We start from the raw sequence: 228925 nt of genomic DNA, 5'->3' as shown, positions 1-228925 counted from the left end.
TCGTTCACCGCGATGCCGGTCTTCGCATCGACCAGCCGCGCGCCGGACGTCCGCACCGTGCCGCCGATCACCGGCGCGGTGGCCGCACCCGTCACCGTCACGTTCACATTGGCGGTGCCCGTCAGCGACAGCCCCTGCGCCGCCAGCTTGCTTTCGAGGAAGCCGAACGGTACGCCGCCGTCGAACTTCAGGTCCAGCGTCGGCGGCGCACCCATCGCCACCGTACCGCCGCCCCTCAGAGCCGCGCCCGATCCCTCGCTCATGTTCATCTGGAAGGTCAGCCGCTGCGACGCGAAATCACCGGTCGAGTGGATGGTCATGCCGCCAAGCCCGGCTCCGCGCGTCTGCACGGTCTGCGCGCCGGTCCAGTCCAGCGTGTAGGCGATCGCCGGGTTCGCCGCGGCGCCTGACGCCTTGACGGTCCCGGAGATCGTGCCGCCGGCGTCCAGCCCCGGCGCGAAGGCATTGGCCAGCGACGCCGGCAGTTTTGCCAGAGCGACGTTGAGGTTCAGCGTCGAGCCCGCCGTGCCCGACACCGTCGCCGAGCCGCCGCCGACATTCAGCGCCAGATTGCCGAGCGTCGTCTGGCCATTGGCGATCGTCACCGTCGAGGCCCGCGCCAGAGCGGCCGTGATGCCGCGCACCGTCGCTTCCGCCGAGGCCAGTTCCACCGTCGTGGTGCCGTTCTCGACCTTCACCCGTCCGCCGGCCTTCAGCGGGATGTCGTTGACCGTCGCGCCGCCGGCGAATTTCGTCCACGCTTGGTCGCGCGAAAGAGTCAGGTCGACGCCCTTAACCGCCGTCGTGCCCGACCGCACCTCCTGCGCCTTCACCGTGCCGGACACGCCGGGCGACACGAGATAGTTGGTCACCAGCGCGTCGATCGCCACCGACCGGACGGCGATGTCGCCGCGCGTGATCGAATCGGATTGCAGCGACACCTTCGCCTGCGCGTTGGCGCCCTGGTGCGTGAACACCGCCTTGCCGGTCACGCTGCCTTCCACCGTCTCCAGCGCAAGTGCTGCCAGCGGCCCGATGTCGGGAAGGTTGAAATCGATCGAGCCGTCCGGCACGAAATTCTGGTCGAGCGTCAAGGCGCCGGCGATGCGGTTCTTGCCGAGCGACAGGTTGAGGTCGCTCACCTCGCTGCGCCCGCCCGTCGACTTCAGCGTGGCCTTGCCGTCCAGCGTCTCGCCGGCCACCTTGCCGCTGATCGTGACGTTCGCCTGCGGGTTGGCGAGATCGGCCTTGCCGGACGCGTTGAGCGCCAGTTTCTCGATGTCGCGGTCGGCCACCCGCATCCTGTCGCTGGTCACCGAGAGCGCGACGTCGGGCGCGGCCAGCGCTCCCTTGGCGGTCGCCGAAAACGCGATCGACCCGCTCGCCTGCTGCGCCAGCGGCGCGATGTCCTTCAGCGTACCCTTGACGTCCGCGTCGATCTGGCCCGCCGCCAGCTTGATGACGCCGCTGCCGGTCATGCCGCCCGATTGCAGCGCCAGGGCATTCGCCGAGACATTGCCTTCGGTGTCGCGCGCCAGGTCGGTCGAAAGCGTGAGCTTCGGCCCCAGCACCGGCCGGACAGCCGCCGGCAGCGCCGCCGACACCACTTCGGCCTTCAGCTTCAGCGTGATCGACCCGTCTTTCAGCGACACCTTTCCGTTGAAGCCGCCGTCGATCGCATCGCTGCGCAGCACGCCGGTGGTCACCGTCAGCGCGTCTGTCTCCAGCAGCCCTTGCATCTCGGCCTTGACCTCGCCCGCCACCAGCGGCGCCACCGTCGGATTGGAGATCACCAGCCGCGCCGCGCTCGCGGAGCCGGTGAACGGCCCGGCGCGGCTGGCAATGTTGAACTTGTCCGAATGCAGCGTGATGCCGAGGTCGACCAGTTGCACGTCGTTGGTCGCGACCTTCGACAGGTTCGCTCCGATATCGAGCCGTGGCTCGGCAACGGCTCCCGAAACACGCGCGGTCGCCGAGCCGATGGTGATGTCGATCGGCGCCTCGTCGGTGCCGAAGGCCAGCGGCAGCCCGCTCTGCCCGGCGCCAACCTGCACGGCGATGTCGACCGCGCCCGCCGGGTCATAGGTGCCCTTGGCCTTGGCCGTCAGCGCTCCATTTGAGACGTCCGCATGGTCGATCCTGATCGGACCGCCTTTCGGCAACAGCGCCGCCACGTCGAAATTCGTCTTGCCGCCCAGGAACTGCCGCGCCCGCTCCGGCACGAAACGCGAAAACTCGCCGTCGCCCTTGGCCTCCACCACGCTGCCCTCGTCGGTAATGCGGTGCGCCACGGTGAAGCCGGTCACCCGCTTGCCTTCCATCGACACCGTTCCCTCGCCGGTGATCGCGGCAAGCGTCCCGTCGAGCGTCATGCAGATATCGGCCGGCGGCTGTCCCGGCACGGCATCGGCCAGCGTCGCGCCGATCGTTCCCGACACCGCCGGCGCCTTCAGATAGTCGGAGACCGTCGCATCGACGGTGATCTTGCTGATGCTGATCGCCTCGCGCTTTATCGAATCGGAGGCGAGCAGGATTTTCACCTGCGGCGCACCGCCCTCGTTGGCGAACGTCGCGCTGCCCTTCGCCGCGCCCTCGACCGTCTGGCCCGCGAGCGCGGCCAGCCGCGCCAGTTCGGGAAGGTCGAAGTTCACCGTGCCAGCCGGCGCGAACGAGTCGTCCAGCGAAAGCGCGCCGGATATGCGGTTCGGCCCCAGCGAGAAATCCAGATCGCGGACCTCGCGCTTGCCGTCGCTGGTGGCCACCACCGCCTTGCCGTCCAGCGCCTCCCCCTGGAACGATCCCTTCAGCGTCACCGACGCCTGTGGGTTGGCGAGGTCGACCTTGCCTGCTGCCTTGAGGTCGAGATCGTCGATCGCCCGACCGCCGAAACCCAATTTTTCGCTGGTGACCGAAAGCGCGACGTCCGGCGCGGCCAGCGCGCCCGTCGCTTTCGCCGACACCGCCAACGCGCCGGATGCCTGCGGCGCCAGCGGCGAGATATCAGTCAGCGCGCCGGTCAGGTCCGCCTGGATCGCGCCGTCCCTGAGGCTGGCCGAGCCATTGGCGGAAAGCCCGCCGGATTGCACCGACAGGCTGTTCGCCGAAACATTGCCGGAGGCATCGCGCGCCAGGTCTGCCGACAGTGCCAGCTTTTCGCCGAGCAGCGGCCTCGCGCCGGCCGGCAGCGCCGCCGAAACCACGTCGGCGTTGAACTGCAGCGTGATCGCCCCGTTGCCCAGCGAGACATCGCCGACGAAATTGCCGTCGATCGCGTCGCTGCGCAGCGTGCCCTTGGCGATCTTCACCGCCTCGGCGGAGAGTGTCCCTTCCAGCCCGGCGCGAATCTCGCCAGCCACCAGCGGTGCGACCGTCGGATTGTTCACGGTCAGGGTGGCAGCCGTCGCAGCGCCGGTGAACGGACCGGACCGCGCGGCGATGTCGAACTCGTCGGAATGCAGCGTGATGCCGAGATCGGCCAGCTTCACGTCCTTGGTCGAGACCGACGGCAGTTTCGCCTCGATGTCGAGGCCGGGTTTCCGGCCATCGCCCAGCGCCCGCACGGTCGCCGATCCGACCACGATGTCGATCGGGCTTTCTTCCGTTCCGAAGGCCAGCGCCACGCCGTTGTTCTTGGCGGAAAGCTCCAGCGCTATATCGGTCAGCCCTGCCGGGTCGTAGGAACCGGCGGCCGTGACGCCGAGCGCGCCGCTGTCCAGCCGGCCGCGCGCGATCTCGATGCCGCCCGATTTGGTCAGGGTCCCGGCCACGTCGAAATCCGCCTTGCCGGCCAGCAACGGCCGGAAACGTTCCGGCAGGAAGCGCATGAACTCGCCGTCGCCCCTGGCCTCGACCACATTGCCGGCGTCGGTCTGCCGGTGCGTGGCGGACACGCTGGTCACGAGGTTGCCGTCGACCGCGAAAGTGCCATCGCCCTTCCAGTTTGCCAGCGGCCCCGAACCGGTGACGATGATGTCGACCGCCGGTTTTCCGGGCAGGCCGAGCAGGTTCGCCAGAATACCGCCGGTGGGCTCCGATGCCTTCAGGTCGATGTCGAGCTTGTTGTCGCGCGGCGCGAGGTCGATCGCCGCCAGCACCTCGCCGGCCGTGCCGTCGGTGCGCGACACGGTCAGGTCGGCGTTGACGGTCAGCGGCGACGCCAGTGCCGTCGCCTTGCCCTTGGCAGCGATGCTCGCAACCTGGCCACCGGTGACGGATTCACCGAGGGCGATGTCAGGAAAGTCCAGCGCGCCGATCGACACATCGACCGGCAGCCCACCCGATCCACCCTTCGCCGGCGGCTCCTTCGACGGTTTCGGCAAACGCGCCAGTTCGACGCGCTGGGCCGAGACGCGGTCGGCATCGAACTTCATCCAGATCAGCGATGTCGGCGACCAGTCTACCGCCACGCCGCGCGCCGCCAGCCAGGGACCTTCCGCATCTTCCAGCACCAGTTGCTGCAAGGAGAAATTGCCCGACCAGATGCCGTCGATGCCGCTGATGCTGACCTTCATGTCTGGGGTCGAGGCCAGATCCGAGATCATCGCGGCCAGATTCTCGCGGCCCTTGTCGGTCAAGGTCAGCACCGCCAGCGCGCCGACCACGAAGGCCAGCGCGATCAGCACCGTGTATTTGAGAATCCTAAGAAACCTTCGGACCCAGATCATGCCGCCGGCCTCAGAAGCTCTGCCCGATGCCGGCATAAATGCCGAAGCTCGGATCGTGGGGACCAGGATTCAGCGGCACGGCGGCATCGACGCGCAACGGACCGAACGGGGTCATGTATCTTATGCCGACGCCGGCGCCGACCTTCACGTCGGCGAAGTCCGGGAATGACTCCTCCGACACCGTGCCGGCATCGACGAAGGGCACGATGCCGAAGGTGTCGTTGATCGCGTAGCGCAGTTCCACCGATCCTTCCGCCACCGACAGGCCGCCCGTCGGCTCGCCGTCCTTTCTCGGGCCGATGCCCTGGTAGGCGTAGCCGCGCACCGAACCGCCGCCGCCCGCATAGAAACGGCGATCCGCCGGCACCTGCTCGACGCTGGCGCCGACGATCGAGCCGATGAGCGCCCTGCCCGCGATGACGATCCTGCCGCTGGAATCCAGCGCCTGGTAGGCCGAGGCATCACCCTTCAGCTTCACGAAGGCGACGCTGTTCAGCAAATCGTAGGCCGGCTCGACATAGCCGACGGCGCGAAAACCCTTGCTCGGGTTCAGCTTGTTGTCGCGGTTGTCGAAGGCATATTGCAGCGGTGTCGAGACGATCAGGTATTTCTGGTTGGTCACGAAGGCGTCGGTGATCTTCGAATATTCGACGTTGAGTTCCGCCGACACGCTCTGAGTCTTGCTGAGTTGGTAGGCCAGCCCGGCGCTGCCTTCGACGGAGAAACGGTCGTACGCGTCCGGATGTTCGAGGACGGTCTTCAGGCTGGCAAAGAACTTCGATGCAGGCCCAATCACCCCAGGCTTCTCGAACATGATGCCGGCATTGTAGTTCAGCGCGGTAAAATCGTTGCTGCCGATGCCGCTGATCGAGCCCTCGATGCGCAGCTTTTCGGCGTGTCCGAACAGGTTGCGGTGGCCCCAATACCCTTCCAGGCCGAGCCCCTCCGTGTTGGAAACGGTGGCGCCGACACCGTAGTAGCGCAGCTTACGCTCGGTCACCGTGACGTTGATCGGGATGTTGCCGTTGGCGTCCAGCGCATCGGCTTCGACGACCGCTACGCTGTTGAACACGCCGAGCCCCGTCAGCCGCTCGCGGGCCGCATCGAGGTCTTCAGGCGAGTAGGGCTTCCCGGGCTCCAACCCCGCCATATAGGCGGTGAAGTCGTTGTCCATCGTCTCCGTGCCGCCGACCGTCGTCGGCCCGTAGCCGGCCTGCGGCCCCGCCGCCACCACCAGCGAAACATCGACGGTTCCGGTCTTGTGATCGGCGATCACCTCCCGGCTCGTCACCTTGGCGAGCGGCCGGCCTTCGGCCTTCAGCCGCTTGACCACGTCCGATTCGGCCTTGAGTATCTTGGTCGAGCCGGCATCGTTGCCGGCAGTCAGACCAAACTCCGTCGGCGACAGCCCCGCCGCGTCGCCCTTGAGCTGCACGTCGCCCAGCACGAATCTCTGGCCGGGCTCGACGCTGATCATCACCGGCACCGGTCCGGCGCCGAATTCCGCGTCGGGCGGCAGCATGTCGATCGACTTGCCGGCGATCAGGATGTCCACCACGCCGTCGTAGCGCGCCGCCTCGTAGAGGGCCGCCACCAGCCTCTCGCGGTCGCCCCGCGCCTTGGTCAACAGGCCAAGCGAACCGGAAACCGGGCGTTCTTCGTCGGCGACCAGCGACGAGGCGTCGCTTATCTTCTTCTGCAGGTCCGCGTCGCCGCCGGCCACCTCCACGGTCGCCGTGTAGTGAAGAGGATCGGCAATGTCGGCGTCCTCTTCATTCTCCTTCTCGAAGAACTTGTAGCCGAAGATCTGGAAGGCGGCGGCGCGCGGCGGCAGCGCGACGAGCGCGGTGGCGCACAGCAACCCAGACAGGACGACGCGCGCGATCCTGACGGTCGCGGTCTCGCCTCTCCAACTCTGCGGTCGCCGCTTCATCATTAACGCTTGCTTACTCCGGGGGCTAATTTTGGACGGTCGATATGAACCGTTCGTAAAGGGGCCACAATCGCGCTGTCAGAAATTAGTGGGCAATTCATGGCCATACGTGCTCAACTCGCCCCCAAGGGTGCCGTAACACGTATGAGAACGCCGGCCAACCGTCGATGGATCCACGGTCGGCGTGGCGTTGATTGATAAGGGCGCCGCGGGGGTTCTGCGAATCCTCGCAGGCGGTGAGGTTAGGGGAGTTGTAATGCGCGCGATTCGTTTTCTGTCGGCCGTGGTCCTGCTTTTGACCGCGTGGTCGCTGCCGGGCTATGCCGCCGAGGCCCGGGCGATCGAGACCACCCAGAACAGCGATTATTTCGGTTTCGACCTGCGCTCCGTGCAGAATCTGTCGCTCGACCAGTGCAAGACCACCTGCCTCGGCGACACGCAATGCCGGGCCTTCACCTACAACACCAAGGCGAAATGGTGCTTCCTCAAGTCGGACTTCGCCACGCTGAAGACGTTTAACGGCGCGGTCGCCGGCAAGGTCGTCACCATCGACGGCGAGCCCGACATCGGCGCGCCGCCGCAGATGTCCTTCTTCCCGTCCTGGATGGCCGACGAGGCCTGGCAGTATCGCGCCACGCTGACGGCGACGCCGCCGGGTGCGGATGCAGGCCTGGTCGGTCTCGTCGATGGCGCCGAGCAGGCACTTGTCACCGGCGACGGGCGCGGCGCCGTCACCAAATATGCCTCCGCGATCCGCATCGCGCCCGACGACGGAGAACTCTGGCTCGGCCTGTCGCGCGCCCTGCTCGCCGTCCAGGGCGCCACCACATCCGAAACCGCGACGCTGAACCGCGACGTAACGTCGGCCGCCTGGAACGCCTACCAACTCGTCCGCACCGCGCCAGGCCGCGCGGAGGTGCTGGCCGTCATCGCCTCCGGTCTCGACCGCCGCGACATGTTCCGCCCCTCGCTGCAGGCCTATGAGGCCAGCCTGGCGCTGGTCAATTCCGCTTCCATCCGCGCCGAATATGAAGACCTGAAAGCGCGAAAAGGCTTTCGTGTCGTCGAGCACACGATCGACGCCGACACGCCTTCGCCGCGCATCTGCGTCCAGTTCTCGGAAGAACTGGTCAAGACCGGCGTCGACTACGCGCCCTTCGTCACGGTCGACGGCGCCCCTCCCAAGGCCGTCGAGGCCAAGGCCAGCCAGCTCTGCGTCGAGGGCCTGGAGCACGGCCGCCACTATAACGTCACCATCCGCTCCGGCCTGCCCGCCGCTCTCGGCGAGGTCATCGCCGCGCCGGTCGCGCTGTCGATCTATATCCAGGACCGCGGCGCCTCCGTGCGCTTCACCGGCGACAGCTTTGTCCTGCCGGCCACGGCGCGGCGCGGCATCCCGGTCGTCACCGTCAACATGCCCGTCGCCGACATGAAGCTCTACCGCATCGGCGACCGCTCGCTGGCCCAGCTTCTCTCCGGCTACCAGTTCCTGCGCCAGCTCGATTCCTACGACATGGACAACATCGCCGACCAAATGGGCGAGCCCGTCTGGGAGGGCAAGCTGGAAGTTGCCAACGAGCTCAACAAGGAGATCACGACCAGCTTCCCGGTCGACGAGGCGCTGCCCGAGCGTAAGCCCGGCGTCTATGTGCTGACCGCCCAGCCCGAGAACGACACCAGCGATTCGTGGTCGTCGCGCGCCACGCAGTGGTTCGTCGTCTCCGATATCGGGCTGGCCACCTACACCGGCCAGGACGGGCTGAACGTGTTCGCCCGCTCGCTCGGCTCCGCCAAGGCGATGGCCAATGTCGACCTGACGCTGCTTGCCCGCAACAACGAGATCCTCGGCACGGCGAAGACCGACGCCGAAGGCCGCGCCACCTTCAACCCCGGCCTGGTGCGCGGCACCGGCGGCAACGTCCCGGCCGTGCTGATGGCCAATGCCGAGGGCAAGGACTTCGTCTTCCTCGACATGACGCGGGCCGGCTTCGACCTTTCCGACCGCGGCGTCACCGGCCGCGCCGCGCCCGGCGCGCTCGACGTCTATGCCTGGACCGAGCGCGGCATCTACCGCGTCGGCGAGACCGTGCATGTCGCCGCGCTCGCCCGCAACGACGCGGCGAAAGCCGTGGAAAAGCTGCCGCTCACCTTCGTCTTCTCGCGCCCCGACGGTGTCGAGGACAGGCGCGTCGTCAGCGACGGCGCAGCCGCCGGCGGCCATGCCGTCGACCTCGCCCTGTCGCCCAACGCGATGCGCGGTACCTGGTCGGTGGCGATCTACACCGATCCCAAGCAGGCCGCCGTCTCCACCCAGGCGTTCCTGGTCGAAGACTTCGTGCCGGACCGCATCGAGTTCACGCTCTCCAGCGACAAGGAAGAAGTCGCCGTCGGCGAGCCCGCCAACATCACCGTCGACGGCCGCTTCCTCTATGGCGCGCCGGCCGCCGGCCTGGCGCTCGAAGGCGAGGCCACCGTCGACACCACCCGCGAGTGGGAGGACTTTCCGAACTTCCAGTTCGGCCTCGCCGACGAGCAGGAAGGCGACGCCACCCGCATTCCGCTCACCGACCTGCCGCTGGTCGGCGAAGACGGCAAGGCCACCTTCCCCGTCCAGATCGACGCCCTTCCCTCCACCACCCGGCTGCTCACCGCCGCCGTCACCGTGCGCATGCGCGAAAGCGGCGGCCGCGCCGTGGAAGAGTCGCTCGACCTCAGCATCAAGAGCCAGGCCGACGTGATCGGCATCCGCCCCGACTTCTCCGGCGACGAGGTTCCGGAAGGGTCGGTGGCGAAATTCACCGTCATCGCCGTCGATCCCGACGGCACGCGCAAACCCCTGCCCGCCGCGCAGTGGTCGCTGGTCAAGGTCGAGCGCGACTACCAGTGGTACCGCAGCGGCAACTACTGGAACTACGAGCCGGTCACCCAGACCCGAGCCGTCTCCAACGGCACGCTCGACATCAATGCCGACGGCACGGCCTCGATCTCCATGCCGGTCGACTGGGGCCGCTACCGCCTGGAAGTCGAGACCGCCGATCCCGAAGGCCCCGCCACCAGCGTCGAGTTCGACGCCGGCTGGTACGTCTCGGCGACATCCACCGAAACACCGGACGGCCTCGAAGTCGCCCTCGACAAGGACCGCTACGCGCCCGGCGAAGTCGCCAAGCTGAAGGTCTCACCGCGTTTTGCCGGCGAGCTTCTGGTCACCGTCGGCGCCGACCGGCTGCTTTCCACCTATACCGCCACGGTTCCCGCGGAAGGCGCAACGGTCGACATCCCGGTCTCGGCCGACTGGGGCGCCGGCGCCTATGTCACGGCGACCCTGTTCCGCCCCGGCGACGCCCAGGAATCGCGCATGCCCGGCCGCGCCATCGGCCTGAAATGGCTGACCGTCGACCCCGGAGCGCGCAAGCTGGCGGTGTCCTTGTCGCCGGTCCAAAAAACCGAGCCGCGCCAGCCGCTGACCATTCCGGTCGAGGTCACCGGCCTTCCCGCCGCCACCGACGCCTACGTCACCATCGCCGCCGTCGATGTCGGCATCCTGAACCTGACCGACTACAAGGCGCCCGATCCGGAGGCCTGGTATTTTGGCCAGCGCCGCCTCGGCCTCGAACTGCGCGACCTCTACGGCCGCCTGATCGACGGCTCGCTCGGCGCCACCGGGCGGCTGCGCACCGGTGGCGACGGCTCCGGCCTCACCGCCCAGGGCAACCCGCCCAAGGAAAAGCTGGTCGCCTTCTTCTCCGGCCCGGTGAAACTCGACGCCGACGGCAAGGCGACGGTCGATTTCGACATCCCGCAGTTCAACGGCACCGTCCGCGTCATGGCGGTAGCCTGGACGAAGGAAGCGGTCGGCCACGCCCAGACAGACGTCATCGTCCGTGATCCGGTCGTCGTCACCGCCGGCCTGCCGCGCTTCCTGGCGCCTGGCGACGCGGCGGTCATGCGGCTCGACATCGCCAACACCGACGGCCCCGACGGCGACTACCAGTTCGCCATCGAGACCACCGGCGACCTGTCGACCGGCAGCGCCGCCCTGCCCGATCACGTCACGCTGACCGGTGGCAAGCGCCAGTCGATCACCGTGCCGCTCATAGCCCAGACCGCCGGCGACGCCAGCCTGACCATCCGGCTTGCCCACGCCAGCGGCCCGGCGGTCGAGCAGACGCTCTACATCCCGGTTCGCCCGGCGGTCCTGCCGGTCACCAACCGGCTGGTCGTCGACCTCGGCCCGAACGGCAAGAGCGTTCGCATCGACCGCGAACTTCTGGCCGACAGCGTCCTGCCCGGCGCCTATGTCAGCGTCGGCGTCTCGCCTTCGGCCGCCTTCGACGTGCCGTCGCTGCTGCTCGCGCTCGACCGCTACCCCTATGGCTGTGCCGAGCAGACCACCAGCCGCGCCCTGCCGCTGCTTTACGTCAGCGAGCTTGCCGCCGGCGCCGGCATGCAGGACGAGCCGGAAATCCGCGAGCGCATCCAGCAGGCGATCTACCGGGTGCTCAACTACCAGTCCTCGTCGGGCAGTTTTGGCCTGTGGGGTCCCGGTTCCGGCGACCTCTGGCTCGACTCCTACGTCTCCGACTTCCTGACCCGGGCCAGAGAGCTCAATTACGAGGTGCCGCGCCAGGCCATGGTCCAGGCGCTGAGCAATCTCCAGAACTCGCTCTCCTACGACCTCGACATCGAGGATCGCGGCAGCGAGATCGCCTATGCGCTCTACGTGCTGGCCCGCAACAAGAAGGCCTCGGTCGGCGACCTGCGTTATTACGCCGACACCAAGCTGGAAGCTTTTTCCAGCCCTATGGCCGTTGCTCAACTGGCCGCCAGCCTGGCGCTCTATGGCGATGCCCAGCGCTCCGAGGCGACGTTCCAGGCGGCGCTCCAACTCGCCAAGACCACGACCGAGCACAACTACTACCGCTCGGACTATGGCTCGCGGCTGCGCGACGGCGCCGCCATGCTGGCGCTTGCCGCCGAAAGCAAGCCGATGCCGTCCGTAGTCCCCGAACTGATCAAGCTGGTCGGTTCGGAACGCAAGGCGACGCGCTGGACCAGCACCCAGGACGACGCATGGATGCTGCTCGCGGCGCGTGCGCTGCGCTCCAACGCCGCCGACATGAAACTGACGGTGAACGGAACCCAGCACACCGGGCTCTATTCCGAACGCTTCGACGGCGGCACGCTGGTCGACAGCCCGATCGTCATCGCTAATGCAGGCTCAAGCGCCGTGCAGGCGGTGGTGACCGCGGTCGCCGCACCCTCGCAGGCGCTGCCGGCCGGCGGCGACGGCTTCTCCATCGAGCGCACCTACTACAAGCTCGACGGCGCCGAAGCCAACGTCACCGAGGTCAACCAGAACGAACGCTTCGTCGTCGTGCTGAAGCTCCGCGAGGACAATTCGTGGCCGTCGCGCGTGCTGGTCAGCGACCTCCTGCCCGCCGGCTTCGAGATCGACAATCCCGGCCTCGTCAACAGCGCCAGCCTGACCAACTTCCCGTGGCTGGAACAGACGGAAGCGGCGCACCTGGAGTTCCGCGACGACCGTTTCGTCGCGGCCTTCGACCGCAACGGCGACAGCAACCGCGAGATCACCCTCGCCTACGTCGTGCGCGCCGTCACCCCCGGCGTCTACGCCCACCCGGCGGCCAGCGTCGAGGACATGTACCGCCCGCAATTCTCGGCCCGCACCGCGGCCGGCATGATGGAGGTCAAGGCGCCTTGATGAAGACCGCGCCCCTTCCCTCCCCCTCGAGGGGAGGGTGGCCGCGAAGCGGCCGAGTGGGGTCGCCGCGGCAGTGCTCCAACGCTGCTTTGGCACGGAGCATCTCATTACCAACCGCACGCCGCGACAAAAACCTCGCGTTCCGCTCAGTTTGCTCCGCGACCATTTCCTGTAAGGGGATGGTAAGCCGGCCCCGGTCACGTCAGCCAGTCGGCCGGTATATCCAACGCACGTACAAGCGCGGCTATGGTCTCGGCCGATCCGGATTTCCGGCGATGCTCAAGATCGGAAAGATATCCCTGCGCAATGCCGGCATCAGCCGCCAGCTTGATTTGCGCAATCCCGCGCCATTTGCGCAAAGCCTGCAATCTGCTGTGTCCGCGCAAAAGCATGGCGCCTACTTCGGGCGACAGGGTCGGATTTGGATTGCCGGCCAGTTCGGCCTTGCGGGCGTCGTAAATGGCCATGTCGGCCGCATCTTCGTCGGCGTCCGCCGCAGCTGTGACTATCTGGACGTCAGGCATCGGGCGTTTCCTTCACCGTTTCCGGCATGCCCTGATTTCACGCCTCCCGATATTAATGGCAAGTGCATTGAAACTGCGGGGCTGCAACGTCGCCACTGTCCAAGTCTCCCGGCTGACGATGGAGCGGACGTTATCGGCAATTGCCGCACTCCGTCCAGCACCCCTCATCCGACCTCGCTTCGCGAGGCCACCTTCTCCCACAAGGGGAGAAGGTGGAGCGCTGCCGCCACGCTTCTGCCAATCGTCAGCCTTGGAGATTTCCGAAGGCGTCTGCGCGAAACTCCACCTTCTCCCCTTGTGGGAGAAGGTGGCCTCGCGAAGCGAGGTCGGATGAGGGGTGCTGGACGGAGTGCGACGGCGGCAACTGCAATTGCACTGCGATTCCAAAAGATTCTCCCCGCATCCCGAAGAGGCCGATGACCGATGTCGGCTCTCCAGAATCTACCGAGCGCAAAGCTCATCCGCCGCGCCGCCATCGCCGCCGCGTCCCTGGCCACCCTCGCCGTCCTCTCCACCGCCGCCCTCTTCTCCCTCGACCGCGCCTTCCCGCCGCCGCTGCCGGAAAAGATCGCCGCCTCGCAGGAGGTGGTCGACCGCGACGGCGCCCTGCTGCGCGCCTACGCCACATCAGACGGTTTTTGGCGGTTCCAGACGTCGCTCGACGATGTCGACCCCGAATTCGTGAAGATGCTGGTCGCCTACGAGGACAAGCGCTTCTGGGATCATTCCGGCGTCGACCCGCTCGCCCTGATGCGCGCCGCCGGCCAGCTTGCCGGCAACGGCCGCATCGTCTCCGGCGGCTCGACGTTGTCCATGCAGCTTGCCCGCCTGATCGAGCCGCGCGAAAACCGCAGCATCGCCTCGAAGCTCACCCAGATTTTCCGCGCCTGGCAGATCGAGCGCCGCATCTCCAAGCGTGACATCCTCGAACGCTACCTGACGCTGGCGCCCTATGGCGGCAATCTCGAAGGCGTGCGCGCCGCCTCGCTTGCCTGGTTCGGCAAGGAGCCGAAACGCCTCACCGTCTCGGAAGCCGCCCTCTTGGTCGCGCTGCCGCAACTGCCGGAGCGCCGCCGGCCGGACCGCTTTCGCGACAATGCCCAGACGGCGCGCGACAGGGTGCTGGCACGCATGGTCGAAGCCGGCCTGCTCGCCGAGCGCGAGGCGGCGCGCGCAGCGATCGACGAAGTGTCGGCTGCTCGTTTCCCGCTGCCTTCGCTCGCCGCCCACCTCGCAGACGATGCGCTGCGTGCAAACTCAGTCGCCTATGGAACAACCCCCACCCCTGACCCCGCCCCACAAGGGGGAGGGGAACCGGACAGCGCTGCCACTGGATACCGGTCGTCGACGATCTCACTCGACACAGCCGCGGCAAAGTCCCCCTCCCCCTTGTGGGGAGGGGCTAGGGGTGGGGGTACGGGGCCAGACAAGACCCGCCACCAGCTCACCATCCAGAAATCCGTGCAGACCGGGCTTGAAGCCGTCGCCCGCGAAGCCGCGCAAAAACTTGGCGAGCGCGTCTCCGTCGCCATGGTCATGGCCGATGCCCGCACCGGCGAGATTTTGGGCGCCGTCGGATCGGCCGATTATTTCGACCCTCGCCGCTACGGCTGGATCGACATGACCCGCGCCAGCCGCTCGCCCGGCTCGACCCTGAAACCCTTCATCTACGGGCTGGCTTTCGAGGAAGGCCTCGTCGCCCAGGAGACGCTGATCGAGGACCGGCCCGCCGATTTCGCCGGCTACCGGCCGCGCAATTTCGACATGAGCTACCAGGGCGACGTCAACGTCCGCCAGGCGCTGCAACTGTCGCTCAACGTGCCGGCGGTGCGGCTGCTCGACGCCGTCGGCCCTGCCCGGCTCACCGCGCGCTTCCGCAGGGCCGGCGTCTCGCCGAGCCTGCCGCCGGGGGAAACGCCCGGCCTGGCGATCGGCCTCGGCGGTGTCGGCGTCACCTTGCGCGACCTCGTCCAGCTCTACACCGGCCTCGCCAATGGCGGCCGCGCCACCAGGCTGCGCGACGGCACGGAGAAGAATTTCGAGCCCCTGGCCGACGCCACCCTGCTCGAAGGTCCCGCCGCCTGGCAGGTCACCGACATCCTGTCCGACGTGCGTGCGCCGGAAGGCGCCAGCCCGCGCGCTATCGCCTACAAGACCGGCACCTCCTACGGCTACCGCGACGCCTGGTCGGTGGGCTATGACGGCCGCTATGTGCTCGGCGTCTGGGTCGGCCGCGCCGATTCCGGTTCGGTGCCCGGCCTCGCCGGCTACGTCTCCGCCGCCCCGATCCTGTTCGAGGGGTTTGCGAAATCCGGCCTTCCCGCCGTCCAGCAGCAGCGCCCGCCGGCCGGCGCCTTCCATGCCGCCCCGCAGGACCTGCCGGTCACGTTGCGGCGCTTCGAGTCGGCGCAGGGCGCGCTGCCCACCGACGCCGCCGCCGCAACCGTTGTCGAGCCCGCGCCGCAGATCGTCTTTCCGCCGGACGGCGCGCGGGTCGAACTCACCGCGACGGCAGGCGCCAGCCCGCTCGTGCTGAAACTGCAAGGCGGGCGCGCACCGTTCCGCTGGCTCGCCAACGGCAAGCCGCTGAGCGAAGTCGTCCGCCGCCGTACTGCCACCTGGCAGCCCGACGGCGCCGGCTATTCGACACTCACCGTCATCGACGCCGCCGGCCGTGCTGCAAGCGTGAAGGTGTTTGTTGAGTAGGCGCAGGATCGGCGAGGTTCTGCTTCTCTGCGCGGCAACGCTCTTCGCGTCACCGGCCCTGTCAGCGGAACTGCCGCCCGGTTTCGCCTATCTCCGCGACATCGGCCCGACGATCCGCCAGGACATCCGCTACGCCGGCAGCGCCAATTTCCTAGGACGCCCGGCAAAAGGCTACGACGCGGCGGAATGCATTCTTACCACCGAGGCCGCGAAGGCGCTGTCGGCTGTCCAAGCCACGGTAACGAAACAGGGGCTGACCCTGGTCGTCTTCGATTGTTACCGGCCGGCAGGCGCAGTGGCCGATTTCGTCGGGTGGGCGAAAGCGGGCGGCCCCGAAGACCCGCAATGGCATCCCCGCGTCCGGCGCGACGAACTCGTCGCAAAAGGCTATATCGGCGCGCAGTCTTCCCACACCCGCGGTTCGACCGTAGACCTCGCGCTCGCCTCGGTCGCCAGGCCGAGCCGGCTGGAAAACTCATGCGGCCTCCGCGAGGCCGACACGCTGGATTTCGGCAGCGGTTTCGATTGCTTCGACGAGGTCAGCGAAACCCGGCATGCAGACATCCCTGCCGAAGCCGCCGCCAACCGCCACCTGCTTGTCCAGGCAATGCGCGGCCACGGCTTCCGCAACTATTCGAAGGAGTGGTGGCATTTCACCCTGGAGAAGGAGCCGTTTGCAAAGACGCGCTTCGATTTTCCGATCTCGCCGCGCTGACGGTCCGGCGAGTCAAGTCCGAGACGGCGCGAAGCAATGCCAAAGGCCAGTTCATGAACGGACTCGACCCCAAAAAAGGCGCCTCCGTGAAGTCCGTCGCACCGAATTTCCGATGCCAAGCCAGCAAGCCCCTGGTTCGGCTCGATATTCCGGACTTCACGGGCGTCGAGAAAAAACTTCGCCGACGATGATTTCGCCCGCGCTCGCACCGGTCTGCATTCCGGCCGTCGAGCGCGCAACGCCTTGAAACCATAGAAAAAAACCTCGCAGGGCGAGTCTCGAAGAATAGGTGGGATTACCCTTCCTCGAACCCCGTCAGCACGCCCACCGCATTGACGCCGATCTCCTCGACCGCATAGCCGCCTTCCATGACGAAAAGCGTCGGCAGGCCGAGTTTTGCGATGCGATGCCCGATCTTCGGATAGTCCTCGGTCTTCAACTTGAACTGGCTGATCGGGTCCTTCTCGAACGTATCGACACCGAGCGAAACAACAACGATATCAGGGTGATAGGCTGCCAGCCTGGCGCAAGCGTCCTCCAGGGAAGCGCTCCATTCGGCCCAGGCGGTGCCGAACGGCATCGGGTAATTGACGTTGAACCCCTCGCCCTCGCCCATGCCACGCTCGTCGGCATGGCCGAGGAAGAACGGATACTCGGTCATCGGATCCCCGTGCAAATTCAGCACCAGCACGTCCTTGCGGGCATAAAAGATCTCCTGCGTGCCGTTGCCGTGATGATAGTCGACATCGAGAATCGCAATCCTTTCAGCGCCTTGGTCGCGGTACCACTGCGCGGCGACGGCAGCGTTGTTGATGAAACAATACCCGCCCATGAACGCCGCGCCGGCATGGTGCCCGGGTGGCCGGCAGAGCGCGAAGGCCGCCCGCTCGCCGCCCTTCACCAGCCCGGCGGCGGTCAGCGCCACATCGCAGGAAGACTTGATCGCGTCCCATGTGCCCTTCACGAAAGGCGCGCCGGCATCGAAGGAATAGTAGCCGAGAAGCGCATCGATGGTCTTCGGCCTGACGTCGCCGCGCAGGCCGCGCGTCGGCCATGTGTAAGGCAAAGCGGATCCCGACCGGCCGGATTTTTCCCATTCCGGCCAAACGGTTGGCAGGAAATCGATATAATCCGCTTTATGCACCCGCTTCGCCGCAGCGAGGTCGTGTGTGTCCGGCGGCAGGATCGGCCCGAGCTTTTCCGATTCGACCCTGGCGCGGATATATTCCGCCCGCGACGGCATTTCGAAACCCGGCACGATCGCTCCCGCGACCAGTTCGACCTGGCCGGAATGACCGGCATGCAGCGGCGAAAAAATCGTCTTCATGAACCCCTCGTCTGATGATGCCGGCAACCTACCCGCACCTGCCCACCGCCGACAAGCACTGCCTTGCTCGGCGCATCATCTGTACTTGTCTGGCTTTCAAAGCCCCGAAGGTGGTACATCGGGCCGTCCAACCGGAAACCTTCCATGACCCGTAACGCCGAGCTGATCATCGTCAATGGCCGCATCAGGACCATGGATGAGGACCAGCCGCAGGCCGAAGCGCTGGCCGTGGCCGGCGGCGAAATCGTCGCCGTCGGCGACCGCGCGGCAGTCGAAGACCTGCGCGGGCCAGGCACCCGGATCATCGACGCCGGCATGAATTCAGTGGTTCCGGGTTTCATCGAAGGCCACATGCACCTGTTCTCCGGCGCGGCGGAACTCGCGCATCTGCAGCTTTTCGGCGTGCATGGTGCTATCGCCTTGCATGCCGCGATCCAGGATTACGCGCGCTCCCGTCCCGACGCACCGATGCTGCTCGGCCAGGGCGTCGAATATACGGTGCTGGGCGACCGGCCGGTGACCCGCCACGACCTCGACCGCATCATTTCCGACCGGCCCTTCGCCATGGCCGCGCCCGACCACCATACAGTATGGGCCAACACCAAGGCGCTGGAACTCGGCGGCGTCCTGCATGGCAAGAAACTTCGCCCCGGCAACGAGATCGTCATGGGTCCAGATGGCCTTGCGACAGGCGAGCTGCGCGAGAACGAGGCGTTCAATCCGGTCATCGCGCTGGCCGGCGAGGAGCGCGCGCGGCTGGGCCTCTCCACCGGTGGCGAGCCCGATCCGGTTCCCTCGCAGAAAGAGCGCGAGACCGACCGCGACACCATGCAGCGCGGGCTCGACTGGTGCGCGCGCCACGGCATCACGTCGATCCACAACATGGACGGTAATCTTTACCAACTCGAACTGCTGTCCGAGATCGAGGATCTGGGAGGACTGCACTGCCGGGTACAAATACCGTTCCACTTCAAGAACTTCATGAAACTGGAGATGTTGGAGAAAGCCAGCCTTATGGCCGAACGCTACCGCTCCGAATGGATTTCCTCCGGGCTGGTAAAAGTGTTCTACGATGGCGTCATCGAATCCTGGACCGGCGTTCTGGTCGAACCCTATGCCGACCGGCCGGACTGGCGCGGCGAGCCCTTGTTCACGCCCGAGCGCTTCGCCGAGATCGCCACCGAAGCGGATAGACGAGGCCTGCAGATCGCCGTGCATTCGATCGGGGATGGCGCGGTGCGCGCGGTGCTCGACGGTTATGAGCAGGCGCGCCGTGCCAACGGCGTCCGCGACAGCCGCCACCGCGTCGAGCATATCGAGCTGATTTCGTCAGCCGACATCCCGCGTTTTGCCCAACTCGGCGCTATCGCCTCAATGCAGCCGACGCATGCTCCGGCTGCCAAGGGCGTCCCGCTGGAGCCGACCGTCTCGCGCATCGGCCGGGCGCGCTGGCCCTATGCTTTCGCCGTCCGCAGCCTGATGGAGGCTGGCGCGCCGCTGGTCTTCGCCTCCGACTGGCCGGTGGCGCCGATCGACCCGATCCTCGGCATGCAGGCGGCAATGCTGCGCAAACCATGGGCGGAAGGCGATCCGGATCAGAGTCTTACATTAGACGAAGCACTCTCCGCCTATACGACCGGCGGCGCCTATGCGGAGTTCATGGAGCACCGGAAGGGTAAGCTAAAGACCGGTTATCTCGCGGACATCGTGGTGCTGTCAGATGATCTTGACGCCTGTGCGCCAGAGGAACTGACGAATATCCGTCCTGTGACGACCATCTGCGGAGGTCGCGTCACGTTTCGGGACTGACCGTGACGTCCAATCCGGGCTGCGCGACCAAATGGTTTCTGAATCCGCATTCAAGTCGGTTGCCAAGTGCGCCGGCATGTGTTGACAATCCAGCCGAGAGGGTAACACGGCGCGGCGAAAAGTCGGCCAACGAGAGTGGGGCGCTGCGTGCCGGATCGGCCGGATAAGAACGCGATCGAGATTCGCAACGTCAGCAAGATCTTCGGTAGCGGAGACGCGCAGTTCGCGGCCCTCGACCGCGTCTCGGTGAACATCCGAGAGAATGAATTCTTCACGCTGCTTGGTCCGTCCGGTTGCGGCAAGACCACGCTGCTGCGCCTGATCGCCGGTTTCGACTTCCCCACCGAGGGCGAAATCCTGCTTTACGGCGACGACATCGCGCCGCTGCCGCCATTCAAGCGCCCTGTGAACACGGTATTCCAGAGCTACGCGCTTTTCCCGCATATGACGGTCGCTGAGAATATCGGCTTCGGACTGGAGATGCTCGGCAAGCCGAAGGCCGAGGTCGAGGCGCGGGTCGGGCAGATGCTCAAGCTGGTTCGCATGGAGCAGCTTGCCGGCCGCCGCACCAGCCAGATCTCCGGCGGCCAGCAGCAGCGCGTCGCTCTCGCCCGCGCGCTGGCGCCGCAGCCGAAAGTGCTGCTGCTCGACGAGCCACTGTCGGCGCTTGACTACAAGCTGCGCAAGGAAATGCAGATCGAACTGAAGACGCTCCAGCACGAGACCGGCATCACCTTCATCTTCGTCACCCACGACCAGGAGGAAGCGCTGACCATGTCCGACCGCATCGCGGTGATGTCGGCGGGAAAAATCCTGCAGGTCGGCTCGCCGCGCGACATATACGACCGGCCGGCCGAGCGATTCGTCGCCGACTTCATCGGCGAGAGCAATTTTCTGCCGGCAACCATCGTCTCCACCGCCGGCAATCTGGCGACCGTGCGGCTAGCCTCCGGCGCCGAGATCCCCGCATCGCTGCCGGACGGTTTCGCGCCAAAAGGCAGCGTCTCGATCGTCATCCGCCCGGAACACGCGCAACTCGCCAAGCCGGACGGCGCGCCGCTGGCCGGAACGATCGAGAACGTCGTCTATCTCGGCACCGACACGCATTTCCATCTCAGGCTGGATTCCGGCGAGCCCTTCATTGTGCGGCGGCAGAATGCGCGCGGCCATTCCGACCGGTTCGTGGCGGGCAGCCATGTCGGCCTGCTCATCCCGGCCGATTCCGCCCAGATCCTGAAGGACTAGGCGATGGCCGACGCAGCCGAACGCCTTCAGGACAGCGAGAAACAGGATGTGCGCAACCGCTGGCTGCTGTCGGCCCCTGCCCTGCTGATCATTTTCCTCGCGGCCATCGGCCCGCTGCTGATCGTGCTGGTCTATTCGTTCCTGGCGCCCGGCCCGTATGGCGACGTCAAATGGCAGTTCTCGACCGACGCATGGACGTCGGTGCTCTTCGAACGCGACATCTTCGACGACACGCTGTCGCTGGCCGATGCGCATCTGTCGATTTTCTGGCGGTCGGTGAAACTCGCATTGGCGACCACGGTGCTGACCTTTGTCGTCGGTTTCCCGACCGCCTATTTCATCGCCACGCGGCCTGAAAACAAACGCGACCTATGGCTGTTCCTCATCACCATTCCGTTCTGGACCAACCTTCTGATCCGCACTTTCGCGATCCTGGAGATCATCCGCAACGAGGGCGTGGTCAACAAGTTGCTGCTCGGCGCCGGGCTGGTCGAACGGCCGGTGCAGATGCTGTTCACCGATTTCGCCATCATGGTCGGCATGGTCTACGTGTACCTGCCGCTCATGGTCCTGCCGCTCTATGCGAGCATGGAAAAGCTCGACTTCCGCCTCGTCGAGGCCGGCTACGATCTCTATGCGACACGCTTCAAGGTGCTGCGCCGCATCATCTTCCCGCTGGTGAAGCCGGGCGCGGTCGCCGGTTCGATCCTGGTCTTCATTCCCTCGCTCGGCGCCTATGTGACGCCGAGCATTCTGGGCGGCGGCAAGAACCTGATGCTGGGCAACCTGATCGAGCTGCAATTCGGCCAGGGCCGCAACTGGCCGCTCGGAGCCGCGCTGTCGATCACCCTGATGATCATCGTCATGGTCGCGCTGCTCGCCTATGTCCGCAACGCCGGTTCGGAGGGCGGCCGGCATGGCTAGGCGGTTCTCCATCCAGCGCCAGACCGGCTTCACGACGATCGCCATGATCTGTTTCGCCGCCCTCTACGCGCCGATCCTCGTCTTGGTGTTCTATGCCTTCAACGCGGGAACCTCGATCGCCGACTGGGACGGGTTTTCGTTCCGCTGGTTCGTCGCCGCATGGAACAACGACCAGGTGATCGAGGTGTCGATCCGCTCCCTGCAGATCGCCTCGGCGGCGGCGATCTTCGCGACCATCGCCGCCACGATGGCGGCTCTCGCGACCACCAGGACGGCGCCCTATCGCGGCCTGACCTTCAAATACGCTTTCATCAACCAGCCGCTGATGGTGCCCGAGATCGTAACCGCCGTCGCGCTGCTGATCTTCTTCTCCCGGGTCAAGACGTTCACCGGCTATTCGGGCCTGGGCTACCTGATCCTGGCGCACACCGCCTTCTGCATCCCCTTCGCCTACCTGCCGATCCGGGCGCGGCTGGAAAGTATGGACCTGACGCTGGAGCGCGCCGCCGCCGACCTCTACGCCACGCCCTGGCAGACCTTTCGCCGCGTAACGCTGCCGCTGCTGTGGCCAGGCATACTGGCCGGGCTGATGCTGGCCTTTGTGATCTCGCTGGACGACGTGGTTATTACCAACTTCGTGAAATCAGGCGGACAGGATACCTTGCCGACCTACATGCTCGGCCAGTTGCGGCGCGCCGTCACGCCGGAAATGAATGCGATCTCGACCGTCTTTCTGCTTCTCTCGGTCGCCATCGTCACCCTGTTCTTTTTCATGAGCAGGAAAAGAAGCTGATGCCTAGAAACAATGGGAGCCTACCGATGAAACGGACACTCGCAGCGCTCGCTTTCGGGCTGCTGGCCTCGACGGGGCTGGCGCAGGCCGACGGCGAACTGAACATCTACAACTGGGGCAACTACACCAGCCCCGACATGATCAAGAAGTTCGAGGAGCAGAACAAGGTCAAGGTGACCATCACCGACTACGATTCCAACGACACCGCGCTGGCCAAGATCCGCCAGGGCGGGCACGGCTTCGACATCGTCGTGCCGTCGCAGAACTACGTGCCGATCTGGATTCAGGAAGGCCTGCTGCTGGAATCGCGGCCTGACGAGATGCCCAACTTCAAGAACGTCGCCGAAGACTGGAAGAACCCCGAGTTCGATCCCGGCCGCCACTACACCGTGCCGTGGGCGATGGGCACCGTCGGCGTCGTGGTCAACACCGACGTCTACAAGGGGCCGATCGACACCTGGGGCATCATCTTCGACACGCCGGCCGAGCTCAAGGGCAAGGTCAACGTCGTTCCTGAGATGACCGACGTCATCGACGCCGCCGTTCTCTACAATGGCGGCACGAAATGCACCGGCGACAAGGAGATCCTGAAGAAGGTTCGCGACACGCTGGTCAAGGCCAAGCCCGACTGGGTGGCGATGGAATATGGCACCATCGAGAAGATGGGAGCAGGCGATTTCGCTGCGTCGAGCGACTGGAATGGCTCCGCGCTCCGCCAGCGCCTCAAGAACCCGGCCATTCATTACGGCTATCCGAAGGAAGGCTTCGTCAACTGGAGCGACAACATCGCCGTCCTGAAGGACGCGAAGAATGTCGATAACGCCAAGCTGTTCCTCAACTTCATGATGGATCCCGAGAATGCCGGCATGAATTCCGGCTTCCACCGTTATGCCAACGGCATCGCCGGCTCCGACAAATTCATGCCGGACGACATGAAGGGCGCGCCCGAGGTCGAGATACCGGAGGACGTGAAGGCGCGCGGCGTGCCGTCGCAGACCTGCGCACCCGAGGTGCAGGAACTGTACACGAAGATCTGGACCGAACTTCAGAAGTGATCTTTTGGGAGGCCGGCGTTTTCCACCGGCCTCCCCTCACCCATCATGCAAAAGACAGCATTCTCAGGACGCTACGGCTTCGCCCGGCAGGACGTGACCCTCGGCAACTGGCGCACCCGACCCTATTCGGCGTGGTCGTTCCAGAACGTTGCCGAACTGGTGCCGTCCGCCGAAATCTCCACCAGCGCCACGATCGAGGACGAGACGCTGGAAAGCCTCGATCCGCTGCTCGGCGAAACGTTCGACGCGGGTATTGGAAACGAGACTGTGCTGACATTCCTGCGCCGCTCGAACACCGACCAGCTGGTGGTGATGAAGGCGGGCGGTTTCGTTGGCGAATACAGCGCGCCGGCGGCCGATCCATCGGCGCCGCATCTGGTGTTTTCGATCAGCAAGTCGCTGACCGCCATCCTCGCCGGTGTGCTTCAAGACGAGCGCCTGCTCGACCCGGCCGAGCCGGTCACACGCTATTTGCCCGAGGCGAAAGGCACCGCTTATGACGGCGCCACCGTCCAGCAGGTGCTGGACATGCGCGTCAGCCTCGATTTCGTCGAAGCCTATCTTGACCCCGAAAGCGATTTCGCCCGCTACCGCCGCGCCATGCTGTGGAACCCGGTGCGCCTAGGCGACAAGCCGGAAAGCCTGCGCGAGGTGATCCTGTCCTTGCCGAAAGGCGATGGGCCGCATGGTGGGCCGTTCCGCTATTATTCGCCGCTTTCGGACCTCCTCGGCATCATCGTCGAGCGCGCGTCGGGCCTGCGCTACACCGACCTTTTGCGCGAAAAGCTCTGGATCCCGCTGATGGCGCGCGGACGATGCAACGTGACGGTCGACGGCGAAGGCACGGCACGGGCTGCGGGCGGCGTGTCGATGACGGCGCGCGACCTGGCCCGCGTCGGCGAGATGATGCGCAACGGCGGCATGGCCGGCAGCCGCGCCATTGTCTCCGAGCGCTGGGTGCACGACACGCTTTCGGCCGGCCATACCGCTGCCTGGAAGGCGGGGGACTTCGCGCATCTGCTGGAAAACGGCAGCTACCGCAACAAATGGTATCAGTCGGGTTTTCCGAACGGCGCCTTCATGGCTATCGGCATCCACGGCCAGTGGCTGTACGTGGACCCGGAGCGCGAGGTGACGATCGTACGCCTGTCGTCGCAACACGTGCCGGTCGACGACCCGCTCGACCAGCAGGCGCTGCGCTTTTACCAGGCGATCGCCGCGATGCTCTGAGCCGCTAAGTGTGCACCGTCCTCGCGCGCAACACCTTCTCGGACGGCAGGAAGATCGTCAGCAGGCCGAGAAGCGGCATGAACGAACAGATCCAATAGACATATTCGATGCCCTTGACGTCGGCGACCACGCCGAGCACCGCCGCCGCGATGCCGCCCATGCCGAAGGCAAAACCGAAGAAGATGCCGGCGACCATACCGACGCGGCCGGGCAGCAGTTCCTGCGCGAACACCACGATCGCCGGGAACGCGGAGGCCAGGATCAGCCCGATGATGCCGGACAGCACGATCGTCCAGGTCAGGTCGACATAAGGCAGAGCCAGCGTGAATGGCAGCACGCCGAGGATCGAGAACCAGATCACGAACTTCGCGCCAAACCGGTCCCCGATCGGCCCGCCCAGCACCGTGCCCAGCGCCGTGGCGCCGAGGAAGACGAACAGCAGGTACTGCGACATCTGCACATCCACGCCGAACCGTTCGATCACGTAGAAAGTGTAATAGCTGGAGATGCTTGCGGTGTAGATGTTCTTGCTGAAGGTCAGCAGCGTCAAAACCACCAGCGCCAGTATGATCGTGCGCCGAGGCAGGTTCACCGACATCGGCGCCTTGGGGCGCTTGGCCGTGGCGCGCAAATGGCTGCCGTACCAGTTGCCGACGCGCCACAGGATGATCATGCCGAGCATGGCGGCAACCGAAAAATAGCCGACGCTGCCCTGCCCCATCGGCACGACGATGAAGGCGGCGAGCAGCGGACCGAGCGCCTGGCCGAAATTGCCGCCCACCTGAAACAGAGACTGCGCCAGGCCGAAGCGCCCGCCGGAGGCCAGCCGCGCCACGCGCGAGGATTCGGGATGGAAGATCGACGAACCGATGCCGATGAAGCAGGCGCCGACCACCAGCATCCAGTAGGTGTGCGCGGTGGCGAGCAGGAAAAGCCCGATCATCGACGAACCCATGCCCGCCGTCAGCGAATAGGGCAGCGGCCGTTTGTCGGTATAGATGCCAACCAGCGGCTGCAGCAGCGAGGCCGTGACCTGGAAGGCGAGCGTCAGCAAACCGATCTGCCAGAAGGACAGGCCGAAATCGCTTTTCAGCATCGGGTAGATCGCCGCCAGCAACGACTGCATGATGTCGTTGAGCATGTGGCAGAACGAAACCGCCAGAATGATCGCAAAAACCGTATTGCTCTGGGCCGAAATCTTTGCGGCCGGCGCGGTAGCGTCCGTCATGTCATAGTCCTTGCCGGAGGAACCGGTCACGGGTCGCGGCGCGAATAATGCGCGCGCAGGTGCTTGGGAGCAACGCAGCCCTTAGTCCCAAACGCCCACCAGCGATTGTGTCAGTTGGACCAGCCGGTTGGGTCAGATGAGGGGACGCCCGGTCAGATCCCCGATCCGAAAAGCTCTTCCGCGTCTTCGCCCTGCCAGGGCTCGGGCATGCCGGAGGAGACTGCCGAATCACCGGCGGTGTTGGCCTTCGGCAGCGGCATCCAGCATTTCAGCTCGGGGTCGGCATAGCCGATGATGTTGCCGGGATGCGAATCTGCGGCACGCCAGCCCTCGATGCCGAACTGGTCGGCCCTCGCCCAATAGACGACATCGACCTCCGCGCCGCCCTGCTCCGAGGAACGCACGGTCACCAGAATCCGGCTGCCGTCCATCGGCGCGCTCTTCATGTGCCGCCAGCCAGTGGGTTCGTCCATGCCGTGCCTCCTGCTTTGTCGCCGCAGCATAGTTGGGCATGCCGCCCGGGAGCAATGATTCTCGATCGATATTGGGAAGCGGCTCGCCCGCGGCTCATACACGGCCACTTGGCGGCTGGATAAATCAACATGCACTGTTATATAACTTGATATACAAATTTGAGGAAGACATGATGGTCGAAGACATCGTCCGCAGTTTCGGCTTCCTGACGCTTGGAACCCGGATGAAACGCATCGGCGAGCGGCTGCAGGCCGACACGCAGCGCATCATCGACGAGGCCGGCCTGCCGATCCAGACGGCGCAATATCCCTATCTGGCAGCCATCGATCTGCAGGGACCGCTGACCATCGGCGAATTGACCATGGCTGTCGGCATCAGCCAGCCGGGTGTGACCCGCACCGTGTCGCAGCTTTCCGCGCAAGGTTTTCTGCAGGTGCGCCCGTCGCCTGACGACCAGCGGCGGCGCGTCGTCGGGCTGACGCCCGCCGGAGAGGAGATCGTGCTGCGATCAAAAGCGTACATCTGGCCGCGCATCGAGGCGGCGGTGAAGGATCTTTGCGAGGACATGTCGGGGCCGCTGCTCGCCCAGTTGGCGGCGATCGAGCAAGGCCTTGCGGACGCGCCGCTCGACCGCCGCGCCGCGAAAACCGAGGAGCAAGTACTGTGAGCGTTCATAGTCTCGACCGGCCCGTCTGGGGGGCCCTGACCTCCGGACAATCGCATCTTTCTGAAGGCGGCGCGCTCGCTCGCCGCTACCGGCCCGGCATCATTCCCTTCGCCGCAACCGGAAGCGACGATCCCGACAGCCTGGACGCCCTTTCGGCCCTGCTGCAGGACGACGAAACGCTGATGGTGGTGCAGGCGGACGCAATCAGGCTCCCACCGGCAACGACGGCCACGCTCACGTCGCGCGTCGTGCAGATGGTCGCGGAAAAACCGCTGCCTCATGCGGAACACGCCGGGATCGAAAGGTTAAGCGAGGCCGATGCGCAGGAGATGCTCGACCTCGCGGTACTCACCTAGCCAGGCCCCTTCTCGCTGCGCGCCGGCGAACTCGGCGAGTTCTGGGGCGTGAAGCATGGCGGACGACTGGTCGCCATGGCCGGCGAACGCATGAAACAGGACGGTTTTTCGGAACTGAGCGGCGTCTGCTCGCATCCGGACGTTCGCGGCCAGGGCCTTGGCCGGCTGCTCTCGGTGTTCGTCACATCACGCATCCAGGCGCGCGGCTACACGCCCTTCCTGCACGCCTGGGAGACCAACCACGCGGCGATCGGCCTCTACGAGTCGATCGGCTTCCGACTGCGCACGACACTGAACCTGGCGGTGATCAAACGGCAGGACTGAAAGCCATGTGTGGGCACACAGCCCACTCATGCATAGCTTGAAATCCTATTCCTCCGGCACTTCCCGCACCGCGCCCCTGTCGGCGCTGAGCGCGAAAGCGGCGTAGGCGCGCAGCGCGGTCGTCACCTTGCGCTTGCGTTTTTCCACCGGCTTCCAGCCCAAAACGTCCTGCTCCTTGCGGCGCGCCGCAAGCTCCTCGTCGGAGATACGCAGATTGACCGTGCGGTTGGGGATGTCGATCTCGATGATGTCGCCCTGGCGCACCAGCCCGATGGCGCCGCCTGTCGCCGCTTCAGGCGAAGCATGGCCGATGGACAGGCCTGACGTGCCGCCCGAAAAACGGCCGTCGGTCAGAAGCGCACACGCCTTGCCGAGCCCCTTCGATTTCAGGTAGCTCGTGGGATAGAGCATTTCCTGCATGCCCGGGCCGCCCTTCGGCCCCTCGTAGCGGATGACAACGACGTCGCCGGCGACGACCTCGTTGCCCAGAATGCCTTTTACCGCAGCGTCCTGGCTCTCGAAGACTTTTGCCGGACCGGTGAACTTCAGGATCGATTCATCGACGCCGGCAGTCTTCACCACGCAGCCATTGAGCGCGATGTTGCCCTTGAGCACGGCGAGCCCGCCATCCTTCGAGAACGGGTTTTCGGGCGAGCGGATGGCGCCCAACTTGCGGTCGAGATCGAGCTCGGCCCAGCGGTTCGACTGCGAAAAAGCCTGCGTCGTGCGCACGCCGCCGGGAGCCGCCATGAAGAACTGCCGCACGCTCTCGGAGTTGGTGCGGCTGATGTCCCACTGGTCCAGCGCGTCGCCGAGCGTGACGGCATGCACTGTCGGTTCGCTGCGGTTGATCAGGCCGGCGCGGTCGAGCTGGCCGAGGATCGCCATGATGCCGCCGGCGCGGTGGACGTCCTCCATATGGACGTCGTTCTTGGCCGGCGCGACCTTGCACAGGACGGGGACGCGCCGCGACAGCGCGTCGATGTCGTCCATGGTGAAGTTGATACAGCCCTCATGCGCGGCGGCGAGGATGTGCAGAACCGTGTTGGTCGAGCCACCCATGGCGATGTCCAGCGCCATGGCGTTCTCGAACGCTTTTTTGGTGGCGATGCTGCGCGGCAGGGCGGTCTCGTCGTCCTGCTCGTAATAACGGCGGGCGAGGTCGACGATGAGATGCCCGGCTTCCACGAACAGGCGCTTACGGTCGGAATGCGTGGCCAGCGTCGAGCCGTTGCCGGGCAGCGACAGGCCGAGCGCTTCGGTCAGGCAGTTCATCGAATTGGCGGTGAACATGCCGGAGCAGGAGCCGCAGGTCGGGCACGCTGCCTCCTCGATCGTCTGCACCTCCTCGTCGGAATAATGGTCGTCGGCAGCCATCACCATGGCGTCGACCAGATCGAGCGCCTGCAGCTTGCCCTTCACCATCGCCTTGCCGGCCTCCATCGGCCCGCCGGAGACGAACACCGCCGGGATGTTGAGGCGCATGGCGGCATTCAGCATGCCGGGCGTGATCTTGTCGCAATTGGAGATGCAGACCATGGCGTCGGCGCAGTGGCCGTTGACCATGTATTCGACGCTGTCGGCGATGATCTCGCGGCTGGGCAGCGAATAGAGCATGCCGTCATGGCCCATGGCGATGCCGTCGTCGACTGCGATGGTGTTGAATTCCTTGGCGACCCCCCCCGCCCGCTCGATCTCGCGCGCCACAAGCTGGCCAAGGTCCTTGAGATGGACGTGGCCCGGCACGAACTGGGTGAAGGAATTCACCACGGCGATGATCGGCTTGCCGAAATCGCCATCCTTCATGCCTGTGGCGCGCCACAGGCCGCGGGCGCCGGCCATGTTGCGGCCATGGGTGGTGGTGCGGGAGCGATAGGCTGGCATCGATATCCTCGACTTGATGCGGGCTCGCAGCCTGCGCTGCGACAACAGGGCTGTTTAAACCGTTTTCACCGGATCGGCAACGGAAAATGCGTACCGTAACGTACGGTACGATGAATTCCATCCCGATGACGCCAGGATTCGGTCCGCTGTCGGAAGTGGATGCAAAGGTCGCGCCTGTTGATTTGAGCACCCTGGCTCAAGCTCTATCGAGGTCGTGATCGGGACTGACACCGTCGGACAACCGGATCGCGCGCGGCGCTCTGCAATCCCGATTAGCTGGGGCCTGCCTTCAGCGGGCACCCTCGACCGATTTTGCATCCACCGGCACGACGTCGACGGACTGCTCCGCCTCCTGCCCGCCGGTGGTCTTCAGCACACCAACGATCGGTGCCACATCCGAATAGTCGCGGCCACAGCCGACTGTGATGTGGTCGTTGGAGGCGAGCATGTCGTTGGTCGGATCGAACTCGATCCAGCCGCATTCCAGTCCGCACCAGACTTTCACCCAGGCATGCATGGCATCGGCGCCTTCCAGCCGTTCCTTGCCCGGCGGCGGAATGGTGCGCAGAAAGCCGCTGACATAGCCGGCGGGAATGCCGAGGCCGCGCAGCCCGGCAATCATCACGTGCGAAAAATCCTGGCAGACGCCGCGCTTCAGCTTGAAGGCATCGCTGGCGTGCGTGGCGACGGTGGTCGCCTCGCCATCATAGGCGAAATCGCGATGGATGCGTCCGCAGAGGTCGCGGGCCAGCGCCCGGACCGACGGCTCACCCAGGCTGACCGCGGCATAGGCGGTGATGGCGGGATCGATGCCGGCATGATCGCTTGCCGCCAGAAAATGCTGCGGCGACTCCGGCGCCAGCGACAGCACGCCGGCGACTTCCTCCTTCAGCCTGGAAACCGTCGGCGAAACGTCGAGCCCGACCTGCGGGCGAGCCACCGCCACCCGCGCCGACATTTTCACATCTAGCGTCTCATGCGCGTCGCGGCAGACGATGGCCGTGACATTGGTGCCGAAGAAATCCGTGAAATCGGACCGCTCGGTGGGCGTCGGCGTGAACGAGAGCGATGCCGCCACCACCCGCTGGATGCCGGGAATAGTCGGCGGCAGCACCCGCACCTGATGTCGCCCGCCGCCCGCCCAGGCGTCGTAATCGTAGTGGAGCGTGAGGCGGATGTCGTATTGCATCAGCCGAAATATGCCTGCGAAATCTTCTCGTACAAGCCGCCAACGTCCCAGGCGATCTGCTCCAGCGCCTCGGGCGAGAGTTCGACGGCCTCCCGCGTGGCGAGCCCCGTATGCAGCCGCCACACCTCCTTCGCCGGCTCCGACAGGCCATGCCCGCCGGCATTGGGCAAATGGTCGATCTCGTCCTTCAGTCGCTCCAGTTGGAAAAGCACCGAACGCGGGTTCAGAGGGTCCAGGGCCAGCAGGTCGACCACCGTGCGCCGCCCCGATCGCACCGTGTATTGCCGCCGGTGGGTCATGACGCTGTCGCCGATTTCCAGCATCATGTCCAGCGCGCCGTCCGGCGCATCGTCCCGCGTCACCCGGCCGAGCATGCGGGAGATCTGCATCGCCCGTTCCAGCCGGCGGCCGATCTCCAGGAAGCGCCACCCGGTGAAGCGGTACATGTTCTCATGCAGCAGGCCCGAAAAGCCGGCGATCTTGCGCAGCAGAACCGTCATCGCCCGCGTCGCGTCGTCGCCCGGCTCCACCGTTCCGGCGAATTTGTGCAGCGTGCGCGACAGGTCGCGCAGCGCCAGCCAGCCGTCGGGCGAGAACCGGTCGCGGATCTGGCCAGCGCTGTAGATGGCGCTGTCGATCGTGCCGAGCAGGCCGGCTGGAATGGCAGCATCCATGTCGATGCCGAGCGGCTCGATAAAATCACGCACATCCTGAAGCAACGGCAGCGCCGGATCGTCGGTCTCGGCGAGCCGCACGTGATAGGCGCGCAGCACCCGCACCGTATCCTCCGCCCGCTCGACATAGCGGCCCAGCCAGGTGAGGTTTTCTGCGGCGCGGCTGGGCAGGCTGCCGGGCGTGCGGCGGCGGAAATCGTCGCCGGCGCCGGGCAGCAGCGTGTCGCGCGACACAGCGTCCTTCGCCACCACCCAGACATCTGCGGCGTGACCGCCGCGCTGCATGGCGATGGCCGCCGCGTCCTGTGTCTCGCCGACCCTGGCGAACCCGCCGGGCATGACGATCCAGCCCTGTGGCGTGCGCGCCAGATAGACCCTGAGCGCCGCCGGCCGCGGCTCCAGCCAGCCATTGACATGCACCGGCGTGGTCGACAGCGTCACCGCTTCCTGGCCGACGAATTTTTCCCCCTCCCCGCGCAAGCGGCGCAGCAGTGTCTCGCGCGCCTCCTTCGCCAGCGTGGAGCCAAGCACCGTGTTGGCCTCGTCCTCGAAGGCCAGCCGCGTCGACAGCGCCGGGCCCACCATCATGCGGTCGAGATTGGCGACGACGTGGTCGCGCTCCTTCTCCTGGCCGCACCACCAGGTGGCGATCGACGGCAGCGCCAGATCCTCGCCGCGCAGCGTCCGGCAGATGCGCGGCAGGAAGGCGAGCAGAGCCCGCGTCTCCAATATCCCGGAGCCGAGCGCGTTGACGACCGCAACTGAGCCCTGCCGCACCGCCTGCGCCAGGCCCGGCGTGCCGATGCGCGAAGCCGGGTTGAACTCCAGCGGATCGGCGAAGGCCGCGTCCAGCCGACGCCACAGCACGCTGATCGGCCGCAGGCCCGCCACGGTGCGCACCATCAGCCGGCCTTCCGCCACGGTCAGGTCCTCGCCCTCCAGCAGCATGATGCCGAGATAGCGCGCGATGTACGCATGCTCGTAGTAGGTCTCGTTGAGCGGCCCCGGCGTCATGATGGCGACGCGGCCCTCCGGGTCGCCCGCCCCGTCCACCAGCGCATCGCGAAAACGGCGGAAGAAACCCGCCAGCCGGTGCACATGCATCTCGCCGTAGATGTCGGACAGCGCACGCGTGGTGGCCACCCGGTTTTCCAGCGCGAAACCGGCGCCGGAGGGCGCCTGGGTGCGGTCACCAAGCACCCACCAGCCGCCATCCGGCCCGCGGCCGAGTTCGAAGGCGCAAAAATGCAGGAAATGGCCGCCCGCCGGCTTCACGCCGGCGAGCGGCCGCAGATATTCGGGGCTGGAGGCCACCAGGCCGGGCGGCAGCAGGCCCTGCGCCACCAGCCGGTTGTCGCCATAGATGTCGGCGACGATCTCCTCGAACAGGTCGGCGCGCTGGGTCAGTCCGGCGCTGATGACCGCCCATTCGGCCTCGTCGATCAGCAGCGGGATGTGCGACAGCGGCCACGTACGCTCGTTGGCCCCGACCTTGTCGTAGACGCGATAATAGACGCCGGCGTCGCGCAGGTACTGGTCGGCGCGGGCGAAGCGTTTTGACAGTTCGGCGGGGCCAAGGTCCTCCAGCGCAGCGATGAAGTCGCGCCAGACGGGACGCGGATTGCCGGAAGAATCCACCATCTCGTCCGGCACGCCGGGCAACGGCTGGTAACCATCGAGAAGGAGCCTTGGGCGCGGAGCCTTGGCGCGCTTGCGCTTTTCCTCAGTCATGGGAGTCGGTGCTGGACGGAGTGCATTGGCCTCACTCTCCCGCCGGCCGCCGCAGGTCAAGCGTCATCGGGAAATCGGCCGAGAGCTGCTCCTCGACCAGCGCGAAAGCGGCGGGCGTGTGTCCCGTCGCCTCGAAGCGGGCCAGTCGGCGCGCCTCCGCCTCGTTGGCGTTGACCGGGAACGTCTCATAGTTGCGCCCGCCCGGATGCGCGACATGATAGACACAGCCGCCGACCGAGCGGCCCGACCAGCGGTCGTAAATGTCAAACATCAGCGGCGTATTGACCGGCAATGCCGGATGCATGCCCGAAGCCGGCTGCCACGCCTTGAAGCGAACGCCCGCCACCGAAACCTCGCGGTTGTCGGTGACCCGCATCGGCACGACGCGGCCATTGCACAATATGGCATGGCGCTCGGGATTGAGGCCCTCGGTGCGCACCTGCAGGCGCTCGACGGAAGAATCGACGAAACGCACCGTGCCACCGATCGCGCCCTGCTCGCCCATGACATGCCACGGCTCCAGCGCCTGCCGGATTTCAAGCTTGATGCCGGCCTGGCTGATCTCGCCGCAGAAGGGAAAGCGGAATTCGAGCTGCGCGAAAAACCATTCGGGACGGAAGGCAAAGCCGTTCTGACTGAGGTCCTGCAGCACATCCAGAAAATCCTGCCAGACATAATGCGGCAGCATGAAGCGGTCGTGCAGCGCCGTGCCCCAGCGGGTGAAGCGCCCGTCGAGCGGCGCCTTCCACAGCCGCGCGATGATGGCGCGCACCAGAAGCTGCTGCGCGAGGCTCATGCGGGCGTTGGGCGGCATCTCGAATCCGCGGAACTCGACCAGCCCCAGCCGCCCGGTCGGCCCGTCCGGCGAAAACAGCTTGTCGATGCAGATTTCCGAGCGGTGGGTGTTGCCGGTGACGTCGACCAGAAGGTTGCGGAACAGCCGGTCGACCAGCCATGGCAGCGGCGGCAACCCCTGCCCCGGCAACGGCACCTGCGCCATCGCGATCTCGAGTTCGTAGAGCGAATCGTGGCGCGCCTCGTCGAAGCGGGGCGCCTGGCTGGTCGGGCCGATGAACAGGCCGGAAAACAGGTAGGACAGCGCCGGATGCCGCTGCCAGTAGAGCACCAGGCTTTTCAGCAGGTCCGGCCGCCGCAGGAACGGGCTGTCGTTGGGTGTCGCGCCGCCGACGACAACATGGTTGCCGCCGCCGGTGCCGGTGTGCTTGCCGTCGATCATGAATTTTTCGGCGCCGAGCCGGCTCAACCGCGCTTCCTCGTAGATCGCGGTCGTCGTCGCCACGCATTCGGCCCAGTTTTTCGCCGGGTGGATGTTAACCTCGATGACGCCGGGATCGGGCGCGACGCGGATGACGTTGAGGCGCGGATCGTGCGGCGGCGCATAACCCTCGATGTGAACCGCGAGACCTGTCTTGCGCGCCGCCTCTTCCGCCGCGGCAATCAGTTCCAGATAATCCTCCAGCGCCTCGACCGGCGGCATGAATACGGTCAGCCGCCCGTCGCGCGGCTCGATGGAGATAGCGGTTCGCACCGCGCCGCCGATCTCGCCAAGCTGCTGCTCGACGATGTCCTGCTGCGGGGTAGCGGCCGTAAACGACGCCTCCGCCTGGCGGTGGGCCATCTCGTCGGCGCCGCCGGGCTGATCTGCGGCGGGCGTGTCGCGGTGCGGCAGCGGCCCGCGCGGCACCGACGGATCGACCGGCACGATGAACGGAAACTGCGACGGCGGGATGTAGGGCAGCGTGCCCAGCGGCAGGCGATAGCCCACCGGCGAGTCGCCCGGCACCAGGAACAGCCGGCCGCGCCGCGTCTTCCATTTTTCCGACTTCCAGCGCTGACCGGTCGCCTGCGCATTCCAGCGTTGGATCGGCAGTACGTAGCCGGAGGGCTGCGTCAGCCCGCGCTCGAACACCCGCGCCATGCGGCTGCGCTCCTCGGGATCGGCGAGTTTCGAGTTCGCCGGATCGAGATTGTCGGGCAGCTTCGCTTCCTTGAGCACCCATTCGCCCGGGTCCTCGTAGGCCTCGTCGACCATGCCCGCATCGACGCCGAGTTCGGCGGCAAGCGTCTTCAGCAGGATTTCCGCATCCTTGGGCGTCGGGTTGCCACCACCGCCTTCCACAGCAATCAGCGACGGATCGCGCCACACCGGCTCGCCGTCGGCGCGCCAATACAGCGAAAACGTCCAGCGCGGCAGGCTTTCGCCTGGATACCACTTGCCCTGGCCATAATGCAGGAACCCACCGGGCGCGAATTTCTCGCGCAGTTTGCGGATCAGCACATCGGCCTTTTCGCGCTTGGTCGGCCCGACGGCGGCGGTATTCCATTCGTCCGATTCGAAATCGTCGATGGCGACGAAGGTCGGCTCACCGCCCATGGTGAGCCGCACGTCCTCAGCCTGCAGCACGGCGTCGACCTGGTTGCCGAGCCGGTCCAGCGCCTCCCAGGATTCGTCGGAAAAAGGTTTTGTGATGCGCGGGTGCTCGGCGATGCGGTCGACCCGCATGTCGAACTCGAAATCGATTTTTGTGTTGGGATCGCCGGCAAAGCCGCCGGAGATCGGCGCGGCGTTGCGGTAGTGCGGCGTCGCCGAAAGCGGCACATGGCTTTCGCCGGTGAGCAGGCCGGATGTCGGATCGAGCCCGATCCAGCCGGCGCCGGGCAGATAGACCTCGCACCAGGCATGCAAATCGGTGAAGTCGACCGCCGTACCGGCCGGACCGTCGAGCGAAACGAGGTCGGGCTTGAGCTGGATCAGATATCCCGAGACGAAACGGGCGGCGAAGCCGAGATGCCGCAGCACCTGCACCAGCAGCCAGCTCGAATCGCGGCACGAGCCCATGGCCAGGGACAGCGTTTCCTCCGGCGCCTGTACCCCCGGTTCCATGCGCACGATGTAGTTCACCTCGCGCTGAATGCGGGCGTTGAGATCGACGATGAAATTGACGGTGTTGGTCGGCGTGCGGTCGATCGAGGCGACGAATTTTTCCAGCAGCGGATCGGCCGGCTCCGGCCGGCGATAGATGGAAAGGTCCTCCGTCAGGTCCTCGGGGTAGTCGAATGGAAATGTCTCTGCAGAGGGTTCGACGAAGAAATCGAACGGATTGTAGACCGTCATGTCGGCGACGAGGTCCACCTCGATCTTCAACTCCGTCACCGGCTCCGGAAACACGTAGCGGGCAAGGAAATTGCCGTAAGGGTCCTGCTGGACATTGACGAAATGATTTGCGGGGGAAACCTTCAGCGCATGGCTGAGCACTTTTGTGCGCGAATGCGGCGCGGGCTTCAAGCGGATGATCTGCGGACCGAGCGTTACCGGCCGGTCATATTTGTAATGGGTCAGATGATAGACGGCTGCCAGAATTGCCATGTGGGGCGCAATAACCTTTCGTCGGTAGCGCTTTCACACTCCCACGAATCCACCAAGCGCGCCAAGCCTTTATTGCAGTGCGGCATCCGTGGCCGCGAACGCCAGCAATCACGCCGCGTCGATCTCGCTCTGCAGTGCTTCTATATGCGGCCCGGCCGCCTCGTGGGCGGCGCGTTCTATGGCGCGGAAGCGGGCAACGACCGCCAGCCCGACAGGCGTAAGCTGGGCGCCTCCGCCCTTCTTGCCACCGGTCTGAGCGGCGACCACAGGCTTGCCGAACAACTGGTTCATCTCCTCGACCAGATCCCAGGCGTGCTTGTAGGACATGTCCATGCGCCGCGCCGCCGCCGAGATCGAGCCGAAGGCGGCGATGTGTTCGAGCAGTTCGATCTTGCCCGGACCGATGCGACCGTCGGGATCGAGGTTGATGCGCAGGCTGAGCGAAGGCATGCCACTCGCCTACGCTACCTTGAAACCCAAGTCGACAGGCTGGAAGCCGTCAGCGTCGGCTTTCAGTGTCATCCCCGGCCGCCGCTCAAGCCTGAAAACTTTCCAGCGTGCGCATGATGCCGCGCAGTTCCGCCAGGCCCTTCAGCCGGCCGATGCAGGAATAACCGGGGTTTACCGTCTTGCCGATATCGTCGACGATGGCGTGGCCGTGGTCCGGCCGCATCGGGATCTGCCAGTCGGCGCGGCCTTCCGCCTTGCGGCGCCGCTCTTCGGCCAGAAGCGCTGCGACCACCTGTACCATGTCGGTGTCGCCTTCCAGATGCTCCGCCTCGTGAAAGGAAAAGTCGCCCTCCTTGGTGACGTTGCGCAGATGCGCGAAATGGATGTCGGGCGCGAATTCCTCGGCCATGGCGACCAAGTCGTTTTCCGGATTGGCGCCGTAGGAGCCGGTGCAAAGTGTGATGCCATTGGCCGGCGACTTGACCGCCGCGATCAGAGCGCGCGCATCAGCCGCTTTCGACACCACGCGCGGCAGGCCGAAGATCGGGAACGGCGGATCGTCCGGGTGGATCGCCATCTTGACCCCGGCCTCCTCCGCCACCGGCACGATCTCGCGCAGGAACGCGAACAGGTTTTCACGGAATCCTTCCGGCGACACATCCTTGTAGATGTCCAGCGCCCGGCGGAAACTCTCGCGGTCGAAGATGAATTCGCGCGCAGGCACCCAGCCGATGAGGTTCTGCTCGAGTTTTGCAAGCTGGCTCTCGCTCATAGCAGCGAGACGTTCCCCTGCCGTCTTGATGCGGGCGGCCGGATGCTCGTCGGCGGCGCCGCGCCGTTTCAGCACCAGCACGTCGTAGGCGCAGAAATCGACCATGTCGAAGCGCAGCGCCGTGCCGCCATGCCACATCGGATAGTCGAGATCGGTGCGTGTCCAGTCGGTGATCGCCATGAAATTGTAGCAGATCACCTTGATGCCGGCAGACGCTACGGCGCGGATCGACGCCTTGTAGTTTTCCACATACTCGCGCCATCGGCCGGTGCGGGTCTTGATGTCCTCATGCACGACGATGCTCTCGACGATCGGCCAGTCCAGCCCGGACGCCTCGATCTCCGCCTTGCGCTTGAGGATTTCGTCGTGCGGCCAGGCGCGGCCGTCATTGAGATGATGCAGCGCGCTGACGACGCCGGTCGCGCCGGCCTGCCGCACATGCGAGAGCTTTACGGAATCGTCCGGCCCGAACCAGCGCCACGTCTGCTTCATGTCACGCCCTCCCCTGCGCCTCGGCGATGGCCTCCGCCGCGCCCTTCTCAAAAATCGCCGCAAGATGCCGCGTGGCGGCCGCCTCCATGGCATCGCCGCCCCCGCCCGAAAACCCGGCGGCGGCGAAGACCGCATGGACGAGTTGCGACGGCTCGTCCGTGGCGGCGAAGATTTCGGCGAGCTTCGCATCGAGCGGATCGGTAAAATGGCCGGCCGGCATGGATTTTCCGCGCTCCCGGCAGGCGGCGATCCAGGCGGCCGCGACCAGCATCAACTGAGTGACCGGCTGACCGTCCTCCAGCCGCATGCGCGCCGGCGCGACGACCCGCTGCGGCAGTTTTTGGCTGCCGTCGGTTCCGATCTGGCTGGTCCGATGGCGCAGCGCAGGATTGGAGAATCGCTCGGCCAGCGCGGCGGTGTAGGCTGACGTGTCGAGCCCGCTGTCCTTGGGCAAGGTGGGGATGACTTCGGCCCAGTAACGGTCGACGAAGCCACGGATGCGCGGATCGCCGAACGCATCCGCCACGGTCGGATGACCAAGCAGGAGGCCGAGATAAGCCATGCCGGAATGCGAGCCGTTGAGCAGACGGAGCTTCATGTCCTCGAACGGCCGGACGTCCTTCACCATGGTGACGCCGAATTTTTCCCAGGGCGGGCGGCCGGACGGGAAATTCTCCTCGACCACCCATTGCATGAAGGGTTCGGTCATCACCGGCCAGGCATCCTCGACGCCCAGCGCTTCGGAGATTTTCTGTCGGTCGGCGTCGGTCGTCGACGGCACGATGCGGTCGACCATGGTCGACGGGAACGCGACCTCGTTCTCGATGAAAGCGGCCAGATCGCCGCCAGACAGGCCGGCGAATTGCAACAGCAGTTTCCGCACTGTCTCGCCATTGGCCGGAAGATTGTCGCAACAGAGCACTGTGAAGGGCGGGATGCCGGCATCGCGCCGGCGCGCCAGCGCGCCGGCGAGAAAACCGAATACCGTGCGCGGTCTGCCCAGATTGGCGATGTCCCAGGCGATGTCCGCATGCCCGGTGTCCAGCCCGCCGCCGGCCCCGCGCATATAGGCCTTTTCGGTGACCGTCAGCGTGACGATGCGGGTCTGCGGATCGGCCAGCCGCGCAAGAACCGCTTCCGGATCTTCCGGCGCGACCAGCAGCGACTTCAGCGAACCGATGACGCGCAGCGCGTCTTCGGAACCATCGCGAACGGCGATCGTGTAGAGTCCGTCCTGGGGCGCCAGTGCGTCGCGTGTGTCGGAACTGCGCAGCGAGACGCCGGCGATGCCCCAATCGCGCTCGCCCGCCGCCAGGCAATCATCGACATAGACCGCCTGATGCGCGCGGTGGAAGGCGCCGACGCCGAGATGCACGATGCCTTCAGCGACCGCCGAGCGGTCGTAGGCCGGCGTCGCGGCGGCCCGAATGCCTGCCAACACGGCGTTGCCGAGCCTTCCCCGTTGTTCCATCGCTGTCCTCCACACGATTCGCCGGCAAAGCTGCCCCGAGAACCGCTCCGCGGCCGACGCTCCGGAAAGCAAACCGGATCGCCCTCCGCCGGGCTTATGGCACGCCGCCCACGCCTCGCGCAACAAAAGTCATCATATGACCTTATGATTTTTGTATGTTGACATTATCTATTCACAGCCCTAGCGATGGTCGTGCCGAAGGAGGAGCGGCCCGATCCCGACATGAGCGCCCTGATCGATTCCGATCTGCTGTTTCCGCCGGATCCCGGCATGCGCTCGCTGGCGCGCGGTCTCTATGCGACGGTCAAGGATCTCCCCATCATCAGCCCGCACGGCCACACCGATCCGCGCTGGTATGCGCTGAACGAGCCGTTTCCAGATCCGGCGCAGTTGCTGATCGTTCCCGACCATTACATCTTCCGCATGTTGTTCAGCCAAGGCGTGCGCCTGGAAAGCCTTGGCGTTTCCCGCCTGGATGACACGCCGGCCGAAACCGACGGACGGAAGATCTGGCGCCTGTTTGCCGAGCATTACTATCTCTTCCGGGGTACACCGACGCGGCTGTGGATGGACTATGTCCTTTCCCATCTGTTCGGCGTCGATGCGCCGCTGACCGCGGCCACCGCCGATACCAGCTACGACGCCATCGCCGAGAAGCTGGCGCAGGACGCCTATCGCCCCCGCGCCCTGTTCGAGCGCTTCAACATCGAGGCGATCGCCACCACCGAGGGCGCGCTGGACGATCTGCGCTGGCACCAGATCATCCGCGACAGCGGCTGGAACGGCCGGGTCGTCACCGCCTACCGGCCGGATTCAGTCATCGACCCGGATTTCGAGGGGTTTTCGGACAATCTCGACCGGCTGGCCGGCCTGACCGGCACCGACACCGGCACATGGAGGGGGTACCTCGACGCCCACCGTACCCGCCGCGCTTTCTTCAAGACCTACGGCGCGACGTCGACCGACCACGGCCATGCTTCGGCCGAGACGGCGAACCTGTCGGATGCCGCGGCGGAGGAACTGTTCAACCGCATCCGGCGCGGCTCGACCGACGAGCGCGAGCGCCGGCTGTTCCGCGCCCAGATGCTGACCGAGATGGCGAAGATGAGCCTGGACGACGGTCTGGTCATGCAGATCCACCCCGGGTCGTCCCGCAATCATTCCGCCGCCATCATGGCGCGTTTTGGCCGCGACAAGGGTTTCGATATCCCGACCCACACCGACTATGTCGCGGCACTCCGGCCGCTGCTCGACGCCGTCGGGCTGGAGCCCAACCTCACCGTCATCGTCTTCACGCTGGACGAGACCAGCTATGCGCGTGAGCTGGCGCCGCTGGCCGGCGTCTACCCGGCGCTGCGGCTGGGGCCTGCCTGGTGGTTCCATGACAGCCCCGAGGGCATGCGCCGCTTCCGCGAAATGACGACGGAAACGGCCGGCTTCTACAACACTGTCGGCTTCAACGACGACACCCGCGCCTTCCCGTCCATTCCCGCGCGGCACGACATAGCGCGCCGCGTCGACTGCGCCTTCCTGGCGCGCTTGGTGGCCGAACATCGGCTGCGCGAGGAGGAAGCCTACGAACTGGCGACGGAGCTTGCCCATACGCTGGCGAAAAAGGCGTATCGGCTGTGAAGGGTCGATAAGACCAAACAAAGGGAGGAGAACATGCTGCATTTTTCGAGACTGGCGGCCACCGCCGCAATCGTGTCGTCGCTGATGGTCGGCGCGGCAGGCGCCCAGACGGTGCTGAAATCGTCCGACACGCATCCGGACGGCTATCCAACCGTCGAGGGCGTCAAATATTTCGGCGACCTTGTGAAGGAACGCACCGGCGGCCGCTATGCGGTGGAGGTCTATCACTCAGCGCAGCTCGGCGAGGAAAAGGACACGATCGAGCAGGTGCGCTCGGGCGTGATCGAGCTCAACCGCGTCTCCATGGCGCCGTTCAACGGCACGGTGAAGGAAACCATCGTTCCCGCCCTGCCCTACATCTTCCGCTCGGAAGACCACATGCACAAGGTGATGGACGGGGCGGTCGGCGACCAGATCAAGGCGGCGTTCGAGCCGGCCGGCCTGGTGGTGTTGGCCTTCTATGACGCCGGCGCGCGCTCCTTCTACAACAAGACCAAGCCGATCAACTCGGTCGCCGATATGAAGGGGCTGAAATTCCGCGTCATCCAGTCGGATATTTTCGTCGACATGGTCGCCGCACTCGGCGCCAACGCCACGCCGATGCCTTATGGCGAAGTCTACTCGGCGATCGAGACCGGCGTCATCGACGGCGCCGAGAACAATTTCCCGAGCTACGACACCGCAAAGCACTTCGAGGTAGCAAAGAACTATTCGCTCGACGAGCACACCATCCTTCCGGAAGTGTTCGTGATGAACAAGGCCGCCTTCGACAAGCTGACGCCGGAAGACCAGGCCATCTTCAAGCAGGCCGCCAAGGACAGCGTCGGCAAGCAGCGCGAGTTGTGGGCCGCCAAGGTCGGCGAGTCGCGCAAGAAGGTCGAAGCCGCCGGCGCGCAGATCACCACGCCGGAAAAGCAAGGTTTCATCGACGCCATGAAACCCGTCTACGAGAAGCACGTAACCGACGACGTGCTGAAGAAGATGGTCGCGGACGTGCAAGCTGTGCAGTGATTTTCCGGGGCGACGTTCACGCCGCCCCTCACCCTTACCCCTCCCTGTAAAGAACGGGGAGAGGGGTTCGTCAGCGTAGGAACTGCCCTCCTCTCCCCGTTCTTCACGGGGAGAGGATGCCGGAAGGCAGGTGAGGGGCGGCACCCAACCATTCAGAGGATGCGAGCACAACGATGTCCGCCGGTTCGGAAAGAATGGGCCGCTTCTTCTCGAAGCTGAGCACCTTGTCCCTGTGGCTTGCCGGCATCGGCCTCGTCGTGATGACCGTCATGGTCGCGTGGCAGGTGTTTTGCCGTTACGTGCTCAACGATTCGCCGAGCTGGACCGAGCCCGGCGCCGTCATGCTGATGAGCTGGTTCATCTTCCTCGGCGCCGCGATCGGCGTACGCGAGAACTACCATCTCGGCTTCGACGTGCTGCTCTACGTGCTGCCCAAGGGCGGCAAGAAGTGGCTGCGGATGATCTCGGACGTAGTCGCCTTTGCCTTCGGAATCGGCATGGTCTGGTACGGGACGCAACTGATCATGCTGACCTGGAGCACGACCTTGCCGTCGCTCGGCATTTCCGGCGGCTGGGATTACGTGCCGCTGGTCGGCGGCGGCGTGCTGGTCGTGCTGTTCACGCTGGAGCGCATCGTGCTTCGCCTGTCGGGCGTACCAATCGACGACGCCCTCGACGAGGCGCCGCCGGCCGAAGTCGCCGCCGAAATCGACACCGCCAATTTGAAGGTCTGAACGCCATGGAGCTCTGGATACTCTTCGGCGTCTTCACGCTGCTGATGCTGATCGGCACGCCGATCGCGTTCTGCCTCGGCGTCGCCAGCTTCGCCACCGTGATATATATGGGCCTTCCGCCGCTGATCGTCTTCCAGCGGTTGAACTCGGGCATGAGCGTCTTCTCGCTGCTCGCTATCCCATTCTTCATCTATGCCGGCGATCTGATGGTGCGGGGGGGCATCGCGCAGAAGATCGTGGCCTTCGCCGCGTCGTTGGTGGGGCATCTGCGCGGCGGACTGGGGCAGGTCAATGTCGTTACCGCCACGCTGTTCGGCGGCATTTCCGGCTCGGCCGTCGCCGAGGCGGCCGCGGTCGGCGGGTTGATGATTCCGCAGATGAAGGCTCGCGGCTACGGCGCTGATTATGCTGTGAATGTCACGTCCATGGCGGCGCTGATCGCGCTGCTGCTGCCGCCGTCGCACAACATGATCATCTATTCTATCTCGGCCGGCGGCAAGATTTCCATCGCCGATCTGTTCACCGCCGGCATCATCCCCGGCCTGCTGCTTGCCCTGTCGTTGATGGTCACCGCCTATTTCGTCGCCCGCAGCCGGGGTTACCCGACGGAACGGTTCCCGGGCTTTGCGGCGGTGCTGCATCTGGGCGCCGTCGCCATTCCCGGCCTGCTCCTCATCGCCATCATCTTCGGCGGCGTGCGCTCCGGCATCTTCACCGCCACCGAAAGCTCCTGCATCGCCGTCATCTACGCCCTGCTGGTCACCATCCTAGTCTATCGCCAGATGACGTGGGAAGGTTTTGTCCACGCCACCCAGGGCGCGGTGCGCACCACCGCGATGGTGCTGCTGATCATCGGCATGGCGGCCGCCTTTTCGTGGCTGATGGCCTTCCTGAAAGTGCCGGCGGCGCTGATCGCCTCGATGAACGCGGTCTCGGAAAATCCGCTGGTCGTGCTCATGCTGCTCAACCTCTTGATGCTGTTCCTCGGTACCTTCATGGACATGGGACCGACGATCATCATCTGCACGCCGATCTTCCTGCCCGTGGCGCAGGCCTACGGCGTCGACCCGGTGCATTTCGGCGTCATCATGATCCTCAATTTCGGCATCGGTCTGAACACGCCGCCGGTGGGCGCCGTCCAGTTCGTGTGCTGCGCGGTCGGCAAGATCAGCGTGTGGGAGGCGATGCGCTCGATCTGGCCGTTCTATGCCGCCGGCCTCGTCGTGCTCGGCCTCGTCACCTACATCCCCGCGCTGTCGCTCTGGCTGCCCAGCGTGTTCAGGTAGACATATATGGCCACCGACTTCACAGCAGACATGCGCATCGAGCGGAGACCAAAACTCTCCGAACGGGTCGTCGCGGCGCTACGCGCGCAGGTGCTATCAGGCGAGTTCCCGGTCGGGCAAAAACTGCCGACCGAGACGCAGATGACCGAAGCCTTCGGCGTCAGCCGCACGGTGATTCGCGAGGCGATTGCCACGCTTGCCGCCGATGGCCTGGTCGAACCGCGGCAAGGGGCCGGCGTCTTTGTGCTCGAGCGGCCGACGCAGGCTTTCAGTTCACTCAACCTGGAGATCGGCAACAAGATCTCCCACGCCTTGAACGTATTGGAAGTGCGGCTCGGCATCGAGATCGAGAGCGCGGCCCTTGCCTCGATCCGCCGCAACGGCGCGCAACTGGCCGAAATCCAGGAAGCGTTTTTCGAGTTCGACCGGCTGATTGGCGTCGGCGAAGCGACGGGAAAATCCGATTTCGCCTTCCATCGCGCCATCGCCGCCGCCACCAACAACCCCTTTTACGTCGATGTGCTCGAGGCGCTCGGCACCCGCGCCATCCCTTGCGACGTCACCTCGCCCTGGGGCACGGATTCGGTGCTGACGCGCGAGTATCAGGAAGGGCTTCAGCAGGAGCACCTCGCCATCCTGCGGGCGATTTCGTCCGGCGATCCCGACGCCGCCCGCACCACCATGCGCATGCATCTTTCCGCCAGCCAGCAGCGCTACCGCGCCCGGCTGAGCGACCAGCAGGCCGATTATAGTTTTGGCCGAACAACGCCCTGACGGGGACGCGAACACTTAGGAACAGGCATGACCGACAGTCACATCAGCTACTCCACACGCCATGCCATCGACCCGGCGGCCGCCGCCCACATGGGCACCGAGGAACTGCGCGCCAACTTCCACGTCGGCGGACTGTTCGAGCCGGGCCGCATCAACCTCACCTACACGCATTACGACCGCATGGTTGTCGGCGGCGCGATGCCCGCCGCCACACCGCTCTCCCTCGACGCGATCAAGCCGACCGGCACGAAGAGCTTCCTCGAACGCCGCGAACTCGTCGCGGTCAATATCGGCGGGCCGGGCAAGGCAATCACGAGCGGTGGAACTTACGATCTCGGCACGCGCGACATGATCTATGTCGGCATGGGCGAACAGGTTTCCTTCGCTTCCAACGACCTAGCACAGCCCGTAAAATTCTACCTGCTCTCCGCCCCAGCCCACAAAACCTATCCGACAAAATTGCTGACCATCGCCAACGCCAAGCGGCTCGATCTGGGCAGCCAGGAGACCTCGAACGAGCGCTCCATCTTCCAGTTCACGACGACCATCGAGACATGCCAGATCGTCGTCGGCATGACCCAACTCGCGAAAGGCTCGGTCTGGAACACCATGCCTGCCCATATCCACGACCGGCGCATGGAGGCGTATCTCTATTTCGATCTCGCCGACACGGCGCGTGTCTTCCATTTCATGGGCGCGCCGGCGGAGACACGGCACATCGTTATCGCGAACGAGGAGGCCGTTCTTTCGCCGGTCTGGTCGATCCATTCGGGCTGCGGCACCGCCAATTACGCCTTTATCTGGGCCATGGCCGGCGACAATGTCGACTACACTGATGTCGATCCGGTCCCGTTGGGATCGATGCGATGAACGCCGCATTCAGCCTCGCCGGCAGGCGCATCATGGTGACCGGCGCCAACACCGGCATCGGCCAGGGCATCTGCGTCTCGGTGGCCCGCGCCGGCGGCGCGGTGGTCGGCGTCGGCCGGTCGTCCATGGACGAGACGGCGGCATTGGTGAAAGCCGAGGGCGGCTCCTTCCACGCCGTCCATTGCGATCTCGGCGACACCGCCGCTGTTCAGGCGATGTTCGGCAGTATCTGGAAGGAACAAGGTCCCGTCGACGGGCTGGTCAACAATGCCGGCATCATCCGCCGCGCCGACGCGGTCGACTTCTCCGTCGCCAACTGGGACGAGGTGATGGACGTCAATCTGAAGACGACCTTCCTGCTCTGCCAGGCCTTCGGCCGGCATGTCATCGGCGAAGGCCGCAAGGGCAGCATCGTCAACATCGCCTCGGTCCTGTCCTTCCAGGGCGGCATCCGCGTCGCCTCCTACACGGCGTCGAAGCATGGCGTCGCCGGGCTGACAAAGCTGCTCGCCTGCGAGTGGGCGGCAAAGGGCATCAACGTCAATGCCATCGCCCCCGGCTACGTCGTCACCAACAACACCGAGGCGCTGCGCAACGATCCCGACCGCACCGCCGCGATCCTCGCCCGCATTCCGGCCGGCCGCTGGGCGGAGCCTGGCGACATCGGCGACGCGACGGTGTTCCTGCTGGCGCCCGCCTCCAAATACATGCACGGCACGACAATCCCGGTGGATGGCGGCTGGCTGGCGAGATGAGGATGTTTTTCAGATGACCGACACAAGACTTTTCGCGCACCGCACCGACGGCGAATGGACGGCGACGCCCGACGGCAACCGTCGCCGCGTCGTCCTCCATACCGACGAACTGATGATGGTCGAGTTCGCCTTCGAGAAGGGTGGCGTCGGCGTGCTGCACTCCCACCCGCATGTGCAGGCGAGCTATGTGGCCGAAGGCCGCTTCGAGGTGACGGTTGACGGCAAGACCGAGACGCTTTCGGCCGGCGGCAGCTTCATCGCGCCGTCCAATGTCGTGCACGGCGTAAAGGCGCTGGAAGCCGGACGGCTGATCGATTCCTTCACGCCGCGCCGGGCGGATTTTCTCTAGTCAGCCGAATCGCTCCCGCCCTCCGCTTCCGCTCCGGGCATTCGGCGCTGAAAAAGCCAAATCGTTGGCTTTTTCTCGGCCTTCGGCCGATCGCTCCTCACCCCATCAGCGACATGCTGCGTTTGGTGCCGCCCGCCTCGCGCCACGCCTTGAACCGGTGCGTCGCCGCGGCGAACGAGATTTTCATGGCGCGGGCCACCGAATAGCGGCTCTGGCCTTCGTCGAACATGCGGTAGCAGCAGGCGACACCCTCCGGCGTCAGCTTGCCTTCCGCCGTTTTGTTGTGCGGATTGGCCGGATCGAACTCTTCGGGCGGGACCTCCAGCATCGTCCTCAAGCGCTGAAGGTCGGCCTCGATGGAGGCGATCAGGTCGAGAACGGGTTTGGGATCGAAGGACGGCTGGGCTGTCATGGAACATCCTCGGGCGGGAACGCGAAATTCATATAGGCTATAATTCGCCTATAAGAAGGGCGAGTAACCCTGCCCGGGAAAATTCTTGATCGGAAATGCAATCGCTCATAGTTTAGAATAATTCTAAAATGGAGTGCTTTTGCATGCTTTCCCGCGTTTTCGGCATCGGTCGCCGGCCTTTCGCGTCGTTGAGCGAGCAGGAGGTGCTGGCGCTCGCCATCTCGTCGGAGGAGGACGACGCCCGCATCTACCGGGACTACGCAGACGGGTTGCGCGACGCCTATCCGCATTCGGCCGCCGTCTTCGACGACATGGCCGACGAAGAGGACCACCACCGCGCCGTGCTGATCGACCTGCACCGCCGGCGTTTCGGCGAGCGTATCCCGCTGATCCGCCGCGAACATGTCAGCGGCTACTACGAGCGCAAGCCGGACTGGCTGGTCCGCCCGCTCGGATTGGAAAAGGTGCGCGTGCAGGCCGAGCGCATGGAACATGCGGCGCAACGCTTCTACGAGGAAGCGGCGAAACGCAGCGAGGACGCCGGCACGCGAAAGCTGCTGGGCGACCTGGCCGCGGCGGAGAAGGGTCACGAATCGCTCGCCCGCCGCCTCGGCGGCGCCCACCTGCCCGACACCGTGAAGAAACAGGAGCAGGCGGACGAGCGGCGAAAATTCATCCTGACCTATGTCCAGCCGGGCCTTGCCGGGCTGATGGACGGTTCGGTATCGACCCTGGCGCCGATCTTCGCCGCCGCCTTCGCCACCGGTGACACCTGGCAGACGTTTCTGGTCGGCCTTTCAGCCTCGGTCGGCGCGGGCATCTCGATGGGTTTCACCGAGGCGGCGCATGACGATGGAAAACTGTCCGGGCGCGGCTCGCCGCTGGCGCGCGGCCTGTCGTCCGGCATCATGACGGCGATCGGCGGGCTTGGCCACGCCCTGCCCTATCTGATCCCCGATTTCTGGACGGCAACAACCGTGGCCGCCGCCGTGGTCTTCGTCGAGCTTTGGGCGATCGCCTTCATCCAGAACCGCTTCATGGAAACGCCCTTTCTTCGCGCGGCGTTCCAGGTGGTTCTCGGCGGGGCGCTGGTGTTCGGCGTCGGCGTTCTGATCGGCAGCGCCTGAGTGCCGCCAATGCAACCGCCTCTCACGCCATCTGGTATTTTTCCAGGCTGGCGAGGTCGTAGGAATCGAAGCCCAGCACGCGCGGCAACTGCGTGAACATCGGAATGCCCGGGCATGACTTGAGGAATGTGTCCAGCCACCAGTGGCAGGACAGGCCGGTCGAGTTGATGCAGGCGTGGATCGTGTCGGCCGTTCCGCCGGTCTTGTAGCGGGTGGCGAACTCCTCGGCGATCGTCTTGTACAACCCGTCTATGCCGAAGCCGAGGATGCCGCCCGACTTCGTTCCGGTGAACATGGTGGCGAGCTGCCACTTGGGCGCCGGGAAGGTCGAATAGACCCAATAATAAAGCAGCGACAGCGTGTCGATCTGCCGTCCGGTCATTGCCTGCGTGAACTGGATCTTCTTCAGATCCTGCCGGCCCACCATTTCGACGCTGAGGAAGTTTGGATTGCCCGGCCCCTGCGCCTGCGACTGGTAGGATGCAGCCACGTACTGGGCGATGTTGCCATCGCGGTCGATGACGAAATGCGTCGACACGCCGCGCGTCTGGAAATTATTGGCCTGCGAATCCGCTGCGCCCCCGCCCGCCGTGATATGCACCGCCAGGCCGTTGACGCTGACCATGTAGGGGAACTGCTTGTAGTTGCCGAAGCCGGATTTGAGCGGCACGAGCTTCACCGGCAGGTTGGTCGGCGTTTCCTTTGGATCGCCGCTCTTCATGCGCGCCTCGTTGTCGTCCGCGAGCGAGGCTCCGGCGCCGTGCTTGCACCGGATCTCGCCGGTGAACGGCGCGTCGCCGCTGAAGCCCTGCAGCACGCTGGCTTCGCTGAGGCCCGTGCAATCGAAGATCATCGTCTTCGATCCCTGCTTGCCGCCCACCTTGACGTTGCCCGGGCCGGAAATCACCTTCACCGTGCAGTCGCGCTTGGCCCAGATGTCGTAATAGCCCCACAGGCCGATGCGGGCCACGCCGCCCGTCGCGTAATAGACGTACTCCAGCGCGTCGAGGTCCGGGTCGGGCTCGCCACGAAGCAACGCCACGAAATTCGCCATGCAATGTCTCCTGATGTGGGCAGCAGCAGCCCGACTTGATACGCAAGTGCCGCGCGCCCGGTTCTGTCGAAACGCACGCCTGTCGACCGGAGATCGGGGCTGTCGCAGCCCGCTTTCCGCGGCGTCAACGTCACAGCTTTTCGTTTCGGTTCCACGACGGGCGGGAGGACCTTTCGTATCGAATTTCGAGGCGTCAGGTTACGCGGCCACGCTTCGGCCGGCATCGAAGCATCCGACGTCGCAAGCCGCTATCCGGTCGTAATGCAGGTCACCGGCCGCAGCGCCACAGCGGAAGGTCGATGTCACGACCGTCACATCAGCTGACGCCGATGTCCATGCCGCCGGGTTCGGCAAGGTCGTGCCGCCGGCTCCGGCGTTGATGCCATCGGGCAAACGGGAACAAGGCGTTGCGCAGCGTCAGTTGGAAAGGCGGGAGCGCATGAAGATGTCAGGGCATGTCGGCATCGTCGTTTCCCAAGTCCCATGCGAGCAGACTACCGATTGCCGAGCAACAATACTTCGACTAGTATCGAACCATGCGTGAAGGACCCGACATCGCCCGTATCGCCAGCCTGGTCGGCGACCCCGCCCGTGCCAACATGCTCACGGCGCTGATGGGCGGCGCGGCATTGACCGCCAGCGAACTGGCGCTGGAGGCCGGCGTCGGCCTGCCGACCGCGAGCTCGCATCTGGCGAAGCTCGGCGAAGGCGGACTGCTGTCGCAGTCCAGCCAGGGCCGGCACCGCTATTTCCGGCTTGCCGGGCCGCATGTCGCCGCAATGCTGGAGGCGATCATGGGGGTCGCGGAGGGGGTCGGACCGAAACGCGCCCGCCCCGGCCCGCGCGACGCCTCGATGCGGGAGGCGCGCGTCTGTTATGACCACCTCGCCGGCGGCCAGGCGGTGGCCATGCTCGACGGCTTTTTTGCACGCGAAATTCTCGGCCGCGATGGCGAGGAGATCGCGATGGGTAAGGCCGGGCCGGTCTTCTTCGCCGGCGCAGGCATCGACCTCTCCGCCCTGCCCGGCAAGCGGCGGCCGGTCTGCCGCGCCTGCCTCGACTGGAGCGTACGCCGTTCGCATCTGGCAGGCGCGCTGGGCGCCGCGATCCTCGAGCGCATCCTCGCTGAGAAGTGGGCACGCCGCGACCCACAAAGCCGGGCGGTGCGCTTCACCCCGCCCGGACAGCTTGCGTTCGATAAGGCGTTTCTTTCGTAGAAAATGCGGGTAAAGCAGGGGACAGTTTACTTTCTTTCAGCAGAAGGGCCGCAGCAGTGCAGAAGCCGCGCGGGCCGAAAAAGTAAACTGTGCCCGGCATCTGCCATCTATTCCGCGGCCTGCAGGTTCACGCTGCTTTCGGCCATCTGCGTGAGTTTCCTGTCTGTCGCTTCCTCTTCCTTCAGGTTCTTGCTCAGCACGGCGGCGCAGTCTGAACGGCCGAGTTCCTTGGCCCATGCGATCAGCGTGCCGTAGCGCGTGATCTCATAATGCTCGACCGCCTGCGCCGCGGCGATGAGGGCCGCGTCCAGCACCTTCTTGTCCGCCACGTCGCCAGCCAGTTCGTCGGCCTCCTCGAGGATGCCGTCGATCGCCGGGCATTTGACCTGCTTGGCCTTCACCCCGTGCAGTTCGAACACCTCCTCGACGCGGACGATATGACCTTGCGTTTCCTTCAGATGTTTCTCGAAGCCGGCCTTGAGCTGTGGATTGGTCGCCTTGTCTATCATCTTCGGCAAGGCCTTCTGGATCTGCTTCTCGGCATAATAGATGTCGCGCAGCGTGTGCACGAACAGGTCGTCCAGTGTTTTGATGTCTTTCGAGAAAAAGCCCATGGCCTCTCTTCCTTCTGTTCAGGATTGTCGGGAAGCGGTCAGGGAGGTGCCCTCGCCGCACCTGGCCTCGCCGGTTCAGGGCTTCGAATCCGGGTTAACGGGTTAGGTGGCCGAGGATAGAGGCGAGGTAGTCTGCGTCCCATCCCGCGACCTTGCGGCGGCGCTTGATGGCTCTGTTGTCCTTCATGGCTCTGACGAGGTTGATGGCGAAGTGACGGACAATGGCCATGTTGTGTGCGCCATGGCCCTTGCGCAACCTCGACTGGTCGTCCTTGAAGACGACGTCGAGGGTCCAGTGCAGGGCGTTCTCCACCAACCAGTGGCCACGCACGGCGTGCGCGGCCCGCTCGGCGGAGAGCGTGGCCGAAGAGATATAGTAACGGGTCTCGAAGCGGCACCTGTCCTTGAGTTCGGCGCGCGAACTGACACGAATGATGGTCGTCGCGCCTGGCAGGCGCAGTTCGCCGGGGAAGCGTCTGTCTCCGGAAAGCCAATCGGTCTCGCGTGAGACGGTGACGGAGCGTTCCTCGATGCGGCCGTGGCCTTTGTCGAGGTCGTGGGAGTTGTCGAGCGTTTCATCGGGCGCGTCGTTGAAATAGCGTTCGATGTCGCGGCGCAGCGTTGGCTGGTTGGCCTTGACGGCGAGCAGATAGTCGGCCCCGGCATCGCGGACCGCCGTGGCGATGGTGGCATTGGTGGCGATGGCATCGATCGACACCAGCGCGCCTTTGAGGCCGTCATTTGCTGCCAACCGCTCCAGAAGCACCGGAATGGCGGTGGTTTCGTTCGACTTGTCGCAGACCGCCTCCTGGCCGAGCACCAGGCGCTGCGTGGTGGCGAAGGCGGAGACCAGATGCAGCGGCGCGCGGCCGATGCTGCGGTCGTGGCTGCGGCGCGAGGTCTTGCCGTCGATGGCGATGAAGTCGGGCTTGTCGGGCCAGGTCTCGCGCACCCATGCCGTGAAGCATTCCGAGAACAGGGCCGGATCGATACGGTTCATGAGGATGGTCAGCCAGCGGCCACCCGGCACGCCGTGATGATAGGGCAGGTAGCGACGCAGGAAATCCAGATGCGCCGCACCCCAGTCGGCGATCAGATCGTAGTCCTCGCAGTCGCAGATGGTGCCGCAGACCACAAGAAATAGGACCTCTGGCAGCGGGTGAGCCACGCGCCATGGCTCGCGCGGGTCTTCAATGTCGCCAAAATGATCAAGAAGCGACTTCAGGCGGGATTTTTCGAAACCCTCAAGGATCGCGACGGACATGCGATGCTCCGAATCAAGGAAGCACCCATGGAATCAGTCATTCCGCAACAGAGAAAGCGCGTTAACCCGAGTTCCAAGCCCTGGAGCCGGTTCGCCCGGCTTGTCAGGCAACGTACCGGATGTAAGGCGGTTCCTGCCACTTCCCGATTTCTTTGCAGCCGCCGGCAGGCTTTCGTAACCTAGGTGGAAACACAGGCCCGCGAGCGCGGCATCGCGACGAAACCATCGTGGTGCGAAAGTCACACTCGGGCGAAACCAGTCACAAGACGTCAAAATACCGCGTCAAAACCGCTTTTTCGCCACGATGCAACGCGTTTTCGGCACGAGATTAACATGTCGTTCACGGAGGATTCAGAAGTGCCGGCTAAGATGTCTCCCCAATCGGACGGGACATCCGAGGGACAGGGATTTAAGAAAATGACCTTCTGGGCGAGCCTCTCGACCTACGCATTCGCCATACGCGAATTCATCGCGCCGACCTACCGGCCGGAGCGCCACTATATGCGCGGACCGGGACCGGCCTGCGCGCGCCGCCGCGGCACGCTGCCGCTGGAAGCCCGCGCTTCGTTCCACTGAGATCCGGCTTCTCAGGCTGACGCACAACCCCTAGACTTGTTGGCGGCGCTCCAAGGCCGCCGGCCAAATGGGTAGCCAGCCTCTTCTCCGGCTTCGCCGCCTTGGCTTGCCGTCCTCCAGCGACTTCCCTCGGCCCGGCATCTCGCAATCCTTTCGACCAGAATTTGCGTCACCGGCTTCGCCAGCGGAAAGCCGATCATCCCCTCTCCACCTCGTAAGGTCGCCGTTCGTCCTAACCGACATCCACGATTGCGACGCCTTTGCCGGCCAGGCGTCAGTGGAGCGCGGCAAAGTCTGTTGTCCACGCCTTCTCCGAACCATCAAACGCCGATCGCCGCGAAAAATTTCGCGATGCCTGTCGAAATGGCGGACCACCGCGCGACATAGGTTCGGTACGCGACATACGCGGCCCGCGAACAAGGAGAATTCCCATGCAATATCTGCTGATGATCTATGGCGACGAGACCGAGGCGGCAAAGATCCCGCCGGAGCAGATCAAGACCATGATGCCGGCCTACGCCACCTATACCGAAGCCATGAAACAGGCCGGCGTCTGGCTCGGCGGCGACCGGCTCCGCCCGACCAACGCCTCGACGACGGTCCGGGTGCGCGACGACAAGCCCCAGGTGCTCGACGGCCCTTATGCCGACACCAAGGAGCAACTCGCCGGCTATTACAAGATCGAGGCGGCGGACCTCGACGCGGCCATCGCCTGGGCGGCGCGCTGCCCCGGCGCCAGGAACGGCACGATCGAGGTTCGGCCCGTCTGGGAAATGCAGGTGGCATGACCGCCAAGCCGAGGGATGCGCGGGCGGCGGCGGAAACCGCCGCCCGCCGGAGCTACGGCCGGCTGCTCGCTGTGCTGGCGGCCCGCAGCCGCGACGTAGCGGCGGCAGAGGACGCGCTGGCCGACGCCTTCGCAACCGCGCTGGAGCAGTGGCCGGCGAACGGCGTGCCGGAGAAACCGGAGGCCTGGCTGCTGACCGTCGCACGGCGGCGCGCCATCGACCGCCGGCGCCGCCAGCGCGCCAGCATCGACGCGCAGGACCACCTTCTGCTGATCGGCGAGGAGAGCGAGGCGATGGAACTGGAAGCCGGCGGCGAAGACATACCCGACAAGCGGCTGGCGCTGATGTTCGCCTGCGCGCATCCGGCGATCAATCCGGATATCCGTGCGCCCTTGATCCTGCAGACAGTGCTCGGCTTCGACGCCGCCACCATCGCCGCCGCCTTCCTTGTCGCGCCGGCCACCATGGGGCAGCGGCTTGTACGCGCCAAAACGCGCATCCGGCAGACCGGCATCCCGTTCCGCCTGCCTGAGCGCTCCGATCTGCCGGAGCGCCTCGACGCCGTGCTGGAGGCGATCTACGCCGCCTTCACCGAAGGCTGGTCGGACCCGGCCGGCACCGAGGCGCGGCGGCGCGATCTTGCCGGCGAGGCGATCTGGCTGGGCCGTTTGGTCGCCTCGCTGATGCCCGACGAACCGGAGGCTTTGGGCCTGCTGGCGCTCATGCTCTACGCGGAAGCCAGACGCGAGGCCCGCCGCGACGCAAACGGCGATTTCGTGCCACTCGCCGGGCAGGATACTGTCCTCTGGGACGACGCCGCCATCGACGAGGCCGAACGGCTGCTGTCGCGCGCCGGCACCATGGCGCGTCCCGGCCGCTACCAGATCGAGGCCGCGCTTCAATCCGCCCATTGCGCGCGCCGGCACACCGGCCGCACCGACTGGCCGGCCATTGCCGACCTCTATCTTGTGCTCGGTCGCCTGTCCTATTCGCCGGTCGTCGAGGTCAACCGCGCCGTGGCACTGGCGGAAGCCGGTCATGCCAGGGCAGCCCTCGCCATCCTCGAACGGCTTTCCGCCGACCGGCGCCTTGCCGAATACCAGCCCTACTGGGCGGCACGCGGCATGGTGCTCGCCCGGCTCGACCACAACGACAGCGCCCGCGAAGCCTATCGCCGGGCGATCGCGCTGGAGAGCGATCCGGCCCTGCGACAGTTCCTGCAAGGCAGGATGGACACGCTGCCGGCCTCGTTGCTGAATTGAGGGACGGCGCAGGAGGTCCTGGCGGTGCCCTCGGCATCCGACCTCGCATCGCTTACCAGAAGCGGTGGGCCTCGTTGAGCTTCGCCACCAGCGGATCGCGTTTGAGCGCCTCGCAGACCCGCACGATGTTGGTCCACTCGTCGCGCGGCTTGTCCGCCACCGGATGCCAATAGGCCAGCATCAGCAGGTAGATGTCGGCGATCGATCTTTGCCCGCCGACAAGCCAGTCGCGTCCGGTCAGCGCATGGTCGACGATCGAAAAACCCCGGTCGAACTCGACGATCGCCGCCTGCTTCACCGGCTCCAGCCCGTCCGGGTCGGTGGTCGAGCGCTCGCAGAAGAAGTAGCGCATCATCGTCGGATAGAGCATCGACGACAGGAACGCCAACCAGCGCAGGAACTCCGGCCGGTCGTGCGAACCCGCCTCCGGGCCGATACCGGCGGCGGGAAACGTTTCCTGCAGCAGCAGGCAGATCGCAGCCGATTCGGTGATGGTGCGCCCGTCCGGCAGCGTCAGCGCAGGCACCTGCCGCAGCGGACTCAGCTTTTCAAAGCCCGACGGCGGCGACGCCTTGTCGATAGGGACGATTTCATAGGGCGCGCCGGCCATCCTCAGCGCAGCCTCGGCAACAAAACCGCCGGACCCTGCCCGGCTGTAGAGCTTGTACATGGACCCCTCCCAAGAGTTGTCCCAACAAGCCCTAACGACTGCCCGGGGTCAATTGGCCGGCTTGGCCGAATCTATCCGCCCAGTCCTTCGAAAAGCACCGTCGAGAGATAGCGCTCGGCAAACGACGGGATGATCACCACGAGGTTCTTGCCGGCGTTTTCCGGCCGCGAACCGACGACGATGGCGGCCTGCAAAGCCGCGCCGGACGAAATGCCGACCGGCACGCCCTCTAGCCGCGCCACCAGCCTTGCATTGGCGATCGAATCCTCGTTTGAGACTTTGACGATCTCGTCATAGATTGTCGTATCGAGAATTTTCGGCGCGAAACCGGCGCCAATGCCCTGGATCTTGTGCGGACCCGGCTGGCCGCCTGACAGCACCGGCGAGGCCTCCGGCTCGACCGCCACCACATGCAACGACGGTTTGCGCTGCTTGATCACCTGGCCGACACCGGTGATCGTGCCACCCGTGCCGATGCCGGCGACAAAGATGTCGATGCCGCCCTGTGTGTCGTTCCAGATTTCCTCCGCCGTCGTCTGGCGATGGATTTCCGGATTGGCCGGGTTCTCGAACTGCTGCGGGATCACCGCGTCGGGCAGCGTGGCGGCGAGTTCGTCCGCCTTGGCGATTGCCCCCTTCATGCCCTTGGCGCCCTCGGTCAGCACCAGCTCGGCACCGAGCAGCGCCAGCATTTTCCGGCGCTCCAACGACATTGTCTCGGGCATGGTGAGGATGAGCTTGTAGCCTTTCGCCGCCGCCGCGAAGGCCAGCGCGATGCCGGTATTGCCCGACGTCGGCTCGATCAGCGTCGTCTTCCCGGGTGTGATGCGCCCCTGCGCCTCAAGCGCCTCGATCATGGCAACGCCGATGCGGTCCTTGACGCTGGCAATCGGATTGAAGAATTCGAGTTTTGCCAACAGGTTGGCGACGATGCCCTTCTCCTTGGCGAACTTGTCGAGCCTGACCAGCGGCGTGTCGCCGATCGTCTCGGTGATCGAATTGTAGACGCGCCCGCGTCCGGGGACGTGCGTGGTGCTGACCGGCTTGTTCATCGTTTCGCTCCTCGATTGATTTTGGCGGGCAAGATAGCCGAGATTGACACAGGTGCCGAGACCCGGAACCGGAACATTAGACCGGCTTTGGCGGCTTCAACGCAAAGCTGTTTGGCGAGAGTGGCGAAAGCGGGAACAAATGCTTTTCATGGTCATCGAACGCTTCGAAAACAACGACATGGTTCCGGTCTACGACCGCTTCCGCAAGAGCGGGCGCAGCCTTCCCGATGGGCTGGAGTTCGTCGACAGCTGGGTCGAGGCCAATTTCGGCCGCTGCTTCCAGCTCATGCGCTGCACCGATGCGAAACTTTTCCAGGATTGGATTCTTCACTGGCGCGGCACCGGCGTGACGATGGAGATCGTGCCCGTGGTGCCCAGCGCCGAGACTCGCGCGCTGGTTACCGCCTACATGGACGCAGCGCCGCCGCCCGCCTGAATCCCCGCCTACTGCCGCGACGCAATCGCCAGCGCCGCACCCGCCATGAAGGCCGCGGCTGTGCGGTTCAGCGCCTTCAGCGCGCGCGGCGTCTTCAGGAACCAGCGCGCCTTGGCGGCCAGCGCCAGATAGGGCAGGAGCACGATCAGCAGCACCACGACGGTGAGCGCCGCCAGCACGCCGTAGTCGCGAAGCGTGATGGTCTGGAGATCGACCAGCGTGGGCACCAGCGCCAGGTAGAAGATCATGGTCTTCGGGTTGCCCAGCGTCACCGTCAGCCCGGCGACGAAGCTGGAGACCAGCCCGCCCTTGCCTTTTCGCGCTTCAACGCTTTCCGGCGTGATGCCGCTGCTCCAGAAGCTCCAGGCGAGATACGCGAGATAGGCGACGCCGAACCATTTGACGATCAGAAACACCATGCCGAAGGTCTGCGCCACGAGCGCGAGACCGAGCACGACGGCGGTCAGATAGGTCAGGTCGCCGACGATCAGCCCGAGCGACATGAACAGCGACGAGCGGAACCCCGAGCCCAGCGCGCGCGCCACCAGCGCCGTGACGCCCGGGCCGGGAATGGCGGCGGCCAGCGCCAGCGCGCCGCTATAGGCGATGAAACCGGCAAGCGTCATTCTAGGTCTCCAAAAAGGGAGGCAGCCATTGCCACAAAACCACTTCGACGGAAATGGCGCAGCCTCCTCTTCGCTCCGGGCCAGAGGCTCTCGAACCTTGCCGCGTCTTGGCAGGACGTCCTCGCCGCGAAGCCCGTCCGGGCCACAGTTCCCGATCTCGTGACCGCAAGATAGCAATCCGTCGGAAGACGCTTGGGCCATGGTGCGTTAGTCTCGGGTGAGCCAGATCGCAGCCAGCACCCGAAAGACCATGCCGCGTCATCGCCGACACACCTACGGCATCGTCGCCATCGTCCTGCACTGGACGATCGCCTTGCTTTTCCTCGGCCAGATCGCTTTCGGCTTCTCGATGGAGCAGGTCAAAAGCATGGCGCTGCAATTCGAGCTGATCCTGTGGCACAAATCCTTCGGCTTCCTGATCCTGGCACTGGCGCTGCTGCGCCTGGTTTGGCGGCTTGCCGCCGGGCGTCCACGGCCGTCGGCCGCCTTGTCCGGCGTCGAGCATGTCGCCGCCGAGACCGTGCAATGGGCACTGCTTGCAGCCACCATCGTGGTCCCGCTGGCCGGCTGGGCGCTGGCTTCCACCTCGACGCTGGGCATACCGAGCTTCGCCTTCAACCTGGTCGTCGTCCCCCATCTGCCGCTGACGCCGTCCGACGAGGCCGAGGCGTTTTGGGGCGAGGCGCATGAATTTCTGGCCTACGGCGCCGGCCTGCTCGCCCTCGGCCACGCGGCCGCGGCGCTCCGCCATCACTTCCTTTTGCGCGACGACGTGCTTGTCCGCATGCTGCCCGGCCGGGCGGCACGGCAGGCGACGCACCGCGTCACCCTGGAGACCCACCACGATGTCTGACCTCGTCCCCTCACCGGCCCGCGCCGGCCAATTTGCGGCATGGGCCCTCGCCGCCAGCCTGCTCCTGCCTGCGGCGCCCGCCTCCGCCGACGCGCTCTCGGAAGCCGCCGGCAACTATCGGATCGATTCCTCCTCCTCGATCAACTTCAAGGTCGACCAGGTCGGCGGCGGCGGCATCGACGGCAGCTTCGGTTCCTACAGCGGCTCCTTCAAGATCGACGGCAACAACGTCTCGAAGTCGAACGTCTCGATCACGCTGTTCTCCAAAAGCGTGCAGGCCAAGCAGGCGCGCATCACGGATTTCCTGCGCTCCGACGCGGTATTCGACGTGGCGAACCATCCCCAGATCACCTTCCGCTCGACCTCGGTGACCAGGATCAGCGACGACGAGGCGCGCATCGACGGCGTGCTGACGGCGCGCGGCAAATCACGAAAGGCTCAATTCGAGGCGACGGTGGGAAAACGCAACGGCAAGGCGATCTCCTTCCGCGTCACCGGCTCGATCTACCGCTCGCCCTACGGCATGGATGTCGGCACGCCGATCTATTCGAATCTCGTGCAGTTCGACATGACGCTGAACGGCACGCGGAAGTAGCGAGAGACCGGGAGCCGCCTCGAACCCGGTCGCGCCTGTCTCAATACCCGGCCTGGTCGAGCATCTGCTCCAGCTCGACCAGATCCTGCGGCAGCGGCATGCCCAGCGCACGGAACTCGATCAGTTTTTCGCGCACGCGCTCATGCACCTCGTGCGCGTCCTCGGGCTGGTTGACCATCTCTTCCAGCAGCAGCGCGATCTGCGCCTTGATCTGTTCCAGAGCCATCACAGCCTCCCGCCTCGCCTGCTTTTATCGCAGAGCCTACACCGGATCGGATGGATGGGCCACGCCCTGATCGCACGTGTCGACGCGGCCTACCGCAGCATCCTCGAGATCAACTGCGCCGTATAATCCACCATCGGCACGATACGGGCATAATTCAGCCGCGTCGGCCCGATGACACCGAGCGCGCCGACGACGCGCGCATCCTTGTCGCGGTAGGGGGCCACGACCAGGGACGAGCCGGACAGCGAAAACAGCTTGTTCTCCGAGCCGATGAAGATGCGCACGCCCGAACCCGCCTCCGCGAGGTCGAGCAACTGGATCATGCCGTCCTGCGTCTCCATGTCCTCGAACAGGTGCCGCAGCAGATCAAGGTCGGCCTGCGCCGTCACATTCTCCAGCAGGTTGGCGCGGCCGCGCACGATCAGCCGGGCCGGCAGTCCGCTTTCAGCGCCGGCCCAAACGGCAAGTCCCTTTTCGATCAATTGCTGCGACAGCGTGTCCAGCGCGGCCCTGGTCTCCTCCTTGATCTTTGCGATGTCGGACCGCGCCTCAGCCAGCGTGCGGCCGCGGATATGGGCGTTGAGGAAGTTCGACGCTTCCTGTATCTGCGACGTGGTCACCCCCACCGGAAGCTCGATCACACGGTTCTCGACGTCGCCGTTCTGCGACACCAGCACCGCCAGCGCCCGCTGCGGCTCCAGTTGAATGAATTCGATGTGCTTCAGCGGCACCTCGCTCTTGGCCGCCAGCACCAGCCCCGCGCCGCGCGAAGCGCCGGACAGCATCTGGCTGGCCTCGGTCAGCATCTGCTCAAGGGACACGCCCTGCCCCGACGCCTTGATCTGCGTGTCGATCGAGCGGCGTTCTTCTTCCGTGAGGTCGCCGAGTTCGAGGAAGGCATCGACGAAGAAGCGCAGCCCTTTTTGCGTCGGCAGCCGGCCGGCGGAAATGTGCGGCGCATAGATCAGCCCGAGTTGCTCCAGGTCGCTCATGACGTTGCGCACAGTCGCCGGCGACAGCGAGGCGGGCAGCATGCGTGACAGGTTGCGCGAACCGACCGGCTCGCCGTCGAGCAGGTAGGAATCGACAATGCGACGGAAGATGTCGCGCGAGCGGGCGTCGAGCGATTGCAGGGTCGGATCTTTGATCGGCGTGTTCATGTCCTTGTGGAAGATATAAACAGCGTGGCCCACCTGACAAGCGGAACCCTATGATCGAGACCGAACGCCTTATCCTTCGTCCCCACATCCTTGCCGATTTCGAAGAACTCCTCGCCGTCAGCAATGACCCCGAGGTCATGCAGTTCATCACCCATGGCGCGCAAGCGACCCGGCAGGACGTCTGGAACAAGCTTCTGCGCAACATCGGCCATTGGACAGCGCTCGGGCACGGCGTCTTCGCCGTCGTGGACAGGCAAAGCGGCCGTTATGTCGGCGACACCGGCCTTGCCGATTTCCATCGCGACCTCGGCGACGATTTCGATCCCTTTCCGGAGGCCGCGTGGGTGTTTGCCAGGCATGGCCACGGCAAGGGCTACGCCACCGAAGCGGCACACGCCGCGCATCGCTGGTTCGACGCCGAACGCGGCGCCCGGCGCACCGTCTGCATCATCGATCCGGACAATGCCGCGTCCATAGGCGTAGCTCGCAAGCTCGGCTACAACCAGTATGGCGAGACCGAGTACAAGGGCGATCACGTGCTGAAGTTCGAACGGCTGCCCTGACCGCTTTTCCTTTGCGCTCCCCTGCCCGCGGGTCTACAAGCCCGCCACGATTTGAAACCCAGGAGCCTTGATGCGTCCGTCCAAGAGACAGCCCGACGAAATGCGTGCGATTTCCTTCGAGCGCAATGTATCGAAGCACGCGGAGGGCTCCTGCCTGGTGAAATTCGGCGACACCCATGTTCTCTGCACGGCGAGCCTTGAGGAAAAGGTGCCGGGCTGGATGCGCAACACCGGCCGCGGCTGGGTGACGGCCGAATACGGCATGCTGCCGCGCGCCACGGGCGACCGCATGCGCCGTGAAGCCGCCACCGGCAAGCAGGGCGGGCGCACGTTGGAGATCCAGCGGCTGATCGGACGCTCGCTGCGCGCCGTGGTAGACCTCCAGGCCCTTGGCGAGATGCAGATCACCGTCGACTGTGACGTCATCCAGGCCGATGGCGGCACCCGCACCGCCTCGATCACCGGCGGCTGGGTGGCCCTGCATGACTGCCTGCGCTGGATGGAGACGCGGCAGATGACGACCGTTTCCAAGGTGCTCAAGGACCACGTCGCCGCCATCTCCTGCGGCATCCACGACGGCCAGCCGGTGCTCGACCTCGACTACATCGAGGATTCCGCCGCTGGTACGGACGCCAATTTCGTGATGACCGGCAAGGGCGGCATCGTCGAGATCCAGGGCACGGCGGAAGGCGCGCCGTTTAGCGAGGAGGAGTTTTCCGCGCTGATGGGGCTCGCCCGAAAAGGCATTTCGCGGCTGGTGAACTTGCAGCAGATGGCGGTGGCGTAGAGGCGCGATGACCCCATCCGCCATCCTCGAATCCGCGCTCTACGTCACCGATCTCGACGCGGCGGAGGTTTTTTATCGCGATGTGCTCGGCCTCTCCCTGATCAGCCGCGTCGACGGCCGGCATGTGTTCTTCCATTGCGGCCAAGGCGTGCTGCTGCTCTTCAATGCCGAGGCGACCAAAATTCCTCCCTCCCCGAACGCAAGACTGCCGGTGCCACCGCATGGCGCCACCGGTCAGGGCCATCTCTGCTTCGCCGCCACGGCGCAGGAAATTGAGCGGTGGAAAACCCGGCTTGAAGCGCAGGGAATCGCCATCGAGGCCGATTTCGAATGGCCGAATGGCGGGCGTTCGATCTATTTTCGCGATCCGTCCGGCAATTCGCTCGAATTCGCCGAGCCGAGGATCTGGGGTCTTTGATGCGCACGCTCAGCGAGAAGAAACTGGTCGTCGCCAGCCACAATGGCGGAAAGCTGCGCGAATTCGCCGACCTGATGGCGCCGTTCGGCATCGAGGCCAAATCTGCCAGGGAATATGGCCTGCCCGAACCCGACGAGACCGGCACGACCTTCGAGGAGAACGCCTACATCAAGGCCTTCGCGGCGGCCAAGGCGACGGGCCTCCCCGCGCTGTCCGACGATTCCGGCCTATGCATCGACGCGCTCGGCGGCCAGCCCGGAGTCTACACCGCCAACTGGGCCGAAACGCCCGACGGCGGCCGCGACTTCAACCTCGCCATGCAGCGCGCCGAAGTCGCCATGCAGGAAGTCGGCGCGACCGAGCCGGCACAACGCACCGGCCGCTTCGTCGCCGTCATCTGCATCGCTTGGCCGGACGGCCACGCCGAATACTTCCGCGGCGAAGCCGAGGGCCATCTCGTCTGGCCGCCGCGCGGCGACAAGGGGTTCGGCTACGATCCGGTCTTCGTCCCCGACGGCCACGAGCGCACTTTTGGCGAGATGAGCGCCGAGGAAAAGCACGGCTGGAAGCCCGGCCAGGCCGACGCACTGTCGCACCGCGCCCGCGCCTTCCAGAAATTCGCCCGGGCGAAACTGGGCTCGGCGTGATCCGATGATCGGCGCCAGCGATCCGGGATTCGGAGTCTACGTTCATTGGCCGTTCTGCGCGGCCAAATGCCCTTATTGCGACTTCAACAGCCATGTCCGCCACCAGCCGGTCGACCAGCCGCGCTTTGCCGCCGCCTTCGAGCGCGAAATGGCGACGACACGCGACCGCACCGGCCCCCGCACTGTCACCAGCATCTTCCTCGGCGGCGGCACGCCGTCGCTCATGCGGCCGGAGACGGTCGGCGCCGTGCTTGACGCAATCGCGCGGCACTGGACGGTGCCGGACGGCATCGAAATCACGTTGGAAGCCAACCCCTCCTCCGTCGAGGCCGAGCGTTTCCGCGGCTACCGCGCCGCCGGCGTCAACCGCGTCTCGCTCGGCGTGCAGGCGCTGAACGATCCCGACCTGCGTTTCCTCGGCCGCCTCCACAATGTCGAAGAGGCGCTGAAGGCGATCGGTCTTGCCCGCGACATCTTCCCTCGCCTCTCCTTCGACCTGATCTACGCCCGCCCCGGCCAGACATTGGACGCTTGGGAGTCCGAACTCAACGAAGCGATCGGCTACGCCGCCGACCATCTCTCGCTCTACCAGCTCACCATCGAGGAAGGCACGCGCTTCCATGCGCTGCACGCCGCGGGCAAGATCGCGATGCCGGACATGGATCTGGCGGCCGATCTCTACGACTTGACGCAAGCCGTGACGGCGGCACGCGGCCTGCCGGCCTACGAAATCTCCAACCACGCAAGGCCCGGCGCGGAGAGCCGCCACAACCTGACCTATTGGCGTTACGGCGAATATGCCGGCATCGGCCCCGGCGCCCATGGCCGCTTCGTGGAGCACGACCGCCGCGTGGTGACGGTGACCGAGAAGACACCGGAGACCTGGCTGAACCTGGTCGAAGCCAAGGGCCATGGCGTCGTTGACGGCGAAATCCTCAACCGCTCGGAAGAGGCCGACGAGTTTTTGCTCATGGGCTTGCGGCTGGCGGAAGGCATCGATCTCGACCGCTACGAGCGGCTTTCGGGGCGTGAGCTTTCACCCGAGCGGCTTGCGATCCTGCAGGGCGAAGGCCTCGTCGCCTCGATCGGCAACTCCCGCCTGCGCGCCACGCCCGCCGGCATGGTCGTGCTCAACGCCGTGGTGGCCGACCTGGCGCGTTAATAGAATAGCGGAGTTGCAACTTCGGCCCTCGGCGCTAAGTTTCGTCAGGGGGTGGACATGACCAGGGACGAATGGAAAGCGCGGTCGCGCGATTTCGAACGGAGTGCATCCGTTCTTCTGGTGAATGGCCAGCATAGTGTTGCCTATCATATTGCTGGCCTTGCTATTGAATGCGCGCTGAAAGCAAAAATAGCGACACTGTTCCAGAAGAACGATGTTCCAGAGAAGCAATTGGTCGACGATTTTTATAGGAGCGGCCATGTGCTGACAGCATTGATCAGGCTCGCCGGACTGCAAGCCGCGCTCGCGGTGGAAGAGGCAGCTTCCATTGGATTTCGGGCAAGCTGGGCGACCGTCCAGGAATGGAACATCAATTCGCGGTATTTGGCTTGGACCGAGTTGGAAGCGACGAATATGATAAACGCAACCGCGCGACGCGGAACAGGAGTGCTCCCATGGATAAGACGCCACTGGTAGGACCGAATTTCGCCGCAGGGCGGGAACTGATCGAGGCCTTGGAAAGAGCAGGAATCCCGATTGCTTTTGCCGGTTGGTTAAGCTTGCGGGAAACGTTTGACTGGCAACTTTACATAGCGTCGCCTGATGTACAGACCTACGGGCCTACAACTGTCATCCGGTTTGTCGATACGCTTCTTACTGCGACGGAATCGCCCTTGTCGCTCAGCAGCATCAGGATCACCAACACATCGAATCATTTTGTGAACAGAATCCCCGAAGCCTATGGTTCCCGGAAGATCAGCCTGAATCCAGCACGTATTGTCGGGATGGCTTTTGATGACGGGGATATCATCGAGGGGTTTGTCTACAAGATAGACAGAAAGGTGAAGCCGTCGAAAAGCGCCCCACGTGCCAATGCCGCAACGCTCAAACGCGCCAAATCACTTGCCGCCTGAGAACACGCGTTCCAATGAGCAGGTTGCGCCTATCGCTGGTGGGGTCCGGGCTGTCCTCTCGGTCATTTTTGCCCCAGTGATTGCGATATTTGCAAAGATTGGCATGGTAGTGCTCAACGCCGTGGTCGCCGACCTGGCGCGGTAGAAATATGAGGAACGTGCTCTTTGTCTGCAGCCAGAACCGCCTGCGCAGCCCGACCGCCGAGCAGGTCTTCTCTACGCGCCGCGATATCAAAGTGGCTTCGGCCGGCACCAATCATGATGCCGACAACCCCTTGACTCCCGAACTCGTCTCATGGGCCGATTTGATCTTCGTCATGGAGAAGGCTCATCGGGCGAAACTCCAGAAGAAATTCAGGAGCAGCCTCAAGGGCGCCCGGATCATTTGCCTCGACATACCGGACAATTATGCGTTCATGGACCCTGAACTGGTCAGACTGCTCGAAACCCGTGTCACGCGATATCTGGGTTGAACCGATTGCCCGGAGCCACCGAAATGAACACCGCTTTTTCTTCCTGGCAGTTCTGGGCGATCCTGTCGGCAGTCTTCGCCGCCCTCACCGCGATCTTCGCGAAAGTCGGCGTCAGCGGCATCAATCCGGATTTCGCGACGCTGGTGCGCACCGTCGTGATCCTGGCTGTCCTGTCGGGGATCGTCGCGGCCACCGGCCAATGGCAACCGCCTGCGTCGATCGGCGGCCGCACGTGGATGTTCCTGATCCTGTCCGGCCTCGCGACCGGCGCGTCGTGGCTGTGCTACTTCCGCGCCCTCAAGCTGGGAGATGCGGCGCGGGTCGCGCCGCTAGACAAGCTGAGCGTGGTCCTGGTAGCGGTCTTTGCCGCTGCTTTTCTTGGCGAACGGCTGACTTTTGCGAACTGGCTTGGCATCGTTCTTATCGCGGGTGGAGCGGTTCTGGTCGCCTACCGCGCCTGAACGGTTCTGCGAGGCGCTGGCGATACGGCCGACGAACGCGTCGAAACGCGCCGGCATCGTGGTCAGCGCCTTTCCGCTTCCGCCGCCGCGATGGCGCGGGCGAGCCGGTTGCGGCAGGCCTCCAGCCGTGTCCGGATATCGGATGCGTGGACCGTCAGACTGGTGGTTTCCCCACGCTTCGCGGTCTTGTCAGATTTGGCTTTGCGATCGACATAATAGGGCGCGAAAGCGTCCTGTATCTGAAGTGATTCCATGAACTCCTCCTCGGGCCGGAACCAACGGCCAAGCGGCCTTATCGTTCCAAAACAACGGTAAAATTGCGGCGTCTGAATAATCGGCTTTGCGCTGTCCACAGCGCGCGTGGCACAAGGCGCATATGCGAGTTTCAGCCCCGTGAAAGACACTGTTAAAATACGCGCCTTCATGGTCGGGCAGGCGGAAATTCCTGCCCGCCCGCTGGAATCTGCGCTCTATCTTGTCGCCACCCCCATCGGCAATCTTGGCGACATCACCTTGCGCGCACTGGAGACGCTTGCCGCCGCCGACGTGCTCGCCTGCGAGGACACACGTGTCACCCGCGTGCTGCTCGACCGCTACGGCATCCGCCAGCGGCCGACCCCTTACCACGAGCACAATGCGGCGGAGGCCGGCCCGAGATTGATCGACGCGCTGGCCGAAGGCAGGAGCGTCGCGCTGGTGTCCGATGCCGGCACGCCGCTGGTTTCCGATCCCGGCTCCCGGCTGGTGGAACAGGCGCTGGCGGCAGGAATTCGCGTCATCCCGATCCCCGGCCCTTCCGCGGTTCTCGCCGCGCTCACCGCCTCCGGCCTGCCCTCCGACACTTTTCTGTTCGCCGGCTTCCTGCCAGTCAAGGACGGACAGCGCCGCACGCGGCTGGAAGAACTGAAGGCAGTTCCGGCGACGTTGGTCTTCTTCGAATCGCCGCGCCGGTTGGCCGACTCCCTAGTAGCGATGGCCGAAGTGCTTGGTTCGAGGAACGCCGCCGTCGGCCGCGAGTTGACCAAGACGTTTGAGGAAATGCGCACCGGCACGCTTGCGCACCTTGCGGAACACTATGCCGCCGCCGACACGCCGAGGGGCGAGATCGTCGTCTGCGTGGGGCCGCCTTCCGCCGCGCCGCCACCCGATGCCGAAGATGTCGACCGCCTGCTTCTCTCGCTGGCAGCCGAAATGCCGGCATCGAAGGCGGCAGCCGAAGCCGCGCGCATGACCGGCGGCCGCAAGCCGGACCTCTATCGCCGTCTCATGGATCTGAAGGCGGATGACGCCGGATGATACTCGCTTCCGCCGAAAAGCCTATCGGCGCGGGCATCGCGGCGAGTGGCTGGCCGCGCTCGCCCTCATGGTCAAAGGCTTTCGCATCGTCGCCCGCCGCTACCGCACGCCGCTCGGCGAGATCGACCTGATCGCCCGGCGCGGCGACCTCGTGCTGATCGTCGAGGTCAAGGCGCGAAAAACGCTGATGCAGGCGATGGAGGCGATCTCCTACCCGTCCGAGCGCCGCATCGAAGGCGCCGCCGACCTGTGGCTGACGCGCCAGCGCGACCATGCCCGCCTCTCAATGCGCTTCGACCTCGTCGCCGTGCTGCCCTGGCGCTGGCCGGTGCATGTCGAGAACATTTTTCACGGACGTAATTGATCCGGCGCGGGCAAACGCCCTTGCGACTTGCACTGATCCGGAATGCGGGTGCGGTTCTTTATCGCCGCGTCACCAGCATCGGCAGGCCGCCCTGCGGCTGCGTCGTCAGCTTCTGCACCGGCCAGGGTTTCGTTTCCGCCACGCTGTCGAAGCGGAAGCGCGAAAGCAGTACGGCCAGCGCTATCACCGCCTCCTGCATGGCGAATGACGCGCCGATACAGGTCCTCGGCCCGTCGCCGAACGGCAGATATTGGAAACGGTTGATCTTGTCCCGGTTGGCGGGATGGAAACGCGACGGCAGGAAGGCGTTCGGGTCGTCCCACAGTTTTCGATGCCGGTGCACCACCCAGGGCATGACAAGCACCTGCGCGCCGCGCGGGATTTTCAAGTCCTGGTAGGTTTCCGGCTCGATCGGCTCGCGGTTAATCGACGGCGCCGGCGGATAGAGCCGCATCGCCTCCTCGAAGGCCGCCCGCGTCAGCGGCATCAGGTCGAGCCATTTCACCGGATCGGGCTCTGCCTTCATCACCGCATCGATCTCATCCTCAATCGGCGCACGCTCCCACGGCGCCTCGGCCAGGCAATAGAGCGTCCAGCCCAGCGCCCGTGCCGTCGTCTCGTGGCCGGCACCGATGAAGGTGATGATGTTGTCCTCGACCTCCTGCCGGGTCAGTCCGTCCTTGCCCTCGGCGCGCAGCAGCAGCGTGAGGAAATCCTCCGGCACGTCGTCCGGCGTGCGTTTCATGCGCTCGATGCGCATCGCGACAGTGTCGGTGACGATCTTGCGAAAAAACTTCATCGTCCGGCGGCCACGGATGTGGGTGAAACGCGGCAGCCAGTCGGGCGCGCGCAGAATGTCCAGCGGGTCGACGCGGCCCATCGTCTCGAACAGCCGCTCGATCTCGCCTCCGAAACTGCCGGGTTCCCCCGCTATCTCGTTGGAGAACAAGGTCTCCGCCATGATGTCGAAGGTCAGCAGCGTCATCTCATGGGCCATGTCCACGGTGTCGCCGACATTTTCGTAGCGCTCGGCGAAAACCTCCGTTCGCCGCAGCATCGGTTCGGCGAACCCAAAGATGTGGCGCGGCGTGAACACCGGCGCCATCGCCTTGCGCGAGCGCTTCCACACCTGCCCTTCTGCCGTCAGCAGCCCGTCGCGCAGGATCGGCCGCAGCACCTTCTGGCGGACGGTGGCGAGCTTGTAGTTCTTCGCGTTGTCGACGAGCACGTGGCGGATCAGGCCGGGATCGTTGGCGATCACCAGCGGCCCGCCGACGCCGTTCACGACGATCCAGGGCTGGTTGTAGGAGGGCTCGCCCCAAAGCTCGAGCGGGTTGCGGTAGATGATGCGGATCATCTCCAGCATCGACGGCGGCCGCGTGCGCGGGATCGGCGCAGGCGGGCGAAAGGGTGTGGGGGCTGTATCCATATCGATCAATGTCCTGCAGACCTTGGCATAAGATAGGCACTGGCGACATGCGACAACTTGCAAAGCGCGGTCCGGAAGCCCGGCGTGCCCGCCGACCGTGCTCCGGCAAAACACAGCCAACGTGAAATGACGCGGCGAAACCCCGCGTTTCGGCGGGAAAAACACCCCCCGCATTGGAAAACCGGCAGGAAAAAGCCTATATCAGCAATGTCAAAAAAGAGGCGCGAATCGGCGGCATTCGGCGCCTGTTTGTTTCAGTAAAACGAAAGCACTTCATGAGCGACGAGCTAGACACCGGCAACGGCGGCAGCGCCGAATATGGCGCGGATTCCATCAAGGTTTTGAAGGGCCTGGATGCCGTGCGCAAGCGGCCGGGAATGTATATCGGCGATACCGACGATGGCTCCGGCCTGCATCACATGGTCTATGAGGTCGTCGACAACGCCATCGACGAGGCGCTCGCCGGCCATGCCGACCTGGTCAGCGTGACGCTCAATCCGGACGGTTCCGTGACGGTTATCGACAACGGCCGCGGCATCCCGACCGACATTCATACCGGCGAAGGCATATCGGCTGCCGAAGTCATCATGACCCAGCTACATGCCGGCGGAAAATTCGACCAGAATTCCTACAAGGTCTCCGGCGGCCTGCATGGCGTCGGCGTTTCGGTGGTCAACGCGCTGTCGGCCTGGCTGAAGCTGAAGATCCGCCGCGACGGCAAGATTCATGAGATGAGCTTCACCCATGGCGACGCTGACGCGCCGCTCCGAGTCACCGGAACCTACGAGCAGAACAAGCTGCCCGGCACCAATGAGGGCCGCAGCGGCAGCGAGATCACCTTCTTCCCGTCGGCCGAGACCTTCACCATGGTCGAGTTCGACTATGGAACGCTGGAGCATCGCCTGCGCGAGCTTGCCTTCCTCAATTCCGGCGTGCGCATCGTGCTGACCGACGCCCGCCATGCCGATGTGAAGCAGATCGAGCTGCTTTATGAGGGCGGGCTCGAAGAGTTCGTCAAATATCTCGACCGCGCCAAGAAGTCGCTGATATCAGCGCCGATCGCCATCCGCGCCGAGCGCGACGGCATCGCCGTCGAAGTCGCCATGTGGTGGAACGACAGCTACCACGAGAACGTGCTGGCCTTCACCAACAACATCCCGCAACGCGACGGCGGCACCCATCTCGCCGGTTTTCGCGGCGCGCTGACCCGTCAGGTCACGGGTTACGGCGAAAGCTCGGGACTGACCAAGAAGGAAAAGGTGGCGCTGATCGGCGACGATTGCCGCGAGGGCCTGACGGCGGTGCTGTCGGTCAAGGTGCCGGATCCGAAATTCTCGTCGCAGACCAAGGACAAGCTGGTTTCGTCCGAAGTCCGCCCCGTGGTCGAAAGCCTGGTCAACGAGGCGCTCGGCACCTGGTTGGAGGAGCATCCGGCCGAGGGCAAGGTGGTGATCGACAAGGTCATCCAGGCGGCAGCCGCGCGCGAGGCAGCCCGCAAGGCGCGCGACATCACCCGCAAGAGCACGCTTGGCATCACCTCGCTCCCCGGCAAGCTCGCCGACTGCCAGGAGCGCGATCCGGCGAAATCCGAAATCTTCATCGTCGAGGGCGATTCGGCAGGCGGCTCGGCCAAGGGCGGCCGCTCGCGCCAGAACCAGGCGATCCTGCCGCTGCGCGGAAAAATCCTCAACGTCGAGCGCGTAAAACTCGACCGCATGCTGTCGTCCGAAATGATCGGCACGATGATCGTTGCGCTGGGCACCGGCATCGGCAAGGACGAGTTCAACGCCGACAAGCTGCGCTATCACAAGATCATCATCATGACGGACGCCGACGTCGACGGCGCCCACATCCGCACCCTGCTGCTCACCTTCTTCTTCCGGCAGATGCCGGAGCTGATCGAGCGCGGCCACCTCTACATAGCCCAGCCGCCGCTCTACAAGGTGACGCGCGGCAAGAGCGTGCAATATGTCAAGGACGAGACCGCCTACGAGGAGTTTTTGATCAATTCCGGTCTTGACGAGGGTTCGCTGACGCTGGGTTCCGGCGAGGTGCGCGCCGGCCAGGACCTGCGCACGGCAATCGACGACGCGCTGGCCGTCCGCACGCTGGTGAACGGCCTGCACTCGCGTTACGACCGCCGCGTCGTCGAGCAGGCGGCGATTGCCGGTGCCCTGAAGCCGGAAATCTTCAACGACCTCGGCCGCGCCAACGCGATGGCCGCGACCGTTGCGGGCCGGCTGGACACCATTGCCGAAGATATGGAACGCGGCTGGAGCGGCAGCACCTCCGTGTCGAACGACGGCTCGGGCGGCTACGTGTTCGAGCGCATGCTGCGCGGCGTCAAGGATGTGGCGGCGCTCGACATGGCGCTGATCAACTCGGCCGACGCGCGGGCGCTCGACCGTTATGCGCCGCGCCTCGGCGAGGTCTATGGCGTTCCGCCGGTGCTTCGCCGCAAGGAAGTCTCCGAGACGATCGCCGGCCCTCTGGCGCTGCTCGCCGCCATCTTCGCGGCCGGCCGTAAGGGCCTGACCATGCAGCGCTACAAGGGTCTCGGCGAGATGAACGCCGAGCAGCTCTGGGAAACCACGCTCGACCCGAACGTGCGCTCGCTGCTGCGCGTCCAGGTGAATGACGCCACCGACGCCGACTCACTGTTCGCCCGCCTGATGGGTGACGAGGTAGAGCCGCGCCGCGACTTCATCCAGGAGAACGCGCTGAGCGTTGCCAACCTCGACGTTTGACGCCTATCCGGGCACTCCGCCAAAAGAGGCTCTTGGATCAAAAAATACAACGGCCACCGCGAATTCGGGGTGGCCGTCTTGCTTCAAAGCAGTTCTTGTCCCGCTCGGGCGGCTATCGTCCGCCAGCGAGTCTGTGCTCAGAACTTGCTGTTCTCGTCATAGAACTTCACGGCGTTGTCGACCGTGATGATCGGCGACGGCAGCGCGGTATCCTTCTCCGGCGCGCCGCCGGCGACGATTGCCATGGCGCGGTTGAAGCCGGCGCGGCCGATCTGGTCGGAGGAGTTGCGGCCGGTGGCGCCATAATTACTGCCGTCGCGCAAAATCTCCTTCAGCGTGCCCATCTCGCCGTCGACCGAGGCGATGAAGATCTTGTCGGCCTTGCCGGCGTCGCCGATTGCCTTCTGCGCACCCAGGCACATGGAGTCGTTTTCGCAGAACACGGCATTCAAGTCGTCGTTCTTGGAAAGCAGGTCCTCCATCTGCTGGAAGCCGCCGTCGGCGCTCCACTCGCCCCAGCCGGGCGCCACGACGGCCTCGACCTTGGTGCCCTCAAACTTCGACTTCACGCCGTCCGACCGGGCGGAGCCGATCGTGTTGTCGGCGGGCCCGCCGCGGATGATCGCCACCTTGCCGGCTCCGTCCAGGCGCTTGACGATGTAGTCGCCGATGCCCTCGCCGATGGCGCGGTTGTCCGGCCCGACCCAGGCGGTGTAGTCGCCGCCCTTCAGCAGGCGGTCGACCATGACGATCGGCACCTTTGCCTGGTTGATGGCTTCAAGCGCGGCGGGCGCAGCCTCGATCCAGGCGCCGGAGATGATGAACACGTCGACGTCCTGGTTCAGCAGGTCCTCGACGTCCGAGGTCAGCTTGGCGACATCGCCCTTGGCGTCGGTCGACAGCACCTTGACGTTGGAGAAGTGGCTGGCCTCGTCCTTCACGGCGGCGTCCATGCCGACGAAATAGGCGCAGCACAGCGAAAGGTTGACCATGCCGATCTTGATTTCCTCGTCGGCCGCCGCGGCCGGCCAGGCGTTCAGCGCCGTGGCGGCAAGCCCGGCAAGCGCGGTCGCCCTCAATTTTCCGAACAAAGTCATTGTCTTCCTCCCTTTCGACAGGCCGGCATCAGGCCGGCGGTTTTTCAAGCCTTCTTGCGCCTCGCCAGCACCGCCACGAGAATGATCAGCCCCTTCAGAAGCTGCTGGTAATAGGAATCGACATTGAAGAGGTTGAGCACGTTGTCGACGACCGCCAGCGCCAGCACACCGCCGAGCACGCCGACCGTCGTGCCGCCCCCTCCCCCAAGCAACCCGCCGCCGATGACCACCGCGGCGATTGCGTCGAGCTCATAACCGACGCCGACGCTGGGCTGGGCAATGCCGAGCCGCGAGGCGAGCAGCACGCCGGCGATCGCCGCGAACAGGCCGCAGGCGACATAGGCGAAGATCAGGTGTTTTCCGACATCGACGCCAGCCAGCCGCACCGCCTCCTTGTTGACACCCAGCGCGAAGGCGGCGCGACCGGAGACGGTGTGATTCAGGTAGAACCAGACGGCGGGAGCGGCGAGCGCGAAGATGATGAAGTTGACCGGCACCGGCCCGACGAAAGCACCGCCGAGCAGGCTGCGGAACATCTCGTCGGCGGGGTAACGCGGCGTGTCGGCATAGACATAGGTCAACCCGCGCAAGCTGCCCATCGTCGCCAGCGTGACGATGAAGGGCTGGAGGTTGAAGCGCGAGGTCAGCCAGCCATTGAGGAAGCCGACCGCAGCGCCCATCGCCAGCGCCACGGCGATTGCCAGCGAAAAATGCATCTGGTCCTGCAGGCCGGTGGCAAGCAGGCCGGCCAGTGCCAGCACGGAGCCGACCGACAGGTCGATGCCCCCGGTGCGGATCACCATCAGCATGCCGAGGCTGAGAAAACCGTTGGTAACGATCTGGCGCGAGATGTTGACGATGTTGCGCTGCGTCAGGAAGGCGTCCGAGGCGAAGGCCGCGAAGACGACGAGCAACAGGATCGCGCCTGCAAACAAAAGGTCGGCGCGGCTGAAGCGCTGGAGCAATGCCGGGCGTTGGCGCGGAGCGGTGGCTGTCATCTCGGTCAATGCAGACGCTCCGGCCGCGTCCCGGCGACAGCCAATCCGGCGGCATGTGCGAAAACGGTCTCCGGCTCGAATTCATTCGAGACCAGTTCGGCGGCAATGCGGCCATCGCGCACGATCAGCAACCGGTCGGACATGCCGAGTACCTCAGGCATTTCGGACGAGATCATCAGTACCGCGACACCGCTGTCGGCGAGGTTGCGGATCATCTGGTAAATCTCGACCTTCGTCGCGATGTCGACGCCGCGCGTCGGCTCGTCGAAGATGAACAACTCGATGTTTTCGACCAGCAGCCATTTCGCCAGCACCACCTTCTGCTGGTTGCCGCCGGAAAGCTGGCGCACCGGCTGGGACGGGTCGGCGAGGCGGATCGACAATTCGCGAATTTTCGTCTCGACCAGTTGCCGGCGCCTGGCGCCGTCGATGACGCCGCGCGGCGCATAACGCGAAAAGCTTGCCAGCCCGGCATTGTCGATGACGCTGGCGTCGAGCGCCAGTCCGTCGCCCTTTCGGTCCTCGGTGAGCATGGCGACCCGGCCGCGCACCGCTTGCGCCGGCGTCGTAAAATCCGCCGCGGCTCCGTTCATCCGAACCGCGCCGCTATCGGCCGGCGTGGCACCAAAAATCGCCTTGGCAATCTCGGTACGGCCGCTGCCGACCAGGCCGAACATGCCGACGATCTCGCCGGCTCGAACGGTGAAGCTGACGTCCTCGAAGATATCGCCAAGCGTAAGCCGCTCGACCTCCAGCACCGGCCTGCCGGCGCGTCCGCTCTTCTCGGGGAAGATCGCGTCGAGCGGCCGGCCGACCATGGCGTGGATAAGCCGTTGCTCGTCGAGTTCACCGATCGGCCCGGACAGGACGCTTCGTCCGTCCTTCAACACCACGATCTCGTCGGCGATGGCGTAGATCTCTTCCAGACGATGCGAGATGTAGAGCACCGTCGTGCCGGACCTCGCCAGGCCGCGCACCTTGTCGAACAGTTTTTCCGCCTCGGACGCCGACAGCACCGCCGTCGGCTCGTCGAGGATGAGAATCTTCGGCTCGGCCACCAACGCCTTGGCGATCTCGACGATCTGCTGGCGGGCGACGCTGAGCGAACTGACCAGCGCGGCCGGGGCAATCTCCGGAAAACCGAAATCGGCAAGCACGCGCGCCGCGATGCGGTTGGCTTCCGGCCAGTCGACGACGAAGGACAGGCGGCGCGTCGGCATGCGCCCGAGCAGCATGTTTTCGGCGACGGAGAGATGCGGCAGCAGACTGAGTTCCTGATAGACAGTGCGGATGCCGAGCGCCATCGCATCGGACGGGCCGGCGATACGCGCGGGCTGGCCGTCGAGCAGAATCTGCCCGCTGTCGGGCAACGTCGCGCCGGAGAGCATCTTCATCAGCGTCGACTTGCCCGCGCCGTTCTCGCCGCACAGCGCCAGCACGCGGCCCGGCGCGACCGCGAAGGAGATGTCGCGCACGGCAGGATTGCCGTCGTAGCTCTTGGCGATGCTGCTGACCGCGAGATGGGGCATCAGACCGCCGCCCCGAACACTTCGTGCAGCAGCAAGGTCTTTTCCTTGCTCATCTCGTGCAATGTGTCGTGAATGCCTTCGCGGCCATTGCCGCTGCCCTTGTTGCCGCCGAAGGGCAGCGTCTCGACCCGTATCGCCGTCGTGTGGTTGACGACCACTGTGCCGACATCGAGCGTCTCGTAGGCGCGCATCACCTTGCGCAGATCATGCGTGAAGATCGCCGCCTGCAGGCCGAACGGACTGTCGTTGGCGAGCGCCAGCGCCTCGTCGAAACGGTCGTAGGGGATCAGCGGCAGGACAGGCCCGAACGTCTCGTCGGCGAAGGCCGGGGTGCCGGGCGTCACGCCGGTCAGGATCGTCGGCTCGAAGAAATTGTCATGGCGCTTGCCGCCGGTCACGAGCCTCGCACCATCGGCGACCGCTTGCCGCACCTGCGCCTCGACCCGCTCGGCGCCGCGCCCGTTGATCAGCGGCCCGACATCGGTCGATGGATCGAGCGGATCGCCGACGCGCAGCTTCACCGTCCGCGCAGCGACAGCATCGAGCAGTTTTTGATAGATCGGCCGTTCGACCAGGACGCGCTTCACCGCGCAGCAGATCTGCCCGTTGCCGGAGGTGAAGCGCCCGGCGATGAGCGCATCAGCCGTCGCCTCGATGTCGGCGTCACCGCAGACGATCGTCGCATCATTGCCGCCGAGTTCGAGATGCACCTTCTTCAGGGTCTGCGCGGCGACCTCAAGGATGCGCTTGCCGGCTGCCGTCGAGCCGGTCATGGCGATCATGTCGACGCCCTCGGCTCGCACCAGCGCCTCGCCGACGTCGCGCCCGCCGGTCAGCACCTGATGCGCGCCGCGCGGCAGGCCGGCTTCCTCCAGGTAGCGGGCAATCTCGATGACCGCCATCGGGCAATCTTCCGGCGTCTTGGTGATGACCGCATTGCCGGCCGCAAGCCCGCCCGCGACCTTGTGGCTCCAGAGTTCCACCGGGTAATTGAACGGCACGATCGCCGCGATGACGCCCAGTGGATAGCGCGAGGTGATCGCCAGCGACTTCTCGCGGCCTGGGATCGAATGCAGCGGAACCGAGCGGCCGAACATCCGCTTCGCTTCCTCCGCATAGCCGCGGAAGATGCGCGCCGCGACCCCGACCTCGCTCGTCGTCTCGCCGATGCGCTTGCCGTTCTCGCGGCAGAGCAGACGGCCCAGTTCCGTCTGGTTCTCTTCGATGCGTCGCGCCACGGTTTCGAGGATTTCGTAGCGCTTATGCGCCGGCATGGCGGCCATAGCATGCTTGCCATGCTGGGCGGCCGCCACAGCGCGAGCGACATCCGTGCCGGTGGCGCGCGGAACGGTGGCGATCTCTTCATTCGTCGCCGGGTTGAGGATCGCATCGAAGGCGCCATCCGAAGCGCCGGTCCAGCCACCGTCGATCAGCATATCCATCAGATCCCCCGCACGACCCGGACAGTCGACAAGCGCCTGCTCCTCGAATTACGACTATATGAACCAATCCAGATCATTTGCAACCGCTTATCCCCTCAGCAAACCACCTGCCCGTGGGAATAGCGAATCCATCGCTGCCATTCGTCACAAACACGCGCAAGGCCGGCAAGGCCAACGACCAACCACGTTCACCCAATTCTGCTCACCGGCAACCACCCTTCGGCAATTCCTTGCGCTTCAAGATCGCATTGCGGCAACAGCGGCGCCGTTGGAGGCGGCTCCCCGCCGTGTCGCCCCCATAAGCCCCCCTCATTGATACGGGACGCCGCGGCCCACCTCTCTGTCACGGGTATTTCAGAAATAGAATTCAGTCAACGATATTTGATCTTGTTTATTATTTTTCGTAAAAGTATACGAATATTGATCAGAATGGACTCGTCCGCATGACCGAGACTCTCGACTCGAACATCAGCGCCACCGCTCTCAAGGCGCTCGCCGTTCTGGATTTCGTCGGCGAGCAGCGGCGGCCGGTGACCGTCAACGAGGTCGCAGCCGGCGTCGGCGCGGACCGCGCCACCGCCTACCGCATGCTGATGACGCTGGTTCAGTCCGGCTACGTACTGAAGGAGGCCGACGCCAAGCACTACCGCATCAGCCTGAAGGTGCTGTCGCTGGCCCGCAATCTGGTCAGCGAGGACGAGCGCGCCCGCCATATCCTCACCAGCCTGCGCCAGATTTCCGAGGAGACTGGCGAGACGGTGCATTACTCGGCGCTGGAGCGGGATGCCGCCGTGCTGGTGTTCCGCGCCAAGGGCAGCCAGCGCGTCACCGTTGACTTCCAGATCGGCGACCGCTCGCCGCTGCCCTGCACCTCGATCGGCAAGGTGCTGCTCGCCTTCCAGGATATGCGCGCGACCGAAGCGATCCTGGCCCGCGGCCTGCCAAAGGTCGCGCCGAAAACCATCACCGATGTCGAGACGATGCGGCAGGAACTCGCCCGCGTCCGGGCGCAGGGTTTTGCCTATGACGATCTGGAATTCGCCGACGACATGCGCTGCGTGGCCGTGCCGGTATTCGAGAACGGCGGCGAGGTCCCCGGCGGCATTGCGATCTCCGGGCCGGCAAGCCGCTTCGACCTGGAAAAGCTCGACGTATTGCGGCAAGTGGCGATGCGCCACGCGTCGGCGCTCTCGCGGACGCTCGGCGGGTTGCTCTGACATACCCGGCCGCCGGCGGTCAGGCGGTTAAAAAAGCGGAACTCCGCCTTGTCGATGCTCTACGGCACTCTTAAATGATGAGTGTCATCAAAAATTCGACGCGCCGCCAATGCACCTTCACTGCCTTTGGTCCCAAGCATCTTCTGTCGGCTCAGGCAGCGTTGTCCCGGGCGCCGCCTGCCGGCAAAAGCCTGTCGGCGCTGGCATGCAGGCTGGCGAGTATTTCCTCGGACAATTCCGGCGCAGCCTTGCTGGCGCGGGCGAGCGTCAGGCCGCCGACCAGCGCCGCCACCAGCAGGATCGCGCGTTCGCGCGCCGCCCCGCCCTCGCCGCCCAGTGCCGCCGTCATCGCGTCGATATAGCGGCCGATATCCGCGGCGAAATGCTCCCGCACCAGGTCCTCGCGCTGCGGCACCGCGGCTCCCAGCGCCGCCATGGCGCAGCCGCTCCCCGGATTGTCGCGGTGAACGGTGCTGAGGTAGCGGCCGACCATCGCGGCCACCGAGGCGGGATCGGTCAGTTCGGCAACCTTGTCGGCGAAAGCGCTGTCGCAGCATTCGGCTTCCAGCGCGTCCTTGGACGCAAAATGCCCGTAGAAGCCGCCATGCGTCAGGCCGGCCTCGCCGCAGATTTCCGCGACGCTGACACGGTCGAAACCTTTTTCGCGGAACAGTTTTGCGCCGGCCTCGATGATTGCCGAGCGGTTTTCCGCGGCCTTTTCCCTGCTGACGCGCATGTTGGTTCCTTCGGATATCGAGCGGGCCACTCATCAGGCAGCCGCCGCGACAAACATAAGAAGGCCGCATCGTTTCACAAGCGTGGCCTCGGCGCGGGCCTGCCGCGCGATTTCGGAAGACCGTCCCGGCGGCATTCGCCGATTTTCCCATCTCCACTGCCGCACGATGTCCGCGCGGTGCAACCCAGAGCAAGACAGGAGCAGATGAAATGACGGCAACCAAGGGAACGGCGCTGGTCACCGGCGCATCGACGGGCATCGGGGCGGTTTACGCCGACCGCCTTGCCAGGCGCGGCCACGACCTCGTGCTGGTCGCCCGGGACGTGGCCAGATTGGAGCAACTGGCGGCTCGACTGCGCAAGGACACCGGCGTGACCATAGAAGTCCTGCCCGCCGACCTCAACTCACCCGCCGATCGCGCCAAGGTCGAGGAGCGACTGAAGCGCGACGACATCGCCGTCTTCGTCAACAATGCCGGCATGGCCGTGACCGGCCCAACCATCAACGCCGATATCGAAAAGCTCGATACGATGATCGAACTCAACGTCGTGGCAGCCGCCCGGCTGGTCCGCGTCGCGGCCGCAACCTTCGCGCGCAAGCGCGCCGGCACGCTGATCAATCTCGCCTCGATCGCCGGCATCACCAACGACCGGCCGGCCGTCGGCGTCTACTACAACGCCACCAAGGCTTTCATTCTGTCGCTGAGCGAAGGCATCGAGACCGAACTTGCGCCGCTCGGCGTGCGCGTCCAGGCCGTCCTGCCCGGCGTCACCCGCACGGAAATCTGGGAGCGTGGCGGCGTCGACGTGAACCAGCTTCCCGCCGAGATGATCATGAGTGTCGACGACATGGTCGACGCAGCCCTTGCCGGGCTTGACGCGGGCGAAAGCATCAGCATCGTCTCCCTGCCAGACCATGCCGACTGGGACGCCTTCAAGGCGGCGCGCACCGCGATGTATCCCAATCTGTCTCGCAGCAAGCCGGCCCCGCGCTACAGGATAGGGACAGTGAAAGCCGCCTGACCCTATGCTTTCCGCCCGGCGGCCGCCTCAGGCAACGGCGGCCGCCTTGGCGCGAAGCAGCATGCCGAACAGGTCGCGCGGCTCGTCCGGATCGGCCAAAAGGTCGAGTTCCTCATAAAGCCCGGTGTCGCGCAGCTTGTCGCGGACATAGCGCAGCGCCGAGAAATCCTCGATGGCGAAGCCGACCGAATCGAACAACGTGATCTGGCCGGCGGACTTGCGGCCCTCGATCCCGCCCGAAATCACCTGCCACAGTTCGTTGACCGGATAGTCGGCGGGAAGCTGCTGGATCTCGCCTTCGATGCGGGTCTGCGGCGGGAACTCGACGAAAATGTCGGAGCGCAGCAGGATGTCGCGGTGCAGTTCGGTCTTGCCCGGGCAGTCGCCGCCGACCGCGTTGATATGGACGCCCGGCCCGACCATGTTGTCGGTCAGGATGGTCGCTGACAACTTGTCGGCGGTGACCGTGGTGATGATCTCGGCGCCCTCGACTGCCTCCTGGCTGGTGGCACAGACGGCGATGTCAAAACCCATTCCGGCCAGGTTTTTCGCGCACTTGCGCGAGGCGCTTGAATCGATGTCGTAGAGCCGCAGCCGGTCTATGCCAAGCAGGGCCTTGAACGCGATCGCCTGGAATTCCGACTGGGCGCCATTGCCGATGATCGCCATGGTACGCGCACCTTCTGGCGCCAGATACTTTGCAGCCACGGCCGACATCGCGGCGGTGCGCAGCGCCGTCAGGATCGTCATCTCGGTGAGCAGCATCGGATAGCCGTTGCCGACATCGGCAAGCACGCCGAAGGCTGTCACCGTCTGCAAGCCTTCGCGCATGTTCTTCGGATGGCCGTTGACGTATTTGAATCCATAGAGCTTTCCGTCGCTGGTCGGCATCAGCTCGATCACCCCGTCATGGCTGTGCGAAGCCACCCGCGGCGTCTTGTCGAACAGTTCCCAGCGGCGAAAATCAGCCTCGATGTAACCGGCAAGCTCTGTCAGGAACGTCTCGACCCCGACGGCAAGCACCAGCTTCATCATATGGTCGACGCTGACAAAGGGCACGATGTTGAGTTTCGGCTGCATGGTCAGAAGCTCCTCGTCGGGCGGTCCATGATGCGTCGGCCCATAAGACTGGCGGTGAGGTCGACCATCAGGGTGGCGGTTCGTCCGCGTTCATCGAGAAAGGGGTTGAGCTCGACGAGGTCGAGGCTGGAGACGAGGCCGCTGTCCGACAGCATCTCCATGACCAGATGCGCTTCACGGAATGTGGCGCCGCCGGGAACGGTGGTGCCAACCGCCGGCGCGATCGACGGGTCGAGGAAATCGACGTCGAGGCTGACATGCAGCAGCCCGTTTTCTGCCTCCACCCGCGCCAGGAAAGCGTGCAGCAGTTTTGGAATGCCGTGCTCATCGACAGCGCGCATGTCATGGACGGTGACGCCGGCGGCCATCAGCGCCCGGCGCTCGGCCGGATCGACGCTGCGCAAGCCCAATGTGCAGACCCGCGACGGATCGATTTTCGCTGTCAGATCAGGGAAATAGCCGGAAAAGCCCGGCTGGCCGCTGGCATAGGCGAGCGGCACGCCATGCAGATTGCCGCTGGTCGTGGTGTCGAGCGTATGGAAATCCGGATGGGCGTCGAGCCAAAGCACGAACAGCGGACGCCCCTGCTCGGCGGCGCGGCGGGCCACACCCGACAGCGTGCCGGCGGAGATCGAATGGTCGCCACCCAGGAAGATCGGCATGGCGCCGGCGCTTGCGACGTAGGCTGTCTCGGTGATGGCAGAGGTCCAGGCGGAAATCTCCGGCAGCGCCTTCAGCGCGAGGTTTCCGTGGACGATACGTCGGGCAGCCAGCGGCTGCACCGCGCCGAGATCCTCGACCTCATGGCCGAGGTCGCGCAGCGCCGACACCAGCCCCGCGGTGCGTAGCGCGCTCGGCCCCATCTCGCAGCCCATGCGGCCGGCGCCGTCCTGGACGGGCGCACCAACGATCCTGCACAACATCGAAAACCCCTGAAATTCGCGGATTGGAGAATGCCTGGATTCAAACAGAGCCACCCGACGAAACGAATAGAGAAAATTGGCAAATAACGAGAAATGGCTTATCGTTCTGATCAATCAGGCAACCGAATTGGAAAGCCATGGACAACCTCGACGAAAAGCTGGTGACCTTGCTGCGCCACGACGGACGCCGCAGCATCTCCGACCTGGCGATCGACCTCGGCGTTTCGCGGGCCACGGCACGCGCCCGCATGGAGCGGCTGGAAAAGTCCGGCGACATCATCGGCTATACGGTGATCCTGCGCGCCGACGCAGTCGACCAGCGCATCCGCGGCATCATGATGGTTGAGATCGAGGGCCACGCCGCCGACCGGGTGATCCGTGCGCTGGGCGGGTTTTCGGAAGTCTCGACGGTCCACACAACCAACGGCCGCTGGGACCTGGTGGTCGAGATCGGCGCCACCTCGCTCACCGACCTGGACGCCGTGCTGCGGCGCATCCGCCTCATTCCGGGCATCACCGGATCGGAAACCAGCCTGCTGCTCGCCACGCCGAGGACGACGCGGGCGCGGCTCTGAGCCTGCCCAATCCATGGGCACGTTGCCGCATCGCGACAATCCGGTTTCTCGCGGCCGGAAAACCGTGGTAAGCAAAGCGCATCTCGGAGACGCGGCAGCGATGCCTAAGATACTGAAAGGATGGAGCAAAGGGCTCGCGCTGGTCGCGGCCGCGCTGTTCCTCGTCCAATCGCTGTCGGGCGGTTTCGCGGTGGCGGCGGGCAACATTCCTCTCGATGCCTTCGGCAACCCGCTCTGCATCACCAGTTCGGACCACGGCACACCGGCCGACCGCAGCGACCACGGCAAGATGCCGGGCTGCTGCATGCTCGGCTGCACCGCCGCCGCAATGGTTGTCGGCGCGCCGCCGACGGGCACTTCGCTTGCCGTCGCGTTCCAGACAGGCATTGCCGCCCGCAGGCCGATGGGCCGGACGATCGTCGTCCAGGCCGACGACCACCCGCCGGGCAGCCCGCGCGCACCGCCTGCGATAGGCTGATCTGCACCAGCGGCGGCCCTGCGCCACAGCTTCCAACTTCTTGATATTGAACAGAATTTCCGCGGCCTTTCAGGCGCGGTCAGAACCAATGGAACACCCCCATGCAGATTTTTCCACGCGCCACGGCGCACACGATCGCCCATTCTCGCTCCCGCGGCATCGAAGAGGGGCTCGGCGTCCTCGCTTTCGCGCTGATGCTGCTTTTCGCTCTTTCCCGGCCGCTCTGGGCGCATGAGTTCAAGCTCGGCGACCTCGAGATCGGCCATCCCTGGTCGCGCGAGATTCCGGAGGGCGCGAAAGTCGCCGCCGGCTATTTGGTAATCAAGAACCACGGGACGTCGCCGGATCGTCTGGTTTCGATCACCTCTTCCATCGCCGGCAAGGCGGAAGTCCATGAAATGGCTGTGAATTCCGAAGGCGTGATGACCATGCGGCCGATCGGGGACGGCATCGAAATCCCCGCCGGCGGCGAGGTCGCGCTGAAGCCCGGCGCCTTCCACATCATGTTCATGGACCTGAAGCAAATGCCGAAGGCCGGTGTGAAATTTCCGGGAACGCTGACCTTCGAGAAGGCCGGCACAGTCGATGTCGAGTTCGCGGTCGAGCCAAAGGCCGGCGAGGTCGACCACTCGAAGCACCAGGCGACAGGCGGCTGAACCGGGCCGGATTTCCTGCTATGCAGGCGGGCCGCATGATGCGGCCCGCCTGCATCCCGCCGGCGTAAACCGTTGGAATTCCAGCGTCATGCCGTCTTCCTGGTTCGAATGCCGTCCCGTCTCACCCGGCGTCACGCTGATCACCGAGCCGTTCGTGCATCCGTTCTTCCGCGCCAATCTCTACCGGATCGCCGGCCGCGACTTCGACATCCAGCTCGATTTCGGCGTCGGAATCGCCAGTCTTTCCAAAGCCTTGCCGGGAAGCGGCAGGCCTCTCCTGGCGATCGCCACCCATGCCCATGTCGACCATATCGGCAGCTTTCACGAATTCTCCCGCCGCGCCGGACATGCGGCGGAGGCCGAGATCTTCGCCACCATGAAGGACGAGGGAACGCTCGCCTCATGGTTCTCCGGCCAGGCGGACGCATTGGAGCGGCCACCTTCGGCCGGCTGGTCGATGGAAAACTATCGGCTGGCTCCGGCGCCCCTGACCGAACTGCTCGGCGAAGGAGACACCGTCGACACGGGCGACCGGCTGTTCAAAATCCTGCACCTGCCCGGCCATTCGCCGGGATCGATTGCTTTGCTCGACGAAAGGAACGGCGAATTCTTCGCCGGCGACGCGATCTATGACGACGAACTGGTCGACGCGATCCCAGGCGCGGACGTCGCCGTCTATCTCAACACCATGAAAAGACTGGCGGAACTGGACATCGGCGCTGGCCATGGCGGCCATGGGCCGAGCTTCGACAGGGCACGCATGCATACGATCGCGCGGGCCTACATCGAGGCGAAGACGCGATCCCGCTTGCAGCCGCGATAGGCGCGTGAAGTCCGGAAGTTGCAATAGTTTCAAAATGTTATGACGCCAGCCACGCTCAAAGCGCGTGATACGCTTCACGCACCCCCTGTTTTTGGCGGTTTCGCGATGATGATTGCGGCATTCGGGCTTGATGGCGCTCACGTTCGCCTTCACCGCCGGCGCTTTTTTCGGCAGCTCAGGCGACGGGCTTAAGGCTGCCTTTTGGCAAACGAATCCCGGTCACTGCACCGCGAAAAAATCCTCGATCTTTTCCGCCGCGCGTTTTAGCGGCGGCAGGATGGTGCGCTCCATATCTGCCACCGAGAACCGGGCCGACTGGGCCGAGACGTTGATGGCGGCGACCACGACGCCCTGCCGGTCGTGGACCGGCACGGCGAGGGAGCGCAGGCCGAGTTCCAGTTCCTCGTCGACCATGGCAAAACCCTGCTCGGCCGCCTGCCGGACTTTTTGCGCGATCTCGCGGCGGTCTGTGATGGTCTTCGGCGTGTTCGGCTCGATCGTCGCGCCGCCGAGGAAGTCCGCGAGTTGCTCCTGCGTCATGCCGGACATCAAAACCCGGCCCATCGAGGTGCAGTAGGCGGGAAGCCGCGTGCCGACCTGCAGCGACACGCGCATGATGCGGGCGCCGGGGATGCGGGCGACATAGACGACATCGTGGCCGGATAGCACCGCAGCGGAACAGGATTCGTTCATCTCGCTCGCTACCTCGCGCATGAACGGCTCGGCGAAGGACCACAGCGACGTGCCCTCCAGCCAGATCCTCGCCAGCGACAGCAGGCGCGGCGACAGCACGAACAGCCGCCCACTCTGGACGGCATGGCCGGCGGCGACGAGCGTCAGCAACAGGCGGCGCGCCCCGGCGCGGGTCAGGCCGGCACGCTCGGCGGTCTCGGTGAGAGTCAGCCCGGCAGGGTGCGCAGCAAGGATTTCCAGCACGCCGAGGCCTTTTTCCAGCGAGCCGACGAGATCGCGCGAGGAAGGCGCTTCCGGCATTGAACACAGCGTCCCTTGTTGGCGACGGATCGGACGGTTGACAATCTGGCACTTGAGAGAAATAGTATCGCATAAGAAACTTATGTTCGCAATACGAACAATTCTTACATATTGGAGGTGATGACGTGGCAAAGTTCCTGCCGCTCAGCCAGGCGGTTTCGGAGAATCTGAAGAGTGGCGATACCGCCGCCTTCGAGGGGTTCACCCATCTGATCCCGACCGCCGCAGCACACGAGGCGATCCGCCAGGGTTTCAAGGACCTCACCCTGGTGCGGATGACGCCGGACCTGATCTACGACCAGATGATCGGCATGGGCATGGCGAGGAAGGCGGTGTTTTCCTATGCCGGCAATCCCGGCGTCGGCCTGCTGCGCCGGCTGCGCGACGCGGTCGAGAACGGCTTTCCGCACCCGCTGGAGATCGAGGAACATAGCCACGCCGCCATGGCCAACGCCTACGAAGCGGGCGCGGCCGGGCTGCCCTGTGCTATCTTCCGCGGCTATCGCGGCGCCGGGCTGGCCGAGGTCAATCCGAATATCAAATCGGTCATCTGCCCGTTCACCGGCGAAAAGCTGGCAGCCGTACCGGCGGTGCGCCCGGACGTGACCTTCATCCATGCGCAAAAAGCCGACCGCAAGGGCAACGTGCTGGTGGAAGGCATCGTCGGCATTCAGAAGGAAGCCGTGCTGGCGGCGAAACGAGCCGTGGTCACGGTCGAGGAGGTCGTCGACAGTTTCGACGACCTGCACCCGAACCTCTGCGTGCTGCCGTCTTGGACGGTCCATGCCATATCGGTCGTGCCGGGCGGATCGCACCCCTCCTACACGCAGGGCTATTACGACCGCGACAATGCCGCCTATCTGGAATGGGACGAGATCGCGGCTGACCGGGATCGTTTCCGCGAGTGGATGCAGAAGAACGTGATCGAGAAGAGCGCCGACGATTTCGCCGGCCGCGTCGCACATCTGAGGAAAGCGGCATGAGCGAGGGAAGTCCGAGGACAGTTCTACAGAATTCGTCCCGCGATCCGAATTGGGTTCAAGAAATTGGCGGCGGAAACGGTGTAAGTGCCGGGGATAGTTTACTTTCTTTCCGCAGAAGGGCCGAAGCGCGTCAAGGCTGGCGCAGGCGGAAAAAGTAAACTGTCCCCTGCGTTTCTCCTTCAAGCGTCGTGAATCATACCCGGATTTCTGGAGCCCCAGATGAGCGCTCAAAACTTCACCCCCAACGAGATGATGACGATTGCCGCCTCGCGGGCGCTGACCAGTGACGACGTGTGCTTCGTCGGCATCGGCGCGCCGTCGGCCGCCTGCAACGTGGCGCGGCTGACGCATGCGCCGGATATCACGCTGATCTACGAGAGCGGCACGATCGGCACGGCGCCCGACGTGCTGCCGCTGTCGATCGGCGACGGCGAACTCTGCGAGACGGCGGTAACCACCGTGCCGGTGCCGGAAATGTTTCGCTACTGGTTGCAGGGCGGGCGCGTCACCATCGGTTTCCTCGGCGCTGCGCAACTCGACAAGTTCGGCAACATCAACACGACGGTGATCGGCGACTACGCCCATCCGAAGACACGTCTGCCCGGCGGCGGCGGCGCGCCGGAGATCGCCACCTCTTCGCAGCAGGTCTACATCACCATGGCGCAGACCAGGCGCGGCATGGTCGAGAAGATCGACTTTTTCACATCGTTCGGCCATGGCGAAGGCGGCGACCATCGCAAGCGGCTCGGTATCGACACGGCCGGGCCGACTCTGCTGATCACCGACCTCGCCATCTGGAAGCCGGACCCGGAGACGAAGGAGTTCACGGTGGTGTCGCTGCATCCCGGCGTGACGCGGGAAAAAGTGCAGGAGACCTGCGGCTGGACGGTGAGATTTGCCGAGCAGTTGGAGGAGACTCCTGCCCCGACCGATCTCGAACTGAAGACGCTGCGCGACTTGCAAGCAAGGACGAAAGCGGCGCATGAGGGCACGGCGAAGAAGGAGAAGGCCGCCTGACATGACCGAAGCTTTCATCTGCGACTACATCCGCACCCCGATCGGCCGCTTCGGCGGGCAGCTTTCGTCGGTGCGCCCCGACGACCTCGGCGCGATTCCGCTGAAGACGCTGGTCGAGCGCAACGGCGCGGTCGATTGGGCCGCCGTCGACGACGTGATCTATGGCTGCGCCAACCAGGCGGGCGAGGATAACCGCAATGTGGCGCGCATGGCCCTGCTGCTCGCTGGCCTGCCGAAGGAGGTGTCGGGCACGACAATCAACCGGCTGTGCGGGTCGGGCATGGATGCCGTCATCGCCGCCGCCCGCGCCATCAAGGCCGGAGAGGCCGAGTTGATGATCGCCGGTGGGGTGGAATCGATGAGCCGTGCGCCCTTCGTGCTGCCCAAGGCCGACAGCGCCTTTTCGCGCAACGCCGAGATCTACGACACCACCATCGGCTGGCGCTTCATAAACCCGTTGATGAAGAAACAGTACGGCGTCGATTCCATGCCGGAGACCGGCGAGAACGTGGCCGAGGATTTTGCCGTATCGCGCGCCGACCAGGACGCCTTTGCCGTGCGCAGCCAGGACAAGGCGGTGGCCGCACAGGCCAACGGCCGGCTGGCGAAAGAAATCACTCAGGTGACGATCCCGCAGCGCAAGGGCGAACCGGTCATGGTTGCGAAGGACGAACATCCGCGCGCCGGCACGACGGTCGAGACGCTGGCGAAACTGCCGACGCCATTCCGGCAGGGCGGCACGGTGACGGCCGGCAATGCGTCCGGCGTCAATGACGGCGCGGCCGCGCTGATCATCGCCTCCGAGGCGGCGGCGAGGAAATATGGCCTGACACCGATCGCCCGCATCCTTGGCGGGGCGACGGCGGGCGTGCCGCCGCGCATCATGGGCATCGGCCCGGCGCCGGCGACGAAGAAGCTGTGCGCGAGGCTCGGCCTTTCGCCGAAGGATTTCGGCGTCGTCGAACTGAACGAAGCCTTTGCCTCCCAAGGCATCGCCGTGCTCCGCGAACTCGGGATCGCCGAGGACGCGGAGCACGTCAACCCGAATGGCGGAGCGATCGCGCTCGGTCATCCGCTTGGAATGTCGGGGGCCAGGATCACCGGCACGGCGGCGCTGGAACTGCGCGAGCGCGGAGCGAAACTGGCGCTGGCGACCATGTGCATCGGGGTGGGCCAGGGAATCGCGGTGGCGCTGGAGCGGGTGTAGGCGCGGATGGCGTGTTGGGAAACCTTGCGCCGTCTCGCCCGGCTGGAGCACCCCTCATCCGACCTCGCTTCGCGAGGCCACCTTCTCCCACAAGGGGAGAAGGTGGAGCGATGCCGCCACGCTTGTGCCAATCGTCAGCCTTGGAGATTTGCGAAGGCGTCTGCGCGAAACTCCACCTTCTCCCCTTGTGGGAGAAGGTGGCCTCGCGAAGCGAGGTCGGATGAGGGGTGTTCCAGCTTGGTGGAGACGGCAGACCGCGCGTGCCTGAACTATTCTAGGACTACCGCAATCTGCTTTTGAGGTGCGCCAGAATGTTGACCAGCCGTCCCAACGGATCGCGCACGTAAAAACGCCGGACACCCCACGGCTCCTCCGTCGGGCCGTATTCAATCGCAATCCCGTTCGCCCGCACGCGCTCCATCGCCGCGTCGAGATCGTCGACCTCGATCGAGATGTCCGGCACCGGCGTGCCTGACCCGCCTTGCGACATCACGCTGATCTGCACGGTCATCTCCTGGTTCGAGCCGTAGGTGGGGATCCAGCCCATATCAATCAGCATGTCGAGGCCGAGCACATCGCCGTAGAAACGTTTCGCGGCGGCCACGTCATCGGTGGCGATGTTGGTGACGATGCGTTTGACCTGCATGGGTGGCTCCAGGAGACGTTGCAATGCAATGGGGTGCGTCCTTCGAGGCTCGCCCACCGGACGTTTACAATCCTATAGCCAAGGCCGTGCAGGCTCGCACCTCAGGATGAGGACTGTTGGGCTTGCAACGCCAATCGCCAAAGCTGGATGCATAGTTTCGAAGACTGGCTGATCACCCGGCCTCAACGCGCTGGAAACCAGTACTTCAATGTCCATACCAGATCGACATGGAAGGTTAGCGTTGCAGGCACGGCAGTCCTGATCCTGAGGCGCGAGCCCGCAACGCTCCGAAAAAATAGAGCGAAATCGTCAGCGGGCGAGCCTCGAAGGACCCGCCAGCACGAAATCGTATTCCACCTCCCAAAACCAGCCGTCGAAGCCGAATTCCTTCGCCCTCGCCGGATCGTCGACGCGCTTGAATTCCGCGAGCAGGCTTTCCTTCACGCCGAACACTGCATCGGAGTTGATATACGGATCGTCGGGATCGAAGATGTGGGTGACGAGCGGGTCGAAACCCTCCGCCTTGATGATGAAGTGGAGGTGCGCCGGACGATAGGGATGGCGGCCGAGCGCCCCTAGCAGTTGCCCGACCGGGCCGTCGTCGGGGATCGGGTAGAATTTCGGCTTGACCGCGCGGAACCAGTAGCGGCCGTCTTCGCCGGTGCGGAACACGCCGCGCAGATTGAAGTCGGGCTGGATGCCCTTCTGCTGCACGTCGTAAAACCCTTCATCGTTGGCTTGCCAGACGTCGAGCACCGCGCCGGCGATCGGCTTTCCCGACGTGTCGAGGATGCGGCCGGAGATCGCCATGTCCTCGCCCTTGGCGTCGAGGCAGATGTTGGCGCCCATCGGCAGTTCCGGCGCGTCGGCGACGTGGAACGGGCCGAGGACGGTGGATTCGGAAGCGCCCGAGGGTTTTCGGTTGTTGATCGCGTCGACCAGCATCGAGACGCCGGTCACGTCGGAAAGCAGGATGAACTCCTGCCGCCAGTCGTTGCACATGTGGCCGGTGCTGGTGAGGAACTGGATCGCCTGCATCCATTCATCCTGCGTCGGCTCGATCTCCTTCATCGCCTCATGCAGCTTTCGGGTGATGACCTCCATCACCTGTTTCAGCCGCTCACTCTTGGCGTTGGCGTTGCGGCCGGTGACGACCTCGACCGAGTTCTGCTCGGTGAAGAAACCCTTTTCATGCGCGTCCATGATCGTTCCTCATAGAGCCAGGATGAATTTAAGCACCCGCCGCAGTTCCGCCACAGGATCGCCAGCGATCGTCTCGCGCCGCCAGCACACATGCTGGTCCGGCCGCACCAGCACGATGCCGCTGTCGCGCACCTCGCGGGCGCGGGCCCAGTCGCCGGTAAAATCCTGCCAATGCTGGCGCGGGCCGATGATGTGGGCGGCGATGTCGAGGCCGAGTTCCCGGCCGACGATTTTTGCCGCCTCGACCCAGCCCTGCCCGCCGATGCCGGTCAGGATCGAGAAGCGGCCATGGCCGGCGAGGTCGAGCGTCGAAACCTTGCCGCCATGATTGTCGAACACCCAGACGTGCGGCAGGCGCGCGCCGGGCCAGGTCGTCGGGTGGTAATGCAGTTCCGCGTCCTTGTCGAAGGCCGGTTCCGGCTGCCCGTCGGTGAGAACCGCGTCCGATCTGTAGCGCTGGTTCATCTCGACGCCATGCGCATCGAATTCGTAGACCTTGAAGGCGACGGTCTCGCGGATATTTCTCCGCTGCTCCTCGGCCTCGGGCGTGTCGTCGCAGCGCGCGTCCATATTCTGCTGCATCTTCACCGGGTCGATGGAATCGAGCAGGCCGAGCGCCTTGAAGATCGGGCCGAACTCCTCGATCGACTGGTTGGCGCGGGTCACGATCTGTTTTGCGATCGGCGCGCGTTCGGTATTGAAACTGTCGAGAAGTTTCGACCCCGCGCTGCCCTTGAGGACATAGGCGAGCTTCCAGGCGAGATTAAAAGCGTCCTGGATCGAGGTGTTGGAGCCCAGCCCGTTGGACGGCGGATGGCGGTGGGTTGCGTCGCCCATGCAGAAGACCCGGCCGTTGGACATGGTGGTCGCGTACATGTTGTTGACGGTCCAGGTCGAAACCGACTGGATGTCGACCTCAAGTTCGGGATCGCCGACGAGGTCACGCGCCACCTTGGTGGCGAAGGCGGTGTCGACCTTCGGCTCGGGACCGTTGATGTCGTAGCCCCAGACGATCAGCCATTCGTTCCACGGGCGGATCATGCGCACCAGGCCCATGCCGATGCCGCCGACATCCGCGCCGGGCTGCACCACCCAGTAGAGCACCGACGGGCGATGCGCCACGTAGCGCGACAGGTCGGCCTTGAACAAAATATTCATCGAGCCGCCGACGCCCATCTTGCCTTCGAAGGTCAGCCCCGCATGTTCGGCGACTTTCGAATTTCCGCCGTCGCAGCCGACCAGATATTTCGAGCGGACGGTGAACTCCTTGCAGGTCAGGCGGTCGTAGCAAATGGTGGTGACGCCGTCGGCATCCTGCGTGTGGGAGACATACTCCGTCGACATGCGCGCCTGGGTGCCGCGCGAGCAGGCGGTCTTGAAAAGCAGAGGTTCCATGAAGGTTTGCGGCAGGTCGTTCATGTGACTCGGCGAGGACAAATAGTGCTCGGCACGCGACAGCGGATGTTTTCCCCAACTCCGCATTCGCCCGATCTCCTCGCCCGCCAACGACGTGCAGAAGATGTTCTCGCCCATCAAATCCTGCTCAGTGGCGAACATGTAGGCCTCGTCCTCGACCTCGCGGCCGAGGTCGCGCAGCACCTCCATGGTGCGCTGGTTGGTGATGTGGGCGCGCGGCGTGTTGGCGAGCCAGCGGTAGCGGTTGATCACCATGTTCTCGACGCCATAGGTGGCGAGCAGCGCGGCGGTGGCCGAGCCGGCCGGGCCGGTGCCGATGATGAGGACGTCGGTGGAAATGTCAGCCATGCGGCGCTCCCTTGGTCGTTGAGGCAAGCCCGCCGCGCAAGATGCGGCGGACGGGGAAGAACTGGATGCCGGTGCGCTCGGTGAATTGGCCCCACAGGCCGCGCGGCGCGAACAGCATCACCGCGATGCCGATAAGGCCGAGCACCAGCAGATACCAGGAGCCGTAATCGGCGAGCATGTTCTGCAGCAGCAGGAACACGATGACGCCGATGATCGGCCCCTCGACCGTGCCGATGCCGCCGATGACGACGATGAAGATGACGTAGGCCGTCCAGTCGATCACCGAGAAGGCGGCGTCCGGCGAGATGCGCGCCTTCTGCACATAGATCAGCGCGCCGGTGAGCCCGGTGATGAAGGCGGCCGAGAAATAGACGTAGGTTTTCACGCGGCGCGCGTCGACGCCTACGGAGCGCGCCGCCTCCTGGTTGTCGCGCACGGCGGCCAGCGCCAGTCCCTGGCGCGAGCGCAGCAGGCGATAGACGAAGCCGATCGTCGCGACCGCAAGCACAAGCGCCAGCCAGTAGCAGACGACATCGGCAGCTTGCGCGGGGCGCATACCCAACAGGTCGCCGACCGCGCCGACCCCAAGCATGTCGCGCGTCGTGCCGGATGGGAGCGACGTCCCGGTGCCGCCGCCCAGCGCCTTCCACTGCGCCAGAAGCAGCCGCACGACCTCGGCGATGACCCAGGTGCCGATGGCGAAATACGCGCCTTGCAGACGGAAGGCGAAGAAGCCGGTGGGAATGGCGAGCAATGCCGCTGCAATGCCGGCGAGCAGGATAGACACCAGCGGATCGAGGCCGAGCAGGATGACGCAGCCGAACATCGCATAGGCGCCGAAGCCGACGAAGGCCTGCTGGCCGACGGAGACCAGCCCGGCATAACCGGCGAGCAGGTTCCAGCTCTGGGCGAGCGTCAGCATGGTGAGGATGAAGAACAGGTCCTGCAGCAGCCCGCGCGATAAGAACAGCGGAGCAAGGATGGCTAGGAGGACGACGATGGCGGCAGCAATGGCAAAGCCGCGCGACGCGCGGGTGCGCGTTTCAACGGTCCAGGGGTAGTGCGAAGCGTCCATTACCCGCCGCCCATGCTTGCGCTGGCGATGGAACGAATGCGCTCCTTCGCACTTGGACGGCTGCGCTCCGTCGCACCCCCCTCTGTCCTGCCGGACATCTCCCCCTCAAGGGGGGAGATTGGCCGTCGCAACCGCTTTCGCCAATTGCCTACGCCGCAAGAGAGACGGCAGGATCGAAGCTGCCAATCTCCCCCCTTGAGGGGGAGATGTCCGGCAGGAAAGAGGGGGGTGGGAAGGAATGCTGACATCGCCATCCTTCAATCCACCGCCCTAGGAAACAGCCCGCGCGGCCGGACCAGCAGCACCAGCAGGAACGCGATGTGCCCGGCCAGAATCTGCCATTCCGGGTTGACCGCCGCGCCAAGCGTCTGCGCCACGCCGATGATAACGCCGCCCGCCAGCGTCCCCCAAAGCGATCCCAGCCCGCCGATGATCACCGCCTCGAAGGCGTAGATCAACCTGGCCGGACCGATGGTCGGGTCGAAATTGGCGCGCGTGCCGAGACAGAGGGCGGCAATCGTCACCACCACCATGGCAATGCCGGTGGCGGTGGCGAAGATGCGGTCGGGCTTGATGCCCATCAGGCCGGCGGTGACCACGTCGTCGGAGGTGGCGCGGAAGGCCCGGCCAAGCGACGTGCGGTAGAAGAGCTGGTTCAGCCCGACGATGACGAGAACCCCCGACAGAAAAGTCAGCAGCGGCATGACGCCGACATTGATCGGCCCAAGGTTCAGCGACGCGGTTTCCAGAGCGCCAAGTGAAATGCGCCGGCTATCGGCGGAAAAGCCTTCGAGCAGCGCGTTCTGGATGACAATGGAAAGGCCGAAGGTGACGAGCAGCGGCGGCAGGATGTCCGGCCCGAGCGTGCGGTTGAAAAGCTGAGATTGCAGCAGCCAGCCGATGCCGAACATGATGGGCATGGCGACGAGTGCAGCAACGAACGGGTTGAGGCCGAGCGCGCTGACCAGCAGCAGGATGAGAAAGGCGGCGAGCACGATCAGGTCGCCGTGTGCGAGGTTGACGAGGCGCATGATGCCGAAGACGAGGCTGAGACCCGCCGCGAACAGCGCGTAGAGCCCGCCGAGCAGGATGCCCTGGACGATGGTGTCGAGCCAGCTCATGGGCGGGGCTCGCGGTTGGCGGCGGGGTGCTTAGCATCCCCCTCTGTCCTGCCGGACATCTCCCCCTCAAGGGGGGAGATTGGCAGTTTCATCGCCACCGCTCTTCCTGCAACGTTGGCGATGGGCGAAACCAAAACGGCCGGCCAATCTCCCCCCTTGAGGGGGAGATGTCCGACAGGACAGAGGGGGGTGCGAAGAGTTGCTACCATCATCCCCGCACCCCAAAATACGCCGCGTGAATGTCCTCGCGCGTCAGGGCGGCTGGCGTGCCGGTCAGCGTCACCCTGCCCTCCATCATGCAATAGACGCGATCCGCGACCTTCAGCGCCTGCGAAATGTCCTGCTCGACGACGATGACCGACGCACCCGCCACGCGGATTGCCGGGAAGGCGGCGTAGATGTCGCGGATGACGACCGGCGCCAGCCCGAGGCTGATCTCGTCGCACAGAAGCACGCGCGGGTTGGACATCAGCGCCCGGCCGATCGCCACCATCTGCTGCTGGCCGCCCGACAGCGCCGTGGCGGGGCTGTTGCGCCGCTCCTTCAGGATCGGGAACAGGCCGTAGACTCTGTCCAGCGACCACGGCCCGTCGACCGCCCGGCCATATTTGCCGATCAGCAAATTCTCCTCGACCGACAGCGACGGGAACAGTTTTCGTCCCTCCGGCACCATGGCGATGCCACGCGCCACCACGTCGGGTGCGGTGAGCGCACCGATCGGCTCGCCGCCCAACATGATCTGCTCGGGGGCGTTCTTCAGCACGCCGGAGATCGAGCGCATCAGCGTCGTCTTGCCGGCGCCATTAGCCCCGATGATGGCAACCGTCTGACCGGCTTCAAGCGCGATGTCGACGCCGAACAGAGCCTGAAAGTCGCCGTAACGGGCCGTCAGCCCGTGGGTTTCGAGCAGTGCCATCACACCTCGATCCCGAGATAGATTTCACGCACCGCGCGCGAGGCCATGATATCGTCTGGTTTTCCGACGCCGATCACCTTGCCGAAATTCAGCACCAGCAGCCTACCGACCACGGCGTTCAGTGCGTGCAGCACATGCTCGATCCAGATGATCGAGGTGCCGCGCGCATGCACGGCGCGAATGGTCTCGACCAGCGCGTGGCACTCGCCCTCGGTCAGGCCGCCGGCAATCTCGTCGAGCAGCAGCACTTTCGGGTCGGTCGCCAGGGCACGCGCCAGTTCCAGCCGCTTGCGCTGCAAAAGGCCGAGGCTGCCGGCGGTCTGGTTGGCGCGGTCGAACAGCCCGGTCTCAACCAGGATGCCGGCGCAACGGTCTGTGACTTCGGCCTCGCGCTTACGTGACCCGAAGGCGGCGGCGACCAGCAGGTTCTCGAACACCGTCAGTTTCTCGAAGGGCTGCGGGATCTGGAAAGTGCGGCCGATGCCGGCGAGGCAGCGCTGCATCGGCGGCACGCGGGTGACATCCGCGCCATTGAAATCGATCCGGCCGGCGTCGGCGGAAACATTGCCGGTGATCAGGTTGAACAGCGTCGATTTCCCCGCACCGTTCGGTCCGATGATGCCCAGCGCCTCACCCCCAGAAAGGTCGAACGAAACCGCGTCGGCGACTTTAAGGGCGCCGAAGGATTTCGAGACGGATTTGAGGGACAGGATGGGCATGGCGTTCCTGACGGTTGCGGCCTCCCCTCCCCCTTGAGGGGAGGGTGCCGAGCGAAGCGAGGCGGGTGGGGTCGGTGCGGCAGTGCTCCGACGCAAAGCGACGTTGGAGTCTGGCCGCGAGGACCCCACCCGGCCCTTCGGGCCACCCTCCCCTCAAGGGGGAGGGTAAGGGCAGCCCTTACGAAATCGCCTCCATCTTGCCGCCGGTCGGGATCTCCGGAGCCGTCTTGTTGTCGGTAATGACGAGGTCATAGCCGCCGCCGTCCTTCAGCCGCCATTGGCCGCCGACCAGCGGCGTCTTGCAAATGTTCTTGGCGGCGAAGGGCGGCACGTTGGCGCCGTTCCACTCGATATGGCCGACGATGGTGTCGAGTTTTGTCGCGGCGATCGCGGCAGTCACAGCCTCGGCATCGCTTGGATCGTCGACGCGCTTGACCACGTCGATCGCCACCTCGAAAAGCGCATGGATGAAGCCGATCGGCTGCGTCCATGGCCGCTTCGTGGCCTCGGTGAAGCCGGCCGCGAGCTCGGCGCAGGAGACGCCCGTCAGCGACGACTTGAACGGATGCGTCGGCGACCACCAGACTTCCGACGACAGGTTGTTGCCCTGGTTGCCGAGCGCCTCGACCGCCTGCGGGAACAGGATCGCCTTGCCGATTGACGCCACTTTGGGCGTAAAGCCCTGCTGCTTGGCCTGGTTCCAGAAGGTGGTGAAGTCCGGCGGGATCATCACGCCGGTGATGATCTCGACGCCGCCCGACTTGAAGGCGTTGATCTGCGCCGAAAAGTCGTCGGTGAGGTTCTGGTAGCGACCGGGATCGTTGAGCGTAAAGCCTTTTTCCGCCAGCACCGGCGGGAAGCCGACCGTTTTGTCGCCCCACGCGTTGCCGTCGCCGTCATTGGGAAACAGCCCGCCAACCTTTTTGTTGGTTTCGACCTGCGCCCACATGTTGGTGAAGACAGCGATGACATCTTCCAGCCCCCAGAAGAAGTGGTAGGCGAAGTCGAACGGCTTCCAGGTCGAGGGATCGCCGGGGTTGCCTTGCTGGCCGATGAACCAGGGCTGCCATGGCGCCTTGGTCGAGATGCAGGGCATGCCCTCCGCCTCGCAGGTGGTGGCGACGGGGTTTGTCGTCTCCGGCGTCGAGGCGACGAGCATGAGGTTGATCTCGTCGTCGACGATCAGCTGCTTGGCGACTTCGGCGGCGCGGTTCGGGTTGGACTGGCTGTCCTTGACGATCACCTCGATGTCGAGGCCGAGCGATTTCGTGACGGCCTTCAGCCCTTCAATGGTGAAGGCGTCGGCCTCGGCGAAGGCGGCAAGCGGCCCGGTCTGTGGGCTGACATAGCCGAGTTTCACCGCCTTGTTCTGGGCGATGGCCGGCATCGCCAGGCCCGACGCGCCGGCGACAAGGCCGGTCGCCGCGGCGCTCTTCAGCAGGGTACGTCTGGTCAGTCCACGTGTAACAAGTCTCGTCATCGTCTCTCCTCCCAAGCTAGTCGTTCAGTTCATTGCGGCGGGCGCCGCCCCTCCCAGGCATCTTGCAGAAGCGCGCGGATGTCTTCGCGGTTGAAGGCACGCGGATTCCAATATGGATTTTTGGTCGCGATTTCCGAGGCGCGGTCGAGATCGCTCTCGCTCAGTCCGAAATCCCTGAGTTTAGTCGGCGCGCCGAGCGAAGCGGCGAAGTCGAACAGCGCGGCACCCGGCGTGCCGCCAAGCGCATCCGAGACCGGCGCGAGCAGGTCCGGGATCTCCACCGAATTGAACCCGATCGTATGCGGCAACAGGATCGCGTGGGTCTCGGCATGCGGGGTATTAAAACTGCCGCCCAGCGTGTGGCAGAGCTTGTGATGCAGCGCCATCGACGCTCCGCCGAGGGCTGCACCGCAGAGCCAGGCACCGTAGAGCGCCCCTGCCCTCGCTTCGCGGTCACCGGCGTCCTTCGCCAGAGCCGGCAGCGCGCCGGAGAGCGTGCGCAACGCGTCCGTCGACATCAGCGTGACGATCGGATTGCGGTCGCGAGCGTAGAGCGCTTCGGCGGCATGCGCCATGGCGTTCAGCCCCGAGGTGATCGTCAGTGCCGGCGGCAGGGTGAGCGTCAGGTCGACATCGTAGATCACGGTTTCGGGAAGGATCGACGGGTCGCGCCGTGTCGTCTTCTCGCCGCCAGCGGTCTCGCCCAGAATATCGGTCATCTCGGAACCGGCGTAGGTGGTCGGGATCACCACCTGGTCGGCGCCGCTACGGGTGGCGATCGCCTTGCCGAGGCCGATGGTCGAGCCGCCACCGAGCGACACGACGCAATCCGCGCCGCTGGACTTGAATGCGGCCAGCGCCGTTTCGGTCACCTCGACCGGCGTGTGCATGACAGCCCCTGCGAAGATGCCGGCGGACAACGCACCGAGCCGCTCGGAAAGCGCCTCCGCGTCAGCTTTCTGGTTGGGCGTAGACAGCACCAACGCCTTGCGCCGCCCGAGCCTTGCGATCTCGACACCGGTCTCAACAATGGTGCCATGGCCGAAGATGACGCGGGAGCGCAGGCCGGGAAAGACGAAGGGGTTTATCGTGCTCATGCCGCCGCTTCCCTTCTCGTACCGGAAGCCACGCGGCCGGCTGCCACCTGCTCCAGCATCGCGTCCAGCACGGCGATCTCGGCGTCCAGAACCTCATGCACCCGACCCGGAAACACTTCGACGCGCAACGCGGCACCCGCCCGGGCCACATCCTGGGCCGCCTCGAAGAACGCGTCGAGCGGTATCCAAGGATCGGCGTCGCCGCAGGAGAGATAAGCGGGCAATCCGTCGAGGAAGGTGGCCGCTTGCGCCCGCAACGCGCCGCCGACGCGGCAGCCGGTGAACGCCACCAGTCCGCGCAGCCGTCCGGGCCGACGCAGAACATATTCGAGCGACAGGCAGGCGCCCTGCGAAAAGCCGGCGAGCACGATGCGGTCGCCCGGCGCGCCTTCGGATACCGCCAGGTCGATGGCCGCATCGATCGCGTCCAGCGCCGCCTCGAGTTGCGACGCGCTACGCGCCGACAGCGGATCGACGGCGCGCGCTTCGTACCAGACGCCGCCCGGCGCGCGCGGCAGCACGACATGCGCGCTTGAATTGCGGAGGCGGTCGATCACATGATCGGCCATCTCCTCCGGCGACTGGCCGCGGCCATGCACGAAGACGCAGAGCGCGTCGGCATGGGCGGGCATGGCCCCCAGCCTCAGCACCGCGTCATCTGTCCCGGCAGCATCCATACCCAAACCGCCTACCACTCGAATTTTTCGAGGCCGGCGACCATCTCGGCCTTGCGGTCCTCGAACCAGGGCGGGAAGACCAGCGTCTGGCCGGTCTTGCCTTCCGGCTCGTCGACCGCCCAGCCACGCTCCACCGACCAGGCGATCTCGAACAGCGCGCCGCCCGGCGAGCGGACGTAGCAGGATTTGAAATAGTTGCGGTCTTTCTGGTCCGACACGTCGGTGAAACCCATGCCTTCCAGATGCGCCTTGAGTTTTAGCTGGTTCTCCTCGTTGATGGTGTTGAGCGCGAGGTGATGGATTGTGCCGCCGGCCAGCGTCCATGTACCCTGCGGCTTGTTCGGCTCATGCAGTACCTCTACCGAGCCCATCGGGCCGGAAGCCGGAAGCTTGAATTTCAGCGCCGCACTTTCCTCGCCGAGCTTCTCCAGCCCCAGGCCGATGGTGAGAAAATCGTCCATGGACGTCTTGTCGAACACCGCGATGCCGACGCCGTAGATGCCCTTGATGCCATGCGCGGCGCTGATGCCGTCGGCGGAGATCGATTCGCGCTTGTCGCTGTCGGCCGCGACCAGCTCTATCGGGATGCCGCAAGGATGTTCGAAGGCGATCCGCTTGATGCCGAAGCGCTCGATCTGCCTTGCGTTGCGGCCGGCCTTGTTCAGCCGGTCTTCCCAGAAGTCGAGGCTTTTGGGCGGCACCGCAAGCTGGATGACTTTGGTCTGGTTGGTGCCGCGCTTGCCGAAAATGCCCGGCTTGCGGAACGGAAAGGTGGTGACGATGGTGGAGGCGTCGCCGGCGGCGTTGCCGTAATAGAGGTGGTAGACCGGCGTGGTGCCGTCGAACAGCACGGTCTTCTTTACCGACTTCATGCCGAGCGTTTTTGTGAAGAAGTCGAAATCCTCCTGAGCGCCGTCGACGCTCATGGTGAGATGGTGGTAGCCGTCGATAAGAGCCATTGTTTCCTCCCTGAAATTATGCCGTGCGGGACTGTAGCACTGTTTCGTGTGGGCAAATCGCGACCGCCGGACAGTTGATCGTCGACAAGCGAAAAATCCTCATGCGGCCCGCCTCCCCGGCTTCGCCCGCACCATGACAAAGGTGAAGTCGAGCGCCCAGACAGTCGTCCCGCCTTTGCAGGTCTCGTGCCGGATATCGCCGATGAGCTCCGGCCGGACGCCGAACAACGGATCCTCATGCAGCATCGCCTCGGCGCGCTCGAACACATGCGTCGTCACGGTCTCGAAGCCATCGGCGCTGATCATGAAATGCAGATGCGCCGGCCGCCGCAGCGCACCGCCGACCGCGCGCAACAACTGGCCCGCCGGCCCGTCGTCGGGAACCGTGTAGCCCGCCGGCTTGACGGTAACGTAGTCGAAGGCGCCGTCGCCGCCCGTGGTAAAGACCCCGCGCAGATTGAATTCCGGCTGCAGGTCCGGCTGCTGGTTCTCGTAAAAGCCCGTGCCGTTGGCCTGCCAGGTCTCGACCGTGGCGCCGACAACCGGCCGGCCGTCGAGGTCCAGCACTTTTCCGCGCACATTGAGCCGCTCGCCAAAACCGTCCAGCGAGATGCTGGCGCCGTTCGGCAGTTTTGGCGCATCGGCACGGTAGAACGGCCCGCGCGCCGTGTTCGGCGTCGCCCCGTGCGGGCGGCGCGAATTAAGCTCTTCCACCAGCGCGGTGACGCCGAGCAGGTCGGACAGCAGCACCCATTCCTGGCGCTTGTCGTCGCTGGCGTGGCCGACCTCGGTCAAGAAGGTGACGATCTTCTTCCATTCGGCCGGAGTCGGGCGGGTTTCACGAACAAGCTGGTGGAGATGCGCGACCGTCGACACAAGCGCCTTCGACAGCCGGCTCGCCTGGGCCTTGTCGAGCCGGCCGGCGAAAATGTCGAAGGACGTGTCCTCGCCGAAAGCCGGCGCGGTGCTCAGCGATGGCATGTTTCCTCCCACGCCTTGTCGAAAACAGGCTAGCACCGGCGCTTCGATTGTTTGATGATTTTATACGGAGTTAATATACCATATCGTTATGAAACTCGATGAACGCCATCTGGTGCAACTCGCCGCGGTCGTGCAGACCGGCAGCGTCACCGAAGCGGCGGCGATGCTCGGCCTGACCCAGCCGGCGGTGTCGCGGACGCTGGCGATGCTGGAGAAGCGGCTGGGCGAGCCGCTGTTCCACAAGGGCCGCCGGCCGCTGGAGCCGACATCGCTCGGCCGCGCGCTGGCGGATCACGGCCAGGTCATGCTCTCGGCATCGCGAAAAGCCTCGGAACTGGTCGCCGACTTCCGCCAGGGCCAGGCAGGCGTGGTGCGGCTCGGCGGCGTGCCGTTCTTCATGGATGCGCTGATCGCCGGCATGATCGCCGAATTCCAGCAGGCGCATCCGGACGTGCGCATCGACCAGACCTATGGCTACCTGCCGGATCTGAGCGCAGCGCTGCTCTCCGACCGCATCGACATTGGCGTCTGCCCGATCGACATTCTGGACGAGGGGTCGGGCCTGACCTTCCAGGAGATCCTGCCGGCCCGCAACGTCATCGCCTGCGGCGCGACGCATCCCTTACTAATGAAGCGCCGGATCGTCGCCGCCGATCTGGTCGCCTATCCGTGGATCGCGCCGCCGCCGGGCAGCCCGCTGCTGTCGGACCTGCACCGCATCCTGCTGTGGCTGGGCGTCACGGAAATACGCATCCGCTATTCGGGCGGCTCACCGCTCAGTGTGGTCAACTACATGAAGGCCACCGATGCGCTGACCGTCCTGCCGCACAGCGTCGTCTTCGCGCTGCGCAAGGACCGGGCGATCACCGCGCTCCCCTTCGACTTCCCGCAGCCCGAACGAGCACTAGGGCTGCTGCGCTTGTCCGACACACCGCGCGCGCCGGCCGTCGAGGCCTTCGCCGCGCATGTCGGCAAGAGTTTCGAGAATTTGAAACACCTGATCAAGCGGCACGAGCAGGCGGTAGTCTGGGGGGCGTGAAGTTCCTCGCGCTCACCCCTTAAGGTCGCGCTGGAGATTGCCGGTATTCCCCCGGTCGAACGTCACCGCCTTGACCACCGCGAACACCTCGCGTCCTGGCGCGAGGCTGAGCGCGTCGATCGAGCGGCGTGTGACGCGGGCGGCGAGGCGATCGCCGCCGCAGTCGAGCGAGACCAGCCCGTCCGGCCCCTCGCCCACCGTCATCGCCGCGATTTTTCCCGGCAGCACGTTGAGCGCGCTGATGCCGACCGGTCGCACGACCGCCAGCATCACATCGCGGGCTCGTACGCGGGCGCGCACCTTCGCACCGGGCGCGGCGTCGATCCGCGGCAGGCGCCATTCGCCACTGGCGGAGCGCAGCACCGTCAGCCCAAAAACCTCGTCCTGCCCCATTACGGTCAGGTCGATCATCGCACCGGCCTCCGCCCGCTCCTCCTCGGGCAGCAGGTCGAAACGCGAAAGAATGTCGGCGGCCGGGCCGCTGGCAGTAACCTTGCCGCCCGACAGCACGACCACATCGGAGGCGAGCCGGGCTACCTCGGCCACGGAATGGCTGACATAGACGATCGGGATTTTCGTCTCGTCGCGCAGCCGCTCGATATAGGGCATGATCTCGGCCTTGCGCGCGTCGTCGAGCGAGGCGAGCGGCTCGTCCATCAGGATCAGTCTTGGGCTGGCGATCAGCGCCCGGCCGATCGCCACGCGTTGCTTTTCGCCACCGGAGAGCGAGGCTGGTTTGCGCGGCAAGAGATGGCCGATGCCGAGCAGGTCGACGACGCCGGAAAAATCGGCATAACGCTCGGTGGCCGGCGTGAAGAACCGGCCATAGCCGAGATTCTGGCCGACGCTGAGATGCGGGAAAAGCCGCGCATCCTGGAACACGTAACCAATACGGCGGCGATACTTCGGCACGAAGACGTGCGCGTCGGTATCGACCAGCAGCCGTCCGTCCGCCTCGATGCGGCCGCTCCGGGGGCGAACCAGCCCGCCGATCATGTTGATCAGCGAAGTCTTTCCCGAGCCGGACGGCCCGAACAGCGCCGTCAGCCGGCCGCTGCTTTCGAAAGCGGCGTCGAGCAGGAAGGCGCCTTGGCTGTGATGGATGCGGACGGACAGGGTCATCTGCCGCGCCTCGCTGGAACACCCCTCATCCGCCTCGCTTCGTTCGGCACCTTCTCCCACAAGGGGAGAAGGTGGAGCACTGCATCAACGCCTCTGCCGATCACCAACGTTGGAGATTTGCAGAGGCGATCATGCAAGACTCCGACCTTCTCCCCCTGTGGGAGAAGGTGGCCGAGCGAGGCGAGGTCGGATGAGGGGTGTTCCAGCCTGACGAAGCCGCTTGGAATGAAATCGAACGAGGGGTGAAAAACCTTCATCCCTCGATATCCAGCCGCCGGCTGACGCGCCGCGCCAGCACCTCGGACGCCACCAGCGCGACCATGGCAATCGCGATCGACACCAGCGTAAGCCGAAGCGCTCCCAAATCACCGCCGGGCACCTGGGTAAACGTGTAGATGGCCGAAGGCAGGGTCTGGGTTTCGCCCGGAATGTTGGAGACGAAGGTGATGGTCGCGCCGAACTCGCCCATGGCTTTCGCGAAGGACAGGATCATGCCGGCGATGATGCCGGGAAGGATCAGCGGCAGCGTGATCGTGGCAAACACCCACCCCGGATTGGCCCCAAGCGTGCCGGCCGCCGCCTCGAGTTTTTTGTCGACCGCCTCGATGGAGAGGCGGATCGCCCGCACCATCAGCGGGAACGCCATCACCCCGCAGGCAAGTGCGGCGCCCGTCCAGCGGAAGGAGAAGACGATGCCGAAATGCTCGGCAAGGAAAGCGCCAACCGGGCCACGCCTGCCGAAGGTGAGAAGAAGAAGATAGCCGGTAACGACGGGCGGCAGGATCAGCGGCAAGTGGACGATGCCGTTGAGGATCGACTTGCCCCAGAACTCGCGGCGCGCCAACGCATAGGCGATGGCGATGCCGAACGGCAGCGCGACCACCGTCGCCCAGGTCGAGACCTTTATGGAGAGCCGGACCGCATTCCACTCATCCGGGCTGAGATGCAGCCACTCCATTCATGATCCAGTCGAAATCAGTTCGAGGCCGGCGGCACCAATACGGTAAAACCCTGCTCCTCGAAAAGGCCCCTGGCTTTCACCGATTGCAGGCATTTCAGGAAGGCCGGCGTCTCGGCGTCCTTGGACTCGGCGGTCTGCGCCACCGGATAGATGATCGGCGGGTGCGAATCCTCGGGGAAGGTGCCGACGATCTTGACCTTTTTGTCGGCCGCCGCGTCGGTCTGGTAGACGATGCCGACCGGCGCCTCGCCGGTGGAGACCAGCGCGAGCGCGGCGCGCACGTTCTCGGCCTGCGCCACCTTGCCTTCGACCGAGGCCCACACGCCGAGCTTTTCCAGCGCCGCCTTGCCGTATTTGCCGGCCGGCACCGAATCGACATTGGCCATGGCGAGTTTTCCGTCGCCGACCAGGTGTGCCAGGTCGAAGTTCGGCGCGATCTCCGTGCTGGCGGTCGAATCGGCCGGCGCTACCAGCACGATGCGGTTGCCGAGCAACTGGACTTCCGTGTCCGCCTTGGTCAGTTTCTTGTCGGAAAGGTATTTCATCCAGGCGAGGTCGGCCGAGATAAACACGTCGGCGGGCGCGCCTTCCTCGATCTGCTTGGCCAGCGCCGAACTCGCGGCATAGGAGATCGTCGCCTTCTCGCCGACATCGGCCTCGCAGGCGGTGTTGACGTTGTCGAGCGCGTTCTTGAGGCTGGCGGCGGCGAATACGGTGAGGCTCTCCGCCGCGAACGCTGCCGGCGTTGCCGCCAGCATCAGGCCCCCGGCCAAAGCCAGCAGTCGCAATCCCTTGTTCCCAATCATCGTCATCTCCCTTGAGGCTGCCGTGCCACGCGACGCGGCCACGTCGTCTTTGTTTGATCGATATATCCACTCAAACATAACTCCTGTCGGCAAGGCAACCGGATATGCCAACAAATATCGGAATTCATCGCGCACAAACTGCCCTCTATGACTGGCGTACGCGACATGAAAATATGACGACCCAGATGCAAGCAGCGATCGAAAGGAATGACATCATGAAAATCAGCGCCCGCAACATCCTGAAGGGCAAGGTCGTCGAGGTCACCAAAGGAGCAACCACGGCGCATGTGCGAATCGATGTCGGCAGCACGGTGGTGACGGCTTCGATCACCAACGCCGCGGTCGACGATCTGGGGCTGGCGGTCGGCAAGCAGGCCTACGCCGTGGTCAAGGCGTCGGACGTGATGGTGGCTGTGGACTGAGCGCAGCCGCATGGTCCGCGAAAACGAGATTCGGACTGGCGAGGCATCCATCGACGCGCCGCTGGCGACCGACGCCGGGCTGGTCTTCATCAGCCTGATCCGCACGCCCTGGACCGATCACACCCGCCGCAGCCGGGCGATTTCGAGACGGGTTGAGGCGCGTTGCGCAAAGGGACTAGAAACCAACCACAAATTTGCGAAGGGTGTTCGAAGGACGAACGGTGGAAGCGCGAAAGCGATCCTTTTGCCAAATTGCGGCATGACCCACCCGGCTTTTTTTGCTGCTTTGCTGCCGGAACGCTGTTTCGGGGTCAAAAAAATCCAGGAAATCCAGCCTGGAGCGTCTAAAAAATTAGTCGGCAAACAGATTGCGAAAAAATCGTTGTCCGGCTGTCACAATCAGTCGATACTCCCCATGCGAACCTCAAACCTTCGCCAACGAAAATTGGGAGTGAATGCCATGAAATTCAAAGGCCTGGCGGCCGGATTCGGCCTCGCCTTCACCTTGCTTTCCACCACCTCGTCCTACGCGGTCACCGAAATCTCCTGGTGGCACGCCATGACCGGCGCCAACAACGAGGTCGTGGAAACGCTTTCCAAGGAATTCAACGAGAGCCAGGGCGACTACAAGCTCGTGCCGGTTTTCAAGGGCACCTACCCCGAGACGCTGAACGCCGGCATTGCCGCGTTCCGTGCCAAGCAGCCCCCGGCGATCATGCAGGTGTTCGACGCGGGCACCGGCACGATGATGGCCGCGGAAGGCGCGATCAAGCCGGTCGCCGAGATTCTGTCGATGGGCGGCACGCCGTTCGACAAGAGCCAGTACCTGCCAGGCATCGTCTCCTATTATTCGAAGCCGGACGGCACCATGCTGTCCTTCCCCTACAACTCGTCCTCGCCGATCCTCTATTACAACAAGGACATTTTCGCGAAGGCCGGCCTCGACGTCGACAACCCGCCCAAGACCTGGAATGAGGTCTGGGATGCCGCGAAGAAGATCAAGGCGTCGGGAGCCGCCCCTTGCGGCTTCACCTCGACCTGGCTGACCTGGATCCACACGGAAAACTTCGCCGCCTGGAACAACTACCAGTGGGGCACGCAGGAAAACGGCATCGCCGGACCCGATGTCGAGCTGAAGATCAACGCCGAACCCTTTGTGAAACATTTCCAGGCGCTGGCGGATCTCGCCAAGGACGGCACGTTCAAATATGGCGGCCGTACCTCCGAGGCCAAGCAGATCTTCCTGGCCGGCGAATGCGGCATCTTCACCGAATCGTCGGGCGGTCTCGGCGACGTCGTGAAGTCGGGCATGAATTTCGGCACCGGCATGCTGCCCTACGATACCGAATCGCAGAACACGATCCCCGGCGGCGCTTCGCTCTGGGTGTTCGCCGGCAAGTCGGACGAGGAATACAAGGGCGTCGCGGCGTTCTTCAACTTCCTGTCGAAGACCGAAATTCAGGCCCGCCTGCACCAGGTATCGGGCTATCTGCCGGTAACGATGGCGGCCTACGAGAAGAGCAAGGCCGACGGGTTCTACGAGAAGAACCCGGCGCGCGAAATCCCGATCAAGCAGATGCTGGGCAAGGCGCCGACCGAGAACTCCAAGGGCGTCCGCCTGCCAAACCTGCCGCAGGTCCGCGACATCATGAACGAGGAATACGAGAAGATGCTGGCCGGCGAGCAGACTGCCCAGCAGGCGCTCGACAACGCCGTGTCGCGCGGCAACGCGGCGATCAAGGAAGCGCTGGGCAATTGATGAGCGCCCGCGCTTTCTCCCCCCTTGAGGGGGAGATGGCCGCGCAGCGGCCAGAGGGGGTCGGCGCGGCCGCGCGCCAACTCTCCCTCCCCCTTGAGGGGAGGGTGGCCGCGAAGCGGTCGGGTGGGGTCAGTGCGGCCGTGCGCCGACGCCCTCTTTTGCACTGTCGGCTCAAGGTGGGGTTGAGCACTGCCGCCACGACCCCACCCGACCGCTTCGCGGCCACCCTCCCCTCAAGGGGGAGGGATTCATGACCCCGCGCGTCGTCTTCCCCAACAAATTCCTGCCCTACATCCTGCTGGCGCCGCAGCTTGCCATCACGCTGGTGTTCTTCTACTGGCCCGCCAGCCAGGCGCTGCGCCAGTCGATGCTGAGGGAAGACCCCTTCGGGCTGAAGTCGAAATTCGTCTGGTTCGACAATTTCGAAAAGGTGCTGTCGGACCCGAACTACCTGAACTCGGTCAAGGTGACGGCGATCTTCTCGGTGTCGACGGCGGCCGTCGCCATGGTCGTGGCGCTGCTTCTGGCCGTCATGGCCGACCGTGTGGTGCGCGGCAAGGGCTTCTACCGTACGCTGATGATCTGGCCCTACGCCGTTGCCCCGGCGATTGCCGGCATGCTGTGGCTGTTCCTGTTCAACCCGTCGATCGGCACCCTGGCCCTCGGCCTGCGCTGGATGGGCATTCCGTGGGACCCGCTGCTCAACGGCAACCAGGCCATGGTGCTGGTCGTCGCGGCTGCCGCCTGGAAGCAGATCAGCTACAATTTCCTGTTCTTCGTCGCCGGGCTCCAGGCGATCCCGAAATCGCTGATCGAGGCGGCCGCGATCGACGGCGCCGGCGAGACCAAGCGTTTCTGGACGATCGTCTTCCCGCTGCTGGCGCCGACGACCTTCTTCCTGCTGGTCATCAACACCACCTACGCCTTCTTCGACACCTTCGGCATCATCCACGCCGTCACCGGCGGCGGCCCCGGCAAGGCGACCGAGACGCTGGTCTACAAGGTCTACAGCGACGGCGCGCTCAACCTGCTGCTCGGCGATTCAGCGGCGCAGAGCGTGATCCTGATGATCATCGTGATTGCGCTGACCGCGGTGCAGTTCCGCTATGTGGAGAAGAGGGTGCATTATGGGTAGCGCCGCCGCTCTCTCCCCCCTCGAGGGGGAGATGGCCGCAAAGCGGCCAGAGGGGGTCCGCGCGGCCGCACGCCGACATAATTTCGGCGTCAGCGACAGGGCGGTGCCTTCTGAGGTTACCCCCTCCGCCGCCTTCCGCGGCACCTCCCCCCCAAGGGGGGAGGAAAGCCCATGATAGGCCTGTCCCGCCCACGCGGCGTCATCGCCCATGTCGTGCTGCTGCTGGGCATCCTGGTTGTCGCCTTCCCGATCTACTACACCTTCGTCGCCTCGACCCACACGCTGCAGACCATTTTGCGCCCGCCGCTGCCGCTGCTCCCGGGCGGCGAGTTTTTTGACAATTATTACGAGGCGCTGTTCGGCGGCATCGGCCGCATCGGCGGCATCAATGTCTGGACGCTGCTGTTCAACACCAGCGTCATGGCGCTGGCCATTGCCGTCGGCAAGATCATCATTTCGATCCTGTCGGCCTATGCGATCGTGTTCTTCCGCTTCCCGTTGAGGATGACCTTCTTCTGGCTGATCTTCATCACGCTGATGCTGCCGGTCGAGGTGCGCATCATGCCGACCTACAAGGTGATGGTCGACCTCGGCCTGATCGACACCTATACGGGCCTGACCCTGCCATTGATGGCCTCGGCCACCGCGACCCTGCTGTTCCGCCAGTTCTTCCTGACCATTCCCGGCGAACTGGTGGAGGCCGCGCGCATCGACGGCGCCGGGCCATGGAAATTCTTCAAGGATATTTTGCTGCCGCTGTCGCGCACCAACATCGCGGCACTGTTCGTCATCCTCTTCATCTACGGCTGGACGCAGTATCTCTGGCCGCTCCTGATGACCAACCGCAACGACATGAACACCATCGTGATCGCGCTGAAAAAGATGGTGTCCTTCGCCGACGCCGACACGCAATGGCATCTCGTGATGGTAACCGCGATGCTGGCCATCGTCCCGCCGATCCTGGTGGTCGTCTTCATGCAGCGCTGGTTCGTGCGCGGGTTGGTGGAGACGGAAAAGTGAGAGTCGACGGCAGGCCCCCTCCACCACGCTTCGCGCGGTCCCCCTCCCCCGCTTCGCACGGGAGGATCAAGCGGCGCCGCTGGCTCCTCCCCTGCGAAGCGGGGGAGGGGGACCGCGCGAAGCGTGGTGGAGGGGGCGTCCAACATTCGATGAGGTACTGCAGGTAAATGGCAACCGTCGATCTGAAGGGCGTTCGAAAAATCTATGCCGGCAATGTCGAGGCAGTGAAAGGCGTTTCCATCGCCATTCCCGACAAGGCGCTGTGCGTGCTGGTCGGGCCGTCGGGCTGCGGTAAATCCACGCTGCTCAGGATGATCGCCGGACTGGAGACGATTTCGGCCGGCACCGTCTCGATTGACGGCAAGGTGGTGAACACCATCGGCCCGGCCGAGCGCGACATCGCCATGGTGTTCCAGAACTACGCGCTCTATCCGCACATGAAGGTCTACGACAACATGGCCTACGGCCTGCGCAACCGCGGCATGGGCAAGGAGGACATCGACACGCGCGTCCGTGCTGCGGCGAAGACGCTGGAACTGTCGCATTTGCTCGAACGTCGCCCGCGCGAATTGTCCGGCGGCCAGCGCCAGCGCGTCGCCATGGGCCGGGCGATCGTCCGCAACCCGAAAGTCTTCCTGTTCGACGAACCCTTGTCCAACCTCGACGCAAAGCTGCGCGGCCAGATGCGGGTCGAGATCAAGGCGCTGCAGCGGGCGCTGGGCGTGACCAGCGTCTACGTCACCCACGACCAGTTGGAAGCGATGACGCTGGCCGACATCCTGGTGGTCATGAACGGCGGCGTGGTCGAGCAGACCGGCGCGCCGCTGGACGTCTATGAACAACCTGCCTCGACCTTCGTGGCGAGTTTCATCGGCGCGCCGCCGATGAATCTTATCCCGGCAGCCGCCCTGCCCGGTTCCTCCGGCGTCACCGTACCCGCCGGCGCGGCAACGCTCGGCTTCCGGCCGGAGGATGCGGCCCTGCAATCCGGCGCGCCCGGCGCTCTGGCGCTTGAGGTCGCGGTCGAGGGCGTCGAGCCGGTCGGCGCCGAAAGTTTCATCCACTGCCTGCTGTCGGACAACCGGCTGATCCTGCGCGCGCCTGGCCGCACCGCGATTGCACCGGGCAACCGCATGTCGGTCGGTGTCGAAGCAGCAAAACTCCACTGGTTCGACGCAGTGGGCAAGCGGCTGTAGATTCGGCGCCGCTTGAGGTTGACTGATTGATCGTGCGTCCTTCGAGGCTCGCCCTTTGAAGATTGTGCCTTATTGCTGATGTTGTGCGGGCGGTGATTGGAGCTAAAATATTGGCGGGCGAGCCTCGAAGGACGCACCCAAACACCAATCCTCCCCGGCAACCACCGTCAAACATCCAGCGTGTTGTCGCGCTCCCACTGCGTAAAATGCTGGGCGTAGGAATTCCATTCCTGGCGCTTCAGCTTCAGATACGCAGCCGAAAATTCCGCGCCGAGCGCCGCCTTCAGCCCCTTGTCCTTGTCGAACTCGCGCAACGCATCGAGCAGATTGAGCGGCAGTTTCGGCGCGCCCTTCACCGTATGCCCGAACTGGTACATGTCGATGTCGTAGCGTTTTCCCGGATCGGCCTTGGTGCGCATGCCGTCCAGTCCCGCCGCGATGATCACCGCCTGCAACAGGTACGGATTGGCCGCACCGTCGGGCAGCCGCAGTTCAAAGCGTCCAGGACCCGGCACGCGCACCATGTGGGTGCGGTTGTTGCCTGTCCAGGTCACCGTGTTCGGCGCCCAGGTTGCGCCCGAAATCGTGCGCGGGGCGTTGATGCGTTTGTAGGAATTGACCGTCGGGTTGGTGATCGCGGCCAGCGCCGAGGCGTGTTTCATGATTCCGCCGAGGAAATTTCGGCCGCGCGCCGACAGGCCGAGCTCCATCGCATCATCGGCGAAGACGTTGGTTTTTCCCGCCTTGTCCCACACCGAGATGTGCGCGTGGCAGCCATTGCCGGTCAGGCCCGGAAAGGGTTTCGGCATGAAGGTGGCGCGCAGCCCGTGTTTTTCCGCCACCGACTTCACCATGAACTTGAAGAAGGAATGCTTGTCGGCGGTGGCGAGAACGTCGTCGAACGCCCAGTTCATCTCGAACTGGCCGTTGGCGTCCTCGTGGTCGTTCTGGTACGGACCCCAGCCCAGCACCAGCATGTGGTCGCAGATCTCGGCGATCACGTCGTAGCGGCGCATGACCGCCTGCTGGTCGTAGCAGGGCTTTGCCGCCGTGTCGGCGGCGTCCGAGATGGCAGAGCCGTCCGGCGAGATCAGGAAAAACTCGGCCTCCACGCCGGTCTTTACATACATGCCTTCCTCGCCCGCCTCGGCCATCAGCCGTTTGAGCGTGGCGCGCGGCGTCTGGTCGACCGACTTGCCCTCCATCACGCAATCGGCGGCGACCCAGGCGACTTCCGGCTTCCACGGCAACTGGATGACCGAATTGGCGTCAGGCACCGCCAGCATGTCCGGATGCGCCGGCGTCAGGTCGAGCCAGGTTGCAAAACCGGCAAAACCCGCGCCGTCCTTCTGCATGTCCGATATCGCCTGCGCCGGCACAAGTTTCGCGCGCTGGCCGCCGAACAGGTCGGTGTAGGAGATCATGAAATATTTGACGTTTTTCGCCTTGGCGAAGGCGGCAAGGTCCGCCGTCCCGGAAGTCTTGGCCATTTAAAATTCCCCATCTCGCCCGGATTTTCCGGTGCCATTATTCGGTAAGTGCTGGGGGACAGTTTACTTTTCCGCCCGCGCCAGCCTTGGAGAGCATCCGCCCTTCCGCGGAAAAAAGTAAACTGTCCCCGGCATTTCCTTCTGTCAGTACCCGGCGCGTCCCGGCACCCACTCCGTCCCTGCCAGAGGCACCTGAGCCATTGCCGCCGCTTCGACGGTCAGCGCGCAAAGGTCCTCTGGTTCCAGATTGTGGACGTGGTTCTTGCCGCACGCGCGCGCGATGGTCTGCGCCTCCAGCGTCATCACCTTCAGATAGTTGGCGAGCCGTCGCCCCGCCGCGACCGGATCGAGGCGCAGCATCAGCTCCGGGTCCTGTGTGGTGATGCCGGCCGGGTCTTTGCCCTCATGCCAGTCGTCATAGGCGCCCGCCGTGGTGCCGAGCTCGTTATATTCTGCCTCCCAACGCGGGTCGTTGTCGCCCAGCGCCACGAGTGCGGCGGTGCCGATGGAGACCGCGTCGGCGCCAAGCGCCAGGGCTTTCGCCACATCCGCCCCGTTGCGGATGCCGCCCGAGACGATCAACTGCACCTCGCGATGCATGCCCAGATCCTGCAGCGCCTTGACTGCCGGCCGGATGCAAGCCAGGGTCGGCATGCCGACATGCTCGATGAAGACTTCCTGCGTCGCCGCCGTGCCGCCCTGCATGCCGTCCAGCACCACCACGTCGGCGCCCGACTTCACTGCCAGCGCCGTATCGTAATAAGGCCGCGCGCCGCCGATCTTCACATAGATCGGCTTTTCCCAGTCGGTGATCTCGCGGATTTCGAGGATCTTGATCTCCAGATCGTCCGGGCCGGTCCAGTCCGGGTGACGGCAGGCCGAACGCTGGTCGATGCCTTTCGGCAGCGTGCGCATTTCCGCGACGCGATCGGAAATCTTCTGGCCGAGCAGCATGCCGCCGCCGCCGGGTTTTGCGCCCTGCCCCACCACGATCTCGATGGCGTCGGCGCGTCTGAGGTCGCGCGGGTTCATGCCGTAGCGCGACGGCAGATACTGGTAGACCAGCGTCTGCGAGTGGCCGCGCTCCTCCTCGGTCATGCCGCCGTCGCCGGTTGTGGTCGAGGTTCCGGCCACGGTCGCGCCGCGCCCGAGCGCTTCCTTGGCGGGGCCGGAGAGCGAACCGAAACTCATCCCGGCGATGGTGATCGGTATCTTCAGCTCGATCGGTTTTTTGGCATGGCGGGCACCCAGCACGACCTCGGTGCCGCAACGCTCGCGATAGCCTTCCAGCGGATAGCGCGAGATCGAGGCGCCGAGGAACAGCAGATCGTCGAAATGCGGCAGCCTGCGCTTCGCGCCGGCGCCGCGGATGTCATAGATGCCGGTCGCCGCCGCGCGACGGATTTCCGACAGCGTGTAGTCGTCAAAGGTCGCGGATTTGCGCGGCGTGGTCGGCGGGTTGCTATAGGTCATTTGCTCTTCTTATGTTTGCCGCACACGACGTACGCTGGCCGCCCATGGAAAACCTTTTCCGTGATTGGCGCGCCCTTCGGATAGACCCTAAAGCCAAGTTGTGTCTTGGGATCGGCTATGAAGACGACGTTGACCGGGCAGCGAATTTGGGCACGGCGGACGCAGGCGGCAACATTGGTCGGACACTTGATGCCATCACCCACTTTTACCTCTGCAGCCCAAGCCGGCTCCGGGACATAGGCCGAGGCAGCAACCAGCAGCGCCACTGAAGATGCCCTGCTGAATTGCCTTCGAATTTGATTAATATGCATCGGCATTGTCGATGTTGAAATTATAGAGCGTGCGCGCCGAGCCGTAGCGCGTGAATTCCTCCGGCTCGACACCGGTGACGCCGGCGCGCTCCAGCAGCTTGCGCAGGCGCTCGAGATGTTTCGGCTTCATCTTCTTCTGCACGCAGTCGGCGCCGAGGCTCTTTACCGTGCCCCGCACGAACAGCTTCGCTTCGTAGATGGAGTCGCCCAGCGCGTCGCCGGCATCGCCCAGCACGACCAGATTGCCCGACTGCGCCATGAAGGCCGACATGTGGCCGATGGAGCCATGCACGACGATGTCGATCCCCTTCATCGAGATACCGCAGCGCGACGAGGCGTTGCCTTCGATGACCAGCAGCCCGCCCCGCCCCGTGGCGCCCGCATACTGGCTGGCGTCGCCCTTCACCACGATCGTGCCCGACATCATGTTCTCGCCGACGCCAGGCCCAGCCGAACCATGCACGGTGATCGTGCCTTCGCTGTTCATGCCGCCGCAATAATAGCCGACGCTGCCGCGCACATCGACGCTGATCGGCTTGTCGACGCCGGCTGCGACCGCGTGGCTTCCCTGCGGGTTCAGCACTTCCCAGGCCGTTTCGTTCGAGCCGTCAGGAATGTGGTGGAGCGCCTGGTTCAGGTCGCGAAGCGAGGTCTTGGCGAGATCGACGACGACCGGCATTCAGTGCTCCCAGAAATAGACTTTTGCCGGCTCCGGCTCCCAGACTTTTGCCCCGGCGATGCCGGGAAGACTGGCCAGCGCCCGGTATTCCGAGCCGAAGGCGACATACTGCTCGGTCTCGGCCATCACGGCCGGCTTGCAGGCGATGGGATCGCGCACCACGCCGAAACCGTTGCGGGTGCCGACGACGAAGGTGAAGAATCCGTCGAGATCGGCCAGCGTGCCGTCGAGCGCTTCGCCAAGGTCGCTGCCTTCCTTGAGCCGCGACGAGATGTAGGCGGCCGCCACTTCCGTGTCGTTCTCGGTCTCGAACCGCATGCCCTTGCGCTTCAATTCGCGCCGGACGTTGTTGTGGTTGGAGAGCGAGCCGTTGTGCACGAGGCACTGGTCTGGTCCGGTCGAAAACGGATGCGCGCCGAGCGTGGTGACCGCCGATTCGGTCGCCATGCGGGTATGGCCGATGCCGTGCGTGCCGCACATGCCGGTAATCTCGAAGCGGTCCACCACCTGCTGCGGCAGACCGACTTCCTTATAGATCTCCACGGCGTCGCCTGCGCCCATGATGCGGATGTCCGGACGCAACTCGGAAAGACTGTTTCGCGCGGCCTCCATCTTTGCAGCAGGCACCTCGATCACGGCGTGGGTGGATTTCACCTGCATCGAGACCTTCGCGCTGATCGCCTTGCCGAGTTCGGCATCGAGCCCCTCAAAATCCCGCTTCGGCGAGGCCGACTGCACGGTGATCTTCGCCTTGCCCTTGGCGGGCGGCCCGTAGATGGCGATGCCTGCGCTGTCCGGCCCCCGGTCGCTCAGCGACACCAGCATTTCCGAGAGCATGGCGCCGAGCTTCGGCTCCAGCGATTTATCCTTGAGGAACAGTCCGACGATGCCACACATGGCGCAGCCTCTCCGCAGTTTGCGTGCGTTCAACGCTTATCAGAGGCCGCAACGACCTTCAACCACCATGAATTTTATATTCATGTGAGAGAAATCGTTCGCGACAACCGTGGCGCCCTTGGTAGTCCTTCGGATCGCCCGGCCCGCACTCAGTCGCCACGGTTTTCCGGATAGGAGATGATCGACAAATAGCGCGTCGGCAGCTTCGTCAGTTCCTCCGGCCCGTGCGGGGCGTCGGCGTCGAAGAACAGGCTGTCGCCCGGCGTCATACGGTAGAGGTCGCTGCCATGGCGATAGAGCACTTCGCCCTCAAGCATGTAGAGGAACTCCATGCCGTCGTGCTGGAAGGTCGGGAAAACGTCGGAGTTTTCCGTCAGCGTGATGAGATAGGGCTCGACCGTGACGCCGCTGGCGGTCGCGCCGACATAGCCGAGCAGCCGGTACTGATGCCCGGCCCGCGTGCCCCGGCGCTCGACATCGACCCCCTCGCCCGACTTCACGAACACCGCCTTGCGGTCTTCCTCAAAGCGCCGCAGGAAGGCCGTAAGCGGCACGCCGAGCGCCCGCGACAGCGCCTGCAGCGTGGTCAGCGACGGCGAGGTGTTGCCGTTCTCGATCTTCGACAGCATGCCGAGCGAAATGCTGGCGGCGGCAGCCAGATCGGCGACGGTGACGCCGAGTTTCTTGCGAAGCGCCCTCACCTCGCGGCCGATGGCGACTTCGAGGACGTTTTCCTTCTGGTCGCGGACGGCGTGGGGATTCTGCTTGAGCGTGACGTGCGGCGCCTGGCTTGCAAGCTCTGCACCGTCATCAGGCGGCAGCTCCTCGCGTTTTCGGCCTGCCGTCCTGCCCGCAGCGGATTTCGTCCCGGCCATGATCGCCTCCTTCTTGCCAATCGCATTTTCACCCCGAGTGAAGACGCGATGCAAGGGCAAGCGGCGGCAGCGGCTGTTCCCGGCTGGTCGCGCTTCACTTCGGTGAAACAGAAAAGGCCCGGCTTTCGCCAGGCCTTTGAACGATCTGGGTCGGTACCTGTTGCGGCGATTGCGTCCGGCCGCCATTGCCAATATCACCGGCCGGAACCGGGAAGCGGCGCATGACGGCAATCTACATCGACTATCTCAACGCCCTCGACATCGAGGCGCTGGCGATGACCGACGCCGAAATCCTTGATGCGGTCGAGGCCGGGCTTGTCGCCCAGGGCAACGGCCAGACGGTGATCGAGCCGCGTGTCCACCTTGAGCCGAACCCGGATTTCCACGGCCATTTCAATGTTCTGCGCGGCTATGTTGCGCCGCTGGATACGGCGGGCGTAAAAATCGTCGGCGACTATGTTGACAACTACCTGCACGGCCTGCCGTCCGAGTTCGGCATCCTGAACCTGTTCGATCCGCGCACCGGCATGCCGCGCGCCATCCTCGACGCGACGGTCATCACCGACATGCGCACCGGCGCGGTGACGGCGCTCGGCGCCAAACATCTGGCGCGAAAGGGCTCAAAAGTCCTCGGCCATATCGGCGCGCGGGGCACGGCTTACTGGAACTTGCGGCTGCTCGATTCCCTTTTCGATTTCGACGAAATCCGCGTGCATTCGCGCCGGCCGGAGAGCCGCGACGGCTTTGCCGCGAAACTTTCCGCCGACCTTGGCAAGAAAGTGGTCGCGACCGAGGATTGGCGGAGTTGCGTCGAGGGCGCCGACATCGTGGTGGAAGCCTCGCGGCTCAGCAAGCCCGAGCCGATGCTGAAGACAGAATGGATCAAGCCGGGCGCCTTCGTGGTGCCCTACGGCACGATGAGCGCGGTGGAACTGTCGCTCACTGACATCATGTCGAAGCTGGTGGTTGACGACTGGGGCCAGTGCAAGGGCGGAAAGTTCGGCTCGCTGCGCGCCCATGTCGAGACCGGCCGGCTGAGCGAACAGACGCTGCATGCCGAACTCGGCCAGATCGCCGCGGGGCTGAAGCCGGGGCGCGAGAACGACGACGAGACCATTTTGTTTTGGCACCGTGGCCTGTCGTTGTCCGACATCGCGCTGGGCAAGGCGATGCTCTCCAAGGCGACGGCCAAGGGCATTGGCCAAAGGCTGCGTTTCGCGTGAGCACGGTCGAGATCGGCGGCACGCATGTGACGGTCGAGGATGTCGTCGCCGTCGCGCGTGATGGCGCGGCGGTCGGGGTGGCGTCCGCCGTCCCGGAGCGGCTGCGCAAGGCTCGCGAAGTGCTGGATCGTGTCGCCGCCGCCGGCCAGCGCATCTATGGCCTGAATACCGGGCTCGGCGCCAATCTCGGCACTTCGGTTGAGTGCGACGCCAGCGAATTCCAGCGGCAGCTACTTCATGGGCGTTCGGGCGCGGTCGGCGACCCGCTTCCGATTGAAGTCGTAAGGGCGACGATGTTCGCGCGCGCCGCCATGCTGTCGCGCAGCGGCTCAGGCATCTCGCCAAACGTGTTCGACGCGCTGGTCGCGGCGCTGAATGCAGGGGTGCATCCAGTGATGCCGTCGATCGGCTCCATCGGCGCAGGCGATCTGGTGCTGATGACCGCTTTGGCGCGCTGCCTCATCGGCGAAGGCGATGTCGACTATCGCGGTGGCCGCCTGCCGGCTAGCGAAGCGCTGGCGCGCGCCGGCCTGTCACAGGTCAGCCTCGCGCCGAAGGACGGCCTGTCGCTGATCAACGCTTCTGCGGTTTCGGCCGGCGCCGGCGCGCTTGCGGTGGCGGACGCCCTGTCCGCCTTCGACCAGCAGCAGCAGGCGGCGGCTTTGACCATGGAGGCGACGGGCGCCAACCTGACCATCCTCGATCCGCGTCTTCAAATGGCTCGACCGGCCCCCGGCCAGGCGGAAGCCGCGTCGCAGTTGCGCGCACTGCTCGCGCGCGAAGCCGATCCAATGCCCGGAACGCTGCAGGACCCACTGTCGATCCGTTGCATCCCGTCGATCCACGGCGCGCTATTGAACGGAATCGGCCAGGCGCGGCGCGCGGTCGAGATCGAGCTTAACGCCGCCGCCGACAATCCGCTGGTGCTGGCCGACGACGGGCTCGTGCTCTCCACCGGCAATTTCCACACGCCGGCGCTGGCGCTCGCCTTCGAGACGCTCGGGCTTGCCATTGCGCAGACCGCCGCCGCGACGGCCGCGCGGTTCATCCAATTGACCGGCTCCGGCCGCAACGGCCTACCGAAATATCTGTCGCCCACCGGCGGCGCGTCGGCCGGCTTCGTGCCGTTGCAGAAGACGGTAACGGCAGTCCTTGCTGCGATCCGTCAAAAGGCGAACCCGGTGATGCTCGATTTCCTGCCGGTTTCCGAGGGCGTCGAGGACCATGCGACGCAGACGCCCCTGGCGATCGCCAAATGCGCGGAGATGATCGCGCTGTGGAGGCGACTCATCGCCTTCGAACTCATGGCTGCGGCACAGGCGGCGGATTTGCGCGACGGCGAATTGAAAGACACCGTTCAGAAACACCAGCCTTTGGTGCTGGCCCCCGGGACCCAGGCGATCCACACCGCAATTCGCATGCATGTGTCGATGCTGCGCGAAGACCGGCCGCTCGGCATCGACGCCGAAACGCTCTACGCGGCACTTTCCAGCGGGAAATGGCAGGCGTAGCGCTGGCCTTCGGGGCCGGTCAGCGCCGGCTCTTCGACCCTGCACCGGTCCTGAACCTTCGGGCAGCGTGTATGGAAGCGGCATCCTGCGGGCGGGTTCGACGGGCTCGGGATTTCGCCCGCCAGCACGAGCTTTGCGCGCTTGTGCTCGGGATCGATGACCGGATTGGCCGACAGCAGCGCGTGCGTATAGGGATGGCGCGGCGACCGGAACACGGTGCGCGTCGCTCCCTCCTCCAAAATCGTGCCGAGATACATGATCGCCACCCGGTCGGTGACGCGGCCGATGACGTTGAGGTTGTGGCTGACGATCAGGATGCCGAGCGAATGCCGCGTCTGCAAATCGGCGAGCAGGTTGAGCAGTTCGCCCTGCACAGACACGTCCAGCCCCGCCGTCGGTTCGTCGGCGATCAGGAAGGACGGGTCGGTGACCAGCGCCCGGGCGATCGCCACGCGCCGCGCCTGGCCGCCGCTGATCTGGTGCGGATATTTTTCGAGCTGCGCCTCGGAGAGGCCGAGCCGGGCGAGCAGGTCCAACACCTTCGGCCAGCGCTCCTTACGATCGAGACCGTGAATTTTTATCGGCTCGGCGAGCAGCGACGCGATCTTCATGCGCGGCGACAGCGAGGATAGCGGGTCCTGAAAAATCATCTGCACGCGGCGGCGCAGCCACAGCCGGTGGGCGCGCGTCAGGCTGGTCAGGTCGCGGCCCTCGAGCTTGACCTTGCCGGAGGTCGGCCGGTTCAGCCCGACCAGCGCCTTGGCGAGCGTCGTCTTGCCGCTGCCGCTCTCGCCGACCAGCCCGACCGTCTCGCCGACCTTCAATGCCAGGCTGATGCCGGCCACGGCCTGCACACCACCGGAGAAGGTGATGCGCAGGTCTTCGACCTCAATGGTTTGCGCGCTGTCAGTCATGCCAGCCAGCATGCCGATTTATGGCCGGCCTCGACTTCGCGCAGCGGCGGTTCTTCCACACATTTCTCGAAACGCGACGGGCAGCGCGCGGCAAAAATGCAGCCTTTCGGCACGTCGACCAGATCCGGCAATCCGCCCTTGATCGTCACCAGCGCCTCGCCCGGCTCGTCGTCCGGATCGATCTCGCAGGCCAGCAGCGCCAGTGTGTAGGGATGGCGCGGGTCGCCGAACAGGTCTTTCGTCAGTGCGCTTTCGACCAGCTTGCCGGCATACATGACAGCGACCTCGTCGCAGAGTTCCGAGATCAGGCCGAGGCTGTGCGAGACCAGCACGATGGAACCGCTGAAGTCGGCGCGCAGGTCGCCAAGCAGCCGCACGATCTGCGCCTCGATCGTCACGTCGAGCGCCGTGGTCGGTTCGTCGGCGATGAGAATGTCGGGCTCGCAGAGCAGCGCCATGGCAATCATCACGCGTTGGCGCATGCCGCCGCTGAGCTGGTGCGGATAAGCGGCAAGCCGCGCCTGCGGGTTGGAGATGCCGACGCGCAACAGCATCTCGCCCGCGCGGCGCAGCAACGCGCGACGGCCAAGGCCAGGATGCCGGTTGCGCTGCGCGTCCACCAGTTGCGTACCGATGGAAAAGACCGGGTTCAGCGCCGTCATCGGGTCCTGAAAAATCATGGCGATGCGCCCGCCACGCAGCCGGCGCAGCTCCTCCGGCGGCACGCCGAGCAGGTTCTCGCCGTCGAGTTCGATGCGGCCGGAGACCTCGCCGGTATTGTCGGGCAGCAGCCCGAGCAGGGCCAGCGCCAGCGTCGACTTGCCGCTGCCGCTTTCGCCAACAAGGCCGACGACGCGGTTGCGCGGGATCGACAGGCTGACGTCGCGCAGCACATGCAGCGGACCCCTGGCGGTGGAAAAATCCACCGACAGGTTCTCGATCTCGACCAGGCTGTCACCCTTCATGGCTCACGCCTCAGCTTCGGGTCGAGCGCGTCGCGCAGGCTTTCGCCGAACAGCGTGAAGCCGAGCGTCGCCAGCGTCAGCATGCCGCCGGCAACCAGAACCGGCCAGACCGACTGTTCGAGATAGGTGAAGCCGTCGAACAGCATCGATCCCCAGCTTGCCAGCGGCGGCCGGATGCCGACGCCGAGGAAGCTTAGTCCCGCCTCCAGCGTGATGGCGACCGGGATGTTCATCGAAGCCAGCACGACGATCGGCCCGACGATGTTGGGCAGCACGTGGAAGAGCATGATGCGCGGACCGGACGCGCCGAGCGCCCGTTCCGCCTCGATGAACGGCCGCTCTCTGATCGCCAGCGTCTGCGCCCGCGCGACGCGCCCGAATTGCGGGATGAAGACGATGGTGACCAGTATGATGATGTTGAGCAGCCCCGGCCCCAGCACGGCGACCAGCGCCAGCGCCAGGATCAGGCTGGGGAACGAGCTGATGATGTCGAATGCAGCAAGGATCGTTCGCTCGACCGCGGGCGGTGCGCTCGCCGCCGTAACGCCAAGCAAGATGCCGGCGACCAGCGCCGTTGCGGTGACCGAGAGCGCCACGCCGATGGCAATGCGCGTGCCGAATAGCCCGCGCGAAAAGAGATCGCGGCCGAGCTGGTCGGTGCCCAGCCAATGCGCCGCCGACGGCGGCGTCAGCCGGGCCGCCACATCGAGCTGGTTCGGCATATGCGTGGCAAGCAGGGGCGCGGCGAGCCCGCCGAAAACCACCAGCAGCGTGGCGATCAGCCCGAGCCGGCCGCTCGGGCTCCTCCAGATTCTGCGCAGCACCTCCACCCGTCAGGCCCCGCCGCCGGCCTTGCCAAGACTGTCGCGCACGCGCGGATCGAGCCAGGCATAGGACAGGTCGACCAGAAGGTTGACCACGACGAAGACGCTAACGACGACCAGGATGCCGCCCTGCACGATCGGATAATTGCGGTTGCGGATCGCGTCAAAAATCAGCGAGCCCAGCCCCGGCCGGTTGAAGATGATTTCCACGAACAGCGCGCCGCCCATCAGTTCGCCGATGCCGACGCCAAGGATGGCGACGGTCGGGATGCAGGCGAGTTTTAGCGCGTATTTCATGACGACACGGCGTTCCGGCTGGCCATAGGCGCGCGCCGTGCGGATGAAGGGCTCGCCCAGCACTTCCAGCAGCGAGGTCCGCACCAGCCGGGCGATGTAGCCGATCCAGCCGACGGCGAGCGCTACCGTCGGCAGCACGAGGTGATGAAGCTGGTCCAGCGGGTCGCCGGCGTCCCCCGCCCCCAGCACCGGAAACCAGCCGAGCCGCACCGCGAAGAAATAGAGCAGCAGGATCGCCACGACATAGCTCGGCGTGGCCACCAGCCCGACGCTCACCACCGCCAGCCCCTGGTCGAGCTGGCTGCCTTGCCGGACGGCGGCGTAGCAGCCGATCGGTATGCCGATCAGCACCGCAAGCCCGATCGCCGAGACGGCAAGCAGCATCGTGTTGGGGAGCGCCGCAAACACCATGGCGGCGACAGGCCGGCCGTTGATCACGTCGGCGCCGAGATCGCCGCGTAGCGCGTTGAAGAAAAACAGCGCGACACGTTCGTACAGAGGCAGGTTCAACCCCATCTGCTCGCGCAGCAGCGCCGCCGCCTCCGGCGTGGCGCGCGGGCCGAGCAGGATGGTCGCCGGGTCGCCCTTGACGATCAGCGTCAGGCAGCAAAGCAGGGTCATCGAGCCGACAAGCACCAGCACGGCCGTCGCCAGCCGAAATGCGCCGTAGCGGAACAGGCTGCCTTCGTCCCAGAAACTCACGCCGGCAGGCCCCGGCATTTTGCCGCCGCTACGCGCAAGGGCAGTGGAAGACTGAGGTTAACTCGGTTCACCCGACAATTCGAAATTCGACCGCACGAACTCGATGCCGGAGCCGTAAGGGACAGTTTACTTAATTCCGCCTGCGTCAACCTTGAAACGCCGCGTGCTCCTGCGGAATTAAGTAAACTGTCCCCGGCACTTGACCGCCTCGGCCGCAAATGTCTCGCACCGATTTCGGGTTGTCGGATGTACCGGGTACTAGTCGCCATCGCTAACCGGTCCTCCAACACCTTCGTCGTATCCGGCCTCGCGGCCATGCCGTATCGCCAAAAGCACCACGTCGTCTTGCTCCAGACGATAGAGAACGACGTAGCCGTCACGGCCGAAGCCGATAACCCATTCCCGAAACGCCGCATCCATCTCTGGCACAGGCCTTCCGACACGAGGCTGGTGGGCCAGAATTTTGACGCCGGTCCGGATCGCCTCGACCGCCCGCCGTGCCGCGCTTGGACTCTTGCCCACGAGAAAGCGGTAGAGCCGCTGGACATCGCTGGTCGCCTGCGGAGTCCAGATCAGTCGTGGCACGCGGGCGGCTCCGCGTCATCGCCGTCCGCCAGCTTCTGTAGCCACGCATCGGCTTCCTCCGCCGTCAGATGCAGGCCGGTCGCCTGATAGTCGTCCCAGGCCTTCTGCGCATCGTCGCGAAACGACAGCCGCTTTTCCTCGCGATCGACATACTGCTCGATCGCCTCCTTCATCAGCCAGTGCGGCTTGCGCTGGCGGCTTTCGGCGAGTTTTTGCAGCCGCTCCTTGGTCGACGGATCAAGTTTCAAGCTGGTGGTCGCGACGGTTGCCATGGCTTCGGCCTCGTATGGTGACACCAAGTGTTACCATGCGAGGCTTCCGAAGGATAGCGCGGAGCGGCCCGTTCAAGCCTGCTTGAACGATGCATACTGCCACTGGTTGCCGTTCGGCAGGATGCCCGGCGACAGCGTGTCCTTGAATCCGAAGGTGTAGGCGTTGTGGGTGATCCACCAGAAGGCGGCGGATTCGTCCATCAGCTTCTGCGCGGCGATGTAGATTTCCTCGCGCTTCTTCGAATCGGTCTCGATGCCGCCCTGCTTGTGCAGATCGTCGAACTCCTTGCTGCCCCAGCGCTGCCAGTTCCACTTGCCGATCTGGTCGGAGGTGAACCACTGCGTCTGGAAGCCGGGATCGAATTTTCCGCGATACTCCACAAGGACGAGATCGAGATCCTTCGAGGCGTCGTTCTCGCCATAGGCCCAGTAGGCGCCCTCGTCGATGGCGTCGATCTGCACGTCGATGCCGATGTCAGCGAGATTGGCCTGTACGACTGCGGCCGTCGCCTGCGCCACCGCCTTGTTGAGCACGGTGAGCCGCGTCGAGAAGCCGCCGCCCTGCCCTGCTTCCTCAAGCAGTTTCTTGGCGCCCTCGATATCGCGCTCGCGCTTCGGCGCGTCGGCCCAATAGCCGAGGATGCCGGGAGCTTCCAGCGCATAGGCCGGCTCGACCGAGCCGTTGTAGGCGGCTGCGATGATCGCCGGAACGTCGAGCGCCAGCCTTATCGCCTGGCGCACGCGCACATCGTCAAACGGCTTCTTCTCGATGTTCGGGCCGATCCAGATGTAGTCGATGGCCGACAGTTTCTCGACCTTGAGGCCCTTGGTCGCGGCGACATCCTTGGCGACCGCCGGGTCGAGGCGGGTGAAGTCGATCTCGCCCGCCTGCAGCGCCAGTTGCGCCGTCTTGTCCTCGGCGATCGGCTTGCCGACGATTTCCGAAAAAGCCGGCTTGTCACCGAGATAGTCGGGATTGGCGACGAGCGTGAAATGGTCGCGCGGCACCCATTCCTTCAGGATGTAGGGGCCGGAGCCGATCGGCGTCGTCTTGAACTTGTCGCCGAGTTCCGTGAAAGCCTTCTTCGAAATGATCGTACCGGAACCGTCGGCCAGCGCGATCAGCCATACGGCCGGCGACGGGTTCTTCAAATGGATCTTTCCAGTCAGCTTGCCGGTGACCTCGACCGAATCCAGTGCGGCCCAGTCGTCGGCATAGTCGACCTTCTTGCCGTCAGGCCCCGGCGTGATGAAACGCTCGAACGAGAATTTCACGTCCTCGGCGGTGAGTTCGCCATAATTGCCGCTGAACTTCAGCCCTTCCTTCAGCGTGAACTCGATGGTCTTGTCGTCGACCTGCTTGATGTCGGCAGCCGCGTCGTTCTCCCATTCGGTCGAGCCGGGCTTGAATTTCACCAGCCCCTGCCCGACCGCGAGGATGACGTTGACGTCGGTCGCGCCGGTGCGGTTCGCCGGGTCGAGGTTCTTCAGATCCTCGTCGATGCGCACGACGATGCGCCCATCGGCGGCATACACCACGTTCGACCACGGCTGGCCGAGCACGGTGACGCCCGCGGCAGCCGCGGCGGTCCCCGCTAGAAAACCTCTCCGCGTAAGATCATAGCTCATGGTCATTCCTTTCAAATTCGGGTTGTCCGCGACGTGCGATTGAGAAAATTCGTCCCGGCTCTCAAACTGGAGGTAACTCATTTCGCACACAAGAAAGACCGCTTCGCAAGCCCGATACGTCTAGACAATTCATTCCGTTTTGGCGTTGTTTCGTGGAACGCGGTGGTAGCCACCGCCAAATCCCTTGATGGCGGGCCGGCCGGCGCGGCCCACCGATCCCGGAAAGAAGCAGTGATGACCATCCGCACGGTCCATGATTTTCCGAGGGGCGTGCGCACCATCCAGACGGAATGGATCACGCTCTCGGACGGCACGCGGCTTGCCGCCGCCGTCTGGCTGCCGGAAGACGCCGAAAACGATCCGGTGCCGGCGATCCTCGAATTCCTGCCCTACCGCCGCCGCGACAGCACCGTGCTGCGCGACCGCCAGATACATGCGTATTTCGCCGGACACGGCTATGCGGGCGTGCGCGTCGACATGCGCGGCTCCGGCGATTCCGACGGCATTCTGCACGACGAATATCTGCCGCAGGAACAGGCCGATGCAGTGGAAGTCATCGCCTGGCTCGCCGCGCAAAAATGGTGCAGCGGCACGGTCGGCATGATGGGCATCTCCTGGGGCGGCTTCAATTCGCTGCAGGTGGCGAGCCACCGTCCGCCGGCGCTGAAGGCGATCATCACCGCCTGCTCCACCGATGATCGTTATGCCGACGACTGCCATTTCATGGGCGGCTGCCTGCTCAACAATTCGATCGCCTGGGCCTCGACCATGTTCGCCTATGGCGCGCAGCCGCCGGACCCGCTGGTGGTCGGCGAGCGCTGGCGAGACCTGTGGCTGGAGCGGCTGGACAACAACCCGCTGATGGCCGCCACCTGGATCGAGCACCAGACCTATGACGACTATTGGAAGCAGGGCTCGGTCCGCGAGGATTTTTCCGCGATCACCGCCGCCGTCTATGCAGTGGGCGGCTGGGCCGACGGCTATTCCAACGCCATCCCGCGCATGCTGGCCGGCCTGCCGGGACCGAAAAAGGGGCTGATCGGCCCCTGGGCACATGCCTGGCCGCATGTGGCGCAGCCAGGCCCGCAGATCGGCTTTTTACAGGAGGCGCTGCGCTGGTGGGATCATTGGCTGAAGGACATCGACAATGGAATAATGGATGAGCCCGTCCTCCGCGCGTGGATGCAGGAAAGCGTGCGCCCGGCGACGACCTATCCGGAGCGGACCGGCCGCTGGATCGCCGAAACAAGCTGGCCGCAGGTGGATCGGCCCGCAAGGGTGCTTCATCTGTCCGGCCGCGACCTTGCGGATGACCCTGCCGAGAACCAGCAAATCCTCATCGCTTCCAGCCTCGCGACGGGCATCACCTTCGGCGAATGGTGCCCCTACGGCCTCGCCGGCGAACTCCCGGCCGACCAACGGCCAGATGACGGCCGCTCGGTATATTTCGACACCGCTCCCCTGCCCCAGCACATCGAGATCTTCGGCGCGCCGGTCGTCTCGCTGGACATCGCCTCCGACAAACCATCGGCCATGATCGCCGCGCGGCTAGAGGACGTTGCGCCGGACGGCTCGTCGACGCTGGTAACCTACGGCCTACTCAATCTGACGCACCGCTACGGCCACGGAAACCCCGAACCGCTCGAACCCGGCAAGACCTACCCGGTCGAAATCGTCCTCAACGACATCGCGCAGGCATTCCCCGCCGGACACCGCATTCGCCTGGCGCTGGCGACATCGCATTGGCCCATCGCCTGGCCGGCGGCGGAGCTCGCCACGCTGACGCTATCCACGGGCGAAAGCACGCTCAACCTGCCGATCCGCGCGCGCTCGCCACTGGATGAGTGTCTAAAACCCTTCGCCGAACCGGAACAGGCCGAGCCGGAACCCTACGAGATCAACAAACTCGCCGGCCGCAATCGCACCATCACCGAGGATCCGATGACCGGCGAGACGACCGTCACCGTGCACCGTGAGCGCGCATCCTACACGCTGCCGAAGATCGACCTTTCCTTCGAGGCGGATTCGGAGGAGCACTATCGCATTCGCGAAGGTGATCCTTCGGCGACAACGGCCGAGACCCGCGCTACATGGCGGCTATCCCGCAAGGGCTGGGACATCAGGACGGAAACGGCGACCCGTGTCGCCTGCACACCGAACACCTTCGAGGTCAGAGCCACGATGAAGGCTTATGAAAATGGCGAGTTGGTGAAAAGCCGCGACTGGGATCGCAGCATTCCGCGGTTGTGATGCGATTCGCATTGTACCAACGGTAGACTGCTTGATCGTGCGTCCTTCGAGGCTCGCCCGCCAGGCTTGGGGGCCAACCTCCCAGTTTTGCGAGGGCTCGCACCTCAGGATGAGGACGGTTGGCGTTCGCTCCTCCGGATGAGGACCGCCAGCGCATCCACCTGAGTCAGGGAGCTAGCCTGAGCATCTCAGGACAGGCGGTAGGTTGCGACCGACCTCATCCTGAGCAACCATTAAGTGCTGGCTTGTTTTGCGACCCATGGTGTTCCCCTTGCGAGGACGGTGTTGACGAAGATGACGAGCTTCCTTGCGCAGGCGACGAGGGCGACCCTGTGGGGTTTGCCGTTGGCGACGAGGCGTTTGTAGAAGGCGATGAGCTCGGCGTTCCAGCGGAAGGCGGCGGGCAGGGCGGCGGCATAGACGCTCCTGGCCAGGCGCTTGCGACCGCCGGCGACATGGCGCTGGCCGTGGCGGCCGCCGCTGTCGTCGTCATAGGGAGCGAAGCCGACAATGGCGGCGGCGGCCTCGCGGTCGATCTGGCCGAGTTCGGGGGCGCGCACCAGGAAGGCGATTGCCGTGGGTTCGCCGACGCCGTCGACGCTCATGACCAGCTCGAGGCGGCGGGCGAGATCGGCATGGGCGCGCAGGATGCCGCCCAGCCGCTTGAGTTCGAGCGTGCGCCAGGCCACGAGCCGGGCGATCTCGCGGTCGAGCCTTCTGCGGCGCTGAGCGTCGCGCACGGCCTCGCGCCGGGTCTTGAAGCGGGCGATGTCCTCCCCGATCTGGTCGATCAGGGTAAGGTGCTCGGCAAGCGGCTCCAGCCTGGGATCGGGCGCGGCATGCACGATGTCGACCGCCGCGCAGGCCGCGATCAGCGCCGCGTCGATACGGTCGTTCTTGGCCCGCTGCAGCCTGAAGCCGGCATAGGCGCGCACCTGCGCCGGCTGGAAGCGGATGACCGTAAAGCCGGCCGCGCGCAAGAACGCCACGACGGCGCTCTCGTAGCCGCCCGACGCCTCGATGCCCACCCGCTCGGCCCCGTGGCCGCGCAGCCAGCCCGACAGCCGCTTATGCCCGGCCGCGTCATTGTCGACCGTCAATTGCTCCTCGACGCCGGTCAGCGCCACGTCGAGCTTCTGCTTGCCGGTATCGATGCCGGCCACCTTCATGCTAGACTTGTCCATCTTCCTCGACCCTGCCTTGTGATGCGAACCCAAGGTTCATTCAACCATCCGGGTCCGATGAAGAGCCGGCCGCGATCGCGCTCAGGAACAGCCCTCAAGGCTTGGGTGCGAGCGATCCGACGGCCGGCGGTGCGGCCCGGGTGGCCACCCGGGCCGCACCGTCCCCTTCACGGAACACCCAAACAATACACAATCTCGCTAATACAAGGTGCGAGCCTCTCCGGCGTTCAAATGCTTGGCGCAAAACCGGGTGGGCGAGCCTCGAAGGACGCACCCAAGCATCAGTCATCCACGGAGGCCGTTGGCCTCACACCGCCCGCAAATGCCGGATCGGCCTGCCCGGCGCGACCGCCTGCGCCGCCGTGACGATACCGCGCGCATCGATGCCGAAATGGCGATAGAGGTCGGCAATGGTGCCGGTCTGCCCAAAATGCTCGACGCCGAGCGAGCGCGTGCGGTGGCCCATGACCGAACCCAGCCAGGCGAGCGTTGCCGGGTGCCCGTCCAGCACCGTCACCACAGCGCAATGCGGCGGCACGCCCATCAACAGCCGTTCAATGTGGCTCAATGCCTGGGAAGAACCCTGCTCGCGCGCCCTTGACGCCGCCGTCCAGCCGGCGTTCAGCCGGTCGGCAGAGGTGATGGCCAGAAGGCCGACATCGCGTCGGTCCTCGGCCATAAGCCCGACCGCCTCGATGGCTTCCGGCGCCACCGCCCCGGTGTAGGCAACGACGATTTGCGCATTCGGACCCGGCCGGCGCATCCAGTAGGCGCCGTCGATCATGTCCTGGGCGAGGTCTGGCGTGATCGTCCGTTTCGGCTGCTCGATGGAGCGGGTCGATAGCCGGAGATAGACTGAGCCGCCGGTGAGATCGCGCAGCCAGCTTCGCGCGTCGGGCTCGGCCTCACCGGAACGCTGCATGTAGTCGAACGACCAGCGCAGGATCGTCGCGAGTTCATCCACATAGGCCGGCTCGAAACTCGCCAGCCCGTCCTGAGCCATGCCGATCAGCGGCGTTGCGATCGACTGGTGCGCGCCGCCCTCAGGCGCCAGCGTCACACCCGATGGCGTCGCGGCGAGGATGAATCGCGCATCCTGGTAGCAGGCATAGTTCAGCGCATCGAGACCGCGCTCGATGAACGGGTCGTAAAGCGTGCCGACCGGCAACAGCCGCTCGCCGAAGATCGAATGCGACAGGCCGAGCGCCGACAGCATGATGAACAGGTTCATCTCGGCAATGCCGAGTTCCATATGCTGGCCCTTCGGCGAGAAATTCCAGTTGTACGTGGAGGGAATGCGCTCCGCCTTGAAGACATCCGCCAGTTCGTCGCGTGCAAACAGGCCGCGCCGGTTGACCCAGGCGCCCAGGTTGGTCGAGACGGTGACGTCGGGCGAGGTGGTGACCACCCGGTCGGCGAGTGGCGTGTCGCTCTTGCCGATCTCGTGCATCAACAGCCCAAAGCCCTGCTGCGTAGACATCGATGACTGCGGTGAGAAAGCCAGCGTGTCCGGCACCGGGACCGCCGGCGACGAATAGCGCCGCCTGCCGGCCTGAACGAACGGCACGGCCGCCAGGAAACGTTTGAGTTCCGCTTCCGGAAGGTCGAGCCCCTCGAAAAACTCCCATTCGCGCCTGTCACGCACACTCATCGCCTCGCGCAGTGTCTCGACCTGGGTCGGCGTCATCAGGCCGGCATGATTGTCCTTGTGGCCCGCAAGCGGCAGCCCGAAACCCTTGATCGTATAGGCGATGAAACAGGTGGGGCGGTCATGCTTTCTTGCCTGCTCGAAGGCGTCGAGGATGCTTGGCAGGTCGTGGCCGCCAAGATTGCCCATCAGCCGCGCCAGTTCCTCGTCGCTGCGGCTGTCAATCAGCCGCGACACCGGCCCCTGGTCGCCGATCTCGTCGAGCAGCCGCTTGCGCCAAGCTGCACCGCCCTGAAAAGTCAGCGCCGAATAGAGTTGGTTCGGGCACGCATCGATCCACTCGCGCAATTTCTCGCCGCCCGGCTCGGAAAACGCCTGCTGCTGGATTTCGCCATGCTTGAGGATAACGACATCCCAGCCGAAATTGCGGAAAATCGCCTCGAAGCGCGCCCACAGCCCCTCCCGCACCACGGCGTCGAGGCTCTGCCTGTTATAGTCGACCACCCACCAGGTGTTGCGAACGCCGTGCTTCCAGCCTTCCAGCAGCGCCTCGAAAATGTTGCCTTCGTCCATCTCGGCGTCGCCGATCAGCGCCACCATCTTGCCTTCCGGGCGGTCGAGACCCCAGCCTTTTGCGCGCACATAGTCCTGCGCCAGCGCCGAAAACAGCGTCTGCGCCACGCCGAGCCCGACCGAGCCGGTTGAAAAATCCACGTCGTCGACGTCCTTCGTCCGCGACGGATAGGACTGCGCGCCCTTGTAGCCGCGGAAATTCTTGAGCTTTTCCAAAGTCTGGTTGCCGAGCAGATACTGGATAGCATGGAAGATCGGGCTGGCATGCGGCTTCACCGCGACGCGATCCTCCGGCCGCAGCACAGAAAAATACAGCGCTGTCATGATCGTCGCCAGCGAGGCTGACGATGCCTGGTGCCCGCCGACCTTCAGCCCGTCGTCGCTGTCGCGCAGATGGTTGGCGTTGTGGATCGTCCATGTCGCCAGCCACAGCACCTTGCGCTCCAGGGCCGACAGCGTGGCGAGATCGTGCTTGTTCATTGGCATCCCCTCCGAGACATCACGATGGTAGCAAGCGGCGACGATGCTTTGCGGCCAATTTTCGCCCCGGTGATGGCGAAGATTGGTGAATCCAGCTAATCATTATCCTGGACTGACAGGATTTCAGCCAATGCGCGAACTGGACGACATCGACCGGAAAATCATCGCCGCTATCCAGGGCGACGGAAAGATCACCACCCAGGAACTCGCGGACCGCGTAGGGCTATCCGCCTCACCATGCGCCCGGCGGGTGCGGCTGCTGGAGCAGGCCGGCATCATCAAGGGCTACACCGCCGTCATCGACCAGAAGAAGGCCGGCGTGCCGATCAGCGCCTTCGCCTCGATCAAGCTGGAGCGGCAGCGCGAGGAAGACCTCGATCGCTTCTCGCAGGCGGTGACGCGCTGGCCGGAGGTGCTCGATTGTTACCTGATGACCGGCCAGCGCGACTATCTGCTGCGCATCGTCGTACGCGACCTCGACGCCTATGAGGAGTTTTTGAAGGACAAGCTGACGCGGCTAGACAACGTCGCCTCGATCGAAAGCAGCTTTGCGCTGAAGCAGGTCAAGCGCTCGGAGATATTGCCGCTCTGACGCCTACTTGCGGCCCTTCGGCGGCGGCGCCACGGATGCACGCGTAATAAGCGTCGGCGCGACGTCGACCACCACGTCCTTCGGCTCACGGCCCTCGATCATCGCATGCAGTTCCTCGATGGCCAGCGTTCCCATCTCGTCGAGCGGCATGGCGATCGCCGTCAGCGGCGGTGCGGAATAGTCCGCGTCCTCGAAGTCGAGCGTCACGATGGAAAGATCCTCAGGCACACGCACGCCGACGCTGCGGGCCGCGGCCAGCGCACTGATGCCGACCAGCAGGTTGGATGCGAAGATGCCCGTCGGCCGCGGTTTTGCTGCGAGCAGCTTCAGGCAGGCGTCGAAACCGCCGCGCCGCGAATAGGGTTCGACCGCGTCCACCACCTCAGGCAATCCTGCCTTCCTGGCTTCCCCGAAAAAGCCGGCGCGGCGGCGGCGGGCGGTATCCATCTCGTCGGAATCGCCGATGAAGCCGAGCCGCTTGTGCCCTGCCTCGATCAGCGTCCGCGCCGCCAGGCGGGCGGCCGCCTCGTCATCCACCGTGACGCTGCGTCCGATGCTGGCGCGGCGATTGACGAAGACGTGCGGCACCGGTTGCGCGTCGATCGCCGCGATCAGGTCGCGCTTGGCGGCGACGGCGATGATAAAACCGTCGATGCGCCGTTCCGCTACCAGCTTGCTGTAGATCGACGCCGAGGCCGCGTCGTCCTGCGCCTCGGCGACCAGCGTGACGTAGCCCAGTTCCTCGGCCCGACGCACAGCCCCACGGATCGTCGCCGCATAGATCGGGTTGGTCAGGTCGGGCAGCAGCACGCCGATAGCGCCGGTGCGCCGCGTCCGCAGATTCCGCGCCAGCGCATGCGGCCGGTAATTCAGCCGCGCCGCCTCGTCGAGGATCGCCTTGCGCGTCTCCGGGCGCACGCTGATGCCACCGCCATTGACGACCTTCGACGCCGTCGAAATGTCGACGCCGATGGCCGTGGCGATGTCCTTCAGCGTGGCGGGCCGGGGACGCGGCGGTTCTGTCAAGCACGCGCCTCCTGATAGCGGGCAAGCAATTGCGCATCTGGATTGTATCGATAGCAGCGCGAGGTCAAGCCGCCATCGACCGCCAGCGACTGCCCGGTGACGAAAGACGCTTCGTCGGAAAGCAGCCAGGCGACGGCGGCGGCCACCTCCTCTGGCTCACCGATGCGCTCCAGCGGATGCTGGATCGACATTTCGCGTTCGGCAATTACCGGGTCCGGGCTGTCGCGGATGACCTGGCTGACCAGCGGCGTGCGGATCGCGCCCGGCGCCACCGCGTTGGCGCGGATGCCGACCGGACCATATTCCACGGCGATGTAGCGGGTCAGCGCGTCGATGCCGGCCTTGGCGCAATCATAGGCCGCCCACATGTTGAAGGCGGAGCGGCCATGCACCGACGAGACGTTGACGATGGCGCCCACCCTGCGCTGCCGCACCCAGGTGGAGATCGCCTCCGACGACCCCCAGAAATGCGACATCAGATTGACCTTCATCAGCCGCTCGACCTCGGGCTCCCTGGGCTCGTGCAAATTGCCCATCAGGGCGATGCCAACATTGTTCACCCAGCCGGTCAGCGGCGCAAACGTCTCCGCCTTCTCCCGCGCGGCGGCCAGGACGGCACGCTCGGAAGCATCGCCGATGATCACGTCGTGGCCGGCGCCAAGATACGCCCCGGTCTTTCCTCCGGTCTCGGGGTTCAGTTCCAATCCGACCACGCTCCATCCATCGGCCGCGAGCCGCAGCGCGATGGCCCTGCCGATGCCTGTTCCGCAGCCGGTGACGACGACGCTTTTCCCGCTCATGACACTTTCTCCTCCCGATCCAATTCCGGTCTCGCGCGCCCGTTCAGCAGGACGCCCTCACCCCTAGAAAAGACCCGATCCGAAAATTAGGCAATGGTTTGACTAGATCGCAGACCAGGAAATCGTCCGCTCGACGGATTTTTTCTAAATTTTGGATGGAATCGATAACACGACATCACTCAAACGATTGACTAGCGCGAAGCTGCGTAGTTAGCTTGTTACAAGCCGACGTTTCGAGCTTGGCGTTTCACCTCGGGAGGAAAATATGGACGACAACACCAAGAAGGGCGTTCTGAACGCGCTCGCGCATGCCTCGATCGACCGCCGCCGCCTGATGCAGAGCGCCGGCATGCTCGGCCTTGCGGCCGCTATGGCCGGACGTTTCGGCACGGGCGCCGCGCTCGCCGCCGACTTCGACTGGAAGAAACATGCGGGCACGAAACTTTCGATCCTGATGACCGGCGACGAGAACGACCACCGCGCGCTGGCCGACATGCTGCCGAAATTCACCGAAGAGACCGGGATGGAACTGGAGATCACCTCGCCGGCGCTCGGCGCGCTGATCGAGAAGACGCTGCAGAACCTCAAGGCCGAAAAATCCTCCTTCGAACTGATCGAATATCTCGGCTTCCTGACGACCCAGCAGGTCGGCGGCGGCTATTACGAGCAGCTCAACGCCTACATCGACAACGCCTCAAAGACACCGCCGGACTGGGACATCGCCGACTTCCTGCCGCCGGCCATGGCCAATGTCGGCATCTTCGACATGGCGACCGGCACCGTCGGCCAGGGCAAGGACATCTACGGCATTCCCGGCCTGCATTCCGGCTCGGTGATCTATTTCTACCGAAAAGACCTGTTCGAGGCGGCGGGCCTGAAGCCCGCGACCACCTGGGACGAGTTCAAGGCGGCGGCTGAAAAACTGCACAGCGACGACGTCGCCGGCTGCTCCTTCATCGGCGCCAACGATTTCTCGCTGGCCGCCGTCGACTGGTACACGCGCTTCATCACCACCGGCGGCAAGCTGATGACCGGCTCGCCGAAGGAAAAGAATTTCATGCCGCAGGTGAACTCGCCGGAAGGCATCGGCGCCTTGCAGATGCTGATCGACCTCTTGCCCTACGCGCCGAAGAACGTCACCAAATACGGGTTCGCCGAGAATGTCGACGGCTTCTCGACCGGCAAGATCGCCCAGATGATCTTCTGGTCGACCATCGCCGGCCCGATCCTCAACGGCGAGAACTCCCTGGTCGCCGACAAGACCGGCACCGGCCCTGTGCCGGCAAAACCCGGCGAGACCCCGCGCGCCATCCAGGGCGGCTGGGGCGTGGCCATTCCGAAGAACGCCGACCCGGCCAAAAAGGACGCCGCCTGGCTGGCGTTGACCTGGATGACCAGCAAGGCCTTCAACAAGTATGAGGTGGAAAAATACCAGATCGACGCCAGCCGCACCTCGGCCTTCACCGATCCCGACCTCGTCGCCAAGCTGCCCTACCTGCCGGACGCGCTGAAGGCAGCCTCGACGGCGGAAATCATCCCGACCTCGCTGATCCCGGAATTCTTCCAGCTGAACGACATGATGAATGTCGAATTCAACGCCGCGCTGATCGGCACGCAGGACGCCAAGACCGCCTGCGAAAAAGTGCAGAAGCAGTGGGAAGACGCCTTGCGCAAGGCGGGGCATCTCGCCTGAGGTAACTGCTTGCCGAGATTTGAGCATGACCTGGCCGTCGCGCTTTACCGAACACCCCTCATCCGCCTCGCTTCGCTCGGCACCTTCTCCCACAAGGGGAGAAGGTGGAGCGTTGCATGTCCGCCTCCGCCAACCTTCAACGTTGGCGATTTGCGGAGACGGGGATGCCAGGCTCCCCCTTCTCCCCTTGTGGGAGAAGGTGTCGCCGAAGGCGACGGATGAGGGGTGTCCCAGCTTGGCGGGGCAATCCGACCGACAAAATGGCTCCAAAGACAATGCCGGACGGTTGGCTAAGGGCCATCCATTTGCTGTCATTGTGAATTCGGCGGGGGCCGAAGCATGAGCGCCGTAAGGGCTGCTCGGCAGCCGGTCGCGGTCATCGAAGGCCGCGACCGGCCGGCGCTCACCGCGTGGCTGCTGCTCGGGCCATGCGTCCTCTATCTCGTCGCCTTCTCGATCTACCCGCTGTTTTACTCCCTGCGGCTGTCCTTCACCGACCTGACGGCCGCCACCGGCACCGGCAATTTCGTCGGCCTCGCCAATTATTACGCGCTGCTCGGCGATCCGATGTTCTGGAACGCCGCCATGAACAGCGCGATCATGGTCACCGCCGCGGTCGCGCTCCAGGTGGTGCTCGGCGTAGCGCTGGCGCTGTTCTTCGACCTCGACCTCAAGGGTGCCTGGATCGTGCGCGGCATCCTGCTTCTGCCGATGCTGATCACGCCGATCGTCGTCGGCGTCATGTGGCGCGCGCTGCTCAACCCGGACTGGGGCATGGTCGACTGGACCATCTCGGCCATCGGGATCACGCCGCCCGACTGGCTGGGCTCCGTCGGCATGGCGATGGCGACGCTCATCCTCGTCGACACCTGGCAATGGACCCCCTTCGTCTTCATCATCGTCTTCGCACGCCTGCAGGGCCTGCCGCGCGAGATATTCGAGGCGGCGGAGGTGGACGGCGCCGGGCCGATCGTCAAATTCCGCCGCGTCATCCTGCCGATGCTGATGCCGGCGATCGTCTTTGCCGCCGTGTTCCGCGCCGTCGACGCCTTCCGCTCCTTCGACCTGATCTACGGCCTGTCCTATGGCGGGCCGGCGCGCGGCACCACGACGCTCGCCTTCTTCTCCTTCCAGAACGGGTTCCAGTTCCAGAACTACGGCTATGCGGCGGCGGTCGCCTATTCGATGCTGATCATCATCGCGGTCGGCACGACCGTCCTGCTGAGATACGTCCAGCTTCGACCGGGGCAGGCGCGATGAAGCCCGGCCGCATCATCGCCTATCTTGGTCTGGTCGCGCTGGGCATCATAGGCGCAGCACCTTTCCTCTACCTCGCGATCCTTTCCACCAAGAAGAGGATAGAAATCGTCGCGCAGGTTCCGCCGACCCTAAACTTCAGCTGGGCGCAAATCACCAAGAATTATTCGGAAGTGCTGTTCAGCCAGGGCATGCTATCCTTCACGCTGAACTCGATCATCGTCGTCGGCCTGTCGACGCTGATTGCACTCGTCATCGGCACGCCCGCCGCCTACGCCTTCTCGCGGCTGAAATTTTCAGGCAGCGACCGCATGGCGAGCACCATCTTGTCGATGCGCTTCATGCCGCCCATCGCGGTGGCCATCCCGCTCTTCCTCACCGTCAAGGCGATCGGCCTCACCAACAGCTACCCAGGGCTGATCCTGCCCTACATCTCCTTCTCGCTGCCGCTGGTGGTGTGGATCCTCATCGGTTTCTTCGACGAGGTGCCGCAGGAGATCGATGAGGCGGCGATGATCGACGGCGCCACCCGCATCCAGGCGCTATGGCGCGTCATCCTGCCCATCGTGCGGCCCGGCATGGTGACGGCCGCATTGTTCGGCGCGCTGTTCACCTGGAACGAGTTTCTGGTCGCCCTCTACGTCATCGACTCGCGAGCCTTGCAGACCATCTCGCTCGGCGCGGCCACGCTGGTCAGCGCGCAGCGGCCGATCGACTGGAACATCGCGGCGACCGTCGGCGTCGTCACCGTCGTTCCCATCCTCATCTTCTCGCTTTTCATCCAGCGCTACATCGTGCGCGGCCTGACCGCAGGAGCCGTAAAATGACCGATTATGGCAAGCCCGAACTGATGGCCGAGGGGCTCGGCTGGCCGGAAGGACCGACGCTGCAGAAGGACGGCAGCGTGGTCTTCGTCGAGAGCTATTGCAGCCAGCTTTCGGTCTTCCGCGACGGCAAAGTCAGCCGCCTCGCCTACACCGCCGGCGCGCCGAATTCCTGCGTCGTCGGCGCCAAGGGCGAACTCTATGTCTGCCAGAACGGCGGTACGGTCGGGCCGTGGCGCGCGGCAGAGATGAGCGTGCCGTCGATCCAGCGCGTCGAGCCAGGCGGCAAGGCCGTCATCCTCGTCACCGAGGTCGAAGGCATCAAGCTCAACGGCCCCAACGACCTCGTCTTCGGCGCCGACGGCCACCTCTATTTCACCGATCCCGGCACCTACAACCCGGCCAATCCGGACCCAAGCTACATCTTCGCCATCGCGCCGGACGGCACGCCGCGCGTCGTCGTGGCCTTCGAAAAGCCGGTATTCCCGAACGGGCTCGCCGTCGAGGCGGACGGCTCGGTTGTCTGGGACGAATCCTACACCGGCCACGTCCGCCGCCGCCGCCCCAACGGCAAGATCGAGGACCTCGGAAAGATGCCCGGCGCCAATCCGATCCTCGACGGCATGAAGATCGGCGCCGACGGACGGCTCTACGTCACCGACCTGGTCGGCAAGGGCATCCACGTCGTCCAGCCCAACGGCAAGGTCGACGCCTTCATCGAGGTCGGCGGCGCGCCGACCAACTGCATCTTTTCCGGCGAGACCCTGTGGGTCACGGACGCCACCGTGCTCGCCGCCAGCGACAAGCCCAATCTCGGCGGCCAGTTGTGGAAGCTGACGGTTCCCGGCGGCGGCGCGCCGACCGCGGCTGGCAGCATCGCCGGGCGAGGGTGAAAGGCGGTAGCAAAAAACGTTGATGTTCGCGCCGCCCCTCATCCCCCTGCCGGCGTCCTTCGGACCTCCCCGTAAGGACGCCGGCAGGCGAATGAGGGGCGGCGCAAAGGCCCAAGGCCAGACTCGGAGGTATAGTATGACACCGCGCGAACCCTTCCCCGGCCTATCCCACAAAGGCAAAGTCGCGCTGGTGACCGGCGGCGGTTCCGGCATCGGGCTGGAAACCGCCCTCACGCTCGCCGATCTCGGCGCGGACGTTGCCGTGCTCGACTGGACGCCCGGCGCAGCCGACCAAGCAGCCGAGGAAATCCGAAGGATCGGTCGGCGGGCGCTGGCCTTCACCGGCGATACGGGCGACGAGAAGACGGTCGTCGACGCCTTCACGGCAACACGGAAAAAACTCGGTCCGGTCGACGTCGCCGTCGCCTGCGCCGGCGTACTCGGCGCGGGTGGCCCCGTCTTCGAAACTCCGCTTGCCGATTTCGAGCAGGTGATGGGCGTCAATGTGCGTGGCTCGTTCCTCGTCGTGCGCGAGGCGGCAAAGCAGATGCGGCCGAAGAAGTCGGGCGCCATCGTGCTCCTCTCCAGCCTCGACGGGTTGCAGGCCGAACACGGCATGTTCTCCTACTGCGTGTCGAAAGGCGCGCTGCTTAACCTCGCCCGCGCCGCAGCGCTCGATCTGGCCCGCGACCGCGTCACCGTGAACTGCGTCTGTCCGAGCGTCACCAAGACGCCGCTGCTCGACGGGCGGCTGGCGACGATTCCCAATGGGGCGGAAATCCTGCAATCCTACGCCGACCGCCACCCGCTCGGCCGCGTTTTGTCCCCCCGCGACATCGCCGCTGCGATCGCCTTCATCACCTCGCCCGTGGCGACCGGCATCACCGGCGCGGCGCTGCCCGTCGACGCCGGCATCGGCGCCACCTGGGACAATTTCAAGACTCCGGCCTGGGTGGCGTAGCGGCGCTTCGGAACACCGTTCCAGCCCCCGAGCCGCATGGCCCGTGACAGGTGCCGGTCGCCGGAGCACGTCCACCTTGCCGTGTTCGTCCGGCTTCGCCCACAGATGACCCAGCCCGATGCGATTCGATGCCGTCCATGGGGCACGACGCGGCTGCCCGCGTTTTTCAACGGGTTGCTTGTCTTGCCCCCGGCGCCGTCCACCCCATCATGCCTCGGACTCAAAACCATAAATCCTATGCAAAAGAGGCTGCGCCTGTATGACGGCGAACCAGATGTGTGAATCCGATAGCAGAGAACGGGGAAAAAATGCCGGCAGGCAGATGACGGGCGGCACGAACCGCCCAAACCAACTACCCTGATAAAACACTGACATCGCATGGAAAAAGCTTTTCGCTGACTTCTCGACCGCTGCCTCCGTCAGCACATGTCAGGATTATTCTCCCGAGAAATCTCCCGTCCTTCCGGGCGGAGCGACAATGCCGCGTATCCTGGAACGGAGACTGAGATGGACGGGAGTGCTGCAATCGAGAAAAATCGCGAGGCGCTGAAGCGTATCCTCGTCTCGTTGCTGGCTATGGCCGGCCTTGGCTCCGGCGCCGAGCTTGGCGCCGGGGGACAGTTTACTTTCTTTCCGCAGAAAGGTGCGGTCGCTTCCGGGCTGGCGCAAGCGGAAAAAAGTAAACTGTTCCCGGCACTTACACCGGCACTGTCCCCAGCCTTTACCCTTCCCCGCCGGCTCCACCGCGCGATCCTGAAGCTGCTGCATCCGGCCGAAGCAGCCGCCCGGCGGCAGATCATCGCGGCGGCACGCGGGATCGTGGTGACCTTGCCGCCAGTTCGCCCGTGCAACCCAAAACCCGTTGACCCGGCGCCGATGCTGCGCCGCTTCGGCATCGCCGTCACCGTGTCGCGAGCCGATTTTGCCGCCGCCGCCGCAGCGAAAAGAGCCGCCGCCCTGCGCGCCGCGCGCCCGCGAAAATTCAGCCTGTCGCTGCTCGATCCGCTGAAACGTCCGTTCCGCAGCTTTCGCCCCCTTGTGCCCGACCGCGTCGCCCCGCGCATCCTGTTTCCCGGCGTCAGCGAGCCGTCCTTTTTCCCGGCGCCGCCCTCGCCCGACGATCCGGTGAACGCGGAACGCCTCGGCCAGCGGCTTGCGGCACTGGCCGAAGCACTCGACGACCTGCCGGGACAGGCAAAGCGGTTTGCCCGCTGGAAGGCGCGACGCGACGCCGCGCTCGCGCAGCAAAACCTCGCCGCCGGCCGCTTCCGTCGCGTCTCGCCACTGCGGGTCGGACGCCCGCCCGGCGGCCGGCTGTCCCGCTACGAGCCATCCGCCGATCACCCCCAAAGAATCCGCGAGATCGACGAGATTCTCGCGCACGCCCATGCGTTGGCACGATACGCACTGGAGTTTCCCGACACGTCCTGACGCGCGGCGGCCTGCCGCACGCGAAAAGCCAGGCATCGACAGCCGACGCGGATTTTTTCGCGGCGCGGCGGCGAGCGGTGCTGCCCGAAGGCACCTTTGCTCATCTGGTGGCCGTTGAGGCCAGCTTGCCAAACCATGTCTTGGCAACGCGGCCGCGCTCCCGGCAGTATACAGAAATCGCCCTTTACCAACCGCCTGCCAATGATTGCCCATCGGCTGAAACGGTTCCGCCAACGCCTGAATTTCAGCACGCGGTCAATCCGTGCGCGGTGGCCGCATTACCGGTCAACTCCATCCAGGGGCGTGAAAACAACCTGCATTGCGCAGCCTACGATATGCCACAGTGGCTGTGGCCGACTTTAGCCGCCGACATCACTCCACAACGAACGCCCTTGACCGTCACGGCACGTCATGTTTATCGTTGGAAACGTTTCAACATTGCATATCAATCGAGTCCCAAATGGTTCCGAAACTGAAGATCGAGCGGATCGAGTGCATTCCGCTTTCGATGCCGCTGCCGCGCACGTTTCGGGGCAGCAATTATTTCATGACCCACCGCTGCACCATCATCACAAAACTCTACACCAGCGCCGGCATCGTCGGCGAAATCTACAATGGCGACGAGTTCGAGACCCAGGCCGAGGTGGTAAAAATCATCCTCGACGAGATCCAGCCGCTGCTGATCGGCATGGACGCCTTCAACGTCGAGGGCTGCTGGGAGAAGATGCGCAAGCCTTCCACCAACATATTGCGTGATCGAAAACTCGCCATGTGCGCGCAGGCCTGCGTCGACAGCGCCATCTGGGACGCCGTGGGCAAGGCGCTGGATGCGCCGCTCTACAAGCTCTGGGGCGGCTACGCTGAAAAGCTGCCGGTCATCTGCATCGCCGGCTATTACGAGGAAGGCAAGACGCTGGCCGATTTCGGCCGCGAGATGGAACAGATCCGCAAGGATGGCTATGCCGGCTGCAAGTTCAAGGTCGGCGGCCGCACGCCGAAGGAGGATGCCGAGCGCGTCCGCGCCGGCCGCTCGGCGGTCGGCGACGATTTCGCCCTCATCGTCGACGCCAACCAGGGTTATAGCCTGCGTCAGGCCGTCGAATTTTCGCGTTATGCCGAGGACCTGAACATACGCTGGTTCGAGGAGCCGGTGCATTGGCAGAACGACCGGCTCGATATGGCCGCCGCGCGCAACCTGACCGGCATTCCCATCTGCGCCGGCCAGAGCGAGATTTCCCGCGCCGGCTGCCGCGACCTGATGATGAGCAACGCCATCGACGTCTGCAATTTCGACGCAAGCTGGGGCGGCGGCCCGACCGAATGGCGGCGCGTCGCGGCGCTTGCCCAGAGCTTTTCCATCCAGATGGGCCATCATGAGGAGCCGCAGATCTCGGCGCACCTGCTCGCCTCGGTGCCCAACGGCACTTATCTCGAAACCTTCCACCCGCATCGCGATCCGATGTTCTACGCGCTGGTCGCCAACCGGTCGAAGTTCGACAATGGCTGGTACGACGTGCCGCAGGGCGCCGGCTTCGGCATCGAAATGGACACGTCCGTCATCGAGAAATATCGGGTTTGAGCGTTAGGCAGGGGCGTGAACCGCATTTTTCAGCGGACAGCGGCGGGGACGGCGTTGAAGTTGACGGGGGTTCAAGGTAGCGCCTGAGGAAGTACCGGGAAACTTCGCCGAACCGGCCAACAGTCGGCGACATGGGAACAGGTCTTGTCGATCGCGAGGGATAAGCCCGCCACCATAAGGGACGTCGCCAGGGTCTCGGGCGTCTCCGTCGGCACCGTATCGCGCAGCCTCAACGCTCCCGATCTTGTCCGCCCCGAAACGCTGGTAAAGGTTCGCGCCGCGATCAGCGCGCTGGATTTCCGGCCGGATTCGCGTGCCCAGAACATGCGCCGCAAGAGCACGCTGACGGTCGGGTTCATCGTCGACGACATCGCCAATCCGGTGCATGCGGAACTGTTCAAGGCCGCCGACGCGACGCTGCGCGAGCATGGATTCTCGCTCTATCTCGTCAACACCGATGGACGCGCTCGCCAGGAGGCGGACGCCGTCGAGATGCTGCAGCGCGGCCGCGCCGACGGTATCTTGATGACCATCAACAGCGAGCGTGATCCGGTCACCCTGAAGCGGCTGGAGGCGTTGCGCGTGCCGTCCGTGCTGCTCGACCGCGACGTGCCGATGCCGCTCGACGCGGTGTTGCCCAATCATGCCGCCGGCATGGCGCAGGCGACGGAATATCTGATCGGGCTCGGCCATCGGCGCATCGCGCTGATCACCGCCGGCCCCGACATCCGGCCCGGCCGCGAACGCGTGCGCGGCTTCACCGAAACCTTCGAGCGGCTGGGTGTGGCTCTGCCGCAAGAGCTGATTCGGTCGCAGAGCCTTTCCGCCGAATACGGTTTTCGCGAAACGTTGTCGCTTATGCAGGGACGCGAGCGCCCGACGGCCATCATCGCCGGCGGCAACCGCACGCTTGTCGGCGTGCTGCGCGCCTTCCAGGAACTTTCCATTTCGTTCCCCGGCGACGTCTCGCTGGTCTCCTGCGACCAGACCGACCTGTCGCGGCTCTACCCTGGCCCGATCACCCTGATCGACCGCAGCATGGCCGACATCGGCCGCACCGCGGCGCAACTCCTGCTCGAGCGGCTTGCCGGCAATGAAACCTTGCCTCCCCGCCGCGTCACCTTTCCGACTAGGCTGATCCTCGGGCGGTCGTGCGGGCCGGTGCGGACGTAAATCACCTCCACCGGGCGGTTGATAGGTCCTATGGCTTATAATTTCACAGAAGGACGGTTCGAGGCGCCGCCCCACCCAGATGTCATCGAGCGTCTTTCCGCCAAATTAGGAGGAACACTTCCGGGCGACTATCTCGCCTTGCTTCGCCAGCACAATGGAGGCGAAGGCTTCATCGGTGACAACTACATCGTCTTTTGGAAGGTCGAGGAGCTTGCCGATTTTAATCGCGAATACGAGGTCGAGATATATGCGCCGGGCATCTTCCTCTTCGGCTCCAATGGTGGTGGCGAGGGTTATGGGTTCGACACCCAATCAAGAGCGATGCCTATTGTTCAAATCCCATTCGTAGGAATGGAGCGCCAATACGCAACGCCGGTGGCAAAGGACATCGCAGATCTCTTTGCTAAACTCGCAATGCCGCTATGAGCAATCGCCCTACCCAGGCGATGGGACAGAAGGCGGCGTCAGCCAGTCGGCAATGTGCACCATTCCCTGCACCGTCCATCCGCCATCGACGACCAGCGTCTGGCCGGTGATGTAGCTTGCCCGGTCGCTGGCGAGGTAGACGACCGGATCGGCGATCTCCCACGGCTCGGCGAGCCGGCCCATCGGGATACGCTCGATCTGCCAATCGCCGCGTATCGAACCGTCCTTCAGGCCCTGCTCGATCAGTTTTGTCCGCGTCGAGCCGGGCGCGACCGCATTGACGCGGATGTTGGCGGCCGCGGTCTCGGTGGCGTAGACGCGGGTGAGGCTTTCGATGCCGGCCTTTGCCGCGCTGTAGGGGCCGCGTCCGGGAATGCCGACGATGCCGGCCGCGGAGGCGATGCTGACGATCGCGCCTCCCCTGCCCCGCGCCCGCATCCGCCTGATCGCCTGCGCGCAACAAAGATGCATTCCCGTGAGGTGGGTATTCAAGACCAGATGCCAGTCCTCCGGCCGCATGTTTTCGGCAAGGGCAACCCGCTGCACACCGGCATTGTTGACCAGCACGTCGATCTGCCCAGCTTCCCGGTCGATATCGCCAAAGGCTTTCTCGACGCTACCGGGGTCCGCAACATCGACCTTAAGATAGGTCACGCCGTCCCGCGCCTCGTCGGGATCGTTCAGGTCGAACGAAAAGACCTTTGCACCCTCCTCGATCAGGCGGGCTGCGATGGCGTCGCCGATGCCGCGGCCGGCGCCGGTGATCGCCGCGACCTTGCCTGAAAATTCGCCGGCCATGCCTGCCTCCTCAATACATCAGCCAGCCGCCGGACACGTTGATCGTCGCGCCGGTGATGTAGTCGGCATGGTCGGAGGCGAGGAACAGCACGGCGCCGGCCAGTTGCGACGGGTGCGCCATGTAGCCCAGCGGAATCTGCGTGACCTGCGCCTCCAACGCCGCCTCATCCATGCCGCTACGCATCATCGCCGTGTCGGCCGCGCCCGGCGACACCGCGTTGACCGTGATCTTCTGTTTTGCCAGAGAACGCGCCATGCCGCGTGTCATCGAGACGATGCCGCCCTTGGTCGCCGCGTAGGCGACCGACCCGCCAAAGCCACCGCTCCAGAACCCTTGCGAGGTGAAATTGATGATGCGCCCGCCCGCGCCCTGCTCTGTCATCTGCCGCGCGGCGGCCTGCGCCAGGAAAAAGCTCGCCTTGAGATTGACGTCGTGCTGAAAATCCCAATCCGCCTCCGACACGTCGAAGATCGTCGGCCGCCGCACCAGCACCGCCGCCGTCTGCACCAGCGCATCGAGCCGGCCGAATTCCTTGACCACACGGTCGATCAGCGGCTTGTGTCCGGCGACCGGCTTCAGGTCGTAGCCGATGCCGATATGCGGGCCGCCTTCCATCTCGGCGACGACCTCGTCCGCCCGCTTCTGATCGATATCGACGGCCGCAACCCGCGCCCCCGCGCCCGCGAAGGCCAGCGCGACCTCACGGCCGATGCCACCGGCCGCACCCGTCAGCAGCACCGATTTGCCTTTGAGGCCAGCGTTCAGATCGAATGGCATGCAAGAATCTCCGGAACGGTCAGCGGCCATCCGGCGGCTGGACGACGGTTTTCTCCTCGACGAAACAGGCCTGGATCTCGCGCGTGAACTTCGGCCGGTCCGCCGCCAGCAACGACTTGTACGGCTCGGTGGCGAAGGCCGCGTGCGCTGCCTCGACGCTGTCGAACCACAATTCGCCGACACCATCCCAGCGCGCCTCTTCCGGTGTCCAACTCTGCACCCGGCCGAAGCGCAACCCGCGCACGCCCGGCATCTGCTTGACGATGTCGGCATGCGGGCCGGTCCAGTGCGCGAAGAACTCATCCTCGCTCATGCCGTCCTTGCGCCGGAGGAAACTGACGCGCTTGATCATGCCGATTTCCCTTGTGCCGGCGGCTGGAAGATCTCCAGCGTAATCCCGTCATGGATGCGCAGATAGGCCCCGCGTGCGCCGATGTTCGGCCCGCCGTCGATGTCGACGGGACCATCCGGCGTCAGCGGCCGCGCGCCGGCATCCACCGCCCGCCGCCAGCTTATCGCTGCATCCTCGACCTTGACGCAGAGATGGACATTGCCGGGGTTGGAGGTGCGGTCTGGATTGGGCGAACGCTCGTCGACCTGATAATCCAGCAGTTCGACGATCACCCCGCCCGGCAGGTCGATGAACGCCGCGTTGATGCGGACACCGGGCATGCCGACGATCTTGCCGAGATAGGGCCGGTCGAGCACCGTCGCCCACCGCGCCGGCTTGCCCAAAAAGGTTTCCCAGAATTTTAGGGCACTTTCTCGGTCGGCCACCGTCAGGCCAACATGGTGAACACCCAGCATGACGGTCGCTTCGGTTGTCTCAGTCATTGCTCATATCCTGAAGATGCGTTCGGCGTTGCCGGAGAACATTTTGACCTGCTCGGCGCGCGGAAAACCGGAAATGATCTCGGCATAGGCGTTGATGACGTCCGGGTAAGAGCTGAACATGCGGTCGACCGGCCAGTTGGTGCCGAACACCACGCGATCCGCGCCGAACGCCTCGATGCTGCCGAGCACATAGGGACGGATAGAAGCGACGGTCCATAGCGGATCAGTCATGCCGAGCCCGGAGATCTTCATGATCACGTTCGGCGCTTTCGCCATTATCTCCATGGCGCGTCGCCAAGCCTTGAAACTCGTCGCATCCCGCCCCATCGGGATCGCGCAATGATCCACGCAAATCAGGATGCCGGGGAAGGTTCGAGCTAAATCCAGGACGTCATCCGCCCGCTCGACCCGCGTATCCAGGCAATAGACGAGATTGCGCGCCTCAAGCTCGGCGAAACCGCGCCGCCAGGCCGGATCGACCAGATAGTTGCCTTCGCCGAAACTGCGGATGCCGCGTACGTTGGCGAATTCAAGGTGCCTGTCCAGCACCGCGCCCGCATCCGGCCGCGCCAGATGGCATTCGGCGACGATGCCCTGCGGATAGCCGGTCTCGTCGGCAAAAGCCTGGAGCCATGCGGTCTCGTCGACCGGATCCGGCGTGCTCACCGCCGCCTGGACATGGATCGCCTTCGGCACGTTGGCGAAGCGTATCTCGGCGAGATAGTCCTTGATGCGGTAGCGCTGTGCCTTCAGCGGGTCGGTGTCGGGCAGGAAACCGTGCACGGCGTCCGGCTCCAGCCATCCGTAGCGAAGCGTCGGATGCTTCATGTCATGCAGGTGGAAATGCGTATCGACAAAGGCGAGTTCAGCCATCGACCAGCACCTTCTTTGCCGGATGTTTTGAGATCGCATCGGCCACGGCTTGACCGAGCGAGGAGGTCGAAGCGGTGCCGCCCATGTCCCGCGTCAAATTCTCGCCCGACGCAAGCACGCGCTCGATGGCGCTCACGATCGCGTCGGCGGCATCCTTCGCCCCGAGATGCTCCAGCATCATCGCGCCCGACCAGATCTGGCCGATCGGATTGGCGATGTTCTGGCCGGCGATATCCGGCGCGGATCCATGCACCGGCTCGAACATCGACGGGAACCGCCGCTCGGGGTTGAGGTTTCCCGACGGTGCTATGCCGATCGTGCCGGTCACGGCCGGCCCGAGATCGGACAGGATGTCGCCGAACAGATTGCTCGCCACCACCACGTCGAAACTCGCCGGTCGGCGCACGAAATGCGCTGTGAGGATGTCGATATGGTATTGCTCCGTCGCCACGTCCGGAAATTCCTTGGCGTTGGCGCGAAACCGCTCGTCCCAGAACGGCATCGTATGAATGATGCCGTTGGACTTGGTCGCCGACGTCAGTTTCTTCTTGCGCTTGCGTGCCAGGTTGAAAGCGAAGCGCATGACGCGGTCGCAGCCGAAGCGCGTTAAAATCGTCTCCTGGCTGACCATTTCCTGGTCCATGTCGGGGAACATCCGGCCGCCGATCTCGGAATATTCGCCTTCGTTGTTCTCGCGCACGATATAGAAATCGATGTCGCCGGGGCTGGCCAGCGGCGACGGAACGCCCTCGAAAAGGCGGACGGGGCGAAGGTTTACATATTGCTGGAAATTGCGGCGGATCGGCATCAGCAGCGTCCACAGCGATTCCACATCTGAGACGGTCGGCCAGCCGATGGCGCCGAGGAAGATCGCGTCGTGACCGGCGATGCGGTCGAGACCGTTCGCCGGCATCATTCGACCGTGGCGGGCGTGATGGTCGCAGCCCCAGTCGAGCCGGTCCCAGGAAATATCGAGGCCGAAAGCCTTGGCCGAAGCCTCGACCACGCGAATACCTTCCGGCACGACCTCCTTGCCGATGCCGTCGCCCTCGATCACCGCGATCCTGAAGCCAGCCATATGGTCCCCGAAATGGAGCGCGATGGTCGCGCTCCGTTCATGATATCGTTTCCATTAGTAGCCGCGCTTTGCCGCCTTTTCAAGGCCATGTATTTGCTAAGGGAACGATCGGAATCGTCACTAGGAAGGATCGGCGCAATTCCAACGCGGTGCCGCGAGCACTCGGGACTATTGGATCCGGACAGACTGGCTATCGACCGGCTTCCCACCCGCACAAGCTTTTCCTTGGCCTGAACAGGTCACGCTGTTCTGCACTGCACAATGGTTTGACCGCGATTTTCGCACCTCTCGTCCGCGTATCGTGAAAATTCACGATCATCCTCAACCGCCTGCGAGAATGGCGCAGCAGCACTCTCAGATCACTTGATGCCGTTGGGCGCGCAACGCACTCTCGTCTCGCTTCCCGTCATGCAAATAAATCACTTGCACGCCATGGGAACGTTTCAATATAGTTCTCGCGATGTCGCCTGGGGAGGTTGCGCGGCGACCGGGTCGTCGCCGTGACCGGCGGCGGGACCTTCAATGAATTCCCCGGTTACACAGGATGGTGGCGCGAAAGCGCCCTGGTGAGGGCAATGAAGTCTGGGAACGGCAAAAAACGGGCGGTGGTGACCGGTGCCGCGCGCGGCATCGGCAAGGCCGTGGCCCGGCGCCTGCTCGCGGAAAATGTCGAGGTGCTGGCCGTCGACATCGACGAGGGTCGGCTGACCGACCTTGCCGGTGAAGGCTGTAGCACCCGCGTCGTCGACCTTTCCGACCCGTCTCAGCGCCAGGCGCTGGCCGCTGACGTCGCCGGGTACGACTATCTCGTCAACTCGGCCGGCATGTTGCGCGTCAAGCCGATCTTCGAGGTGACGGTGGAGGAATGGCGCACCATCCAGGCGGTCAATGCCGAGTCGGTGTTCTTCCTGTGCCAGCAGATCGGCCCAAAGCTCAATCCGGGCGGCGCGATCGTCAACCTGTCGTCCAGTTCGGCAAAACTTGCGACCTCGACCGATGTCGCGGCCTATGCCGCGTCGAAGACGACGATCCTGTCGATCACCCGCTCCTTCGCCTATGCGCTGGCGGACCGGCCGGTCAGGGTCAATGCCATCTGCCCCGGCATCGTCGACACCGAGATGCAGGACAATTTTCTGGCGGGCGTGGCGAAGAAGCGCGGCATCACTGCCGCCGAACTCGATGCGCAGCGCAAGAAGGCGGTGCCGCTCGGCCGCGGCGCGAGCGCGAAGGAATGCGCCGGGCTTATCTGGTTCCTGCTGTCCGACGAGGCAGCCTACATGACCGGCCAGGCCCTGAATTTCACGGGCGGAACGGTCAACTGGTGAAATCGAGTATGCCGATCATGGGGAGGAGATCATGAAGAAGCCCATCAAGACCCGCGCGACGGGCCTCGGCCATCCCGAGGGGCCCTACGAGCTTGACGACGGGCGCGTGATCTACGCCAACACCTACGCCAGCGAGATCGGCTTCTGGGATCCGAAGACCAATACCCAGGGACAATATGCGTTCGTCGGCGGCGGACCGAATGCCTGCATGCTAGGATCGGACGGAGCCGTCTATTCGACCCAGACCCCCAATGTCGGCGCCTGGACGGCGCCCGTTCATCGTCCACCGTCGATCCAGAAGACACTCCCCAACGGCAAGGTCGAGATCCTGGTGACCGAAGCCGACGGCAAGAAATTCGACGGCCCGAACGACCTCACCTTCGGCGCCGATGGCCGTCTCTATTTCACCGATTCCGGGGACTGGAACCCCGCCGACAAGCCGCATCCGGGCCGCATTATCGTCGTCGAGAAGAACGGCGTCGCAAAAATCCTTGAGGAACTCGACTATGTCTATCCGAACGGCATCGTCGCCGAGCCCGACGGGTCGATCGTCTGGGTCGAATCCTACACGCTGAAAGTCGTTCGCCGCAAACCGGACGGCACCAAGACACATCTTTGGACGCTGCCGGACGGGCATATCCCGGACGGCTTCAAGATCGACGTCGACGGTAATTTCTGGATCACGGCCGTGGCAGGCGGTGGCGTCGACGTCATCGACACCAACGGCAACTTCCTGCACTTCGTCGAGACCGGCGGCACCATCCTCAACTGCTGTTTCGGCAAGGGTGGAAAACTCTTCTGCTGCGACATGGGCCCCTTCGACGTGACAGGCGCGGCCATGACGGGCCGGCTGATCGAGGTCGACGTGGGGGTCGAAGGCATGCCGCTGTTTCGCGGCGCAATCGGTTAGGGCATACGCATTATGAAGATCGCCAAGGTCGAAGCTATCCCGGTCAGCTATCCCGAGCCGAACGATTTCAATGCGCTGCGGCATCTGTGCCTGGCCAAGATCACCGCCGATGACGGCCAGGTGGGCTGGGGCGAATCGATCACCCAGTTCCCGGAGGCCAATTTCGCCACCAAGGCGATCATCGAGGGCATGGCGCCGAACCTGATCGGCAAGGATCCGGTGCACACCGAGGCGCTGTGGCGGCAGAACAAGCAACAGGCCTGGTGGTACGGCTATCACGGCGGCATCGCCTCCTACGCCACCGCCGCAATCGACATCGCGCTGTGGGATTTGAAGGGGAAGGCACTCGGAAAGAGCGTGCTCGACCTGCTCGGCGGCCCCGTGCATGAGAAATTGCCGGCAATCGCCTCCTGCCATGCGCATTACGAAAACATCGAGGAGATGGCGGAGGAGACTGCCGAATGGGTCTCGACCGGCCTGCAGGGCTTGAAAACCGGCTTCGGCAAACGCGGCAACGCCAATCTCGGCTACGACCACAGCAGAGACGTCGCTTACGTCAAGGCGATGCGCGAGGTGCTGGGCGACAAGATGCTGATGATCGACAACGGCATCAATATCAAATGGGATGTGACCGACGCCGTGCGCCGCGCCAAGGCGATGGAGGAATACAACCTCGCCTGGATCGAGGAACCGCTCGGCGCCTGGGACCCCGAGGGTTACGCCAATCTGCGCTCCAAGACGACGACGCGCATCGCCTATGGCGAGCGCGAGTGGACGCTCGAACAGTTCGAACGCGTTCTGGCGACGGGCACGGTCGACGTCATCGGCGTCGATCCCGGCCGCGCCGAGGGCATCACCGGCTTCAAGAAGGTGACCGAACGTTGCGAGTTCTACCGCCGCCAGGCCAACGCTCACGCGTGGTCGTCGGCGATCGTCAGCGCGGCCAGCCTCGCCATCTCCTTCAACTCGCCGGCCTGCAAGCTGTTCGAACTGAAGCCGTTGCGCAATCCGATGCAGCACGACCTCGTGACAAAACCCTTCGACCACAAGGACGGCTGGATCTACCCACCGAGCGGTCCCGGCCTCGGCATCGAGGTGATCGAGGAAGTCGTGGAAGGTTATCGGAGCGAAAAGGTGCTCGGGCTCATCTGAAAGCAAAACTCCCGGCACGGGCACCGGGAGGCCAAGGGAACATTTAGTCAGGCGACAACAATGGGAGGTTTGAAGTGAAGACGATTTACCAGCACATGCTCGCAGCCGCTGTCGGCTGCGCCGCACTGGCGCTTGCCGGCGCCGCGATTGCCCAGGAGGCCAGCGAAAGCCAGATTCCGAAATCCGGCGACAAAGTCGAGGGCGCGCCCTTCGAGGTGAAGCGCGACTGGGGCACCTTCAAGCTCGCCGACAGCATCGTCGAGAAGATCAAGAACAACCAGCCGATCAACTACGTCTTCTCCTACCAGGCCTCCGGCATCCCGCTGTTCTCGCCGCAATACAAGGCGGGCTTCGAGATGGGCTGCAAGATGGGCAAGGAAATCTACCCGATGGAGTGCGCCTCCATCGCCCCGGTCCAGAACGACCCCAACATGCAGGTCAGCCAGATCGAGGCGAAGCTGGCTGCCGGCGAGATCGACTGCCTGAGCATCGAGCCAGTCTCCTCCGACGCCATGACCGCGATCACCAACAAGGTGATGGAACAGGGCATCCCGGTGTTCACGGCCGGCGTCACTTCGCGCGGCCATGAATTCACCAACTTCACCCAGATTCCGGACAAGGAAGGCGCCACCGCCGCCGAGACCGTGCTGAAATGGATCAAGGACAACAAAAAGTCCGACATCAAGGTCTTTGCCGTCTCCGGCGGCGACCCGACGCAGTTCTGGGCGCAGGGCCGCATGAAGGGTTTTGAAGAAGGCATCAAGGCGGCCATTCCCGACGCTACCTTTGTTACGGCGGCGGCGAACGGCCTCAACACCTCCTACGAGCCCGGCAAGACCTACGACGTCTATAAGGCCTTCCTGCTCGCCAATCCGAACGTGCAGTTCATCCAGAACGTCGACATCGGCGCCGAGCATGCCGACCGCGCCATCGTCGACCTCGGGCTGGAAGGCAAGGTGTTCACCATCGGCTGGAATTCTTCCAAGGGCCAGCTCGACGCGATCGAGAAGGGCATCCAAGTGGCGCAGCTCGATCAGCGCTGGCCCGACCAGGCCGCCTTTGGCGGGCCGGCCTGCGCGAAATTCCTGAAGGACGGCGAGATCTTGCCCAACACGCAGACGCTGAAGGCCGTCATGAAGGCCGACGTCGCCAAGGCGCGCGAGGAACTCGACCGCACCCTGCAGGCGAAATAACGACAATCACTTTCGCGGGCGGGAAATTTCCCGCCCGCTTTCCGTTTCAACAACATCCGAGGTTCTTGATGACAACCGACACGACGCAGACCGCCGCGACGCGGCCCGCCACGGGTGTCGGAAAAGCCACGCTCGACGTGGTGCTCCGGCTGGGAGGACTTTTCCTGGCCGTCATTCTCGTCGCGCTGATCTTCATCTTCATCAATCCGAACTTTGCCAATCCGGTCCTCGGCGTCTCGGTGCTGCGCGCCATGAGTTCCGTCGCCATCATGGCGCTCGGCCTGACGCTGGTCATCGTGGTGGGTGAGATCGACCTGTCCTTCGGCGCCATGTACGGGCTGGCGGCCAACACGCTTGCCGTCGTCTGGATCGTCATGGGCGTTTCGGTCTACCTCGCAATACCGATCGCCATCGGCGTCGGCGTGCTGGTTGGCCTGTTCAATGGGCTGATGGTGACCAGCTTCAAGATACCGTCGTTCATCGTGACGCTGGGCAGCTACAATCTGCTCTACGGCCTGTCGCTCTGGATTACCAACACCTCGACCTTCAACCCCAACTATCCGCCGCCGGACGCGGAGATGCCGCAAGGCGAGCTGGATTTTTTCATCGGCCTGACCCAGAGCATCGGCCAGTACCGCCTGTCGATCGAGGTGTTCTGGATGCTCGGCATCGCTGTTGTGGTGGGCTTCCTGCTGCATCGTTCGCTGTTCGGCTTCCGGCTCATGGCGATCGGCGGCAACCCGGAGGCGGGCAAGCTCGCGCGGCTGCCGGTCAAGCGCTACAAGGTCACCGCCTTCATCCTCTGCTCCGTGCTGGCCGCAATCGCCGGCATCCTCGATTTCTCCTTCATCCAGACCAGCCAGCCGGACATCGGCCTGTCGCAGACTTTTCCGGTGTTCGCCGCCGTCATCATCGGCGGCGCCAGCCTGTCCGGCGGCAAGGGCACGGTCATCGGCACACTGGGTGGCGCGCTGCTGCTCGCCGAGTTGCAGATCGGCCTCGCGCTGCTCTCCCCCGGGCCACACGTTCAGCAAATATTCCTCGGCGCGGTCACCATCGGCGCGGTCTCGTTAGACCTGTTCCTCACATCGCTGCGCAAGAGGCGCGCGGCATGAACGCGACGAGCGGCATTAGCCTGCGCGGTGTCAGCAAGCACTATGGCAACACGGTCGCCTTGAATGGCGTCGATCTCGACATCAAGCCGGGCGAAATCCTTGGCATCGCCGGCCCGAACGGCGCCGGCAAGTCGACGCTGGTGCGGATCATCGGCGGCGAGGAAAAGCCCAGCGCGGGCACGCTCACCTTTGACGGCAAATCCTGGTCGCCGACCGACGACTGGCACGCTGTGGCGGTGGTCCACCAGGAGCCGCAGCTTTTCCCGAATTTGACCGTCGCGCAGAATGTCATGGCGGGCCGCGAGGGGATGTCGAAGACCTGGCCGAAACTTGGCGCCGCCGACGCCGCCGTCATGGATGCGCTCGGCCTGACGCAATGGCGCGACGCGGCGCTATCCGATTGCTCGCTGGCTACCCAGCAACGCACGGAGATCGCCCGTGCCGTCGCGCGGGATGCCCGCGTCTTCCTGTTCGACGAGCCGAACTCGGCGCTGACGGCGGAAGAGTCCGACGAACTGTTCCGCGAGATGGACAAGCTGGCGGCGTCCGGCCGCATGGTGGTGCTGATTACCCATCGCCTGAACGACCTCGTCTCGCATTGCGCGCGGGTGGCGGTGGTACGCGACGGTCGGGTCCGCACGGTCCTTTCCGGCGAAGCGCTGACCGAAGATGGGCTGGCGCGGCAACTCGTCACCGAGAGCGCCCAGGCAATTTCGGCCGGGAACCGAGGTTCCGGCAAGCAGGCGGGCAAAGCGCTGTTCTCCGTGCGCGACTGGTCGCATGCCACCGCTTTCAAAAGCATCAGCTTCGATGCGCGCGGCGGCGAGATCGTCGCGCTTATGGGAGTGGAAGGTTCCGGTGCGCGCGAGCTTCTGCGCTCGTTCGCCGGGCTGGAGCGCACCACCGGCGTCGCCAGGCTGGGCGACACAGGCGATGTCGGCTTGCGCCGCCTGCGCTCCTATGTGCCCGCCACCCGGGCGCTCAGCCTCTATTCCAACTTTTCAGTCGGCGACAATCTGCTCGTGCGCCTGGGCATACCGGAGATCGCCTGGCCCAGCCTCGCGTTGAAGCGGGCAAAGATGAAGACGCTGGCGCAGGCCGCCGTGAAGCGGTTTCTGGTCAAGACCGGATCAATCAGCCAGCCGATCCGCTCACTGTCGGGCGGCAACCAGCAGAAGGTGGCGATCGCGCAGGCGCTGAACTGCTCGCCCGAACTCCTCGTGCTCGAAGAGCCGACACGTGGCGTCGACATCCACTCCAAGGCCGAGATCTATCGCCTGCTTCGCGACTATGCGGCAGGCGGCAAAGCCGTAGTGATATTCTGCACGGAAGTGCTGGAGATATTCGAGGTTGCCGACACGGCCTATGTCGTGTCCGACGGCAGATTGTCGCCGCCGCTTTCGCTCGCCTCCTACGACCACGTCGAGCAACTCGCCACCGATATCACCCGCCTGGAGGCTCACGGGCGTACAGCAAAGGCTGCCTGAGCCGCGCCGGTCGCGGGAGCAGCCGCCGAGGCTGGAACGGCCTGGGATGATGGAACCGATTTCTGGTCAAGAAATCTTTTAAAAACAATGCCAATAGCACATGCTGCACATTGCTTGACGCGAGGAATGGAAACGTTATTATCCGTTGAGATGAACAGCAAATAACGCTGTTCCGCTCTCCGCGCGACAGCGCCGCGGCGAGCTGGGGAGGAGCGATGCGCGGTTTGAAAGGAAAGGTTGCGGCCATCACCGGCGCCGGTTCCGGCATCGGCCAGGCGGCTGCCGTCCGCCTTGGCGAGGAAGGCTGCAAGATTGCCGTTCTCGACTGGAAGGCCGAAAGCGCCGAGAAGACCGCGGCGATGATCAACGCCGCCGGCGGCGAAGCGATTGCCATCAAAGTAGATGTCAGTGATGAGCCCGCTGTCGAGGCGGCAATGAACCATGTCGTCGATGCTTTTGGGCGGCTGGATATCCTCGTCTCCAACGCCGGCATCTTTTCAGGCGAACGCGACCGCAAGGTCGATGCGCTGCCGAAAGAAGTCTGGGACGAGATCGTCGGCGTCAATCTCACCGGCATGTATCTCGCCTGCAAGCACGGCGTCGCGGCGATCAAGCGGACAGCCGGCAAGGGCGCGGTCGTTCTGACCGGCTCGCCGACCGGCATGTCGGGCTGCACGCCGGCCAATATCGCCTACGGCTCGTCGAAGGGCGGCGTGCACGGCCTGTCGCGAGTGATGGCCGTCGATCACGCGCCGGAAGGCATAAGGGTCAACGTGGTGGTGCCTGGCTTCACCTTGACGCCGATCGTGCGCGAACTGGTTGCCGATCCGAAAGTCTATGAATGGCAAATCCAGAACATCCCGCTGCGCCGTGGCGCCGAACCGGAGGAGATCGCCGGCGCGGTGGCATTCCTGGCGTCCGACGACGCGTCCTACATGACCGGCTCTTTTATGTTCGTCGACGGCGGCCTAACCGCCATCTGACATCCGCCTCGCTTTCGGCGATGCGGCAATACGAAACTTGCAACGAAAATTTCGGGAGGAGATTTTTATGCGCTTGACGTCGATAGCAGCAGGACTCGCGGCAACCGCCGCAACCCTCATCATCACCACCACCACGTGGGCTGCCGACGAGGCGATTGGCTTCGTCACCCACGCGCAGGGCGATCCGTTCGTCCAGCAGATCATCGACGGCGCACAGGCGGCCGCCAAGGATCTCGGCGTGACGCTCACCGTTGCGCAACAGGCCGGCGGCGCACCGGAAGGACAGTTGAAGCTGGTGCAGAACTTCGCCAACGCCGGGGCCAAGGGCGTCGCGACGTCGGTGCCGGGCGAATCCATGGCCGGCGCGCTCAACGAGTTGATCTCGTCCGGCGTGCCGATCGTCCAGTACAATCTGCTCAGCCAGGGCGTGAAGGCGCCCTATGTCGGCGAAAAGTCGGTCGAAAGCGGGCGCATCCTCGGCAAGATGATCGTCGACAAACTCGGCGGCGCATCGGCCAAGGGCACCGTCATCATCGGCAACTGTTTCCCCGGCTTCCCAGTGCTGGAGAACCGCGCCAAGGGCGTGCAGGAATCGCTGAAAGCCGCTTCCGGCCTGAACGTGCTCGGCCCGTTCGACGTAAAAGTCTCGGCGGTCGACAACTATAACCGCTGGGAACAGCTCTACGCCGCCAACCCCGACGCGATCGCCCTGATCGGCCTTTGCGCACCGGACGTCACAAGCCTCGGCAAGCTCAATGCCGCCAATGGCGACAAGTTCGTGGCCGGCGGCTACGACCTGACCGAGCTCAACCTGAAGGCGATCAAGGAAGGCCATGCCTATGTGACGATCGGCCAGAGCGCCTTCGTCCAGGGCTATCTGCCGATCGCGCTGCTGGTGAACTCGATCCGCAACGGCGTCGCCCTGCAGCCCGGTTTCTACAATTCCGGCTCGCAGATCGTGACGTCCGAGGGCGTCGACATGGCGAACGGCCTGCCGAAGATAACCTTCGAGGAGGCAGAAAAGCTCGCGGCCGATCCGGCTGCGACGGCCACCTACTACGCGCCGTGGACCAAGTCGCTGACGGTCGAGATGCTGGGCGCTGCGCCACAACCGATCGCGGCCGAGTCGGAGTGAGGTCGATATCGCATTGATTTTCGGGGGCGGGCGTTTTCCGCCCCCGTTTGTTTCTGGAGATGGAATGCGGTCAGCTTTTCGTTCACCTGTTGAAGTGGGCGCTCCTTCGCACCCCCCTCTGTCCGGCCGGACATCTCCCCCACAAGGGGGGAGATTGGCAGCTTTAGCTTTGTCGCTCATGCTGCAACGGTGGCGATTGGTGAATTCAAGGCGGTCGCCCAATCTCCCCCCTTGCGGGGGAGATGTCCGGCCGGACAGAGTGGGGTGCGAAGGAACGGCCATACCGAAAAGTGGTGCAGAAATCTTACCTTTGGCCCACCGCTAATGTCGTCAACACCCCTGATCTCCGTCAGACATCTCACCAAGCGCTATGGCGGCGTGGTGGCGCTCGCCGACATGAACATCGAGGTCGAGCGCGGCACCATCCATGCGGTGGTCGGCGAGAACGGCGCCGGAAAATCGACGCTGATGAAGGTGCTGGCGGGCGCGGTGCACGCCGACAGTGGCGAGATCTTCATCGAGGATGCGCCGGTGATGCTGGGCAGCCCCCGCGCCGCGCACCGCCAGGGCATCGGCATCGTCTATCAGGAACTCAGCCTGTTTCCCGAGCGCTCGGTGCTCGCCAACCTATTCGTCAATCGCGAGCCAACCCGTCATGGCCTGATCTCGCTGAAAGCGATGGAAGACGAAAGCCGCGCCATGCTCGATCGGCTCGGCCTGCACGTCGACGTACGCGCGCCGCTCAGCCGCCTGTCGATAGGCGAACGGCAACTGGTCGAACTCTGCCGCGTGCTGCTGGAGGAGCCGCGCCTCCTTATCCTCGACGAGCCGAACTCTGCGCTAAACCGCCGCGAGACGGAGCGGCTGTTCTCGGTGCTGCAGGGCCTGCGTCAGCGCGGCATCACCATGCTCTACGTCTCGCATCGGCTGGAAGAGGTGTTTTCGATCACCGACCGCATCACGGTGACCCGCAACGGCCGCGACGTGATGACGAAAGACACGGCTGAGCTGACCATCCCCGAGGTGATTGAGGCGATGATCGGCCGCCAGCGCGAGGCATTGTTTCCGCCACCATTGCCGAAGCGGGCGAATGTCGCCGAACGGCGGATCGACGTTTCCGATCTCTCAGGTGGGCGGCTGGAGCATGTTTCATTTTCTGCCCGCTCGGGCGAAGTCGTTGGATTGGCGGGTTTGGAGGGTTCGGGAGTGACCGATATCCTCGAAATTCTCTTCGGCATCCATTCGGCGCGCCGCGGCAGCGTGACTTTTCCGGACGGCCGCGGCTTGCCGAAGAACACGACCGAGGCCGCGAAACGCCGCGTCTGCCTCGTGCCCGCCGATCGCCGCAAAAACGGCCTGATGCTGGACAAGTCCATCCTGTTCAACATCTCCAACGTTTTCGTCGGCGCGCGCGGCGATGGCCCCGTCTGGTACCTGCCGCAGGACGCCTTCAAGCGGGCGCGGCGCCAGATCGACCTGCTGCACATCAAGGCCGACTCGGCCTGGTCGCTCGCCAACTCGCTCTCCGGCGGCAACCAGCAGAAGGTGGTCATCGGCAAATGGCTGGAGATCGGACCGGACGTCTTCCTGCTCGACGATCCGACGCGTGGCGTCGATGTCGGCGCCAAGCGCGAGATCTACGGGCTGATCCGCGAAATGTCGGCCAATGGCGGCATCGTGCTGTTCAGCTCGACCGAACTGCCGGAACTGATTGGTCTCTGCGACCGCATCCTCGTCATCTACCAGGGCCGACTGGTCGGCGAGGTCAAGGGCGGCGAGACTGATAACCGCGCGCTGCTGCGCCTGATCAACACCGGCGATATCAGCGCCAGCAAAACCAAGGCCGCCTCATGAGCGAAACATCCTCTGCTCCGGCGCGCTGGCGCTTCACGCTGCCCGACGAGATCGGCGTGATCGCGGCACTTGTCGCCATGATGGTGATCGTCGGCGTGGCCAGACCGCGCTTCCTCAACCCAATCAACCTGTTCGCGCTGCTCGGCAATACGACCTTCCTCGGCATGCTGGCGCTGGGCATGGTGTTCCTGCTCGCCATCCGCGAGATCGACCTGTCGGTCGGCTGGATGTTCAATTTCTCCGCCGTCTTCGCCGCGATCCTGATGGTCGCCGGGCTCAATCCCTGGCTCGCGGCTTTCGCGGGCGTGATCTTCGGCGCCGGCCTCGGCTTCGTGAACGGCATCCTCGTCGTTGGCCTGCGGCTTCCCGCCGTGATCGTCACGCTCGGCACCTATTCGATGTTCCAGGGCGCATCGCTGGTCGCCAACCAGGGCCGCGCCATCGTGCCGTCGGACACGTCGAGCAATTTCTTCAGCATGATCTCGACGAAACTGTTCGGCGTCCTGCCGGTGGCCGCACTCGTCTTCGTCGTGCTGGCGGTCGTCATGCATTTCGTCCTGCACAGGACGCGCTTCGGCTACCGCGTGCAGGCGGTCGGCAGCAATCCGGAGGCGGCCCGCTTCGCCGGCATCCCGACCGGCAAGGTAAGATTGCAGACACTGATGCTGATGGGCGCGCTCTGCGGCCTGTCGGGCGTCATGTATGTCGGCTTCCGCGGCGCCATCGACCCGCAGGAGGGGTCGGATTTCGTGCTGGTGGTGATCGCCGCCGTCATCATCGGCGGCACGCCGCTCGGCGGCGGCCACGGCACCATCGTCGGCGCGGTGGTCGGCATGATGATCATCCAGGTGATCTCCAGCGGCCTGATCTTCTTCGGCATCGACGCGACATGGTCGACCTTCGTCACCGGCGCTGTCATCGTGCTGGCCGTCACGCTCGACCAGGCAATCAAATATCAGCGCGCGCGCCGCGCGGAACGGGCGGCGCGCGCCGATTAGTCGACCTCAGATCACCACGAAATCCGCGGCAGTCAGCCCGAGACCAACAGTAAGCGTCGCGAACTGGATTCGCGCTCCAGCGCCGTTGCCGTCGGCATCGAAGAACAACCTACCCGTATCGAACTCGAAGATCACCCGGTCGCTGGCGTCGCCGGCCAGTCCCGTCGAATTGGCGCGGAAGGCGGATGCGGCCAGCACGCCGGTCGGCAGACCCGTGAAGAAGGCGTTGTCGATCTGAATCGTGTCGTCGGCCACGCTGAAGTCGGTGATGGTGTCGACATTTGTCGAGGCGCTCAGCGCCGAGTTGAACACGAAGATGTCGGCGCCGGTATAGCCGGTCAGCGTGTCCTTGCCGCCATAGCCTTTGATCGAGTCGTTGCCTGCGCCCCCATTGAGCGCATTGGTCGCCGAATTGCCGAACACGAAGTCGTCGTAGTTCGACCCCGAAAGGTTCTCGATCGACACAAAACTGTCGCCGAAGGCGTCGCCGCTGTTGATGGTCGGGTTGGCAAGGCTGACGATGACGGCCTTGGTAGCCGAGGCATAGGACGCCCGGTCGGCCCCGCTGCCGCCATTGAGCAGGTCGGCGCCGGCGCCGCCCATCAGCGTGTCGGTGCCGTCCTGACCGTAAAGCAGGTCGTCCTGGGTGCCGCCATAGACGCTGTCGTTGCCGCTGCCCGCTTCGACACGGCCGTCAAGCGTACCGAGCCTGCCGTCGTAAAGATCGTTGTTGTCTCCCAGCGACACATCGCCGATCATCAGGCCCTTGTTGATGATCCGCTCGATCGAGTCGCCGGCGGAATAGGAATAGCTGTAGGTGCCACCGTAGATCGTGCCGTAGTTGGTCACGACGAGCGTTTCCCGCACATCGGAGTTCTGCCGCCCGATGCCGGTGTGATCGCCATGGATCAGGCCGTGGTTGACGATCGTCGACTGGCCGCCGTCGATCGACGTCGTGTACATGGTGATGCCGGTGCTGCCACGAATCTCGCCATAATTGGCAACCGTGTGCTCGCCGCCGCTCAGATACACGCCGCTGTGAAAGCTCGCGCTGACGGTTCCCGTTTCTCCGACGACGACATGGTTGTTCCGGGCGAGATCGTTGTTGTTGAGGATGCCCATGTAGTCGCCGAACACATAGCCGTCGACCGTGAACTCATGGTCACTCGTCGTTCCGGCGATTGCCTCGTTTTCGGTAGAGCCGACAGTGACTCCGCCAGCGACATAGACGTCTTCGTCGGCAAGCAGAGTTTCCTGTATGCCAGTACCGACCCGATCCTGATAGATGATTTTGGTGGGCATTGCTGAACCTCCGACTTTTTGGAAAGCTGAACCGAATTCAAGCAAGGACTTCATCGGCAGGGTAGGCCATGCCGCAAGGACTTCCAAGCAATTCAACTTGCCGCGTCGGCAATCACCTTCCGCCACATCCTCGGGCCGCTCTCGTGGACGGACTGGCCGGTCACATCGACCGCCACCGTCACCGGCATGTCCTTGACCTCGAATTCATGGATCGCCTCCATGCCGAGATCCTCGAAGGCGAGCACGCGCGCCGACTTGATCGATTTCGAGATGAGATAGGCCGCGCCGCCGACCGCGATCATGTAGGGCGCGCCATACTTTCGGATTGCTTCGATCGCTGCCGGTCCGCGCTCCGCCTTGCCGACCATGCCAAGCAGGCCGGTTCCGCTCAGAATGAGGTCAGTGAAATCGTCCATGCGGGTGGAGGTCGTCGGGCCGGCCGGGCCAACCACTTCGTCTCGCACCGCCTTGACTGGCCCGACATAATAGATGATGCGGTCCTTGAGATCGACCGGCAGGGGTTCCCCGCACTCCAGCAGTTGCGCGATGCGTTTGTGCGCGGCGTCGCGGCCGGTGAATAGACGGCCGGAAAGCAACAGCGTCTCGCCGGCGCGCCAGGTCGCAGCCTCCTCGCGCGTCAACGTATCGAGGTTCACGCGCCGCGCCGCGCCACCGGCTTCCTCCAGAAAAATCTCCGGCCAGTCGTCGATGTCGGGCGGATCGGCGAAAGCCGGGCCGCTCCCGTCGAGTACGAGCTTGATGTGCCGGTTTGCGGCGCATTGCGGGATCAGCGCCACTGGCTTCGAGGCCGCATGCGACGGATAGGTCGCGATCTTCACGTCGACCACCGCGGTCAGCCCGCCCAACCCCTGCGCGCCGATGCCCAGCGCGTTGACTTTTTCATAGATCTCGATGCGCATTTCCTCGAGCGGATTACCCGGCCCGCGCCGCAGCAGGTCGAGCATGTCGATCCTGTCGTTCAGCACCTCTTTCGCCAGCAGCATCGCCTTTTCAGCGCTGCCGCCGACGCCGATGCCGATCATGCCGGGCGGGCACCAGCCACTGCCCAGGCTCTCCATCGTCTTCACCACCCAGTCACCGACGGAAGCCGCAGGATTGAGGGTGACGAAACGCGCCTTGTTCTCCGAACCGCCGCCCTTGGCCGCGACCGTCAGTTCGATCGTGCGGCCCGGCACCAGCTCGACATGGGTGATCGCCGGCGTGTTGTCGCGTGTGTTGGCCCGCGAAAACAGCGGATCGGCGACCATCGAGGGGCGCAAGGGGTTCGTCTCGTCGAGATAGGCCTCGCGCACCCCGGCATTGACCAGATCGGCGAAGCTTTGCTCGGCTTCGATGCGCACATCCATGCCGACCTTGGCGAAGACGACGACCAGCCCGGTGTCCTGGCAGATCGGCCGGCGTCCGAAGGCAGCCATGCGCGAATTGACGAGAATCTGGGCGATCGCGTTCTTCGCCGCCGGGCTCTGTTCGCGCTCATAGGCGGCGGCGAGATGACGGATATAATCCGGCGGATGATAGCAGGAGATGTATTGCAGCGCGCCGGCGACGGTTTTGGTGATGTCGCTGCCGGGGATGGTGACGGGAGGTACCATTCTATTGGCCTGCCGGCAGATCGGCAGCGCTCGCGCGACTTCGCCAGACATAGACTTCGCTTGGGGAATGGCTCCGCCAAGCTGGAACACCCCTCATCCGCCTCGCTGCGCTCGGCACCTTCTCCCACAAGGGGAGAAGTGGGAGTTTCGCGCCGGCCTCGCCGCCAATCGCCGACGCTGGAGATTTGCGGAGGCGAAGCGGCAGCGCTCCATCTTCTCCCCTTGTGGGAGAAGGTGTCGAGGCGAAGCCGAGACGGAGGAGGGGTGTTCCAGCTTGACGAAAATGCTGGCCGAGTGAAGCGACGTCAGAAAACGCAGATGACACTTACACCACCGAAGCTTCGTGGGCGAAGCGGACTGAAGCCGCTTCAGGTTGCCCACTCACTCTACCTTCTTTGACCTTGCTTCGCAAAACGCCTCACCTTCAAGGCAAGATTTGCAAGCGTCACCCCACCGCGTCTTTCTCACGCACTGGCCCGAGCACCGACTCATTGTCCGCGCCAAACGGTTTTCCGGCGTGCCGCAGCTTGCCCGGCGTCTTCGACAGGTTCGCCAGCATGTTCTGCATGACCACCCCGTCGACTTCCGTGATCATCTCGCGCGCCTTGAAATGCGGGTCGGCGAAGATATCGCGCATGTCGAGCACTTTTGCGATCGCCGCGTCGACGCGGCGGAATTCGGCGAGCACCGTTTCGTAGGGCCGCTCGGCAATCCAGGCGCTGATCCATTCTTCCAGCGCCTCGCGGTTGGCGCTGCGCGCCTGGAAAGACGAAAACCGCTCGTCGCCGGTGAGACCGACAAGATCGAGCACCCTCCGCGCGATGCTGTCGGACGAACTGGACACCGCCACCCATATGCCGTCGGCGCAGCGATAGGTGCCGCGCGGCACAGTGTAGGGAATGCCGGAGCCCAGCCGGGGCTGCAGATAGCCCATATGGGCGAAAGCCGAGACGAGCGGGCCCATGATCTGGAACATGGATTGCAACAGGTTGACGTCGACCACCTGCCCTTCGCCGGTCCGCTCGGCATGGCGCACCGCGACCAGCGTGGAGAAGGCGCCGCCGAGCGCGGTCACCTCGTCGGTCAGCGCGATCGGCGGCAGAAGTGGAGGCCCGTCGGCCTCGCCGAGCAGACCGGCGAAACCGCTCAGCGCCTCGGCGATGGTGGCAAAGCCGGGGTGCTGGGCGTAGGGGCCGTCCTGGCCGAAGCCGCTGACGCGCAGGATCACCAGCCGCGGATTTTTCGCGTGCAGTGCCTCCGGCGAAAAACCCAACGCCTCCAGCTTGCCGGGCCGCATGTTCTCGATCAGCACATCGGCGTCGGCCAGCAGCGCCCAGAGATCGGCCTTGCCCTGCTCGGATTTGAGGTCGAGCGAGACGACCTGCTTGTTGCGGTTCACTAGCTTCCAGAAATAGGCATCCGTCTCGCCCGGACCGGTCCAGCCCATGCGGCGCGTCGGGTCACCGCCAGGCGCCTCGACCTTGATCACCTCGGCGCCAAAATCGGCGAGGTATCGCCCGCTTCCCGGCCCCGCCACGACCGTGGCGAGTTCAATGACCTTTATCCCGGCGAGCGGGCCTTCTTTCGCGTCCATCACGCCTCCCCGGCAGGACGCATCGGCAGCAGCACCGACCGCGTGAAGGTGCAGACCTTCGTTTCGTCCTGTTTGAAACCGTCCGTGCGCACTGTCAGCACCCCCTGCCCCGGCCGCGATTGCGACGGCCTGGTGGAGAGCACTTCGGTGACGCCGTAAAGCGTGTCGCCGTGGAAGAGCGGCGCGAGATGCTTGAGTTCGTGGACACCCAGATTGGCAATGGCGCGGCCCGAAATATCGCGCACACTCATGCCGGCGAGAAGCGAGTAGACATAGGTGCCGACGACAACGTTGCGCCCGAACTCCGTCTCGTGCTCGCCATAGTGACGGTCCGTGTGGATCGAGCTGGCGGAATGCGTCAGCAGGCAGAAGAGATGGTCCTCGGCCTCCGTCACCGTGTGTCCCGGCCAGTGCCGGAACACGTCGCCAGCCTCGTATTCGTCCAGATACAGGCCGAAATGCTGCTGCCGTGCATCGTGGACGCGGGGCATGTCAGGCCTCCAGCACCAGCGTCGGCGCGCCGGTCGGCACTTCCTCGCCCACCTTGATCAATATGTCGCGGACCGTGCCGGCAAACGGCGCGGGCACTTCGAGCTGCGCCTTGTCCGTCTCGACGACGAACAGGTTCTGGCCTTCGGTCACAGCGTCGCCGACCTTCACCAGCAATTCCATGATCACCACCTCGTTGGCGGCGTCGCCGACTTTCGGCATCTTCAGGGTCGAGCGCATAGGCTGCCTTTCTTTTGAAACGTTTCCAGTTGTGGACGGCTGCCCGCCCTGGGGCAGCCTCGCCCCCTTCCGATAGGAGAAAAACCAGGCCGCGTCGACATCACAATGCGGCTCCGCCAGTGGCGTCGAACAGTCTTATGCGTTCGGGATCGGGCGTCAGCGCCACTTTCTGGCCGAGCGCGGGAGCCGCACGGGCGGGAACGCGCATCTGGACGCGCTGAGCCGCCGGTACGGCCGACGCGCCGTTTGGCGTACCACTTGAGACTGCCTCGTCCGCCTGCCTGACACGCGCCGACGGATCGTCCAACGCGATCGTCACATAGGCTTCCGGCTCGATGGTCTCGACAAGATCGACCGTGCCTGTCAGCACGCCGGAGGGTACCTCCTCCCACGGCCTCCAGCCCAGATGCTCGGGCCGCACGCCGACAACCACGCGCCCGGATTGCGCCGCTGCGGCCGGGGCGCCAAGCCGTATCGTGGCGGCACCAATCTGCACGGCGTCGGCATTGCCGCCGAGAGCGCCTTCGAGGAAGTTCATCGCCGGACTGCCGATGAAACCCGCGACGAACAGGTTCTTCGGCGCGTCGTAGAGTTTTTGTGGCGTATCGTATTGCTGCAGCGTGCCGCGCGAGAACACGGCCACGCGGCTGCCCAAAGTCATCGCCTCGACCTGGTCGTGGGTGACATGGATGGTGGTGACGCCGAGCCGCTGATGGAGACGGCCGAGTTCGGCGCGAAGCTGGACGCGCAGTTTTGCGTCGAGGTTGGAGAGCGGCTCATCGAGCAGGAACGCCTGCGGGTGGCGCACGATGGCGCGGCCCATGGCGACGCGCTGGCGCTGGCCGCCGGAGAGTTGGCCCGGCTTGCGGTCGAGCAGGTCCTTGAGGTCGAGGATGCGGGCCGCCTCGTTGACCCGCTCGTCGATCGCCGCCTGCGGAAACTTGCGCAGTTCGAGGGCGAAGGCGATGTTCTGGCGCACAGTCATAGTCGGATAGAGCGCGTAGTTCTGGAATACCATGGCGATGTCGCGGTTGCGCGAGGCGACCTCGTTCACCACCTTGCCGTTGATCTCGACCGTGCCGCCGCTGATCGATTCCAGCCCGGCGATCATGCGCAGCAACGTCGACTTCCCGCAGCCTGAAGGCCCGACGAAGACGACGAATTCGCCGTCTCCAATCTCGAGATTGACGGATTTGACGGCGGCGATCGCGCCCCCGCCATACGTCTTGCTCAAGTCCCTGAGGACTATCGACCCCATCCGCCCCACTGCCCGGTAAATTGCCGCTCTGGCCTAACCATGGGTCGAGTCCTAGACAGCAGAATCCCTCTTGTCAATCGTTTGACTTTGCGCAATCAATCGGTTGACTGGACGGCGGACGGCTCGTAACGTCGCGACCAAAAGCACAATAGGGAAACGTTTCAATGGCGAAATCCGCCACCATCACGGACGTCCAGGTAGCAACCATCCAGGCGCAGCTTCCGGCGCCGGTGGTATTCGGCGACTGGGTGATGAAGATCCGTGAATTCGCCACCGTGCGCGTCCGCACCTCGACCGGACATGAAGGCTGGGCATTCACGCTGACGCGCGACGGCGCCGTCGCCGAGCAGATCCGCAAGAGCATCGCCCCGGTCTATGTCGGCACCGACATCGCCGACCGCGAGGCGACCTACAGGACCGCGAAGGGGCGCACCTATGGCTCCCATAGCGCCGGCGTCGGTCTTCGGGCGTTGTCGATCGTCGATCTCGCCTGCTGGGACGTGGCGGCCAAGATCGCCGACAAGTCGATCGCCGAATTCCTGGGCGGGCAGGTGAAGCCGATGCCCGCGACATGCATCATCGGCTATCCGCCGGCGATCATGCCGCCGGAGAAGACCGGCGCGCAGACGGCGGAATTCTATGCAAACGGGTGGCGGCGCTTCAAGGCGCCGATGGGAGCGACATGGGAGATCTCGGGCGCACGCCTTCGTGCCGCCCGCGCCGCGGCACCCGACGCGTGGCTCGGAACCGACCTAGTCTGGATGTTCAAGACGGTCGACGAGGCGGCCGCCTACGCCAACAGCATTGCCGACATCGACATGGGCTGCATCGAGGACATTTTTCCGCCCGGCAACGCCAGAATGCTGGCGGAGTTGCGCAAGCGCGTGCCGATGCCAATCTGGCAAGGCGACGAACAGGGCGGTTCCTATTACCCGGAAGCGCTGATCATGGCGAAGTCCGTCGATCGCGTCCGCGTCGACCTGACATGCATGGGCGGCATCACCGGCGGCCGCGCCGTCATCGACGAATGCCTGGCGGCGGGTGTCGATTTCGGCCCGCATATGTTCCCGCATACCCACAGCCAGGTGTTCAGCGCCTGGGGCTTCGACGACAAGCCGATCGAGTGGGGCGTGCCATGGACGGGCGTGCACCCTTACGACGATGCTCTTGCCCAGCCGGAGATCATTGCCGACGGAAGCGGGCGTATGAAGCCGCTGCCGCAGGGTCCCGGATTCGGCAAGATGATCGACAAGCAATGGTGCCTGAGCCAACCGCATCAGGATCCGGATCACATTCTCGACCAGTAAGAACGCGCGCCAGAAATCGGTCAGAAAGCCATGACGGACGAACCTTCCGTACCCACCGACTACGCAAAAACCCTGTTCGACCTCACGGGCCGCGTCGCGGTGATCACCGGCGCCGGCAGCGGCCTGGGCGCGGCCATGGCGATCGGCTACGCGCAGGTGGGCGTCGACGTCGTGCTGGCCGACATCAACATGGATGGCATGAAAGCGACGCGCGCTACCGTCGCGGAGCAAGGCGGCAAAGCGGAAATCCAAAAGCTCGACGTGACCGACCGCGCCGCCTGTTTCGCCCTTGCCGACAAGGTCGCGGCTTCGCGCGGCCGTGTCGATATATTGGTGAACAGCGCCGGCTCCGCCTTCCGCAGCCCGGCGGAAGAATTCCCAGAGGAAAAATTCAACTTCATCCTCGATCTGAACCTGAAAGGCACCTACTTCTGCTGCCAGGCCTTTGGCGGCAAGATGCTGAGCCAAGGCAAGGGCTCGATCATCAACATCGCCTCGATCGGTTCCTTCACCGCCTATCCTTGGGCCAGCGCCTACCTCGCCTCCAAGGGCGGCGTGTTGCAGGTGACCAAGGCGCTGGCGCTGGAATGGCGGGACCGTGGCGTCAGGGTCAACGGTATCGGTCCGACGCTGATGGAATCGCCTCTGACCAAGGCGGCGGGCCAGAAGACCTCGATCACGGCCGACTGGATCAAGGCACGCATGCTGCGGCCGCGCCTCGGCCTGCCGCGCGAACTGATCGGCACGGCGATCTTCCTCGCGAGCGATGCGTCCGAACTGGTCACCGGCCACATCGTCATGTGCGACGACGGCTACATGACGCAGTGAGGTGAGAGATGGCTGGTATCGTCAAGGGTCACCACACAGGCTTCACGGTGACGTCGCTGGAGCGCTCGATCGCCTTCTATCGCGACCTGCTAGGGCTCGAACTGGTGTTCCAGTGGAACCCGAAGGCCGCCTATATTGGCGAGCTGGTCGGCTATCCCGATGTCGACCTCCACGGAGCCATCCTGCGCGTGCCGGGAACGGAAACGTTTTTGGAGCTTCTGGAGTACCGCAACGTGCCCCAAAACCGCGTCGACATGGCAAATGCCAACATCGGCAACGGCCACATCGCCTTTACCGTGGACGATTTGGAAACGTTTCACAAAAATCTTGCCTCCGCCGGGGTAAAGAGCGTATCTCCTCCGGTGACGCCGACGATCGGTCCGAACAAGAGTGGCCGGGCGGTCTATCTGATCGATCCCGATGGCTTCCGTGTCGAACTGATCCAGACGGCGGCAGGTTTTGGAGACTATAAACCAGCCGCGTGAGGCGGCGTCGGTTTCCGGCTTCTCGGAGCCGGGCCAGCAGCAAGGGAGGAGAACCAAGTGGCCATGATGCGTATGCGTCAGGCGGTGATGAAGGCACTCGACGACGCGCTTCGCGAGGACCCCACCGTCATCATGATGGGCGAGGATATCGCGGCCGCCGGCGGACCGTTCAAGGTCACCGAAGGACTTCTGGAAATCCACGGACCGCAGCGCGTGATCGACACGCCGATCTCCGAGATGGCCTTCATGGGCGCGGCCGTCGGCGCCGCCGTCTGCGGCATGAAACCCGTGGTCGAGATGATGTTCATCGAATTCATCGGCGTGGCGCTCGACCAGTTGACGACGCAGGCCGCGACCATGCGCTATCTGTCGCGCGGCCGGCTGACGACGCCGCTGGTGGTGCGCGCCTCCGCCGGCGCCGGCCAGGGTTTCGGCTGCCAGCACTCGCAGATGCTCGACCATTGGTTCCGCGGCACGCCGGGCCTCAAGGTCTGCGTGGCGTCAGGCTCCCGCTCGGTCTATGGCCTGCTGCGCTCGGCGATCGAGGATCCGGATCCGGTGGTCGTGCTGGAGCCGCGCATCCTCTACGGCGAGCGCGACGATTTCGACGAGCCGGACACGTTCCGCATTCCGCTGGGCAAGGCCGAGGTGGTGCGCGAAGGCACGGACGCCACGATCATCGCCTGCGGGCAGATGGTGCGTGTTGCGAAGAAGGCCGTCGAACAGGGCGGCATCGACGCCGAAGTGATCGACCTGCTGACCATCTGGCCGTGGGACCGTGAGACGATCCTGAACTCGGTGCGCAAGACCGGTCGCCTGATCACGGTGGAGGAAGCGACGGCCGGCAGCGGCTGGGGCGGCGACATCGTCGCCACGGTCTCGACCGAACTGTTCGGCAAACTCAAGGCGCCGCCGCTGCGCATCACCCTGCCCGACGCGCCGGTGCCCTACAATGGCGAACTCGAGGCGCGCTACCTGCCGAGCCCGGACTATGTGGCGATGCAGGCCGCCTCGCTGATCTCCAAGAACCGCACGCCCGAACCCTGGTGGAGGAAGGCATCATGACCGCCAAGAATTCGAACACTCCGATCGCCCGCCGCGAGGCGTTGGACGACCGTACCGAACAGTTGAAGCGGATGATGGAGATCCGCTTCGTCGAGGAGCGTATCCAGAAACTGTTTTCCGACGGCTATGTCCGTGGCTCGACCCACCTCGCCAACGGCCAGGAGGCCGTCGCTGTAGGCATCGCCCGCACCATCGACCCTGACGACATCGTCACCTGCACCTATCGCGGCCACAGCCATGCGCTGGCGCTGGGCGCGACGCCCCAAGGCGTTCTCGGCGAAATCTGCGGCCGCGTCATCGGCTGCGCCGGCGGCCTTGGCGGGTCCATGCATCTGGTCGAGCCGACCGTTGGGCTTATGCCGACGGCGGCCATCATCGGCGCCGGCCTGCCGATCGCCTGCGGTGCGGCAATCGCCGCCAAGGCGCGCGGCACCGACCGGGTTGCCGTGGCGATCTTCGGCGACGGTTCGGCCAATATCGGCGCCTTCCATGAATCGCTGAATTTCGCGGCGATCCAGAAGCTGCCGGTTGTCTTCGTCTGCGAGAACAATCTTTATGGCGAATACAGCCGCATCAACCTGACGACGCCGATCGAGGATATCGCGATCCGCGCCACCAGCTACGCCATGCCGGGCGTCATCGTCGACGGCCAGGACGTCGATGCGGTCGCGGCGGCGATGGCGACGGCGGTTGCCCGGGCGCGGGCCGGCGAGGGTCCGTCGCTGGTCGAGATGAAGACCTACCGCTATTCCGGCCATTCGCGCTCCGACCCGGCCACCTATCGCCTGCCAGGCGAACTCGACAAATGGCTGCAGCGCGATCCGATCAACCTGTTCGCCGACAAGCTGGTCGGCGAAGGCGTGCTGGACAAGGGCGGCGTGGAGACCTTGCGCACAGATATGCGCGCCGAGGTCGAAGGCGCGACGGAGGAAGTGCTGGCTTCGGCCCAACCGGAACTTGTTGAAATGCTGTCGCATGTCAACGCAGCGGGTCCCGGCGGCGACCGCCGAATAACCTTCTGGGAAAATCGCGCCGGCAAACACGCGCATTGAGCGGACCTATCGATGGCGCGCCGATCGATGACTTTTGTTCGATCCGGCGCGCTCTTTTTTATGGGCCGCATCATGCCCTCTAACCACATCTGCTGTTTCGATGACCTCTCCGTCGGCGATGTCTTCGACACTGCGCCGTAGATCGCGCTGACCGACGGTTTGGCCGCCGCATTCTCCTGACGCCGACCCAACAACTTCCATCCGGTTCGACCCGAAGCCGGAACCAGCGACTCACTGCCGCCATCACTCGGCAGGCGAAGCTCCCATAGGCAGGCACCTCCGCGTCGTGACGCGCGATGCAGGCATCCCTGCCCACGGTCTTTGCATCTGCCCGCAGATGTTAAATCGGCAGCAAAACCGTCGCAATCGAGCATCCGGCCGGCATGAGTAACGCCATTGCGAAGACAGCAGAACGACCGACAGCCGGGAAATTTACGCGCGGGGCACAGCCGACAGGTCGGGCAAGAATCTGGAAACGGTCCAAGCCTTGAAAATAGCTGTCCGAGCAACGAATATCCATTCGATTCCAGATATTTATTTCCGATGGGCGCGTACTGTGTTTTGAGCCATCATTGTTCGGTTGACAAGCAATATTGAAACGATATCATTTTCCAAGCCGCGCATCCTAGGAGGGTACGGGCGAGCCATCAAAGTCGGGAGGACTTGGCTCGGAGCTCGGATTGCCCTGCCTCGACCGTTTCGGCAGGATCCAGCAGGCGAACAGGGAGGATTTTTCATGCGCATGCTCAAATGGGCCGCGTCCGTCGCCTTGGCGACAGCGTTCGCCACGTCGGTCGCATCGGCCGAGGATTATAAGATCGGCTATTCCGTGTTCTGGGGCACCAACCCCTTCCTCGTCACCATGGTGAACGGTGCCAAGAAGTCGGCGGAGGAATGGAAGGCAAAGGGCGTCAATGTCGACCTGATCGTCACCAATGGCGGCGATACCGACAAGGCCAAGCAGGTGTCGGACCTCGAGGACCTGAACGCGCAGGGCGTCGACGGCGTGCTGATCTTCCCCGGCGACAGCGTGATGGTGGCCGAGCCTATCAAGAACACGTTCAATGCCCAGAGCATCCCGGTGGTGATCACCGACATCGGCATCCGCTCGGGCAAATATGAAAGCCTGATCATCACCGACAACTACAAGGGCGGCCAGCAGGCGGCCGACTATATGGCAACGCTGCTTCCCAAGGGATCGAAGGTCGTGACGCTCGACCACGCGCCGACCAACGACAACGGCCAGACCCGCCAGAAGGGCTTTGAGGACCGCGCCAAAGAACTGGGTCTCGAGGTTCTGCCGGAGCAGCCGGTGGCGTTCCTAACGCTCGACGCCGGACGACAGTCGATGGAAGACTTGCTGGTCTCCGAGCCAGACGTGAAGGGCGCGTTCGCCTTCAACCAGTTGGTCATCCAGGGGGCCTACCAGGCGCTGGAGCAGGCCAAGAAGGCCGGCGAAGTCAAGCTGATCGGCTTCGACCTCGATCCAGTCTCCTACAAGATGGTGCAGGACGGCAAGATCGATGCGTTGGTCGTGCAGGACCCCTACAAGATGGGCTACGAGGGCATGAACATCGTGCTGACCAAGCTCGGCGGCGGCGAGGTGCCACATGACATCGGCCTCGGCACCAAGCTGCTGACCAAGGCCAATGCAGCCGAGTTCGCCGAAGACCCGCAGGTCACCGGAAAATAACGCCACGCCATGCCGGCCGGAATCCCACGCGGGTTCCGGCCGCTCGTGCCTAAAACTCCGGACCAAGCCGTGCAAGCATCGAACGACCGAGCAGCAACTCGAGCCGAAGCAGCGCATTCACCCGCGGCCGGCGTGCTGCGTTGCCGCGGACTGGTGAAGAGTTTCGCGGCCGTGAGAGCCTTGCGCGGTGTGGATTTTGCGATCGACGCGGGCCGTGTCCGCGGCCTGGTCGGCGAGAACGGCGCAGGCAAATCGACGCTGGTGAAGATCATCGCCGGCGTCTATCCGCCGGACGCCGGCGTTCTCGAACTGCAAGGCACGGCGATGCAGTTCTCCGGCGCCGACGACGCACTTGCTGAGCGCATCGTGACGATCCACCAGGACATCAATCTCGTCCAGACCATGACGGTGGCGGAAAACCTGCTGCTGAACAACGAGCCGACCTACGGTTTCGGCGTGATCAGGCGCCGCGCGATGGCGGACAAGGTCTCGCAATTGCTGCGTCTCTACGAGATCGACGTCGACCCGGACGCGGTCGTTTCGGAATTGCCAAACGATCTCAAGAAGATGGTTCAGATCGTCAAGGGCGTGTCGCTCGATCCGAAAATCCTGATCCTCGACGAGCCGACATCTTCGCTGACCGAGTCGGAGGTGCAGGTCGCGCTTCGGCTGATCCGCCGTCTCGCCGAAAGTGGCGTAGGCGTCGTGCTGATCTCGCATTATCTGAACGAAATCTTCGCCGTCTGCGACGACCTCACCGTGATGCGCGACGGTGAAGTGGTGGCCGACGGGCCGGTAACGGACACCAGCCTGGCGCAGGTCGTGACCGCTATGGTCGGACGCCATGTCGAGACGCAGAGGCGGCCAGCGGCCCCTCGGCTGAAGGGTGCATCCGCTCCCCTCATGCGCGTCGAGGCGTTGAGCATCCCCGGTCGCCTCGACGCGATCAGCTTCGAGCTCGGACACGGCGAAGTTCTGGGCATAACAGGTCTTGCCGGATCGGGGCTGGGCGAACTCGCCAAGGCGATCTTCGGCGCCGAGGCAAGCGGGCGGATCGGCGGACGCGTCTTCATCGAGGACGCCGCCGTTCCGCCGCGCGATCCCGCCGCGTCGCTGAAGGCCGGGCTGGCGCTGATCACTGGCGACCGCCGGCGCGAGGGTCTGCTGCTCGATTTCACGCTGAAAGAGAACATCTGTCTGCCGATCCTGTCCCGGTTCACCGGCACGGCGGGACGGCTCGATGCTTCGGCAATGACCGAGGCGACGACCCGCAACATCACGCGGCTGCACATCCGCGCGCCCGGACCGGAGGCGCTGGCGTCGCAACTTTCCGGCGGCAACCAGCAGAAGGTGCTGTTTGCCAAATGGCTGGAGACGAGGCCAAAAGTCTTCGTCATGGAAGACCCCACCATCGGCATCGATGTCGGCGCCAAGGCGGAGATCCGGGCGATCATCGACGAAATAGCCGCCGCCGGCGTCGGCATCGTGCTGATCACCACCGAGCTGGAGGAACTGGTGACGCTGTGCGACCGGGTGCTGGTCATGTTCCGCGGGCAACTCGTCACGGAACTGACGGGCGCGGCGATCCGGCGCGAATCCATCCTCCATGCCGCGGCCTGCGGAGAAGAACTGGCGGTCCCGGCATGACGAGCGTCATCTCCCCTCCGCCGGCTCCGGCGCTCGAACCAAGCCGGCTGATGAGCCGGCTGAAACGCTCCTACAGCCTGATCCAGGCGCTGAGTGTGCTGCTGGCGCTGATCATCCTGATGCAGATCGCCAACGACCGTTTCCTGTCGCCGGTAAACATCGGCAATCTACTCGGCCAGATGACGGTGATGCTGATCGTGGCGGCCGGAATGACGATCGTGATGATCGCCGGCGAATTCGATGTCGGCGTCGGCTCGGTGGTAGGCCTGTCGGCGGCGGTCGCCGGCTGGATCATGGTGCGCTGGTTCCCGGTGCCGACATCCGACGATCAGGTCTGGTGGATCATCGCGCTCGGCCTGACGGTCCCTTTGTTTATAGGCCCGCTGATCGGCTTCTTCGCCGGCCTGGTCGTCACCAAGGCGCTCATCCCCTCCTTCATCGTGACGCTCGGCACCCTGATGATGGCGCGCAGCCTGACGCTGGTGGTCACGCAGGGCCAGCCGATCCCCGACATTCCCAATGTCATCCGCGCTTTCGGCCAGGGCCGCTGGGTGCAGCTTCCGCTGCCTTTTAATGTCAGCGGGCTGCTGGAATCTGGCTCGCTCGCCGACCTTATCGTCTGGCTTCCCATCCAGAACATCGTCTGGGTCGCCGTCCTGGTCTACGCGGCGGCGTGGTTCCTGATGGAGCGCACCTCGTTCGGAAAACGCGTCTATGCGGTCGGCTCGAACCGAACCGTCGCCATGCTCTCCGGCATACGTGCTGACCGGGTCAAGATCATCTGCCTGATGATCGTCGGCTTCACCGCCTCGCTCGGCGGGCTGGTCAGCATCTCGCGGCTCGGCGCCGTCTCGCCGAACACCGGCGAGGGCCTCGAGTTCGAGGTCATCGCCGCCGTCGTCATCGGCGGGACCAGCCTGTCCGGCGGTCAGGGGCGCGTGCTGCGTACCATCATCGGCGTCGTCATCATCGCACTTACCCGCAACTTCCTGAATTTAGCGCGGATCGAGATCTTCTGGCAGGGCTTTGCGACCGGGGCGATCATCCTTGCTGCCGTGCTGCTCGAAGCCTTGCAGCGCCGCATTTCGCGCCGCACCTGACGCCAAAGAAACGGAGACCCTTATGGAACCCACGCAAAAACGCGTCCTCGGCAAATCGGGCTTGTCGGTCACGCAACTCGGTTTTGGCGGCGCGGGACTGGGCGAACTGTTCATACGGGTCGACGAGGCGACGGCGGCGGCCACGCTGGCGGCGGCGTGGGACGCCGGCATCCGCTACTTCGATACCGCGCCGTTTTACGGCAGCGGGCTCAGCGAAATGCGCAACGGGCGGTTGCTCGACAACAAGCCGCGCGGCGAATTCGTGCTTTCCACCAAGGTAGGCCGCTGGTTCTACCCGCCGGCGGATCCCGACAATTTCCGCGCGCCGGGCTGGGTGGGCGGTCTGCGCTTCGCACATGTCCACGACTATTCCTATGATGGGATCATGCGCGCCTATGAGCAGTCGCAGATGCGGCTCGGCATGAACCGCATCGACCTGCTGATCATTCACGATCTCGATTTCTGGTTCCACAAGACGGAAGCCAACGTCTCGGCCTATCTGGCGCAGCTCTTCTCCTCCGGCTGGCGGGCACTCGACCAGCTACGTTCCCATAAACTGATCGGCGGCATCGGCGCGGGCATCAACGAGCTTGGCATGATGCCGCGCTTCCTCGACATGCTCGATCTCGACTTCTTCCTGGTGGCGCTGCGCTACACGCTGCTGGAGCAGGAGACGCTGAAGACCGAGCTTCCCTATTGCGAGCGGCGCAATGTCGGCGTCGTCATCGGTGGCGTCTACAATTCGGGCATCCTGGCGACCGGCGCGGTCGAGGGCGCGAAATACAATTATGCGGACGCGACGCCAGAGATCATGCAGCGCGTCTCCAAGATCGAGGCGGTGTGCAAGGCGCACGACGTGCCGCTCGCCGCCGCCGCGCTGCAGTTCCCGCTCGGCCACAAATCGGTTGCCGCGGTCATCCCCGGCGCCATCCATCCGGACCAGGTCCGCCAGAACGTCGAGAGTTTTCGGCATGCAATTCCGTTGGAGTTTTGGCCCGACCTGAAGGCGAAGGGACTTTTGGCCGAAGACGCGCCCTGCGACTTTACGGGACAGGTATGAATTGTGCCGACACGTCTCGATCCATGAGCAAGGTGCGGCACAGGCCTTCCAAGACTGGAGAAGGCTGGATTTGAATCCCCTGCCCTCATCGTCGTTCCACCGTCAAAATGGCAGGCCTTGAGGAAAGCGGCTTGTTCGGCTGCTCTTGTTAACGGCGCCAGGTCCCCCCCGACGCGCTCACCCCCGCTCCGTGTGCACGGATAGATCGCCGCCGATGCCTTGTCGGGCGAACAGACGTTAAATCTGAGGAATTTCAACCAACTAAGTTTCCTCGCAAACTCGAAAGAAACCGCAAGCTGGCGAACGGGAGAACCGGCGCGCCGCAAAACGGCCGCCCGTGGGCATCCGGCGCACCCCTCGGGAGCACACCCCACAACTGACGTCTCGACCTGCCTGGCTAAGGTCAGGACGGCCTCCAACAGGAGGTTGTCGAGCGCGGTCTGGAGGTTGAAGAACGGCTCCGCACGAACCTTGACGCCCGGGAACCGTCCTCTTCCATCCCTTTGCGGCCTCTGCCGTTCATCGCCTCGCCGCGGTGGAGTGCGAGGCTGGCGCGGAAAAGCCGCAGGGTTGAGCTGCGGCTTGCTGGTCTTTTCATGACGGTCCGCGGCTGCGGCGCGGTTCCCGGAGGACGTGCGCAGGCGCCTTGCGGCGCCTGCGCTGGGAACCCGGCCTAGATCACCACGAAGTCGGCTGCCGTGAGGCTCAACCCGGTGGCGAGCGAGGCGAACTTCACGGCGGCGGCGCCGCCGGTGCCGTCGGCGTCGTAGAACAGCGAGCCGCTGTTCGAGTTGTAGAAGACGCGGTCGTCGGCGTCCCGCGTGCCCAGGAAGTTGTCCTTGAACGCCGAGGCGTCGAGGGCTCCGACCGCAAGCATGCTGAAGATCGCGTGGTCGAGCAGGATCTTGTCTCTGGCGACGGTGAAGTCGGTGATCTTGTCGACATTCGTCGCCCCGAGCGCCGTGGAGAACACGAAGCTGTCGGAGCCGCCAAGGCCCGTCAGCACGTCGCTGCCCGCGCCGCCATTGATGGTGTTGGCGCTGGCCGTGCCCTCGAGCGTGTCGTTGAAGGCCGAGCCCAGAAGCCTTTCCACCGAATTGTAGGTGTCGCCCGCGGCCTCGCCGGTGTTGATCGCCGGGTTGCTGAGGCTCACCTTCACGGCTGCCGCGGCATTGGCGTAGGAGGCGGTGTCGGAACCGGAGCCGCCCGACAGATAGTCGGCGCCGAGGCCACCCACCAGCGTGTCGTTGCCGCCCTGGCCGGCAAGCGTGTCGTTGCCGGCCAGGCCCTGGACCACATCGTCGCCGTCGCCCGCCGCGACGGTGTTCGATCCGGCCGTGCCGGTAAGCGCATCGCCGAAACTCGAGCCTGTCAGCCTCTCGATCGAGTTGTAGACATCGCCCGCGGCTTCGCCGGTGTTGATCGCGGCATTGGCGAGGCTGGCCGTCACACCCGACGCGGCATTGATGTAGGAAGCCGTGTCGTTGCCGGTGCCGCCCGAATGGTAGTCGGCGCCGGTGCCGCCGATCAGCGTATCGTCGCCGACGCCGCCGATCAGGATGTCGTCGCCGCCGAGGCCGCTCACCACGTCATCGCCGAAGGCGCCGTCCAGCCGGTCCGCGTCGGCCGTGCCCACGAGATTGCTGTTGACGCCCCCCGTCACCTGCAACTGGACCGTCTGCGCCACCAGGTTCACGCCGTCGCTCACGTCGAACTCCAGCGTGAAAGTTCCGTCCGCGTCGGCAGGCGAGGAATAGGCCAGCGCCGCGAACTGCGCCGCCGTGAGCACCTGGCCGAGGCTCAGCGCCACCCCGCCAAGCGAGACAACCCCCTTTGTCGGCAGCGAGAAGACCGTGAAGCTCAGCGTGTCGCCGTCGGGATCGACAGGAACAGTCAGGTTCAGCGGCGTGCCGGTGGAGCCGCGCTCCATGCTTGCCGTCTGCGCCTGAAGGCCTTCGGTGCCGCCGGGCTGCTCATTGCTGTCGTTGACGGCAAGCTCAAGGGTGCGCGTCAGCGTCGCGTCGCCGGCATCGGTGACCGTCACGTCGACCGAGATCGACGGACCATCGGTCTCGAAGTCGAGTTGGACGCCATCCTTGAGCTTGAGCAACAAGACGCCGCCAGCCTCGATCACCTCGAAGCGGCCGTCCGAGACCACAAAGTCCGAAGCCTCGAAAACCTCGCCGTCAACGTCGCTGACGACAATCGGTCGCGATGCAATCGCGCCATCGACATTCTCGTCGACCAGCCGCGGCTCGCCGAAGCTGATCTCCGTCGGCGCGTCGTTGGCGCCGTTGATGGTGACGGTCAGCGTCGCCGTGCGCGGATTGCCCGAGCCATCGTCCACCGTATAGGTGAACACCTCCTGCAGATTGTCGGACGCCCCCAGCGCCTGCACGGATCCGTTGGCGTTGTCCACGGCATAGGAATAGCCGCCGTTCTGGCTGATCGTCAGCGCGCCATAGGCGCCGGCGATCACCACGCCGCCGGCCGTGACGCTTGTCCCCGCGCCGATGCCCGTGCCGGACTTGGCCGCGGTCACCTGCATGATGTCCGCGCCGCCCTGGTCGAGGTTGATGTCGTTCGACAGCACGTTGCCGATCGGGTCCACACCGGCGGTACCGTTGGCGATACCGCCACGCTCTGTGGCCGAGGCCTGGTCGGCCGCGGCAAGCACAATGGCGTTTCCGTTGACTACCTCGACCACCTGATCGTCCGCTTGCGACAGGGTGCCCTGCGTGAAGCGCACGGTTTCGATCGTCTGGAGGAAGTCGACGCCGTCCGCGCCGCCGTTCAGGACCAGCGTCGCGCCGCTTTGAAGGGCGATGCTATTTGACGCCGATCCGGAAACCTGTACCTCGTCCAGGCCGTCGCCGCCCTGGATGATATCGTCGCCGGTGCCGCCAACGAGCACGTCGTTGCCGCCGTTGCCCTCCAGCGTGTCGTCGCCTGCGCCTCCCACGAGTGTGTCGCCGTTGGAACCGCCGATCAGCCTGTCGTTGCCGCCATTGCCGTTGAGGTTCACGCCGCCGCCGGCATACTCACCGGTGATGGTCTCGCTGACGTCACTGCCGTCGATGGTCTGACCCGAGGGGCCATTGGCGTAGACGGTGATCGGGCGCGGCTTGGTGGCGATGTCGACAAAGCTGTTGTCGAAGACGAAGTCGCCGATATCAGCATCGACAAAGGGCAGCGGCGCGATGTGGGCGCCGACCGAGTTGTTGAAGCTGTTTCCGGAGATGACGACGCCGGTGGACTCGGTGACGACGCCGTTGCCGTTGCCGTCGAACACGTTGTCGCTGATCGTCCCTTCGGTTCCGATCACGACATAGACGCCTTCGCCCCAGCCGGTGATCAGGTTGTTGCTGATGGTGGTGTTCTGGGCGCCGTTGTTGATGCTGAACGGCCGCTCGCTGCTGCCGTCGCCCTCGAACAGGGAGTTGATGACACTCACATTGCTTGCGCTGATCAGCAGGCCGGTCGGGTAATCCGTGCCGCCAGCCAAGGAGGCGCCGGTGAACTTCACACCGTCGATCGTGGCGCCCGCCGCCGTGACGATAACGCCGCCAGACAGGATGGATTCCGCGCCACGGCTGCCATCGCCCGATATACCGTCATTGGCGCCAACGATGGTCACGTCCTTGTCGACGACGACATCGCCGCTGTAGGTGCCCGAGGCCAGTACGATGGTGTCGCCATCCTCTGCAGCCGCGATTGCCGCCTGGAGGGTGGCATAGCCGCCCGCGCCGACGAGCAGGAAGGTCTCGCCGGTTCCATCCGTCACCATCTCGACGTTCTGGATGGTGTCTGTGCCCTCCGCGCCGCCTGTCGTCACCTCGAAGACGCCGCCGACAAAGGCGAAGTTCGAACCGTCGAGATCGGCGGCATAGGTTGCGACGTCGACGCCCGCGCCGCCGTCGAGCGCATCGTTGCCCTCGCCGCCAGCCAGCGTGTCCGCGCCGCCATTGCCGGCGATCGCGTCGGCGCCGGCCGAACCCTTGATCAAGTCGCCCGCCTGGCTGCCGAGAACCAGGGTGACCTGGCTGTTGATGCTGGTGTTGTCGTATTCCGTGAGATCAAGCGTGACCGCGGTGCTCACGTTCTGGAAGTTGAAGTCGGTGCCGACATTGTTGAAGTCGTTGCCGTGGATCCCGGTGAAGACGCTTCCCTGCGGCGCGCCGACCGAGATGCCCGAACCGGCCTCATTGAACAGATTGCCCGACACCTCATGAGTGGCGTCGTTGTAGCTGTCGAGGTTGATCGCCGAGCGGACCCAGTTGAACGTATTGCCGGTGATGTCGAGGTCGGAACTCGTGCCATCGGACCAGATGCCGCGCTGCCAGGACGCGCCGGAGAAGTTCTGCTCGGCCGAACCGGTGAAGAGGTTGTCCGCGATCGTCACGCCGCCGGAAAGGTTGGTGTAGAGGCCGATCGCCCGCGATTCCGTGTTTCCACCGACAACAGCGCTGTAGAATACGGAGTTGATGGCCGAGTAGTCGCCCGAACCAGCAAAGCCAAGCGCTGGATTGGATGGCCCCGTCGTGCCGGTCGTGGCGGTTGCGCGGAATTCCACGCCGTCGAAGCTGACATCCTTCGTGCCGTTCACGAAGACGCGGCCGACGATCGACGATTCCGGGTCTCGCGTCCCGTCGCCGTCTTCGCCGGCATTCGCACCGACGAAGGTCAATGCCTTGTCGTTGACGGTCACGTTGCCGACATAGGTACCGGCCGCGATCATGATCGTGTCGCCATCGCCCGCGGCGTCGACTGCGGCCTGGATGCTGTCATAGCCACCAGCGCCCACGAGCAGGAACTTGCCCGCTCCGGCGCCGTCGACGATCTCCACATCGGAGAGCGTGTCGGTGCCCTCGGCTCCGCCGGCCACCTGCCATTTGCCGGCGACTTCGGTGATGTCGGCCGAGGTGACCGCGGCTGCATAGACCGCGGTATCCACTCCGTTGCCGCCGTTGAGCGCATCGGAGCCGGTTCCACCCGAAAGGACATCCGCGCCGTTGCCGCCGCTGATATCGTCCGCGCCGCCGAGACCATTGATATGCAGGCCGCCCGTGGAGGCGGAGCTGATCGTCACGATCTCCGCATCGTCCGTCAGGTTGATGACGTGGACCGTCGTCGTCTGGTTGTCGAAGGAGCCGGCGGTTGCATCGGTGATCTCGACGCCGTCCACGGTGACACCGGTGGGGCCGGCAGTGGTCTTGCCGGGTTCGCCGAAGCGGATGCCGGTCGAAGTGCCGTCGATCGAGCCGTTCTCGATCGTCACACCATCGAGCGTCGCAGCATTGGGGCCGGCATAGGAGCCGTCATCGCGCGCCTTGATGAGGATACTGCCCCCATTCAGGTGCGAAATGCCGCTCGTCCCGGTGCTGGCGCCCACGTTCACGAAATCGAAATCGTGAATGCTGATGCCCGAAAAGTCGCCATACTTCAGATTGATGTCGATGCCCGCGCCGTTCTGACCGGCAGGACCGAAGGGCTGCGTCCGGCCGAATTGGCCGACATCGCTCATGTGCAGGTTGGACAGTTCGGCATCGCTGAGCTGCTCGACATAGATGCCTTTTTCCACTAGGCGAGCGAACGTCACTTCATCGATCAGAACGCCCTCGAACACACCGCCGCCGATAGCGGCGTTGACGATGAGGCCCTGGTAGCCGTCTTCAAACCGGCTGTTCGTGAGCGCGAAGTCCGTGACGACCGCCGAGCCATCCTCCTTGTAGATGCCGTGGATGTTCTCGTCGAACACGACGCCGTCGATCGTCAGGCCGCTGTTGGAGCCGAGATCGATGCCCGTGCGGTATTCGCGGATCGTCAGGTTCTGGACCGTGACGCCGTCCGCCTGGATGCTGAGGCCTGCGGGCGTGCCGGTGTAGGACGTGGCTGTCTTGAGCCAATCGCCAACCGTCGTGCCGGAGTCGATCCCGTTGATCGTTTTGAACGCGCCCTGGAGCACTACCGCGCTGCCATCGCCGCTCAGGGACTCGATCGTCAGGCCCTCGGTTGCGGCAATGAAGTTGCCGGAATAGGTGCCGTCAGCCAGCTTGATCGTGTCACCGGTCCCCGCATTGCCCAGAGCGAAAGAGAGCTCTGCCGCATCCTTGACGATCCAGACATCGCCGCCGGTCTGGAATTCAAGGCGCTGGACATCGGTGAGCGCTACGCTTCCGAAAGAACCGGAGACCGTGATGGAACCCGGCTCGGCGCCTGCCGCGATGGTGCAATCCTCGGCGCTTCCAGCGAACTCAGCCGTATCGAAGCCGGCACCACCCGACACCACGTCACCGTTACCGAGCCCCGAGAAGTTGTCGGCGCCATCGTTGCCGACGAGGGTGTTGGCGCTCGCATTGCCCACCAGCGTATCGTTGCCCGAACCGCCGACAGCGTTCTCGATGCCGTTCAGGGAAGCCGTATAGGCCCCGGACACGGAACCCGCGGCGAGATCGATCGAGACATCCGTCGTCGCGGTGCTCGCATTGTACGTGTCGGAGCCGCCGCGGCCGTCGATGGTGTCGACGCCCGCCGTGGCGAAGAAGACATTGTCGCCGCCATCGCCGTAGAGGCCGTCATTACCAGCGCTGCCGCGCACGTTCTCGATGCTGACCAGCGTGTCGTTGCCTGTTGCGGAAGAGAAGGAAAGACCGGAATTCAGATCCACAAAGCCGCCATTGGTTCCGGCAGCGGTCATGTCGTAAGTATCGTTGCCGTCGCCGCCATCCACAGCCTGATTGCCTGCAACTGCATAGATGAGGTCGTCATTGTTCGACATGACGGCTGGCTGGTTGGTGAAGATGCCGCCAGTGTGCGAATGATCGAACTGGTTGTCGGTGATCGTCATGTCGGGGCCGCGCATGCGCAGCGCGCTGGCGAAATCGACGTTGCCCTGTCCCTGGTTCACGCCCTCGAAGACGTTGTTGCTGGCACTGTTGTTCGCGCCGTCGATATTGACCTGCACATTGCCGCGGAAGTCGCCGGAGGCGTCGATCCCGCCCGACACGGCGGTGACGGTGTTGTTCGTGAAGCTTATGAAGGTCTTGTTCGTGTTACCGAAATAGACGACAGGCCGGGGAACGTTGTTGTCGGTGAACTGGGCGGACCCGAACCCTGCAAAATCGGGAATGGACTGGGCCGTATTGAACGTGGCGCCCGAGATGACATTGTTGTCGATGGTGATGTGATCCATGGCCGCGGCATATTCGCTGAGAATAGCGAGATCGCCGTTGGCGGCGACTTCATTGCCCTGGATCAGGATGTTCGAATGGGCGCCGGCCAGGTAGATGGCGGCATTTTCGATGGCAGCGCTGGGATTGTCGGTGCCGATGATCTTGAAGCCCTGGCCCGTTTCACCGATGGTGACGTTGTCCACGCCGGGCGCGACGGTGATTGTGCTTGCGGAGTTGCTTTGACCAGTGATCGTGGTCGAACCCGCGCCGCTTTCGGACACAAGCGTCAGCGGCTTGTCGATGACAATATTCTCGCCATAGGTCCCGCCACGAACGATGATCTTGTCGTTCGCCGACGCCGCCGCTATCGCCGCGCTTATCGAATTGAAAGGCTCGCTCTGCGAGCCGGTCGAAACTCCACCGTAGCTACCATCAACATACAGAATTGCCATCTATCGCTCCCTGGATTTGGCCAAGGGCGAAGTGAAGATTAGGTTTTAATGATTACCACCCGCGCTCAAAGCATATCAACAGCGCAGGCACACGGCCCCACTCAGAAAACGCCCTACCCCACCCACCAATCACGGTGCCCGCCCCAGTCGTTAACAATACGTTAACTTAAGGCGACCATACGACAGCTTATTTGGCCTGCCAAGGGCATTTTGGTAAACGTTACGTTAAACCCCAGAAAGACGGTTAATTTCAATTATGCCGTGGCAGGATCACCTGGGGTTCGCTTCCCCATCAATCATGTCAACTCTATGCAGGTGCGGATTTACTTCACTTTTATGACTGCCAGGATTCGGGCAGTGCAGACGCAGCAACAACTCTCTCCGCGACTGGCCGGCCCTGCTCGCTTCACCAAGACATATCGCGCCGATGAGGTCGAAAATGCAGTAAGGACTGGTGGCCAATATTAGCGCGACAGCATATAGAGAGGCGCCGCGGTTACGCCGGGCGGTCTTCCCGTGGCCCTGATGCGCGCGGATCTGTCCTTGAGGCGACCGCGCCGCAGAGCGCAACGGCTCGCGTGCAACGTCCTGCCGCAATCTGTGGCCACCCCGATCTTTCTGCGTCACCAAAGCCGGTGCCATGCTGTAGCTGCGGCGCGGATTGGGCTTCCGCACCTCACCAAGAGGCCCGGCTGCGAGGCGCCACCAGACGTGACCGTCTGGATGATTAACGAAAAGTATCCACGTCGCAGAAAATGCAACGCAAATTTTTAAGTAAAATGGAGTTCCGATCGATACAATTGTAATCAAATCGAGAATTCAACTGAAATTTATCTGTGTCATGACTGCCTCACAACGCGGGGGCGGGGAAATGACATTGAATACGACATTCGACGACGAAGATTATAGTCTTGGAGAAATCGTAGCGCAGTCCATAGCCTTTCCGGTGACGAATAGCGGCGGCGTGGACTTCTGGTGGCTCCGTTCGGGGGTCAGCGGCTCGGCAAACTTCGAGGCCGCGTGGAGCTTCGCCACAGGGAAAGGCGTAACGATCGGCCTTGTCGACGACGGCGTGAACCATACGCATCAGGACATCATCGCCAACTACGATACCGGTCTCGACTATGATCCGCAGGATGGCAACGGCACGGTCGATGCCCGCCCCGACACCAGCGCAGAAATGCATGGCACGAACGTGGCCGGCGTTATCGTCGGCGCCGTAGGCAACGATATCGCAGGCATCGGCGCGGCGTCCGGCGCAAGCATCGCCGCCGCCTATCTCCGCTTCGGCACGACGATCAACCTGGCGGACCTTGCCCTCGACATGAAGAGCCAGGCCAGCTTCGACATTTCCAACAATAGCTGGGGTTTCCGGCAGGCATTCTCGGATAATTTCTTGAACGCCAACTTCGCCGGCGTGAAGTATGAGTTGGCCAACGCCGCAACTCTTGGCCGTGATGGACTGGGTACGGTCTTCGTGTTCGCCGCAGGCAACTCGAAGCTCGTACGCGGTGGCGAGAATATCGGCGACGACGCCAATTTCCACAGCTTCACCAATTCCCGGTACTCGATCGCGGTCGGCGCGACCGACGCTGACGGCAAGGCCACGATCTTCTCGAATACCGGCGCGAACCTGCTTCTGTCGGCGCCCGGCGTCGGCATCCTCACCAGCGACGGCGCGGCCGACGCATCGAGGGGTTCCACTTATGTCTCCGGCACCTCGTTCGCCGCGCCGCTGGTTTCAAGCGCCATCGCCCTGATGCTCGAAGTCAATCCCGATCTCGGATACCGGGACGTGAAGGAGATACTGGCCATCACCGCGAAACCGTCTGCTGCGGCCGGGGCCTTCGCAAACGCCGCGACCTACGTGAATGGCGGCGGCTTCGTGTTTGACCGCGAGGTCGGCTTCGGCCTTCTCGACGCCGCAGCCGCCGTCAATCTGGCGAGGAACTGGGACAAGCAGTCCACTGCGCAAAATGAGCGGTCGCTGGCATTGTCCTTTACGCCCCAGTCCGTGGCGGACGGACGCGCTTCCCACTTCTCGGCGTCGCTCGCACCCGCTGGCGACAAGGAATTCGTGCTGGAGACGGTCGAACTCACGGTCATGCTCTACGACGCCAATCTCAAGGGGCTGCAGATCGAACTGATCTCTCCCTCGGGAACGCGCTCGCTTATCGCCGACAATCTCGCGGCGGCTGGCAACCGTACTTCCCTGAACTTTACCTTCTCGTCTGCCGTGACGCGCGGCGAGGATCCGTTCGGCGAATGGCGGCTGGAACTTACCCACGCGGATGGGTCGAAGGACTTCTCCGTCTACAAGGCAGACCTGAAGTTTTACGGATCTTCCGGCGAAGCGGACGACAGCTATTTCTTCACCAGCGCCTTCGCCGACCTCGTTGCCGCCGACCCAGAGCGGAAATTTATCCGGGACACCGATGGAGCAGGCGAGGACACCCTCAATTTCGCGGCCGCCGATGCCAGGCTCGTCCTCGACCTTTCGGCGGGCTCGGAGAACTCGCTCGGTGCGACGAAGCTCTTCCTGCAGGACACGTTCGAGCACGCGATCGGAACCGTCCATGGTGATTTGATCGCGGGCTCTTCGGACGCGAACCGCATCGTCGGCGATTTCGGCGATGATGTCCTCAGCGGCGGCGGCGGAGACGATTCCCTGCTGGGCGGAGCGGGCGACGACCGTCTCGATGGTGGCAAGGGCTCCGACCGGATTTCCGGCGGCGACGGCATCGATCTGGCCGTTTTCGAGAAGACATATTGCCACTACGAAATCACCCTCGGCGGCGAAGGTTACCAGATCCGCGACGTGGATACGGGCGAGACGGATTCTGTAACGGGAGTGGAACTGTTTGACTTCGGCGGCACGGCCCCCGTGCAGGGCGGCGACGCCATCGTTTCCGCCGGGCCTGGGATCGCGGCGATCGTGGAATTCGGCCGGGACGGGGATTCGAACGCGGCACGCATCGCGGTGGCGCAGGACGCCGTCAAAGGTACGCCCGTAGCAAGCATCGAGGCCGCGGATCCGAACCTCGGCGCAGGCGACAGCCTGTCCTTTTGCCTCGTCAACACCGATGGCAGTCCCTATGTCGGGCCCTTCGCGATCCTGAAAACCGGCCCCGCCAGCGCCGTGATCGTCGTTGACGATCTCGCCGGAGCCACTGCGGGACCAACCCAGCCCTTCCTGGTGAAGGTGACCGACGGTCTCGGAAAATCGGCATCGGGCGAGGTACAGGTCGAACTTCTTCGACCAAATCACGCACCAACCGATCTGACGGTTGCGTATGGGACCACCATCGATGAAGGTGTTCATGGAGCGGTTGCCTCCAGCCCTGTGGTGGTGAGCGACGTTGACGGCGAGGTTTTCGAGGCTTCGGACTTTGTGGTCTCGGACGGCCGCTTCGAGGTGATCGAGGCTGGCGGCGTCTTGTTGCTCAAGCTCAAGGATGGCGTCCAACTCGACTTCGAGACCGATGGTCCGTCGATCTCGGTCGACGTGACGGTCACCGATGCCGGCGACGCGACGCTGACGCGCACCCTTGAGCTTGCCGTCAACGACAGCAATGAGCAGCCCGGCGGCACCGAAGGCCTTCAGGCGCAGACGGCAAGCATGGAGCGCGGCTCCACCGGCACGCCGCTGAACCTGACTGTTCCTGTCGATCCCGACGGCGACACGCTGAGCTTCACAGTCTTCTCGCTGCCGACAAAGGGGGTTGTCTCGCTTGGCGGGGTGGCGCTGAGCCTCGGCCAGGTGCTCACGGCGGCGCAGTTCGCGGCGCTGGCCTATTCATCGCCTGCCGACGCGGACGGAACTTTCACGCTGGAGTTCGACGTGAGCGACGGCGTGAACCTGGTGGCGCAGACGGTCCAGTTGCAGGTGACGGGGGGCGTCAACAGCAATCTCGTGGGCACGGCCGATGCGGACCGGCTGGACGGCGCCTTCGGCGATGACGTGGTGAGCGGCCTCGGCGGCGACGACACCCTGATCGGCGGCGTCGGCGACGATACGCTGATCGGCGGCACCGGCGCCGACTACCATTCGGGCGGCACCGGCAACGACACGGCTTCCTACATCAATGCCGCGTCGGGTGTGACGGCCAGCCTCGCCAATGCCGCGATCAACACCGGCGAAGCCGCGGGCGATGTCTACAACTCGATCGAGAGGCTGACAGGCTCGAGTTTCGGCGATGCGCTTACCGGCACGGCCGGATCGAACACCGTCGCGGCGGGCGACGGCGACGATGTGGTCCAAGGCCTGGCCGGCAACGACACGCTTGCCGGCCAGGGCGGCAACGACACGCTGGTGGGCGGCCTCGGCGCCGACTATCTGTCGGGCGGCTCCGGTTCCGACACCGCCTCCTACGCCAATGCCGCGGCAGCCGTGAAGGTGAGCCTCAGCAACCCGGCGATCAACACCGGCGAGGCCGCGGGCGACACCTACAATTCGGTGGAAAGGCTCCTGGGCTCGGCCTTCAACGACACGCTCGAGGGCACGGCCAGCGCCAACACCATCAATGGCGGCGCGGGCAGCGACGTGCTGACGGGCCTTGGCGGCTCCGACAGCTTCGTGTTCTCCATGGCGCTGGGGGCAGCAAACGTCGACAAGATCACCGACTTCACCGTCGCCAACGACAAGATCCTGCTCGACCACGCGATCTTCAGCATGCTTGCGGTCGGAGCCCTCGACGCCTCGGCGTTCAAGGACAACTTCCTGGGCACGCGGGACGCCGACGACCACATCTTCTACAACTCCAACAGCGGCTCGCTGTTCTACGACGCCGACGGCATCGGCGGCGCCGCCGCCGTGAAGTTCGCCTCGCTCGCCACCGGGTTGAGCCTCACGGCAGCCGACTTCGTGGTGATCTAGGCCGGCCCCCAGCGCAGGCGCCGCAAGGCGCCTGCGCACGTCGTCCAGGAACCGCGCCGCAGCCGCGGAACGCCATGAAAAGACCAGCAAGCCGCAGGCTCAACCCTGCGGCTTTTCCGCGCCACCACCGCGCCTCCACCTGCAGCAAGGCGATAACGGCAGAGGCAGCAAAGGGATGGAAGAGGCGGGCGACGGTTGGCAGGGCCGTCAGGTGTTCAGATCCACGAGGTCAGTATCGGCGCAGGCGATGCTGCGGTGGCTCGCCACAACGACGATGCGATCCCGAAGCCGCTCGATCAGGCGGCGGAGTATGCGTTGTCCCTGCTCCTCGTCGAGATGTTCGATCGGCTCGTCCAGGAGCACGATCGGACGGTCGGACAGCCAGGCACGGGCGATGTTCAGTCGTTGTGCTTCGCCGAGCGAAAGCTGGTCCTGCCGGATCCAGGCGTCCAGTCCACCGGCTTTCGCGATGCGGCCGTCCATCTCGACAGCAGCGAGCGCTTCCCGCAGGTCGCCGTCGGTCGCATCCGGAGAAAACAGGTTGGCGCGGATCGTATCTTCGAGGATCGCCGCGTCGTGCAGGCAAAGAGTGCTCGCAGCGCGCCTCGCGGCCGCCGCGACCGGCAGGCCGTCGGCGGAAAGGACATCGTCGCCCGTCCAGCCTGCGATCTGCTTCAGCAGGCTGGTCTTGCCTGAACCGCTGACGCCGGCGAGCACGGTGGGCGACCCGGCACGGACGCGGAAGGCCATGGGAGCGCCGATGGGCCGGCCGTCAGGCGCATGGCGCCGGACCGGGCCGGCTGCCAATGTGGCAATGCTTTCAGGCTGCGCTTCCGGCAACTCTTCCGTGACTGCGACTCCCGGCACGATGGACCTTTCCGCGGCCTGCCTGCGCAGATCCGCCACCACGATGCGCGAGACGCCGTTCAGCGACTCGCCGAGTGCAAGCCAGGCGAATGCGACGAACATAGGCAAGAGCAGCGCCTCGCCGCGACCGCCGGCGATCCATGCGGCGGCGACCGCGGCGAGACAAGCCACAGGACCGAATGCCACGCCGAGCATGTCTAGCGCCGATTGCATGCGGCGCAGGGCGAGGACAGCGGCATCCGCGCTGCAAAATGCCTTCAGAATTTCACGGCGCTCCGCGTTCCAGGCACACTCTGCCCGCAAGGGTACGACCGACGCCATGGTTGCACCAAGCCGCGCGGCGCCCCCGCGCCGCTGCGACCTGGCCTGCTCCCATACCATGGCGCCGGCCGCGGCTGTCCGGCGACCCATCAAGAGGATGGCCAGCAGCAAGAGCGTGATCGGCAGAAGTGCAAACGGCGCGGCGTAGGCGGTAGCGGCCGCACAGGCCACAAGCCCGCAGGCGAGCGTCATGGCCGGCAGCGTGGCCCGCAGCCGCGCATAGTCGATGTCTTCCACGTCGTCCAGAAAGTCGGCAAGCCGGGACAGGTCGCCCAACTGCCAGCCGGCCTGCCGCGTGGACGGCGCAGCCGCCATCGCCGCGAAAAGGTCGGCGCGGTGCGCCACCTGATCGCCGAGCGCAGCCTTGTGCCCGACGAGACGCTCGCCATAGCGGGTGACGGTGCGCCCGACCGCGAACAGCCGCACCAATGCGCCGGGCGCAAAGAAATTGAAGGTCAGCGCGGTAGCGGTCGACAGGCCGGCGATCGCGACAGAACCAAGGAACCAGGCAGAGACACCGCCGAGCAGGATGCCGCAGGCGCCGGCGATGATGCCGAGGCCGCATGCGTAACGCCATGAGCGCGCGGTGGATGGAGCGCCGGGAACGGTCATGCAGCGGCCCCGAATGACCTGGCGGCGGCGAGGTCTGTGTTGCGGTCGGCGAGCGCGGCGAGCGCCGGATCATGGGTCGCAACGACAACCAGCCGCCGGCGCGCCATGGTCCGGATGGCCCTTCGCACCATTTCCGCGGTCTTCCCGTCGAGTTTGGCAGTCGGTTCGTCGGCGATCACCACGCCGCCGAGGAGCATGGCACGCGCAACGGCGATCCGCAGGCGCTGACCGCCGGAGAGGTTCGCGCCGCCATCGGCGATCCTGGCCTGCAACCCGCCGGGAAGCAGGGTGTCGTCAAGGAGACCGACTCCCGCGGCGGCCAGGATCAGCCGGGTCATGCAAGGCTTGTTGCGGCCGGTGATGACCTCCCCGAGAGTACCTGCCCGAATGTATGCGTCGGTCGATATCCACGAGATTTCCCGTCCGGCGATCTGAGCGGAGAGCCCGGCATTGTCGGCGTCCAACGCTGCCATGCGGCGCAGCAATGTGGACTTTCCCGAACCGCTCGGCCCGGTGACGACGACGAGGCCGGCCGCCGGCAAGACCATCTTCAGTCCATCAAGCGCCGGGACCGACGCCGCCGGCGTGTAGTTGCCCGCCAGTAGGCGATCCAGCGCGGCCGCCGCGGCCTCGCCTTCGGCTTTCGCGTGGTATTGCTCCGAAAAGCGGCGGAACGGCGCGAAGTAGTCCGGCGCGACCATCAATATGAACAGGCTCTGCCAGAGTTCGAGATTGGAGAAGCCGGGTATCATGGCGAGCTTCAGGTGGCCGAGACCGAGAAACACGGCGAGCATCGCGATCGACAGCGAGGCGAAGAAGTCGATGATCGCGGCATTGAGGAAGGCAATGCGCAGCACGCCCATCGTGTTGGCGGAATAGGCTTCAAGGCGGCCGGTCAGCTTTTGCTTCTCGGTTCCCAGCGCATGATTGGCGAGGATCGTCGGCAAGGCGCGGACGCGGTCCGCGAATTGCCCGGCGAGGCGGCCAAAGGCACGCTCCTGGCCATCGGCCCGGCGGCGGATCGCGTCCCCGACCAGCGCAAAAAAGACGATCATGATCGGCGTCAGGCATAGCACAAGCAGCGCCGCTTGCCACGAGACGAGAAACAGCATTGCGGCGGCCGCCAGCGGCCCGGCCACCATCATCGAGCTAGCGACACGATGGCCGATCACCAGACCGGCGATCGCGCCGGGATAGCGCTGCGCACCGGCAACGAGGCTGCCGACGGGGATCGCCTGCACGTCCCGCACCGGCAGATCGCCCAGACGGTCCATCGCCGCGATACGCAATGTGTCAGCGACGCGGGTTTCGGCTGCGGCCTGCATCCGTTCGCCGGCGAAGCCGGCACCGAGAGAAAACGCAAGCGACAGGGCTGTCGTTGCAAGCAGCCAGGCCTCGACCGGCTGCTGCATGACCAGATCGCCCACCACGATTGCTACCGAACCGGAGAAGCCGAGCCGGAAGACCGTCCGCGCCAGTTGGATGGCCAGCAGCCGCCGCACCTCACGGCCGCCGGTCGCACGGGCCAGCGCCATGGCGTCCAACGATTCTGTACGCTCGGGGGCAGCGACGGTTTCCATGCGCCGCTTTTCGCACGGCGCGGCTCTCGCGCATTTGATCCAGATCAAACCGTGTATCCGGGGATCGCAATAGGAAGGAGCGCTCCCATAGGAATACCCCATGATCGATCCCCTTCTCGTAGACCTGTCGCGATTGCAGTTCGCGCTGACGGCGCTCTACCACTTCCTCTTCGTGCCGCTGACGCTCGGCCTTTCCATACTCATCGCCATGATGGAGACGGTCTACGTCATGACCCGCCGCACCATCTGGCGCGACATGACCAAGTTCTGGGGCGTGCTCTTCGGCATCAACTTCGCGCTCGGCGTCGCGACCGGCATCACCATGGAGTTCCAGTTCGGCATGAACTGGGCCTACTACTCCCACTACGTCGGCGACGTGTTCGGCGCGCCGCTGGCGATTGAGGGGCTGATGGCCTTCTTCCTGGAGGCGACATTCGTCGGCCTCTTCTTCTTCGGCTGGGAGAAGCTGTCCGCCCGCGCGCATCTCGCCGTGACATGGCTCATGGCGCTCGGCACCAATTTTTCCGCGCTGTGGATCCTGATCGCGAACGGCTGGATGCAGAACCCGGTCGGTTCGGCCTTCAATCCCGACACGATGCGCATGGAGGTCACAGACTTCACGGCGGTTCTGTTCAATCCTGTCGCTCAGGCCAAATTCGTCCATACCGTGTCCGCCGGCTACGTCTGCGGCGCGGCCTTCGTGCTCGGCGTCTCGGCCTGGTACCTGCTGAAGGGCCGTCACGTCGAACTCGCGAAGCGGTCCTTCGTCATCGCGTCGGCTTTCGGCGTCGCCGCATCGCTGTCGGTCATCGTGCTCGGCGACGAAAGCGGCTATGCGCTGACAGACAACCAGAAGATGAAGCTCGCGGCCATCGAGGCGATGTGGGAGACGGAACCCGCACCAGCCTCCTTCACCGTTTTCGGCATCCCGAACCAAAGCGGTCGCGAGACCAATTTTGCTATCCATATCCCCTGGGTGATGGGAATCATCGGCACGCGCTCACTCGACCGGCAGATCCCTGGCATCGACGAACTCGTTGCGAATGCGGAAGAGCGTATCCGAAACGGTATCCTCGCCTATGACGCGCTGGAGAAGGTGAAGGCCGACCGCACGGATACCGCCGCACGCGCCGCCTTCGACGCGACATCCGGGGATCTCGGCTACGCGCTTCTCCTCAAGCAGTACGTCGCCGATCCACGGCAGGCGAACGAGCAACAGATCAAGGATGCGTCCTGGTCGACCGTGCCCTACGTGCCGCTGCTCTTCTTCAGCTTCCGCCTGATGGTGGCCTGCGGTTTCGCCCTGCTCGCAGTGTTCGGCATATCGCTCTGGCACACGATGCGCGAAGAGGAGGCGCCGCGCTGGCTGTTCCGAATGGCCCTTCTTGCCATGCCGTTGCCCTGGATCGCGATCGAGATCGGCTGGTTCGTCGCCGAGTTCGGCCGCCAGCCCTGGATCATCGACAGCGTGCTGCCGACCTTCCTGGCCACCTCGGAACTGGGCGTGACGGATCTGCTGATCACCATCTCAGGCTTCACCATAGTCTACGGCATCCTCGCGGTCATCGAGGTCAAACTGATGCTGGCTGCGATCCGCAAGGGTCCGGAAGTGGCGGCCTTCATCGACGATCTGCATCCGGGTCAGTCCGACCCCACGCTGCGACCTGCTGAATGACGCGAAAGGTGCATCATGATTGATTTCATTTTCGACTATGCGACGCTGCGCGTCATCTGGTGGGTTCTGCTCGGCGTGCTGCTCATAGGCTTCGCCGTCATGGACGGCTTCGACATGGGCGTCGGCGCGCTGCTGCCGTTCGTTGCAAAAACCGACGTCGAGCGCCGCGTCGCGATCAACACGGTCGGGCCTGTCTGGGAGGGCAACCAAGTATGGTTCATCCTCGGCGGCGGCGCGATCTTCGCCGCCTGGCCGATGCTCTACGCCATGAGTTTCTCCGGCTTCTACCTCGCCATGTTCCTGGTGCTCCTGGCTCTGATCCTCCGGCCGGTGGGATTCAAGTACCGGTCGAAGAGACCGGACCCTGCATGGCGTGCACACTGGGACTGGGCGCTTTTCGTGGGCGGCGCCGTGCCGGCGCTGATCTTCGGCGTCGCGGTCGGCAATACGCTGCATGGCGTGCCCTTCCATTTCACGCCTGACCTGCGGCCGATCTATGAGGGCAATCTCTTCGGCCTGCTGAACCCGGTGGCGCTCTATTGCGGGCTGGTGTCGCTCTCGATGCTGGTCATGCACGGCGCCGCATGGCTCGCCTTCAAGGCCGACGGCACGGTCTGCGAGCGCGCGCGGTCCTTCGGAACGAGAGCGGCACTGGTCACGTCGGCCCTGTTCGCCGGCGGCGGCGTGCTGGTCCGGCTCGGCCTCCTGGGCGGCTATCGCGTGACGTCGTCGATCGTCTGGGATGGACCGTCCAACCCGATCGGCAAGACGGTGGTCGCGGATGGCGCGGCGTGGCTCGCCAATTTCCAGGCTCATCCGGTCCTGTGGATCGTTCCGGCGCTCGGCATCGCCGCGCCGCTGCTCGCCGCGCTCGGCTTCCGCGCCCGGCGCGAAGTCTGGACCTTCCTCGCCTCGAAGCTCGGCGTCGCCATGATCGTCGCGACGGTTGGCTTGGCGATGTTCCCGATCCTGCTGCCGTCAAGCAGCACTCCAGACCATTCGCTCACGGTGTTCGACGCCTCGTCGAGCCGCGCGACGCTGCGCAACATGCTGGTCGCCACGGTGATCTTCATGCCGCTGATCCTGGCCTACACCGGCTGGGTCTACCGCGTCCTGTGGGGCAAGGTCGGCAGCAACGACATCGAACGCACCGGTTCGTCGGCCTACTGAACGATACGGAGAACGATCATGTGGTACTTCGCCTGGATACTCGGCCTCGGACTGGCCGCCTCCGTCGGCATACTCAACGCACTCTGGTACGAGCTGCGCACGGTTCGCGAGGAGGCCGCAGACAAGACCGTTGCGTTGCCGACGCCGTGAGGCGTCAGTCGCCCGCTCTTGCTGCGAGCTTGCGAAGATCGTCGATGATGATGTGGCGCTGCTGCTCGACGCGGATGACGCCTTCGCCGCGCAGGCGCGTCAACTGGCGGCTCACCGTCTCTATGGTGAGCCCCAGGAAATCGGCGATCTCGGCGCGGGAGAGCGGGAGGTCGAAGGCCGCGCTACGCCGGCCCGGATCGGCGGTCGGATCGATGTTGCCCGCGATCATCGACAGGAAGCTCGCGATCTTCTCGGCCGCCGTCTTGCGGCCGAGCATGACCATCCACTCGCGCGCCTGGTCGAGTTCCTTCAATGTCTGCTGCAGAAGCCGGTGCTCCAGATGCGGCTGCTCGGCCATCATCCTTTCGAGCGCGCTGCGGGGGAAGGAGCAAAGCTCCACTCCCGTCGCGGCCTCGGCCGACACCGCGCTTTCAGTCTTGAACGGGCGGCCGACGAAATCCGGCGCGAATTGCAGACCGACGATCTGCTGGCGGCCGTCCGAAAGCGTCTTGGTGAGCTTGACCACTCCGGACATGACGTTCGAGAAATGTCCGGCGGTTTCCGCATCGCCAATCAGTTCCCTGCCCGGCTCGACTTTCTCCTTGCGCGCGCTTTTCGACAGCGCAACGAGCTGATCGGGGTTCAACGCCCCGCATATGCCCTTGTGGCGCGCCTCGCACGAGGCGCACAGGATGGGTATGCCGGCGGTGTGGACATCGTGGCGCACGCAACAAGCATATACCGATGGGGCCCGGCCCCGCCAAGCACCGGTCAGCGCGATAGCGTCGCAGGCACTCAACTTGATCCAGATCAAGGACGGACGCGGGAGGCCGGCGCATGGTCTTCGCACGTCAAAGGAGAAATCGCATGCCAACCGACACAATCGTCGTCCTCGTTTCCATCGTGGCCGTATTCGGCTTCTTCATCGGCATAGTCGCCTATGGAGACCTCACCTGGAGGCGTTGAGGGAGCCGAAGTCAGTCCCCGTCCGCTTTGCACGTCGAGCAAGAACCCGATTCGCGGGAGGGAGGACTTTGGTGACATAGGCGCGATTGTTCGAGACTCTGCGCAGATAGAGACTGCGATCGGACCATGGAGTTCCCTGCAACGAGAAGCGGCTCCGTGTCGCCTATGGCGCGAGCCTGCGCGTGTCCGAGGTCGCACAGGTCAAGGTCGACGACATCGACCCCACTCCTATGCTGATCCGCTTCGAACAGAGCAACGCCCCCTCCCCTCTTGCCGCTGGCGGCATTCGCCGTCACAACGGATCGGTCAACAGGAGGCGGAAGGCGAAAAATGTCGCTCAAGGGCAAGACGCTGTTCATTTCCGGCGGGTCGCGCGGCATCGGTCTCGCCATCGCGCTGCGCGCCGCGCGCGATGGCGCCAATGTCACCATCGCCGCCAAGACCGACACGCCGCACCCAAAGTTGCCGGGCACCATTCACACGGCCGCCGCCGAGGTCGAGGCGGCCGGGGGCCAAGCGCTGGCCGTGCTCTGCGACATCCGCGACGAGGCACAGGTCGCCGAAGCGGTGGCCAGGACGGCCGAAAAGTTCGGCGGCATCGACATCTGCGTCAACAACGCCAGCGCCATCCAGCTCACCGGCACGCTTGAGACCGACATGAAGCGTTTCGATCTCATGCATCAGATCAACACGCGCGGCACCTTCCTCGTCTCGAAAATGTGCATTCCGCACCTGAAAGCGGCGAAAAATCCGCACATCCTGAACCTGGCGCCGCCGCTCGACATGAAGGCCAAATGGTTCAAGGGCCATGTCGCCTACACGATGGCGAAGTTCGGCATGTCGATGTGCACGCTAGGCATGGCAGCCGAGTTCGCGTCCGCCGGCATCGCCGTCAATTCGCTGTGGCCACTGACGGCGATCGACACGGCGGCGGTACGCAACCTGCTCGGCGGCGACCAGGTCGCCGCGATCAGCCGCTCGCCCGAGATCATGGCCGACGCAGCCCATGCAATCTTCAGCCGGCCGTCGCGCGAGACAACCGGGAATTTTTTCATCGATGAGGAAGTGCTGCGCGGCGAAGGCGTCACCGACTTTGCCAGATATGCGCCCGGCACGAGTGGTCAGCTTGCCGGCGACTTCTTCGTGCCCGACGAGGTATTCGCCCGGGTGCCGACGAAGGTGGCGCGGACCTTCGGCTGAGATTTTGCCTAAGCAGTGGGTCAGACGTTCGGGCCCTCCGGCTTGTCGCCCTTCTTCTTTGCTGACAGCCGGTCGATGTAAGCTAGCAGCAGCGCCGAGGCCACGAAGGCCATGTGCATGATGGTCAGCCACATCAACTGCGTCGTCGTGTAGGTGGCGCTGTTCAAAAACACCTGAAGCAGGTGGATCGACGAAATGGCGACGATGGTGGAGGCAACCTTGACCTTCAACGACCCGACATCGATCGTGCCCAGCCAGTGCACCTCGCCTTCATGCTCGGTGTCGAAACGGCCGACGAAATTCTCATAGCCGGAGATGATCACCATCACGACGAGACTGGCGACCAGGGCCGCGTCGATCAGGCCCAGCATTTTGAGGATCGTATCGGTGTCGCCCAGTACGAAAACCTGAGTGATGAATTCGTAAAGCTTCTTTCCGAACGACACCGCATAAACGGCGAGCGCCAGGCCGAGGCCGAGATAGAAGACCACGAGCAGCCAGCGCGAGGCGAGGATGATCGATTCGATGGCGAGTTCGAGGCGTTTCATGGCGCTGGTCCGGACGATGGATTGTTTTGTGTTTCAGCGACAACGGGGGCATTTGCAAGGGTTCGCAACGTCGCGCCAAAAAACGACCCGGCCGGCAAGGATGCTGGCCGGGCGTAGTCCCTGCCCCGCTGGAGGATGAGGCGGAACAGGAGACGTTCCGCTATTCGGCCGAGGCCACCGGCGACACCAGCGGCGTGATCCGGCGGATGGAGACGCGGCGGTTCTGGCGCTCCGGCGCGTCGGTGTTCACCTTCAGATATTCCTCGCCATAACCCTGGGTCTCCAGGTTTTCCGGCGGGATTTCGAACACGTCGGTCAGCGCCTGGGCAACCGCTTCGGCGCGGCGATCCGAAAGCGCCAGATTGGCGACATCGGAGCCGACGGCGTCGGTATGGCCTTCGATCAGGAAAGTCTCGGCTGGGTTCTGCTTCAGCAGCTTCTCCATCGCCCGGGCGACATTATCCAGCCTCTCCACTTCGCCTTCCGCGATGTCGGCAGAGCCGAATTCGAAGGTGATGGTGTCGAGGTCGACCCGCCGCACGGTATCGCGGATGCGCGCCGAGCGCTTCACTTCATCGACCGAATAATAGCGCTGGACCTTCTCCACCGGCGGCTGCTCGAGGAAGTCGTAGTAGGCGTCAGCGTCGCGGGCCTGCTCGGCGTCGAGTATGTATTCCTCCGCCGGGATCGACAGTACCAGCGGCGGCAGGTCGCGGCCCGGATCGCGCCAGACCCCGTCGCGGTCGTCACGCTCGAACGCATCCTCATCGACATAGGCGAGGATGATCTCGTTGCCGTCCGGCTCGATCCTCGAGCGGCGGATGACGTCGCCATACTGGTCGCGAATGGTGACGATGCGCGTGCCGTCGCGGCGCTCGACGATCTCGCGCTGCCGGCCGCGCGGCAATTCTTCGTAATAGACGTCGCGCGCCTCGCGGCGGATGCGGCGGCCGCGATCCTTGTCCTCGACCATGATCTGGTCGCCGAGCTGGATGACGATGCGGTCGCCGATCTCGCGCAGCACATCCGAGCCGTCCGGCCGTTCGCGGCGGCGTTCGCGGGCCTTTTCGCGGTCGATCCGCTGGCCTTGCTCGCGGTCGGCCCTCTCGATCTTCCTACGATCGATTCTCTCGGCCTGGGCCGCTCTGTCGTCGATGGGCGGCGGTGTCGAGGCTTCCGTGCGGCGCGGCCGGTCAGTGCTCGCCGGCTGTTCCTTGGCGCTGTCGAGCACCGGCGCGTTGCTGCCATCCCTCGGCCGGCGATTCTTGCGCCGGTTCTGTTCGTCGGTGCGATCCTTGCCGCGGGACGCTTCGGCTGGGGCAGCGTTGTCGCCATCGGCGCGGCCAGGCTGCTCCGCATCGGCGGGCTGCCGGCGCTCCGCGCGTTTCCGCGGCTGGTCCTCGCCAGCCTGCGCAGGCTCGTCCACATTCGGAGCTTCGGCCTGAACGGGCTGCTGTTCCGCCCGGCGTTTCTTGCGCGGCTGTTCGCCCTCGGCCTGGGTGGGCGCATCCGGCGGCGTGGCCTCGGCCGGCTGCTGCTGGTCTGCACGCGGCTTCCTGCGGGGCTTCTCATCGGCCTGCCTCGGCTGCTCGACGGACGGGGACTCCGCCTGCGTCGGCTGTTCCTTTTGGGCTTCTCGCTTCTTGCGCCGCGCATCCTCCCGGGCCTTTGCCCTCTCCTCGGCGGAGCGGGCCTTGGCGTTCTCTGGCTGGTCGGCATCCGCCGCGCGTTTCTTGCGCGGCTGCTGTTCAGCTTGCGCCGGCTCATCAGCCGGGGGAGCCTCGGCGCGGGCTGGTTTTTCCTGTTCGGCCTTGCGTTTCTTGCGGGGCTGTTCTTCGGCCTGAACCGGTCGGTCCGTCGCGGGCGCTTCGGCGCGTGCCGGCTTCTGCTGCTCTTCACGGCGCTTCTTGCGTGGTTGCTCCTCGGCTTGCGCAGGCTGCGCTTCCTGAATTTCTCGCCTCTTGCGCGGCTGCTCCTCGGCCTGGGCAGGTTGCTCCGCCTGGACATCGCGGGCCTTGCGCTGAACCTGTTCCCTGGCTTTCGCCTTCTCCGGCTGGTCCGCGTCGGCCGCACGCCTCTTCTTGCGTGGCTGCTCCTCGCTCGGTTCGGCTTGCGAGGCGCCTTCGTCGGTTTGCGCCAGCATCAGCAAGCCGCCCGAAGGCTGCGGGGCCATCTCAGGCAAGGACAAGGGCGCTGCTACAGCAACGGTAGCCGTCCCGGCAATACACAGCGCCAGAGCGGTTCCAGCGAGTATGGTGCGATAAAATCTCATGTAATAATCTCCAGTCGTCCCCGCCAGGGAAACACCTTCGGGCGATCATCGTTCCGAAGCACCGTGTCCGGGAATGTTGTCGAAAGCCGGGTCACGGCCCTGCGATGACCCGTTTTTCCGGTTCGGCTCCTGCCCGGAACCGCTTGACGAAGCGGCATCCAGGGACCAAATGCCCCCGCATGGAAACACCGTTCTGGAAACGCCTTTCGCTCGAGGCGATGACGCCCGCGCAGTGGGAATCGCTGTGCGACGGCTGCGGCAAATGCTGCCTGTCCAAGCTCGAGGACGAGGACACGGCCGAAATCTACTGGACAACCGTCGCCTGCCGGCTGCTCGACGCCGGCACCTGCCGCTGCAGGGACTATGAAAATCGCCGGGCGATAGTACCGGATTGCGTGCGCCTCACGCCGTCCACCGTCCGGACGATCAACTGGCTTCCGTCGACCTGCGCCTACCGCCTGGTCGCCGAGGGCCGCGACCTCTACTGGTGGCACCATCTGGTCAGCGGCAGCCGCGAGACGGTGCACGAAGCGGGGATCTCGATTCGAGGCCGCATAACCGCCTTCGACAGCGATCTTTCCGAAGACGACGACTATTTCGACCACGTCGTCGAGGTGGAGCCGTAGATCGGGACCAGCCTGCTTATTTATTGGCGACTCAATCGGCATTTGCTCTCTCGCTCTGGGCGCAATGGATACGCCCGCTGGCTGAACGCCGGCTGAACGGCCGGTTCCGCGCCCGTTCAGGATCGGCATGCGACTTTCGCGTCATCGCATCGGCGAACCAGACCGAACAGACCGCAAGGAGAAGACAATGTTGAACCTGATCAGAACCGCCGCCCTTTCGGCTTTCGTCGGCTTGAGCGCGCTGACAGGCATGGCCGCGACCGCACAGGCGGACGGGCTCTACCTCAATTTCGGCGACAGGGCGGATACCCGGGTCGGCATCCATGTCGGCAACGACGGCCCCCGCAACGTCGGGCACCGCTGGGACCGTGACCGCCGGAATCACGACCGCTGGGAACGTGACGGCTGGAACCGCAATCGCGAATGCACGCCGAACCGGGCTTTGGACAAGGCCGAACGTCTGGGCCTGCGTCGGGCGCGTATCGTCGATGTCGACCGCCGCACGATCGACGTGGCGGGCCGCCGTTATGGCGACCGTGTCGTCCTGACCTTCGCGCGGGTCTCGGGTTGCCCGGTCATCCGCTGACCACTTGAGGACATACCTCAAAGGAGGGCCCGGGAGATCGCTCTCCCGGGCCTTCGCGCATCCTGCCGTTCTGCCTATTTCAGTTCGAAGGTCATGGTGACCTGCACCTTGTAGGAATTCTCGCCCGCCTCCACCGGAACCGATTCGGCGGCTCCGGCGCGGTCGAAAGCTTTCGCGGTGATCGGCATCGGCGGGGAAGCGTAGGTCTGGTCGGTGATCTCCAGCACCTTGCCAAGATTGACGCCGGCCGCCTCGGCCAGCGTGCGCGCCTTGTCCATCGCGTCCTTTACGGCACTTTTGCGGGCCTCGGTCAGGGCTTTCGACGGATCCTCGTTGGCGAACGTGACGCCGCCGCCCTGGTTGACGCCCAGCGTCACCGCCTTGTCGATGATCTCGCCGGTCTTTTCCAGGTCGCGCACCCGCAGCGACAATGTGTTGCTGACCTGGTAAGCGACGAGTTCGCCTTCCTGCGTCCCGTCCGGCTTGTTCACATAATTGTAGCGCGGATTGATCTGAAGCCCGCCGGTCTGCAGGTCGCGATTGGCCACGCCGGAGGATTTCATGGCGGCGATCACCGCAGCCATGGCGGCATTGCCGGCGTCGAGCGCCTCGCGTGCGGTCTTGGCCTCCCGCATCACGGTCAGCGACAGCACGGCGAGATCCGGCGCAATCGCGCTCTCGCCTTCGCCCATGACGACGATGCGCGGCGGCGGAGCCTGCTGGGCGAGCGCGGCGGGCACCGGCGCAAAAAGGGAAGCGGCGAGCGCCAGCGGCAACAGTCGGGTCATCATCGAAAAGTTCTCCGCAGAATACGGGGTTGGTCAATTCCCGCCGGTTAGGGCGCGATTGTGGGTTGATTGCGGCAACGGCCTTCGTGGTTCGATCAATAGATGGTCTTGCCGCACGGTTCGCCGGATTTTCGCGATCCAGCTTTCGTCGCGTCCGCTCCAGCCCCTGCCGCCGTGACCGCTAGGGAGGTGGCAAGCCTGGGGCAAGGTCGATCCCGCCCGCATCGACAACGCATTCAAAGGCTTGTGCAGCGGCACGGAACCGACTAATCCAGCCGCGGTGGGGCCTGTAGCTCAATGGTTAGAGCCGGCGGCTCATAACCGCTTGGTTGGGGGTTCGAGTCCCTCCGGGCCCACCATCCCCTGCATCGATGCTATCATTCAAATGAAATTCTAGCTGATCTCCGACATCGGCCCGCTGATCGGCGCGTTGAAGTCGAGATTGGCCAGGTCGCATCCACGCTGAAAGTCACCGACGTGCTTTTCCATCCAGGAGCGCGCCTCGGTGGCGTTACGGGCCTTGAGCGCCTCGAAGATCTTGCGGTGTGCCAGCAGCAGCCGCGCGCCGGCATTGAGCCGGCTGATGACGAGATTGAAGGCCGGGTAGAAAAGCTCGCCCACCGTATCACGGCTCAGCCTCAACGCGCCGTTGCCGGTGGCGGCGGCGACGAGGTTGTGGAACTCGATGTCGAGTTCGGCCAGTTGCTCCGCGTCGCCAAGTACCGCCTCGGTGCGCGCGATATTGTCGGCTATCACCGCCAGATCCTGTTCGCTCGCCTTGGTGGCGGCAACGAAGGCGCACATCGGCTCGATCGCGCTCATCACTTCCCAAAGCTGCTCGAAGGTCGTGTCCTGCAGGAGGAAGGCGGTGCGCATGCGCTCGCCGATGTCCTTGTTGCTGGGCGCCGTGACCGTCAGCTTGTTCCGGCCTTCCTCACGGCGGATGAGACCCAGCTGTTCCAGCAGGCGAATCGCTTCGCGGATGGTGGAGCGGCTGACAGCGAAGCGGCGGGCGAGTTCGAGTTCGCCCGGCAAAGTGTTGCCGACGGCAAGCTCTCCCGTCAGAACCTGCTGCTCCAGTTCCTGCGCGATCTGTCTGAAAGCCGGGGAACTGCGGTCTCGCGCGGGCGCATCAATCTGGTCCATGTCGCCTCTTCTATGCCGACGAGCGTTCCCGGTCGCGGAGTTCGCTGCGCTTGATCTTGCCCGTCAATGTCTTGGGCAGCGATTCCACGAAAGCGATCTCGCGCGGATATTTGTACGGGGCGGTGAGACGCTTGCAATGCTCCTGGAGTTCGGAGGCAAGCGCCGCATCGCCATTGCGGCCGGGCCGCGGGACCACGAAGGCCTTGACGATCTCGCCCCGTGCGGCATCCGGCTTGCCGACCACCGCGCATTCGGCCACCGCCGCGTGCTCCAGCAGCGCATTCTCGACCTCGCTGGGCCCGATGCGGTAACCGGCCGAGTTGATGATGTCGTCGAGGCGGCCGCGATACCAGATATAACCGTCGGCATCGGTGGCACCGCGGTCGCCGGTGACGTACCAGCGCCCGTCCGGCCCGTCGGCAAAGCATTTCTGCGTCCGCTCCGGCTCCTGCCAATAGCCCAGCATCAGCTGCGGGTGAGGCGTCATCAGCGCGACGTCGCCTTCCTCGCCCGCCGGCAGCAAATTGCCCATGCCGTCGATGATGGCGACATGGCTGCCGGGGGCCGGGCGGCCCATGGAGCCCGGCTTCACCGTCTCACCCGGATAGTTGAGCACGATCATCAGCGTCTCGGTCTGGCCGTAGGCTTCGGAAATGGGCATGCCGGTTGCCGCCTGCCAGCGCCCGGCGATGACGGGGCTGACCGCCTCGCCGGCCGAGACCGTCTGACGCAATGTCGAAAGATCGAAGGCAGCCACATCCTCCTCCGCCACCCGCAGGAGCTCCGTCGCCGGCGCGCAGTAGACGTTGACGTGATAGTGTTCGAGCAGCCTCAGCCGCTCCTTCGGGTCGAACGGGCCGTCGTAGAAGAGCGAGCAGGCTCCCCGCGCCCACGGCCCGAACAGGATGCTCGTGCCGGCCTTGCTCCAGCCCGTGTCGGCCGTGCACCAGATGACATCGCCGGGATCGAGATCGAGCCAGTAGGCCGCGGAGACCCACCAGGAATAAAGCCCGCGCGAGGCATGCAGCACGCCCTTCGGGTTTCCGGTCGACCCAGACGTGTAATACATGATGGCCGGATCCTCGGCCGCAACCTCGGCGGCGGCGAAACCGTTGGCCAGGGTATCCAGCAGAGCATCAAAGGATTGCCAGCCTGCTGCCGCACCGACCGCTACCTTGACATCCAGCACGTCGGCCAGCCGCTCGAATTTTGCCGCATGCTCGGCCCGGCAGATTGCGGCGCGCGCCCCGGAATTGCGCACGCGGTAGTCGAGGTCCTTCGCCGTCAGCATCTCGATGCACGGGATGGGCACCGCACCGAGCTTCAGCGCCGCGACCACCGCTATCTGCCATTCGGGGATGCGCGGCAGCATGATGACGACGAAGTCGCCCTTCTTCACCCCCAGGCGCCGGAGCGACGCGGCGAGCCGGTCGGTGAGTTGAGAAATGTCGGAATAGGCATAGCACCGCTCGCGGCCAGCCTGGTCCAGCGCAATCAGGGCCGGGCCGTCGGCCTCACGCGCCATTCGATCGACGACGTCAGTGCCGAAGTTGAATGTCTCCGGCACCCGCCAGCGGAAGTCCGCGTGGAATTTTTCATAGGGCGCTCGCGTGCGAACCATCTTTCCTCCACCGCCTCCTTTGTCGCGGCCTGCTAGATCGCTCCACCGGCCTTCATCGCGGCGATCTCGGCCTCGCTATAGCCGGCGCGTCCGAGCACCTCCTCATTGTGCTCGCCGAGCATCGGCGGAGGCATCCTGATTTCGCAAGGCGTGCCCCTGAGCTTGATCGGAAAGCCCAGCTGCGGCACCCGCCCCTCGACCGGATGGTCGACATGCAGCAACATCTGCCGGTGCACCATCTGCGGGTGGCGGAAGGCCTCGCCCATGTCGTTGACGGCGGTGAGCGGAATGTCGGCGGCCTCGCCGGCTTGAGCCCATTCGTCGCGCGTCCTGCCGAGGAAGATTTCCGCCACGGTCGCGCGCTGGTCCTCTGCTTCGCGACCCTCGGGATAGTGCGTCCTGAGTTCGGACCCCAGTCCCACGAGATCGCAGAAACGCTCCCAGAAATGCAGCTCCAGCGCACCGAGCGCAACATATCTGCCGTCGGCGCAGCGATAGATGTTGTAGCATGGGGCCTGGCCGATCCACGGCCGCTCGCCGCCGCGCGGCTCCATGTCGCCGAAGAGATGTTCGGCACCATGCAGCGACAGCCATGCGACCGTGCCGTCGGTCATGGAGATGTCAATGTACTGGCCGAGTCCGTCGACCGTGCGCGAATAGAGCGCGGCGAGGATGCCCGTCGAAGCCATCAGCGAGCCGCCGCCGACGTCGGCGACAGAGAGCCCCGGCACCATCGGGCCTTCGCCGGCCTTGCCAAAGAGCTGCAGAGCGCCCGCCGTGCCCATATAGTTGATGTCGTGGCCAGGCGCGAGCCTCAGCGGCCCGTCCTGGCCGTAGCCGGAGAGGGAGCAGTAGATGAGGCCCGGATTGCGCGTAGCCAGCGCCGTATAGCCAAGGCCAAGCCGGTCCATCACGCCCGGGCGAAAGCCCTCCAGCAATATGTCGGCGCTATCAACCAGGCGCAGGAGGGCGGCGTGGCCTTCCGGCGTCTTCAGGTTGAGCGTCACGCTCTTCTTGTTGCGGTTGAGCATCAGGAAAGAGCCGGATTCGGTCTTGGCCTTCGGCTCCCAGGCGCGGTTGTAGTCGCCGCCGCGCGGGTCCTCGACTTTGATGACCTCGGCGCCCATATCGGCCATCATCTGCGAGCAGAAGGCGCCCGGCAGCAGCCGCGTCAAGTCCAGCACGGTGACGCCCTGCAACGCGCCGCGTCGTCGGGGCGAATTCATGCGGCGGTCCATCCGCCGTCGACGGCGACAGATTCGCCCGTCACGTAGGTGGCAGCGTCCGATGCAAGAAACACCACGGCCCCGGCGATCTCGTCAGGCCTGCCGAAGCGGGCCATCGGCGTGCGCCCCGTTATCCTGGCGCCGAGCACCGGATGTTCGACGAGACCGGACGTCAGATCCGTCTCGACATAGGCGGGGGCGACACAATTGACGCGAACGCCCTTGGGCGCCCAGTCGATCGCCATCGACTTGGTCAGCAGTTCGACGCCGCCCTTTGACGCGCAGTAGGCGGCAGTCTTGCCGAGGCCCGTGCGGCCGCCGATGGAACTGATGTTGATGATGGAGCCGCGGCCTGCCGCCAGCATCTGCCGGCCGAACTCGCGGCACGCCAGGAACACGCCTGTCAGATTAGTGCCGATGATGGTGTTCCACTCTTCGAGCGTGGTTTTCTCGGCGCCCTTATAGATGGCGTTGACGCCGGCATTGTTAACCAGCACGTGGGCAGGCCCGAAACGGTCGGCGACGATCTCCGCCAGCCGCACGACCTGCGCCTCGTCCTGCATGTCGGCAGTGAACCACTCGGCTACGCCGCCCGATGCGCGGATATCATCGACGGCGTTTTTCAGCACGGCTTCCGAGCGCCCGGTGACCACCACCTTGCCGCCATGGGCAGCGAGGGCTACGGCGATCGACTTGCCGATACCGCGCCCGCCACCGGTCACGACGCAGACACGGCCACCGAGATCGAACATGTTCGAGCCGCTCATCAGTGCCTCCCGCCTGCGATCCGGCGCGCCAGCGACCAGCGGTGCACTTCCGAGGGGCCATCATAGATGCGGAAGGCGCGGATATCGCGGAAAATGCGCTCCACCACGGTGTCGCGCGTGAGCCCGAGTCCGCCCAGGATCTGCACGCAGCGGTCGGCAACGCGCCAGACGGCCTCCGAGCAGATCACCTTGGCCCGCGAGCTTTCCATGTTGCCCTTGTGACCCTGGTCGAGCACCCAGGCCGTGTGCCAGATCGCCAGCCGCGCGGTGTAGATGTCCATGTCGTTGTCGGCCAGCATGAAGCCGACACCCTCGTGCTCGGCCAGCGGCTTGCCGAACGCGGTACGGCGCGCGGCATAGTCGCGGGCGATCTCCTGCGCGCGCACGGCCGAGCCCAGCCAGCGCATGCAGTGGGTCAGGCGCGCGGGCGCCAGGCGCACCTGCGCATAGCGAAAACCTTCGCCGACCGCGCCGAGCACGTCCTCTTCCGACACGAAGAGACCGTCAAAGCGCATGACCCAGTGGCCGCCCGTGAAAGAGGAATCCATGGTGTCGAGCTGGCGCTCCAGCACGATTTCCGGCTGGTCCATGTCGGCCAGGAACATGGTCGCCGCGCCCACCTTGTCGCCCGAGGCGAGCTTGGCCATGATGATGATGAAACGCGCGTCCTCGGCACCGGTGATCAGCCATTTGCGGCCCGAGATGCGGTAGCCGCCGGCGACCGGCTCGGCGATCGTCTCCAGCAGCGCCGGGTCGGAGCCCGCACCCATCGGCTCGGTCATGGCGAAGCAGGAACGGCTCTGGCCGGAAGCCAGCGGGCGTAGCCAGCGCTCCTTCTGGCGCTGGTCGGCCACCTCCGCCATCAGGTGCATATTGCCTTCGTCGGGGGCGGCGCAGTGCAGCGCGACCGGGCCCAGCATCGAATAGCCCGCCGCCTCGAAGGCGACCGCCCGACCGAAATGCGTCAACCCCAGCCCGCCGAATTCCTGCGGCACATGCGGCGCGAGCAGGCCCCTCGCCCGTGCAAGGGCGAGGAGCTCCAGCCGGAACTCCTCCGACGGGCCGTGGCTGCCCCAGCGCGGGTCGGTCTCAAGCGGAATGATCTCCGACCGCACGAACGCGCCGATGCGCTCGGCGAGGTCCTTCAGATCGGCAGGTATGGAAAAGTCCATCCGGGATAAGCCTTTCTCAGATCGGCCGCGCGGTGGAGGCGGCCGTGAAGTCCAGTATGTCGGAGCCGAGCGCGGCGAAGCCGGCATAGCGGCTGTCCCCGGCAGCGCCCCGCGCCCAGTTGCGGTGCAGTTGGATGAAGACGATGCCGAGCTTGAGCAGAGCGAGGACGCGCCAGGCACCAAAGCCCGAGACGTCACGGCGGGACGCGGCGGCGTAGGCTTCCACAACCTCCGCACGGGTGAGGAAGCCGGGGCGGACGGTCGGCATCTGCGCGAGCCGGTGCATACAGTCAGGGTCGCCCGGCTCGGTCCAGTAGCTGGTCAGCGTGGCGAGATCCATCATCGGGTCGCCGCGCGTACCCATGTCCCAGTCGAGTACGGTGCCGATGCGAAAACCGGCATCGAGCATGCAGTTGTCGAGCTTGAAGTCGGAATGAAGAAGCGTGGGTGCGAGCGGCTCGGGGACATGGGATTCAAGCCAGTCGGCGATCTCGGCCACGCGGCGCGCCGGCGTGCCTTCGAGCGCCAGTGCCGCGCCCCGCTTTTCCCAGCCGCCGACATTGCGCGCGAAGAAGCCCTCCGGCTTGCCGAATTCGCCGAGCCCGATCTCCGCGGCGTCGACCGCGTGCAGCGCGGCAAGCGTCGCGACCATTTCGCGCGACAGGGCCGCGGTGCGCTCCGGCGTGTCGAGTTCCGGCGGCAGCCGGTCGCCCGCGACCACGCGGCCCTCGCGATATTCCATCAACTGGAATGGCACGCCGATAACGGAGAGGTCCGTGCACAGGAAAAAGCTGTCCGGCGCAGGCGCGAAGGCTTTCGAGAGGCGCGAGAGAATGCGATGCTCGCGCACCATGTCGTGGGCGCCCGGCGCCAGTTCGCCTGCAGGCGGACGGCGCAGCACGGCCGGACGGCCGTCGACCGAGACAAGATAGTTGAGGTTGGACAAGCCGCCGGAGAGACGTCTGGCGCCTGCGACCGGATCGAGGTGCAGGCCGTGCGCGGCCAATTGGCCCGCCACCGCCGCCACATCGAGCGCAAATGGATCGCCATTCGCTGGTTGGGCGTCGCCTCCCACGCCTGCCTCCATTTCTGTCTGACAAAACACTTGCCGAGTGCGGAGCAGTTTGTCAATCTGGCTTCGGCCAACTATCATGTGACTGGGAAATCTTTCGACCTGCTTTCAGTCGCGCTGCACGGCCTTGAATTTTGTCAGACAATTTCGGCTTTCCGGCTGTCTCAGGGAGGTACCGCACATGGACGCGTTTCTCGTCGAGCCGCAATGGCTGCAGGACCGGTTGGACGATCCGGGCATCGTCGTCATCGACTGCTCCTGGTACATTCCCGAAGCGGGCAAAAGCGCGCGCGCCGAATTCGCAGACGGCCACATTCCTGGCGCCCGCTTCTTCGACCTGGACGAGGCGTCCGACAAGGACTCTCCCTATGTGAACATGCTGCCTTCCGCGGAGCGTTTCGCAGCCGTGGCCGCCGCGCTCGGCATTGGCGACGACACGCTCGTGGTGATCTACGATTCCAGCTACGTCTCGGCGCGTGTGTGGTGGATGTTCCGCCATTTCGGCCACGACAAGGTGCGTGTACTGAACGGCGGCTGGAAGCGCTGGAAGGCGGAGAACGGTCCGGTCGAAACCGGCGAAGCCAAATCCGCGCCTCCGGCGAAGTTTACCGCGAGGGCGATCTCCGGCGACGTCGCCGACTGGCATGAGGTCAAGGCGGCGATCATGGACGGCAGCCCCGCCATCGTCGATGCCCGGACGAAGGAGCGTTTCACCGGCGAACTGCCGTCCGGCTATCCGGGCGTCGCCGGCGGCCACATGCCCGGCGCTATCAACGTGCCCTGGGGCAGGATGATCCCGCAGAGCGGCGATTTCACCTTCATCGCTCCCGACAAGGCCGAGGCGATCCTGACGGAAAGCGGCGTCGACCTGTCGAAACCCGTCATCGCTACCTGCGGCTCGGGTGTCACCGCCGCCATCCTCGCCTTCCAGCTCGCCCGTATGGGCAAGACCGACGTCACTCTATATGACGGCTCGTGGCATGAATGGGGCCAGCGGACGGACCTTCCAAAGGAGTCCGTGTAACCGTGTCGCGCGATGGTATCGGGTCGCGATTGGCCGCCGTCGGCCGTGCCCACGGCACCAGCGCCATTCCCGTCAATCCGCCGGTCGTGCGCGCCTCGACCTTCCTGTTCGAGACGCTGGCCGACTTCGAGGAAGCGAGCCGGCACCCGTTCGACGGCGCCTTCTACGGCCGTGTCGGCACGCCGACCACCTTTGCCTTCGAGCAGGCGATGGCGGAGCTGGAAGGTGGCTTCCGCAGCATCGCCGCGTCGTCGGGCGTAGCGGCGATCTCGGCCACGCTGCTCGCCTTCCTCGACAAGGGTGACCACGTGCTGGTGGTGGACACGGTCTACGATCCGGTCCGCCGCTTCTGCAACCGCATGCTGGCGCGGCTTGGCATCGAAACGACCTTCTACGACCCGTCGCTCGGCGCCGACATCGCGGACCTGGTAAGGCCGAACACCAAGTTGATCTACATGGAGTCGCCCGGCTCCGGGACGCTGGAGGTGCAGGATGTCCAGGCCATCGTGGCCGCGGCAAAGGCTGCCGGCGTGCGTACGGCCATCGACAACACCTGGGCGACGCCGCTCTTTTTCCGGCCGATCGAGCACGGCATCGACGTGTCGATCCATTCAGGCACGAAATACATCGTGGGCCATTCCGACGCGATGCTGGGCGTGGTCACCACCAATGCCGAGACCTACGATGCGGTGCGCCGCGCCACGCAAGACCTTGGCGCCTGCGCCGGTTCAGAGGAATGCAATCTCGGCCTGCGCGGCCTGCGGACGCTGGAGGTCCGGCTGGCGCGGCATTCCGCCTCGGCTCTGGAGCTTGCGCAATGGCTGGAAGGGCACGGGCAGGTCAAGCGAGTGCTGCACCCGGCGCTGCCGTCCTTTCCCGGCCACGCATTCTGGAAGCGCGACTTTTGCGGAGCCTCCGGCCTGTTCTCCATAGAACTCGCCTCGCGCGACCCCGAAGCCGCCCGAACCTTCATCGACGCGCTGAAGATGTTCCGCATCGGCTTCAGCTGGGGCGGCTACGAGAGCCTGGTGCTGCCGATGCATCCGCAGAAGTCGCGCGCGCTGCCGCTGTGGAACGAGTGCGGACCGATCGTGCGTCTGCAGATCGGGCTGGAGGACGCGGCCGATCTGAAGGCCGATCTCGCGCAGGCATTGGAGAAGCTTCGGCCGGCAGTCTGAGTGCAGCCGCAGGGAACGAGGTGACGTGCGGTTTTGCCGAGCCGGACGTCATCCGCTTCGGAGCGGCTCAGGGTTAGCTGGCGAAGTGGCAGGCGACGGAAAGCCCGGCGCCGATGTCGCGCAACTGCGGCGCCTCGGCGGCACAACGCGGCTGCGCCAGCGAGCATCGTGCACGGAAGGTGCAGCCCGAGGGCGGGTTGACCGGGCTCGGCACATCGCCTTCCAGCAACTGGACATCCTCGCGCCGCACTGCCTCGTCGGGAATCGCGTTGACCAGCGCCTTGGTGTAGGGGTGCGCACGGCGCTTCCACACTTCCTCGGCCGGTCCGATCTCGACCACGCGGCCGAGATACATGACCGCAATGCGATGCGAGATGTAACGCACCACCGACAGGTCATGCGAGATGAACAGGTAGGCGAGCCCGAGCGTCTTCTGCAGGTCGAGGAACAGGTTCAGCACCTGCGCCTGCACCGACACGTCGAGCGCCGACACTGCCTCGTCGCAGACCAGCAGGGACGGATTGAGCGCGAGCGCGCGGGCGATGCTGACGCGCTGGCGCTGGCCGCCGGAAAGCTCGTGCGGAAAGCGGGGGAGGTGGTAATCGGAGAGGCCGACCTGCGCGGCGATCTCGCGCACGCGCGCCTGCCTCTCCGAGCGGACTCCGAGCCCGTGCACGCCCAGCGGCTCCTCGATCAGCCGGCCAACGCTAAGCCGCGGATTGAGTGCGCTGCTCGGATCCTGGAACACCATCTGCACGGCGCGGGCGCGGGCGAGCCGTTCGGCACGGCCGCTGCCGAGCCCAACCCCTGCCACTTCGATGGAACCCGATGTCGGGGTCGAGATGCCGACGATGCAACGGGCAAGCGTAGACTTGCCGCAACCGGATTCGCCGACCAGTCCGAGGATTTCGCCCTTGGCGATACGGATGGAAATGCCGTCCACGGCGCGCAGCGGTCCGCGCGGCGTCATATGGTGGACCTTGAGATCCGTGGTCGTGAGAATGTCAACCATCGGTCAGTGCAGTCCAGAAACAGGAAAGTAGCAACGGAGCGCACGGCCAGCGCCGTCGGGCTGCAGCGCCGGGCGCTTCTCGCGGCAAAGCTCTTGCGCATTCGTGCAGCGCGGCTGGAACACGCAGCCCGAAGGACGGGATTCCGGGGCGGGCACGGAGCCGCGAATGTCGGCGAGCCGCGTGCCTTCGACCGAGAAGCTGCCATGCGGGCGGGCCGCGAGCAGCCCGGCCGTGTAGGGATGGCGCGGCCCGTCGAGCACTGCATCGACCGGCCCTTCCTCCACCACCTGGCCCGCATACATGACGATGATGCGGTCGGCGACCTGGCGGACGACGCCGAGATCATGGGTGATCAACAGCAGACCCAGATTGGCCTCGCGCTGCAGGCGCTTCAGGAGTTGCAGGATCTGCGCCTGCACGGTCACGTCGAGGGCGGTGGTCGGTTCGTCGGCGATCAGCAGCGCCGGATCGCAAGCGATGGCGATAGCAATCACGACGCGCTGGCGCATGCCGCCGGAGAGGCGGTGCGGATAGTCGTGAAAGCGCGCCGCGGCATCGGGGATGCGCACCAGCTCCAAAAGCTCGATGGCGCGCTTCCGGGCGGCTGCCTTCGTCATCGTGCGGTGTGCGCGCAACACCTCCACGACCTGCGCGCCGACGGTGATCACCGGGTTCAACGCCGTCAGCGGCTCCTGGAAGATCATGGCCATGCGGTCGCCGCGCAGGCGCCGGAAATCATCGGGCGGGAGTTTGGTCAAATCCCGGCCTTCGAGCGCGATGGCCCCCTCGGCCGTCCTGAGATTGCCGGCGAGCAGGCCCATAACGGCCAGCGCCGTCAACGATTTGCCGCAGCCGGATTCGCCGACGAGCCCGACCGTTTCGCCACGGCGCACGGCGAAGTTCAGCGCCTCCACCAGCGGCACGCCCGAGGAGTGCCGAATCCAGAGGTTGTCGATCTCCAGCAAGGGAGCGGCGGCTTCCATCATCGCTCTTTCAGGCGGGGGTTGAGCACGTCGTTCAGTGCGTCGCCGATAAGATTCAAGGCAAGCACGGTGAGCACCAGCGCCACGGCCGGGAAGGCGGTGATGTACCACGCCGAGCGCAGCTCCTGCCGCCCAACCGAAAGGATCGTGCCCCAGCTCATGACGTTCGGATCGCCAAGGCCGAGGAAGGACAGGCTCGCCTCGACGATGATGGCGGTGGCGACCAGCACGGAGGATGCAACGATGATCGGCGCCAGGCAGTTGGGCAGGATCTGCCCGAAGATGATGCGCAGGTCCGACATGCCGATGATCCTGCAGGACTGCACGAAGTCGTAGGTCCGCAGCCGCAGGAATTCCGCGCGCACCAACCGCGCGATCATGGGCCAGGATACGATGGCGATGGCGACGGTGATGGTGGCGAGCGATGGGCCGATGACGCCGACGATGGCGACCGCCGAAAGCAGCGATGGGATGGTCTGCATGGCGTCGGTGAGCCGCATCAGCACGTCGTCGACCCAGCCGCCATAGTAGCCTGCCACCGCGCCGAACAGGACGCCGATCAGAAGCGCCACCGCCGCGGCGGCACCGCCGATCGCGAGCGACACGCGCGAGCCGTAGAACAGGCCGGCGAGCAGGTCGCGCCCGAGCGAGTCCGTGCCGAACGGGAAGGCCGGGTTGGCGCCCGGCCAAAGGCGCGGCGCGCCGGCGATTGCATAGGGACCATTGGGAAAGAAATAGCCGGCGCTGGCCGACATCAGGAGCACCAGCACGAGCAGGACGAGCCCCACCGCGCCGCTGGGATGTCGCGTCAACCGGGAGACCACGGATTTAGCGGACGGGTTCATTTCAGTTCCACCCGCGGGTCGAGCGCCATGTAGAGCAGGTCGATCAGGAAGTTGACGATCACGACGCTCAGCGACGAGACGAAGACCACACCGAGCAGGAGATTGGTATCGCGCTGGAGCACGGCGTCGAAGGCCGTGCGGCCCATGCCCGGCAAGCCGAATACGGTCTCGACCAGCACTGCGCCACCGACCAGCGAGGACACCTGCAGCCCGGCCATGGTGACCAGCGGCAGCATCGCATTGCGCAGCGCATGCACGTAGACGACGCGCCGTTCCGGCAGGCCCTTGCCGCGCGCGGTGCGGATGTAATCGAGCTTCAGCACTTCCAGCAGCGCGGCACGCCCGATGCGCCCGTAGATGGCGATGTAGAAGGTGCAGAGCGCTGTCACCGGCATTGCGAGGTGCTGCGCCACGTCCCAGAAATGGCGCAGGCCCGTATAACCGGAGCCAACGGTGGCGTAACCCGCAATCGGCAGCAGGTTCAGCTTGACGGAGAACACAAGCATCAGCGCCACCGCGATGATGAAGGAAGGCGTGGCGTAGAAGAGCAGCATCAGGATGGAGATGCCAAGGTCGACAGGCTTTCCGGCGTTGCGCGCCGCGACCACGCCGAAGAATGTGCCGACAACCATGGAGATGGTGACGGAGACCACGACGAGAATCGCCGTTACCGGCCAGCGTGACAGGATGACGTCGAGGACGGGTGCGGCGTTGAGCGGCGAATAACCGAAGTCGAGCGTGACCAGATTCACCATGTAGTTGAACAATTGGTGCCAGACCGGCAGGTCGAGCCCGAAACGCTCGCGCAGCGACGCCATCTGTTGGGGCGACATGTCGGACGTGCCCGCCAGCACGTCGACCAGGTCGCCCGGCGCCAGCTTTATCAGGATAAAGCTGCCGATCATGACCAGCAGCATCACCAGGACAGCTTGCGAAAGCCGCCGCACCACATAGCGCACGGCAGGCGAGGAGAGGAACGCCAAGGCCCCTTTCTTCCCGTTTGCGGCTACGGCTGCGGCGGTCTGGGTCATTCGTCGATCCAGGTGTGGGCCAGGTTGCCCAGCGCACCGACGGCATCGACCGTATGGTCCTTGACCTTCTTGTTGGCCACGGTCGCCATCGAGATCGAGGTCACCGGCAGCACCGGCAGATCCGTCATCGCAATCTGCTGGAACTTCTTATACTGCTCCTTGCGCTTGGCCTCATCCGTCTCGACCTGCGCAGCTTCCAGAAGCGCGTCGACTTCCGGGCTTGCGTAGTGTGCGCCGTTTGAGAAACCCACGCCAGGCTTGAAGCTCTTGGACCAGTAGAACCGCTGCACGCCGATCGTCGGATCGGTTCCCATATAGGCGGTGTAGAGCGCCAGATCGTGCTTCCGGTCCGTGTAGACCGTCTTGACGAACACGGCGAAGTCCTGCGTGCGCACGGTGCAGTCGATGCCGATCTGGCGCAGTTGCTCCTTGATATAGGTGGCGGCCGTGATCGACTCCGTGCCCCACGGCGACGGGTCGAGCGTCAGCGTGAAGCGCATGTCGCCATCCTTCCTCGGATGGTTCTTGTCGAGCAGCGCATTGGCTTTCTCGAGGCTGTACTCATAGTCCGGCACGCCCTCCGTCGTGAAATACTCGACCTGGGCGTGGTGCAGCGGCGTCTTGCCAGGCTTGCCCAGGCCGTACCACACATTGTCCGTGATCCACGCGCGGTCGATCGCGTGGGCGATGGCGTGGCGTACGTCGGCGTCGGCCAGGATGGGATTGTCGAGGTTGAAGTCCATCTGCTGCGAGGATGCGGAACTCTCGAAGCCCTTCATCTCGATTTCGAAGCCGTCCTCCTTGCCGATGCGCAGGATGTCCTGCGCAGGGATCAGGTTGAGGAACACCACGTCGGCCTGACCGGATTCCAGCATGGCGGCGCGGGTGGCGGCGTCGGGGATGAACTGCACGACGATCTTGTCGAGCAGCGGCAGGCCCTCGTCCCAGTATTCCGGGTTGCGCTCCATCACCACGGAGGCGCCGCGCTCGTAACTGGCGAGCTTGAAGGCACCGGTGCCGATCGGGGCCGTGTTGGCCGGGTTGGTCATGATGTCAGTGCCCTCGTAGATATGGGCGGGCAGAATCGGAGACTCGCGGCTGTCGAGCGCGCGCATGATCGCCGGCGTCGGGCGGGCCAGCACGAACACGGCGGTCAGTTCGTCCGGCGTTTGCACCTCGGTCAGGTCGGCGAAGGTGGTCTTGCCGCGTCCGTGGAGTTGCTTCAGCACGTTCATGAAGGTGAAGGCCACATCCTTGGAGGTGAACCGCTTTCCGTCGTGCCATTTCACGTTGGGGCGCAGCTTGAAGGTTATGGTCTTGCCGTCATCCGACATAGCCCATTCAGTGGCAAGCGCGGGGCGCGGCTTCAGGCCGTAGTCGTAACCCAGCAGGCCGTCGAAGAACTTCGGCGACAGGAACGCCTCGGTGCCGGCGGTCGAGATGGCCGAGTTGAGATAGGTTGCCGCCGGCCACAACGGCGTGTTGAGTGTGCCGCCCTTCTTTGCGGACTGCGCGAATGCCCCTTCCGGCACAGCGACGGCCGACATGGCGGTGGTTGCCGCCAGGCCGGCCAGGAAGGTCCGGCGATCGAGCTTCAGGAATTGTTCGGTCACGACAAGTGCCTCCGTTTCAGGCCGCGCCCAGCGCGCGCCGTTGGAAAATCCGCGCCATCGAATGGATGTCCCTGGGCCTTTGTCCCGACGTGTCGGCGAGCCGCTTCCGCGCCCTGCCCTGCTTGTTGGGGAATGCGTGGCCGCAAGCCATGCTCCAATCTCCGGCGTACCCCTTGGACCGTTCTCGATCTCTTATTCTGTCTGACAAAATGAGACACCGAATTCGATCTTGCGTCAATTGACTTTCGATGTCCGGCATCAAAAATGCGAGAAAATACCCTGCAAGATAGCGCATCTCAGCGGAAATCCAGTTGCGCTCATTCCAAGCTAACAGACAGGTGGTTGCAAATTCTGTCTGACAATAAAAAGGAGTTTCCTCCGTCTTGTCATCCTGCCCGGGCGATTGCCTTGCCGACCAGCCCAGCGGCCGCGATGAGATGCCGGTCACGGAAGCGCGGCCCGGTCAGCGTCACCCCTACCGGCAGGCCCGACGGGCCTGTCAGCCCGGGTACGTTCACGCATGGCATGTGCATCAGCGTCCAGATACGGTTGAAGGTGGCCGTACCCGTGTCGTCAAGGCCAGGCGGAGCCTCGCCGGGGGCACTCGGCGTCAGCACCGCGTCGAAGGGGGCGGCCAATTCGTCGAAGCCGGCGCGGCAGCGCGCGGCCAGATCCTGCGCGCGGACGAGATCGGCGCGGCTGTGGCCGGCCTCGTTGGCGAGGATGCCCACCAACTCCGGATACAACGCGTCGCCGATCACCCGCCTGTCGGCGAGGAAGGCGGAGCGCATTTCGCTTTGCATGATCACCTTGTGCGCTGCCGTCAGCCCCTCGAACTCGCCTTCGAGCTCGAGGTCCACCACTTCGGCCCCCGCTGCCTTCAGGATCGCCACGCAGCGCGCCATCGCGTCCCGCATCGCCGGTTCCGCCATATGCCAGACCGGCGTGCGGCAGAGGGCGAAGCGCATTCCGGCCACCGCATTGCAGCGCGGCTCGGAGTCGTCGCGAATATCGAATATGTCGGCAACGAGCGCCAGGTCTTCGGCCGACCGCGCATACCAGCCCAGCGTGTCGAAGCTCGCCGCGCAGACCTTGAAGCCCTCATGCGAGACGGCGTTCCAGGTCGGCTTGACGGCGTAGACGCCACAATAGGAGGCGGGGCGGATGACCGAGCCGCCGGTCTGGGTGCCGAGCGATATCGGCACCTGCCCGTCCGCAACCGCCGCAGCGGAGCCGCTTGACGAGCCACCCGGCGTGCGTGCCGGGTCGTGCGGGTTACGAGTGGCGGCGCGGCGGCCATTGACGGCGAACTCGACGGTGTCGTTCTTGCCCATGATGATCGCGCCTGCCGCGCGCAGCACGGCAACAGCGGTGGCGTCGATGTTGGGAAAATGATCCCGGAAATGCGGCGAATTGAAGCCCGTCGGCATGTCCTTGGTGTAGATGATGTCCTTGACACCAACCGGCACGCCATGGAGCGGAGACTTTCTCGCCGTTGCGTCCGCCGCATCGGCTTGCGCCAGCGCGAGGTCGGGGTCCAGGAAGGTCCAGGCCCGCACTGCCCCGTCGCGCTCGCTCCAGCGGCCGAGGCAAGCCTCGACGAGCGCCCGCGACGTCAACTCGCCGGCTTGCATCGCCGCTGCGGCTTCTGTCGCCGTCAGCAGAGCCGCATCGTTCCCGCTTGAGGGAACCGCAGACTGGCCCGAGCCGACGGCAGGCATGCCGGTCATCGTCGTCAGGCCCTCGGACCGTTGGCTTTCCACGCCGCGGCAAGCTCGCCGCCCGTGACGAAGGCCACGCCATCGGCCGCTGCGAAGCGTGAAAGCAGCCGGTCGAGCCCCTTGATGCGGCTCGGCTGCGCCACGATCCAGGGCGACAGCGACAGCGACAGCACACGTCCGCCCCGCTCGCTGCTCTCTGCATCAAGCACGTCGAAGGCCGCATTCACCTGCTGCTCATAGTCCCGCACCGCCATGTTCTGCAGGAACAGCACCTTGTGATCCGAGAGGTCATAGGAGAGCGGGAGCTGGGTCAGCTCGCCATGGGCCGTGGCGAAGGCATAGGGCAGGTCGTCGTTGATCCAGTCGGCAATGAACTTTCCGCCCGCGCCCGCCACCAGTTCCGGCGTGACCGCCGACTGTGAGAAGGCAGGCGAATGCCAGCCCTCCACGGCCTGGCCGGTGAGCCGGCGCAAAGTGAGGACCGATTGTTCGACCAGCGCCCTTTCATCATCGTGCCCGAGCTGGCTGTGGTGCAGGTGGCCCATGTCGACGCCGGCCGCCATGACCTCCCAATTCCGGCACAGTATCTCCTGGGTCAGGAACGGGTAGCGCTCGGCGACCTCCGAGTTCATCGCCGCACTGGCCTTGATGCCATAGCGGTCGAGCACCTTCATCAGCCGGAAAATGCCGACGCGGTTGCCGTAGTCGCGGGTGGAGAAGTCCCAGACGCTAGGATAGGGCCGGTCCATGCCGCCGATCGGCGTGATCGGCTTCGACGGCATGTCCATCGGGAAATGCTCCAGATGGACCGTCACCCAGATCAGAAGCCGCTTGCCGCCCGGCCATTCGAATTTTGGCAGCGCGCGCAGGTAGCGGTGCCCGTAGCGCGTATGGTCGACGCCCGGCCCGCGCAGCGGATAGGTGAAGTAGTCTGCGGAGACCTGACTTGGGGAGGCTGGGCTCATCGCGCCTTCTCCTGCGTCGCGTTGAACGGCTTCATCCAGCCGGCGAAGCGGTCGTAATAATTCTGCTCGTACCACGCGGCGATTTCACGGCCGGTGGCCAGCCAGACCTTGTCGTGGGACGTCACATATTTCAGTGCTTCGTCGAGTATGGCGAGCCGGTGCGGCTGGCCGATCAGATAAGGATGCAGCGGCACACACATGACCATACCGCTCTCGGCGCCTTCCTCGTAGAGCTGGTCGAAATGGTCCTTGATGATCTGCAGATAACGTTCCGGTGGCGTGTTCTTGAAATTCAGCACCGGCACGTCGTTGCATTCCATCATATAGGGCACGGAGACGAGCCGCTGGCCTCCGCGCACCTTGACGGGCATGGGCTGGTCGTCGTGGAACAGGTCCAGCGTATACTTGATGCCCTCCTCCGCCAGTAGGTCCTGTGTGGTCTCGCCGTTGGAGATGGCTGGCGACAGCCAGCCGTCGAGGTCCTGGCCGCTGGCCCGCTTGATAGTGTCGCGGCAGTCGCGGATCACCGTGCGCTGCTCGTCCTCCGAGAGGTTGTAGAGGTAGCGCGTGTTGTAGACACCGTGGCTGAACAGCTCCCATTCGAGCTCGCAGCAGCGCTCGATGATCTCGGGGAAGTGGTCACAGACGGCTACGTTGAGCGAGACCGAGCCGCGCACGCCGTATTTCGCCATGACGTCGGCCATGCGGTGGAAACCGACGCGATTGCCGTAGTCGCGCATGGAGTAGTTGAGAATATCGGGCTCGGGGCGATACCAGACCGTGCGCGTCGGGCTCGGCGGGGGCGCCAGCTCGTAGAACTCGATGTTGGGCGCGACCCAGAAGGCGACGCGCGCGCCGTTCGGCCACTCGATCTTCGGACGGCCCTGGTAGGGTGCGTAGTCGTAGCTGAACGGCTCACGCAGCATCGGCGTTCCTCCCGTGGCGGGCGGAAAGCTTCGCCAGGTTATCCAGCACACGCGCAGCCGGCGTCACGTCGCCATACTTGAAGGCGATGTCGTAGAGGGTCGCGTAGTGTGCGCCTTCCTCGCGGTCGGCAACGCATTCCTCCGGCACGATCACGCGATAGCCGTTGGACATGGCGTCGACCACCGTGGCGCGCACGCATCCCGAGGTCGCGCCGCCGGTAACGATCAGCGTGTCGATGCGGTTGAAGATCAGGAAAGACGGCAGATGCGTCTCAAAGAAGGCACTGGCCATGCGCTTGTGCAGGATCAGGTCACGCTCACGATCGACTTCCATGCGCGCATCGATCTCGGCCTGCGGCGAGTCGTGCCCCACATTCTGCAGCGCCATGGGCGACTTGCTGCGCACGCCCCAAAGGCCGCAGTCGCGCCCGTCGGGCATGTAGGCGACATAGGTCCACACCACCGGCATGCCCATACCGCGCACCGCGGCCGAGAGCCGGTTGGTCAGCGTCAGCTGGTCTGGATGCCCGTCATAGGCGGAGGCGAAGGTGGCCGTATCGGTGTAGCGGCGCTGGAAGTCGACGTTGAGGAGGCAGACGCGCTCGCCCATGCCGAACTGCGGCAGGCGCGGATTGGCCTGCCAGTCCTCGAATATCTGTTTCGACGTCTTGTCGGTCCTGAGCATCCGCGTCTCCTGTCAAGCCTTGGCGAGCCGGATCGGCGCGCCGTGCGACAGGGCAAGGTCGAGCGAGCGCTCCTCGCCAGTGTCGGTGGCGATCACGGCCTCGACCATTCCTCCGCCTGGACGGCCGCCCTGCGCATCGGCCAGCGCGACGACGTCGACCCACACATTTGCGAACCGTACCCGCCGGCCCTTCGGCGCTCCAGCCTCGGCCATGCCGCCGATGGCCACCAGCGTATCGACGACCTTGGCCACGTCGCCGGTCGAAACGGTGACGGAGCGGACGCCGGTGGCGCCATTGGCGTGGCGCGACGGGCCCGGGATCCGGTGGTCGCGGCCCTCATTGTCGGAGACGAGGAATGGCAGGGCGTTATCGCCGCCCGCGCCGCGGCCGGTCATCAGCAGGTCGAGGCCCCAGGCCTCGCCGCCGGCAAGCACATTCGACACCTTGACCGGGCCCCTGACCGGGAAACCACCAGCCTTGAGCGCCTCGCCGGCCGCATTGGCATCCGGCACGACGAACGAATAGTCGGCCCAGCCCTCGCCGGCCTCCAGCACCGTGCCGAGGCGGTGGCCCTTCATGCCTTCCACGCTCGTAAAGGCGGTGAGCAGCAGGTAGGAGCCGTCGGCGAAGGAGACGAAGCGGAAGATCGTCGAGCCATGGCTGGTGTCGGCGCGCTCCAGCACGGTGAAGCCCAGCGCCTGAAAATCCCTTACAGCCTTGTCGAGGTCGTGAACGAGAAGCACGAGATGGTCGAAAGTTACATTCACCGAGTATGGTTCCTTGCAGGCTTATAACTAGGCGGAGGTGGCCAGAGGCGCCCGCGTGACCCGTAGTTCGGGCAGCGGCGCGTCGTGACGGGCGATCTCCACGAGGCAGGACTGCGCGGCGCACCCCTGTCCGAGCTCTGAGGTTCCGACGTCGCGTGTCAGCACGTTCGGGTTGCTGTTGCGGTCCTCGAAACCGTCGGGATCGAAAGTCGCGCCAGTGGGCAGCAGCGCCACGCCGCGCACAAGACGGTCGTCGAGCTTCGCCACCGCGTAGCAGGCGCCGCGCGTGTTGAAGACACGGACGCTGTCGCCGTCGGCGATGCCGCGTGACGCCGCGTCGGCAGGATGCATGGTCAGCCGCTCGCGCTCGCGCAGCTTGCCTGCGCGGCTGTAGCTGGAAAGGTCCATCTGGCCATGCAGCCTACGGTCGGGCTGAGGCGTCAGCAGGTGAATCGGGAATTCCTTCGCCAACGGCGCGCCCAGCCATTCTTCCGGGTCGAGCCAGGCCGGGTGGCCCGGCTGGCCTGGTTCCACGGCAGCCAGTTCGCTGAAGAGCTCGACGCGTCCCGAGGGGGTGCCGAGACGGTTGGCATCTGGGTCGTCGCGATATCTGCCGAACATCACGTAGTCATCGGCCGGTTCGGGCATCCGGAGGTAACCTTCGTCCCAGAAAGTGTCGAAGTCGGGCGGTTTGATGCCACGACGCGCCAATTTGCCAGCGATCTCGTCCCATGCTTTCGTCAGCCACTCCCGCTCTTCACGGCCTTCGGTAAAGGCATCGCGGTCGCCGAGCCGTTCGGCGAGGTCGGCAAAGATGGCGAAATCGTTACGCGCTTCGCCCACCGGCTCGACCAGCTTGTGCATGGCCAGCAGGTAACGATCGCGCGAGGCGCCGCCGATGTCGTTGCGTTCCAGCGTGGTGGTCGTGGGCAGCACGATGTCGGCGTGGCGCGCCGTCGCGGTCCAGTAGCACTCGTTGACGACAATCGTCTCGGGCCGGCGAAAAGCCTCGCGCAGGCGGTTCAGGTCCTGATGGTGGTGGAAGGGGTTTCCGCCGGCCCAGTAGACCAGCCTCACTTCAGGGTAGACATGTGTCGCGCCATCGTAGCGATAGGTCGCGCCGGGATCGAGCAGCATGTCGGCCACGCGCGCCACCGGGATCGACAGACCGGTCGGGTTCTTGCCGGTCGGCAATCCGTAGAGCGGCGTCTCGTAGCGCGGATTGCCCATGCCGTTGGACGAACCGTAGCCGAAGGCGAAGCCGCCGCCAGGCAGGCCGATCTGGCCGAGGACGGCGGCAAGCGCGATCGCGGCCCAGTAGGGCTGCTCTCCGTGGCGGGCGCGCTGCAGGCTCCAATTCGCCGCCACCATTACGCGCTTGCCGGGCAGATCGTCGGCCAGCGCCTGGATCGCGCCGGCGTCGACGCCGGTGATTTTCGCCGCCCATTCGGGCGACTTTACGACGCCGTCGGTGCGGCCGGCGAGATAATCGAGGAAACGCCCCGCGCCTGCCGTGTAGCGATCCAGGAAGACGCGGTCATGTTTGCCCGCCGCCACCACCGCCTGCGCCAGCGCCAGCAGCAGCGCCGTGTCGGTGTTGGGGCGGATCGCCAGCCACTCGGCCGGGAAACGCTCTTCAACGTCGCCCTTGAAGGGCGAGACATTGATGCAGCGCACCTGCGCCGTCGCGCCCATCATGAAGGCCTCGTAACGATGCTCGCCGACACCCCCGGCCTGGATTTCCCAGTTTTTCGCAGGCAGGCCTCCCAGCGCCAGGAAGATGTCGCAATGGTCGCGGATCGAGGCGAAAGAGGTCAGGCTTGACCCGATGGCGTTGTCGACGCCCAGGATACGCGGCAGGAAGGCCATGGCCGCGCCGTAGCTATAGTTGGTCTCCTGGTCGACGAAGCCGCCGATGCAGTTGAAGAAGCGGCGCACCAGCGTGCGCGCATGGTGCAAGCGGCCCGCGCTCGACCAGCCGTAGGAGCCGGCAAAGAGCGCCTTGTTGCCATGGCTGGCGCGGATGCGGGCGATCTCGCCCGCCACCCGGCGGAGCGCTTCGTCCCAGGAAATCTCGACATATTCGTCCTCGCCGCGCGCCGCACCGCAGTCGCCGGCGAGCCAGCCCTTGCGCACCAAGGGACTCGCCACCCGCAGCGGCGAGGTCAGCATCTCCGGCCAGACATCATTCATGCCGCTGGGTTTGGGATCGTGCTCGAACGGGAAGATACGACGCACCACCCCGTCCACGACCTCGGCGCGGAAGGCGCCCCAATGCGACGCGGCGAGCGGAAGCTTGTTCATGATGCCCTCCCCTCCTTCGCAACGGCAAAAAGCGCGGGCACAGCAATTTCCCTCTAGCTTTCGGGCAGCCTATGACATAATATTTTTACCGTCAAGTTGGATATTTCTGTCTGAAATGTTATGATCCAACCTGCAGGAAAATTGGAAATCCATTTCTCGCCACGCGGAGTTCGCGGCCCTTGCAGCGGTTCAACGTCAGACAGATCGAGGCTTTCCGGGCGGTCATCACGCTCGGCAGCATGACCAAGGCGGCGGAGCTTCTCGGCATCTCGCAACCAGCCGTCAGTCGCCTCATGCTCGATTTCCAGGAGGCGGTCGGCTTCCGCCTGTTCCGCAAGAGCCGCGGCGGCGCGGAGCCGACGGATGATGCGCGGCGCCTGTTCGAGCAGGTGGAAAAGCTGTTCGTCGGGCTCGACGAACTCAACCGCGAGGTCCACGCGATCAAGAACCTGACCAGCGGTTCGATCACCGTCGCGGCCATGGGTCTCTATGCCAACGGGCTGCTGGCCGATATCATAGCCCGCTTCCGCCAGCGCTTTCCCGACATTGCGATCCGGCTCGACAGCCAGCCGCAGGAGCGCATCGCCGAATGGGTCGCCTCGCGCCGCGCCGACATCGGCATCGCGTCGCTGCCCATCTCCAATTCCACCCTGCCAGTGCGCGAGCTTTTGCGCCGGCCGGTGCTTTGCGTCTTCCCCGCCGACCACGAATTCGCCGCCTGCGCCGAGATCCACGCCACCGACCTTGCCGACCGCCCCTTCGTCAGCTTCCCGCGCGGCACGCCCTTCCGCTTCGAGATCGACACGCTGTTCGAGCGCGCCGGCATCGACCGTCAGCTGATGACGGAGGCGACCACGCACGAGGCGGTGTGCAACCTCGTCGCGGCCGGCCTCGGCATCTCCATCGTCAGCCCCTATTCGCCACATCTCAGGCGCAACCCCGCGCTGGCCTTCCGGCCGTTCCTGCCGGCCATCTCCATCTCGCTCGGCATGATCGCGGATGAGGGCGACCTGTCGGTCGCGGCGCGCGAATTCCACCAGTTCGTGCTGGACGACATCAAGAACCACGTGGCCGGCGAGGCCGAACGCCCGCCGGCCACGCAATGACTTCCACCCGTGCCTCAGGAACCGAAATGAACGTTCAGAACCTCGTGGCGCGCGACTTCAGCGTCGTGCCCGCCGAAACCGAAGTGGTCATCGTGGGCGGCGGCATCGTCGGCGTCTCGACGGCGCTGTTCCTCGCCCGAAAGGGCATCCCGGTCGTGGTCTGCGAGAAGGGCGCGATCGGCGAGGAGCAGTCCAGCCGCAACTGGGGCTGGGTGCGCAAGATGGGCCGCGACCCGCGCGAGATGCCGCTGATGATCCGCGCTCAGCAGATCTGGGACGAGCTGCCGTCGATCATCGGCGCCGATCCAGGCTTCCGCCGCCACGGCATCACCTATTTCTGCGACGAGGAAAAGGACTTCGCCAAATACGAGGGCTGGATGAAGGCCGTGGCGGGTTTCGGCCTCGACTCGCGCTTCGTCAAGCGCGACGAGATCACCCAATTCGCGCCCGGCGCCACGCGTAACTTCGCCGGCGGGCTGCACACCGCATCCGACGGCTTCGCGGAGCCGCACATCGCCACGCGGCTGATCGCCGCCGGCGCCGAGAAGCTCGGCGCGCGCATCGTGGAGGGCTGCGCCGTGCGCGGCTTCGAGACCAAAGGCGGACGTATCAGCGAGGTGGTGACCGAGAAGGGCCGCATCCGCTGCAATACGGTGGTGCTGGCCGGCGGCATCTGGTCGAGCCTGTTCGGCCGCAACCAGGATGTGAAGATCCCGCAGCTCAAGATGCTCTCGCAGGTCATGCGCACGCGCCCCGTGGCCGGCGGGCCGGAGGGCTGCGGCTCGGGCAAGGGCTTCGGCTTCCGCAAACGCCTCGACGGCGGCTACAATGTCGGCATGCGTTCTGCGCACCCGGTCGACATCGTGCCGGACTCATTCCGCTTCTTCCGCGACTACATCCCGGCGATGAAGAACGAGTGGCGCGCGATGAAATTCCGGGTCGGCCGACGCACCATGCAGGAGACGATGATGCTGGGCGGCTGGAAGCTCGACCAGCGTACGCCTTTCGAGACCTATCGCATCATGCGCCCGGTGCCCGGCCATCACATCCTCGACCAGGCCACCATCAACTTCAAGCAACTCTTCCCGGCATTCAGGGACATGGTCGTCAACGAGCGCATGAGCGCCTGGATCGACGTCACGCCCGATGCGATTCCCGTCATCTCCGGCGTCGACGCCATCCCGGGCTTCTACGTGTCGACAGGCTATTCCGGGCACGGCTTCGGCATCGCACCGGCGGCTGGACAACTGATGATGGAGCTGATCACCGGCGGGACGCCGCATGTCGATCCGGAACCGTTCCGGCACAGCCGCTTCATCGACGGCTCGAAGATCAACCACTGGCCGATCGGTTTCTGAGGTTCGGCCGTCGACCGCATGCGGCAGGAACGGCCACTGAGGCGACGAGCCCGTGAGGCCTGAACCGGCAAGCTGGCACGATCGGCGTGGTCGAAATCGTCGACAGCACGACTGCGTCGGATACTGTCGTCACTTCGTCGGCGGCCAGGACGTCCCCTGACAGGCCCACCTCCGCTGCCAGGGGCTCGGCGACAATGAGAACCCAACCGTGATCGGCGCCAGTCAAAGCGACGTAGAGCTATCCGCAGCCAAAGGTGTGCGCGCCATTGGCGGTTCTGCCGATCTTGCGGCAGCCGCCGCGCATATTCCATCTCATGCGACTTTTGCCGAGCGCTGCGACAGCGGCATCACCAGTCCGTTTGGCCAGTTGGCCAGTCCAATCTCATCAGAAATTCAGCCATAGTTCGCCCAGACGCTCATGGCTTCTGGAAGCGGTGAATTCGAAATGGCAGTGACGCTCTCTTGCGCGTGCGGGATTAAATTCGCTGTTCACCAAAAATATCGTCGATGCGGACGGAGTTGGCGAGCAGTTCCGGCGAGCGCGCCACGATGCACTGAAAAAGCACCTCCGCCAACCCGCCGGCAATGAGACGATCGAGTACCTCGGTGCCACCTGGCAGAGCACCGCCATG

General features: G+C 64.8%; 199 protein-coding genes, 1 tRNA gene and 1 pseudogene (2 of these 201 cut by a window edge). 100 read left to right on the top strand and 101 right to left on the bottom strand.

The window, feature by feature from the left end; all coding sequences use genetic code 11:
• On the bottom strand, positions 1-4664 hold the 5' portion of the coding sequence (locus tag ACSBOB_RS13965; RefSeq protein WP_442582988.1) for a translocation/assembly module TamB domain-containing protein. The gene continues 1102 nt to the left of window position 1, outside the view; only the first 4664 of its 5766 coding nucleotides appear in the window; it begins with the start codon at positions 4662-4664; its stop codon lies beyond the left edge, outside the window.
• A 10-nt stretch (positions 4665-4674) separates the two neighbouring features.
• Positions 4675-6600 carry an autotransporter assembly complex protein TamA gene (locus ACSBOB_RS13960; RefSeq protein ID WP_442582987.1) on the bottom strand — a complete coding sequence of 642 codons (1926 nt, stop codon included), beginning with the start codon at positions 6598-6600 and terminating at the stop codon, positions 4675-4677.
• 253 nt (positions 6601-6853) lie between these two features.
• Here ACSBOB_RS13960 and ACSBOB_RS13955 point away from each other — a divergent pair, with 253 nt between their 5' ends.
• Positions 6854-12319, top strand: a complete 5466-nt coding sequence (locus ACSBOB_RS13955) for an MG2 domain-containing protein (RefSeq protein WP_442582986.1) — start codon at positions 6854-6856, stop codon at positions 12317-12319.
• 197 nt (positions 12320-12516) lie between these two features.
• Here ACSBOB_RS13955 and ACSBOB_RS13950 read toward each other — a convergent pair whose 3' ends face one another.
• Positions 12517-12843, bottom strand: coding sequence for a helix-turn-helix domain-containing protein (locus ACSBOB_RS13950; protein WP_442582985.1), 327 nt, complete (start codon positions 12841-12843; stop codon positions 12517-12519).
• 423 nt (positions 12844-13266) lie between these two features.
• Here ACSBOB_RS13950 and ACSBOB_RS13945 point away from each other — a divergent pair, with 423 nt between their 5' ends.
• Both ACSBOB_RS13945 and ACSBOB_RS13940 read left to right on the top strand, forming a co-directional pair.
• A complete protein-coding gene (locus ACSBOB_RS13945; protein ID WP_442582984.1) occupies positions 13267-15549 on the top strand; it encodes a penicillin-binding protein 1C in 2283 nt (760 codons plus the stop codon).
• Positions 15542-16264 carry a M15 family metallopeptidase gene (locus ACSBOB_RS13940; RefSeq protein WP_442582983.1) on the top strand — a complete coding sequence of 241 codons (723 nt, stop codon included), beginning with the start codon at positions 15542-15544 and terminating at the stop codon, positions 16262-16264. Before ACSBOB_RS13945 ends, ACSBOB_RS13940 begins: the two co-directional genes overlap by 8 nt.
• Before the next feature lie 295 nt (positions 16265-16559).
• Here the strand turns inward: ACSBOB_RS13940 and ACSBOB_RS13935 are convergent, their stop codons facing one another.
• Complete coding sequence (locus ACSBOB_RS13935; protein ID WP_442582982.1) at positions 16560-17591, bottom strand: histone deacetylase family protein; 1032 nt, start codon at positions 17589-17591, stop codon at positions 16560-16562.
• Between the two features lie 144 nt (positions 17592-17735).
• Here ACSBOB_RS13935 and ACSBOB_RS13930 point away from each other — a divergent pair, with 144 nt between their 5' ends.
• The 6 genes from ACSBOB_RS13930 (at position 17736) to ACSBOB_RS13905 (ending at position 24647) form a co-directional block, all read left to right on the top strand.
• Positions 17736-19400: an amidohydrolase gene (locus ACSBOB_RS13930; RefSeq protein WP_442582981.1), complete on the top strand. Its 1665-nt coding sequence runs from the start codon at positions 17736-17738 to the stop codon at positions 19398-19400.
• A 147-nt stretch (positions 19401-19547) separates the two neighbouring features.
• Positions 19548-20645 carry an ABC transporter ATP-binding protein gene (locus ACSBOB_RS13925; protein WP_442582980.1) on the top strand — a complete coding sequence of 366 codons (1098 nt, stop codon included), beginning with the start codon at positions 19548-19550 and terminating at the stop codon, positions 20643-20645.
• 3 nt (positions 20646-20648) lie between these two features.
• Positions 20649-21569, top strand: coding sequence for an ABC transporter permease (locus ACSBOB_RS13920; protein ID WP_442582979.1), 921 nt, complete (start codon positions 20649-20651; stop codon positions 21567-21569).
• Positions 21562-22362, top strand: coding sequence for an ABC transporter permease (locus ACSBOB_RS13915; protein WP_442582978.1), 801 nt, complete (start codon positions 21562-21564; stop codon positions 22360-22362). The genes ACSBOB_RS13920 and ACSBOB_RS13915 overlap by 8 nt, the downstream gene beginning before the upstream one ends.
• 26 nt (positions 22363-22388) lie before the next feature.
• Positions 22389-23417, top strand: coding sequence for an ABC transporter substrate-binding protein (locus ACSBOB_RS13910; RefSeq protein WP_442582977.1), 1029 nt, complete (start codon positions 22389-22391; stop codon positions 23415-23417).
• A 45-nt stretch (positions 23418-23462) separates the two neighbouring features.
• A complete protein-coding gene (locus ACSBOB_RS13905; RefSeq protein ID WP_442582976.1) occupies positions 23463-24647 on the top strand; it encodes a serine hydrolase domain-containing protein in 1185 nt (394 codons plus the stop codon).
• A 4-nt stretch (positions 24648-24651) separates the two neighbouring features.
• Here ACSBOB_RS13905 and ACSBOB_RS13900 read toward each other — a convergent pair whose 3' ends face one another.
• The gene (locus ACSBOB_RS13900; RefSeq protein ID WP_442582975.1) at positions 24652-25875 is read right to left on the bottom strand and encodes an MFS transporter; all 1224 of its coding nucleotides are present in this window, start codon (positions 25873-25875) and stop codon (positions 24652-24654) included.
• A gap of 152 nt (positions 25876-26027) precedes the next feature.
• Positions 26028-26348: a hypothetical protein gene (locus tag ACSBOB_RS13895; RefSeq protein ID WP_442582974.1), complete on the bottom strand. Its 321-nt coding sequence runs from the start codon at positions 26346-26348 to the stop codon at positions 26028-26030.
• Positions 26349-26521: 173 nt separating this feature from the next.
• Between ACSBOB_RS13895 and ACSBOB_RS13890 the strand changes: the two genes are divergently transcribed.
• Entirely contained in the window at positions 26522-27016 is a 495-nt protein-coding gene (locus tag ACSBOB_RS13890; RefSeq protein ID WP_442583728.1) for a MarR family winged helix-turn-helix transcriptional regulator, read from the top strand.
• Positions 27013-27696, top strand: a pseudogene (locus ACSBOB_RS13885) (GNAT family N-acetyltransferase). Before ACSBOB_RS13890 ends, ACSBOB_RS13885 begins: the two are co-directional and overlap by 4 nt.
• Positions 27697-27741: 45 nt before the next feature.
• Here ACSBOB_RS13885 and ilvD read toward each other — a convergent pair.
• From ilvD to ACSBOB_RS13850, 7 genes are all read right to left on the bottom strand, one after another.
• Entirely contained in the window at positions 27742-29580 is a 1839-nt protein-coding gene (gene ilvD, locus ACSBOB_RS13880; RefSeq protein ID WP_442582973.1) for a dihydroxy-acid dehydratase, read from the bottom strand.
• A gap of 289 nt (positions 29581-29869) precedes the next feature.
• Complete coding sequence (locus ACSBOB_RS13875) at positions 29870-30769, bottom strand: transglutaminase family protein (RefSeq protein WP_442582972.1); 900 nt, start codon at positions 30767-30769, stop codon at positions 29870-29872.
• Positions 30769-33174, bottom strand: coding sequence for a circularly permuted type 2 ATP-grasp protein (locus ACSBOB_RS13870; protein WP_442582971.1), 2406 nt, complete (start codon positions 33172-33174; stop codon positions 30769-30771). Before ACSBOB_RS13870 ends, ACSBOB_RS13875 begins: the two co-directional genes overlap by 1 nt.
• A gap of 31 nt (positions 33175-33205) precedes the next feature.
• Complete coding sequence (locus tag ACSBOB_RS13865; protein WP_442582970.1) at positions 33206-36562, bottom strand: transglutaminase family protein; 3357 nt, start codon at positions 36560-36562, stop codon at positions 33206-33208.
• A 108-nt stretch (positions 36563-36670) separates the two neighbouring features.
• Positions 36671-37012, bottom strand: a complete 342-nt coding sequence (locus ACSBOB_RS13860) for a winged helix-turn-helix domain-containing protein (protein WP_442582969.1) — start codon at positions 37010-37012, stop codon at positions 36671-36673.
• A gap of 85 nt (positions 37013-37097) precedes the next feature.
• Complete coding sequence (gene uxuA / locus ACSBOB_RS13855) at positions 37098-38276, bottom strand: mannonate dehydratase (protein ID WP_442582968.1); 1179 nt, start codon at positions 38274-38276, stop codon at positions 37098-37100.
• Position 38277: 1 nt separating this feature from the next.
• Positions 38278-39747: a mannitol dehydrogenase family protein gene (locus ACSBOB_RS13850; RefSeq protein WP_442582967.1), complete on the bottom strand. Its 1470-nt coding sequence runs from the start codon at positions 39745-39747 to the stop codon at positions 38278-38280.
• Positions 39748-39969: 222 nt separating this feature from the next.
• On the opposite strand from ACSBOB_RS13850, the gene uxaC reads away from it, so the two are divergent.
• The 8 genes from uxaC to ACSBOB_RS13810 all read left to right on the top strand — a co-directional run bounded on the left by uxaC (position 39970) and on the right by ACSBOB_RS13810 (position 47158).
• Positions 39970-41379, top strand: a complete 1410-nt coding sequence (gene uxaC / locus ACSBOB_RS13845; protein ID WP_442582966.1) for a glucuronate isomerase — start codon at positions 39970-39972, stop codon at positions 41377-41379.
• 33 nt (positions 41380-41412) lie between these two features.
• Positions 41413-42390: a TRAP transporter substrate-binding protein gene (locus ACSBOB_RS13840; protein ID WP_442582965.1), complete on the top strand. Its 978-nt coding sequence runs from the start codon at positions 41413-41415 to the stop codon at positions 42388-42390.
• Between the two features lie 173 nt (positions 42391-42563).
• Positions 42564-43124: a TRAP transporter small permease gene (locus ACSBOB_RS13835; protein WP_442582964.1), complete on the top strand. Its 561-nt coding sequence runs from the start codon at positions 42564-42566 to the stop codon at positions 43122-43124.
• Between the two features lie 5 nt (positions 43125-43129).
• The gene (locus ACSBOB_RS13830; protein WP_442582963.1) at positions 43130-44410 is read left to right on the top strand and encodes a TRAP transporter large permease; all 1281 of its coding nucleotides are present in this window, start codon (positions 43130-43132) and stop codon (positions 44408-44410) included.
• A gap of 6 nt (positions 44411-44416) precedes the next feature.
• Positions 44417-45184, top strand: a complete 768-nt coding sequence (locus ACSBOB_RS13825; protein WP_442582962.1) for a FadR/GntR family transcriptional regulator — start codon at positions 44417-44419, stop codon at positions 45182-45184.
• Between the two features lie 27 nt (positions 45185-45211).
• A complete protein-coding gene (gene kduI, locus ACSBOB_RS13820; protein ID WP_442582961.1) occupies positions 45212-46054 on the top strand; it encodes a 5-dehydro-4-deoxy-D-glucuronate isomerase in 843 nt (280 codons plus the stop codon).
• Positions 46051-46809: a 2-dehydro-3-deoxy-D-gluconate 5-dehydrogenase KduD gene (kduD, locus tag ACSBOB_RS13815; protein WP_442582960.1), complete on the top strand. Its 759-nt coding sequence runs from the start codon at positions 46051-46053 to the stop codon at positions 46807-46809. The genes kduI and kduD overlap by 4 nt, the downstream gene beginning before the upstream one ends.
• 13 nt (positions 46810-46822) lie before the next feature.
• Positions 46823-47158, top strand: coding sequence for a cupin domain-containing protein (locus ACSBOB_RS13810; RefSeq protein WP_442582959.1), 336 nt, complete (start codon positions 46823-46825; stop codon positions 47156-47158).
• A 97-nt stretch (positions 47159-47255) separates the two neighbouring features.
• On the opposite strand, the gene ACSBOB_RS13805 is transcribed toward ACSBOB_RS13810, so the two are convergent.
• The gene (locus ACSBOB_RS13805) at positions 47256-47570 is read right to left on the bottom strand and encodes a hypothetical protein (RefSeq protein ID WP_442582958.1); all 315 of its coding nucleotides are present in this window, start codon (positions 47568-47570) and stop codon (positions 47256-47258) included.
• A 143-nt stretch (positions 47571-47713) separates the two neighbouring features.
• Here ACSBOB_RS13805 and mbfA point away from each other — a divergent pair, with 143 nt between their 5' ends.
• Complete coding sequence (mbfA, locus tag ACSBOB_RS13800) at positions 47714-48697, top strand: iron exporter MbfA (protein ID WP_442582957.1); 984 nt, start codon at positions 47714-47716, stop codon at positions 48695-48697.
• Between the two features lie 22 nt (positions 48698-48719).
• On the opposite strand, the gene ACSBOB_RS13795 is transcribed toward mbfA, so the two are convergent.
• Entirely contained in the window at positions 48720-49751 is a 1032-nt protein-coding gene (locus ACSBOB_RS13795) for a peptidoglycan recognition protein family protein (protein ID WP_442582956.1), read from the bottom strand.
• 536 nt (positions 49752-50287) lie between these two features.
• Between ACSBOB_RS13795 and ACSBOB_RS13790 the strand changes: the two genes are divergently transcribed.
• Entirely contained in the window at positions 50288-50968 is a 681-nt protein-coding gene (locus tag ACSBOB_RS13790; protein WP_442582955.1) for an ArsR/SmtB family transcription factor, read from the top strand.
• Positions 50969-51075: 107 nt separating this feature from the next.
• On the opposite strand, the gene ACSBOB_RS13785 is transcribed toward ACSBOB_RS13790, so the two are convergent.
• Both ACSBOB_RS13785 and ACSBOB_RS13780 read right to left on the bottom strand, forming a co-directional pair.
• Entirely contained in the window at positions 51076-51582 is a 507-nt protein-coding gene (locus ACSBOB_RS13785; RefSeq protein WP_442582954.1) for a YciE/YciF ferroxidase family protein, read from the bottom strand.
• A 94-nt stretch (positions 51583-51676) separates the two neighbouring features.
• Positions 51677-52846 carry an ISAs1 family transposase gene (locus tag ACSBOB_RS13780; protein ID WP_442581241.1) on the bottom strand — a complete coding sequence of 390 codons (1170 nt, stop codon included), beginning with the start codon at positions 52844-52846 and terminating at the stop codon, positions 51677-51679.
• 417 nt (positions 52847-53263) lie between these two features.
• Between ACSBOB_RS13780 and ACSBOB_RS13775 the strand changes: the two genes are divergently transcribed.
• The 3 genes from ACSBOB_RS13775 (at position 53264) to ACSBOB_RS13765 (ending at position 55472) form a co-directional block, all read left to right on the top strand.
• Complete coding sequence (locus tag ACSBOB_RS13775; RefSeq protein ID WP_442582953.1) at positions 53264-53422, top strand: hypothetical protein; 159 nt, start codon at positions 53264-53266, stop codon at positions 53420-53422.
• A 431-nt stretch (positions 53423-53853) separates the two neighbouring features.
• A complete protein-coding gene (locus ACSBOB_RS13770; protein ID WP_442582952.1) occupies positions 53854-54210 on the top strand; it encodes a YciI family protein in 357 nt (118 codons plus the stop codon).
• The gene (locus ACSBOB_RS13765) at positions 54207-55472 is read left to right on the top strand and encodes an RNA polymerase sigma factor (RefSeq protein ID WP_442582951.1); all 1266 of its coding nucleotides are present in this window, start codon (positions 54207-54209) and stop codon (positions 55470-55472) included. The genes ACSBOB_RS13770 and ACSBOB_RS13765 overlap by 4 nt, the downstream gene beginning before the upstream one ends.
• Positions 55473-55524: 52 nt before the next feature.
• On the opposite strand, the gene ACSBOB_RS13760 is transcribed toward ACSBOB_RS13765, so the two are convergent.
• Both ACSBOB_RS13760 and cysK read right to left on the bottom strand, forming a co-directional pair.
• Complete coding sequence (locus ACSBOB_RS13760; protein ID WP_442582950.1) at positions 55525-56142, bottom strand: glutathione S-transferase family protein; 618 nt, start codon at positions 56140-56142, stop codon at positions 55525-55527.
• 71 nt (positions 56143-56213) lie between these two features.
• Complete coding sequence (gene cysK, locus ACSBOB_RS13755) at positions 56214-57194, bottom strand: cysteine synthase A (protein ID WP_442582949.1); 981 nt, start codon at positions 57192-57194, stop codon at positions 56214-56216.
• Positions 57195-57342: 148 nt separating this feature from the next.
• Between cysK and ACSBOB_RS13750 the strand changes: the two genes are divergently transcribed.
• Complete coding sequence (locus ACSBOB_RS13750) at positions 57343-57630, top strand: DUF3303 domain-containing protein (RefSeq protein WP_442582948.1); 288 nt, start codon at positions 57343-57345, stop codon at positions 57628-57630.
• Between the two features lie 8 nt (positions 57631-57638).
• On the opposite strand, the gene ACSBOB_RS13745 is transcribed toward ACSBOB_RS13750, so the two are convergent.
• Positions 57639-58256, bottom strand: a complete 618-nt coding sequence (locus ACSBOB_RS13745) for a LysE family translocator (protein ID WP_442582947.1) — start codon at positions 58254-58256, stop codon at positions 57639-57641.
• Positions 58257-58506: 250 nt separating this feature from the next.
• Between ACSBOB_RS13745 and ACSBOB_RS13740 the strand changes: the two genes are divergently transcribed.
• Both ACSBOB_RS13740 and ACSBOB_RS13735 read left to right on the top strand, forming a co-directional pair.
• Positions 58507-59109: a cytochrome b gene (locus ACSBOB_RS13740; protein ID WP_442582946.1), complete on the top strand. Its 603-nt coding sequence runs from the start codon at positions 58507-58509 to the stop codon at positions 59107-59109.
• On the top strand, positions 59102-59704 hold the full coding sequence (locus ACSBOB_RS13735; protein WP_442582945.1) for a YceI family protein: 603 nt from the start codon (positions 59102-59104) through the stop codon (positions 59702-59704). Before ACSBOB_RS13740 ends, ACSBOB_RS13735 begins: the two co-directional genes overlap by 8 nt.
• Positions 59705-59744: 40 nt before the next feature.
• Here the strand turns inward: ACSBOB_RS13735 and ACSBOB_RS13730 are convergent, their stop codons facing one another.
• A complete protein-coding gene (locus tag ACSBOB_RS13730; RefSeq protein ID WP_442582944.1) occupies positions 59745-59930 on the bottom strand; it encodes a hypothetical protein in 186 nt (61 codons plus the stop codon).
• 89 nt (positions 59931-60019) lie between these two features.
• Positions 60020-61090 carry a heat-inducible transcriptional repressor HrcA gene (gene hrcA, locus ACSBOB_RS13725; RefSeq protein WP_442582943.1) on the bottom strand — a complete coding sequence of 357 codons (1071 nt, stop codon included), beginning with the start codon at positions 61088-61090 and terminating at the stop codon, positions 60020-60022.
• A gap of 50 nt (positions 61091-61140) precedes the next feature.
• Between hrcA and ACSBOB_RS13720 the strand changes: the two genes are divergently transcribed.
• The 9 genes from ACSBOB_RS13720 (at position 61141) to ACSBOB_RS13680 (ending at position 66515) form a co-directional block, all read left to right on the top strand.
• On the top strand, positions 61141-61653 hold the full coding sequence (locus tag ACSBOB_RS13720; protein WP_442582942.1) for a GNAT family N-acetyltransferase: 513 nt from the start codon (positions 61141-61143) through the stop codon (positions 61651-61653).
• 70 nt (positions 61654-61723) lie between these two features.
• Positions 61724-62440 (top strand): ribonuclease PH, encoded by a 717-nt coding sequence (rph, locus tag ACSBOB_RS13715; RefSeq protein ID WP_442582941.1) that lies wholly within the window; start codon positions 61724-61726, stop codon positions 62438-62440.
• A 7-nt stretch (positions 62441-62447) separates the two neighbouring features.
• Positions 62448-62858: a VOC family protein gene (locus ACSBOB_RS13710; RefSeq protein WP_442582940.1), complete on the top strand. Its 411-nt coding sequence runs from the start codon at positions 62448-62450 to the stop codon at positions 62856-62858.
• Positions 62858-63505: an RdgB/HAM1 family non-canonical purine NTP pyrophosphatase gene (gene rdgB / locus ACSBOB_RS13705; RefSeq protein ID WP_442582939.1), complete on the top strand. Its 648-nt coding sequence runs from the start codon at positions 62858-62860 to the stop codon at positions 63503-63505. Before ACSBOB_RS13710 ends, rdgB begins: the two co-directional genes overlap by 1 nt.
• Before the next feature lie 4 nt (positions 63506-63509).
• On the top strand, positions 63510-64667 hold the full coding sequence (gene hemW, locus ACSBOB_RS13700; protein ID WP_442582938.1) for a radical SAM family heme chaperone HemW: 1158 nt from the start codon (positions 63510-63512) through the stop codon (positions 64665-64667).
• 57 nt (positions 64668-64724) lie between these two features.
• On the top strand, positions 64725-65144 hold the full coding sequence (locus ACSBOB_RS13695; protein ID WP_442582937.1) for a hypothetical protein: 420 nt from the start codon (positions 64725-64727) through the stop codon (positions 65142-65144).
• Positions 65123-65581: a hypothetical protein gene (locus ACSBOB_RS13690; RefSeq protein ID WP_442582936.1), complete on the top strand. Its 459-nt coding sequence runs from the start codon at positions 65123-65125 to the stop codon at positions 65579-65581. Before ACSBOB_RS13695 ends, ACSBOB_RS13690 begins: the two co-directional genes overlap by 22 nt.
• A 149-nt stretch (positions 65582-65730) precedes the next feature.
• Positions 65731-66054: a low molecular weight protein tyrosine phosphatase family protein gene (locus ACSBOB_RS13685; protein WP_442582935.1), complete on the top strand. Its 324-nt coding sequence runs from the start codon at positions 65731-65733 to the stop codon at positions 66052-66054.
• A 23-nt stretch (positions 66055-66077) separates the two neighbouring features.
• A complete protein-coding gene (locus ACSBOB_RS13680; RefSeq protein WP_442582934.1) occupies positions 66078-66515 on the top strand; it encodes an EamA family transporter in 438 nt (145 codons plus the stop codon).
• A gap of 62 nt (positions 66516-66577) precedes the next feature.
• Here the strand turns inward: ACSBOB_RS13680 and ACSBOB_RS13675 are convergent, their stop codons facing one another.
• Positions 66578-66769: a hypothetical protein gene (locus tag ACSBOB_RS13675; protein WP_442582933.1), complete on the bottom strand. Its 192-nt coding sequence runs from the start codon at positions 66767-66769 to the stop codon at positions 66578-66580.
• Between the two features lie 169 nt (positions 66770-66938).
• Here ACSBOB_RS13675 and rsmI point away from each other — a divergent pair, with 169 nt between their 5' ends.
• Together rsmI and ACSBOB_RS13665 are read left to right on the top strand one after the other, a co-directional pair.
• Entirely contained in the window at positions 66939-67811 is an 873-nt protein-coding gene (gene rsmI / locus ACSBOB_RS13670) for a 16S rRNA (cytidine(1402)-2'-O)-methyltransferase (protein ID WP_442583727.1), read from the top strand.
• Entirely contained in the window at positions 67798-68175 is a 378-nt protein-coding gene (locus ACSBOB_RS13665) for a YraN family protein (RefSeq protein ID WP_442582932.1), read from the top strand. The genes rsmI and ACSBOB_RS13665 overlap by 14 nt, the downstream gene beginning before the upstream one ends.
• A 58-nt stretch (positions 68176-68233) precedes the next feature.
• Here the strand turns inward: ACSBOB_RS13665 and ACSBOB_RS13660 are convergent, their stop codons facing one another.
• On the bottom strand, positions 68234-69604 hold the full coding sequence (locus tag ACSBOB_RS13660; protein ID WP_442582931.1) for a cytochrome P450: 1371 nt from the start codon (positions 69602-69604) through the stop codon (positions 68234-68236).
• 275 nt (positions 69605-69879) lie between these two features.
• On the opposite strand from ACSBOB_RS13660, the gene gyrB reads away from it, so the two are divergent.
• Entirely contained in the window at positions 69880-72351 is a 2472-nt protein-coding gene (gene gyrB, locus ACSBOB_RS13655) for a DNA topoisomerase (ATP-hydrolyzing) subunit B (RefSeq protein ID WP_442582930.1), read from the top strand.
• Positions 72352-72488: 137 nt separating this feature from the next.
• Here the strand turns inward: gyrB and ACSBOB_RS13650 are convergent, their stop codons facing one another.
• From ACSBOB_RS13650 to ACSBOB_RS13635, 4 genes are read right to left on the bottom strand one after another with little or no spacing between them, the layout of a single operon-like run.
• Positions 72489-73448 (bottom strand): substrate-binding domain-containing protein, encoded by a 960-nt coding sequence (locus tag ACSBOB_RS13650; RefSeq protein ID WP_442582929.1) that lies wholly within the window; start codon positions 73446-73448, stop codon positions 72489-72491.
• Positions 73449-73492: 44 nt separating this feature from the next.
• Positions 73493-74446 carry an ABC transporter permease gene (locus ACSBOB_RS13645; protein ID WP_442583726.1) on the bottom strand — a complete coding sequence of 318 codons (954 nt, stop codon included), beginning with the start codon at positions 74444-74446 and terminating at the stop codon, positions 73493-73495.
• A gap of 5 nt (positions 74447-74451) precedes the next feature.
• Positions 74452-75975 (bottom strand): sugar ABC transporter ATP-binding protein, encoded by a 1524-nt coding sequence (locus tag ACSBOB_RS13640; RefSeq protein ID WP_442582928.1) that lies wholly within the window; start codon positions 75973-75975, stop codon positions 74452-74454.
• Positions 75975-77417, bottom strand: a complete 1443-nt coding sequence (locus tag ACSBOB_RS13635; protein WP_442582927.1) for an aldehyde dehydrogenase family protein — start codon at positions 77415-77417, stop codon at positions 75975-75977. Before ACSBOB_RS13635 ends, ACSBOB_RS13640 begins: the two co-directional genes overlap by 1 nt.
• A 443-nt stretch (positions 77418-77860) precedes the next feature.
• On the opposite strand from ACSBOB_RS13635, the gene ACSBOB_RS13630 reads away from it, so the two are divergent.
• Positions 77861-78634 (top strand): IclR family transcriptional regulator, encoded by a 774-nt coding sequence (locus tag ACSBOB_RS13630; RefSeq protein ID WP_442582926.1) that lies wholly within the window; start codon positions 77861-77863, stop codon positions 78632-78634.
• A gap of 151 nt (positions 78635-78785) precedes the next feature.
• On the opposite strand, the gene ACSBOB_RS13625 is transcribed toward ACSBOB_RS13630, so the two are convergent.
• Positions 78786-79370 carry a TetR/AcrR family transcriptional regulator gene (locus tag ACSBOB_RS13625; protein WP_442582925.1) on the bottom strand — a complete coding sequence of 195 codons (585 nt, stop codon included), beginning with the start codon at positions 79368-79370 and terminating at the stop codon, positions 78786-78788.
• Between the two features lie 209 nt (positions 79371-79579).
• Between ACSBOB_RS13625 and ACSBOB_RS13620 the strand changes: the two genes are divergently transcribed.
• Positions 79580-80392 carry an SDR family NAD(P)-dependent oxidoreductase gene (locus ACSBOB_RS13620; protein WP_442582924.1) on the top strand — a complete coding sequence of 271 codons (813 nt, stop codon included), beginning with the start codon at positions 79580-79582 and terminating at the stop codon, positions 80390-80392.
• A gap of 27 nt (positions 80393-80419) precedes the next feature.
• Here the strand turns inward: ACSBOB_RS13620 and ACSBOB_RS13615 are convergent, their stop codons facing one another.
• A complete protein-coding gene (locus tag ACSBOB_RS13615) occupies positions 80420-81472 on the bottom strand; it encodes an ornithine cyclodeaminase (RefSeq protein ID WP_442582923.1) in 1053 nt (350 codons plus the stop codon).
• Between the two features lie 2 nt (positions 81473-81474).
• Entirely contained in the window at positions 81475-82395 is a 921-nt protein-coding gene (rocF, locus tag ACSBOB_RS13610; protein WP_442582922.1) for an arginase, read from the bottom strand.
• 137 nt (positions 82396-82532) lie between these two features.
• On the opposite strand from rocF, the gene ACSBOB_RS13605 reads away from it, so the two are divergent.
• From ACSBOB_RS13605 to ACSBOB_RS13590, 4 genes are all read left to right on the top strand, one after another.
• Positions 82533-82970 (top strand): Lrp/AsnC family transcriptional regulator, encoded by a 438-nt coding sequence (locus tag ACSBOB_RS13605; protein ID WP_442582921.1) that lies wholly within the window; start codon positions 82533-82535, stop codon positions 82968-82970.
• Positions 82971-83070: 100 nt separating this feature from the next.
• Positions 83071-83448, top strand: a complete 378-nt coding sequence (locus ACSBOB_RS13600) for a hypothetical protein (protein WP_442582920.1) — start codon at positions 83071-83073, stop codon at positions 83446-83448.
• Between the two features lie 101 nt (positions 83449-83549).
• Entirely contained in the window at positions 83550-84104 is a 555-nt protein-coding gene (locus ACSBOB_RS13595; protein ID WP_442582919.1) for a copper chaperone PCu(A)C, read from the top strand.
• Positions 84105-84192: 88 nt separating this feature from the next.
• A complete protein-coding gene (locus ACSBOB_RS13590) occupies positions 84193-84927 on the top strand; it encodes an MBL fold metallo-hydrolase (protein WP_442582918.1) in 735 nt (244 codons plus the stop codon).
• A gap of 219 nt (positions 84928-85146) precedes the next feature.
• On the opposite strand, the gene ACSBOB_RS13585 is transcribed toward ACSBOB_RS13590, so the two are convergent.
• Positions 85147-85920: an IclR family transcriptional regulator domain-containing protein gene (locus ACSBOB_RS13585; RefSeq protein ID WP_442582917.1), complete on the bottom strand. Its 774-nt coding sequence runs from the start codon at positions 85918-85920 to the stop codon at positions 85147-85149.
• A 125-nt stretch (positions 85921-86045) separates the two neighbouring features.
• Here ACSBOB_RS13585 and ACSBOB_RS13580 point away from each other — a divergent pair, with 125 nt between their 5' ends.
• From ACSBOB_RS13580 to pcaF, 3 genes are all read left to right on the top strand, one after another.
• The gene (locus tag ACSBOB_RS13580) at positions 86046-86903 is read left to right on the top strand and encodes a CoA transferase subunit A (protein WP_442582916.1); all 858 of its coding nucleotides are present in this window, start codon (positions 86046-86048) and stop codon (positions 86901-86903) included.
• Positions 86904-87122: 219 nt separating this feature from the next.
• On the top strand, positions 87123-87920 hold the full coding sequence (locus ACSBOB_RS13575; RefSeq protein WP_442582915.1) for a CoA-transferase subunit beta: 798 nt from the start codon (positions 87123-87125) through the stop codon (positions 87918-87920).
• Between the two features lies 1 nt (position 87921).
• Complete coding sequence (gene pcaF / locus ACSBOB_RS13570; RefSeq protein WP_442582914.1) at positions 87922-89127, top strand: 3-oxoadipyl-CoA thiolase; 1206 nt, start codon at positions 87922-87924, stop codon at positions 89125-89127.
• A 280-nt stretch (positions 89128-89407) separates the two neighbouring features.
• Here pcaF and ACSBOB_RS13565 read toward each other — a convergent pair whose 3' ends face one another.
• From ACSBOB_RS13565 to ACSBOB_RS13510, 12 genes are all read right to left on the bottom strand, one after another.
• On the bottom strand, positions 89408-89773 hold the full coding sequence (locus ACSBOB_RS13565; protein ID WP_442582913.1) for a VOC family protein: 366 nt from the start codon (positions 89771-89773) through the stop codon (positions 89408-89410).
• A 309-nt stretch (positions 89774-90082) separates the two neighbouring features.
• Complete coding sequence (locus ACSBOB_RS13560; RefSeq protein ID WP_442582912.1) at positions 90083-90976, bottom strand: intradiol ring-cleavage dioxygenase; 894 nt, start codon at positions 90974-90976, stop codon at positions 90083-90085.
• A 9-nt stretch (positions 90977-90985) separates the two neighbouring features.
• Positions 90986-92740, bottom strand: a complete 1755-nt coding sequence (locus ACSBOB_RS13555; protein ID WP_442582911.1) for an FAD-dependent oxidoreductase — start codon at positions 92738-92740, stop codon at positions 90986-90988.
• Positions 92733-93815 (bottom strand): branched-chain amino acid ABC transporter permease, encoded by a 1083-nt coding sequence (locus tag ACSBOB_RS13550; protein ID WP_442582910.1) that lies wholly within the window; start codon positions 93813-93815, stop codon positions 92733-92735. The genes ACSBOB_RS13555 and ACSBOB_RS13550 overlap by 8 nt, the downstream gene beginning before the upstream one ends.
• A gap of 257 nt (positions 93816-94072) precedes the next feature.
• Entirely contained in the window at positions 94073-94936 is an 864-nt protein-coding gene (locus ACSBOB_RS13545) for a branched-chain amino acid ABC transporter permease (protein WP_442582909.1), read from the bottom strand.
• 208 nt (positions 94937-95144) lie between these two features.
• Positions 95145-95852 carry an ABC transporter ATP-binding protein gene (locus ACSBOB_RS13540; protein ID WP_442582908.1) on the bottom strand — a complete coding sequence of 236 codons (708 nt, stop codon included), beginning with the start codon at positions 95850-95852 and terminating at the stop codon, positions 95145-95147.
• A complete protein-coding gene (locus ACSBOB_RS13535; protein WP_442582907.1) occupies positions 95852-96571 on the bottom strand; it encodes an ABC transporter ATP-binding protein in 720 nt (239 codons plus the stop codon). Before ACSBOB_RS13535 ends, ACSBOB_RS13540 begins: the two co-directional genes overlap by 1 nt.
• A gap of 178 nt (positions 96572-96749) precedes the next feature.
• Positions 96750-98051, bottom strand: a complete 1302-nt coding sequence (locus ACSBOB_RS13530; protein ID WP_442582906.1) for an ABC transporter substrate-binding protein — start codon at positions 98049-98051, stop codon at positions 96750-96752.
• 29 nt (positions 98052-98080) lie between these two features.
• Complete coding sequence (locus tag ACSBOB_RS13525; RefSeq protein WP_442582905.1) at positions 98081-99148, bottom strand: maleylacetate reductase; 1068 nt, start codon at positions 99146-99148, stop codon at positions 98081-98083.
• Complete coding sequence (locus ACSBOB_RS13520) at positions 99145-99825, bottom strand: alpha/beta hydrolase (protein ID WP_442582904.1); 681 nt, start codon at positions 99823-99825, stop codon at positions 99145-99147. The genes ACSBOB_RS13525 and ACSBOB_RS13520 overlap by 4 nt, the downstream gene beginning before the upstream one ends.
• 11 nt (positions 99826-99836) lie before the next feature.
• The gene (locus tag ACSBOB_RS13515) at positions 99837-100784 is read right to left on the bottom strand and encodes a VOC family protein (protein ID WP_442582903.1); all 948 of its coding nucleotides are present in this window, start codon (positions 100782-100784) and stop codon (positions 99837-99839) included.
• A 99-nt stretch (positions 100785-100883) separates the two neighbouring features.
• Complete coding sequence (locus ACSBOB_RS13510) at positions 100884-101765, bottom strand: dioxygenase family protein (RefSeq protein ID WP_442582902.1); 882 nt, start codon at positions 101763-101765, stop codon at positions 100884-100886.
• An 88-nt stretch (positions 101766-101853) separates the two neighbouring features.
• Between ACSBOB_RS13510 and ACSBOB_RS13505 the strand changes: the two genes are divergently transcribed.
• Positions 101854-102804: a LysR family transcriptional regulator gene (locus tag ACSBOB_RS13505; protein ID WP_442582901.1), complete on the top strand. Its 951-nt coding sequence runs from the start codon at positions 101854-101856 to the stop codon at positions 102802-102804.
• 12 nt (positions 102805-102816) lie between these two features.
• Here the strand turns inward: ACSBOB_RS13505 and modC are convergent, their stop codons facing one another.
• The 3 genes from modC to modA form a co-directional block, all read right to left on the bottom strand.
• The gene (gene modC, locus ACSBOB_RS13500; RefSeq protein WP_442582900.1) at positions 102817-103926 is read right to left on the bottom strand and encodes a molybdenum ABC transporter ATP-binding protein; all 1110 of its coding nucleotides are present in this window, start codon (positions 103924-103926) and stop codon (positions 102817-102819) included.
• Positions 103927-104179: 253 nt separating this feature from the next.
• Positions 104180-104884, bottom strand: coding sequence for a molybdate ABC transporter permease subunit (gene modB, locus ACSBOB_RS13495; protein WP_442582899.1), 705 nt, complete (start codon positions 104882-104884; stop codon positions 104180-104182).
• A gap of 17 nt (positions 104885-104901) precedes the next feature.
• Positions 104902-105693 carry a molybdate ABC transporter substrate-binding protein gene (modA, locus tag ACSBOB_RS13490; RefSeq protein ID WP_442582898.1) on the bottom strand — a complete coding sequence of 264 codons (792 nt, stop codon included), beginning with the start codon at positions 105691-105693 and terminating at the stop codon, positions 104902-104904.
• Between the two features lie 215 nt (positions 105694-105908).
• Between modA and ACSBOB_RS13485 the strand changes: the two genes are divergently transcribed.
• The 5 genes from ACSBOB_RS13485 to ugpC all read left to right on the top strand — a co-directional run bounded on the left by ACSBOB_RS13485 (position 105909) and on the right by ugpC (position 111225).
• The gene (locus tag ACSBOB_RS13485; RefSeq protein ID WP_442582897.1) at positions 105909-106115 is read left to right on the top strand and encodes a TOBE domain-containing protein; all 207 of its coding nucleotides are present in this window, start codon (positions 105909-105911) and stop codon (positions 106113-106115) included.
• A gap of 460 nt (positions 106116-106575) precedes the next feature.
• Positions 106576-107874, top strand: a complete 1299-nt coding sequence (gene ugpB / locus ACSBOB_RS13480) for a sn-glycerol-3-phosphate ABC transporter substrate-binding protein UgpB (protein ID WP_442582896.1) — start codon at positions 106576-106578, stop codon at positions 107872-107874.
• 250 nt (positions 107875-108124) lie between these two features.
• Positions 108125-109009 carry a sn-glycerol-3-phosphate ABC transporter permease UgpA gene (gene ugpA / locus ACSBOB_RS13475; protein WP_442582895.1) on the top strand — a complete coding sequence of 295 codons (885 nt, stop codon included), beginning with the start codon at positions 108125-108127 and terminating at the stop codon, positions 109007-109009.
• A gap of 171 nt (positions 109010-109180) precedes the next feature.
• Entirely contained in the window at positions 109181-110029 is an 849-nt protein-coding gene (gene ugpE, locus ACSBOB_RS13470) for a sn-glycerol-3-phosphate ABC transporter permease UgpE (RefSeq protein ID WP_442582894.1), read from the top strand.
• Positions 110030-110196: 167 nt separating this feature from the next.
• On the top strand, positions 110197-111225 hold the full coding sequence (ugpC, locus tag ACSBOB_RS13465; protein ID WP_442582893.1) for a sn-glycerol-3-phosphate ABC transporter ATP-binding protein UgpC: 1029 nt from the start codon (positions 110197-110199) through the stop codon (positions 111223-111225).
• A gap of 167 nt (positions 111226-111392) precedes the next feature.
• Here the strand turns inward: ugpC and glnT are convergent, their stop codons facing one another.
• The 6 genes from glnT to ACSBOB_RS13435 form a co-directional block, all read right to left on the bottom strand.
• Entirely contained in the window at positions 111393-112715 is a 1323-nt protein-coding gene (gene glnT / locus ACSBOB_RS13460; RefSeq protein WP_442582892.1) for a type III glutamate--ammonia ligase, read from the bottom strand.
• A 144-nt stretch (positions 112716-112859) separates the two neighbouring features.
• Positions 112860-114188, bottom strand: a complete 1329-nt coding sequence (locus tag ACSBOB_RS13455) for an FMN-binding glutamate synthase family protein (protein WP_442582891.1) — start codon at positions 114186-114188, stop codon at positions 112860-112862.
• Positions 114185-114499, bottom strand: a complete 315-nt coding sequence (locus ACSBOB_RS13450; RefSeq protein WP_442582890.1) for a hypothetical protein — start codon at positions 114497-114499, stop codon at positions 114185-114187. Before ACSBOB_RS13450 ends, ACSBOB_RS13455 begins: the two co-directional genes overlap by 4 nt.
• On the bottom strand, positions 114489-115178 hold the full coding sequence (locus ACSBOB_RS13445; RefSeq protein ID WP_442582889.1) for a protein GlxC: 690 nt from the start codon (positions 115176-115178) through the stop codon (positions 114489-114491). Before ACSBOB_RS13445 ends, ACSBOB_RS13450 begins: the two co-directional genes overlap by 11 nt.
• Entirely contained in the window at positions 115179-116075 is an 897-nt protein-coding gene (locus tag ACSBOB_RS13440) for a class II glutamine amidotransferase (RefSeq protein ID WP_442582888.1), read from the bottom strand.
• A gap of 149 nt (positions 116076-116224) precedes the next feature.
• On the bottom strand, positions 116225-116950 hold the full coding sequence (locus tag ACSBOB_RS13435) for a helix-turn-helix domain-containing protein (RefSeq protein ID WP_442582887.1): 726 nt from the start codon (positions 116948-116950) through the stop codon (positions 116225-116227).
• A gap of 221 nt (positions 116951-117171) precedes the next feature.
• Between ACSBOB_RS13435 and ACSBOB_RS13430 the strand changes: the two genes are divergently transcribed.
• Positions 117172-118173, top strand: a complete 1002-nt coding sequence (locus ACSBOB_RS13430; protein ID WP_442582886.1) for an ornithine cyclodeaminase family protein — start codon at positions 117172-117174, stop codon at positions 118171-118173.
• A complete protein-coding gene (locus tag ACSBOB_RS13425; protein WP_442582885.1) occupies positions 118170-119684 on the top strand; it encodes an HAL/PAL/TAL family ammonia-lyase in 1515 nt (504 codons plus the stop codon). The genes ACSBOB_RS13430 and ACSBOB_RS13425 overlap by 4 nt, the downstream gene beginning before the upstream one ends.
• On the opposite strand, the gene ACSBOB_RS13420 is transcribed toward ACSBOB_RS13425, so the two are convergent.
• The 7 genes from ACSBOB_RS13420 to ACSBOB_RS13390 all read right to left on the bottom strand — a co-directional run bounded on the left by ACSBOB_RS13420 (position 119648) and on the right by ACSBOB_RS13390 (position 125872).
• The gene (locus tag ACSBOB_RS13420) at positions 119648-120598 is read right to left on the bottom strand and encodes an ABC transporter ATP-binding protein (protein ID WP_442582884.1); all 951 of its coding nucleotides are present in this window, start codon (positions 120596-120598) and stop codon (positions 119648-119650) included. The two genes, ACSBOB_RS13425 and ACSBOB_RS13420, sit on opposite strands and share 37 nt — an antisense overlap.
• Positions 120595-121563: an ABC transporter ATP-binding protein gene (locus ACSBOB_RS13415; RefSeq protein ID WP_442582883.1), complete on the bottom strand. Its 969-nt coding sequence runs from the start codon at positions 121561-121563 to the stop codon at positions 120595-120597. Before ACSBOB_RS13415 ends, ACSBOB_RS13420 begins: the two co-directional genes overlap by 4 nt.
• Complete coding sequence (locus ACSBOB_RS13410; protein WP_442582882.1) at positions 121560-122387, bottom strand: ABC transporter permease; 828 nt, start codon at positions 122385-122387, stop codon at positions 121560-121562. The genes ACSBOB_RS13415 and ACSBOB_RS13410 overlap by 4 nt, the downstream gene beginning before the upstream one ends.
• A gap of 9 nt (positions 122388-122396) precedes the next feature.
• On the bottom strand, positions 122397-123404 hold the full coding sequence (locus ACSBOB_RS13405; protein WP_442582881.1) for an ABC transporter permease: 1008 nt from the start codon (positions 123402-123404) through the stop codon (positions 122397-122399).
• Between the two features lie 240 nt (positions 123405-123644).
• A complete protein-coding gene (locus ACSBOB_RS13400; RefSeq protein WP_442582880.1) occupies positions 123645-123971 on the bottom strand; it encodes a type II toxin-antitoxin system RelE/ParE family toxin in 327 nt (108 codons plus the stop codon).
• Positions 123959-124243 (bottom strand): CopG family ribbon-helix-helix protein, encoded by a 285-nt coding sequence (locus ACSBOB_RS13395; RefSeq protein WP_442582879.1) that lies wholly within the window; start codon positions 124241-124243, stop codon positions 123959-123961. The genes ACSBOB_RS13400 and ACSBOB_RS13395 overlap by 13 nt, the downstream gene beginning before the upstream one ends.
• A gap of 72 nt (positions 124244-124315) precedes the next feature.
• Positions 124316-125872 (bottom strand): ABC transporter substrate-binding protein, encoded by a 1557-nt coding sequence (locus ACSBOB_RS13390; RefSeq protein ID WP_442582878.1) that lies wholly within the window; start codon positions 125870-125872, stop codon positions 124316-124318.
• Between the two features lie 234 nt (positions 125873-126106).
• Here ACSBOB_RS13390 and ACSBOB_RS13385 point away from each other — a divergent pair, with 234 nt between their 5' ends.
• Positions 126107-128122 (top strand): CocE/NonD family hydrolase, encoded by a 2016-nt coding sequence (locus ACSBOB_RS13385; protein WP_442582877.1) that lies wholly within the window; start codon positions 126107-126109, stop codon positions 128120-128122.
• Between the two features lie 233 nt (positions 128123-128355).
• On the opposite strand, the gene ACSBOB_RS13380 is transcribed toward ACSBOB_RS13385, so the two are convergent.
• Together ACSBOB_RS13380 and ACSBOB_RS13375 are read right to left on the bottom strand one after the other, a co-directional pair.
• Positions 128356-129306 carry an IS110 family transposase gene (locus tag ACSBOB_RS13380; protein ID WP_442582876.1) on the bottom strand — a complete coding sequence of 317 codons (951 nt, stop codon included), beginning with the start codon at positions 129304-129306 and terminating at the stop codon, positions 128356-128358.
• Positions 129307-129613: 307 nt separating this feature from the next.
• Positions 129614-132007 carry a transketolase gene (locus tag ACSBOB_RS13375; protein ID WP_442582875.1) on the bottom strand — a complete coding sequence of 798 codons (2394 nt, stop codon included), beginning with the start codon at positions 132005-132007 and terminating at the stop codon, positions 129614-129616.
• Between the two features lie 130 nt (positions 132008-132137).
• Between ACSBOB_RS13375 and ACSBOB_RS13370 the strand changes: the two genes are divergently transcribed.
• The gene (locus ACSBOB_RS13370; protein WP_442582874.1) at positions 132138-132599 is read left to right on the top strand and encodes an Lrp/AsnC family transcriptional regulator; all 462 of its coding nucleotides are present in this window, start codon (positions 132138-132140) and stop codon (positions 132597-132599) included.
• Between the two features lie 3 nt (positions 132600-132602).
• Here ACSBOB_RS13370 and ACSBOB_RS13365 read toward each other — a convergent pair whose 3' ends face one another.
• On the bottom strand, positions 132603-133625 hold the full coding sequence (locus tag ACSBOB_RS13365) for a LacI family DNA-binding transcriptional regulator (RefSeq protein WP_442582873.1): 1023 nt from the start codon (positions 133623-133625) through the stop codon (positions 132603-132605).
• Positions 133622-134425 (bottom strand): SDR family NAD(P)-dependent oxidoreductase, encoded by an 804-nt coding sequence (locus ACSBOB_RS13360; RefSeq protein ID WP_442582872.1) that lies wholly within the window; start codon positions 134423-134425, stop codon positions 133622-133624. Before ACSBOB_RS13360 ends, ACSBOB_RS13365 begins: the two co-directional genes overlap by 4 nt.
• 265 nt (positions 134426-134690) lie before the next feature.
• Between ACSBOB_RS13360 and ACSBOB_RS13355 the strand changes: the two genes are divergently transcribed.
• The 10 genes from ACSBOB_RS13355 to ACSBOB_RS13310 all read left to right on the top strand — a co-directional run bounded on the left by ACSBOB_RS13355 (position 134691) and on the right by ACSBOB_RS13310 (position 144662).
• Complete coding sequence (locus ACSBOB_RS13355) at positions 134691-136118, top strand: extracellular solute-binding protein (protein ID WP_442582871.1); 1428 nt, start codon at positions 134691-134693, stop codon at positions 136116-136118.
• A 339-nt stretch (positions 136119-136457) separates the two neighbouring features.
• Positions 136458-137378 (top strand): carbohydrate ABC transporter permease, encoded by a 921-nt coding sequence (locus ACSBOB_RS13350; RefSeq protein ID WP_442582870.1) that lies wholly within the window; start codon positions 136458-136460, stop codon positions 137376-137378.
• Entirely contained in the window at positions 137375-138202 is an 828-nt protein-coding gene (locus ACSBOB_RS13345) for a carbohydrate ABC transporter permease (RefSeq protein WP_442582869.1), read from the top strand. The genes ACSBOB_RS13350 and ACSBOB_RS13345 overlap by 4 nt, the downstream gene beginning before the upstream one ends.
• A complete protein-coding gene (locus ACSBOB_RS13340; RefSeq protein ID WP_442582868.1) occupies positions 138199-139092 on the top strand; it encodes an SMP-30/gluconolactonase/LRE family protein in 894 nt (297 codons plus the stop codon). The genes ACSBOB_RS13345 and ACSBOB_RS13340 overlap by 4 nt, the downstream gene beginning before the upstream one ends.
• Before the next feature lie 136 nt (positions 139093-139228).
• Positions 139229-140053: an SDR family NAD(P)-dependent oxidoreductase gene (locus tag ACSBOB_RS13335; protein ID WP_442582867.1), complete on the top strand. Its 825-nt coding sequence runs from the start codon at positions 139229-139231 to the stop codon at positions 140051-140053.
• Between the two features lie 507 nt (positions 140054-140560).
• Positions 140561-141484 carry a hypothetical protein gene (locus ACSBOB_RS13330; protein WP_442582866.1) on the top strand — a complete coding sequence of 308 codons (924 nt, stop codon included), beginning with the start codon at positions 140561-140563 and terminating at the stop codon, positions 141482-141484.
• Between the two features lie 77 nt (positions 141485-141561).
• A complete protein-coding gene (locus tag ACSBOB_RS13325) occupies positions 141562-141960 on the top strand; it encodes a hypothetical protein (RefSeq protein WP_442582865.1) in 399 nt (132 codons plus the stop codon).
• Positions 141945-143063, top strand: coding sequence for a mandelate racemase/muconate lactonizing enzyme family protein (locus ACSBOB_RS13320; protein ID WP_442582864.1), 1119 nt, complete (start codon positions 141945-141947; stop codon positions 143061-143063). The genes ACSBOB_RS13325 and ACSBOB_RS13320 overlap by 16 nt, the downstream gene beginning before the upstream one ends.
• Before the next feature lie 144 nt (positions 143064-143207).
• The gene (locus ACSBOB_RS13315; RefSeq protein ID WP_442582863.1) at positions 143208-144236 is read left to right on the top strand and encodes a LacI family DNA-binding transcriptional regulator; all 1029 of its coding nucleotides are present in this window, start codon (positions 143208-143210) and stop codon (positions 144234-144236) included.
• A gap of 30 nt (positions 144237-144266) precedes the next feature.
• Entirely contained in the window at positions 144267-144662 is a 396-nt protein-coding gene (locus ACSBOB_RS13310) for an SMI1/KNR4 family protein (protein ID WP_442582862.1), read from the top strand.
• 9 nt (positions 144663-144671) lie between these two features.
• Here ACSBOB_RS13310 and ACSBOB_RS13305 read toward each other — a convergent pair whose 3' ends face one another.
• Genes ACSBOB_RS13305 through ACSBOB_RS13280 form a run of 6 tightly spaced genes read right to left on the bottom strand, consistent with a single transcriptional unit; the run spans position 144672 to position 149023 of the window.
• Positions 144672-145460, bottom strand: coding sequence for an SDR family NAD(P)-dependent oxidoreductase (locus ACSBOB_RS13305; protein ID WP_442582861.1), 789 nt, complete (start codon positions 145458-145460; stop codon positions 144672-144674).
• A 10-nt stretch (positions 145461-145470) separates the two neighbouring features.
• Complete coding sequence (locus ACSBOB_RS13300; protein ID WP_442582860.1) at positions 145471-146238, bottom strand: SDR family NAD(P)-dependent oxidoreductase; 768 nt, start codon at positions 146236-146238, stop codon at positions 145471-145473.
• A 19-nt stretch (positions 146239-146257) separates the two neighbouring features.
• The gene (locus ACSBOB_RS13295; protein WP_442582859.1) at positions 146258-146590 is read right to left on the bottom strand and encodes an EthD domain-containing protein; all 333 of its coding nucleotides are present in this window, start codon (positions 146588-146590) and stop codon (positions 146258-146260) included.
• A complete protein-coding gene (locus ACSBOB_RS13290) occupies positions 146587-147072 on the bottom strand; it encodes a VOC family protein (RefSeq protein WP_442582858.1) in 486 nt (161 codons plus the stop codon). Before ACSBOB_RS13290 ends, ACSBOB_RS13295 begins: the two co-directional genes overlap by 4 nt.
• A 3-nt stretch (positions 147073-147075) precedes the next feature.
• Positions 147076-147945, bottom strand: coding sequence for an amidohydrolase family protein (locus ACSBOB_RS13285; protein ID WP_442582857.1), 870 nt, complete (start codon positions 147943-147945; stop codon positions 147076-147078).
• Positions 147938-149023 carry a tartrate dehydrogenase gene (locus tag ACSBOB_RS13280; RefSeq protein ID WP_442582856.1) on the bottom strand — a complete coding sequence of 362 codons (1086 nt, stop codon included), beginning with the start codon at positions 149021-149023 and terminating at the stop codon, positions 147938-147940. The genes ACSBOB_RS13285 and ACSBOB_RS13280 overlap by 8 nt, the downstream gene beginning before the upstream one ends.
• A gap of 575 nt (positions 149024-149598) precedes the next feature.
• Here ACSBOB_RS13280 and ACSBOB_RS13275 point away from each other — a divergent pair.
• The 10 genes from ACSBOB_RS13275 (at position 149599) to ACSBOB_RS13230 (ending at position 161175) form a co-directional block, all read left to right on the top strand.
• Entirely contained in the window at positions 149599-150348 is a 750-nt protein-coding gene (locus ACSBOB_RS13275) for an SDR family NAD(P)-dependent oxidoreductase (protein ID WP_442582855.1), read from the top strand.
• Between the two features lie 31 nt (positions 150349-150379).
• Entirely contained in the window at positions 150380-151258 is an 879-nt protein-coding gene (locus ACSBOB_RS13270) for an SMP-30/gluconolactonase/LRE family protein (protein WP_442582854.1), read from the top strand.
• Positions 151259-151270: 12 nt separating this feature from the next.
• Complete coding sequence (locus ACSBOB_RS13265) at positions 151271-152410, top strand: mandelate racemase/muconate lactonizing enzyme family protein (protein WP_442582853.1); 1140 nt, start codon at positions 151271-151273, stop codon at positions 152408-152410.
• A 74-nt stretch (positions 152411-152484) separates the two neighbouring features.
• Positions 152485-153603 carry a sugar ABC transporter substrate-binding protein gene (locus tag ACSBOB_RS13260; RefSeq protein ID WP_442582852.1) on the top strand — a complete coding sequence of 373 codons (1119 nt, stop codon included), beginning with the start codon at positions 152485-152487 and terminating at the stop codon, positions 153601-153603.
• Positions 153604-153671: 68 nt separating this feature from the next.
• Positions 153672-154718 carry an ABC transporter permease gene (locus ACSBOB_RS13255; protein ID WP_442582851.1) on the top strand — a complete coding sequence of 349 codons (1047 nt, stop codon included), beginning with the start codon at positions 153672-153674 and terminating at the stop codon, positions 154716-154718.
• Positions 154715-156205, top strand: coding sequence for an ATP-binding cassette domain-containing protein (locus ACSBOB_RS13250; RefSeq protein WP_442582850.1), 1491 nt, complete (start codon positions 154715-154717; stop codon positions 156203-156205). The genes ACSBOB_RS13255 and ACSBOB_RS13250 overlap by 4 nt, the downstream gene beginning before the upstream one ends.
• A gap of 215 nt (positions 156206-156420) precedes the next feature.
• Positions 156421-157188: an SDR family NAD(P)-dependent oxidoreductase gene (locus tag ACSBOB_RS13245; protein ID WP_442582849.1), complete on the top strand. Its 768-nt coding sequence runs from the start codon at positions 156421-156423 to the stop codon at positions 157186-157188.
• Between the two features lie 67 nt (positions 157189-157255).
• Positions 157256-158323: a sugar ABC transporter substrate-binding protein gene (locus ACSBOB_RS13240; protein ID WP_442582848.1), complete on the top strand. Its 1068-nt coding sequence runs from the start codon at positions 157256-157258 to the stop codon at positions 158321-158323.
• Positions 158324-158647: 324 nt separating this feature from the next.
• The gene (locus ACSBOB_RS13235; RefSeq protein ID WP_442582847.1) at positions 158648-160177 is read left to right on the top strand and encodes a sugar ABC transporter ATP-binding protein; all 1530 of its coding nucleotides are present in this window, start codon (positions 158648-158650) and stop codon (positions 160175-160177) included.
• Positions 160174-161175 carry an ABC transporter permease gene (locus ACSBOB_RS13230; RefSeq protein ID WP_442582846.1) on the top strand — a complete coding sequence of 334 codons (1002 nt, stop codon included), beginning with the start codon at positions 160174-160176 and terminating at the stop codon, positions 161173-161175. Before ACSBOB_RS13235 ends, ACSBOB_RS13230 begins: the two co-directional genes overlap by 4 nt.
• A gap of 6 nt (positions 161176-161181) precedes the next feature.
• Here the strand turns inward: ACSBOB_RS13230 and ACSBOB_RS13225 are convergent, their stop codons facing one another.
• The 6 genes from ACSBOB_RS13225 to ACSBOB_RS13200 form a co-directional block, all read right to left on the bottom strand.
• Positions 161182-162477, bottom strand: a complete 1296-nt coding sequence (locus ACSBOB_RS13225; protein WP_442582845.1) for a calcium-binding protein — start codon at positions 162475-162477, stop codon at positions 161182-161184.
• Between the two features lie 92 nt (positions 162478-162569).
• Positions 162570-164090: a fumarate hydratase gene (locus ACSBOB_RS13220; RefSeq protein ID WP_442582844.1), complete on the bottom strand. Its 1521-nt coding sequence runs from the start codon at positions 164088-164090 to the stop codon at positions 162570-162572.
• Between the two features lie 445 nt (positions 164091-164535).
• Positions 164536-165684 (bottom strand): CaiB/BaiF CoA transferase family protein, encoded by a 1149-nt coding sequence (locus tag ACSBOB_RS13215; RefSeq protein WP_442582843.1) that lies wholly within the window; start codon positions 165682-165684, stop codon positions 164536-164538.
• The gene (locus tag ACSBOB_RS13210) at positions 165684-166175 is read right to left on the bottom strand and encodes a MaoC family dehydratase (protein ID WP_442582842.1); all 492 of its coding nucleotides are present in this window, start codon (positions 166173-166175) and stop codon (positions 165684-165686) included. The genes ACSBOB_RS13215 and ACSBOB_RS13210 overlap by 1 nt, the downstream gene beginning before the upstream one ends.
• Before the next feature lies 1 nt (position 166176).
• On the bottom strand, positions 166177-166413 hold the full coding sequence (locus ACSBOB_RS13205; RefSeq protein ID WP_442582841.1) for a biotin/lipoyl-containing protein: 237 nt from the start codon (positions 166411-166413) through the stop codon (positions 166177-166179).
• Positions 166414-166513: 100 nt separating this feature from the next.
• On the bottom strand, positions 166514-167671 hold the full coding sequence (locus ACSBOB_RS13200; protein ID WP_442582840.1) for an ABC transporter ATP-binding protein: 1158 nt from the start codon (positions 167669-167671) through the stop codon (positions 166514-166516).
• A gap of 164 nt (positions 167672-167835) precedes the next feature.
• Between ACSBOB_RS13200 and ACSBOB_RS13195 the strand changes: the two genes are divergently transcribed.
• The 9 genes from ACSBOB_RS13195 (at position 167836) to ACSBOB_RS13155 (ending at position 177908) form a co-directional block, all read left to right on the top strand.
• Positions 167836-168978, top strand: a complete 1143-nt coding sequence (locus ACSBOB_RS13195; protein ID WP_442582839.1) for a mandelate racemase/muconate lactonizing enzyme family protein — start codon at positions 167836-167838, stop codon at positions 168976-168978.
• 30 nt (positions 168979-169008) lie between these two features.
• Positions 169009-169806, top strand: a complete 798-nt coding sequence (locus ACSBOB_RS13190) for an SDR family NAD(P)-dependent oxidoreductase (protein ID WP_442582838.1) — start codon at positions 169009-169011, stop codon at positions 169804-169806.
• An 8-nt stretch (positions 169807-169814) separates the two neighbouring features.
• A complete protein-coding gene (locus tag ACSBOB_RS13185) occupies positions 169815-170291 on the top strand; it encodes a VOC family protein (protein ID WP_442582837.1) in 477 nt (158 codons plus the stop codon).
• 63 nt (positions 170292-170354) lie between these two features.
• A complete protein-coding gene (locus ACSBOB_RS13180) occupies positions 170355-171356 on the top strand; it encodes an alpha-ketoacid dehydrogenase subunit beta (RefSeq protein ID WP_442582836.1) in 1002 nt (333 codons plus the stop codon).
• Positions 171353-172408, top strand: a complete 1056-nt coding sequence (locus ACSBOB_RS13175; RefSeq protein WP_442582835.1) for a thiamine pyrophosphate-dependent dehydrogenase E1 component subunit alpha — start codon at positions 171353-171355, stop codon at positions 172406-172408. Before ACSBOB_RS13180 ends, ACSBOB_RS13175 begins: the two co-directional genes overlap by 4 nt.
• Before the next feature lie 736 nt (positions 172409-173144).
• Positions 173145-174101 carry a substrate-binding domain-containing protein gene (locus ACSBOB_RS13170; RefSeq protein ID WP_442582834.1) on the top strand — a complete coding sequence of 319 codons (957 nt, stop codon included), beginning with the start codon at positions 173145-173147 and terminating at the stop codon, positions 174099-174101.
• A gap of 171 nt (positions 174102-174272) precedes the next feature.
• Positions 174273-175748, top strand: coding sequence for a sugar ABC transporter ATP-binding protein (locus tag ACSBOB_RS13165; RefSeq protein WP_442582833.1), 1476 nt, complete (start codon positions 174273-174275; stop codon positions 175746-175748).
• Positions 175745-176848, top strand: coding sequence for an ABC transporter permease (locus ACSBOB_RS13160; RefSeq protein WP_442582832.1), 1104 nt, complete (start codon positions 175745-175747; stop codon positions 176846-176848). Before ACSBOB_RS13165 ends, ACSBOB_RS13160 begins: the two co-directional genes overlap by 4 nt.
• A 22-nt stretch (positions 176849-176870) precedes the next feature.
• Positions 176871-177908: an aldo/keto reductase gene (locus ACSBOB_RS13155; protein WP_442582831.1), complete on the top strand. Its 1038-nt coding sequence runs from the start codon at positions 176871-176873 to the stop codon at positions 177906-177908.
• Positions 177909-178581: 673 nt separating this feature from the next.
• Here ACSBOB_RS13155 and ACSBOB_RS13150 read toward each other — a convergent pair.
• Complete coding sequence (locus tag ACSBOB_RS13150; protein WP_442582830.1) at positions 178582-185532, bottom strand: VCBS domain-containing protein; 6951 nt, start codon at positions 185530-185532, stop codon at positions 178582-178584.
• 877 nt (positions 185533-186409) lie between these two features.
• Between ACSBOB_RS13150 and ACSBOB_RS13145 the strand changes: the two genes are divergently transcribed.
• Entirely contained in the window at positions 186410-190408 is a 3999-nt protein-coding gene (locus ACSBOB_RS13145; RefSeq protein WP_442582829.1) for a S8 family serine peptidase, read from the top strand.
• 207 nt (positions 190409-190615) lie between these two features.
• Here ACSBOB_RS13145 and ACSBOB_RS13140 read toward each other — a convergent pair whose 3' ends face one another.
• Both ACSBOB_RS13140 and ACSBOB_RS13135 read right to left on the bottom strand, forming a co-directional pair.
• Complete coding sequence (locus ACSBOB_RS13140) at positions 190616-192208, bottom strand: ATP-binding cassette domain-containing protein (RefSeq protein WP_442582828.1); 1593 nt, start codon at positions 192206-192208, stop codon at positions 190616-190618.
• Positions 192205-193788 (bottom strand): ABC transporter transmembrane domain-containing protein, encoded by a 1584-nt coding sequence (locus ACSBOB_RS13135; RefSeq protein ID WP_442582827.1) that lies wholly within the window; start codon positions 193786-193788, stop codon positions 192205-192207. The genes ACSBOB_RS13140 and ACSBOB_RS13135 overlap by 4 nt, the downstream gene beginning before the upstream one ends.
• Positions 193789-193888: 100 nt before the next feature.
• Between ACSBOB_RS13135 and ACSBOB_RS13130 the strand changes: the two genes are divergently transcribed.
• From ACSBOB_RS13130 to cydX, 3 genes are read left to right on the top strand one after another with little or no spacing between them, the layout of a single operon-like run.
• Positions 193889-195463: a cytochrome ubiquinol oxidase subunit I gene (locus ACSBOB_RS13130; protein WP_442582826.1), complete on the top strand. Its 1575-nt coding sequence runs from the start codon at positions 193889-193891 to the stop codon at positions 195461-195463.
• A 12-nt stretch (positions 195464-195475) separates the two neighbouring features.
• Positions 195476-196633, top strand: a complete 1158-nt coding sequence (gene cydB, locus ACSBOB_RS13125; RefSeq protein ID WP_442583725.1) for a cytochrome d ubiquinol oxidase subunit II — start codon at positions 195476-195478, stop codon at positions 196631-196633.
• A gap of 18 nt (positions 196634-196651) precedes the next feature.
• Entirely contained in the window at positions 196652-196783 is a 132-nt protein-coding gene (cydX, locus tag ACSBOB_RS13120; RefSeq protein WP_442582825.1) for a cytochrome bd-I oxidase subunit CydX, read from the top strand.
• 4 nt (positions 196784-196787) lie between these two features.
• On the opposite strand, the gene ACSBOB_RS13115 is transcribed toward cydX, so the two are convergent.
• The gene (locus ACSBOB_RS13115) at positions 196788-197510 is read right to left on the bottom strand and encodes a Crp/Fnr family transcriptional regulator (RefSeq protein WP_442582824.1); all 723 of its coding nucleotides are present in this window, start codon (positions 197508-197510) and stop codon (positions 196788-196790) included.
• A gap of 569 nt (positions 197511-198079) precedes the next feature.
• Between ACSBOB_RS13115 and ACSBOB_RS13110 the strand changes: the two genes are divergently transcribed.
• Entirely contained in the window at positions 198080-198949 is an 870-nt protein-coding gene (locus tag ACSBOB_RS13110) for an SDR family oxidoreductase (RefSeq protein ID WP_442582823.1), read from the top strand.
• Between the two features lie 20 nt (positions 198950-198969).
• On the opposite strand, the gene ACSBOB_RS13105 is transcribed toward ACSBOB_RS13110, so the two are convergent.
• Both ACSBOB_RS13105 and ACSBOB_RS13100 read right to left on the bottom strand, forming a co-directional pair.
• Entirely contained in the window at positions 198970-199497 is a 528-nt protein-coding gene (locus tag ACSBOB_RS13105) for a TIGR00645 family protein (RefSeq protein WP_442582822.1), read from the bottom strand.
• 160 nt (positions 199498-199657) lie between these two features.
• A complete protein-coding gene (locus tag ACSBOB_RS13100; RefSeq protein WP_442582821.1) occupies positions 199658-201769 on the bottom strand; it encodes an OmpA family protein in 2112 nt (703 codons plus the stop codon).
• Between the two features lie 179 nt (positions 201770-201948).
• Between ACSBOB_RS13100 and ACSBOB_RS13095 the strand changes: the two genes are divergently transcribed.
• Positions 201949-202395, top strand: a complete 447-nt coding sequence (locus tag ACSBOB_RS13095) for a YcgN family cysteine cluster protein (RefSeq protein WP_442582820.1) — start codon at positions 201949-201951, stop codon at positions 202393-202395.
• A gap of 187 nt (positions 202396-202582) precedes the next feature.
• Complete coding sequence (locus ACSBOB_RS13090) at positions 202583-202981, top strand: hypothetical protein (RefSeq protein ID WP_442582819.1); 399 nt, start codon at positions 202583-202585, stop codon at positions 202979-202981.
• A 74-nt stretch (positions 202982-203055) separates the two neighbouring features.
• Here ACSBOB_RS13090 and ACSBOB_RS13085 read toward each other — a convergent pair whose 3' ends face one another.
• Entirely contained in the window at positions 203056-203769 is a 714-nt protein-coding gene (locus ACSBOB_RS13085; RefSeq protein ID WP_442583724.1) for an SIMPL domain-containing protein, read from the bottom strand.
• Positions 203770-204052: 283 nt separating this feature from the next.
• On the opposite strand from ACSBOB_RS13085, the gene ACSBOB_RS13080 reads away from it, so the two are divergent.
• A tRNA-Ile gene (locus tag ACSBOB_RS13080) sits at positions 204053-204128 on the top strand.
• A 34-nt stretch (positions 204129-204162) separates the two neighbouring features.
• Here the strand turns inward: ACSBOB_RS13080 and ACSBOB_RS13075 are convergent.
• From ACSBOB_RS13075 to ACSBOB_RS13050, 6 genes are read right to left on the bottom strand one after another with little or no spacing between them, the layout of a single operon-like run.
• The gene (locus ACSBOB_RS13075; protein ID WP_442582818.1) at positions 204163-204915 is read right to left on the bottom strand and encodes a FadR/GntR family transcriptional regulator; all 753 of its coding nucleotides are present in this window, start codon (positions 204913-204915) and stop codon (positions 204163-204165) included.
• 10 nt (positions 204916-204925) lie between these two features.
• A complete protein-coding gene (locus ACSBOB_RS13070; RefSeq protein WP_442582817.1) occupies positions 204926-206536 on the bottom strand; it encodes an acyl-CoA synthetase in 1611 nt (536 codons plus the stop codon).
• 32 nt (positions 206537-206568) lie between these two features.
• Positions 206569-207762: a CaiB/BaiF CoA transferase family protein gene (locus ACSBOB_RS13065; protein WP_442582816.1), complete on the bottom strand. Its 1194-nt coding sequence runs from the start codon at positions 207760-207762 to the stop codon at positions 206569-206571.
• Complete coding sequence (locus ACSBOB_RS13060) at positions 207759-208529, bottom strand: SDR family NAD(P)-dependent oxidoreductase (RefSeq protein WP_442582815.1); 771 nt, start codon at positions 208527-208529, stop codon at positions 207759-207761. Before ACSBOB_RS13060 ends, ACSBOB_RS13065 begins: the two co-directional genes overlap by 4 nt.
• Complete coding sequence (locus ACSBOB_RS13055) at positions 208529-209701, bottom strand: acyl-CoA dehydrogenase family protein (protein WP_442582814.1); 1173 nt, start codon at positions 209699-209701, stop codon at positions 208529-208531. Before ACSBOB_RS13055 ends, ACSBOB_RS13060 begins: the two co-directional genes overlap by 1 nt.
• Before the next feature lie 16 nt (positions 209702-209717).
• Positions 209718-210776: a phosphotransferase family protein gene (locus ACSBOB_RS13050; RefSeq protein ID WP_442582813.1), complete on the bottom strand. Its 1059-nt coding sequence runs from the start codon at positions 210774-210776 to the stop codon at positions 209718-209720.
• Between the two features lie 178 nt (positions 210777-210954).
• Here ACSBOB_RS13050 and ACSBOB_RS13045 point away from each other — a divergent pair, with 178 nt between their 5' ends.
• Both ACSBOB_RS13045 and metC read left to right on the top strand, forming a co-directional pair.
• Complete coding sequence (locus tag ACSBOB_RS13045) at positions 210955-211797, top strand: sulfurtransferase (protein WP_442582812.1); 843 nt, start codon at positions 210955-210957, stop codon at positions 211795-211797.
• Positions 211758-212975, top strand: coding sequence for a cystathionine beta-lyase (gene metC, locus ACSBOB_RS13040; protein WP_442582811.1), 1218 nt, complete (start codon positions 211758-211760; stop codon positions 212973-212975). The genes ACSBOB_RS13045 and metC overlap by 40 nt, the downstream gene beginning before the upstream one ends.
• Before the next feature lie 73 nt (positions 212976-213048).
• On the opposite strand, the gene ACSBOB_RS13035 is transcribed toward metC, so the two are convergent.
• The 11 genes from ACSBOB_RS13035 to ACSBOB_RS12985 form a co-directional block, all read right to left on the bottom strand.
• Positions 213049-213987: an ABC transporter ATP-binding protein gene (locus tag ACSBOB_RS13035; protein WP_442582810.1), complete on the bottom strand. Its 939-nt coding sequence runs from the start codon at positions 213985-213987 to the stop codon at positions 213049-213051.
• 3 nt (positions 213988-213990) lie between these two features.
• Positions 213991-214974 (bottom strand): ABC transporter ATP-binding protein, encoded by a 984-nt coding sequence (locus tag ACSBOB_RS13030; RefSeq protein WP_442582809.1) that lies wholly within the window; start codon positions 214972-214974, stop codon positions 213991-213993.
• The gene (locus tag ACSBOB_RS13025; RefSeq protein ID WP_442582808.1) at positions 214971-215816 is read right to left on the bottom strand and encodes an ABC transporter permease; all 846 of its coding nucleotides are present in this window, start codon (positions 215814-215816) and stop codon (positions 214971-214973) included. The genes ACSBOB_RS13030 and ACSBOB_RS13025 overlap by 4 nt, the downstream gene beginning before the upstream one ends.
• Complete coding sequence (locus ACSBOB_RS13020) at positions 215813-216847, bottom strand: ABC transporter permease (RefSeq protein ID WP_442582807.1); 1035 nt, start codon at positions 216845-216847, stop codon at positions 215813-215815. Before ACSBOB_RS13020 ends, ACSBOB_RS13025 begins: the two co-directional genes overlap by 4 nt.
• Entirely contained in the window at positions 216844-218460 is a 1617-nt protein-coding gene (locus tag ACSBOB_RS13015) for an ABC transporter substrate-binding protein (protein ID WP_442582806.1), read from the bottom strand. Before ACSBOB_RS13015 ends, ACSBOB_RS13020 begins: the two co-directional genes overlap by 4 nt.
• Positions 218461-218846: 386 nt before the next feature.
• Positions 218847-220190 (bottom strand): amidase, encoded by a 1344-nt coding sequence (locus tag ACSBOB_RS13010; RefSeq protein WP_442582805.1) that lies wholly within the window; start codon positions 220188-220190, stop codon positions 218847-218849.
• Positions 220191-220195: 5 nt separating this feature from the next.
• Positions 220196-221146: a polysaccharide deacetylase family protein gene (locus ACSBOB_RS13005; protein ID WP_442582804.1), complete on the bottom strand. Its 951-nt coding sequence runs from the start codon at positions 221144-221146 to the stop codon at positions 220196-220198.
• Positions 221143-222072: a polysaccharide deacetylase family protein gene (locus tag ACSBOB_RS13000; RefSeq protein WP_442582803.1), complete on the bottom strand. Its 930-nt coding sequence runs from the start codon at positions 222070-222072 to the stop codon at positions 221143-221145. Before ACSBOB_RS13000 ends, ACSBOB_RS13005 begins: the two co-directional genes overlap by 4 nt.
• The gene (locus tag ACSBOB_RS12995; protein ID WP_442582802.1) at positions 222062-222757 is read right to left on the bottom strand and encodes an isochorismatase family protein; all 696 of its coding nucleotides are present in this window, start codon (positions 222755-222757) and stop codon (positions 222062-222064) included. Before ACSBOB_RS12995 ends, ACSBOB_RS13000 begins: the two co-directional genes overlap by 11 nt.
• A gap of 12 nt (positions 222758-222769) precedes the next feature.
• Entirely contained in the window at positions 222770-223525 is a 756-nt protein-coding gene (locus tag ACSBOB_RS12990) for a VOC family protein (protein WP_442582801.1), read from the bottom strand.
• A gap of 27 nt (positions 223526-223552) precedes the next feature.
• Positions 223553-225829: a molybdopterin-dependent oxidoreductase gene (locus tag ACSBOB_RS12985; protein ID WP_442582800.1), complete on the bottom strand. Its 2277-nt coding sequence runs from the start codon at positions 225827-225829 to the stop codon at positions 223553-223555.
• 179 nt (positions 225830-226008) lie between these two features.
• Here ACSBOB_RS12985 and ACSBOB_RS12980 point away from each other — a divergent pair, with 179 nt between their 5' ends.
• The 3 genes from ACSBOB_RS12980 (at position 226009) to ACSBOB_RS12970 (ending at position 228696) form a co-directional block, all read left to right on the top strand.
• Positions 226009-226935: a LysR substrate-binding domain-containing protein gene (locus tag ACSBOB_RS12980; RefSeq protein WP_442582799.1), complete on the top strand. Its 927-nt coding sequence runs from the start codon at positions 226009-226011 to the stop codon at positions 226933-226935.
• 26 nt (positions 226936-226961) lie between these two features.
• On the top strand, positions 226962-228293 hold the full coding sequence (locus tag ACSBOB_RS12975) for an NAD(P)/FAD-dependent oxidoreductase (protein WP_442582798.1): 1332 nt from the start codon (positions 226962-226964) through the stop codon (positions 228291-228293).
• A gap of 208 nt (positions 228294-228501) precedes the next feature.
• On the top strand, positions 228502-228696 hold the full coding sequence (locus tag ACSBOB_RS12970; protein ID WP_442582797.1) for a hypothetical protein: 195 nt from the start codon (positions 228502-228504) through the stop codon (positions 228694-228696).
• A gap of 73 nt (positions 228697-228769) precedes the next feature.
• Here the strand turns inward: ACSBOB_RS12970 and ACSBOB_RS12965 are convergent, their stop codons facing one another.
• A protein-coding gene (locus tag ACSBOB_RS12965; protein ID WP_442582796.1) for a MurR/RpiR family transcriptional regulator crosses the window boundary here: on the bottom strand, positions 228770-228925 show its 3' end. 717 nt of this gene lie beyond the right edge of the window; only the last 156 of its 873 coding nucleotides appear in the window; its start codon lies off the right edge, out of view — the gene reads right to left on this strand; its stop codon occupies positions 228770-228772.

It is taken from the genome of Mesorhizobium sp. KACC 23794 (assembly GCF_052180275.1).
Lineage (GTDB): Bacteria > Pseudomonadota > Alphaproteobacteria > Rhizobiales > Rhizobiaceae > Kumtagia.
The sequence above is the reverse complement of the archived record's forward strand: the minus strand, read 5'-3'. Positions and strand labels throughout refer to the sequence as shown.

Coding starts and splice junctions, on each gene's coding strand:
- ACSBOB_RS13960 (WP_442582987.1), bottom strand. CDS start 6,600: ATGATGAAGCGGCGACCGCAGAGTTGGAGAGGCGAGACCGCGACCGTC.
- ACSBOB_RS13955 (WP_442582986.1), top strand. CDS start 6,854: ATGCGCGCGATTCGTTTTCTGTCGGCCGTGGTCCTGCTTTTGACCGCG.
- ACSBOB_RS13950 (WP_442582985.1), bottom strand. CDS start 12,843: ATGCCTGACGTCCAGATAGTCACAGCTGCGGCGGACGCCGACGAAGAT.
- ACSBOB_RS13945 (WP_442582984.1), top strand. CDS start 13,267: ATGTCGGCTCTCCAGAATCTACCGAGCGCAAAGCTCATCCGCCGCGCC.
- ACSBOB_RS13935 (WP_442582982.1), bottom strand. CDS start 17,591: ATGAAGACGATTTTTTCGCCGCTGCATGCCGGTCATTCCGGCCAGGTC.
- ACSBOB_RS13930 (WP_442582981.1), top strand. CDS start 17,736: ATGACCCGTAACGCCGAGCTGATCATCGTCAATGGCCGCATCAGGACC.
- ACSBOB_RS13920 (WP_442582979.1), top strand. CDS start 20,649: ATGGCCGACGCAGCCGAACGCCTTCAGGACAGCGAGAAACAGGATGTG.
- ACSBOB_RS13915 (WP_442582978.1), top strand. CDS start 21,562: ATGGCTAGGCGGTTCTCCATCCAGCGCCAGACCGGCTTCACGACGATC.
- ACSBOB_RS13910 (WP_442582977.1), top strand. CDS start 22,389: ATGAAACGGACACTCGCAGCGCTCGCTTTCGGGCTGCTGGCCTCGACG.
- ACSBOB_RS13905 (WP_442582976.1), top strand. CDS start 23,463: ATGCAAAAGACAGCATTCTCAGGACGCTACGGCTTCGCCCGGCAGGAC.
- ACSBOB_RS13900 (WP_442582975.1), bottom strand. CDS start 25,875: ATGACGGACGCTACCGCGCCGGCCGCAAAGATTTCGGCCCAGAGCAAT.
- ACSBOB_RS13895 (WP_442582974.1), bottom strand. CDS start 26,348: ATGGACGAACCCACTGGCTGGCGGCACATGAAGAGCGCGCCGATGGAC.
- ACSBOB_RS13890 (WP_442583728.1), top strand. CDS start 26,522: ATGGTCGAAGACATCGTCCGCAGTTTCGGCTTCCTGACGCTTGGAACC.
- ilvD (WP_442582973.1), bottom strand. CDS start 29,580: ATGCCAGCCTATCGCTCCCGCACCACCACCCATGGCCGCAACATGGCC.
- ACSBOB_RS13875 (WP_442582972.1), bottom strand. CDS start 30,769: ATGCAATACGACATCCGCCTCACGCTCCACTACGATTACGACGCCTGG.
- ACSBOB_RS13870 (WP_442582971.1), bottom strand. CDS start 33,174: ATGACTGAGGAAAAGCGCAAGCGCGCCAAGGCTCCGCGCCCAAGGCTC.
- ACSBOB_RS13865 (WP_442582970.1), bottom strand. CDS start 36,562: ATGGCAATTCTGGCAGCCGTCTATCATCTGACCCATTACAAATATGAC.
- ACSBOB_RS13860 (WP_442582969.1), bottom strand. CDS start 37,012: ATGCCTTCGCTCAGCCTGCGCATCAACCTCGATCCCGACGGTCGCATC.
- uxuA (WP_442582968.1), bottom strand. CDS start 38,276: ATGAAGCAGACGTGGCGCTGGTTCGGGCCGGACGATTCCGTAAAGCTC.
- ACSBOB_RS13850 (WP_442582967.1), bottom strand. CDS start 39,747: ATGGAACAACGGGGAAGGCTCGGCAACGCCGTGTTGGCAGGCATTCGG.
- uxaC (WP_442582966.1), top strand. CDS start 39,970: ATGAGCGCCCTGATCGATTCCGATCTGCTGTTTCCGCCGGATCCCGGC.
- ACSBOB_RS13840 (WP_442582965.1), top strand. CDS start 41,413: ATGCTGCATTTTTCGAGACTGGCGGCCACCGCCGCAATCGTGTCGTCG.
- ACSBOB_RS13835 (WP_442582964.1), top strand. CDS start 42,564: ATGTCCGCCGGTTCGGAAAGAATGGGCCGCTTCTTCTCGAAGCTGAGC.
- ACSBOB_RS13830 (WP_442582963.1), top strand. CDS start 43,130: ATGGAGCTCTGGATACTCTTCGGCGTCTTCACGCTGCTGATGCTGATC.
- ACSBOB_RS13825 (WP_442582962.1), top strand. CDS start 44,417: ATGGCCACCGACTTCACAGCAGACATGCGCATCGAGCGGAGACCAAAA.
- kduI (WP_442582961.1), top strand. CDS start 45,212: ATGACCGACAGTCACATCAGCTACTCCACACGCCATGCCATCGACCCG.
- kduD (WP_442582960.1), top strand. CDS start 46,051: ATGAACGCCGCATTCAGCCTCGCCGGCAGGCGCATCATGGTGACCGGC.
- ACSBOB_RS13810 (WP_442582959.1), top strand. CDS start 46,823: ATGACCGACACAAGACTTTTCGCGCACCGCACCGACGGCGAATGGACG.
- ACSBOB_RS13805 (WP_442582958.1), bottom strand. CDS start 47,570: ATGACAGCCCAGCCGTCCTTCGATCCCAAACCCGTTCTCGACCTGATC.
- mbfA (WP_442582957.1), top strand. CDS start 47,714: ATGCTTTCCCGCGTTTTCGGCATCGGTCGCCGGCCTTTCGCGTCGTTG.
- ACSBOB_RS13795 (WP_442582956.1), bottom strand. CDS start 49,751: ATGGCGAATTTCGTGGCGTTGCTTCGTGGCGAGCCCGACCCGGACCTC.
- ACSBOB_RS13790 (WP_442582955.1), top strand. CDS start 50,288: ATGCGTGAAGGACCCGACATCGCCCGTATCGCCAGCCTGGTCGGCGAC.
- ACSBOB_RS13785 (WP_442582954.1), bottom strand. CDS start 51,582: ATGGGCTTTTTCTCGAAAGACATCAAAACACTGGACGACCTGTTCGTG.
- ACSBOB_RS13780 (WP_442581241.1), bottom strand. CDS start 52,846: ATGTCCGTCGCGATCCTTGAGGGTTTCGAAAAATCCCGCCTGAAGTCG.
- ACSBOB_RS13775 (WP_442582953.1), top strand. CDS start 53,264: ATGACCTTCTGGGCGAGCCTCTCGACCTACGCATTCGCCATACGCGAA.
- ACSBOB_RS13770 (WP_442582952.1), top strand. CDS start 53,854: ATGCAATATCTGCTGATGATCTATGGCGACGAGACCGAGGCGGCAAAG.
- ACSBOB_RS13765 (WP_442582951.1), top strand. CDS start 54,207: ATGACCGCCAAGCCGAGGGATGCGCGGGCGGCGGCGGAAACCGCCGCC.
- ACSBOB_RS13760 (WP_442582950.1), bottom strand. CDS start 56,142: ATGTACAAGCTCTACAGCCGGGCAGGGTCCGGCGGTTTTGTTGCCGAG.
- cysK (WP_442582949.1), bottom strand. CDS start 57,194: ATGAACAAGCCGGTCAGCACCACGCACGTCCCCGGACGCGGGCGCGTC.
- ACSBOB_RS13750 (WP_442582948.1), top strand. CDS start 57,343: ATGGTCATCGAACGCTTCGAAAACAACGACATGGTTCCGGTCTACGAC.
- ACSBOB_RS13745 (WP_442582947.1), bottom strand. CDS start 58,256: ATGACGCTTGCCGGTTTCATCGCCTATAGCGGCGCGCTGGCGCTGGCC.
- ACSBOB_RS13740 (WP_442582946.1), top strand. CDS start 58,507: ATGCCGCGTCATCGCCGACACACCTACGGCATCGTCGCCATCGTCCTG.
- ACSBOB_RS13735 (WP_442582945.1), top strand. CDS start 59,102: ATGTCTGACCTCGTCCCCTCACCGGCCCGCGCCGGCCAATTTGCGGCA.
- ACSBOB_RS13730 (WP_442582944.1), bottom strand. CDS start 59,930: ATGGCTCTGGAACAGATCAAGGCGCAGATCGCGCTGCTGCTGGAAGAG.
- hrcA (WP_442582943.1), bottom strand. CDS start 61,090: ATGAACACGCCGATCAAAGATCCGACCCTGCAATCGCTCGACGCCCGC.
- ACSBOB_RS13720 (WP_442582942.1), top strand. CDS start 61,141: ATGATCGAGACCGAACGCCTTATCCTTCGTCCCCACATCCTTGCCGAT.
- rph (WP_442582941.1), top strand. CDS start 61,724: ATGCGTCCGTCCAAGAGACAGCCCGACGAAATGCGTGCGATTTCCTTC.
- ACSBOB_RS13710 (WP_442582940.1), top strand. CDS start 62,448: ATGACCCCATCCGCCATCCTCGAATCCGCGCTCTACGTCACCGATCTC.
- rdgB (WP_442582939.1), top strand. CDS start 62,858: ATGCGCACGCTCAGCGAGAAGAAACTGGTCGTCGCCAGCCACAATGGC.
- hemW (WP_442582938.1), top strand. CDS start 63,510: ATGATCGGCGCCAGCGATCCGGGATTCGGAGTCTACGTTCATTGGCCG.
- ACSBOB_RS13695 (WP_442582937.1), top strand. CDS start 64,725: ATGACCAGGGACGAATGGAAAGCGCGGTCGCGCGATTTCGAACGGAGT.
- ACSBOB_RS13690 (WP_442582936.1), top strand. CDS start 65,123: ATGGATAAGACGCCACTGGTAGGACCGAATTTCGCCGCAGGGCGGGAA.
- ACSBOB_RS13685 (WP_442582935.1), top strand. CDS start 65,731: ATGAGGAACGTGCTCTTTGTCTGCAGCCAGAACCGCCTGCGCAGCCCG.
- ACSBOB_RS13680 (WP_442582934.1), top strand. CDS start 66,078: ATGAACACCGCTTTTTCTTCCTGGCAGTTCTGGGCGATCCTGTCGGCA.
- ACSBOB_RS13675 (WP_442582933.1), bottom strand. CDS start 66,769: ATGGAATCACTTCAGATACAGGACGCTTTCGCGCCCTATTATGTCGAT.
- rsmI (WP_442583727.1), top strand. CDS start 66,939: ATGGTCGGGCAGGCGGAAATTCCTGCCCGCCCGCTGGAATCTGCGCTC.
- ACSBOB_RS13665 (WP_442582932.1), top strand. CDS start 67,798: ATGACGCCGGATGATACTCGCTTCCGCCGAAAAGCCTATCGGCGCGGG.
- ACSBOB_RS13660 (WP_442582931.1), bottom strand. CDS start 69,604: ATGGATACAGCCCCCACACCCTTTCGCCCGCCTGCGCCGATCCCGCGC.
- gyrB (WP_442582930.1), top strand. CDS start 69,880: ATGAGCGACGAGCTAGACACCGGCAACGGCGGCAGCGCCGAATATGGC.
- ACSBOB_RS13650 (WP_442582929.1), bottom strand. CDS start 73,448: ATGACTTTGTTCGGAAAATTGAGGGCGACCGCGCTTGCCGGGCTTGCC.
- ACSBOB_RS13645 (WP_442583726.1), bottom strand. CDS start 74,446: ATGACAGCCACCGCTCCGCGCCAACGCCCGGCATTGCTCCAGCGCTTC.
- ACSBOB_RS13640 (WP_442582928.1), bottom strand. CDS start 75,975: ATGCCCCATCTCGCGGTCAGCAGCATCGCCAAGAGCTACGACGGCAAT.
- ACSBOB_RS13635 (WP_442582927.1), bottom strand. CDS start 77,417: ATGGATATGCTGATCGACGGTGGCTGGACCGGCGCTTCGGATGGCGCC.
- ACSBOB_RS13630 (WP_442582926.1), top strand. CDS start 77,861: ATGACCGAGACTCTCGACTCGAACATCAGCGCCACCGCTCTCAAGGCG.
- ACSBOB_RS13625 (WP_442582925.1), bottom strand. CDS start 79,370: ATGCGCGTCAGCAGGGAAAAGGCCGCGGAAAACCGCTCGGCAATCATC.
- ACSBOB_RS13620 (WP_442582924.1), top strand. CDS start 79,580: ATGACGGCAACCAAGGGAACGGCGCTGGTCACCGGCGCATCGACGGGC.
- ACSBOB_RS13615 (WP_442582923.1), bottom strand. CDS start 81,472: ATGCAGCCGAAACTCAACATCGTGCCCTTTGTCAGCGTCGACCATATG.
- rocF (WP_442582922.1), bottom strand. CDS start 82,395: ATGTTGTGCAGGATCGTTGGTGCGCCCGTCCAGGACGGCGCCGGCCGC.
- ACSBOB_RS13605 (WP_442582921.1), top strand. CDS start 82,533: ATGGACAACCTCGACGAAAAGCTGGTGACCTTGCTGCGCCACGACGGA.
- ACSBOB_RS13600 (WP_442582920.1), top strand. CDS start 83,071: ATGCCTAAGATACTGAAAGGATGGAGCAAAGGGCTCGCGCTGGTCGCG.
- ACSBOB_RS13595 (WP_442582919.1), top strand. CDS start 83,550: ATGCAGATTTTTCCACGCGCCACGGCGCACACGATCGCCCATTCTCGC.
- ACSBOB_RS13590 (WP_442582918.1), top strand. CDS start 84,193: ATGCCGTCTTCCTGGTTCGAATGCCGTCCCGTCTCACCCGGCGTCACG.
- ACSBOB_RS13585 (WP_442582917.1), bottom strand. CDS start 85,920: ATGCCGGAAGCGCCTTCCTCGCGCGATCTCGTCGGCTCGCTGGAAAAA.
- ACSBOB_RS13575 (WP_442582915.1), top strand. CDS start 87,123: ATGAGCGCTCAAAACTTCACCCCCAACGAGATGATGACGATTGCCGCC.
- pcaF (WP_442582914.1), top strand. CDS start 87,922: ATGACCGAAGCTTTCATCTGCGACTACATCCGCACCCCGATCGGCCGC.
- ACSBOB_RS13565 (WP_442582913.1), bottom strand. CDS start 89,773: ATGCAGGTCAAACGCATCGTCACCAACATCGCCACCGATGACGTGGCC.
- ACSBOB_RS13560 (WP_442582912.1), bottom strand. CDS start 90,976: ATGGACGCGCATGAAAAGGGTTTCTTCACCGAGCAGAACTCGGTCGAG.
- ACSBOB_RS13555 (WP_442582911.1), bottom strand. CDS start 92,740: ATGGCTGACATTTCCACCGACGTCCTCATCATCGGCACCGGCCCGGCC.
- ACSBOB_RS13550 (WP_442582910.1), bottom strand. CDS start 93,815: ATGGACGCTTCGCACTACCCCTGGACCGTTGAAACGCGCACCCGCGCG.
- ACSBOB_RS13545 (WP_442582909.1), bottom strand. CDS start 94,936: ATGAGCTGGCTCGACACCATCGTCCAGGGCATCCTGCTCGGCGGGCTC.
- ACSBOB_RS13540 (WP_442582908.1), bottom strand. CDS start 95,852: ATGGCACTGCTCGAAACCCACGGGCTGACGGCCCGTTACGGCGACTTT.
- ACSBOB_RS13535 (WP_442582907.1), bottom strand. CDS start 96,571: ATGCCCATCCTGTCCCTCAAATCCGTCTCGAAATCCTTCGGCGCCCTT.
- ACSBOB_RS13530 (WP_442582906.1), bottom strand. CDS start 98,051: ATGACGAGACTTGTTACACGTGGACTGACCAGACGTACCCTGCTGAAG.
- ACSBOB_RS13525 (WP_442582905.1), bottom strand. CDS start 99,148: ATGAGCACGATAAACCCCTTCGTCTTTCCCGGCCTGCGCTCCCGCGTC.
- ACSBOB_RS13520 (WP_442582904.1), bottom strand. CDS start 99,825: ATGGATGCTGCCGGGACAGATGACGCGGTGCTGAGGCTGGGGGCCATG.
- ACSBOB_RS13515 (WP_442582903.1), bottom strand. CDS start 100,784: ATGGCTCTTATCGACGGCTACCACCATCTCACCATGAGCGTCGACGGC.
- ACSBOB_RS13510 (WP_442582902.1), bottom strand. CDS start 101,765: ATGCCATCGCTGAGCACCGCGCCGGCTTTCGGCGAGGACACGTCCTTC.
- ACSBOB_RS13505 (WP_442582901.1), top strand. CDS start 101,854: ATGAAACTCGATGAACGCCATCTGGTGCAACTCGCCGCGGTCGTGCAG.
- modC (WP_442582900.1), bottom strand. CDS start 103,926: ATGACCCTGTCCGTCCGCATCCATCACAGCCAAGGCGCCTTCCTGCTC.
- modB (WP_442582899.1), bottom strand. CDS start 104,884: ATGGAGTGGCTGCATCTCAGCCCGGATGAGTGGAATGCGGTCCGGCTC.
- modA (WP_442582898.1), bottom strand. CDS start 105,693: ATGATTGGGAACAAGGGATTGCGACTGCTGGCTTTGGCCGGGGGCCTG.
- ACSBOB_RS13485 (WP_442582897.1), top strand. CDS start 105,909: ATGAAAATCAGCGCCCGCAACATCCTGAAGGGCAAGGTCGTCGAGGTC.
- ugpB (WP_442582896.1), top strand. CDS start 106,576: ATGAAATTCAAAGGCCTGGCGGCCGGATTCGGCCTCGCCTTCACCTTG.
- ugpA (WP_442582895.1), top strand. CDS start 108,125: ATGACCCCGCGCGTCGTCTTCCCCAACAAATTCCTGCCCTACATCCTG.
- ugpE (WP_442582894.1), top strand. CDS start 109,181: ATGATAGGCCTGTCCCGCCCACGCGGCGTCATCGCCCATGTCGTGCTG.
- ugpC (WP_442582893.1), top strand. CDS start 110,197: ATGGCAACCGTCGATCTGAAGGGCGTTCGAAAAATCTATGCCGGCAAT.
- glnT (WP_442582892.1), bottom strand. CDS start 112,715: ATGGCCAAGACTTCCGGGACGGCGGACCTTGCCGCCTTCGCCAAGGCG.
- ACSBOB_RS13455 (WP_442582891.1), bottom strand. CDS start 114,188: ATGACCTATAGCAACCCGCCGACCACGCCGCGCAAATCCGCGACCTTT.
- ACSBOB_RS13450 (WP_442582890.1), bottom strand. CDS start 114,499: ATGCATATTAATCAAATTCGAAGGCAATTCAGCAGGGCATCTTCAGTG.
- ACSBOB_RS13445 (WP_442582889.1), bottom strand. CDS start 115,178: ATGCCGGTCGTCGTCGATCTCGCCAAGACCTCGCTTCGCGACCTGAAC.
- ACSBOB_RS13440 (WP_442582888.1), bottom strand. CDS start 116,075: ATGTGTGGCATCGTCGGACTGTTCCTCAAGGATAAATCGCTGGAGCCG.
- ACSBOB_RS13435 (WP_442582887.1), bottom strand. CDS start 116,950: ATGGCCGGGACGAAATCCGCTGCGGGCAGGACGGCAGGCCGAAAACGC.
- ACSBOB_RS13430 (WP_442582886.1), top strand. CDS start 117,172: ATGACGGCAATCTACATCGACTATCTCAACGCCCTCGACATCGAGGCG.
- ACSBOB_RS13420 (WP_442582884.1), bottom strand. CDS start 120,598: ATGACTGACAGCGCGCAAACCATTGAGGTCGAAGACCTGCGCATCACC.
- ACSBOB_RS13415 (WP_442582883.1), bottom strand. CDS start 121,563: ATGAAGGGTGACAGCCTGGTCGAGATCGAGAACCTGTCGGTGGATTTT.
- ACSBOB_RS13405 (WP_442582881.1), bottom strand. CDS start 123,404: ATGCCGGGGCCTGCCGGCGTGAGTTTCTGGGACGAAGGCAGCCTGTTC.
- ACSBOB_RS13395 (WP_442582879.1), bottom strand. CDS start 124,243: ATGGCAACCGTCGCGACCACCAGCTTGAAACTTGATCCGTCGACCAAG.
- ACSBOB_RS13390 (WP_442582878.1), bottom strand. CDS start 125,872: ATGAGCTATGATCTTACGCGGAGAGGTTTTCTAGCGGGGACCGCCGCG.
- ACSBOB_RS13385 (WP_442582877.1), top strand. CDS start 126,107: ATGACCATCCGCACGGTCCATGATTTTCCGAGGGGCGTGCGCACCATC.
- ACSBOB_RS13380 (WP_442582876.1), bottom strand. CDS start 129,306: ATGGACAAGTCTAGCATGAAGGTGGCCGGCATCGATACCGGCAAGCAG.
- ACSBOB_RS13375 (WP_442582875.1), bottom strand. CDS start 132,007: ATGAACAAGCACGATCTCGCCACGCTGTCGGCCCTGGAGCGCAAGGTG.
- ACSBOB_RS13370 (WP_442582874.1), top strand. CDS start 132,138: ATGCGCGAACTGGACGACATCGACCGGAAAATCATCGCCGCTATCCAG.
- ACSBOB_RS13360 (WP_442582872.1), bottom strand. CDS start 134,425: ATGAGCGGGAAAAGCGTCGTCGTCACCGGCTGCGGAACAGGCATCGGC.
- ACSBOB_RS13355 (WP_442582871.1), top strand. CDS start 134,691: ATGGACGACAACACCAAGAAGGGCGTTCTGAACGCGCTCGCGCATGCC.
- ACSBOB_RS13350 (WP_442582870.1), top strand. CDS start 136,458: ATGAGCGCCGTAAGGGCTGCTCGGCAGCCGGTCGCGGTCATCGAAGGC.
- ACSBOB_RS13345 (WP_442582869.1), top strand. CDS start 137,375: ATGAAGCCCGGCCGCATCATCGCCTATCTTGGTCTGGTCGCGCTGGGC.
- ACSBOB_RS13340 (WP_442582868.1), top strand. CDS start 138,199: ATGACCGATTATGGCAAGCCCGAACTGATGGCCGAGGGGCTCGGCTGG.
- ACSBOB_RS13335 (WP_442582867.1), top strand. CDS start 139,229: ATGACACCGCGCGAACCCTTCCCCGGCCTATCCCACAAAGGCAAAGTC.
- ACSBOB_RS13330 (WP_442582866.1), top strand. CDS start 140,561: ATGGACGGGAGTGCTGCAATCGAGAAAAATCGCGAGGCGCTGAAGCGT.
- ACSBOB_RS13320 (WP_442582864.1), top strand. CDS start 141,945: ATGGTTCCGAAACTGAAGATCGAGCGGATCGAGTGCATTCCGCTTTCG.
- ACSBOB_RS13310 (WP_442582862.1), top strand. CDS start 144,267: ATGGCTTATAATTTCACAGAAGGACGGTTCGAGGCGCCGCCCCACCCA.
- ACSBOB_RS13305 (WP_442582861.1), bottom strand. CDS start 145,460: ATGGCCGGCGAATTTTCAGGCAAGGTCGCGGCGATCACCGGCGCCGGC.
- ACSBOB_RS13300 (WP_442582860.1), bottom strand. CDS start 146,238: ATGCCATTCGATCTGAACGCTGGCCTCAAAGGCAAATCGGTGCTGCTG.
- ACSBOB_RS13295 (WP_442582859.1), bottom strand. CDS start 146,590: ATGATCAAGCGCGTCAGTTTCCTCCGGCGCAAGGACGGCATGAGCGAG.
- ACSBOB_RS13290 (WP_442582858.1), bottom strand. CDS start 147,072: ATGACTGAGACAACCGAAGCGACCGTCATGCTGGGTGTTCACCATGTT.
- ACSBOB_RS13285 (WP_442582857.1), bottom strand. CDS start 147,945: ATGGCTGAACTCGCCTTTGTCGATACGCATTTCCACCTGCATGACATG.
- ACSBOB_RS13280 (WP_442582856.1), bottom strand. CDS start 149,023: ATGGCTGGCTTCAGGATCGCGGTGATCGAGGGCGACGGCATCGGCAAG.
- ACSBOB_RS13275 (WP_442582855.1), top strand. CDS start 149,599: ATGAAGTCTGGGAACGGCAAAAAACGGGCGGTGGTGACCGGTGCCGCG.
- ACSBOB_RS13270 (WP_442582854.1), top strand. CDS start 150,380: ATGAAGAAGCCCATCAAGACCCGCGCGACGGGCCTCGGCCATCCCGAG.
- ACSBOB_RS13265 (WP_442582853.1), top strand. CDS start 151,271: ATGAAGATCGCCAAGGTCGAAGCTATCCCGGTCAGCTATCCCGAGCCG.
- ACSBOB_RS13255 (WP_442582851.1), top strand. CDS start 153,672: ATGACAACCGACACGACGCAGACCGCCGCGACGCGGCCCGCCACGGGT.
- ACSBOB_RS13250 (WP_442582850.1), top strand. CDS start 154,715: ATGAACGCGACGAGCGGCATTAGCCTGCGCGGTGTCAGCAAGCACTAT.
- ACSBOB_RS13245 (WP_442582849.1), top strand. CDS start 156,421: ATGCGCGGTTTGAAAGGAAAGGTTGCGGCCATCACCGGCGCCGGTTCC.
- ACSBOB_RS13240 (WP_442582848.1), top strand. CDS start 157,256: ATGCGCTTGACGTCGATAGCAGCAGGACTCGCGGCAACCGCCGCAACC.
- ACSBOB_RS13235 (WP_442582847.1), top strand. CDS start 158,648: ATGTCGTCAACACCCCTGATCTCCGTCAGACATCTCACCAAGCGCTAT.
- ACSBOB_RS13230 (WP_442582846.1), top strand. CDS start 160,174: ATGAGCGAAACATCCTCTGCTCCGGCGCGCTGGCGCTTCACGCTGCCC.
- ACSBOB_RS13225 (WP_442582845.1), bottom strand. CDS start 162,477: ATGCCCACCAAAATCATCTATCAGGATCGGGTCGGTACTGGCATACAG.
- ACSBOB_RS13220 (WP_442582844.1), bottom strand. CDS start 164,090: ATGGTACCTCCCGTCACCATCCCCGGCAGCGACATCACCAAAACCGTC.
- ACSBOB_RS13215 (WP_442582843.1), bottom strand. CDS start 165,684: ATGGACGCGAAAGAAGGCCCGCTCGCCGGGATAAAGGTCATTGAACTC.
- ACSBOB_RS13210 (WP_442582842.1), bottom strand. CDS start 166,175: ATGCCCCGCGTCCACGATGCACGGCAGCAGCATTTCGGCCTGTATCTG.
- ACSBOB_RS13205 (WP_442582841.1), bottom strand. CDS start 166,413: ATGCGCTCGACCCTGAAGATGCCGAAAGTCGGCGACGCCGCCAACGAG.
- ACSBOB_RS13200 (WP_442582840.1), bottom strand. CDS start 167,671: ATGGGGTCGATAGTCCTCAGGGACTTGAGCAAGACGTATGGCGGGGGC.
- ACSBOB_RS13195 (WP_442582839.1), top strand. CDS start 167,836: ATGGCGAAATCCGCCACCATCACGGACGTCCAGGTAGCAACCATCCAG.
- ACSBOB_RS13190 (WP_442582838.1), top strand. CDS start 169,009: ATGACGGACGAACCTTCCGTACCCACCGACTACGCAAAAACCCTGTTC.
- ACSBOB_RS13185 (WP_442582837.1), top strand. CDS start 169,815: ATGGCTGGTATCGTCAAGGGTCACCACACAGGCTTCACGGTGACGTCG.
- ACSBOB_RS13180 (WP_442582836.1), top strand. CDS start 170,355: ATGATGCGTATGCGTCAGGCGGTGATGAAGGCACTCGACGACGCGCTT.
- ACSBOB_RS13175 (WP_442582835.1), top strand. CDS start 171,353: ATGACCGCCAAGAATTCGAACACTCCGATCGCCCGCCGCGAGGCGTTG.
- ACSBOB_RS13170 (WP_442582834.1), top strand. CDS start 173,145: ATGCGCATGCTCAAATGGGCCGCGTCCGTCGCCTTGGCGACAGCGTTC.
- ACSBOB_RS13160 (WP_442582832.1), top strand. CDS start 175,745: ATGACGAGCGTCATCTCCCCTCCGCCGGCTCCGGCGCTCGAACCAAGC.
- ACSBOB_RS13155 (WP_442582831.1), top strand. CDS start 176,871: ATGGAACCCACGCAAAAACGCGTCCTCGGCAAATCGGGCTTGTCGGTC.
- ACSBOB_RS13150 (WP_442582830.1), bottom strand. CDS start 185,532: ATGGCAATTCTGTATGTTGATGGTAGCTACGGTGGAGTTTCGACCGGC.
- ACSBOB_RS13140 (WP_442582828.1), bottom strand. CDS start 192,208: ATGACCGTTCCCGGCGCTCCATCCACCGCGCGCTCATGGCGTTACGCA.
- ACSBOB_RS13135 (WP_442582827.1), bottom strand. CDS start 193,788: ATGGAAACCGTCGCTGCCCCCGAGCGTACAGAATCGTTGGACGCCATG.
- ACSBOB_RS13130 (WP_442582826.1), top strand. CDS start 193,889: ATGATCGATCCCCTTCTCGTAGACCTGTCGCGATTGCAGTTCGCGCTG.
- cydX (WP_442582825.1), top strand. CDS start 196,652: ATGTGGTACTTCGCCTGGATACTCGGCCTCGGACTGGCCGCCTCCGTC.
- ACSBOB_RS13110 (WP_442582823.1), top strand. CDS start 198,080: ATGTCGCTCAAGGGCAAGACGCTGTTCATTTCCGGCGGGTCGCGCGGC.
- ACSBOB_RS13105 (WP_442582822.1), bottom strand. CDS start 199,497: ATGAAACGCCTCGAACTCGCCATCGAATCGATCATCCTCGCCTCGCGC.
- ACSBOB_RS13100 (WP_442582821.1), bottom strand. CDS start 201,769: ATGAGATTTTATCGCACCATACTCGCTGGAACCGCTCTGGCGCTGTGT.
- ACSBOB_RS13095 (WP_442582820.1), top strand. CDS start 201,949: ATGGAAACACCGTTCTGGAAACGCCTTTCGCTCGAGGCGATGACGCCC.
- ACSBOB_RS13090 (WP_442582819.1), top strand. CDS start 202,583: ATGTTGAACCTGATCAGAACCGCCGCCCTTTCGGCTTTCGTCGGCTTG.
- ACSBOB_RS13085 (WP_442583724.1), bottom strand. CDS start 203,769: ATGACCCGACTGTTGCCGCTGGCGCTCGCCGCTTCCCTTTTTGCGCCG.
- ACSBOB_RS13075 (WP_442582818.1), bottom strand. CDS start 204,915: ATGGACCAGATTGATGCGCCCGCGCGAGACCGCAGTTCCCCGGCTTTC.
- ACSBOB_RS13070 (WP_442582817.1), bottom strand. CDS start 206,536: ATGGTTCGCACGCGAGCGCCCTATGAAAAATTCCACGCGGACTTCCGC.
- ACSBOB_RS13065 (WP_442582816.1), bottom strand. CDS start 207,762: ATGAATTCGCCCCGACGACGCGGCGCGTTGCAGGGCGTCACCGTGCTG.
- ACSBOB_RS13060 (WP_442582815.1), bottom strand. CDS start 208,529: ATGAGCGGCTCGAACATGTTCGATCTCGGTGGCCGTGTCTGCGTCGTG.
- ACSBOB_RS13055 (WP_442582814.1), bottom strand. CDS start 209,701: ATGGACTTTTCCATACCTGCCGATCTGAAGGACCTCGCCGAGCGCATC.
- ACSBOB_RS13045 (WP_442582812.1), top strand. CDS start 210,955: ATGGACGCGTTTCTCGTCGAGCCGCAATGGCTGCAGGACCGGTTGGAC.
- metC (WP_442582811.1), top strand. CDS start 211,758: ATGGGGCCAGCGGACGGACCTTCCAAAGGAGTCCGTGTAACCGTGTCG.
- ACSBOB_RS13035 (WP_442582810.1), bottom strand. CDS start 213,987: ATGGTTGACATTCTCACGACCACGGATCTCAAGGTCCACCATATGACG.
- ACSBOB_RS13030 (WP_442582809.1), bottom strand. CDS start 214,974: ATGATGGAAGCCGCCGCTCCCTTGCTGGAGATCGACAACCTCTGGATT.
- ACSBOB_RS13025 (WP_442582808.1), bottom strand. CDS start 215,816: ATGAACCCGTCCGCTAAATCCGTGGTCTCCCGGTTGACGCGACATCCC.
- ACSBOB_RS13020 (WP_442582807.1), bottom strand. CDS start 216,847: ATGACCCAGACCGCCGCAGCCGTAGCCGCAAACGGGAAGAAAGGGGCC.
- ACSBOB_RS13010 (WP_442582805.1), bottom strand. CDS start 220,190: ATGACCGGCATGCCTGCCGTCGGCTCGGGCCAGTCTGCGGTTCCCTCA.
- ACSBOB_RS13005 (WP_442582804.1), bottom strand. CDS start 221,146: ATGAGCCCAGCCTCCCCAAGTCAGGTCTCCGCAGACTACTTCACCTAT.
- ACSBOB_RS13000 (WP_442582803.1), bottom strand. CDS start 222,072: ATGCTGCGTGAGCCGTTCAGCTACGACTACGCACCCTACCAGGGCCGT.
- ACSBOB_RS12995 (WP_442582802.1), bottom strand. CDS start 222,757: ATGCTCAGGACCGACAAGACGTCGAAACAGATATTCGAGGACTGGCAG.
- ACSBOB_RS12985 (WP_442582800.1), bottom strand. CDS start 225,829: ATGAACAAGCTTCCGCTCGCCGCGTCGCATTGGGGCGCCTTCCGCGCC.
- ACSBOB_RS12975 (WP_442582798.1), top strand. CDS start 226,962: ATGAACGTTCAGAACCTCGTGGCGCGCGACTTCAGCGTCGTGCCCGCC.